Genomic DNA, 230,686 nt, shown 5'->3' on the forward strand with positions numbered 1-230,686 from the left:
TCCTCGGCGACGCGCAGTGCGAAGAGGGTTTTGCCGGTGCCGCAGGCTGAGACGACGTGTCCGCGGGTGTGTGGGCGGTGTAGGTGACGGACTGTGCTGGCGAGGCCCTTTTGCTGGTCTGTGCGCAAGGCCAGACGCCTGGTGTGTTCTGTGGTGGGGGTGCTGGCGGTCATCGCACGGTTCCTCGGTATATGTGAGGGGCTGGCTGGTGTTCATTCTCGCGTAGAGCGGGTTCGTTTACGGCAGGTCTGCGGGTCCTTGCCGGCTGGAGTTGGGACGTCGTGTCCGGAAATGCGGAAGGGCCCGGATCGTGTGGATCCGGGCCTCTTCGGTAGTGGTGGGGCAGGGGGTGAAACCCGCGGCGGGGTCCCTCGTCGTGCGTCGTTCCGGCGGGTGTCGGAGGCTGTTCTTGCGGTGCGGGGCTCTATGCGGCGAAGCCGATGTTGGTGACGTACTCGTACTGGCCCCACTGTGAGCCGAGGTCGGTGATCGTGTCCTGCCAGGCGGCGTCGAGGCTGTGGTGGTCGCCGGCTGCCCAGGAGCCGATGATGCGGTCCCAGCGGCGTACGTTCATCGTCCGGTGTTCCACCACGCGCTGCAGTGGCTGGGGTACCTGGGACTGGTTGAGCGGGTGGATCTCGACCCGGGTGCCGCGGCCGTCGCGGTTGAGGCGTTTGAGGAGGTGGCGGGCGACGTTGTGGCGGCGCACCGTGCGGTATGCCTGGTCGATGCGTTCCAGGTTGGCTTTGGAGGGGTGGCGTTTATCCTCCAGCCATGCTTTCAGTGTCCGGCGGGTCACGGTGAGTCCGGCGTCCTGTGCGGCTTTCAGGGTCTGGGCCGACTTCGTCAGGTAGTGCAGGCGTGCCATCCAGCCGCGTTTGGCGGTCACGGGAGTGGCGATACCACCCGCGAGTTCGTCGAGTTTACGGGCGACGGCGTCGCTGCCCTTGATGCCCTGGGCGCCGAATCTTCCGAAGTCGATGTTCTTCTGCGGCACTACTCCTCCTCTCCGGTGTGCGTGCCGGTGTCGGTTCCGGCGGTGTAGGTGTCCTTGACCTTGACCTCGGTAACGGCTCGGCCTTCGGCGAAGACACGGCGCCAGTCACCGATGACGTGGAGTTCGTCGGTGCCCATGGCCTTGACGACGGTCAGGCCCTCGTCATGGGCCTTGAGCGCCTTGAGCCAGAGGTTCGCGAAGGCCTGGCTGCGGATCAGGTGCATCCAGTCCGGGCGGTAGAGCTCCCGGTTGTAGTGGGACTCCCCCATGGTGGAGACGAACTTGGAGTACATCGCCTTCACGTACTCCAGCGTCACCGTATCGCTCTGCTCGATCGCGGTGTCGCGGGCGTCCTTCAGGGCGATGCGGAACTTTTCCAGCAGGTTCTCCGTGGCCCCGGAGGTGTACGACTCGTGGATCTGCGGGGGTGCGCACAGTTGGTGGTTGGGGCCGGACAGGCGTAGCAGGAGGCGGAGTGTGGGTTCGGTGACCCACAGGGGGCCGGGTTCGTCCCGTTGGCCGAGTGGGTTGGGAAGTACCGCTTCGTGTTCCCATTCGGGTGGGGTGATCAGGTGGACTCCGGAGCGGCGGCGGTCGTGGGTGGGGCTGGTGGAGTGTTCGAGCCGGCCCAGGGGGAGGTGTGTTTTGAGGGCGGAGAGGTAGGCGCCGTTGATGTCGAGTGCGGTCACCTGGTGGTGGCCGGGCGGGAGGTTGTGACGGGTCCATTTGGGGCGGGCTTCCCAGATCTGGTCGGCGCCGCGTGCGGTCTGTTTTTTGAGGATGTCGGGGATCCAGGGGTGGGCGATCACGTCGTAGCGGGCGCCCTTGCGGGTCTCGTCCAGCAGGCGCATCGCGTCCGGGATGGCCCGTTTCACCAGTGCTGCGGTGGCTGCGTCGGCGTCGCCCTGGTGTTCGGCGAGCGTGTTGTGCACGGCCTCGTGGATCAGGCCGGCCGGGCCGGACGGTTCCTGGAATGTGTGGCGGGCCGGGCCCTTGGAACGCCCTGTCGCACGCGCTGTGCGTAGCGGGGCTTTCGGGGTTGGCGCAGTGGGCTGTCCGGCCGGCGGGGCAGGTGCGGCAGCGGAGGCTTCGGCTGTGGTGGGCTGGCAGTCGGCCGGGGTCAGGTGCTGAGCGAACCCTGCCACGCGTTGTCCGGCCGGACAGCCGCACAGCACACATGGCTCGGGGACGGAAAGCAGTTCCACGTCATCCCCCTCGCCGTCCCCGTGCTCGTGCTGGCCCGGGACCGGGCCCAAGGACGGGGCTTGAGCCGGGGAGGGGGACGAGACCGGGGAGGGGGTGGCGGTCACGGCTGTGCCTGATGCGAGGGGCTGCTCCGTAACCGGGGCCACTGTGGTCTCGGTGGCGGTGGCGGCGAGTTTGGCGTTCAGTCCGTCCAGCAAGTACGCGTATCTGGTGCGGATCTCGCCGGCCGGCTCCCGGCCGTTCTCCCAGCCGCTGAGGGTGGACGGGCTCACGCCGAGCGCGCGTGCCACCTGCGCCCTGGACAACCGGGCCCGCTCCCGCAACCCACGCCGCACGTGACAGGGCGGGAGTTCGGCCTGGGGGCCGACGGCATCGAGCAGCGAGTCGATCGCGTCGAAGTCACTCACCGGCCCGTCCCCCTCGCCGCGGTCCGCACGGTACGGCGCCGGCCGGCGGGCAGCGCCTCGCACGCCCGGGTCGGACCCGCCAGCAAGTCCAGCGCACCGATGCCGTAATGCTCGGCCAGGACATCGACGTCACGCAGGCTCCAGGAGACGGCGCCCGACTGTCGGCGCGACACCTGCGTCTGCGTCAGCCCCAGCACCCCCGCGACCGACCGCTGCGACTCCCCCGTCACCTGCATCAACACGGCCACCGTCAACCGCAACGACTCCTCCAAACACAAACCCATACCACCACCCTACCCGAATCCATGCAATTACCGCATCTACATAAGCATTTAACCATCAGTAATGCATAAAAGCTTTCACTGGTGCAGTACGCCAGCCCGGACGGCGGCACGGCCGCAACGAGCCGGGGGTGGCCGGCCAGGGCGCCCGTCCACCCTGAAGGGCCGTACGTGGGGCGGTTGTCGGGCGTGCGGTTTGAGAAGTCGCTGCGAGTGGTGGTCGATTTGGTGGTTTTCCGGGCTTCCGGGCAGGAGTTGACCACCGCCGGGACGTATGTGGAGATGGCGGCGCGTCTTGTGCGCGGCCGGGTGAAGCGGTGGCGGGGAGCCGTGGGCGGGCTCGTCGCTCCGCTCCCCCGGCCGGTGGGGGGTCAGTTGCCGCGGCGGACGCGGGCCGCTCTGCGGGCTTCCGCGAGTTTGGCGGCCTCGTTGGATTTGCGGGACGACGGGCGGGGGGTCTTGGTGGTGCCGAGGCCGCGGAAGGGGGTGTTGTGGTTCTTGGGCGGGGTGCCGTCGAGGGGTTTGCCGGTGGGGGGCTTCGCGCCGGTGATGCGGGTGAGGGCCGCCTCGCCGGAGCGGATCTTGGTGACGGTGGGGGTGATGCCGGCGTCCGTCATGACCTGGGTGGCCTCGCGGCGCTGGGCGGACAGGGCGAGGGTGACGGTGGTGCCGGAGCGGCCGGCGCGGGCTGTGCGGCCGGCGCGGTGGAGGTAGTCCTTGGGGTCGGTGGCGGGGTCGACGTTGACGATCAGGTCGAGGTCGTCGATGTGCAGGCCGCGGGCGGCGACGTTCGTCGCGACCAGGGCGGTGATCTCGCCGGTCCTGAACTGGGCCAGGGTACGGGTGCGTTGGGGCTGGGAGCGGCCGCTGTGCAGCGCGGCGGCGGCGACGCCGCTCGCCCGCAGGTGGCGGGTGAGGAGGTCGACGCCGTGTTTGGTGTCGAGGAACAGCAGGACGCGGCCGTCGCGGGCGGCGATCTCCGTCGTCACGGCGTAGCGGTCGGGGCCGTGGACGATCAGGAGGTGGTGTTCGATCGTGGCGCTCTCGCCGGCGGGCGGGTCCACGGAGTGGACGGCGGGGTCGCGCAGGTAGTCCTGGACGAGCTGGTCGACGTCGCGGTCGAGGGTGGCGGAGAACAGCATGCGCTGTCCGTCGGGGCGCACCTGGTCCAGGATCTCGGTGACCTGCGGCAGGAAGCCGAGGTCGCACATCTGGTCGGCCTCGTCGAGGACCGTGATGCGGACTTGTCCCAGGCGGCAGCCCTTGCGTTCGATCAGGTCGTGGAGGCGGCCGGGGGTGGCGACGACGACCTCGGCACCCTCGCGCAGTGCGGCGGCCTGCCGTCCGACCGACATCCCGCCCACCACGGTCGCCAGGCGCAGTCCCAGGGCCTGCGCGTACGGGGTCAGGGCCTCGCCGACCTGCTGCGCGAGCTCTCTGGTCGGCACCAGGACGAGCGCCAGTGGTTCCTTGGGCTGGGCGCGGCGTCCCGCCGTCCGTGCGAGCATGCCGAGGCCGAAGGCGAGGGTCTTGCCGGAGCCGGTGCGGCCGCGGCCGAGGACGTCGCGGCCCGCGAGGGCGTTCGGCAGCGCGGCGGCCTGGACGGGGAATGGTGTCGTGATGCCCTGCTCGTCCAGGACGCGCAGGATCCCGGCGGGGACCCCCAGGTCCGCGAAGGACACCGCCGGTCGTGCTGACGCGTTCACTGAGAGCCTTCCTTCGAGGAGACCGAACCGAGGAAGGCGCGGCGGGAACCCGGCGACGCTAGCACGGGACGCCGGGGGCCTGCCTGTCAGCCGCGTACGTGCAGGCCGAAGCCGGTGCGGCCGGCGGGCTCCAGGCCGTCCTTGAGATGCAGGGAGGGGATCTCGTAGTCGCCGAAGTTCTGCGGGCGGAAGGGGATGGGGTCGGTCGAGTCCAGGGCCAGCAGGCGCTGTCGCCATGCCTTGGCGACGTCCGGGTAGTCCTCGTCGGTGAGGCGGTCGGTGCCGTGGACGACGAACGGCGGCAGGATCTCGAAGCCGGGGTAGAAGAGGATGCCGTGGTGGATCGGGAAGAGCAGGTCGTCGAGGGGGCCGTTGATGCCGCGGGCCGCGTAGTGCGCCTGAGGGCCGCCGACGGTCACCGACAGCAGGGCCCGGCGGCCGGCGAGGGTGCCCTCGCCGTAGCGCTCGCCGTAGCGGACGTCGCTGTGCTCGCCCACGCCGTACGCGAAGCGGTAGGTGAAGACGCGGTCCACCCAGCCCTTGAGGATCGCGGGCATCGTGTACCACCACAGCGGGAACTGGAGGATCACCGTGTCCGCCCACAGCAGTTTCTCCTGTTCCGCGAGGACGTCCGGGGTGAGCGTCCCGGTCTCGAAGGCGCGGCCCGAGTCGGCCGCGACCTTCAGGCGGGGGGATGCGGCGGGGCCGTAGTCGTCGGCGTCCACGGTCGCCTTCCACTTCATCGCGTACAGGTCGCTGACCTGTACCTCGTGGCCGGCGGACTCCAGGGTGGTCACGGCGAGGTCCTTCAGGGAGCTGTTGAGGGACGCCGGTTCGGGGTGGGCGTGGACGATCAGGGTCTTCACGGGAACTCCTTCGGATCGGGTGCCTTCGATCCTGGGGGTTTCGGCGCGCGGTGTTCAGGGGCCGCGTTTCCGTAGGCCCGGACTTCCTGGTACCGGCAGGGCCACCCTCGCGGGCGCGGGCCGCGTGATACTGGCGGGCATGGACGATCTCGCGGGCTTTCTGCGGACCCGGCGTTCCCGGGTCGATCCGGCGGCCGTCGGTGTCCCCGTCGACAGCAGGCGCCGGGTCGCGGGGCTGCGCCGGGAGGAGGTCGCGCACCTGTCCGGGGTCAGCGTCGACTACTACGTGCGTCTGGAGCAGGGGCGGGCCACGCAGCCGTCGGAGCAGGTTCTCGACGCGCTCGCGCGGGTTCTCGGGCTCGACGAGATCGAGCGCGGGCATCTTCACCGGCTGGCGCGGCAGCCCCGGCGGCGGGCGAAGGCGCCGGGCGGGCGTCTGCGGCCGGAGCTTCTGCGCGTCCTCGATCTCATTCCCGACGCCCCCGCGCTGATCACGGACCACCGGCTCGACGTGCTCGCCGGGAACCGGCTCGCCGAGTTGCTGTACGGGCGGGCGCTGCCGGGGCTGAACACCGCCCGGCATCTGTTCCTGGAGGAGGCCGAGCGGGGGCTGTACGCGGACTGGGAGACCTGCACCCTCGATGTCGTCGGGCTGCTGCGGCTGGCCGCCGGGCGGTATCCCGACGATCCCCGGCTGGCCTCCCTCATCGGTGAACTGGCCATGGGCAGTGAGCGGTTCCGGCGGTTGTGGGCGCGGGCGGACGTCCGGGCGCGTACTCATGGGCGCAAGGTCTACCGGCATCCCCTCGTGGGGGTGCTGGAGTTGCACCAGGAGAGTTTTTCGCTGTCCGACGAGTCCGGGCGCGATCTGCTCGTGATGTCCGCCGCGCCCGGTAGTTCTGCCGAGGACGGGTTGCGGTTGTTGGCGGGGGTGGGGGCGGGGGAGGCCGGGGCGCGGACGGTGGCGGAGGCGGAGGCTGGGGGGCGGGAGTAGGCGCGGACGGCGGGACTGTGGCCGGGGGTGGGAGCAGGCGCTGACCGCGGTCCGGCCGCCGGCGGTGGTTCGGTGGCCGGATCTGTGCGTCGTATCGGTCGTGTCAGCCCACGGTTGTCCGCGGTCCTGCCGCCGGGGTGCGTCCTGCGAAGGCCGCCTCGACTTCCGCCTTCTCCCTGGTGTCCGGGTACGGGTTCACGCAGGCGGTGCCCGCGCTGGAGCCGGACATCAGGCTGGAGCAGGGGCCCGGTTTGCGGTCGGGCAGGCCCAGGATGTGGCCGAGTTCGTGTGCGGAGATGCGGATCGTGTCGTAGCCCTGGTCGACGGCCTGGCGGCCGATGTAGACGGTGCCGTTGCCCAGGGTGGTGCGTGCGGCGCGTGGCCAGCCGTTGTCCGCGAGCACGCGGATGTTCGCGCGCCGGCCTGCGGTGGCCGGGCGCAGTTCGACGGCGTCGACGCTCTCGTTCCAGATCGCGGCGCTTCGGTCGACGGCGCTTCTGAACTCGGCGCTGGAACCGGCGTCGTAGGTGAGGACGACGGTGGCGGTCGGTGTGGTGGGGGCGGCTGTGGCCTGGCCGGCGGTGAGGGACAGGGTGGCCAGCAGGGCGGCGGTCAGGGGGCCGGTGAGCGTGCGCGTGTGCATGTGTTGCCTCTTCACCTGTGGGGGCGGTGGTGGTGGGTGGTCATGCTCACGACATTGTGTGGTCCGCCGGCCGCCGGTGGCGCGCGTGAACCCGCCAAATCGCGGTCGGGCGCGCTGGCGTGTCAGCCGAGGCCGGGGTTCCCCTCGGCGAGGAAGTCTGCGCTCTGGACGTACTCCATGGCCCTCGTGAACTCCGGGTCGTGCAAGCGGTGTTCCATCTCCTCCGGGGTCAGGTCCTCCACGCGGGTCTGGATCCAGTACAGGTTGCCCAGCGGGTCGCGGACCCGTCCGATCCGGTCGCCGAAGAACAGGTGGGTGACCTCGGTGACCGAGGTGCCGCCGGCCTCGACCGCCCGGCGGTGCACGGCGTCGGCGTCCTCGACGTACAGGCGCAGGAAACCGGGGGTCGGCGGCCACTCCGGGCGGGCGTCGAACATCATCACCACCGAGTCGCCGATCCGCACCTCCGCGTGCGCGACGCTCCCGTCGTCGCCTTCGAGGCAGGAGAGTTCCTGCGCGTCGAAGGCCCTCTTCAGGTAGTCGATGAGCTGGACCGTGTCGCGCGAGATGATCCACGGTGTCACCGTGCTGTAGCCCTCGGGGACCGGCTTGACGGACATCTGGGTGCCTCCTGGGGTGCGGGTGCTTCGGGTTGTGCCGACGCTAACGCCCGTCTAGGTCAGGGGCGGTCCTAGATGCGCGCGTCCTGGCGACCGGCCGGTGTCACGGCGGGAGCACGCGCTCCGGGCGGTCGTTCCTGGGCGTGCTCATGGATGTTGACGGGGTCTGCGGGTGGCGGCTGATGACCGGCTGCGTGGCCTGCGCCGAACCTCCCGCGACCGTCCCCGGCACGGTCTCCTGTCGGAGGCAAGAGGACGAGCGCGGCCACCTGTTCCGGCTGGCCGGGCTCGTGTCGCCGGGTCCGCGGACGGTGCCGGCGTTCATCTCCCCGAGTGTCCAGCGGCTGCTGGACCGGCTGACGGGGACGCCCGTCGCGGTCTTCGACGCGTCCTGGAGTCTCCTCGTGGCCAACGCGCCGTACACGGCCCTGATGGGGGACGTCCCCGGCCGGCGCGGCCATGAGCGCAACGCCGTGTGGCGGCACTTCCCCGGTCCGGGCACCCGGGCCCGTCACACGCCCGCGTCGCTGCGTGCCTTCGAGGCCACGCTGGTCGCCGATCTGCGTGCGGCGGCCGGTCGTTACCCGGCGGACCGGCGGTTGCAGCGGTTCGTCGCGGAACGGCGCGCGCAGTGGTCGGTTCGCCGCGCTGTGGGATGCCGGTGCCGTCGGCCGTCACGAGGCCGCGCGCAAGATCATCGACCATCCGCGTGTGGGGCCTCTGGCCCTGGACCGCGACGTGCTCGCCGTGGCGGGCAGCGACCTGCGGATCATGGTCTACACGGCTGAAGCCGGCACCGAGGATGCGCAACGGCTCGCCCTGTTGAGCGTGGTCGGCAACCAGACGCTCGCCGGTCCTGCCACCTGAACTGCCCGCCGCCCGGCTGCCGATACGAAGTGGTGGGGAAGCCGGGGCGGCGTCTTGTGCTCGGTGGGAGGAAGCCGTGACGTCGGCTGGGGTCAGTCCGGCGGCGGCTGTGTGGTCGAGGGGGCGGGTTCGAGGATGAAGAGGGGGATCACGCGGTCGGTTTTTTCCTGGTACTCGGCGTAGGCCGGGTATGCGGCGACCGCTCGCCGCCACCACTGGGCCCTTTCGTCGCCGGTGATCTCGCGGGCGACCATGCTTCGGCGCTCGGGGCCGTCCTGGAGGTCCACCACGGGCTCGGCTCTGAGGTTGAAGTACCAGTCCGGGTGGGTGGGGAAGCCGGCCTTGGAGGCCACCGCCGCGTACCGGCCCTCGTGCTCCACGCGCATCAGCGGGATCTTGCGGATCCGGCCGCTTCTCGCGCCGCGCATCGTGACGATGACGACGGGCAGGCCCGTGTCCCAGAGCGTGGTGCCCTGGGTGCCTCCCGAACTCTCGTACAGCTCGACCTGTTCACGAATCCACTGCGCCGGACTCGGGTCGTACTCGCCCTCAAGAGGCATCGTCTTCACCCCATGCCGTGTACGGATCACACCGGGACGGTCCCGTCCCAGCGTCGCACGAAGCGGGGACCGGCGTCGGCGAGCCGTCTTCATGAGGGCGGGGTCGGGGCAGAACCGGGGCTGGGGGCGTCGGGGAGGCGGTGGTCTGTGGCGGGGGCGTCGAGCCGGACGGCAGCAGCCGGGCCGACGTCGTCCTGATGAACGTCCGTACGGCCGGGGCGGGTTCGCCGTCACCCGTGCCGTGTCTCTCGCGGGTGACGGCGTTCGGGCCGGACGGCGTGCAGGTCTCGCGGCGCTGTGGGCTGAGGCCGGCGGGGTGGAGGCCGATGCTCCTGCGGTCCCGTTCGGACGGTCGCGGGCGGGGAGGCGGTGCTGTCGCCCGGGGCGGCCCGGGGTGTTCGTCGGACGCTGCCGGGCGTCGCCGAGGTCACCGCCCCTGAGCCGTGCGCCCTCACCGCGCGGGAGCGCCGGGTGCTCGTCCTCGTCTCTGCCGGGCTCACCGACGGCGGCATCGCCGGGCGGCTGTGGGTCTCCCCATCCGCCTCGAAGACCCATGCCCCCCCTGTTCACCGCGTCATGGCCGGACTCGGCGCCCACGGCCTCGTCCGCTCGGCGCCGGTGTCCGGCCCGTCCGGATGCTCAGCTCGTCCCGAAGCCCGCCAGTGTCGTCCTGATCTCCGTGATGACCTGGGCGGCTTGGCCGACGAGGTAGAAGTGGCCGCCGGGGTAGACGTGCATGCGGAATTCGCCGGAGGTGTGGTCGGCCCATGACTGGACGGCGTCGAGGGGGGCTTTGGGGTCGGTGTCGCCGGTGAGGGCGGTGACCGGGGTTTTGATGTGGTGGTAGCGGTCGGGGCGGTACAGCTCGGCGGCGCGGTAGTCGTTGCGGAGGGCGGGGAGGATCATCTGGAGCATTTCCTCGTCGCCGAGGAGGCGGCTGTCGGTGCCGGCGAGGCGTTTCATCTCGGCGAGGAGGGCCTGGTCGCCGCGGGTGTGGATGTTCTCCTCGCCGGCGAAGCGGGAGGGGGCGCGGCGGCCGGAGGCGAAGAGCATGAGCGGCGGGGCGCCGGCCTCTTCGAGGCGGGCGGTCAGTTCGAAGGCGAGGGAGGCGCCCATGCTGTGGCCGAACAGGGCGAGGGGGCGGTTCGCGCCGGCGTCGGCGAGGAGGACCGGCAGGAGCAGGTCGGCCAGTTCGGGGAGGTTGTCGACGAACGGCTCCTGGCGGCGGTCCTGGCGGCCGGGGTACTGCACGGCCAGCACCTCGACGTCGGGCGCGAGGGCCTGCGATACGGGGTGGTAGAAGGAGGCGGAGCCGCCCGCGTGCGGCAGGCACAGGAGCCGTACGGCGCCCTCGGCGGCCGGGTGGTAGCGGCGTATCCACAGGCTGGGGTCCATCGGTGTCTCCGGTGCGCTCGGAACGGGTGTGCTGCGTGGGGACGTTAACAAGAACTCGGCGCGGTGCTCCCCCTGATCCCACCCCTACTCACTGCCCGGGGCAGGTCAGGGGTGTCCGAGGAAGCCGTGCGCGCCCTATCTCTTTCGTGAGCCCTCGTCATACCGCGGGGCCACCTCAGCCCGCCGGCTCTCCGACCCTCCGGGAGTTCTCTGTGACGGACGAAGCGCAGCTCGTCGACTACATCCGCCGTCTGACCGGTGATCTCCGCAAGACGCACCGCCGGGTGAAACAGCTGGAGGACGCCGGCAGCGAGCCGCTGGCGATCGTCGGTATCGGCTGCCGTTTCCCGGGCGGTGTGAGCGGCCCCGACGAGCTGTGGCGGCTGGTGGACGAGGGCCGGGACGCGGTCGGTCCGATGCCGTCGGGACGCGGCTGGGACTTCGATGCCCTGTTCGCGGCGGACCCGGATGCGCCCGGCACGAGTCATGCCCGCGAGGGTGCGTTCCTGCACGACGCGGACGCGTTCGACGCGTCGTTCTTCGGGATCTCCCCGCGCGAGGCGCTGGCCATGGACCCGCAGCAGCGCCTCCTCCTGGAGACCGCGTGGGAGGCCCTGGAGCACGCGGGCATCGCCCCGGACTCGCTGGCCGGCAGCCGGACCGGGGTGTACGCGGGGCTGATGTACCACGACTACGCGGGTGAGCTGTCGACGATGCCGGACGAGGTGCGGGGTTTCCTGAGCACCGGGGTCGCGGGCAGTGTCGTCTCGGGCCGGGTCGCGTACGCGTTCGGTTTCGAGGGTCCGGCGCTGACGGTCGACACGGCGTGTTCGTCGTCGCTGGTGACGGTGCATCTGGCGGGGCGCGCGCTGCGGGCCGGTGAGTGCGATCTGGCGCTGGCGGGCGGGGTGACGGTGATGTCGACGCCGTCGACGTTCGTCGAGAACTCCCGGCAGGGCGGGCTCGCGGCGGACGGGCGGTGCAAGTCGTTCGCGGACGCCGCCGACGGGACCGGCTGGGGTGAGGGTGCGGCGCTGCTGGTGCTTGAGCGGCTGTCGGACGCCCGGCGCAACGGGCACCGGGTCCTGGCGGTCGTCCGGGGCAGCGCGGTCAACCAGGACGGCGCCTCGAACGGGCTGACGGCGCCGAACGGGCCGTCCCAGCAGCGGGTGATCCGGGCGGCGCTGGAGGACGCGCGGCTGACGGCGGCCGATGTGGACGCGGTGGAGGCGCACGGGACGGGGACGACGCTGGGGGACCCGATCGAGGCGCAGGCGCTGCTGACGACGTACGGGAGGGAGCGGCCGGACGGGCAGCCGCTGTGGCTGGGGTCGGTGAAGTCGAACCTGGCGCACACGCAGGCCGCCGCCGGGGCCGCCGGGATCATCAAGATGGTGATGGCGATCCGGCACGGCCGACTGCCGCGCACGCTGCACGTGGACGCGCCGAGCACGAAGGTCGAGTGGGGTGCCGGGCGGGTGGAACTCCTCGCCGAGGCCCGCGACTGGCCGGACCTGGACCGGCCGCGCCGTGCCGCCGTCTCGTCGTTCGGGGTGAGCGGCACCAACGCGCACGTGATCCTGGAGCAGGCGCCCGACCCTCAGGAGCCGGACGCGCCGGAGGTGCCCGCGCTGCCGGTGCTGCCGGTGCTGCTGTCGGCCCGTGACCCGCGGGCGCTGAAGGCGCAGGCGTCGGCGCTGCGCGACCACCTGGGCGACGCCGCCGGGGTGTCCCTGCTCGATGTCGCGCACTCCACCGCCGTCACCCGGGCCGCCCTGGAGGAGCGGGCGGCCGTCGTCGTGGACTCCCCCGGCGCCCTGCTGGCCGCCCTCGACGCGCTCGCGGCCGGGGAGCCCGCGCCGGGTGTCGTCACCGGGCACGCCGAGGAGCGGGCGCTCGCCGTCCTGTTCACCGGGCAGGGCGCCCAACGTGCCGGGATGGGGCGGGAGTTGTACGAGGCGTTCCCGGGGTTCGCGTCCGCGCTGGACGAGGTGTGCGCCCACTTGGACCCTCTTCTGGGGTGCTCGTTGAAGGAGTTGATGTTCGCCGAGGCGGGCAGCGCACAGGCGGCGCTGCTCGACGAGACGCGGTACACGCAGGCCGCGACGTTCGCCCTGGAGGTCGCGCTGTACCGGCTGGTGGCCGGCTGGGGTGTCGTGCCGCGGCAGGTGGCCGGGCATTCGATCGGGGAGCTGACGGCCGCGCACGTCTCGGGGATGCTGTCGCTGGAGGACGCCGCCCGGCTGGTGGCCGCGCGCGGGACGTTGATGCAGGCGCTGCCCGAGGGCGGGGCGATGGTCGCGCTGGAGGCCGGTGAGGAGGAGGTCGCGCCGCTGCTGGCGGGGCAGGAGGACACGGTCGCGCTCGCGGCCGTCAACGGTGAGCGGTCCGTGGTGGCGTCGGGGACGGCGGCCGGCGTCGAGGCGATCGCCGAGCACTTCGCGGGGATCGGGCGGCGCACCCGGCGGCTGCGGGTGTCGCACGCCTTCCACTCACCGCTCATGGAACCGATGCTGGAGGAGTTCGAGGCCGTCGTGCGCGGACTGGAGTTCCGGCCGCCGTCGATCCCGGTCGTCTCCAGTGTGACCGGCACCCTCCAGGAGCCCGCGCAGTGGGCCGACCCCGGCTACTGGGCGCGGCAGGTGCGGGACACGGTCCGCTTCCACGACGTGCTGCGCACGCTGCGCGAGGCGGGGACGACGGCCCAGTTCGAGCTGGGCCCGGACGCCGCGCTGACCGCGCTGACGGAGGCCGGCGAGATCCTGAGCGTCGCCGCCCAGCGCCGGGATCAGCCCGAAGTGCGGTCCCTGGTGGGCGCGTTGGCCGCGCTGCACACCGGCGGCGCTGTCGTCGACTGGGCCGCGTTCCATGCCGGCCGGGGGGCGAAGACGGTCGCGCTGCCGACGTACGCCTTCCAGCGGCGCGGCTACTGGCTGCGGCCGAAGCCCGGCGCGGGGGGCGGTGGGGCGGGGCTCGTGGCGGCCGGGCATCCGCTGCTGGCCGGGGCGACGACGGTCGCCGGGACCGGGCTGCACCTGCTCACCGGGCGCCTCGGCCTGGACACGCACCCGTGGCTCGCGGACCACGCCGTCGGCGGGACCGTCCTCGTCCCGGGCACCGCGTTCGTCGACCTGGCCCTGCACGCGGCCCGGCTCGCGGCGGCCGGCGCGAGCGCGCTCACGGTCGGTGAACTCGTCCTGCACGCGCCCCTGGTGCTGCCCCACGCGGGCGCGGTCCGCGTCCAGGCCGTCCTGGAGGCCCCCGACGCCGACGGTGTCCGCGCCTTCACGGTCGCCTCGCAGCCGGAGCACGCCGACGACGACACCTGGACCGTCCACGCGGAGGGCACGCTCGGCGCCGGACCGGCCGCTCCCCCGCTCCCGTTGGACACGCAGTGGCCGCCCGCCGGGGCGGGCGCGCTGCCCGTCGAGAGCCTGTACGACGACCTCGCGGCCGGCGGTTTCGCGTACGGCCCGGTGTTCCAGGGGGTGCGGCGGGCCTGGCGGCTCGGTGACGACGTGTACGCGGAGGTGGCGCTGCCCGAGGCCGCGTCGGGTGACGCGGGCGCCTTCGCGCTGCACCCGGCGCTGTTCGACGCGGCCCTGCACGCGGCCGTCCACGCGGGCGGCGCGCTCACCGGGGGCGGCGAGGGCGGGCGGCTGCCGTTCGTGTGGGACGGGGTCACGCTGCACGCGACCGGCGCGAGCGCGCTGCGGGTGCGGATCACGCCGACCGGGGCGGACACGCTCGCGCTGACGCTGACGGATCCGTCCGGGAGTCCGGTGGCGACCGTCGGCTCGCTGACCGTGCGGGCGGCTCCGGCGTCCCTCGTCCCGGCGCCGGCCGCCGTGGAGGGGCTGCACGTGCCGGGGTGGGAGGAGCTGGCGCCGCCGTCGGAGCCCGCCGTCCCGGACGAGCGGTGGGCGAGGGGCGACGGGCCCGCGCTGCCGGCGTCCGACGCGGAGGCCGTGCTCGTCGACCTCACCACGGCCGGCGACGACGCCGAGGCCGTGCACCGGGCCACCGGGGACGCGCTCTCTCTTGTGCGGGAGTGGATCGGGGCCGGGCACGAGAAGCAGTTGGTGGTGCTGGTGCGCGGGGCGGTGCGGGTCGCCGAGGACGAGCCGGCGCCGGACCTGGCCGCCGCCGCCGTGTGGGGGCTGCTCGGGTCGGCCGCGCACGAGAACCCGGGGCGGATCACCGTGCTGGACTGGGACGGTGACGACGCGTCGGCCGCCGTGGTGTCCCGGGCCGCCGCGCTCCCCGAACCCCGGCTCGCGCTGCGCGCCGGCACCGTGTACGCGCCCCGGCTGACGCCGCTCGCGGCGCATCCGGCGCTGCTGCCGCCCGTGGACGGGCCGTGGGTGCTGGACCGGACCGGGGAGAGCGGGACCATCGACGACCTGTCGCTCGCCCCGGCCGCCGAGGACGTCGGCGCGCCGCTCGCGCCGGGCATGGTCCGCGTCGAGGTGCGGGCCGCCGGGGTCAACTTCCGTGACGTCGTCGTCGCCCTCGGGATGGTGCCGGGGCTGCGCGGCCTCGGCGGTGAACTCGCCGGTGTCGTACGGGAGGTGGGGCCTGACGTGCCCGGCCTCAGGCCCGGTGACCGGGTGGTGGGGCTCGCGCCGCGCGCGTTCGGGCCGGTCGCCGTCACCGACCACCGGTGGCTCGCGCCGATGCCGGACGGCTGGACGTGGGCGCAGGCGGCGGCCGTGCCGGTCGCGTATCTGACCGCCTACTACGGCCTCGTGGACCTCGCCGGCGTACGGCCGGGGCAGAAGGTCCTCGTCCACGCGGGCGCGGGCGGCGTCGGGACGGCCGCCGTGCAGCTGGCCCGGCACCTGGGCGCCGAGGTGTTCGCGACGGCCAGCTCCGGCAAGCGGGACGTGCTGCGGGCGGCCGGCCTCGACGACGCCCACACGGCCGACTCCCGCACCCTGGACTTCGGCGAGCACTTCCTCGCCACGACCGGCGGGGCCGGCCTCGACGTCGTCCTGGACTGCCTGGCCGGGGAGTTCGTCGACGCGGGGCTGCGGCTGCTGCCGCGCGGCGGGCGGTTCCTGGAGATGGGCAAGACCGACATCCGGGACCCGCGGGCGGTGGCCGCCGCGCATCCGGGGGTCGACTACCAGGCGTACGACCTCAACGAGGCGCCGCCTGAGCGGATGGCCGAGATGCTGGGCGCGGTGCTCGGGCTGTTCGCCGAGGGCGCGCTGACGCCGCCGCCGGTCACCACCTGGGACGTGCGGCGGGCGCGGGACGCGTTCCGGGCGCTCAGCCAGGCGAAGCTGGTCGGCAAGGCCGTCCTGACGCTGCCCGCCGCGCCCGACCCCGACGGCACGTTCGTGGTGACCGGCGCGAGCGGCAACCTCGGCGGGCTGCTCGCCCGGCACCTGGTGGAGCGGCACGGCGCCCGGCGTCTGCTGCTGCTCGGGCGGCGCGGCCCCGACGCACCCGGCGCGGCCGAATTGGAGCGGGAGCTGCGGGACGCCGGCGCGCTGGACGTCACCACGCTCGCCTGCGACGTCGCCGACCGGGACGTGCTGCAGGGTGTCCTCGCGGGGCTCGACCGGCCCGTGACCGGTGTCGTGCACACGGCCGGGGTCCTCGACGACGGGCTCGCCGCCGGGCTCACCGACGACCAGCTGCACCGCGTGCTGCGGCCGAAGACGGACGCCGCGCTCCACCTCGACGCGGTGCTGCGGGAACTCGGCCAGGATCCGGCCCTGTTCGTGCTGTTCTCCTCCGCGTCCGGGCTCACCGGCAACCCCGGGCAGGCCAACTACGCCGCCGCGAACGTCTCCCTGGACGCCCTCGCCGCGCGCCGCCGCGCCGCCGGGCACGCCGGCCTGTCGCTGGCCTGGGGCGCCTGGGAGCAGTCGGGCGGCATGACGGCCGCGCTGTCCGAGACCGACCAGCGCAGGATGGCCCGCTCCGGGCTGCGGGCGCTGACCGCCGGGCACGGGCTCGCCCTGTTCGACGCCGCGCTCGGCGCCGACACCGACACCCTCGCCCCCGTCGCCCTGGACGCGGCGGCGCTGCGCGCGCAGGCCGAGGCGGGCACGCTGCCGCCGCTGTTCCGGGGCCTGGTCCGCGCGCCGCTGCTGCGCCGGGCCGCCGCTGCCGGGCCCGGCACGGCCGAACCCGACCTCGCCGCACGGCTCGCGGAGCTGTCCGACGCGGAGCGCGACCGGCTGCTGCTCGACCTCGTCCACCGGCACACCGCGACCGTCCTCGGCCACGGCGCGCCGGGCGCCGTCGCCCCGCACCGCACCTTCCGCGAACTGGGCTTCGACTCGCTGACCGCCGTCGAGCTGCGCAACAGCCTCGGCGCCGCGACGGGGCTGAAGCTGCCCGCGACCCTGGTGTTCGACCACCCGACCCCGCAGGCCGTCGCCGCCCTGCTGCTCGAAGGGCTCGCCCCGCCCGCCGTCTCCCGCGCCCAGGACGCCCTGGCGGCGCTCGGCGCGCTGACGGCGGCGCTCGCCGAGGTCCCCGCCGACGACCCGGAACGCGGCCTCCTCGACGAACGGCTGCGCCGGCTGTGGGAGAGCCTGCGCGAGCCGGAGGCCCCCGCCGAGGAGGACCTGTCCGACGACGACCTGTTCGCGCTGGTCGACGACGGCTACCGCTAGACACCGCCCTCCCCCGCCCCCGTCCCACCCCGAGGAAGTGAAGCCCGCATGCCCAGCACCCCCGCCGCCGAGGAGTCCGACAGCAATGAGAGCCGCCTGCGTGACTACCTCAAGCGGGCCGTGGCCGACGCCCGTGACCTGCGCGAGCGGCTGACGGCGAGCGAGAACAAGGGCCGGGAGCCGATCGCGGTCGTCGGCATGGCCTGCCGCTTCCCCGGCGGGGTGGCGAGCCCCGACGACCTGTGGCGGCTGGTCGCCGAGGGCCGCGACGGCGTCGGCCCCATGCCCCGCGACCGGGGCTGGCCCGTCGACGAGCTGTACGCGGACACGGACGGCGTCAACTCGTCCGCGACCCTCGAAGGCGGCTTCCTCGACGACCCGGCGGGCTTCGACGCCGAGTTCTTCGGGATCTCCCCGCGCGAAGCCCTCGCCATGGACCCGCAGCAGCGCCTCCTCCTGGAGGTCTCCTGGGAAGCGGTGGAGCGGGCGGGACTCGACCCTTCGGCCCTGCGCGGCTCGCGCACCGGCGTCTACGTCGGCGGCGGCTCGGAGGACTTCGTCGCCCTGCTCGCGATGCTCCAGGCGTCCGACGAGCCACCGTCGCTGACCGGCATGACCAGCAGCGTGATGTCCGGCCGGGTCGCCTACGCGCTCGGCCTCGAAGGGCCCGCGCTGACGGTCGACACCGCCTGCTCCTCCTCCCTGGTCTCCCTGCACCTCGCCGTGCAGGCGCTGCGCTCCGGGGAGTGCGACCTCGCGCTCAGCGGCGGGGTGACCGTCATGGCGACGCCCAGCATCTTCCCGGAGTTCGCCCGGCAGGGCGGCCTCTCCTCGGACGGCCGCTGCAAGGCGTTCGCCGAGGCGGCCGACGGCACCGGCTGGGGCGAGGGCGTGGGCGTCCTCGTCGTGGAACGCCTCTCCGACGCCCGCCGCAACGGGCACCCCGTGCTGGCCGTCGTGCGGGGCAGCGCCGTCAACCAGGACGGCGCCTCCAACGGGCTCACCGCGCCCAACGGGCCCTCCCAGCAGCGTGTCATCCGCGACGCCCTCGCCAACGCGGGGCTCGGCCCGGACGAGGTCGACGCGGTCGAGGCGCACGGCACGGGCACGCGGCTCGGCGACCCGATCGAGGCGCAGGCCGTCCTCGCGACGTACGGGCAGCACCGTCCGGCCGAACGCCCCTTGTATCTGGGCTCGTTCAAGTCCAACGTCGGGCACACCATCGCCGCCGCCGGAGTCGGCGCCGTCATCAAGAGCGTCCTCGCGCTGCGGGCCGGGGTGCTGCCGAAGACCCTGCACGTCGACGAGCCCAGCAAGCAGGTCGACTGGAGCGCCGGCGCGGTCGAACTGCTCACCGAGGCACGGGAGTTCCCCGAGACCGGGCGCCCGCGCCGGATCGGCGTCTCCTCCTTCGGGATCAGCGGCACCAACGCCCACCTGGTGCTGGAGCAGGGCGACGACGAGCCCGAGGAGCCGGGGGCGGGCGATGCGGGGCTGCCGGTGCCGTGGGTGCTGTCGGCGCGGAGTGAGGCGGCGTTGGCGGCGCAGGCGGAGCGGTTCGCCGAAGCGGGCCTCGCCGCACGGCCGTTGGACGTCGGGTACTCGTCGGTCGTGTCGCGGGCGGGGCTGGAGTGCCGGGCTGTGGTGGTGGGGAGTGAACGGGAGGGGCTGGAGCGGGGGGTTGCCGCTCTCGCGGGGGGTGTGGCTGATCCCGGGGTGGTGTCGGGGCGTGTGGGTGCGGGGGGTGTGGTGTTCGTGTTCCCCGGTCAGGGCTCGCAGTGGGCCGGGATGGCTGTGGAACTCCTCGACACGAACGCGGTGTTCGCCGCCAGGATGGCGGAGTGCGAGGCGGCCCTGTCGGAGTTCGTCGACTGGTCGCTGACGGACGTCCTGCGCGAGCAGGGCGAGTTGGAGCGCGTGGATGTGGTCCAGCCGGTGCTGTGGGCGGTGATGGTGTCGCTCGCGGAGGTGTGGCGGTCCTACGGGGTCGAGCCCGCTGCCGTGGTCGGCCACTCGCAAGGGGAAATCGCGGCTGCTGTGGTGGCGGGGGCGTTGTCGCTTCAGGACGGTGCCCGGGTGGTCGCGTTGCGGTCGCGGGCGATCCTCGCGCTCTCCGGCAAGGGCGGCATGGTGTCCGTCCAGCTCCCCGCCGAGCGGGTCAGGGAAGAGCTGAAGCGCTGGGACGGCCGGATCGACCTCGCGGCGGTGAACGGGCCTGCGGCGGTGGTTGTCGCGGGTGAAGTCGCCGCGCTCGACGAGTTGTTGGCGTGGGCCGAGACAGACGGCGTGCGGGCGCGGCGGATCGCCGTGGACTACGCCTCCCACTCCGCACACGTCGACGCCGTCGAGGACGAACTCGCCCGGCTGTTGGAGGGGGTGACGCCGAAGCGGTCGCGGGTGGCGTTCTACTCGTGTGTGACCGGGGGGCGGCTGGAGACGGACGGGCTGGACGCCGGGTACTGGTTCCGGAACCTGCGGCGGCCGGTGGAGTTCGAGCGGGCCACGCGGGCGTTGCTGGAGCAGGGGCACGGGCTGTTCGTCGAGGTGACCCCGCATCCCGTGCTGACCGGTGCCGTGCAGGACACCGCCGAGGGCGTCGGGGCCGAGGTGGCGGTCAACGGGACGTTGCGGCGCGGTGAGGGCGGGCTGCACCGGCTGCTGCTGTCGCTGGGCGAGGCGTACGTGCGGGGCGCCCCCGTCGACTGGGCGCGGTGGTTCGAGGGGAGCGGGGCGCGGCTGGTCGCGTTGCCGACGTACGCCTTCCAGCGGCGGCGCTACTGGACGGAGTTGCCGGTCGCGCGGGCCGGGGACGCGGGGGCGGCGGGGCTCGGGCGGGCGGGGCATCCGCTGCTGGGGGCCGTCGTGGAGCTGGCGGAGAGCGAACGGACCGTGTTCACCGGGCGGTTGTCGGTCCGGGAGCAGGCGTGGACCGCCGATCACGCGGTGTTCGGCACCGTGCTGCTGCCCGGCACGGCCTTTGTGGAGCTGGCCCTGTGGGCGGGTGAGCGGGTCGGGGCGGCCGGGCTCGACGAACTGGTCCTGGAGGCGCCGCTGGTCCTGCCCGCGTCCGGCGGTGTGCATCTCCAGGTCACCGTGGACGAGCCGGACGAGGGCGGGCGGCGTGCCGTGCGCTTCCACTCGCGGCCCGACGGCGCGGACGGTGAGGCGTGGACCCGGCACGGCGGCGGGGTGCTCAGCCCGGCGCGGGCGCCGGAGTTCGACCTCGGTGTGTGGCCGCCGGCCGGCGCCGAGCCGGTCGAACTCGACGGGGCGTACGAGCGGATGGCCGAGGCCGGTTTCCGGTACGGGCCGCTGTTCCAGGGGTTGCGGGCGGCCTGGCGGCGCGGCGGTGAGGTGTTCGCCGAGATCGAGACCGGGGCGGACGCGGGCGACTCCGCGTTCCTGCTGCATCCGGCGCTGCTGGACGGCGCGCTGCACGCGGCCGGGCTGCTGCCGGACGGTCAGGGGGCCGGGCTGCCGTTCTCGTGGTCGGACGTCGCGCTGCACGCGACCGGCGCCACCGGGTTGCGGGTGCGGCTCGCGCGGTCGGGGTCCGGCGGGCTGACGCTGCACGCCGCCGACGCGCTGGGCGCGCCGGTCGTCAGCGTCGGCGAGCTGGCGTTCCGGCCGGTGAGCGCCGGGCAGTTGGCGGTGCCGGGCGGGACGCCCGACGCGCTGCTGAGCGTGGAGTGGCCGGAGCTGCCGGGGAGTGCCGCGGCTGCGGGGGTGTACGCCGTTCTCGGTGGTGGCGGCCTTGAGGGTGTGCCGGTGTACGGCACGTTGGACGAGATCGACGGGTCCCCCTCTGCCGTCGTCGCCGTCTGCCCCGTCGAGGCCGTGGCCGGTGAGGAGGCCGAGGGTGCCGAGCGGGCCGCCGAATGGGGGCTTGAGTTGGTGCAGAGCTGGCTGGCGGGCGAGCGGGCCGGGGTGCTCGTGGTGGTGACGCGGGGTGCCGCTCCCGTGCCGGGGACCGAGGTGTCCGCGACCGGGACCGCGCACGCGGCGCTCGCCGGGCTCGTGCGGTCGGCGCAGGCGGAGGATCCGGGGCGGATCGTGCTGGTCGACGTCGTCGAACCGCTGACCTCGGCCGCACTGGACGCGGCGCTGGCCGCCGGGGAGCCCGAGGTGGCCCTGCGTGCGGGGGCCGTGCACGGGCGGCGGATCGAGCGGGCCGGCGGGCAGCCCCTCGCCCTGCCCGCCGGGCATGAGCAGTGGCGGCTCGACGTCACCGAGCCCGGCTCGTTCGGCAACCTCGCGCTCGTCCCCGACAGTGAGGGCACGGCCGCGCTGGGGGCGGGGCAGGTGCGGGTGGCCGTCCGGGCGGCCGGGATGAACTTCCGGGACACCCTCATCGCGCTCGGCATGTATCCGGACGCGGCCCGGCTGGGCAGCGAGGGCAGCGGCGTCGTGACCGAGGTCGGGCCCGGGGTGACCCGGTTCGCGGTCGGTGACCGGGTGATGGGCACGCTGGACACGTCGTTCGCGCCGGTGTCGGTGGCCGACGCCCGGCTGCTCGCCCCGGTGCCGGACGGCTGGAGCGAGGTCGAGGGCGCCGCCGCGACGGTGGTCGCGCTCACCGCGTACTACGGGCTCGTGGATCTGGGTCGACTGGGCGCCGGGCAGCGGGTGTTGATCCATGCCGGTGCGGGCGGGGTCGGGACGGCCGCCGTGCAGCTGGCCCGGCACTTGGGCGCCGAGGTGTTCGCGACCGCGTCACGTGGGAAGTGGGACGCGCTACGGGCCGCCGGGCTCGACGACGCCCACATCGCCGACTCCCGCACCCTCGACTTCCGTGACGCGTTCCTCACCGCGACCGGCGGCGACGGCATGGACGTCGTCCTCAACTGCCTCGCCGGCGAGTTCACCGACGCCTCCCTCCACCTCCTCCCACGCGGCGGACGGTTCGTCGAGATGGGCAAGACGGATCTGCGGGACGCGGGCCGGCTGGCCCTGGAGCATCCTGGCGTCGTCTATCTCCCTTTCGACCTGGCGGACGCCGGGCCCGAGCGGATCGAGGCGATCCTCGACGAGCTGGGGACGCTGTTCGCGGCCGGGGCGCTCGTGCCGCCCCCCACCACCGTCTGGGACATCCGGCGCGCCCCCGAGGCGTTCAGGGCGCTGGCCCAGGCGAGCCTGGTGGGCAAGGCCGTGCTGACGCTCCCCACCACCGGCTTCACCTCTGGTGAGACCGTCCTCGTGACCGGCGGCACCGGGACGCTGGGCGCGCTGGTCGCCCGGCGGCTGGCCGAGCGGCACGGCGTACGGCATCTCACCCTCCTGACTCGTGGCGGCCCGCACACCCCGCAGGCCGACACGCTTCGATCCGCGCTGGCTCACTCCGGCGCGGAGGTCGAGGTCGTGGCCGGCGACATCGGTGACCCCGATGCGCCGGCCCGACTGGACAGCGTTTTGACGGCGCGGGGGCTCAGGCTCGCGGCCGTCGTGCACTGCGCGGGCGTCACCGACGACGGCGCCGTGTCCGCGCTGACCCCCGAGCGGCTGGCCGGGGTGCTGCGGCCGAAGGCGTACGGGGCGCGGAACCTGGTGCGGCTGGCCGAACTGCGGCCCGGTGTGCGGCGGTTCGTGCTGTTCTCGTCGGCCGCCGCCGCGCTCGGGTCGCCGGGGCAGGCCAACTACGCGGCCGCCAACGCGTTCCTGGACGCCTACGCCCGCGGGCTCACGGGCGCGGTGTCCGTGGGGTGGGGGCTGTGGGCGGAGGCGAGTGCGCTGACCGCGCATCTCACCGAGGCGGACCACCGCCGGCTGCGGTCGGGCGGGTTCGGGGCGCTGTCCGGTGAGGAAGGGCTCGCCCTGTTCGACGCGGCGCTGACCGGGGCCGCCCCGGGGAGTGCCGTCGTGGCCGCGCCGGTCGACCGGGGCGCGCTGCGGGCGTGGGCCGCGCAGGGGTCGCTGCCGCCGCTGCTGCGGTCGCTGGCCGGGTCCGGTGCGGGCGGCGGGCGGCGCCGGGCGGCCCGGGAGAACCGGGAGCCCGGTGAGGTGCTGCGCCGCAGGCTGGCCGCGCTGCCCGGCGAGCGGCGCGAGAGCGCGCTGTTGACGCTGGTGCGGGGCGAGGTGGCCGCCGTGCTCGGGCACGCTTCGGCTTCGCTGGTCGATCCCGAGCGGTCGTTCCGGGAGATGGGCTTCGACTCGCTGACGGCGGTCGAGCTGCGCAACCGGCTGGCGTCGGCGACGGGGTTGCGGCTCCCGGCGACGCTGGTGTTCGACCACCCCCGGCTTGACGCGCTGGCCGCGCACGTCGGGGAACGCCTCTTCGAGGGGGCGGCGTCCGCCGAGGGTGCGGGGCCGAGTGAGGCGGAGGTGCGCAGTCTGCTGCTGTCGCTGCCGTTGGAGCGGCTGCGGGAGAGCGGGCTGCTGGACTCGCTGCTGGCGCTGGCGCCGGGCGCCCAGGCGCAGGCTCCGGCGCCGGAACCTCAGGAGGAGCGGGAGATCGCTTCCATGGATGCCGCGTCCCTGATCGAGATGGCCCGGAGGCTGTCGGCGGACCTCGCCTGAGCGGGCCGCCCCTGATGCACGGGGCCGTGGTCGTACCGGCCGACGATGTCCGGTACGACCACGGCCCCGTCTCCGCGCGCTGTCTTGCGGCATGCGGGAAGCCTGCCCGGCGGTTCAGGTGCCGGGCAGACTTCGTCGCTGTTCAGGCCGCTTCGTGCAGCGCGCTCTCCACGTGCAGGCGCAGTTCCTGCCGGGAGGTGATGTCGAGTTTGCGGTACACGCGGGTGAGGTGCTGCTCGACCGTGCTGACGGTGATGAACAGTTCCTCGGAGATCTCGCGGTTGGTGCGGCCCCGTGCGGCGAGGACGGCCACGCGCTGTTCGGACTCGCTGAGTTTGGCGGTGGGGTCGAGGGCGCGGGGGCCGCGCAGGACCCGGCGGTGGGGGCGTTCGCCGTCGGTGAGGGCGGTGACGCGTTCGAGGAGGACGCCGGCGCGGCACTCCTCGGCGAGGTGCAGGGCTTCGCGCAGGGCGAGTTCGGCGGGGCCGTGCTGTCCGAGGTCCTGGTGTGCCTCGGCGAGGTCGGCGAGGGCGGCGGCGAGGATCCAGCCGCCGCTGGTCTCACGGAACCGGTCGACCGCGCGGGCCAGCAGCGCGGGGCGCTCGCGGCGGTCGGCGAGGCGGGCGCGGACCCTGAGCCACTGGCCGGACGGGGGTGCGCCGCTGTCGTGGACGGCGGCCTCGTGCGCGGCGAGGAGGTCGGCGCACTCGCGGTCGCCGCCGATCCTCAGCCAGGTCTCGGCGGCGTCGAGCCGCCAGGTCGGCACGGTCCCTTCGGACACGGGCCAGCGTTCGGCGCACCGGCCGACCGTGAGGAAGTCGGCGAGCGCGAGGTGGGGGCGGCCGAGGCCGTTGAAGAAGCGGCCCCGGGCCATGAGGTAGCCGAGGGAGCAGACGCTCTGCGCGAAGTCCTCCGGCAGCGGCCGCTCCAGGAGGCGGGCGGCCTCCTCGAACCGTCCGGTGGCGGTGCAGACCTCGACGAGGACGGCGAGGACGCCGCTGTGGAACAGGGGGTCGGGGACGGCGGCGTGGACGGCGGTGAGGACGTCGCGGGCGTGGGCCTCCGCCTCGGTGAGCCGGCCGCGGGCCAGGGCCGCCTGGGCGCGGACGGCGGTGAGGGTCTGCCGCCAGCCCTCGACGCCGCGTTCGGCGGCCTCCTGGGCGAAGTGTCCGGCCCAGGCTTCGGCGAGGTCGGGGCAGCCGCCGAGGGTGAGGCAGTGCAGGGCGAGGACGATCAGCCCGAGGGTGGTGTCGCCGAGGACGAGGGTGCGCAGGTGTTCGTCGGCCTCGTAGGGCTCCATGGGGCGGTTGCTCAGGGCGGCGGCGCAGAAGTCGAACTTGAGGAGGTTGGTGACGGGTGCTCCGGCGCACGGGGGGACGGCGCCGGGGGACGCGGTGGCGGAGAGGCCGGGGGCGACCCGCAGGATCCAGGGCCAGGTGTCGTCGTGCGCGCCGTCGGGGGGCGCGGCCTTGGGGTGGGCGGAGGTGAGGACGCGGGTGCTCTCCTCCAGCCGTCCGCAGTCCATCAGCAGCCGGGCGTGCAGGACGGCGCGGGCCTGGCAGGGGTCGTCGCCGTGCGGGCAGGTGGCGGTGCGCAGCCGGTCGAGGAAGGCGGAGGCGGCCGTCCAGGGGTCGGTGCGCATGCGGACGGCGTAGCGTTTCAGCTCCAGCCGGACGTGGTCCCAGCAGTCGGTGACGCCTTGCTGGGCGAAGCCGAGGCAGTCGTCGGCGAAGTCGGCGTCGTCGTGGTCGAGGGCTTCGGCGGCGGCGCGTTCGAGGGTGGCGGTGGACCAGGGGCCGGCGCCGGCGCGGGTGCGCAGGAGGTGGCGGGCGAGGTCGGCGGCGCCGGTGCCGCGCCGGTGCAGGAGTTCGGCGACCTCGGTGTCGAGGGCGGTCCGCGCGGCGGGGTCGAGTCGTTGGAGGAGGCCGGCGGCGACGGCGGGGTGGCGCACGCGCCAGTCCTGGACGAGGCCGGCCGCGTCGAGGAGGTTGCGGCCGTAGGCGGCTTCGGCGGGGGTCAGGCCGAGGACGGCGGCGACGGACTCGGGGTCGGTGTGTTCGCCGAGGGCGGCCATGCCGGTGGCGACCTTCAGGGCGAGGGGGCCGCTGTCGCGGGCGCAGTCGACGGCGGTCTGGACGAACAGGCCGTGGGGCTGGGGCCAGGGGACCGTGGGCAGCACCATGCCCAGTTCCTCGGAGAGGGCGCGCAGCAGCAGGGGGTTGCCGCCGCTGGCGGCGTGGGCGTCGTCGGCGCTGCCCTCGACGCCGGTGCCGCGCAGCCGGTTCCACTGCTCGCGGCTCTGTTCGGGGGTCAGGGGGCGCAGGCGGACGCGGTGTGTGTCGGGCTGGCGCAGCAGGTCGCGGTGGAGGGCGGGGGCGAAGGCGCCGCCGAAGGGCAGCAGGGTGAGGACGAGCATGACCCTGCTGCCGCGCAGCCGTCGGGCGGCTTCCAGGAGGAGCCGGGCGCCGTGTTCGTCCAGGCCCTCGGGGTCGTCGTGGCAGACGACGACCGGGGCTTCGCAGGCGAGGTCCGCGAGGCGGTCGACGGAGGACTGGACGTCGCACACGGTGCCCGTGCCGTGGCCGAGCACGGTGCGGGGGTCCGTGAGGACGGTCGCGCCCTGTTCGGCCGCGTGGTGGGCGAACGCGTCGAGCAGCGCTGTTTTCCCGCAGCCCGCACCGCCCTCCAGGATCACGGTCAGTGTGCGGCCGCTCTCGCACCGGGCGAATACGGCATTCATGAACTGGAATTCTTCAGCTCGTCCGGAAGGCATCATCGAACTCCACCTTTGTTACCGTCCCCTGGGCGGCCTCGACGCCGTGCGGGCGGAGAGACGAGTGCCGGGAATCGGCCAGGGAGATTTACCGTTTCCCGGCGACTGTAGGTGAAGTTTCAAGGGCTCCGGGCGGGCATTCCGTCCCATGGAATACCCGCGTGCGTTCATCTTGAATGGATCGGGAATGTCAATTCAGTGTTCGAGTCCGTTCAGCCAGTCGTGGATCACGCGGGCGGTGGTCTCGCCGTGTTCCTCGATCATCGAGTGGTGGTCGCCGGGCACGTCGCGCACGGTCAGCGGCACCGGCCACACCGTCTGCCACTCGGCCGGGACCTCCATGGGGTTGTCCGGGTCCGGCGCGACGGGGGTGGAGGCGCGCAGGAGCAGTCCCGGGGTGGTGAGTTCGGCGGGCTGCCAGGTGTCGAAGAGGGCGAAGTAGGACGCCATGGCGGTGAGCCTGAGTCCGGTCATGCGGCCGAACTCGGCCTCCCGTTCCAGGGACCGGGACTCCATGACGTGGACCATGTACTGGGTCTGCGGGGTGTGCGCGAGGTAGGTGTCGAGCATGACGACGCCGGTGGCGGGGGTGCCGAGTTCCTCCAGGCGTGCGGCGACCGCGTAGGCGAGGGAGCCGCCGGAGGAGCGGCCGGCCAGCGCGAAGGGGGCGCCGTCCAGGCCGGCCAGGATGGTGCGTGCGGCGTGGTCGGCGATGGCGTCGACGCTGGCGGCGACCAGTTCCCCGGAGGCGAAGCCCGGCATCATCAGGGAGTAGGTGTCGCGCAGCCCGCGCAGGGGCCGGGCGAGCGCCATGAACTCCTGGTCGCTGGCCCATACGGAGGTCGACGGCAGCCCGATCAGGGCGGGGCGTCCGCTGCCGGCGCCGTCCGCGAGCCTGACCAGGCCCGGGGCGCGTCCGGCATCGTCGGCGGAGGTGAACGCGGGCCGCAGTCCCGCCGAGTTCATGAGGACCTTGGCGGCCCGGTCGTACTGTCCGGCCGTCACGGCGTGCCGGTACAGCGCCTCGACGGCGTCAGCGACGACGGCCGTGGGGTCGGCCGGTGCCTCGGCGGGCCCGGCCTGGGGGGCCGGCGTGGTGAGGCGGGTGTCGAGGGCGGTGGCGAGCGCGGCGGGCGTCGGGTGGTCGAAGACCAGGGTGGCGGGCAGCCGCAGGCCGGTCGCGTCGGCGAGGCGGCCCCGCAGTTCGACGGAGGTCAGCGAGTCGAACCCGAGGTCGCCGAAGGCGCGTTCGGCGTCGATCCCGTCCGGGCCGGCGTGGCCCAGGACCCGGGCGGCCTCGGCGCGGACGAGGGTCAGCAGGGCCTCGGCCCGGTCGGCGGGCGCCAGCGCGGTGAGCGTGTCGACGGTCGCCGGGCGGCCGGTCGTGGCGGCCGGCTTGAGGGGGCGTCGCACGCCGCGCACGAGGCCGCGCAGGACGGCCGGGATCTGTTCGGCGGGGAGTCCTTCGGCGGCCTTGAGGGCGAGCCGCAGCGGCACGAGGGCCGGTTCGGTTCCGGCGGTCAGGGCTTCGTCGAGCGCCGCGAGTCCGGTGTCCGCGCCGAAGGGCAGCAGTCCGCCGCCCGTGGCACGGGGCCGGCCGCCGAGCCGGTCCGCCATGCCGTCGACGCCGCTCCAGGGCCCCCAGGCCAGTGACAGCGCGGGCAGTTCCCGGGTGGCGCGGTGGGCGGCGAGGGCGTCGAGGAAGGCGTTGGCGGCGGCGTAGGGGGCCTGTCCGGCGCTGCCGAGGACGGCGGCGGCCGAGGAGAACAGGACGAGCGGGGCCGGGCTCGCGGAGTCCGTCCCGGCGGTCAGTTCGTGCAGGTGCCAGGCGGCGTCCGCCTTGGGCCGCAGCACGGCGTCCAGCCGGTCCGGGGTCTGGTCGAGGGCGAGGCCGTCCTCGACGACGCCCGCGAGGTGGACGACGCCCGCGAGCGGGGTGTCCAGGCCGGCCACCAGCGCGGTCAGGGCGGCGTGGTCGGCGACGTCGCAGGCCGCGACGGTCACCTGCGCGCCGAGCGCCTTGAGGTCCGCCGCGAGCCGGTCCGCGCCGGGGGCCTGCGGTCCGCGCCGGCCGGTGAGCAGCAGGCGCCGGACGCCGTGGTGTGCGGCGAGGTGGCGGGCGACGAGGGCGCCGATGCCACCGGTCGCGCCGGTCACCAGGACGGTGCCGTCGGGGTCGAACGCGAGGGGGGTGCCCTGGGTGGCGGGTCGCCGGGTGAGGCGGGGGACGTGGACGGTGCCGGAGCGCAGCGCCAGTTGGGGTTCCCCGGTGGCGAGGGCGCCCGGGAGGGCGGCCAGCGCGGTCGCCGTCTCGTCCGGGTCGCCGGTGGAGTCGAGGGCGGGGTCGAGGTCGACGAGGACCAGCCGGCCGGGGTGCTCGCTCTGCACGGTGCGGGCGAGGCCCCAGACGGCGGCGCGCGCCGGGTGCGGGGCCGCGTCGCCGGCGGCGACGGCGCCGTGGGTGACCAGGACCAGCGGGACGTCGGTCAGCCGTTCGTCGGCCAGCCACTCCTGGAGCAGCGCCAGCGCCTGCCGGGTCAGGGTGTGGGCGTCGGCCGCCGCGTCGCCGCTGTCCGGCGCGTCGCACCACAGGAGCGCGGCGGCGGGGGCGGGGGCGCCTGCGGCCAGCGCGTCGGCGAGGACCCGGCCGTCGGCGTACGGGACGACGTCGCGCCCGGTGACGGCGGCGAGCCGGGGCCGCAGTTGCCTCGGATCCAGCCCGACCAGCGCCCAGGGTGTGCCGTCCGGGGCGGCGGGGGCGGGTAGTTCGGGCCAGTCGAGCCGGTACAGGTCGCCTCCGGCGGCCGGGGTCTCGGGGAGGGTCGGGGTGCGCAGGGTGAGCGCGTCGACGCTGAGGACGGGCTGTCCGTCGGGCGTGGCCAGCAGGACGGCGACGGTGCCGTCGGCGCCCGCGGTCAGGCGGGCCCGCAGGTCGCGCGCGCCGGTGGCGTGCAGGCGGGCGCCGGACCAGGCGAACGGCAGGCCGGCGGGGACGGGGGTGGCGTCGCCGGGGGCGGTCAGGGTGCCGAGGGCCAGGGGCTGGAGGGCGGCGTCGAGGAGCGCGGGGTGGAGGGCGTGGCCGTCGTCCGGATCGGCGTCGGCGTCGAGCGTTTCGGGCAGGGTCACCTCCGCGTACAGCGTGCCGTCCGTGCGCCACAGGCCGGTCAGGCCGTGGAAGGCGGGCCCGTACTCCAGGCCCCGTTCGGCGGTGTCCAGGTAGAAGCCGTCCAGCGGTACGGCCTGTGCGCCGGGTGGCGGCCAGGCGGCGTCCACGGCGGCGGGAGGTTCGGAGGCGGGGGTCAGGACGCCGCTCGCGTGCCGTGTCCACTCGGCGCCGGGGTCCTGTGTGCGGGCGTGGACGGTGAAGGCGCGCCGTCCGGTCGGGTCGGGGGCGTCGGCGGCGAGGCGCAGCGCGGTCGGGCCGGTGAGCGCGAGGGGGGCGTGGACGATCAGTTCCTCGACCTGGTCGCAGTCGGCGTACCGGCCCGCGTGCAGGGCGAGTTCGAGGAACGCGGTGCCGGGCAGGACCGGCACGCCGCCCAGGGCGTGGTCGGCGAGCCAGGGCTGCCGGTCGGGGGCGAGGGAGCCGGTGAACAGCAGCCCGCCGGTCTCCGGGAGCGCGGTGACCGCGCCCAGCAGCGGGTGGTGCGCGGGGTCGAGGCCGAGCGCGGTGGTGTCCTGGGCGGCGCCGCCGAGGACGCGCAGCCAGTAGCGGCGGTGCTGGAAGGCGTAGGTCGGCAGCGGGACCGTGCGGGCGCCGTGCGCGGCGTGGAAGGCGGTCCAGTCGACGGGGCGGCCGGTGAGGGCGAGGCGGGTGACGGCGGTGACGAGCGCGTCGCCCTCGCTGCGGCCCTGGGCGCGCAGCGCGGCCACGCAGGTCACCGTGTCCCCGTCGGCGAGGTGTCCGGCGGCGGTCTCGGCGGCCATCGCGGTCAGGGCGCCGCCAGGGCCTGCCTCCAGGAAGGTCCGCACGCCCCGGTCGAGGAGGGTGCGCACGCCGTCGGCGAAGCGGACGGTGTCGCGGACGTGCCGCACCCAGTAGGCGGGGGCGCGCAGGTCGGCGGGCGAGGCGACCGTGCCGGTGAGGTCGGAGACGACGGTCAGCGCCGGCTCGTGGAAGGCGACGCGGGCGAGTTCGGCGGCGAAGTCGGCCAGCATGGGCTCCATCAGCCCCGAGTGGAAGGCGTGGCTGACCGGCAGCAGCTTGGTGCGGTGGCCGCGTCCGACGCACTCGGCGGTGACGTCGAGGAGCTGGTGTTCGGGTCCGGAGATCACGACCGAGGCGGGGCTGTTGACGGCGGCGATACCGACCCCGTCGGCCGCGCGGGCGGCGAGGATCGCGGTGACCTCCGCCTCGGGCGCGTGGACGGCGGCCATGGCGCCCCCGGCGGGCAGCGCCGCCATCAGCCGGGCCCGCGCGGCGACGACCCGGCAGGCGTCCGGCAGCGTCCACACGCCGGCGACGTGCGCGGCGACGAGTTCGCCGATCGAGTGCCCGATCAGCGCGTCCGGGCGCACGCCCCAGCTCTCCAGCAGGCGGTAGAGGGCGACTTCGACGGCGAACAGGGCGGGCTGCGTGTAGCGCGTGTGGTCGAGGAGCGTACGGTCGGCGGCCGCGTCGTCCGCGAGCAGCAGGTCGCGCAGGGGCCGGTCGAGGAGGCCGTCGAAGGCCGCGCAGACGTCGTCGAGCGCGGCGGCGAACACCGGGTGGCGGGCGTACAGTTCGCGGCCCATGCCGGCGCGCTGGGAGCCCTGGCCGGGGAAGACGACCGCGAGCGGGGCGTCCTGCGGGGTGCCGGTGAGGACGTCCGCGTCCGGGGTGCCCGCCGCCAGGGAGCGCAGTCCGGCGAGGAGGGTTGTGGGGTCGGTGCCGAGGACGGCGGCGCGGTGGGTGAGGGCGGCGCGGGTGGTGGCGAGGGAGTGGGCGACGTCCACCGGGCGGACGCCGGGGCGGGTGTCGAGGTCGGTGAGGAGGGCCGCGGCCTGGTCGCGCAGGGCGGTCTCGGTGTGGCCGGACAGGAGCCAGGGGACGAGGACGGGCTCGCCGGCGGCGGGCGCGGGCTCCTCGGCGGGCTCCGGTGTGTGTTCGAGGATGACGTGCGCGTTGGTGCCGCTGATCCCGAACGACGACACGCCGGCCCGGCGCGGCCCGTCCGTGTCCGGCCACGGCTGGGCGTCGGTGAGCAGCTTCACTCCCCCGCCGGACCAGTCGACCTGCCGGGTCGGCTCGTCGACGTGGAGGGTGCGCGGCAGGACGCCGGCCCGCAGCGCGAGGATCGTCTTGATGACCCCGGCGACGCCGGCGGCGTACTGGGTGTGCCCGATGTTCGACTTGACCGAGCCGAGCCACAGCGGACGCTCGGGGTCGCGCCCCTTGCCGTACGTGGCGAGCAGGGCGCCCGCCTCGATGGGGTCGCCGAGCCGGGTGCCGGTGCCGTGGGCCTCGACGGCGTCGACGTCGTGCGGGGTGAGCCCGGCGCTGTCGAGGGCGGCGCGGATGACCCGCTGCTGGGAGGGGCCGTTGGGGGCGGTGAGCCCGTTGGAGGCGCCGTCCTGGTTGACGGCGGAGCCCCGCACGGTCGCGAGGACCCGGTGGCCGTTGCGGCGGGCGTCGGAGAGGCGTTCGAGGACAACGATGCCGACGCCCTCGCCCCAGCCGGTGCCGTCGGCGGAGTCGGCGAAGGCTTTGCAGCGGCCGTCGGAGGACAGGCCGCCCTGGTTGGCGAACTCGGCGAAGGAGCCCGGGGTCGCCATGACGGTGACGCCGCCGGCGAGCGCGAGGTCGCACTCCCCCGCTCGCAGGGCTTGCCCTGCGAGGTGCAGGGAGACCAGGGAGGAGGAGCAGGCGGTGTCGACGGTGACCGCGGGGCCTTCGAGGCCGAGGACGTAGGAGACACGGCCGGACATGACGCTGCCCGACGAGCTGGTGAGGGCGTAACCCCCGGCGAGGGAGGCCGAGTTCATCAGCAGGGCGCCGTACTCCTGCGGGGTGCCGCCGACGAACACGCCGGTGCGGGAGCCGCGCAGGGAGAGCGGGTCGATGCCGGTGCGCTCCAGGGCCTCCCAGGACACTTCGAGCAGCAGCCGCTGCTGGGGGTCCATGGAGAGGGCTTCGCGCGGGGAGATCCCGAAGAACTCGGCGTCGAAGTCGCCCGCGTCGTACAGGAACGCGCCCTGCCCGGAGAGGGTGGTCTGCTGCCCGGGGTCGTAGAAGGAGAGCGCGTCCCAGCCCCGGTCGTCGGGGAAGTCGGCCATCTCGTCCCGGCCTTCGGTGAGCAGGTCCCACAGGTCCTCGGGTCCGCGCACCCCGCCGGGGTAGCGGCAGGCCATGCCGACGACGACCAGGGGGTCGTCGGTGTCGGTGGTGCGGGTGGGTGCCGATGCCGGTTCGGGGGCGGTGCCGAGGAGTTCGTCGCGCAGGTGGTCGGCGAGGGCGGTCGGGGTGGGGTGGTCGAAGACGAGGGTGGCGGGCAGCTTCAGGCCGGTCGCCGCGTTCAGGCGGTTGCGCAGCTCGGTCGCGGTGAGGGAGTCGAAGCCGAGGTCCTTGAAGGGGCGGCCGGCGGCGATGCCGTCCGGGTCGGTGTGGCCGAGGACGGCGGCGGCCCGGCCGCGCACCAGGGCGAGGAGGGTGGCGCGCTGTTCGGCGGGACCGGATCCGGTGAGGGCGGCGCGGAGTTGACCGGCGGTGCTGTCGTCGCCGTCGGTGGTGTCGCCGGATGCGGGGGTGAGCGCGCGGGCGGCCTCGGGGATGTCCTCGATGAGGGGGCGGCGGCGGGCGAGGGCGTAGACGGGGGCGAAGCGCTCCCAGTCCATGTCACTGACGGTGAGGGTCGTCTCGTCGTGCTCGACGGCCTCCCACAGGACGTCGAGCGCGGTGTCGGGGCGCATCGGGCGCACGCCGAGCCGCTGGAGCTGGTCGGCGAGCTGCCCGTAGTCGCTGAGCATGCCGCCGTCGGCCCAGCCGCCCCAGGCGACGGACGTCGCGGTGAGGCCGCGTGCGCGGCGCTGGTGGGCGAGGCCGTCGAGGTAGGCGTTGGCGGCGGCGTACACGGCGTTGCCGGCGCTGCCCCAGACGGCGGCGCCGGAGGAGAACAGCACGAACGCGTCCAGGTCGAGGTGAGAGGTGAGGTCGTCCAGGTGGCGTGCGCCGTCGGCCTTCGCGGCCATGCCGGTGGTCAGTTCCTCGGGGGTGACGTCGAGGGCGGGGCCGTAGCTGGTGGAGCTGGCGGCGTGCAGGACGGCGGTGAGCGGCCACTGTTCGGGCACGGAGTCGAGGACGGCGGCGAGGGCGTCGCGGTCGGTGACGTCGCAGGCGGCGAAGGTCACCTCGGCGCCCAGTGCGCGGATCTCCTCGGCGAGGGCGTCCGCGCCGGGGGCCGCCGCGCCGCGCCTGCCGAGCAGCAGGAGGTGGTCGGCGCCCTCGGTGGCGAGGCGGCGGGCGAGGTGGGCGGCGATGCCTCCGGTGCCGCCGGTGACCAGGACCGTGCCGCGCGGCTGCCACGTCCGGCTCGTGCCGCGCTCGGTGAGGGGCGCCCGCACCAAGCGGCGCGCGTAGGCGGCGGGGCCGCGCACGGCGAGCTGGTCCTCTCCCCCGCCGGCTCCGGCCAGCAGGGCGGGCAGCAGGGCCGCGACGCCGTCGCTCCACTCCTCGGGCAGGTCGATCAACCCGCCCCACCGCTCGGGCAGTTCGAGCCCGACGACCTGTCCGAGCCCCCACAGCCGGGTCGCCTCGGCCCGTACGGTGTCCCCGCCGGAGACGGCGGCGGCACCGCGCGTCAGCCACCACACCGGCGCCCGGACCCCGGCCGCGTCCAGCGCCCGGACGGTCTCCAGCGCGTCGGCGGCGCCGGCGGGCAGGCACACGACGCCGTCCCAGGCGCCCTCGCGCGCCGCCTCGGCGGTCTCGACGTCGGCTCCGGCCGCCCGCAGCGCGACGGCGACGCTCTCGCCCTCGCCGCGCGGGTCGACGAGCAGCCAGCGGCCGTCGAGGGCCGTCCCGGCGGCCGGGGTGACGCGGCGCCAGGTGACCCGGTAGCGCCAGGCGTCGACGGGGCGGCCGACGCCGGCCGTGGCGCGCGGCGTCTGCATCCAGTACCGCTGGTGCTGGAAGGCGTACGTCGGCAGGTCGACGGGGTCGGCGGCGGGCAGGCAGGGCGTCCAGTCGACGGGGGCGCCGTGGACGTACGCCTCGCCGAGCGAGGCCAGCAGCCGCTGGGGGCCGCCCTCGCCCCGGCGCAGGGTGCCGGTGACGGCGGCTTCGCGGCCGGCCGCGTCGGCGGTGTCCTGGACGGCGCTGGTGAGCACGGGGTGCGGGGTGACCTCGACGAAGAGGGTGTGGCCCTGGTCGAGGAGGGCGCGGGTGGTGCGCTCGAACTCGACGGGCTGCCTGAGGTTGCGGAACCAGTAGTCGCCGTCGAGGGCCTTGGTGTCGAGGCGTCCGGCAGTGACGCAGGAGTAGAACGCGACCTTCGACGCGCCGGGCGTGACGTCCTTGAGCAGACCGGCGAGGTCGTCGCGGACGGCGTCGACCTGGGTGGAGTGGGAGGCGTAGTCCACGGCGATCCGCCGGGCCCGCACGCCGTCCGTCTCGGCCCACGCCAGCAGTTCGTCCAGCGCCTCGGCCTCGCCGGCGACGACGACGGAGGCTGGGCCGTTGACGGCGGCGAGGTCGATCCGGCCGGCCCAGCGCTTCAGTTCCTCGCGGACGCGCTCGGCGGGGAGTTGGACGGAGACCATGCCGCCCTCGCCGGAGAGGGCGAGGATGGCCCGGGAGCGCAGGGCCACGACACGGGCGCCGTCGGCCAGGGAGAGCGCCCCGGCGACGACAGCAGCCGCGATCTCGCCCTGCGAGTGTCCGACGACGGCGGCGGGCTCGACGCCGTAGGACCGCCACACCTCGGCGAGGGACACCATCACCGCCCACAGGACGGGCTGGACGACGTCCACGCGCTCCAAGTCGCCCTGCTCGCGCAGGACTTCCGTCAGCGACCAGTCCACGAACTCCGACAGGGCCGCCTCGCACTCCGCCATCCTGGCGGCGAACACCGTGGACGTGTCGAGGAGTTCGACGGCCATGCCCGCCCACTGGGAGCCCTGGCCGGGGAACACGAACACGGTCTTGGCCTTGGCGCCGGCGCCGGTGATCACGCCGGGGGTGTCCTCCGTGGTGTCCTGGAGGGCCTGGAGGCGGGTGAGGAAGCCGTCGCGGTCCTCGGCGAGGACGACCGCGCGGTGTTCGAGGGCGGCGCGGGTGGTGGCGAGGGAACGGGCGAGACGGGGCGGGGTGAGGTCGGGGTGGGCCTGGAGGTGGGCGTGGAGGCGGGCCGCCTGGTCGCGCAGGGCGGCGGGGGTGGCGGCGGAGAGGGTCCAGGGGAGGGTGTCGGTGCGCAGCCGCTGTGCGGGGGCGTCGGTCTCCTCCGCCTCCGCCTTCTCCTCCGTCGGCGCCTGTTCCAGGATCACGTGGACGTTCGTCCCGCTGATCCCGAACGAGGACACGCCGGCCCGGCGCGGGCGTCCGGTGTCGGGCCAGTCCCGGGCCTCGGTGAGCAGTTCGACGTGCCCGGCGCTCCAGTCGACCTCGGTGGAGGGCCGGTCGACGTGGAGGGTCTTGGGCAGGACGCCCTCGCGCAGCGCGAGGACCGTCTTGATGATCCCGGCGACGCCGGAGACGGCCTGGGTGTGCCCGATGTTCGACTTCAACGAGCCGAGATACAGCGGGAGTTCGGGGTCGCGGCCCTGACCGTAGGTGGCGAGGACGGCCTGCGCCTCGATGGGGTCGCCGAGGCGGGTGCCGGTGCCGTGGGCCTCGACGGCGTCGACGTCGGAGGGGGCGAGCCCGGCGGTCGCGAGGGCCTGGCGGATGACGCGCTGCTGAGCCGGGCCGCTGGGCGCGGCGAGCCCGTTGGAGGCGCCGTCCTGGTTGGCGGCCGAGCCCCGGACGACGGCGAGGACGGGGTGTCCGTTGCGGCGGGCGTCGGAGAGGCGTTCCAGCAGGACGACGGCGGCACCCTCGCCCCAGCCGATGCCGTCGGCGGCGTCGGCGAACGCCTTGCAGCGGCCGTCGACGGCGAGGCCGCGCTGGCGGGCGAAGACGACGAACCCGGCCGGAGTGGCGAGGATGCCGACACCTGCGGCGAGCGCCAGGGAGCAGTCGCCCTGGCGCAGCGACTGGGCGGCGAGGTGGAAGGCGACCAGGGAGGAGGAGCAGGCAGTGTCGACGGTGACCGCCGGGCCCTGGAGTCCGAGGGTGTAGGAGACGCGGCCGGACATGACGCTGCCGGTGCCGCCGGTCAGCGCGTAGCCCTGGTCCTCCTCGGAGTCCAGCAGCATCGCGCCGTAGCCGGTGGGCAGGCCGCCGACGAAGACACCGGTGCGGGAGCCGCGCAGCGAGGTCGGGTCGATGCGGGCGCGTTCGACGGCCTCCCAGGAGGTCTCCAGGAGCAGCCGCTGCTGGGGGTCCATGGCCAGGGCCTCGCGCGGTGAGATCCCGAACAGGGTGGGGTCGAAGTCGCCGGCGTCGTAGAGGAAGGAGCCTTCCTTGGTGTAGGTCTTGCCGGGTTTGTCGGGGTCGGGGTCGTAGAGGGCGTCGAGGTCCCAGCCCCGGTCGTCGGGCAGGCCGCCGGTGGTGTCGACGCCGTCGGCGACGAGCCGCCACAGCTTCTGCGGGGAGTCCGTGCCGCCGGGCAGGCGGCAGGCCATGCCGACGATCGCCAGCGGCTCGCGCCACCGCTCCTCGGACTCGCGCAGCCGCTCGCGGGTGGTCTGCAACTCCGCCGTGACCCGCCGCAGGTAGGTACGGAGCTTGTCCTCTGTCATCTGGTCGACTCCAGTTCGGTGTGATGGGGTGCCTGCGGTGGGTGGGGCAGAAGAGGGCGGGGGCGGGTCAGGCGACGCCGAGGTCGCCGTCGATCAGGTCGAAGATCTCGTCGTCGGTCGCGGCGTCCAGGGCGGCCGTGGCGTGCGCGGGTTCCTCGGTGCCGGTGAGGCGGGCGGCGAGGTCCCGCAGCCGGCGGGCGATGTCCGCGAGGGTGTCGGGGTCCATGTCGGGGGCGTTCGCCGCCTTCAGCAGGGACTGTTCCGTGCGGTCGAGGTCGCGCTGGGCGTGCAGGGCGTCGCCGGGCGTGTCACCGAGGTCGAGTTCGCGGGCCAGGAGGTCGGCGAGGGCGGTCGGGGTGGGGTGGTCGAAGACGAGGGTGGCGGGCAGCTTCAGACCGGTCGCCGCGTTGAGGCGGTTGCGCAATTCGGTCGCGGTGAGCGAGTCGAAGCCGAGGTCCTTGAAGGGGCGGTCGTCGGTGACCCCGTCGCTGTCGGTGTGGCCGAGGACGGCGGCGGCGTGCTCGCGGACGAGGCCGGTGAGGGTGTCGTGCCGTTCGACGCCGGTGAGGGCGGTGAGGGTGTCGCGCAGGCGGGCGGCGGCGCTGTCGTCGTCCGGTGCGGTGTTCTCGCCGGTGCCGGAGAGCGCGCGGGCGGCCTCGGGGATCTCCTCGATCAGGGGGCGGCGGCGGGCGAGGGTGTAGACGGGGGCGAAGGTCGACCAGTCCATGTCGCTGACGGTGAGGGTCGTCTCGCCCTGTTCGACGGCCTCGCGCAGCGCCTCGATCGCCGGTTCGGGGCGCATCCGGCGCACGCCCATGCGCTCCAGCTGGTCGGCGACGGGGTTGGCGCCGGCGAGCATGCCGCCGTCGGCCCAGCCGCCCCAGGCGACGGAGGTCGCGGTGAGACCGCGCGCGCGGCGCTGGTGGGCGAGGCCGTCGAGGTAGGCGTTGGCGGCGGCGTAGGCCGCGTTGCCGGCGCTGCCCCAGACGGCGGCGCCGGAGGAGAACAGGACGAACGCGTCCAGGTCGAGATGGGCGGTGAGGTCGTCCAGGTGGCGTGCGCCGTTCACCTTCGCGGCGGCGGCCTCGGCGAGGTCGGCGGGGGTGACGGACAGGACGTCGCCGAAGGTGGCGACGCCGGCCGCGTGGACGACGGCGGTGAGCGGCGTCGCCTCGGGGATGCCGGCCAGGACGGCGGCGAGGGCGTCGCGGTCGGCGACGTCGCAGGCGGCGAGGGTGACGGTGCTGCCCGCCGCCGTGATCTCCTCGGCGAGGCCGGCCGCGCCGGGGGCCTCCGCGCCCCGCCTGCCGAGCAGCACGATGTGCTCCGCGCCGGCGCCGGCGAGCCAGCGGGCGACGTGCGCGCCGATCCCTCCGGTGCCGCCGGTGACCAGCACGGTGCCGTGCGGCTGCCACGGCTGTGCGGCGCGCGCGGGGCGGGCGGCGCGGACGAGACGGCGGGCGAGGACGCCGGAGGGGCGCAGCGCGATCTGGTCGTCGCCGGTGCCGCCGCCGAGCACGCTCAGCAGGGCGGCGCCGGTCTCGGGGGTCCACTCGGCGGGCAGGTCCACCGACCCGCCCCACCAGTCGGGGTGTTCCAGGCCGACGACCTGGCCGAGGGCCCACAGCGCGGACGCGTCGGGGTCCGGGACGTCGTCGGCGGTGACGGCGGCGGCGCCTCGGGTGAGCCACCAGAGGGGGGCGCGGACACCGGCCGCGTCGAGGGCGCGCAGGAGGGTGAGGGCGGCCTCGGGGGTGGCGGGGGCGGCGAGGACGCCGGTGAACTCGGTGGTGGTGAGGGCGAGTTCACCGTCCGCCGGGGTCTCGGCCAGGTGCACCTCGACCCCCGCCCCCCGCAGCGCCTCCGCGACCCCGTCCGGTGGTGCCACGAGCAGCCAGCGCCCCTCGGGCAACGCCCCCTCGGTGAACGCCGTCCGCCGCCACACGACGCGGTACTTCCACTCGTCCACGAGCCGCCCCTTGGCGCCCGCCCCGGCGAACGCCTCGGGCCAGTAGCGCCGGTGCTGGAAGGCGTAGGTCGGCAGGTCGACGACCCGCGCCCCGGCCTCCGGCAGCGCACGCGTCCAGTCGACGGGGGCGCCGTGCACGTACGCCTCGCCCAGCGACAGCAGCAGCCGCTCCGGGCCGCCTTCGCCACGCCGCAGCGTCCCCGTGACGGCGACCTCGCGGCCCGCCTCCTCGGCGGTGTCCTGCACGGCGCCGGTCAGCACGGGGTGCGGGGTCACCTCGACGAACAGCGTGTGCCCCTGTTCGACCAGTGCCCGGGTGGTCTCCTCGAACCGCACCGGCTGCCGGAGGTTGCGGAACCAGTAGTCGGCGTCCAGCGAGGTCGTCTCCAGCCGGCCCGCTGTCACGCAGGAGTAGAACGCCACCCGCGCGTCGTCCGGGGCGACTCCGGCCAGCGCGGTGCCGAGTTCATCGCGTACGGCGTCGACGTGGGCGGAGTGGGAGGCGTAGTCCACGGCGATCCGCCGCGCCCGCACGCCGTCCGTCTCGGCCCACACCAACAACTCGTCGAGTGCGGCGACTTCACCCGCGACGACCACCGCCGCCGGGCCGTTCACCGCCGCGAGGTCGATCCGGCCGTCCCAGCGCCGCAGTTCCTCGCGGACGCGCTCGGCGGGAAGCTGGACGGACACCATGCCGCCCTTGCCGGAGAGCGCGAGGATGGCCCGGGAACGCAACGCGACGACACGGGCGCCGTCGGCCAGGGAGAGCGCCCCGGCGACGACAGCAGCCGCGATCTCGCCCTGCGAGTGTCCGACGACGGCGGCGGGCTCGACGCCGTAGGACCGCCACAGCTCGGCGAGGGACACCATCACCGCCCACAGGACTGGCTGGACGACGTCCACGCGCTCCAACTCGCCCTGCTCGCGCAGGACGTCCGTCAGCGACCAGTCCACGAACTCCGACAGGGCCGCCTCGCACTCCGCCATCCTGGCGGCGAACACCGTGGACGTGTCGAGGAGTTCCACAGCCATCCCGGCCCACTGCGAACCCTGACCGGGGAACACGAACACCACACCCCCGGCACCCACACGCCCCGACACCACCCCCGAATCAGCCACACCCCCCGCCACAGCGGCAACCCCCCGCTCCAACCCCGATCGCTCACTCCCCACCACCACAGCCCGGCACTCCAACCCCGCCCGCGACACGGCGAGGGACGCGGCGACGGCGTCGTGGGAGACGTCGGCGTGCTCGGTCAGATAGCCGGTGAGCTGGGCGGCCTGCTCGCGCAGGGCGGATTCCGTGTGGCCGGAGAGGATCCACGGGAGCGGGCCGGAGAGGGGCTGCGGGCGGGGCTGCGGTTCCGGGGCCTGTTCGAGGATCACATGGGCGTTGGTGCCGCTGATCCCGAACGAGGAGACACCGACCCGGCGCGGGCGCCCGGTCTCGGGGAACTCCCGCGCCTCGGTGAGCAGTTCGACCGCGCCGGCACTCCAGTCCACCTGCTTGCTGGGCGCGTCGACGTGCAGGGTCTTCGGCAGCACCCCGGCCCGCAGCGCGAGGACGCTCTTGATGACCCCGGCGACGCCGGAAACCGCCTGGGTGTGCCCGATGTTCGACTTCAACGAGCCGAGATACAGCGGGCGTTCGGCCGAGCGCTGGCGGCCGTAGGTCGCGAGCAGGGCCTGCGCCTCGATCGGGTCGCCGAGCCGCGTCCCCGTGCCGTGCGCCTCGACCGCGTCGACCTCGTCCGGGCCGAGCCCCGCGTTGGCGAGGGCCTGGGCGATCACGCGCTGCTGGGAGGGGCCGTTGGGAGCGCTGAGCCCGTTGGAGGCGCCGTCCTGGTTGATGGCGGAGCCCCGGACGACGGCCAGGACGCGGTGCCCGTTGCGGTGGGCGTCCGAGGCTCGTTCCATGACGACGAAGGCGACGCCCTCGGACCAGCCGGTGCCGTCGGCGGCGTCGGCGAAGGCTTTGCAGCGGCCGTCGGTGGCGAGGCCGCCCTGGCGGTCGAACTCGTCGAAGGCGCCCGGGGTGGGCATGACGGCGACGCCGCCGACCAGGGCGAGGTCGCACTCGCCCCGGGTGAGGGCCTGTCCGGCGAGGTGCAGGGAGACCAGGGAGGAGGAGCACGCCGTGTCGACGGTCAGCGCGGGGCCTTCCAGGCCGAGGACGTAGGCGATGCGGCCGGACATGACGCTGCCGCTGTTGCCGGTCAGGAGGTAGCCGCCGGCCTCGCCGCCGTCGCCGAGGAGGGCGCCGTAGCCGGTGGGGGTGCCGCCGACGAAGACGCCGGTGCGGGTGCCGCGCAGGGCCGAGGGGTCGAGGCCCGTCCGCTCCAGTGCTTCCCAGGCCGTCTCCAGGAGGAGGCGCTGCTGGGGGTCCATGGCGAGGGCTTCGCGCGGGGAAATGCCGAAGAAGTCGGCGTCGAAGCCGGTGGCGCCGGTGAGGAAGCCGCCCTGGAGGGCTCCGGTGTCGCCCCAGGTGTCCCAGCCCCGGTCGTCGGGGGCGCCGGTGATGGCGTCGCGGCCCTCGGCGACGAGCCGCCACAGGTCGTCGGGTCCGTGTACGCCGCCGGGGAGGCGGCAGGCCATGCCGACGAGGACCAGCGGGTCGTCGGTGCCCGCCGGGCGGGCGTGGGCCGTGGCCGTGAGCGGGTCGGCGCCGCCGTACAGCTCCTGGGCGAGGTGGGTGGCGAGGGCGGCGGGGTTGGGGTGGTCGAAGACGAGGGTGGCGGGGAGGGTGAGGCCGGTCGCGGTGCTGAGGCGGTCGCGCAGTTCCGTCGCGGTGAGGGAGTCGAAGCCGAGGTCGTTGAAGGAGCGCAGGTCGGAGACCTCGGCGGGGTCGGTGTGGCCGAGGACGGCGGCGGCGCGGGTGCGGACGAGGTCCAGGAGGGCAGCGGCGCGCTCGGGTGCGGTGAGCCGGTCGAGGCGGGCGCGCAGGGAGTCGTCCGGGGCGGCAGCGGGTTCGGGTTCGGTGAGTGCTGCCGCCGCTTCGGGGATGTCCTCGATGAGGGGGCGGCGGCGGGCGCCGGCATAGACGGGGGCGAAGCGGGACCAGTCGGTGTCGGTGACGGTGAGGGTCGGCTCGTCGTGCTCGACGGCCTCGCGCATGACGGCGAGGGCGAGCGCGGGGTCCAGGAGGGCGAGGCCCATCCGGGCGAGGGAGGATTCGTCGAGGTCGGCGCCCATGCCGTCGCCGCCCCAGATGCCCCAGGCGAGCGAGGTCGCCGGGCGGCCCGCCGCGTGCCGGGCCTCGGCGAGGCCGTCGAGGTAGGCGTTGGCGGCGGCGTAGGCGCCCTGGGAGCCGCCGCCCCAGGCCGCGGCTCCGGAGGAGAACAGGACGAAGGCGTCCAGGTCGAGGTGGGCGGTGAGGTCGTCGAGGTGGCGGGCGCCCGCGGTCTTGCCGGTGAGGACGTCGTCCAGCTCCTCGGGGGTCAGGTCGCGGACCTTGGTGTAGCGGACGATGCCGGCCGCGTGGACGACGGCCGTCAGCGGGTGTTCCTCGGGGATGGCGGCGAGGGTCGCGGCGAGGGCGTCGCGGTCGGCGGCGTCGCAGGCGGCGAACGTGACGGAGGCGCCCGAGGCTTCCAGGTCGCGGGCGAGGGCGTCCGCGCCGGGGGCCGCCGCGCCCCGCCTGCTGGTGAGGACGAGGTGCCTGGCGCCCTCGGCGGCGGCCCAGCGGGCGACGTTCGCGCCGACGCCTCCGGTGCCGCCGGTGATCAGGACGGTGCCGCGCGGCTGCCAGCGCCGGGCGGGCGTGCGGCCGGGCAGCGGGGCGTGGACGAGGCGCCGGGCGAACACGCCGCCGGCGCGCAGCGCGAGCTGGTCCTCTCCCCCGGTGCCGCCCGCGAGGACGGACGCGAGCGCGGTGCCGGTCGTGTCGTCCCAGGTTCCGGGCAGGTCGATCAGCCCGCCCCACCAGCCGGGTTCTTCGAGGCCGACGACCTGTCCGAGCCCCCACAGCCGGGTGACGTCCGGTTCGACGGTGTCGCCCGGTGTGACGCGCACGGCGTGCCGGGTCAGCCACCACAGCGGGGCCTTGACTCCGGCGGCCCGCAGGTCCTGGACCAGGGCGACGGCGTCGGCGGGGGTCTGCGGCAGCGCCACGACCCCGGCGTACTCGCCGTCGGCCGCGCGCGCGTCGGGCGCGGTCTCGACGTCGGCGCCCGCGTCCCGCAGAGCCCGTGCGACGGCCGGCGTGTCCTCGCCGTCGGCGACGAGCAGCCAACGGCCGTCCAGCGGAGCCTCGTTCAGCTCGACCGGCCGCCAGGTGATCCGGTACCGGCGCGCGTCCTCGGGCCTGCTGCCCGCCAGGCTTCCGGGGCGCGGCCAGTACCGGCGGTGCTGGAAGGCGTACGTCGGCAGCGGCACGCGCCGGCCGCCGCCGAGGAGGCCGGCCCAGTCGACGTCCACGCCATGGACGTACGCCGCGCCGAGCGCCGACAGCAGCGTCTCCGGTTCGGGGCGGTCGCGGCGCAGGGCGGGGATGGTCGCGAGGTTGGGGACGGTGTCGCGGACGGTTGTCAGGAGGGTGCCGTCGGGGCCGGCTTCGAGGACGGTGGTGACGCCCTGGGCGGCGACCGCGCGGATGCCGTCGGCGAATCGGACGGGTGCGCTGACGTGGGTCAACCAGTAGGCGGGGGTGGCGAGTTCGGGTCCGGCGAGGTCGCCGGTGACGTTGGAGACGACCGGGATGACCGGCTCCTGGTAGGTCACCTCGGCCAGAACGTCCCTGAACTCCTCCAGCATCGGGTCCATGAGGCCGGAGTGGAAGGCGTGGCTGACGTTGAGTTGCTTGACCCGGCGGCCCTGTGCGGCGAAGTCGTCGGCGACTTCCTTGACCGCGACCTTCTCGCCGGAAAGCACCAGCGCCCGGGGGCCGTTGACGGCCGCGAGCCAGACTCCGGGCGTGTCGGTGAACTCGGACTCCTCCGCCTCGACCGCCCACATGACCCCGCCCGAGGGCAGGGCCTGCATGAGCCGACCACGTGCGGCGACCACCCGGCAGGCATCCTTCAGCGACCACACCCCGGCGATGTACGCGGCCGTCAACTCACCCAGCGAGTGCCCGAGAACGCTATCCGGACGCACACCCCACGACTCCAGCAACCGATACAGCGCGACCTCAACGGCGAACAACGCGGGCTGCGCGAGCCCAGTCGCCGCCAACTCCTCGGCCGTTCCGCCGAACACCGTGTCCTTGACCGGCAACTCACCGAAGGCCGCGCACACTTCGTCGAACGCGGCGGCATACACCTCGTACGCCTCGTACAACTCCCGCCCCATCCCGACGCGTTGGGAGCCCTGCCCCGAGAAGGCGACGGCCAGAGTGCCGCCGGTCGCGGCGCCCCGGACGAGTCCGGGGGTGTCTTCACCGGCGGCCAGAGACCGCAACTGCCGCTCCAGCTCGGGTAGTTCGGTGGCGGTGAGGACGGCGCGGTGGTCGAAGGTGGTGCGGGTGGTGGCGAGGGAGTGGGCGAGGTCGGTGAGGGCGGGGTGGGTGTCGAGGTGGGTGAGGAGGCGGGCGGCCTGGGCGCGGAGGGCTTCGGGGGTGCGGGCGGTGAGGGTGACGGGGATGGCGGGGAGCGCGCGGGCGGGCTGAGCCTGGGGCAACTCCCCTGCCACGGGGGCCTGTTCGAGGATGACGTGGGCGTTGGTGCCGCTGATGCCGAAGGAGGAGACGCCCGCGCGGCGGGGCCGTCCGGTCTCGGGCCAGGGCTGCTGTTCGCTGAGGACGCGGACGGCGCCGACGCTCCAGTCGACCTGGCGGGTGGGTGCGTCGACGTGCAGGGTGCGCGGCAGGACGCCTTCCCTGAGCGCCATGATCGTCTTGATGACGCCGGCGACGCCGGCCGCGAACTGGGTGTGCCCGAAGTTGGACTTGACGGAGCCGATCCACAGCGGCCGTTCCTGCGGGCGTCCTTGTCCGTAGGTGGCCAGGAGGGCCTGGGCCTCGATGGGGTCACCGAGCCGCGTGCCGGTGCCGTGGGCCTCGACGGCGTCGACGTCGGCCGGGGTGAGGCCGCCGCTGGTGAGGGCGTCGCGGATGACGCGTTGCTGGGCGGGGCCGTTGGGGGCGGTGAGGCCGTTGGAGGCGCCATCCTGGTTGATGGCGGAGCCTCGGACGACGGCGAGGATGTCGTGGCCGAGGCGCTGGGCGTCGGAGAGGCGTTCGACGACGAGGATTCCGGCGCCCTCGCCCCAGCCGGTCCCGTCGGCGGTGTCGGCGAAGGCTTTGCAGCGGCCGTCGGAGGCGGAGCCGCCCTGGCTGTCGAACTCGCCGTAGATCGCGGGGGTCGTCATGACGAGGACGCCGCCGACGAGGGCCATGTCGCACTCGCCGGCGCGCAGCGAGCGGGCGGCGAGGTGGAGGGCGACCAGGGAGGAGGAGCAGGCGGTGTCGATGGTGAGGGCGGGGCCTTCGAGGCCGAGGGTGTAGGCGATGCGGCCGGAGAGGATGCTGGCGGGCAGGCCGGTGATGGCGTAGCCGTCGGTGTCGTCGGGGGAGGCGGCGAGCAGGGCGCCGTATTCCTGGGGGGCGCCGCCGACGAAGACGCCGGTGCGGGAGCCGCGCAGGGTGGTGGGGTCGAGTCCGGCGCGTTCCAGGGCTTCCCAGGCGACTTCGAGGAGCTGGCGCTGCTGGGGGTCCATGGCCAGGGCCTCGCGGGGCGAGATGCGGAAGAACCCGGCGTCGAAGTCGGCGGCGGCAGGCAGGAAGGCGCCCTGGTGGGCGGGGTCGTAGGTGGGCTGGTGCTGCCAGCCGCGGTCGGCGGGCGGTCCGGTCATGGCGTCGCGGCCGTCGGCGACCAGCCGCCACAGGTCCTCGGGGCCTTCGACGCCGCCGGGGAAGCGGCAGCCGATGCCGACGACGGCGAGGGGTTCCCCGGCCGCTTCGGTGAGCCGCTGGTTGCTGCGGCGCAGGCGCTCGTTCTCCAGCAGCGCCGTGCGCAGTGCTTCGACGGCCTCGTCGAGGGACGTGTTCATAGCCTGGGGACTCCCGTGGTTTCCGATGCCTGCTCGCGACGCTATGGCTGCTCAGTCGTGCTGTAACCCCCAGAAGTGGGGCCCCCGGCCCCTAGGGGTGGGGGCGGGGGCGCTAGGGGTGGCGGGTCACCAGGCCACGGGGATCGCGAGGGCGCCGTGGACCATGTTGTAGCCGCGGAAGGCGATCTCCTCGCGGGGGACGGCGAGGCGGATCGTGGGGAAGCGGCGCAGCAGGGCGGTGAAGCCGACCTTCATCTCGATGAGGGTCATCGCGGCGCCGGGGCAGCGGTGCAGGCCGTGTCCGAAGCCGACCTGCTGACTCTGCGGGCGGGTCAGGTCAAGGCGGTCGGGGTCGGGGAAGTGGTCGGGGTCGCGGTTGGCGGCGGCGAGGGCGGGGACGACGTACTCGCCCTTCTTGATGGTGACGCCGCGCAGTTCGATGTCCTCGGTGGCGGTGCGTCCGCCGGTGGCGGAGATGACGCTGAGGTAGCGCATGAGTTCGTCGACGGCGGTGTCGAGGACGGCCGGGTCGTCGCGCAGGAGGGCGAACTGGTCGGGGTGGTCGAGGAGGGCGAGGAGGCCGAGGCCGAGGGTGGCGGCGACGGTGTCGTAGCCGGCGGTGAGGTGCATGTTGGCGATGCCGACGATCTCGGCGTCGGTGAGGTCGTCGCCGTGGTCGCGGGCGAGCATGCCGATCATGCCGTCGCCGGGGTGGGCGCGTTGGGCGGTGACGACGTCGGACATGAAGCGGTGGGCGTCGGCGACGAGGGAGAGGGCTTCCTCCTCGGTCGCGGCGAGGCCGGGGGCGCGTTCGGTGAGGGCGAGGTAGTCGGCGCGCTGGTCGTCGGTGAGGCCGAGGAGTTCGCAGATCGCGAGCAGCGGGAACGGGTTGGCGAAGGCGGTGAGGAAGTCGGTGCCGGGGCCCTTGCGTTCGAGGTCGTCGAGGCAGGTCTCGGCGATCTGTTCCAGGCGGGGGGTGAGTTCGCGCATGCGGCGGGCGGTGAAGCCGCCGGCGACGGTGCGGCGCAGGCGGGTGTGGTGGGGCGGGTCCATGTTGACGAAACTGCCCGGGGAGATCTCCAGGCCGGTGTCGTCGACGCCGGGGACCATGAGGGTGAGGGGGGTGAGGGCGCTGCTGAGGCGGTCGTCGGTGAGGACGTCGCGGACGTCGTCGTAGCGGGTGACGACCCAGATGTCGCGGCCGTCGGCCATCCGGTAGCGGGTGACGGGTTCCTCGCGCTGGGCGTGGCGCAGGGCCGGGCTGGGGTCGTAGGGGCAGCGCTGGTCGCGCTGGTAGGGCAGGGGGGTTTCCATCTCCAGGGGCATGGGGTGCTCCGTGCGTGTTCCGGGGTGTGGGGGGTGGGTCAGCGGATGCCGAATTCGTCGCCGATGAGGCTGAGGAGTTCGGCGGTGCTGGCGCCGTCGAGGTCGTCGTCGCCGTCCAGGTCGCCGTCGGTGGTGGGGTCGGCGGGGGTTTCGAGGCGGGTGAGCAGGGCGCGCAGCCGGGCCGCGAGCAGGGCGGTGCGGGCGGGGTCGCCGTCGGGGGTGGTGCGCAGGGCCGTTTCCAGGGATTCCAGGGCGAGGGCGGCCGGGTCGGGGGCCTGGGTGGAGGCGAGGTCGAGTTCCTGGAAGAGGTGGTCGGCGACGTCGCCGGGGGTGGGGTGGTCGAAGACGAGGGTGGCGGGCAGGCGCAGGCCGGTGAGGGCGGAGAGCCGGTTGCGCAGGTCGACGGACATGAGGGAGTCGAACCCGAGGCTCTGGAAGGGCTTTCCGGGCGGTACGGCGCTGCCCGCGGCGAGGCCGGCGGCGGTGGCCGTCTCGGCGCGGACGAGGTCGGTGAGAGCGGTGGCGCGGTCGTCGTCGGACAGCGGCAGCAGCCGTTCGCGCAGTCCCCCGGCGGTCGGGGCGGGCCCGGTGGTGGTGCGGGGGGCGAGGGCGCGCAGGAGGACGGGGGTGGTGGGGGCGTCGGCGTCGAGGACGGAGACGTCGAGGCGGACGGGGACGGTGGCGGGGGCGCCGGTGGCGACGGCGGCGTCCATCAGGGCCATGCCCTCGCGGGCGTCGAGCTGGCGCAGGCCGATGCGGGCGATGCGGGCGAGGTCGCTGTCGCTGACGTTCGCCGTCATGCCGTCGCCGCGCTGCCAGGGGCCCCAGGCGAGGGCGGTCGCGGGCCGGCCCTGGGCGGCGCGGCGGGCGCACAGGGCGTCCGCGAAGGCGTTGGCCGCCGCGTAGTTGGCCTGCCCGGCGCCGCCCATGACGCCGGCGAGGGAGGTGAACACGACGAACCGGTCGAGGCCCGTGGTGAGGGCGTCGAGGTGTTCCAGGGCGTCGGTCTTGACGGGGAGGACGGTGTCGACGTGGCCCTGGGTGAGGGCGGTGAGGGTGGCGTCGGCGACGGCTCCGGCGGTGTGGACGACGGCCCGCAGGTCGTCGACGGTGTCCAGGAGCGCGGCGAGGGCGTCCCGGTCGGTGGTGTCGCAGGCGGCGGCCCGCACGGTGGCGCCCTGGGCGCGGAGGTCGGCGAGGAGGTCGTCGGTGCCGGGGGCGTCGGCGCCGCGCCGGGAGACGAGGAGCAGGTCGCGCACGCCGTGCCGGGTGACGAGGTGGCGGGCGACGAGGCGGCCGAGGGTGCCGCTCGCGCCGGTGATCAGGACAGTGCCGGCGGTGGGCCACAGCGGGTCGGGGGCGGTCTCGGCCTGCGGGAGCCGGGCCAGGCGCGGGACGAGGAGCTGTCCGTCGCGCAGGGCGATCTGGTCCTCGCCGAGCGCGACGGCCCTGCCGAGCGCCGTGCGCAGGTCGAGGCCGGCGCCCGGGAGGTGGTCGACGAGCAGGACGCTGCCGGGGTTCTCCAGCTGCGCGGAGCGGGCGAGCCCCCACAGGGCGGCGCCCGCCGGGTCGGCGCCGTCACCGACCGCGCCCGACGTGCACAGCACCAGTTGCGTCCCCGCGAGACCCGGTTCCCCGGCCCACGTCTGGAGGAGGGCGAGGGTGCGGTGGACGGCGTCGCGGGTCGCGGCGGCGGTGGGCGCTGCCGGGGTGACGGGGACGACGGCGAGGGCGGGCGGGGTGGCGAGGGCGCGCAGCGCGTCGAGGTCGGCGAGGTGTTCGGTGTCGTCGCCCAGCAGCCCGGCGAGGTCGGGGGCGGGTTCGCCGAGGACGGCGATCCGGCCGCGCAGGGGGCCCGCCTGGGCGGGGTGCTCGGCGAGGGGGGTCCACTCGGTCCGCAGCAGCCACTCGGGGCGCAGCCGGACGGTGTCGAGCTGGGCGCCGGAGGTGGCGCGCATGCGCAGGGCGGCGACGGTGAGGACGGGCCGGCCGTCGGTGTCGGTGAGGTCGGCGGACACCTTGTCCTCGGCCTCGTCACGGATGTGGACGCGCAGGGCGGTGGCGTCCTGGGCGTGGCGGGTGACGCCGCGCCAGGCGAACGGCAGCAGCGGGCCGTCGGCGGAGGTGGCGGCGGGGCGGAAGCCGAGGGCGTGCATGGCGGCGTCCAGGAGTGCGGGGTGGACGGCGAAGCCGGTGCCGGCCGGTTCGGGCAGGCGGACCTCGGCGAACACCTCGGGGCCGCGCCGCCAGGCCGCCGTCAGGCCCTGGAAGGCGGGGCCGTAGGTGAAGCCGTGGGCGACGAGGTCGGTGTAGTAGGTGGTCAGGTCGACGGGTTCGGCGTCGGCCGGCGGCCAGGCGAGGGGCGCCGGGGCCTGGGTGTGCGGTTCGGTGAGGAGGGTGCCTTCGGCGTGCGCGGTCCAGGGGCCGTCGTCGTCGGTGCGGGAGTGGACGGTGACCGTGCGGGCGCCCGCCTCCTCGGGGCCGACGGCGACCTGGATCCGCACGGGCTGGTCGTCGGGGACGGGGAGCGGGGCGGCGAGGGTGAGTTCGTCGAGGTGGTGGCAGCCGTGCAGGGCGCCCGCCCACAGGGCGAGTTCCACGAACCCGGTGCCGGGGAAGAGGGGGGTCTCCAGGACGGCGTGGTCCGTGAGCCAGGGGTGGGCGGCCGTGGAGAGTTCGCCGGTGAGCAGGGTGTGGCCGTCGGCCGTGGTGACGCGGGCGCCCAGCAGGGGGTGGGCGGCGGCGTCGAGGCCGAGGGAGGCCAGGTCGCCGCCGCCGGCCGGGCGGGGGTCGGGCCAGTAGCGGGCGCGCTGGAAGGGGTAGGTGGGCAGGGTGACGGTGCGGGCGCCGGACCCGGCGAACAGGGCGGCGCGGTCGATCGGGTGGCCGGCGAGGTGGATACGGGCGACGGCCTCGGCGAGCGTCGCGCTCTGGGGGGTGTCGCGGCGCTGGGCGGGGACGCAGGTGACGGTGTCGGCGCAGCTCTGCGCCATGCCGGTGAGGGCGCCGTCGGGGCCCGCCTCCAGCAGCACGGTCACGCCCTCGGCGGCGAGGTGGCGCACCCCGTCGGCGAAGCGGACGGCCTCGCGGACGTGCCGGACCCAGTAGCGCGGGTCGCACGCCTGCTCGGCGGTGAGCGGGACGCCGGTCAGGTTGGAGACGACGGGGATGCTCGGTGCCCGCAGGTCGAGGCCGGCGACGACGTCCGCGAACTCCTCCAGCACGGGTTCCATGAGGGGTGAGTGGAAGGCGTGGCTGACGGTCAGGACGCGCGTGCGGGCGCCGTCGGCGGTGAACCGCTCGCGCAGGGCGGCCAGTTCTTCGGCGGGGCCGGAGAGGACCACGGAGCCGGGGGCGTTGACGGCGGCGACGGAGACGTCCGTGCGGCCGTCGAGGACGGTCAGGGCCTGTTCCTCGTCGACGGAGACGGCCAGCATGCCGCCGCCTGCGGGGAGGTGCTGCATGAGTCTGCCGCGGGCGGCGATCAGGGTGCAGGCGTCGGGCAGGGAGAGCACCCCGGCGACGTGGGCGGCGGTGATCTCGCCGACGGAGTGGCCCAGGAGGAACGCGGGGCGCACACCCCAGCTCTCCAGGAGGCGGTAGAGGGCGGTCTCGAAGGCGAACAGGGCGGGCTGGGTGAACTCGGTGCGGTGCAGGTCGCCGTCGTCGTCCGCGAACATCACCTCCGTGAGGGGGCGGGGCAGCAAGGGGTCGAGGTGGCGGGAGACCGCGTCGAGGGTCTGCGCGAACACGGGGTGCGCGGCGTACAGGTCGCGGCCCATGCCGGGGTGCTGGGCACCCTGGCCGGTGAACAGGACGGCGAGTGCGCCGTCGCGGGCGGTGTCGCGCAGGAGTCCGGCGGGCAGGTCGCCGGCGGCGAGCGCGGCGAGGGCGGTCTCGGCTTCCGTGCGGTCGTGGACGACGGCCGCCGCGCGGACGTCGAGGGCGGCGCGGGTGGTGGCGAGGGAGTGGGCGAGGTCGGTGGCGGTCAGGCCGGGGTCGGTGTGGAGGCGGTCCAGGAGGCGGACGGCGTGGGCGCGCAGGGCGGCGTCGTCGTGCGCGGAGAGCAGGAGCGGGCGGGGCTCTCCGGTGTCGGCCGGGGTCTGTTCGGGCTGGTCGGGGGCCTGTTCCAGCAGGACGTGGGCGTTGGTGCCGCTGATCCCGAAGGAGGAGACGCCCGCGCGGCGGGGCCGGCCGGTGTCGGGCCACGGCTGGGCCTCGGTGAGGAGTTCGACGCCTCCCTGGTCCCAGTCGATCGCCGTGGAGGGTTCGCCGGCGTGCAGGGTCTTGGGGAGCTGGGCGCGTCCGAGGGCGAGGACGGTCTTGATGATGCCGCCGACTCCTGCCGCCGACATGGTGTGTCCGATGTTGGACTTCAACGAGCCGAGGTACAGGGGGCGTTCGCGGTCCTGGCCGTAGGTGGCGAGGAGCGCGTGGGCCTCGATCGGGTCGCCGAGTTTCGTGCCGGTGCCGTGGGCCTCGACGGCGTCGACGTCGCCCGGGGCGAGCCCGGCGTCCGCCAACGCGTCCTGGATGACGCGCTGTTGGGCGAGGCCGTTGGGTGCGGTGAGCCCGTTGGAGGCGCCGTCCTGGTTGATCGCCGACCCGCGCACGACCGCGAGGACCCGGTGTCCGTTGCGGCGGGCGTCGGACAGGCGCTCGACGAGGAGGACGCCGACGCCCTCCGACCAGCCGATGCCGTCGGCGGAGTCGGCGAACGCCTTGCAGCGGCCGTCGGGGGCGAGGCCCCCTTGGCGGCCGAAGTCGGCGAAGAGGGCGGCGTCCGGCATGACGCACACGCCGCCGGTCAGCGCGAGGTCGATCTCGCCCCGGCGCAGCGCGTTCGTGGCGTCGTGCAGGGCGACGAGGGAGGAGGAGCAGGCGGTGTCGACGGTGACAGCCGGGCCTTCGAGGCCGAGGACGTAGGCGACGCGGCCGGTGATGACGCTGGTGGCGCTGCCGGTGACGGTGTAGCCGGCGAGCTGTTCGGAGCCCGGCGGGAAGAGGGTGGCGTAGCCGAGTCCGGCGGCGCCGACGTAGACGCCGGTGCGGGAGCCGCGCAGGGCGGCCGGGTCGATGCCGGCGCGCTCGACGGCCTCCCAGGAGGTCTCCAGGAGGAGGCGCTGCTGGGGGTCCATGGTGAGGGCTTCGCGCGGGGTGATGCCGAAGAACGCGGCGTCGAAGCCGGCGACGTCGTCGAGGAAGCCGCCGCGTGCCGTCTCCTGCGGGCGCCAGCCCCGGTCGCGGGGCAGTCCGCTGATGCCTTCGCGGCCCTCGGCGAGCATGTCCCACAGGTCCTCGGGGCTCTCGACGCCGCCGGGGTAGCGGCAGGCCATGCCGACGATCGCGATCGGTTCGTCGACGGCGCTGCGGCGGCGGGCGCGCGCGGGTGCGGGCGTCTGGGCGGCCGTCTCCTCGGCGGGGAACAGTTGCGCGTACAGGGCGCGCACGAGCTGGCGGGGTGAGGGGTGGTCGAAGACGAGGGAGACGGGCAGGCGCAGTCCGGTCGCGGTGGCGAGCCGGTTGCGGAAGTCGACGGAGGTGAGGGAGTCGAAGCCGAGTTCCTTGAACGGGCGCTGCGACTGCACGGCGTCGGTGTCGTCGTGGCCGAGGGCGGTCGCGGCGGTGTCGCGGACCAGGCGCAGCAGGACGCCGTCGCGTTCGGTCGCGGTCAGCGGCAGGAGGCGGCCGCGCAGGGTGCCGGTGTCGTCGCCGGGGGCGGTCGCGGCCGCCGTGCGGCGCGGGCGGGGCGCGGGGGTGGGGGCGGCGCGGTCGAGGCGGTCGGGGGGCGGGGTGCCGGTGAGGAGGGCGGCCGGGTCGACGGGGCGCAGGAGCAGGGCGTCGGCGGTGGCGACGGGGGCTCCGGTGGCGTCGGTGAGCAGGACGGCGAGGGTGGCGGGTCCGGTGCGGGTGAGGCGGACGCGCAGGCGGGTCGCGCCAGTCGCGTGGAGTTCGACGCCGCTCCAGGAGAAGGGGACGGCCGGGTCGCCGTCGAGGGCCTGGAGGGCGTGCAGGGCGGCTTCGGTGAGGGCGGGGTGGAGGGCGAAGCGGGCGGCTTCGGCGCTCTGCGCGGGCGGGAGGGCGACTTCGGCGTGGACCTCGGTGGGGGTGCGCCACAGGGCGGTGAGCAGGCGGCGCTGGGGGCCGTAGGAGAAGCCGGCGGCGGCGAGGCCGTCGTACAGCGCGGCGATGTCGGCCGGTTCGGCGGGCGGGGGCCAGGCGGTGAGGGCGGGGGGCTGGGTGGCCGTCTCGGGGACGAGGGTGCCGGAGGCGTGCAGGAGCCAGGGGGCGTCCGTGTCGGGGGCGGCGGTGGTGGAGTGGACGGTGAAGGTGCGCCGGCCGCCGAGGGCGGCGCCGACCCTGATCTGGAGGGCGACGGGGCTGTCCGGGGGCAGGATCAGGGGGGCGTGGAGGGTGAGTTCCTCGACGCGGCCGTGGCCGAAGGGGTCGCCGGCGGCCACGGCGAGGTCGAGGAAGGCGGTGCCGGGCAGGACGGGCCGCTCACCGAGGGCGTACCCGTCGAGCCAGGGGTGGTCGGCGGCGGAGATCCGGCCGGTGAGGACGGCGCCGTCGTCGTCGGCGAGGCGGACGAACGCGCCCAGCAGGGGGTGGTCGAGGGCGCCCACGCCCGCGCCGGTGACGTCGGTGGTGCGGCGGCGGGCCTCGGGCCAGTGGCGGCGGCGCTGGAAGGGGTAGGTGGGCAGGGCGGGCAGCGTGTCGGGGCGGGCCGGGACGGCGGCGAGGACGCGGGCCCAGTCGGGGTCGGCGCCGCCGGTCCACGCCTGGGCGAGGGCGGTGCGCAGCCGTGCGGTGCCGCCCTCGCCGCGGCGCAGGGTGCCGGTGACGGCGGCGTCGTGCCCGTCGGCGTCCACGCACTGCTGGACGGAGGTGACGAGGACGGGGTGGGGGCTGGGTTCGACGAACAGGCGGTGCCCGTCGGCGAGCAGGGCCGCTACGGCGTCGGCGAAGCGGACGGGTTCGCGCATGTTGCGGCACCAGTAGGCGGCGTCGAGGCGCGCGGTGTCGAGGAGGCCGCCGGTGACGGTGGAGTAGAACGGCACGTCACCACTGCGCGGGCGCAGTCCGGCGAGGTCCTTGAGGAGCTGGTCGCGCAGCACCTCGACGTAGGGCGAGTGGCCGGGGCTGGCGGCGCCGGGGATGCGGCGGGCCTGGACGCCGTCGGCCTCGCAGGCGGCCACGAACGCGTCGCAGGCGTCGGGCGCGCCGGTCAGGGCGACGGAGGCGGGCCCGTTGACGGCGGCGATCCACAGCCGGTCCGCCCAGGGCGCGAGCCGGTCGCGGACCTCGGCCTCGGGCAGCAGCACGGACGCCATGCCGCCGTCGACGGTGAGCGTGCGCAGGGCGCGGCTGCGCAGGACGACGACGCGGACGGCGTCCTCGAGGCTGAGCGCGCCGCACAGGTGGGCGGCGGCGATCTCGCCCTGGGAGTGGCCGACGACCGCGTCGGGGGTGACGCCGTACGCCTCCCAGGTGCGGGCGAGGGAGACCATGACGGTGAACAGGACGGGCTGGACGACGTCGATGCGGTCGGCGTCCACGCCGTCCGGCTCGCCCCGCAGGACGGACAGGACGTCCCAGTCGACGAGTTCCCGCACGGCCGCCGCGCAGGCGTGGGCGTGCTTGGCGAACTCGGGTTCGGTGTCGAGGAGTTCGCGGGCCATGCCGAGCCACTGGGAGCCCTGTCCCGGCAGCACGAACGCGGTGCGGCCCATGGCGGCGGCGCCTTCGGCGAGGGTGTCGTGCGGGCGGCCCTCGGCGAGCGCGGCGAGCCCCGCGAGGAGGCTCGCCCGGTTGTCGGCGAGGACGGCGGCGCGCTGGTCGAGGGGGGTGCGGCCGAGGGCGAGGGAGCGGGCGATCGCGCCGGCGGGCAGGTCCGGGTGCGCGGTGAGGTGGTCGGCGAGGCGGCGGGCCTGGGCGCGCAGGGCGGCGGTGCTCCTGGCGGACAGGAGCACGGGCAGCACGCCTTCGGGGGCGGCGTCGGGGGCGGGGTCCTCAGCGGGGTCCTCGGCGGGGGCCTGTTCGAGGATGACGTGCGCGTTGGTGCCGCTGACGCCGAACGAGGAGACCCCCGCCCGGCGGGGCGCGCTCTCGTCGGACCAGTCGCGGGCCTCGGACAGCAGGCGCACGGTCCCGGCGGACCAGTCGACGAACGGGGTCGGCTCGTCGGCGTGCAGGGTGCGGGGCAGGCTGCCGTGCCGGATCGCCTGGACCATCTTGATGATGCCGCCGACCCCGGCGGCGGCCTGCGTGTGGCCGATGTTGGACTTGAGCGAACCCAGCCACAGGGGCCGTCCGGTGGGGCGTGCGGCGCCGTAGGTCGCGAGCAGCGCGTCCGCCTCGATCGGGTCGCCGAGTTTCGTGCCGGTGCCGTGGGCCTCGACGGCGTCGACGTCGGCGGGGGTGAGCCCGGCGTCCGCCAGCGCGTCGCGGATGACGCGCTGCTGGGAGGGACCGTTGGGGGCGCTGAGCCCGTTGGAGGCGCCGTCCTGGTTGACGGCGGAGCCGCGCACGACCGCCAGCACGGGGTGGCCCAGGCGCCGGGCGTCGGAGAGGCGTTCCACGACGAGGACGCCGGCGCCCTCGCTCCAGCCGGCGCCGTCGGCCGCGGCGCCGAACGCCTTGCAGCGGCCGTCGGGGGCGAGGGAGCCCTGCCGGGAGAGCATGACGTGCACGTCGGGGGTGGACATGACGGTGACGCCGCCGGCCAGGGCGAGGTCGCACTCCCCCGCGCGCAGGGAGCGCACGGCGAGGTGGAGGGCGACCAGGGAGGAGGAGCAGGCGGTGTCGATCGTGACGGCCGGCCCCTCCAGGCCGAGGACGTAGGAGATGCGGCCGGACAGCACGCTGTTGGAGACGCCGGTGGAGCCGTGCCCGTCGATGCCGCCCTCGGTGGCGTGCAGGAGGTTCGCGTAGTCCTGCTGGGAGACGCCCGCGAAGACGCCGGTGCGGCTGCCCTTGAGGGCACGCGTGTCGAGCCCGGCCCGCTCCAGGGCCTCCCAGGAGCTCTCCAGGAGCAGGCGCTGCTGCGGGTCCATGGAGTGGGCCTCGCGGGGCGAGATGCCGAAGAACGCGGCGTCGAAGGAGGCGATGTCGTCGAGGAAGCCGCCCTCGCGGACGTAGCAGGCGCCCTCCTTGTCCGGGTCGGGATCGTAGAGGGAGGCGATGTCCCAGCCCCGGTCGGTGGGGAAGCCGGCGACGGCGTCGCGGCCCTCGGTGACGAGCCGCCACAGGTCGTCGGGGCTCGCTACCCCGCCGGGGTAGCGGCAGGCCATGCCGACGACGGCGATCGGTTCCCGTGCCGCGGCCTCCAGTTCGCCCAGGCGTCCCCGCGTGCGGTGCAGTTCCGCGGCGACCTGCTTGAGGTAGTCGCGGAGTTCCTTGTCCTCAGCCATGCGAACCGTTCACTCCTTGCCGAGTTCCGTGCGGATGAAGTCCAGTAGCTCGTCGTCCGACGCGTCGGCGAGCCTGGTGTCGACGTCGGTGTCCGTGGACACCGGGTCGGTGGCGGCCGTCCCGGCCAGGGCCCGCAGCCGGGCCGCGTACCGGGGCCGGTCGGGGTCGGCGCCCGCCAGCTCGGCGAACGCCGCCTCCAGCTGGCCGATCAGGACGGCCAGTTCGGGGCGCGCCGGTTCGGTGCCGGCGCCCAGGCGCCGGTCGAGTTCGGCGGCGAGCGCGGTGGGTGTCGGGTGGTCGAAGACCAGCGCGGCGGGCAGCGCGAGCCCGGTCGCCGCCGCGAGGCTGCCCCGCAGTTCGACGGCCGTCAGCGAGTCGAAGCCGACCTCGCGGAAGGCGCGGTCCGGCCCGATGCCGTCGGCCGACGCGTGGTCGAGGACGGCGGCGGCGCGGGAGCGCACCAGGTCCAGCAGGGCGCGGGAGCGCTCGGCGGGCGGCAGCGCGGCGAGGCCGGTCTGCGGGGCGGTTTCGGGAGCCGTGCGGGTCCTCGCCGGGCCTGCGGGGACGAGGTCGCGCAGTGCGGCGGGCAGGGTGCCGGCCTCCGCGCGGGCCCGCAGCGCGGTCCGGTCGGTGCGCATCGGCAGCAGGACGGCGTCCCGGGCCGCCCACGCCCGGTCGAACAGGCCGAGGCCCTGTGCGGCGTCCAGGGGCAGGACGCCCGCCTTGGCCATGCGCCGGCGGTCGAGGTCCCCGATGCGGGCGCCCATGCCGCCGCCGGTCCCCCACAGGCCCCAGGCCAGCGAGGTGCCGGGCAGCCCGGCGGCGCGGCGGGTGCGGGCGAGGGCGTCCAGGGCGGCGTTGGCCGCCGCGTAGTTGGCCTGCCCGGCGCCGCCGAGGGTGCCGACGGCGGAGGAGAACAGCACGAACCGGTCGAGGTCCAGGTCCTTCGTGAGGTCGTGCAGGTGGTGGGCCGCGTCCGACTTGGCGCGCAGGACGGTGTCGACGCGTTCGGGGGTGAGCGAGGTGAGGACGCCGTCGTCGGTGACGCCGGCCGTGTGCACGACCCCGGTGAGCGGCCGGTCCCCGGGGATCGCGGCGATCAGCGCGGCGAGGGCGTCCCGGTCGCCGGCGTCGCAGGCCGCGAACACCGGGCGTGCGCCCGCCTCTTGCAGGTCGGCGGCCAGGGCGTCCGCACCCGGTGCGGCGGCGCCGCTGCGGCTGACGAGCAGCAGGTCCCGTACGCCGTGCTCGGTCGCGAGGTGCCGGGCGACGAGCGCGCCCAGTTCGCCGGTGGCGCCGGTGACGAGGACGGTCCCCTCCGTGCGGGCGTCCGTGGCGGGCCGCGGTTCGGCGACGGTGAGCCGCAGGGCGTGCACCTCGCCCCGGCGGACGGCGAGTTGGGGCTCGCCCTCGGTGTGCGCGGTGGCGATCGCGGACGCCAGCAGGGGGGCGTCGGCGGTGTCGTCGTCGAGGTCGATCAGCAGGAGCCGGTCGGCGTGTTCGGCCTGCGCGGACAGGGCCAGTCCCCAGGCGACGGCGCGGGCCGGGCCTCCGGTGGTCGCGCCCGCGGTCACCGCGACGACCGGAGTGGACCGCTCGTCACCGAGGGCACCTTGCAGCAGCCCGAGGGCTTCGTGCGCGGATCGGCGCACGGCCTGCGGGTCGGCGGTGTCGGGCGCGGCCTCCAGGGCGAGGACGACGAACTCGGCGTCGTCCGGCACGCGTCCGGGCCCGGCCGACACCTCGGCGCCGAGGGCCGCCGCGAGGACTCCGGCGCGCCCCTCGGGGTCACCGACGACCGCGCAGCGCGCGGCGGACGCCGGGCGCGCCTCGACGGGCCGCCACTCCGGCGCGTACAGCTCGGGGGCGTCGGGGGCGTCGGCGTGGCGGGTGGTCTCCAGCCAGTACGGGGCGCGCTGGAAGGCGTAGGTCGGCAGCTCGGTGCGGCGGGCGCCGGGCAGGAGGGCGGGCCAGTCGACACCGACGCCGCGTACGTGCAGCCGGCCGACGGCGACCGCGAGGCTCCGCGTCTCCTCACGCCCGGCCCGCAGCGCGCCCAGCGCGAGGAGGCCGGGGGCGGTGTCGGCGACGAGGGAGACCAGGGAGCCGTCGGGGCCGGCTTCGAGGACGGTGGCGATGTCCTGGGCCTGCGCGGTCCGGATGCCGTCGGCGAACCGGACGGGCGCGCTGACGTGGTTCAACCAGTAGGCGGGGGTGGCGAGTTCGGGTCCGGCGAGGTCGCCGGTGACGTTGGAGACGACCGGGATGGACGGCTCGGCGTACGCCACCTCGGCGAGGACGCGTCCGAACTCCTCCAGCATCGGGTCCATCAGGCCCGAGTGGAAGGCGTGACTGACCTTGAGCTGCTTGACCCGGCGGCCCCGGGCTGCGAAGCCGTCGGCGACCTCCTTCACCGCGACCTCCTCGCCGGAAAGCACCAGCGCACGGGGGCCGTTGACAGCGGCGAGCCACACTCCGGGCGTGTCGGTCAGCTCGGACTCCTCGGCCTCGACCGCCCGCATCACGCCACCCGAGGGCAGGGCCTGCATGAGTCGGCCGCGTGCGGCGACGACCCGGCAGGCGTCTGTGAGGGACCACACCCCGGCGATGTACGCGGCCGTCAACTCGCCCAGCGAGTGCCCGAGGACGACGTCCGGACGGATGCCCCAGGACTCCAGGAGCCGGTACAGCGCGACCTCGACCGCGAACAGCGCGGGCTGCGCGAGCCCGGTCGCCGCCAACTCCTCCTCACTGCCTTCGAACACCGCCTCCTTCAGCGCCAACTCACCGAACCCGGCGCAGACTTCGTCGAACGCAGCGGCATACACCTCGTACGCCTCGTACAACTCCCGCCCCATCCCGACGCGTTGTGAGCCCTGGCCGGAGAAGACGAGGGCGAGGCCGCCGTCCGCCGGGGTGTCGGTGACGGTCGGCCCGTCGGTGGCGAGGGTGGTGAGGGCGTGGTGGAGGTCGTCGGGGTCGGTGGCGGCGAGGACGGTCGCGGTGGGCAGGACGGCGCGGGTGAGGGCGAGGGAGAGGGCGAGGTCGGCGGGGGTCGCCTCGGTGTGCTCGGCGAGGCGGGCGGCCTGGGCACGCAGGGCGTCGGCGTCCTGGGCGGACAGGACGACCGGCACGGGTCCGTCGGGTGCGTGCCCGATCGGGGGCTCGGGTTCGTCGTCGGCCTGTTCCAGGATCACGTGGGCGTTGGTGCCGCTGATCCCGAACGAGGACACGCCCGCGCGGCGGGGCCGGCCTGTGTCCGGCCAGGGCTGGTTCTCGGTGAGGAGTTCGACGGCGCCGGAGGTCCAGTCGACCTCGGGGGTGGGCGCGTCGACGTGGAGGGTCTTCGGGAGGAGGCCCGCGCGCAGGGCGAGGACGGTCTTGATGACGCCGCCGACGCCCGCGGCGGCCTGGGTGTGGCCGATGTTGGACTTGAGCGAGCCGAGCAGCAGGGGCCGTTCGCGGTCCTGTCCGTAGGTCTCCAGGAGGGCTTGGGCCTCGATGGGGTCGCCGAGCCTGGTGCCGGTGCCGTGGGCCTCGACGGCGTCGACCTCGTCGGGGGCGAGGCCGGCGCCGGCGAGGGCGTCGCGGATGACGCGCTGCTGGGAGGGGCCGTTGGGGGCGGTGAGGCCGTTGGAGGCGCCGTCCTGGTTGACGGCTGAGCCGCGCAGGACCGCGAGGACCGGGTGCCCGCCTCGGCGGGCGTCGGAGAGGCGTTCCAGGACGAGCATGCCCGCCCCTTCGGCGAGCGCGAACCCGTCGGCGGCGGCCGCGAACGCCTTGCTGCGGCCGTCGCGGGCCAGCGCCTGCTGGCGGCTGAACCCGACGAAGGAGGCGGGCTCGGACATGACGGCCGCGCCGCCCGCGAGGGCGAGGTCGCACTCCCCCGCGCGCAGGGCCTGCGCGGCGAGGTGCAGGGCGACCAGGGAGGAGGAGCAGGCGGTGTCGACGGTCACGGCGGGGCCTTCGAGGCCCAGGGTGTAGGAGATGCGGCCGGAGGCGACGCTCGCGGCGGCGCCGGTCGCGAAGTAGCCCTCGACGTCGTCGACGGCGTCCAGCAGCCGTGCGGTGTGGCCCTGTTCGCTGATGCCGACGTAGACGCCGGTGCGGGAGCCGCGCAGGGCCGTCGGGGCGATCCCGGCGCGTTCCAGGGCCTCCCAGGTGGTCTCCAGGAGGAGGCGCTGCTGCGGGTCCATGGAGCGGGCCTCGCGCGGGGAGATCCCGAAGAAGCCGGCGTCGAAGAGGGCCGCGTCGTGCAGGAAGCCGCCCTGGTCGACGTAGCTGGAGTCGGCGGTGGTCTCCTCGGGGTCGTGGAGGCGGTGCAGGGGCCAGCCCCGGTCGGCGGGGAAGCCGCTGACGAGGTCGGCGCCCTCGGTGACCGCCCGCCACAGCTCCTCGGGGGAGCCGATGCCGCCGGGGAAGCGGCAGCCCATGGCGACGACGGCGACGGGTTCGTCCCGGTCGGCGGCGCGGACCTGGACGGGTGCCGGGCGGTCCTGCGCGCCGAACAGCTTCTCGCCGAGGTGGGCGGCGAGGGCGGTCGCGGTGGGCTGGTCGAAGACGAGGGTGGAGGGCAGTCGGACGCCGGTCGCGGCGGCCAGCCGGTTGCGCAGGTCGATAGCGGTCAGCGAGTCGAAGCCCAGGTCGCGGAAGGCGCGTTTGGGGTCGACGGCGTCGGCGCCGGGGTGGCCGAGGACGCCGGCGGCGTGTTCGCGGACCAGGTCACGCAGGGCGCGGGTGCGGGCGCCCTGGTCGAGTGCGGCGAGGGTGCGGGCCAGTTCGGAGGCGGGTGCGGCGGGCCCGGCCGCCTGTTCGTCGTCGGTCTGCGGGCGGGCCTCGGGGAGTTCGTCGAGGAGGCGGCTGGGCCTGCCGGTGGTGAAGACCTCGGCGAAGCGGGGCCAGTCGACGTCGGCGAGCAGGACGCTGACGTCGCCGTCGGCGAGGACCGCGCGCAGGGCGGCGACGGCCGTCTCGGGTTCGATGACGGGCAGGCCGGTCTGGCGCAGGTGGTCGTAGATGGTCTCGGAGACCATGCCGCCGCCGGCCCAGGGTCCCCAGGCGACGGAGAGGGTGGGGACGCCCTCGGCGCTGCGGCGCTCGGCGCGGGCGTCGAGGACCGCGTTGCCGGCGGCGTAGGCGCCGTGGTCGGCGGCGCCCCACACGGCGGTCACCGAGGAGAAGTAGACGACGGCGGCCAACTGGGCGGGGTCCAGGGCGGCTTCGACGTTGTCGATGCCGGTGACCTTGGCGGCGAGGACGGCCGCGAGGTCGTCGAAGGGCGCCGTGGCGACGGGCCCGCCTGCGCCGACGCCGGCCGCGTGGACGACGGCCTGGATCAGGTCGCCGTCGCGCTGGAGGGTGTTCAGGGTGTCGGCGACGGCACTGCGGTCGCCGGTGTCGCAGGCGACGAGGGTGACCTTCGTGCCCGTCGCCTCGATCTCGGCGGCGAGTTCGGCGGCGCCCGGCGCCTGCGGGCCCCGGCGGCTGAGGAGGATCAGGTGGGCGGCGCCGTCGGCGGCGAGCCAGCGCGCGATGTGGGTGCCGAGGGCTCCGGTGCCGCCGGTGACCAGGACGGTGCTGCCCTGGGCGCGCCAGCCGGGGTTGCCGTGCGCGGGCGGGCCGGTGCGGATCAGGCGGCGGGCGAGGACGCCGGCCGGGCGCAGGGCGAGCTGGTCCTCGCCCGCGAGGCCGGTGAGCGCGGTGAGGAGCTGGTCCACGGTCGCCGCGTCCGGCGTGGTCGGCAGGTCGATCAACCCGCCCCACAGGTGCGGGAGTTCGACGGCGGCGCAGCGGCCCAGCGCCCACACGGCGGCCTGGAGGGGGTCGGTGGGTCCGGCGTCGTCGGCGGTGCCCTGCGCGCCCTGGGTCAGGCACCACAGGGGGGCGGTCGTCCCGGCCCGCACGAGGGCCTGGAAGAGGGCCAGGGTCGTCGCGAGGCCGGTCGGGACGTCGGCGCTGTGCGGGTGCGGGGTCGTGTCGGCGCCGGTGAGCGTGAGCACGGCGGTGGGCGCGGCCTCGCGGATCCGGGCGGCGAGCGTGTCGGGGGTGTCGTGCGGCGAGACGGTCAGCACGGTCGCGTGTTCGGCGCGTGCGCGCACCGCCTCGGCGGTCTCCGTGAGCCCGGTGGTCTCCGGGACGGCGATCAGCCAGGTGCCCGGCAGGGTCGCGGGGGCGGCGGGGGTGTCGAGGGTGCGCCAGTCGACGGCGTAGCGCCAGGCGTCGACCGTGTCACGCTCGCGGCGTGCGCGGCGCCAGGTGGACAGGGCGGGCAGCACGGCGGTCAGCGCGTCGCCGTCCGGGAGGTCGAGGACGGTGGCGAGGGCGCCGGCGTCCTGCGCCTCGACGGCCCGCCAGAAGTCGTCGTGCGCCGGGTCCGTGGCCGCCCCGGTGGGGAGGGTCCGGGGCCAGATCCGGGTGTGCTGGAAGGCGTAGGTCGGCAGGGCGACCGGGGTGGCCGGGCCGTCCGGGTAGGCGGGTGTCCAGTCCACGGGGACGCCGCCGACGTGCAGTTCGGCGAGGGAGGCGAGCATCCGGGCGGGGCCGCCCTCGTCACGGCGGAGGGTGCCGACGACCAGGGGTTCGGCGCCGGCGTGTTCGGCGGTCTCGGTGAGCGGGGAGGTGAGGACGGGGTGGGGGCTGATCTCGACGAAGACATGGTGTCCCGCCGCGAGAAGGCCGGCGACGGTGGGTTCGAGGCGGACCGTGGAGCGCAGGTTGCGGTACCAGTACGCGGCGTCGAGCCCGGCGGTGTCGAACACTCCGGCCTCGACGGTCGAGTGGAACGGCACGTCGGCGGTCCGGGGTTCGATCCCCTCCAGCGCGGTCACGACCGCACCCTTGATCTCCTCGACGTGCGCCGAGTGCGAGGCGTAGTCCACGTCGACGCGCCGGGCCCGGCCGCCGCGCGCGGTGACCTCGGCGAGGACGTCCTCGGTGTCGGCGGGCGCTCCGGCGACGACGACGGAGGCGGGCCCGTTGACGGCGGCGATGTCGACCCGTCCGTCGGCGACGGCCGTCAGCGTGCGTGCCTCGTCGGCGGAGAGCTGGACGGAGACCATCGCGCCGCGCCCGGACAGCGCGAGGATGGCCTGCGAGCGCAGGGCGACGACGCGGGCGCCGTCGGCCAGGGTGAGCGCCCCGGCGACGACGGCCGCCGCGATCTCCCCCTGCGAGTGTCCGACGACGGCGGCGGGTTCGACGCCGTAGGAGCGCCACAGCTCGGCGAGGGAGACCATCACCGCCCACAGGACGGGCTGGACGACGTCCACGCGCTCCAACTCGCCCTGCTGGCGCAGGACTTCGGTCAGCGACCAGTCGACGTGCGGCGACAGGGCCGCCTCGCACTCCGCCATCCGCGCGGCGAATACCGCGTTCGTGTCGAGAAGTTCGACGGCCATCCCGGCCCACTGCGAGCCCTGGCCGGGGAACACGAAGACCGGTCCGCGTCCCGTGGACCGGGCGGCGCCTGTGGTGACGGCGGGCGCGGTGGCCGTGCCGTCTGCCAGTGCCCGGACGGCGTCGAGGAGTTCGTCCCGGTCGCGGCCGACGGCCACGGCCCGGTGTTCGAAGAGGGTCCGGCCGGTCAGCAGGGCCCGGCCGACGGCCGTGGCGGAGTCGGTGGTGGTGTCGAGGCGGGCGGCGAGGCGGGCGGCCTGGGCGCGCAGGGCCTCGGGGGTGCGGGCGGACAGCACCCAGGGGCGCGGGGCCGGTTCCTCGTCCGGGACGTCGGCCACGCGGGTCTGCGGCGCTTGTTCGAGGACGACGTGGGCGTTGGTGCCACTCATCCCGAACGACGACACGCCGGCCCGCCGGGGCCGTCCGGTGTCCGGCCAGTCCCGCTGCTCGGTGAGGAGTTCGACGGCGCCCGAGGTCCAGTCGACCTGCCGGGTGGGCTGTTCGGCGTGCAGGGTGCGGGGCAGGACGCCTTCGCGCAGCGCGAGGATCGTCTTGATGACCCCGCCGACGCCGGCCGCCGCCATGCTGTGCCCGATGTTGGACTTCAACGAGCCGAGGTACAGGGGGTGTTCGCGGCCCTGTCCGTAGGTGGCGAGGACGGCCTGCGCCTCGATGGGGTCGCCGAGGCGGGTGCCGGTGCCGTGGGCCTCGACGGCGTCGACCTCGTCGGGCCGAAGGCCGGCGTTGGCGAGGGCCTGGGCGATGACACGCTGCTGGGCGGGGCCGCTGGGCGCGGTGAGGCCGTTGGAGGCGCCGTCCTGGTTGACGGCGGAGCCCCGGACGACGGCCAGGATGTCGTGGCCGAGGCGCTGGGCGTCCGACAGCCGCTCGACGACGAGGACGCCGACGCCCTCCGACCAGCCGGTGCCGTCGGCGTCGTCGGAGAACGCCTTGCAGCGGCCGTCGGCGGCGAGGCCGCCCTGGCGGGCGAACTCCAGGAAGCCGCCCATGGTGTTCATGACGGTGACGCCGCCCGCGAGGGCGAGGTCGCACTCCCCCGCCCGCAGGGCCTGTCCGGCGAGGTGCAGGGCGACCAGGGAGGAGGAGCAGGCGGTGTCGACGGAGACGGCCGGGCCTTCGAGGCCGAGGAGGTAGGAGACGCGGCCGGAGACGACGCTGCCGGCGGTGCCGGTCATGACGTGGCCCTCGGTCTCGGGGGACGCGGCCAGCACTGCGGCGTAGTCGGATCCCGCGGTTCCGGCGAAGACGCCGGTGCGGGAGCCGCGCAGGGCGGCCGGGTCGAGTCCGGCGCTCTCCAGGGCCTCCCAGACGGTCTCCAGGAGCTGGCGCTGCTGGGGGTCCATGGCGAGGGCTTCGCGCGGGGAGATCCCGAAGAAGGCGGCGTCGAAGTCGGCGGCGTCGTGCAGGAATCCGCCCGCCAGGGGCGCGTGCGCGTCGATACGGCGCAGGGCGGCGGTGTCCCAGCCCCGGTCGCGCGGGAAGGGGGTGATGCCGTCGGTGCCGTCGGTGAGCAGCCGCCACAGCGCGTCGGGGTCGGTGACGCCGCCGGGGTAGCGGCAGGCCATGCCGACGACCGCGAGGGGTTCGTCGAGGAGCGTCGCGCGGGCCGCCGCGGGCAGGTGGCCGGTGTCGCCGTCGAGGTGGGCGACGACGGCCTGCGGGGTCGGGTGGTCGAAGACGAGCGTCGCGGGCAGCGTGCGGCCGGTCTCCTCGGCGAGGAGGTCGCGGAAGCGGACGGCGGACAGCGAGTCGAAGCCGAGTTCGTTGAAGGAGCGGTCGGCGGGGACGGCGTCGGCGCTCGCGTGGCCGAGGACGGCGGCGGCGACGCCCCGCACCAGGTCCAGGTCGACGGTGCTCGCGCCGGTGGCGGGGCGGGGTTTCGCCGTCGGTACGGCGGTGGGCAGGAGGTTCACGGAGCCCGGGGTCGGGGGCAGCCAGTAGCGCTCGCGCTGGAAGGGGTAGGTGGGCAGGGTCGCCGTCAGGTAGGGGTCAGGGTCCGTGCCGAGGACGGCCGTCCAGTCGACGGGGACGCCCTGGACGTGCAGGGTGGCGAGGGCGGTGAGCAGGGCGGCCGGTTCGGTGCGGCCCCGGGGCAGCGCGGGCACGCAGACGGGGCCGCCCTCGGGTACGCAGTCGCGGGCGAGGACGCTGAGGGCGCCGCCGGGGCCGACCTCCAGGCAGGCGGTGACGCCCTCGGCGGCCAGGGTGCGCACGCCGTCGTGGAAGCGGACGGCCTCGCGGACGTGCCGCACCCAGTAGTCGGGGGTGAGGAGGTCGTCGCCCGCGATGGCCCCGGTGAGGTTGGAGACGACGGGGATCGCCGGGGCGTGGTAGGTGACCTGGGCGGCGGTCTCGCGGAACGCGGCGAGCATCGGCTGCATGAGCGGTGAGTGGAAGGCGTGGCTGACCTTGAGGCGGCGCACGCGCAGGCCCCGTTCCGCGCACAGGGCGGCGGTCGCGTCGACGGCCTCGGCGGGGCCGGACAGGACGGTCGCGCGGGGCCCGTTGACGGCGGCCACGGCGAGCGTGCCGCCGGTCCCGGCCGCCGCCAGCAGTTCGGGCACGTCCGTCTCGGGGAGTTCCACGGCGAGCATCGCGCCGCCCTCGGGCAGCGCCTGCATGAGGGTCGCGCGGGCGGCGACCAACGCGCAGGCGTCGTCGAGGGAGAACACCCCGGCGACATGGGCGGCGGCCAGTTCGCCCACGGAGTGGCCGAGGAGCAGGTCGGGGGTGAGGCCCCAGTGGTCGAGGAGGCGGAAGAGGGCGACCTCGACGGCGAACAGGGCGGTCTGGGTGTGCGCGGTGCGCGCGAGGAGGTCGTCGGAGTCCAGCGCCTGTTCCAGCGGGCGTTCCAGCAGCGGGTCGAGCCGGGTACGCACGGCGTCGAATGCTTCCGCGAACACGGGGTGCGCGGCGTACAGGTCGCGGCTCATGCGGGCGCGCTGGGCGCCCTGGCCGGTGAAGAGGAACGCGAGTTTCCCGGCGGGGGCGGCTTCGGCGCGGACGGCGTGGGCGTGGGGGCGGCCCTGGGCGAGGGCGTCGAGGCCCGCGCGCAGTTCGGCGGGGGTGGTGGCGGTGACGGCGGCGCGGTGCCGGAAGCGGGCGGCGCCCGGGGCGAGGGCGCGGGCCAGCGCGGGGGCGGGGGTGTCCGTGCGGGTGAGGTGGTCGAGGAGGCGGGCGGCGCTGTCGCGGAGGGCTTCGGGGGTGCGGGCGCCGAGCAGGAGGGTGGTGGCCGGGGTGTCGTCGTGCGGGGTGGGTTCCGGTTCGGCGGGCGGGGCCTGTTCGAGGATGACGTGCGCGTTGGTGCCGCTGATGCCGAACGAGGACACGCCGGCCCGGCGGGGGCGCCCGGTGTGCGGCCATGCGCGCTCCTCGGTGAGGAGTTCGACGTGCCCGGCGCTCCAGTCGACCTCGCCGGTCGGGGTCTGGAGGTGCAGCGTCTTCGGCAGGACGCCGGCCCGCAGCGCCATGACGGTCTTGATGATCCCGCCGAGCCCGGACGCGGCCTGCGTGTGGCCGATGTTGGACTTGAGCGAGCCCAGGTACAGCGGGAGTTCGCGGTCCTGCCCGTAGGTGGCGAGCAGGGCCTGCGCCTCGACGGGGTCACCGAGCCGCGTGCCGGTGCCGTGCGCCTCGACGGCGTCGACCTGCCCGGGGCTGAGCCCGGCGTCCTGGAGGGCGGCGCGGATGACCCGCTCCTGCGAGGGCCCGTTGGGCGCGGTGAGCCCGTTGGAGGCGCCGTCCTGGTTGACGGCCGACCCCTTGATCACGGCGAGGACGGGGCGGCCCTCGCGGACGGCGTCGGAGAGCCGGCACAGCACGAGGACGCCCGCGCCCTCGCCCCAGCCGGTGCCGTCGGCGGTGTCGGCGAACGACTTGCAGCGGCCGTCGCCCGCGAGGCCGCCCTGGAGCAGGAACTCCTCGTACAGGCTCGGCGAGGCCATGACGGTGGCGCCGCCGACGAGGGCGAGGGAGCATTCGCGGGCGCGCAGGGCGCGGGTGGCGAGGTGGAGGGCGACCAGCGACGACGAGCAGGCGGTGTCGACGGTGAACGCGGGCCCTTCGAGGCCGTAGTGGTAGGAGAGGCGGCCGGAGGCGACGCTGCTGGTGGTGCCGGTGAGGACGTGGCCGCGGACCTCGCCGAGGGCGGCCTCGCCGTGCGGGCCGTACTTCTGGTCGGTGAGGCCGACGAAGACGCCGCCGTCGGTGCCCTTGAGGGCGGCCGGGTCGAGTCCGGCGCGCTGCACGGCCTCCCAGGAGGTCTCCAGGAGGAGGCGCTGCTGGGGGTCCATGGCGAGGGCTTCGCGCGGGGAGATCCCGAAGAACTCCGCGTCGAAGTCGCCCGCGTCGTGCAGGAAGCCGCCTTCGAGGCGGACTCCGGCGTCGGCGAGGGCGCCGGTGCGCCAGCCGCGGTCCTCGGGGAAGGGTCCGACGGCGTCGCGGCCGGCCCTGACCAGGTCCCACAGGGCCTCGGGGGTGTTCGCGTCGCCGGGGAAGCGGCAGGCCATCGCGACGATGGCCACCGGTTCCCGGCGGTCGGCCTCCAGCTCGCTGAGCCGGGTGCGGGTGCGCTGGAGGTCGGCGGTCACCCGCTTGAGGTAGTCAACAACCTTGTCGTCGTTCGCCACGGGTTCTCCGATGGGCCGCGTCTGTACGGGGGGCAGGGGTCGGGGTCCGGCGGTGCCGGGGTTTTTCGGCGGTACCGGTCAGATCAGGTCGCCGAACTCGCTGTCGATGAACGCGAGGAGTTCGTCCGCGTCGGCGTCGTCCACCCGGGGGTCGGGGCCGTCCTTGGCGGGGGCGGTCGCGGTGAGCCGGGCGAGGATGCGGCGCAGGCGTTCGGCGGTCTCGGTGTGGGCCGGGTCGTCGGGGGCCAGTGCCTCGGCGGCCGTCTCCAGCCGGTCGAGGTCGCGCCGCAGCCGTTCGGCCGGGCTGCTCTCGGCGGGCAGCAGCAGTGTCAGCAGGTGCTCGGCGAGCGCGGCGGGCGAGGGGTGGTCGAAGACGAGGGTGGCGGGGACGGTGAGCCCGGTGGCCGAGGTGAGCCGGTTGCGCAGCTCGACGGCGGTCAGGGAGTCGAACCCCTGGTCCTTGAACGCCTGGTCCGGGTCGATGTCCCCGGCGTCGGCGTGCCCGAGGACCTGTGCGGTGCGTTCGACGACGAGCGCCAGCACGCGCGCGGCCCGCTCCTCGTCCGGCAGCGCGGCCAGGGCCGCCGTGAAGTCCCCGCTGTCGGGGGCCGTGCGGCGGGTGGTGGCGCGGCGCTGTGGCCGGGGCTGTCCGAGGAGGCCGGTGAGCAGGGCGGGCGCGGGCCGCTCGCGGTGGTGGGCGCGCAGCGCGGGCAGGTCGAACGGGGCGGCGGTGACCGCCGGTTCGCGTCCGGTCAGCGCGGCGTCGAACAGGGCGAGCCCTTCGACGGTGGTCAACGGCCGGGTGCCGGTGCGACGCAGCCTCTCCAGGTCCCGGGCGCCGAGCGCCGCCGTCATCCCGCTGGCCTCCTCCCACAGCCCCCACGCGATCGCCGTGGCCGGCCTGCCCTGGCGCGCGCGTTCGGCGGCGAGGGCGTCCAGGGCGGCGTTGGCGGCGCAGTAGTTGGCCTGTCCGGCGGCGCCGAAGGTGGCGGACGCGGACGAGAACAGGACGAAGCAGTCCAGGTCGAGCCCCGCGGTCAGCTCGTGCAGGTGGCGGGCGCCGTCCGCCTTCGGGCGCAGGACGGCGTCGAGGCGTTCGGGGGTGAGCGCGGTGAGGACGCCGTCGTCGGTGACGCCCGCGCAGTGCACGACGCCGGTCAGGTCGTCGATCCCGGCGAGCAGGCGGGCGACGGCGTCCCGGTCGCCCGTGTCGCAGGCGGTGACCCTGGCCTCGGCGCCGGTCTCGGTCAGCTCGGCCAGCAGTTCCCGGGCGCCCGGGGCGTCGGCGCCGGAGCGGGAGGTCAGCACGAGCCGGCGGACGCCGTGCGCGCGGACCAGGTGCCGGGCGACGTGGGCGCCGAGGGTGCCGGTGCCGCCGGTGACCAGGACCGTGCCGGCCGGGGCCGGCAGGGTCAGGACGGCCTTGCCGACGATGCGGGCCTGGGCGACGGCCCGGAACGCGTCCGGGGCGCGCCGCACGTCCCAGGCGGTGACCGGGGGCGGGGTGAGCGTGCCGGCCTCGAAGAGGGGGTGCAGGGCGTCGAGGATCGCGCGGATCCGGTCGGGCCCGGCGTCCCCGAGGTCGAAGGCCCGGTACTCGACTCCCGCGTGCAGGGCGGCCACCTGTGCCGGGTCCCGCAGGTCGGTCTTCCCGATCTCCACGAACCGTCCGCCGCGCGGGAGGAGTTGGAGGGAGGCGTCGGTGAACTCGCCGGCGAGGCAGTTGAGGACGACGTCCATGCCGTCGCCGCCGGTAGCGGTGAGGAACGCGTCACGGAAGTCGAGGGTGCGGGAGTCGGCGATGTGCGCGTCGTCCAGGCCCGCTGCCCTGAGGGCGTCCCACTTGCCGCGTGACGCGGTCGCGAACACCTCGGCGCCCAGGTGCCGGGCCAGTTGCACGGCGGCCGTCCCGACGCCGCCCGCACCGGCATGGACCAACACCCGCTGTCTCGCGCCCAGTTGGCCCAGGTCCACGAGCCCGTAGTACGCGGTGAGGTGGACGACGGGCGCGGCGGCGGCCTGTGCCGCGCTCCAGCCGGACGGGACCCTCGTCAGGAGCCGTTCGTCGGTGACCGCCTCGGGCGCGAAGGCGCCGTCCATCATGCCGGTCACCCGGTCGCCGACCGTGAAGCGGGTCGCGCCGGGGCCGGTCTCCACGACCGTTCCCGCGCCCTCGATGCCGAGGTCGGCGTCGCCCGGGTACATGTCGAGGGCGACGAGGGTGTCCCGGAAGTTGACCCCGGCGGCCCGGACGGCGATCCGCACCTCGCCCGGGGCGAGGTCACGCCTGGCGGCGGGCACCAGCGCGAGGGTGTCGAACGAACCGCGCTCGGGCACGTCGAGGCGCCACGGCCCGGTCGCGGGCGCCTCCAGGAGGGTCCCGGCGTCGGCGCGCTCCAGCCGGCGTCCGTACACCTGTCCCTGGCGGACCGCCAGGTCCGGTTCGCCGGTCGCGAGGAGCGCGGCGACGGGCAGGTCACCGCCCTCGGTGTCGACGAGGACGATCCGCCCGGGGTGCTCGGCCTGCGCCGCCCGCACGAGCCCGGCGGCCGCCGCCTGCGCGAGCGTGCCGGGGTCGGCGGGGGCGGTCTCGGTGAGCAGTCCGGCGGGCGGGACGGTCGCGGCGCGCCGGGTGACGAACAGCAGCGGCACATCGGCCCGCTCGTTGTCCAGCCACCGCTGGAGCGTGGCCAGGACCCGCCCGGTGACGTGGCCCGGTTCCCCGTCGGGGCAGTGGGCGACGACGGTGTCCGAGACGACGACCGCGTCCCCGGCGCCGGACCAGTCCTCGATGTCCAGCGTCTCCACCGGGGGCAGTTCGGCGGGCGGGGTGAGCGGGGTCCAGCCGATCCGGTACAGCGTCTCCCGGCCGGCGGGCGACAGCCGTTCGGCGCTCGTCTCGCGCAGGACGAGCCCGCGCACGCTCACCACCGGCTGGCCCGCCGCGTCCACGGCGGCCAGCGACACCGTCCCGTCGTCCGCCCGGTCGATGCGGGCGCGCACGGCGTCGGCGCCGGCCGCGTGGACGCGCACGCCGGTCCACGCGAAGGGCAGCCGGGGTGCGCTGCCCGGGGGCAGGGCGACGCCGAGGGCGTGCAGGACGGCGTCCAGGAGCGCCGGGTGCAGGGCGAAGCGGGCGGCGGCGGGCCGCTCGTCGTCCGGGAGTTCGGCCTCGGCCCACAGGGTGCCGTCCGCGCCCTCGACGACCGTCCGCAGCCCCTGGAAGGCGGGGCCGTAGTCGAAGCCGGCGTCGACGAGGCCGGTGTAGAAGCCGTCGAGCGGGACCGGACCCGTCTCGTCCGACGGCCAGTCGACGGACGGGGCGGTGTCGTCGGCGGCCGGGGCGAGAACGCCCTCGGCGTGCCGGGTCCAGGGCTGGGTGTCGCCGTCGGTGACCGGGCGGGAGTAGACGGCGACCGCGCGCCGGCCGTCCTCGTCCGGCTCGGCCACGACGAGCTGGAGGTCGGCCGCCGTGTCCCGGGGCAGGGTGAGCGGGACGGCGAGGGTCAGCTCGGTCAGCTCCGGGCAGCCCAGGCGCTCGCCGGCCCAGCAGACCAGGTCGACGAAGCCGGTGCCGGGCAGCAGGGCCGTGCCGAGGACGCCGTGGTCGGCGATCCAGGGGTGGGTGGCCTGCGCGATCCGCCCGGTGGCGATGACCTCTCCCCCACCGGCCGACGCGATCCACGTCCGCAGCAGCGGATGCCCGGCCGCCGCGACCCCGGCCGCCTCCAGCGCCCCGGCGGACACACCCGCGCCGTCGGGCCAGTACCGGCGGTGCTGGAAGGCGTACGTCGGCAGCGGGACCCGCCGGGCGCCCGTGCCGTCGAACACCGCGCCCCAGCCGACGTCCACGCCCTGCGCGTAGGCCTCCCCCAGCGCGCCCAGCAGCGTCTGCGCCTGCGGCCGGTCCCGGCGCTGCGCGGCGACCACCGCCAGCTCCGGCGCGGTCTCCCGCACGGCCGCCGACAGGGAGCCGTCGGGGCCGACTTCGAGGACGGTGGCGATGTCCTGGGCCTGCGCGGTCCGGATGCCGTCGGCGAACCGGACGGGCGCGCTGACGTGGGTCAACCAGTAGGCGGGGGTGGTGAGTTCGGGTCCGGCGAGGTCGCCGGTGACGTTGGAGACGACCGGGATGGACGGCTCGGCGTACGTCACCTCGGCGAGGACGCGTCCGAACTCCTCCAGCATCGGGTCCATCAGGCCCGAGTGGAAGGCGTGGCTGACCTTGAGCTGCTTGACCCGGCGGCCCCGGGCTGCGAAGCCGTCGGCGACCTCCTTCACCGCGACCTCCTCGCCGGAAAGCACCAGCGCGCGTGGGCCGTTGACGGCGGCAAGCCAGACTCCGGGCGTGTCGGTCAGCTCGGACTCCTCGGCCTCGACCGCCCACATGGCCCCGCCCGAGGGCAGCTCCTGCATGAGGCGCCCGCGTGCGGCGACGACCCGGCAGGCGTCCTTCAGCGACCACACCCCGGCGATGTACGCGGCTGTCAACTCGCCCAGCGAGTGCCCGAGAACGACGTCCGGACGCACCCCCCACGACTCAAGAAGCCGGTACAGCGCGACCTCGACCGCGAACAGTGCGGGCTGCGCGAGCCCGGTCGCCGCCAACTCCTCCTCACTGCCTTCGAAAACGGATTCCTTCAGCGCCAACTCACCAAAGGCCGCGCACACTTCGTCGAACGCGGCGGCATACACCTCGTACGCCTCGTACAACTCCCGCCCCATCCCGACGCGTTGCGAGCCCTGCCCGGAGAACATGACCGCGAGCCCGCCGTCCGAGACACCAGGCGAGGCGTCCGTGGAGGTGGCCAGAGCATCGAGGGCGGTGCGGAGTGTCCCGGTGTCGGTGGCGAGGAGTGCGGCGCGGTGGCTGAGGGCGGCGCGGTGGACGGCGAGGGTGTAGCCGAGGTCGGGCAGGGTGAGTGCGGGGTCGTCGAGGGCGGCGCTCAGGCGGGCGGCCTGGGCGCGCAGGGCGGGGGCGGTGCGAGCGGACAGCAGGACGGGGACGGCGGGCAGGGTGCGCGTGGCCTGCGGCTGCGGGTCGGCGGTGGGGGCCTGTTCCAGGACGACGTGGGCGTTGGTGCCGCTGACGCCGAACGCGGAGACGGCCGCGCGGCGCGGGCGTCCGGTGTCGGGCCACTCCCTGCGCGAGGTGAGGAGTTCGACGGCGCCGGACGTCCAGTCGACCTGCCGGGTCGGTTCGTCGACGTGCAGGGTCTTCGGGAGGAGGCCCGCGCGCAGGGCGAGGACGGTCTTGATGACCCCGGCGACGCCGGAGGCGGCCTGTGTGTGGCCGATGTTGGACTTCAACGAGCCGAGGTACAGGGGCCGTTCGCGGCCTTGTCCGTAGGTGGCGAGGACGGCCTGCGCCTCGATGGGGTCGCCGAGGCGGGTGCCGGTGCCGTGGGCCTCGACGGCGTCGACGTCGGCGGGGGTGAGCCCGGCGTCGGCCAGGGCGTCGCGGATGACGCGTTGCTGGGAAGGGCCGTTGGGGGCGGTGAGGCCGTTGGAGGCGCCGTCCTGGTTGATCGCGGAGCCCCGGACGACGGCCAGGATCTCGTGGCCGCCTCGGCGGGCGTCCGACAACCGTTCGACGACCAGGACGCCGGCGCCCTCGCTCCAGCCGGTGCCGTCGGCGGCGTCGGCGAAGGACTTGCAGTGGCCGTCCGGGGCGAGGCCGCCCTGGCGGGTGAAGGATTCGAAGGCGGTCGTGGTGGCCATGACGGCGGCGCCGCCCACGAGCGCGAGGTCGCACTCGCCGGCGCCGAGGGCGCGGACCGCGTGGTGCAGGGCGACGAGGGAGGAGGAGCAGGCGGTGTCGAAGGTGACGGCCGGGCCCTCCAGGCCCAGGGTGTAGGAGATGCGGCCGGAGGCGACGCTGCCGACGGAGCCGGTGAGGGCGTAGTCCTTGCCCTCCTCGGTGGTGAGGGCGAGGGAGGCGTAGTCGAAGTTGCCGGCGCCGATGTAGACGCCGGTGCGCGAGCCGTGCAGGGCGGGCGGCGCGATGCCGGCGCGCTCCAGGGCCTCCCAGGAGACCTCCAGGAGGAGGCGCTGCTGGGGGTCCATGGCGAGGGCTTCGCGCGGGGAGATCCCGAAGAAGCCGGCGTCGAAGTCGGCGAGTCCGCTCAGGAATCCACCCTGGCGGGTGGCGATGTCGAGGCCGGTGGGCCAGCCCCGGTCGGTGGGGAAGGCGCCGATGCCGTGCCGGCCCTCGCTGACGAGGTCCCACAGGTCCTCGGGGTTCTCGACGCCGCCGGGGAAGCGGCAGGCCATGCCGACGATCACGATGGGGTCGTCGTGCGTCTCGGTCTGCTGCTGCGGGCGGGCGGTGGCTTCGGCGGCCGGGGCGAGGTCGAGGCGGTCGCGGAGGGCGGTGGCGACGGCGGCCGGGGTGGGGTGGTCGAAGACGAGGGTGCTCGGCAGGGTCAGGCCGGTCGCGGCGGTGAGGCGGTTGCGCAGGTCGACGGCGGTGACGGAGTCGAGGCCGAGGTCGCGGAAGGCGCCGGTCGCGGTGACCGCCTCGGGGTCGGGGTGGCCGAGGGCGGCCGCGGCGGCGGTGCGGACGAGGCGCAGGAGGTGGCGGTCGCGGTCCCGGTCGGTGAGGTGGGCGAGTTGCGCGGCGAGGGCGGGGGTGTCGGCGGGCGCGGGGGTCTCGGCTGCTTCGGGGAGGGCGTCGAGGAGGGGGCGGTGGCGGGCGGCGCGGTAGCCGGCGGCGAACACCGGCCAGTCCATGGCGGTGACGGTGAGGGTGGTCTCGCCCGCGCCGACGGCGTCGAAGAGGGCGGTGAGGGCGGTGTCGGGGTCGAGGCCGCGTACGCCGATCCGGTCGAAGGCGCGCTGGGTGTCGGCGTCGACCATGCCGCCGCCGGCCCAGCTGCCCCAGGCGACGCAGGTCGCGGTGGCGCCCCGGGCGCGGCGGGCGGCGGCGAGGGCGTCGAGGTGGGCGTTGGCGGCGGCGTAGGCGGCCTGGCGGGCGCCGCCCCAGATCGCGGCGCCGGAGGAGAACAGCACGAACGCGTCGAGGTCGAGGTGCGCGGTCAGCTCGTCGAGGTGCCGGGCGCCGTCGCTCTTGCCGGCGGCCATGCGGGCGAGTTCGGCGGGGGTGAGGTCGTCGAGGCCGGTGAAGCCGGTGACGCCGGCGGTGTGTATGACGGCGGTCGGCGGGTGGGCGGCGATGACGGCGGCGAGCGCGTCGCGGTCCCCGGCGTCGCAGGCGACGATCGTGACGCGGGCGCCCGTTTCCCGTATCCGGTCGGCGAGTTCGGCCGCGCCTGGGGCGTCGGGGCCGCGCCGGCCGGTGAGGACGAGGTGGTCGGCCCCGTCGCTCGCGAGCTTGCGGGCGACCCGGGAGCCGAGGGTTCCGGTGCCGCCGGTGACCAGGATCGTGCCGCGCGGCGTCCAGGGGGCGCCTTCGGGGCGGGGTGCGTGCACGAGGCGCCGGACCAGAGGGCCGGACGCGCGCAGCGCCCACTCCTGTTCGGCGCCGGGGGCGGCGAGGAGGGCGGCGAGGTCGACGGCGGTGCGGGGGTCGAGGCCGGTGCGGAGGTCGCCGACGGTCAGGGGATCGGCGTCGGCGTCGGCGTTGTCGGCGGCGTGGGTGTCGAGGGCCTGGGGCAGGTCGACGAGGCCGCCCCAGCCGTCGGGCCACTCCAGCCCGACGACCCGGCCGAGCCCCCACACCTGTGCCTGTTCGGGCACGGCCCCTTCGTCGGCGCCGGTGGCGACGGCACCCCGCGTGAGGGTCCACAGCGGGCCGTTCGTGCCGAGGGCGCGCAGCGCCCGCACGGCGCCGAGCGTGGCGGCGAGCCCGGCGGGGATCGTGGGATGGCCGGGGTGGGGGCGGGTGTCGAGGGCGAGCAGGGAGACGGTCCCGGTGGCCTGCGCGCAGGGCGCGAAGACGTCGGCGGGCGCGTCCTCGGGCACGGTGATGCGGTGCACCTCGGTGGCGCCGTGCGCGGTGAGGGCGGCGGCGGTCCAGTCGGCCTCGGGGAGGGCGTGCGGGGGTTCGAGGAGCACCCAGGTGCCGTCGAGCGGGGCGGGTTCGGCGGGGGCGGGCTGCCAGACGACGTGGTGGCGCAGGGCGTCGGCGGCGGTGCGCCGGCGGGTGCGGGCGCGCCAGTCGGCGAGGGCGCGGACGGTGGCGTCGAGTCCGTCGTCGGCGGTGACGCCGAGGCGGTGGGCGACGGCGAGGGTGTCGCGGTCGTCGACGGCGTGCCAGAGGGCGGCGGTGTCGGGGTCCTCGGCGGTGGCGGGGGCGGGGGTGTCGAGCCAGTGGCGGGTGCGCCGGTAGGCGTGGGCGGGGAGTTCGGTGCGGCGGGCCCCGGTGCCGGCGAGGAGGGCGGCGAAGTCGACGGGGGCGCCGTGGGCGTGGGCTTCGGCCAGGGCCTCGGTGAAGCGGCGGGGCCCGTCGGTGTCGCGGCGCAGGGTGGCGGTCACGGCGGCGGGGGCGGGGTGCGCGTCCAGGGTGTCCTGGAGGGCGTGGGTGAGGACGGGGTGGGGGCTGACCTCGATGAAGAGGGTGTGCCCCGCGTCGAGGAGGGCCCGGGTGGCGTCTTCGAAGCGGACGGTGTGGCGGAGGTTGCGGTACCAGTAGCCGGCGTCGAGGAGGCTGGTGTCCGTGCGGCCGGGGGTGACGGTGGAGTAGAAGGCGGTGGTGGCCGTGCGGGGGGTGACCGGAGCCAGGAGGGTGCGCAGGTCGTCTTCGACGGCCGTGACGTGGGCGCAGTGGGAGGCGTAGTCGACGGCGACGCGGCGGGCACGCACGCCGTCGCGTTCGCAGGCGGCGATCAGCTCGTCGAGGGCGTCGTCGTCCCCGGCGACGACCGTGGCGGCGGGCCCGTTGAGCGCGGCGACGTCGACGCGGCCCGCCCAGGCGGTGAGGCGGGCGCGGACGGCGTCGCCGGCTTCCGCGACGGAGACCATGCCGCCGCGTCCGGACAGCCCGGTGAGGGCGCGTGAGCGCAGGGCGGCGACCCGGGCGCCGTCCTCCAGGGACAGGGCTCCGGCGACGACGGCGGCGGCGATCTCTCCTTGCGAGTGCCCGACGACGGCGTCCGGGGTGACGCCGCACGCGGACCACAGTGCGGCGAGGGAGACCATGACGGCCCACAGGACGGGCTGGACGACGTCGACGCGCTCCAGCGTGTCCCGGGTGCGCAGGACGTCGGTGAGCGACCAGTCGACGAACGCCGAGAGGGCGTCCTCGCACTCGGCCATGCGGCGGGCGAAGACCGGCGAGGTGTCGAGGAGGTCGACGGCCATGCCGGCCCACTGCGAGCCCTGGCCGGGGAAGACGAGGACGACGCGGGCCGGTCCGTCGGGGGCGCTGCCCTGGACGACGCCGGCGGGGAGGGTGCCGTCGGCGTACTGGTCGAGGAGCGGGGTGAGGGCGGGGAGGTCGGGGGCGAGGGCGACGGCGCGGTGCGGGAGGTGGGCGCGGGCGGTGGCGAGGGACCAGGCGAGGTCGGCGGGGGTGGCGTCGGTGCGCGTCAGGTGGCGGCGCAGGGCTGCGGCCTGGGCGGGCAGGGCGGCCGGGGTGCGGGCGCTGAGGGGGAACGGGAGGAGTGGCGCGGTGTGGAAGGCGGGGGTGTCGGGGGCGTCCGGGGCGGCGGCGAGGGGGGTGTCGGCCGGGGCCTGTTCGACGATGACGTGGGCGTTGGTGCCGCTGATCCCGAAGGAGGAGACGCCCGCGCGGCGCGGCCGTCCCGTCCGGGGCCAGGGGCGGGCCTCGGTGAGGAGGCGGATCGCGCCGGAGGTCCAGTCGACCTCGGTGGTGGGCCGGTCGGCGTGCAGGGTGCGGGGCAGGACGCCTTCGCGCATCGCGAGGACGGTCTTGATGAGTCCGGCGACGCCGGCGGCGGCCTGGGTGTGCCCGATGTTGGACTTCAGCGAGCCGAGGTACAGCGGGTGTTCGCGCCCCTGCCCGTACACGGCGTGCAGTGCCTCGGCCTCGATGGGGTCGCCGAGGCGGGTGCCGGTGCCGTGCGCCTCGACGGCGTCGACGTCGGCCGGGGTGAGGCCGGCGTCGGTGAGCGCGGCGCGCAGGACGCGTTCCTGGGCGGGGCCGCTGGGGGCGCTGAGCCCGTTGGAGGCGCCGTCCTGGTTGACGGCGGTGCCCCGGACGACGGCCAGCACCGGGTGCCCGTTGCGGCGGGCGTCGGAGAGGCGTTCGACCAGGATGAGGGCGGCGCCCTCGGACCAGCCGGTGCCGTCCGCGTCGGCGCCGAACGCCTTGCAGCGGCCGTCGCCGGCGAGTCCGCCCTGCCGCTGGAAGCTGTGGAAGAGGCCGGGGGTGGACAGGACGCAGGCGCCGCCGACGAGGGCGAGGTCGCAGTCGCCGCGCCGCAGGGACTGGGCGGCGAGGTGCAGGGCGACCAGGGAGGAGGAGCAGGCGGTGTCGACGGTGACGGCGGGGCCCTCGAAGTCGAAGGTGTAGGCGATGCGGCCGGAGGCGACGCTGGCGGTGGTGCCGGTCAGGAGGTGGCCGCCGGTGTCGTCGTCGGCGTCGTCGAGGCGGGGGCCGTAGTCCTGGGCGACGAGGCCGGTGAAGACGCCGGTGCGGCGGGCGTGCGGTGCGCGCGGGTCGAGGCCGGCGTGTTCGAACGCCTCCCAGGCGGTCTCTAGGAGCAGGCGCTGCTGGGGGTCCATGGCGGCGGCCTCGCGCGGGGAGATGCCGAAGAAGCCGGGGTCGAAGGAGGCGATGTCGGGCAGGAAGCCGCCGGGGAAGGAGAGGTCCCAGCCGCGTGCGGCGGGTACCGGGCCGATGGCGTCGCGGCCGTCGGCGAGCAGGTCCCACAGGGCGCGCGGCGAGTCGGCGCCGCCGGGGAGCCGGCAGGACAGGCCGACGATCGCGAGGGGTTCGCGGGCGTCCTGCTCCAGGCGGTGCAACTGCCCGCGCGTCTCGTGCAGTTCGGCGGTGACGCGCTTGAGGTAGTCGACCAGCCTCTCGGATTCCGACATGTCCGTCATTCCTCGCCTTCGCGGCTGTGGCTGTTGGCTGTGCTGTGGGGGCCGGGGCCCTGACCCAGTTCTTGGTCGATGAAGGAGAAGAGTTCGTCGACGCTCGCCTCCGCGAGGGTCTGGCGCACCCCGTGGTCCGTGCCGGGGGCCGGGTGGCCGGCCGGGGTGAGGACGGCGGTGCGTTCCTCGCAGTGCGCGAGCAACAGGCGCAACCGGTCAGCGGTGTCGGCCAGTTGCTCCGGGTGCCCGGTGGTCATCAGGCTCTCCAGCGCGTCCAGCGTCTCGGTGAGCGAGCCGTCGGCGGGCGCGGGGGCCAGGGTGTCGCGCAGGTGGCGGGCGACCGCCGTGGGGGTGGGGTGGTTGAAGAGGAGCCCGGCGGGCATGCGGCGCCCTGCTGCGGCCGTGAGCCGGTTGCGCAGTTCGACGCCCATGAGGGAGTCGAAGCCGAGTTCCTTGAAGGTGCGCCCCGGTTCGACGCGGCGGCCGTCACGGTGGCCCAGGACGGCTGCGGCGTGTGCGCGCACGCGGTCCAGGAGCAGGGCCTCCCGCTCGGGTGCGGGGGTGCCGGCGAGCTGCCGGGGCAGGTCGGGTTCCGGTGCGGCGTCCGGGGTCTGTTCGGTGGGCGACCGCCAGGCGGTGCCGACGAGTTCGCGGTACAGGGGCGAGGCGGTGCCCTCGTGGGCGGCGCGCCTGACGTCCGGCAGGGACAGGGCGAGCGGCAGCAGCAGCGGGGCCGCCCGGTCGCGCAGGGCGGTGTCGAAGAGAGCGAGTCCGTGGTCGGCGGTGAGCGGGAGGAGTCCGCCGCGCCGCATGCGGTCGAGGTCGGTGGCGGTGAGTTTGCCGGTCATGCCTCCGGTGGGTGCCCAGGGTCCCCAGGCGAGGGAGACGGCGGGCAGTCCCGCGGCGCGGCGGTGGTGGGCGAGCGCGTCGAGGAAGGTGTTCGCGGCGGCGTAACTCCCCTGCCCCGCCGCGCCCGTGACGCCGGAGACGGAGGAGAACAGCACGAACGCGGCGAGGTGGTGCCCGGCCGTCAGCTCGTGCAGGTGCCAGGCGGCGTCGGCCTTCGGCCGCAGCACCCGGTCGAGGTCGGCGGGGTCGGCGGCCTCGACGGTCGCGTCATGGACGACGCCGGCGGTGTGCACGACGGCGGTGAGCGGAGCGTCCTCGGGGACGGCGGCGAGGACGGCGGCGAGCTGGTCGCGGTCGGCGGCGTCGCAGGCGGCGACGGTCAGGTGGACGCCTGCGGGCAGCCCGAGTTCGGCGGCCAGCCCGTCGGCGTCGCCGCCGCTGCGGCTGAGCAGCAGCAGGTGCCGTACGCCGTGCCGTTCGGCGAGCCTGCGGGCGACGAGCCTGCCGAGGCCGCCGGTGCCGCCGGTGACGAGGACCGTGCCGTCGGGGTCGAGGGCGGGCCCCTGGTCCGGGGTGGCGGTGGGCCGGGTGAGCCGGGGTGCGTACAGCTTGCCCCGGCGCAGGGCGAGTTGGGGTTCGCCGGTGGCGAGGGCGGCGGGCAGCGCGGCGGCGGACTCCGGGTGGTCGTCGAGGTCCACCAGGACGAAACGGCCCGGGTGTTCGGTCTGCGCGGACCTCAACAGGCCCCACACGGGCGCCTGTTCGGGCGCGCAGTCCCCGCCGTCGGGGGCGACGGCCCGCCTGGTCGCCACGATCAGCCGGGCCTCGGCCCGCCGCTCGTCCGCGAGCCAGGTCCGCACGGTGGCGAGCGCGTGGTGCGCGGCGTCGCGCGCCCCGTCGGCGCCGGTGGCCTTCGCCCCGCAGCCGACGACCACGACGTCCGCGTCCGGGGTGTCGAGGTCCGCGTGGTGCACGGCGCCGGGCAGGGCGTGCGGGTCGACGGCCTCGCCGACGACGGCCCAGCGGGCGTCGGTGACGGTGTGCGGTGCCTCGACGGCCCGCCACTCCAGGGCGTAGGGCCGGTCGGCGCCGTACGGGCCGACGGCGTCCGTCTCGGGCAGGGGGCGCGGGAGGATCGCGCCGACCGCCGCGACGGTTCGGCCCTCGGTGTCGGCCAGGAGTATGCCGGCCGGGGTGAGCAGGGCGCGCAGGGTGCCGGTGGCCGGGCCGGGCACGTGGACGTCCCGGTACTCGGTGCCCAGCGCGGGCGTCTCGTCGTCCGCCGTGAGGAGCCGTTCGAGGCTGTCCAGCAGGGCCGGGTGCAGGGTGAACCCCTCGTCGGGGACGGTGAGTTCGGCGCTGACAGTGCCCGTGTCGGCGTTGCGCCGGGCCGTGCGCAGGGCTCGGTAGGCGGGCCCGTACAGGACGCCGGAGGCGGCGAGCCGGTCGTAGGGCGCGTCGATGTCCAGTTCAACGGCGCCGGCCTGCTCCCACGGGACCTCTTCCGCCGGGCCCTGTGTGTCCAGGGTGCCTTCGGCGTGCAGAGTCCAGGGGACGTCGCCGGTCGCCGGCCGGGTGTGGACGCGCAGGCTGTCGGCGTCCACCAGGACCTGGACGTCGAGCGCGGTGTCCGGCGGGAGGTCCAGCGGGGTGACGGGCCTGAGGGTGGCGACCCGGGTGGCGCCGGTCTCGCGGGCGGCGGTCAGGGCGAGGTCGAGGAGGACCGCGTCCGGCACGAGGGCCCGGCCGCCCACCGTGCGGTCGGCGAGCCACGGGCCGGTGCGGTGGGAGATCCGGCCGGTCAGCAGGGTCTGGCCGCCGGCGACGGAGGTGAGCGAGGTGAGCACCGGGTGGCTCAACGGGCTGGTGCCGGGCGCGGTGGCCGTCGCCGGAGGGCCGGGGGTGAGCCAGTAGCGGTGGCGGTCGAAGGCGTAGGTGGGCAGGTGTGCGGGGTCGGCCGGGGGGTGGCCGGCGAAGACGGCGGCCCAGTCGGGGCTGTGGCCGGTGAGGTGGAGGCGGGCGAGCGCGGTGGCGGCGGTGTCGGGCTCGGGGTGGTCGCGGCGCAGGACGGGGATGACGGTGGCGTCGTCGAAGGCGTCGCGGACCATCGCGGTGAGGACGCCGTCGGGGCCGAGTTCCACGAACCGGGTGACGCCGAGCGTCCTCAACTCCCGTACTCCGTCATGAAACCGGACGGTCCCGCGCACGTGCCGCACCCACGTGTCGGGCGAACACAGCTCCTCCTCGGTGGCCTTGGCGCCGGTGAGGTCGCTGATCACGGACAACTCCGGTGCCCGGTAGGCGGCTTCGGCGGCGGCGACCGCGAACTGCGCGAGCATCGGGTCCATGTGGGGCGAGTGGAAGGCGTGCGAGACCCGCAGCTCCCGGGTGCGGCGTCCGCGCGCCTTCCAGCGGGCGGCGAGGTCGCGTACCCCGTCGGCATCACCGGAGACGACCACGGAACCTGGCCCGTTGACGGCGGCGAGCGTGAACTCGCCTTCGTGTCCGGCGAGTTCGGGCAGCAGCTCGTCCTCGGTGGCTTCCACGGCGATCATCGCGCCGGTCGCGGGCAGCGCCTGCATGAGGCGTCCCCGGGCGGCGACCAGCGCGCAGGCGTCGGCGAGGGAGAGGACTCCGGCGACGTGCGCGGCGGCCAGTTCGCCGACCGAGTGGCCGAGCAGGTGGTCGGGGACGATCCCCCAGTGCTCCAGCAGCCGGAACAGGGCCACTTCGACGGCGAACAGGGCCGGCTGGGCGAACTCCGTGCGGTCCAGGAGCCCGGTCTCGTCGGCCAGGAGAGTCAGCAGGGGGTGCGGCAGCAGCGGGTCGAGGTGGGCGGCGATCTCGTCGAGCGCGGCCCTGAACGCGGGCTGGGCTTCGTACAACTCCAGTCCCATGCGGGGGCGTTGGCTGCCCTGGCCGGTGAACAGGAAGGCGGTCGCGCCGTCTTCGGCCTGCGCGCGGGGCGCCGTCGGGGTGGCGTCGCCGGCCGCGAGGGCGGCGAGGTCGGTGTGCAGGCGGTCGCGGTCGCCGGTGAGGACGGCGGCGCGGTGCGGGAGGGGGGCGCGGGTGGTGGCGAGGGCATGGGCGAGCGAGGTGAGTTCGGTGTCGTCCGTGAGGCGGGCGCGCAGGCGGGCGGCCTGGGCGTTCAGGGCCTCGGGGGTCGCGGCGGACAGGACGAGGGGAACGGGGGTGGTGGACTCCGGTGCGGTGGGCGGGAGTTGGGTGGTGGGCGCCTGTTCGAGGACGACGTGGGCGTTGGTGCCGCTGATCCCGAAGGACGAGACGCCCGCGCGCCGGGGCCGCCCGGTCTCGGGCCATTCCCGGCTCCGGGTGAGGAGTTCGACCGCGCCCGAGGCCCAGTCGACGTACGCGGACGGCTCGTCGGCGTGGAGCGTCCTCGGCAGTTCGCCGTGGTGCAGGGCGAGGACGGTCTTGATGACGCCGGCGACTCCGGCGGCGGCCTGCGCGTGTCCGATGTTGGACTTCAACGAGCCGAGGTACAGGGGGCGTTCGCGGTCCTGGCCGTAGGTGGCGAGGAGAGCGTGGGCCTCGATCGGGTCGCCGAGTTTCGTGCCGGTGCCGTGGGCCTCGACAGCGTCGACGTCGCCCGGGGCGAGCCCGGCGTCCGCCAACGCGTCCTGGATGACGCGCTGTTGGGCGAGGCCGTTGGGCGCGGTGAGCCCGTTGGAGGCGCCGTCCTGGTTGATCGCCGACCCGCGCACGACCGCCAGCACGGGGTGGCCCGCTCGCCGGGCCTCGGACAGGCACTCGACGAGGAGCACGCCGACACCCTCCGACCAGCCCGTGCCGTCGGCGCCGGATCCGAACGCCTTGCAGCGGCCGTCCGGGGAGAGTCCGCCCTGCCGGGAGAACTCGCTGAACAGGCCGGGCGCCGCCATCACGGTCACGCCCGCGACGAGCGCCAGCGCGGATTCGCCCCGGCGCACCGACTCGGCCGCCAGGTGCAGGGCGACAAGGGAGGAGGAGCAGGCGGTGTCGACGGTGACGGCGGGACCCTCGCAGCCGAAGACGTAGGACAGGCGGCCCGACAGGACGCCGGCCGTGGTGCCGGTGAGGAGGTGTCCGCGCAGGTCGTCGGGGGCGTCGGACAGGCGGGGGCCGTACTCCTGGCTCATGGCGCCGACGTAGACGCCGGTGCGGGTGCCGCGCAGCGCGGTCGGGGCGATCCCGGCCCGCTCCAGGGCCTCCCAGGCGGTCTCCAGGAGGAGGCGCTGCTGGGGGTCCATGGCCAGCGCCTCGCGCGGGGAGATCCCGAAGAGGTCGGCGTCGAACTCCCCCGCGTCCGCGAGGAATCCGCCCCGGTGCCCCTCCGCCGTCCAGCCCCGGTCGGCGGGCGGCGCGCCCACCGCGTCGAACCCGTCCCCGAGCGCCTGCCACAGCCGTTCGGGGTCCGTGATGCCGCCCGGCAGGCGGCAGGCCATCCCGACGATGACGACGGGGTCGCCGTCGTCACGCCCCATGGCTTTGTCCTGCACCGCTTTTGACGGTTCGTCGGACAGATGCCGGGCCAGTTCCGCCGGGGTCGGGTGGTCGAACAGCAGGGTCGTCGGCAGGGTGCGTCCCGTCGCCGCCGCGAGGCGTCCGCGCAGTTCCAGCGCGAGGTGCGAGTCGAACCCGAGGTCCTTGAAGGTGAGGTGGGGGCCGACGTCGGCGGTGCCGGCGTGTCCGAGGACGGCGGCGGCCTCGGCGCGGACCAGGTCGAGGGTGTCGGCCGGGGGGCGGGCCCGCCGGACGGGTTCCGGCGCCTCGAAGGCGGCCGGTGCCTCGTCGGCGACTGCCGCGCCCGTCAGCCAGTGGCGGCTGCGCTGGAAGGGGTAGGTGGGCAACTCGACGCGCTCGTAGGGGCCTTGGAGCGTGCGGGTCCAGTCGACGTCGACGCCGTGCACGTACGCCTGCGCGAGGGAGGCGGCGACACGGTCGGGGCCGCCGTCGTCGCGGCGCAGGGTGGGCACGACGGCGGCCTGGACGCCGGCCGCCTCGGCGGTCGCGGCGAGCGCCGGGGCCAGCACGGGGTGGGGGCTGATCTCGATGAACGTGCGGTGTCCCGCCTCGGCGAGGGCGGTGACGGCCGCCGCGAAGGAGACCGGCTCGCGCAGGTTGCGGTACCAGTACTCGCCGTCCGGCAGCGGGTCGACGGTGCCGGGGAGGACGGCGGAGTGGAAGGGGACCTCGAACGGGCGCGGGGTGAGGTCCGCGAGCGCGGTGCGCAGGCCGTCACGGATCGCCTCGACGTGGGAGGAGTGGGAGGCGTAGTCGACGGCGACCTCGCGCACCCGCACCTCGTCCGCCGCGCACGAGGCGAGCAGCGCGCGCAGTCCTTCGGTGTCCCCGGCGACGACGACCGACTCGGGCCCGTTGACGGCGGCGATCTCCACGCCGCCGCCCAGCGTGGCCAGCCGTGCGGTGACGGCGTCCGCCGACTCCCAGACGGCGGCCATCCCGCCCTTGCCGGACAGCTCCCGCCGGATCAACTCGGCCCGGCGCACCGCGACTTCGGCCCCGTCCTCGAAGGACAGCGCCCCCGCGACGACCGCCGCCGCGACCTCGCCCTGCGAGTGCCCCACGACCGCCGCCGGCTCGACGCCGTACGCCCGCCACAGCTCCGCGAGCGACACCATCACCGCCCACAGCACCGGCTGGAGCACATCGACGCGGTCCAGGCCGGGGGCCCCGGGAGCCTGACGCACGACGTCCGTCAGATCCCAGTCCGCGCACCGCGCGATCGCCTCGGCACACCTGTGCCACGCTGCGGCGAACGCGGGCTCCTCGTCGAGGAGTCGGACTGCCATTCCGGGCCACTGCGAGCCCTGGCCGGGGAAGACGAACACCGGCCCGGGGCCCTGCCCCGCGGGCGCCGGCGTGGTGACGGCGGCGGGTGAGGGACGCCCCTCGGCGAGCGCCGCGAGCGCTTCCCGGCGCGTCCGCGCGTCGGCGGCGAGGATCACCGCGCGGTGCGGGAAGGCCGTGCGCGTGGTGAGCAGCGCGTGAGCAACGGCATCGGGCGACGCGGCCGCCTCCGGCGCGGCGTCGAGAAGCCTGAGGGCCTGGTCGGCGAGGGCATCGGGGGTACGGGCGGAGAGAACCCAGGGCGCCGGTGTCTCCCCCGCGCGCGCGGCTGCGCCCGGGGTCTCCCCCACAGGGGCCGGGGCGTGCGCCGCTGCCGCCGACGGCTCTCGTACAGCGGCCGGGGCCTGCTCTGCGCCGGCCAGGGCGTGTGGTCCGGCGGCCGGCGTCTGCGGTTCAGCCGTAAGGCTCTGCGGCCCGGCGGTCGGCGTCTGCGCCGCTTCCCTCGCCCTCTCCAGCGGTCCCGACCCCAGCACCACATGGCAGTTGGTTCCGCCGAGGCCGAACGAGCTGACGCCGGCGAGGCGTTGGCCGTCGACGGTGGGCCAGTCCTCGGCCGTGCGCTGGACGGTGAGTCCGAGTTCGGTCAGCGGGATCAGGGGGTGCGGTGTCGTGTGGTGGAGGGTCGGCGCGTGGCGGCCGTCCCGCAGGCACAGCACCGTCTTGATGAGCCCGGCGATGCCCGCCGCGCCCTCCAGGTGCCCGATGTTGGTCTTGACCGAGCCGACGCGCAGGGCCCGCTCCGGGGGGCGGCCGGTGCCGAGGGCGGCGCCGAGCGCCGCGGCCTCGACGGGGTCGCCGGTCGGCGTGCCGGTGCCGTGGAGTTCGACGTACTGGACGTCCGAGAAGGCGACCCCGGCGCGCCGGCACGCGGCCTGGACGACCTCGCGCTGGGCGCCCGCGTCGGGCGCGGTGAGGGCGGTGCCGCCGCCGTCGTTGTTGACGGCGCTGCCCCGGATGACGGCGTGGACGCGGTCGCCGTCGGCGAGGGCGCGCTCCAGGGGCTTGAGGACGACGAGGCCGCCGCCCTCGCCGCGCACGTAGCCGTTGGCGTCGGCGTCGAAGGTGTGGCAGCGGCCGTCCGGGGAGAGTGCGCCGAGCCGGTGGACGGCGCGGGTGCTGTCCGGGGTGAGGATGAGGTTGACGCCGCCGCACAGGGCGATCTCGCACTCGCCCCGGCGCAGGCTCTCGGCGGCGAGGTGGACGGCGACGAGCGAGGAGGACTGGCCGGAGTCGACGGTCAGGCTGGGTCCGGTGAGGCCGAGGGTGTAGGAGAGCCGGTTGGCGAGCAGGGAGCGCTGGACGCCGGTGAAGGTGTGCGCGGTGAGGGCGTCGGGCCCTTGGCGCTGGGTGAGGCGGGCCCAGTCGTCGGCGAGGGAGCCGACGTAGACGCCGGTGCTGGTGCCGTCGAGGGCGGCGGGCGGGATGCCGGCGTGTTCGAGGGCTTCCCAGCCGAGTTCGAGGAGGAGGCGCTGCTGGGGGTCGAGGGCTGCGGCCTCGCGGGGGGAGATGCCGAAGAAGGGGGCGTCGAAGGTGTCGACGCGGGCCAGGAAGCCGGCCCGGGTGGGGATGTCCGGGTCGTCGGGCCAGTTGTCGCGGCGCTCCGTCGGGGGTTCGGTGACGGCGTCGTCGCCTCGGGCGAGGAGGGCGGCGAACTCCTGGGGGGTGGCGGCGCCCGGCAGTCGGCAGGCGAGGCCGACGACGGCGACCGGCTGGGTCTCCTCGAACGCTCCCGGCATCCGGGGGCCTTTCTGGGGCGGGGCCCGGCGGTGGAGCCGGGTCCGGTGGACGGAAAGAGGGGCGGGGGCGGGCCGGTCAGGCGCGCTGGAAGCGCACGACGTCGCCGGGGACGAGGTCGTCGCCGACGTGGACGTAGCCCTTCTTGACGACCGTGCCGTCGGCCTCGGTCTCGTAGGCGTCGACGAAGCGGTGGGTCAGGCCGAAGACGGCGGACTCGCCGGTGATGCGGAACTGGCCGTCCTGCCAGCCGGGGCTGGTGAAGGTGCCGTGGTGGCCCCAGTCGTCGTAGTAGAAGGAGACGAACCGCTTGTCGACGTCGCTCCAGCCGATCAGCCAGACGGCGGTGATGCCGGGGACGGGGATGTACTGGGTGATCTCGTAGAAGCGGCCGTCCGCGATGACCTTGCCGACGGAGGTGGCCTGGCCGGTGGTGACCACCTCGGTGGTCAGGTTCGTGTACGAGAGGTTGAATTCACCGAGCAGGAAGTCGAGCTGTTTCATTTCCGGCGCGATGTCGTTCCGCTCGGGAAAGACGACTTCAGTCATGGGCCAACTCCGGGTTTTCAGAAGGTCCGTTCCCGTTGTCCGGGAGCGGTCTTCACGTTATCCGCAGAGGCCGACGTCGGGGCAAGCCCAGAAGGGTTTTTAGGGGTGCCCTCAATGGTCGCCGGGAGTGCTTTTAGGGGTGTCCTCGGGGTCGGCGCGGAATTTAGGCTGACGCGCACGGGACGGGTTCACCGTCCGGTTCCCTTCCTAGGAGTGCGAGACGATGACGACCGAACAGCAGGATCTCGCCGGGCAGTCGCAGGACGACTTTCCGTCGCTGCTCGCCTGGCTGGAGAAGAACCGTGCCGAGCACCCGGTGCTCGCGGACGCCTTTCCGGGGGTGTGGCACGTGTTCCGTTACGCGGACGTGGCGCGGATCCTCTCCGACCCGCAGACGTACTCCAGTGACATGTCGGCCGTGATCCCCTCGCACCCGGACACCGCGTGGATGGCGAAGGGGAACGTCGTCGGCATCGACCCGCCGTGGCACCGGCGGCTGAAGTCCCTGGTGAGCAAGGCGTTCACGCCGAAACTGGTGGCCGGTCTTGAGCCGCGCATCGCGCAGCTGACGTCCGAACTCCTCGACGAGGTCGCCGGGCGGGACGCGTTCGACCTGGTGGAAGCGCTCACGCACCCGCTGCCCGTGTTCGTGATCGCGGAGCTGCTGGGCATCCCGGTGTCGGACCGGCCGCTGTTCGAGAAGTGGGCGCTGGACTTCATCTCGGCGAACGGCGGCGGCGAGAGCGCGCTGCCGAGCGAGGAGAACGTCCTGGCGTTCGTCGAGACGGCCAAGGAGATGCGGGCGTACATGCTGGAGCACATCCGGCAGCGGCGCATCAGCCCGCGCGACGACCTCATCGGCCAGCTGGTGTCCGCCCGTACCGAGGACGGTCAGCTCGACGACGACGAGATCATCGGGTTCGCCGGCACCCTCCTGATGGCCGGGCACATCACGACGACCGCCGTCCTGGGCAGCACGGTGCTGTGCCTGGACGAGAATCCGGGCGCGTTCGCCGAGGTGCGGGCGGACCGTTCGCTGGTGCCGGCGGCGGTGGAGGAGGCGGTGCGGCTGCGCCCGGCGTTCTCCCGGCTGGTGCGGATGACGAAGGCCGAGTCGGAGATCGCGGGGCAGGTGATCCCGGCCGGTCAGGTCCTGACGATGTGGACGGTCTCCGCGAACCGTGACCCCGAGCGCTTCGACCGCCCGGACGCCTTCGACCTGCACCGCGACCAGTCCCGTCACCTGGGTTTCGGCCAGGGCCTGCACTTCTGCATGGGCGCCCCGCTGGCCCGGCTGGAGGGCCGGGTGGTCCTGAACCTGCTCCTGGACCGCTTCCCCGGCCTGAAGGTGTCCCGCGCGAAGGACGCGGTCGCCTACCACCACCCGAAGAACGTGGTGGGCCCGCGCCGCCTCCTGGTCACGACCGTCTGACCCGCCGCTGCCCCGTGCCGGCCCGCCCGACCAGGGAGGGCCGGCACCGGCATGTCCGCGCGGTGCGCGCGCGGGACGACAGCGGGCCCCCGCCCGGTGAGGGGTGGCGGGGGCCCGCTGTGGTCGGGGGTTACCAGGCGACCGGCATGGTGACGATCTCCGGGTGCCAGGACGGGAACGCGTAGATGTCCTCGCCGGACGCCGCGAGGCGCAGGCCGGGCAGCCGGTTCAGGAGGGTGCCGAAGGCGACCTGGAGGCCGACCTTGGTGAGGTTGGCGCCCAGGCAGTGGTGCAGGCCGGAGCCGAAGGCGAGGTGGCCTCGGGCGGCGCGGTCGAGGTCGAGGCGGTCGGGGTCCGGGTACTCGGCGGGGTCCCGGTCGGCGGCGGCGCCGGAGACGACGACGCCCTCGCCCGCGCGGATCAGCCGTCCGCCGATCTCGACGTCCTCCAGGGCGACGCGGGGCATCAGGTCGAGAGGGCTGACGAGGCGGGTGAGTTCGTCCACGGCGGCGGGCAGGGCGTCGGGGCGGGCGCGGACGGCGGCCAGTTCCTCGGGGCGTTCCAGGAGCCGCAGCAGTCCGATGGTGATCATCGACTTCACGGGCGACTGCCCGGCGACGAAGATCACGAAGCAGAGTTTGACCAGCTCTTCCTTGCTGAGGTCGCCGCCGAGGACGTGTTTCTCCACGACCCGGCTGATGGGGTCGTCGCCGGGGCTTGCGATCTTGTCGTCGACGAACTTCTGGAAGTACTGCTGGAGCGCCATGATGTGCTGCATCATCGCCTGGCCGGCCTGGTCGGCGTCGGTGGTCGAGCCCGCCGTCCGCTCGTTCAGTTCGCGGCTGCTGGCGAGCCACGCCTGGAGGTCGGTGTAGTCCATGCCGAGGGCCCAGCAGGTGATGGTGCCGGCGAAGGGTTCGGCGAAGGCGGCGACGAGGTCGGCCTCGCCGCGGCCGTCGGTCATCGCGTCGAGGAGTTCGTCGGCCTTGCGCTGCATCGCCGGGCGCAGGTCTTCCGCGCGGCGCATGGTGAACTCGCTGACGACGGCCCGGCGCTGGGTGGTGTGCAGCGGCGGGTCGAGGGTGTTGAGCAGCGGGAAGGCGCGGAAGCTCTCCAGGACCTCGGCGTAGATGGGGTAGCCGGGGTGGGTGATGTCGGAGCTGAAGCGGCTGTCGTGCAGGACGGCGCGGGCCTGCGCGTAGTCGCTGATCACCCAGACCCGGCCGCCGTGGTAGAGGCGGCGCGCGGCGGGGCCGTCGGCCGCGCGCAGCGCGCTGTACTCCTCGGGCGGCAGGTAGGGGCACTTCCTCAGCGCGGGGAAGGGCGCGTCGAGGGCGGGGTCGGCTGATGACACGGGGGCCTGTCTTTCACGTGGGGTTCTCGGGGGGGGTGCGTGGCCGTCAGGCCGACCAGCGCAGCAGGCACAGTCCGGCGGCCATGCCCGCGCCGAATCCGGCGAGCAGCAGCAGTTCGCCGTCGGAGACGAGGCCGTCGCGGACGGCTTCGTCGAGCGCCACGGGCACCGAGGCGGCGCCCATGTTGCCGTACTTGACGAGCGGGGTGTGGGTGCGGGCGCCGGTGAGGCCGCAGCGTTCGACGAGTTCGCCGAGCAGGACGCCGTTGGCCTGGTGGGGCACGAAGTGGTCGATGTCGTCGACGGTGACGCCGCAGCACTCCAGCAGGGGTTCGATCATGGGCGGCACGTTGGCCATGACGAAGTCGGCGACGCCGCGGCCCTTCATGCGCAGGTAGTGGCCGCCGCCGTCGACGGTGGCGTGCGAGGCGGGGGTGCGGCTGCCGCCGCCCTCGATCCAGATCAGTTCGTGGGCGTCGCCGTGGCCGCCGAGTTCGGTGCCGAGGATGCCGTACCCGTCGGGGACCTCGCCGACGACGGCGGCTCCGGCGGCGTCGCCGAGGAGGACGGCGGTGCCGCGGTCGGTGTAGTCGAGGAAGCGGGAGTAGAGGTCGGCGCCGATGACGAGGACGTGGCTGCCGGGGCGCTGGGCGGCGAGGCCGTGGGCGATGTCGAGGGCGTAGACGAAGCCGGCGCAGGCGATGTTGATGTCGAAGCAGGCCGCGCGGTGGGCGCCGAGGGCGTTCTGGACGAGGGAGGAGGTGGGGGGCAGCGGGGCGTCGGCGGTGGAGGTCGCGACGATCAGGTAGTCGAGCTGATCGGCGGTGATTCCGGCGGCCTCCAGGGCTGCCGCTCCCGCGTTGCGGGCGAGGTCGGAGGTGGCCTCGTGGGGGGCGGCGTAGCGGCGGCCGTGGATGAGGGTGCGGCGGCCGATCCACTCGGCGGTGATGTCCGGGACGCGGCGCGCTATCTCCTCGTTGGTGATCTCCTCCTTGGGGAGGTAGGAGCCGGTGCCGAGGAGGCCGATGGCGCTCATGCGGTCACCTCCAGGGCGCCGGGTCCGCCGGTCGCGAAGGGGCGCAGCGGGGTGATCCGGTCCGCGCCGATGCGCTCGCGCAGGGCGGGGTCGGTGACGCCGAGTCCGGGTTCGGGGGCCAGGCACAGGACGCCGACCTTGCCGATGTGCTGGTTGAGCTGGACGAGCCGGGTGGCTTCGCCGACCTCGGCGAGCGGGTAGAGGTCGGCGAGGGCGGGCATGATGCTGCCCTGGCTGAACAGGCGGGCGCACTCCCACTGTTCGTGCAGGTTGGCGACGTGGCTGCCGATGATCCGTTTGAGTTTCATCCACAGGTACCGGTTGTCGTACCGGTGCCGGTAGCCGGTGCTCGATCCGCAGGTGATGACGGTTCCGCCGCGCCGTACGGCGAACACGGACATGCCGAAGGTCTCCTGTCCGACGTGGTCGAAGGCGATGTGCGGGTCCTCGCCGGTGGCCTCGCGGATCGCGCGGCCGAGTTTCTTGCCGTCGGCGACGGCGTTCGCGACGTCGTCGTCGCCGTCGTGGGCTCCGAGGCCGAGTTCGGTGCGGTCGATGACGACGTCGCAGCCGAGGGCGCGCAGGGCGGCGGCCTTGCGGGGGGAGCCGACGACGCCGACGGGGATGCCGCCGCCGTTCTTGACGAACTGCACGGCGTAGGCGCCGGTCCCGCCGGTGGCGCCCCAGATCAGCACGACGTCGCCCTGTTTCATCCGGGCGCCCCGGTCGGAGACGAGCATGCGGTAGGAGGTGCCCGCGCAGGCCGGCACGGAGGCGGCCTCTTCCCAGGTCAGGTGGGCCGGTTTGGGGATGAGCTGGCTGGCGCGGGCGAGGCAGTAGTGCGCGATGCCGCCGTAGTTGGTCTCGTACCCCCAGGCCAGCTGGTGTTCGCCGAGCATGCCGTCGCTCTGGGTGATGGCCTCCTGCTCGTCGACGACGGCCGCGTTGACGAGGACGTGGTCGCCCGTCTTCCAGTGCCGGACGGCGGAGCCGGTGCGTACGACGACGCCGGCCGCGTCGGAGCCGAGCACGTGGAACGGCTGGTCGTGCCGGGCGGCCCAACCGCCTTGCCGTCCGACCGAGTTGAGGAACCGGAAGGTGGAGAGGGGTTCGAAGGTCGCCGACCAGACGGTGTTGTAGTTGATGGAGCTGGCCATGACGGCGATCAGGACCTCGTCCGGCGCGGGCTCGGGCATCGGTACCGGGCCGACCCTGAGGGTCTTGCGGACGTCCTTGTCGGCCACTCCCCGGAAGACGTCCTGGTCCTCGACGCGCAGATGGGCGGCGGTGAACTCGTCCGGGAGGGCCGCGCGTTCCAGGTCCTCGGGGGACGCGCCCGCGAGGACCGCTTCGGTGACGGACATGCTCATTCGGCGATCGCCGTGCGGCGTTCCCACTGGTACACAGCGTATTCTTCGCCGTCGACGGTGACGAATTCCCCGTCGTGCACGAAGTGCTCGTATCCCGCCCCCCAGCGGTGCTTTATCTTTTCCGTGGACCTGGCGACGAGCTGCTTGCGATCGTCCTCGGGGAGGTCTCGCGGTCCGCCAGAGAGAATAACTTTCAGCTGCGACATTTTCATGCCCTCCCGGGGAGGAAAGTGGACGGCTCCACGGGAAACGCGCTGCTCGACGGTGCGTATCTTTTCCCGGTGAAGTGAGTTTTCCTCCACCGAGGCTCGCAGCGGCTCCTTCCCCGGACAACCCCTATTCCGCGTGGGCGGCGGAACAGGGGTCCCCAGTGCCCGCCGGACCCACCTGCCGGTCGGCGGGGTGGTGCCGGACAGTCGGCGGGGTGGTGTCCGACGGCTGTCGGATGGCCGGGCTCCCTGTCGCACCGGGAGGTTGTCCGTATGACACAGACACAGTCGCCTCAGGAGCACTCCCCGCCGGCGCCCGCGCCCGTGCCCGCCGGCGGGCCGTCGATGGGACGCCTGGTGGGGGTGGACCTGGCTCGCGCGCTCGCGGTGTTCGGCATGTACATCGTGCACATCGGCCCTCCACTGTCGGCCACGCACGGTGTCGGCAGTTGGATCCGGTACATCGCCGACGGCCATTCGTCGGTCCTGTTCGCCACTCTCGCCGGGTTCTCGCTGATGCTGATCGCCGGCCGCCGGGAGCCGAAGACGGGGCTCGCGGGCCGGCAGGCGCGGGCGCGGATCGCGATCCGGGCCGTGATCCTGCTGGCGCTCGGCACCGTGATGGCGATGGAGTACGGGGGCGTGATCATCCTCGGCTTCTACGGCGTCTACTTCCTGCTCGCCCTGCCCCTGCTCCGGCTCAGCGCCAGGACGCTCGCGCTCGTCGCGGCGGGGCTCGCGGTCGTCACCCCGCAACTGGCGTTCGTCCTCACCTCGCAGCTCGGCGAGTCCGTGCAGCGGAGCATCGACGCGCACGACCCGCTCAAGGCGCTCAGCGAGGTCGGCGTGCTCGATCTGCTGCTCACCGGCTTCTACCCGGCCCTCACGTGGATGTCGTTCGTGGTCGCCGGGATGGCGCTGGCCCGCATGGACCTGTCGGCGGTCGCCGTCCAGAAGCGGCTTGCGGCGCTCGGCGCCGGTCTCGTCGTCGGAGCGTACGGCCTGTCGCTGCTGCTGGCGGGGAAGAACGCGCTGCGCAGCATGGCGGAGGACAGCGGACCGTCCGGTGCTTCCGGGGCGGTGTCCATGGGCGACGGGTCCGGCGTGCCCCAACTGCCGTCGTCGGCGCTGCTGTCCGCCGGTCCGCACAGCGGCACCACGTTCGACATCATCGGCAGCGTGGGCGTCGCGATCCTCGTCGTCGTGGCCATGACGGTGCTGATGGACCGTCTGCCGCGGCTGCGCCGGCTGGCGAAGCCGGTGATCGCCGTGGGCACCATGTCGCTGACGGCCTATGTCGGGCACTTCGTGGCCCAGTCCGTGTTCTCGATGTCCGACGCGTCGAGCACGCAGCAGTCGTGGACGCCGCTGCTCCTGTTCGTCCTCACCGCGATCGTCTTCGCCGCGCTCTGGTCCCGCTTCTTCCGCCGGGGTCCGCTGGAGTACCTGCTCAACGTCGCGACGAAGCCCGCCAAGTACGTCCGGTGACGGCCCTCGCACGTTTCCGGGGGTTCCCGGGCGCGCGGGTCAGTCCATACCGCGTCGGCCCGGTGTCCAGAACGGTTTGACGACGATGTCGCGCCGGGGCCAGCCGCGTTCCCTCAGCAGATGGCGTTTGACGGCCTGGCAGGTCCTCGCCTCGCCGGCGAGGTAGGCGACGGTTCCCGGTGCGAGCCCTTCCTGTGCGGCGACGGCTTCCACCAGCCGGGCCGGGTCGGCGGCGGACGCCGTGCCCCGGTCGAGCCAGGTCACGTCGGCCTCGATGGGGAGGCGGTCGGCGGGGTCGCCGGTCTCGACGACGGCCCGGCACGGCCCGTCCAGGGTCCGTGCCATCGCGGCGAACGCGACGGACGCCGTCTCCTCGCCGACGAACAGGTGGCCCGGCGCGCCCTCGCGCGGGGTGAACCGTCCTTCGGGGGCCTTGAACATCACCGGGGTGCCCGGTTCGACCTCCCTGGCCCAGCGGGTGCCCGGACCCTCACCGTGTTCGAGCACCCGCAGTTCGAGGGCGTCGCCGTCGTAGTCCCACACGGTGTAGGTGCGCAGCAGGTCGCGGGGTGAGCGCAGGGTCAACTCCCCCACCCGTACCCGGACATGGCTGCCGGGCCGCCAGTCGAGCCCGCCGGCCCCCTCCAGTCCGATCCGCCGCCACCGGCCCCCGGCGCTCTCGGCCACGGCGGCGGTCGCCCGCACCAGCAACCGTTCCAGCACCCATTCGCTTCGCCCCATCGCACACCTCTCGGCACCTCGGCGGACAAGGTCGGACGGCGCCCCCGGCGCACAGCCGGCACGCACTCGCGCCCCCTCGATTGCACCATCCGCCGCCCCGCCGCACCCAGGCCCTCACCGAGCCCGTGGAGGGCCGCGCCTGCCCATGATTGCTAACCGGACAGTAGTCCGCTACATTCAAGACGCCGGACAGCTGTCCGCTTAAGTCCCGCGCTCAGACCCCGCGCCGCCTCCCCGGCAGCGGCCGGCCGGCATCCCCACCCAGGTGACCCCACGAAAGGCTCCCGCCATGAACCTGCTCATCCTCGGCGCGACCGGCCCCACCGGACGGCACCTGGTCGACCTGGCGCTCGCGGCGGGCGACACCGTCACCGCCCTGACCCGCAGGCCCGAGGCGCTGGAGGCGGTGGCGGACCGGGTGAACGCCGTCGCCGGCGACGCCACTTCGCAGCGCGACGTCGCGAAGGCCATGGCCGGTCAGGACGTCGTCGTCTCGGCGCTCGGCCGCAGCACGTCCATCCGCGCCGACGACCTGTTCACGCGCGCCGCGACGGCCGTGATCGGCGCGGCCAAGGAGGAGGGGGTGGACCGCCTGGTGTGGCTGTCGTCGTTCGGCGTGGGCGACACCTACGCGTCGGCGAGCCCCGTGCAGAAGGTGTTCTACAGCACCTTCCTGCGCAACATCTACGCGAACAAGGCGGTCTCGGAGCGGGCGATCCGCTCCAGCGGCCTGGACTGGACCCTGGTCTACCCGACGATGCTCACCACGGGACCCGCCAAGGGCACCTACCTCGCCGGTGAGCGGCTGCCGATGAAGGGCAATCCGACGATCAGCCGCGCGGACGTCGCCGACTTCCTGCACAGGGCGGCGCACGGCACGGACTGGATCCGCCGGGACGCCGTCATCACGGACTGATCCGCGTCAGCCCCGCGCGGGCGCCCCCGCGCGCAAGCCGTCCATGACGAGGTCCAGCAGCCGGGCGCTGCGCACCTGCCAGTCCCCCTTGGCGCCGACCTGCCAGATACCGGCGACGGCCAGGACGAAGTCGGCGGAGGTCAGCCCCGGGCGGAGCGTGCCGGCCTCGTGACCCGCGGCGAGCAGTGTCTCGACGGCCTCGATCACCAGGGCGTAGCCCGGCTGTGACGGGCCGTCCGCCGTTCCGACGATCTGGCGCATCGCGCCCGAGAGGCCGGCCTTGGCCACGGCGAAGCGGGCGAGCTGGTCCATCCACTCGCGCAGGGCCCGCTCCGGGGGCCGGGTCCTGAGCAGGTCCGCCGCCGCGTCGGTGAGGACCGCCACCTCGCGCCGGTGGACCTCCAGGACCAGCGACTCGCGGTTCGGGAAGTTGCGGTAGAAGGTGCCCTGCCCCACGCCCGCCTTCTTGGCGATCGCGCTCAGCGGGACGTCCTCGGCGCGCGACAGCTCCGCCAGCGCCACCTCCAGGATCCGCTCCCGGTTGCGCTGCGCGTCCGACCGCTGCGGCCCGTCGTTCCTGTCCCCCACGCCCATCCCCCTCACCGGTTAACGGACATCAGTCCACTTTGCTCCACCTTAACGCGGCGCACGACCGGTGCCAGGGCAGGACGGCCCACGAAGTCCAGCGACCGCCGGAGGCGCTGTTCGTGCAGACGTACAAGCGGGAGTCCGGGACGACGCCGGGGCGCGCCTTCCAGCGGGACGCCGTCCTGCCGGCGCGCGGTCGGCAGAGACCGGCCTCGCCTCTTGGCAGCCCCGATTGATCAGCATTTAATTGCCGGGCCGGGGAGCCTTCCGCTCGTTGCCGGGCCGGAGAGCCTTCGCGGCCGCCTCGCCCTCGCCGTCCCGATCCCCGGAGCACGCCTTTGCACCCCGCCGACTTCACCGCCCGCCTCGCCCGCGACCGCCTCGCCGCGATCGTGCGGGGCCGCTCGGCCGATGCCGCCCTGCGCACCGTCCTCACCCTGGTCGAGGAGGGCGTCACCCTCGTCGAGGTCTCCCTCACCACGCAGGACGCGTACGACGTGATCGCGCCGGCCGCGCGGGCGGTGGGCGGTGACGCCCTGATCGGCGCGGGCACGGTCGTCACCCGCGACCACCTCCTGCGCGCCCAGGACGCGGGCGCCTCCTGGATCGTCACCCCCGTCCTCGGGGACGGGGTGCACGCCGCGGTGGAGGAGGGGCTGCCCGTGCTCGCCGGGGCGGCGACCCCGACGGAGGCGTACACCGCGATGGCGGCCGGCGCCGCCGCGGTGAAGCTGTTCCCTGCCTCACTGGGCGGGCCCGCCTATCTGCGGGCGATCAAGGACCCGTTCCCGGACATGCCGGTCGTCCCCGTCGGCGGCGTCGACGCCGAGTCCGTGCCCGCCTGGTTCGCGGCCGGCGCCCTCGCCGTCGGCGTCGGCTCACCCCTCGTCGGGGACGCGGCGCACGGCGGCGACCTCGGCGAACTGCGCCTGCGGATACGCCGGTTCCTGACGGTGGTCGCGTGAGCTGCGACGTCCTGACCTTCGGGGAGACGATGATCTCCCTCCACACCGAGGGCGGGCTGAGCGTGGGGGCGGCGGCGCGCACGTCGGTCGCCGGGGCCGAGTCGAACGTCGCCGTCGGCCTCGCACGGCTCGGGCACCGCGTGTCCTGGGCGGGCCGGCTCGGCGCCGACGAACCCGCCCGGCTGATCCTGCGCGCGCTGCGCGGCGAGGGCGTCGACGTCCGCCACGCCACCACCGACCCCCGGGCCCCGACCGGCGCCATGCTCCGCGAACGCCTCCCCGGCGACATCACCCGCGTCCACTACTGGCGCACCGGCTCCGCCGCCTCCCGCCAACGCCCCGAGCACCTGGCGCCCGCACTGGCCGACGGGGCGCGCCTGCTCCACGTCACCGGCATCACCTGCGCCATCGGCGCGAGCGACGCGGTACTCGCCGCCGTCGAGCACGCGCGCGCGTACGGGTGGACCGTCGTCCTGGACGTCAACCACCGCACCCGGCTGTGGAGTCGGGACGAGGCGGCGGCCTGCCTGCGTCGACTCCGGGGGCTGGTCGATGTCCTGGTCGCCTCCGACGACGAACTCCCGCTGGTCGCCGACGAGATCGGCGAGCTGCTGGCGGGCGGGGTGCGCGAGGTCGTCGTCAAGCGGGGCGGCGCCGGCGCCGACCTCTACTCCCCCGGCGCCGGGCCGCTCCACCAACCCGCCCTCGCGGTACCGGTGCTGGACACGGTCGGCGCCGGGGACGCGTTCTGCGCGGGCTACCTCTCCGGGCTCCTGGACGGGCTCGCGCCGGGTGAGCGGCTGCACCGCGCCGTCGCCGTCGGCGCGTTCGCGGTGGCCTCGCGCGGGGACTGGGAAGGGCTGCCGCACCGGGACGAACTCGCCCTGCTGGACGCGGAGTCCGGCAGCGCCCTCCGCTGAACGGGGCCGCCCGCCGAGCCACCGCTCCGGGGCTCCCACACATGGGGCCCCGCGTCGAAGACCTCCGTGCCGATGTGCCCGCCCCTCGGCACACTCACCCTGCGGCGCCGTCCGAGAGCGTGCGGGCCGTCGCCCGGGTGACCGCACGGGTGAGTTCCGGACGGCTGAGGACGTCGGTGCTGTCGACGAACTGGTCCGCGCCGCCGGTCAGCGGCAGGGCGCGGACGGCCGGGTCGGTGATACGGGCGGTCAGCGCCCCGGCGAGGCGGTCGGCGCGCAGGACCTGGAACGGCCTGGTGTGGTAGGGCCGGGTGGCCGGGTCGACGGGGTCGGTGAGGCCGAGCCGGTTGTGCAGGTCCGCGACGGTTTCGTAGGCGCGGGCCAGGTGCTGTTCGCGGGTGCGCCAGTCGGTGGCGGCGAGGACCGCCGTCAGGACGGGCGTGAGGAGGGGAGCCTGCGGGGTGCGGGCGAACGCGCTGCCGAGCCACTTGCCGTACGGCGGGTAGCGGCGGTCCATCAGCAGGCACAGCCGCATCAGATCGCGCACCAGCCGCCCGCCCACGACAGCCGAGCCGAGTTCGTCCCCGACCTCGCCGCACCGCCCGACGAAGGCTTCCTCCTGCGAGACGCGCAGCCACTGGCACGCGAGCACATGGAGCCAGAGGTCGTGCGGGTACCAGTCGAGGGCGGCGCGGGCCGGTACGAGGGCGCCGAGTCCGTCGTGGAAGACCGCGCCCGCGGTGACCTCGGCCAGCCGCTGCGTGGGAGTGGCCAGCCAGTCCGCCGGCGTGACGCCCCTGCGCGGATCGAAACCCAGCCGCTCGGTGAACCAGGCGCCCAGGCCGACGACGTCGACCCGGTGACGGACCGGCCCGTCCGTCTCCCTCATCACCCCGATGCCCGGTTCACCGGTCGGGGCGAAGTGCGTCGGGTAACCGCAGAAGGTCTTCGGCAGCCGCTCGGCGAGCAGTGCCCTGATCCCCTCTCCGTACCGGACCACGTCCTGCGGCCGCAGGAAGACCTCCAGCCGCGGCCCCCACTCATGGTCGGCGGACCGGACGGTGTCGAACCCCAGCACCTCCGACCCGCTGCCGATCCTGGCCGCGGAGTACGGGATCCCTGGAGCGGCCTCGTCCAGCAAGGGCCGTACCGCTTCGAGGTGGAAGCGACGGGAGAGTTCCAGTCCGGGGATGAAGCACGGCATGGTCATGCCGGGAAGAGTGCCGGACGGACACGTGACCGGGCGAAGCCTTTTCCGGCCCGCGAGGGGGTTCAGTCCCGTTCCCTCAGTCCCGTTCCCTCAGTCCCGTCGCCCGGTTCTGGTCGTCCCATCGCACCTCCAGGACGCGGATGACCGCGTCGCGGTCGAGGGGGCCGAAGACGTGGGGGAAGAGGGTGGTGCCGGAGACTCCCGGAGGCGGGACGGGGGACGCGGCTTCCCAGGTGCAGGGGGCCGTGAGCCGGTCCACGTCGAGGAACAGGACCAGGAGAGGGCGCGAGGTGTCGCGGTAGAAGGCGTTGACGACGGCGAGGGTGGTCTCCTCGTCGGGCGAGCAGTGGACGAATCCGTCCGCCGTCAGCGACGGGGGCGCGTAGGGCTGGTCGGGGTGGGCGGTCCAGTCGTCGAGGGGGACTATGTGGTGGATGGTGGTACGGCTGGACATGACGGGTGTGGACCTTCCGTGGACGCGGTCCCGTGGCCCGGGACCGTCGGTCAAATCTAGCCTCGACGCGATCGACGAAATCCAGCCCCGGCACCGTCGGCCGCATCCGGCTTCGGCCGCAGGGCTGTGCCTCGACGCAGCCATGTCCGCTACCCCGGGCTCAGCACGAGCGCGGCGACGGCGCCGAGTGCGACCGGCAGGCTGGTCAGTTCGGCGATGGTCGTCGCGGAGGCGGAAGCGTCGGCGCGGGGCTGTCTGCCCACGTCCACTACGGGATCCGCCTCTCGGAACTCACGAAAAGCAAGAACTCGAACGGAGACCTAGGAGGACCTGTCCGGCCCGACCATGTCCGGAGCCAGTGACCAGGGATGCCGCTATGGTTCGGGCCGGAAAAGTCCAGAGTCTGCGCAGTCCTTCCTTGCGATGCTTGTCGTCGGTTCCGGGGCATCGCTGGCGTCCCAGACGTGTGTGTACTCGGCGAATGAGGGAGGACGGTATGGAGCCATCGAAACTCCGCCGCGCGGTTGAGGCAGGGCAGGCAACCGCTTCTGAGCTGGGTCTTCAGGTCGACGATGTGGTCGTCATCCACAACTCGGATCGCGTCGCGCTGCGCCTGGCCCCTTGCGATGTTCTGGCTCGGGTTGCGCCTTTGGGGCAGCTGGCCGATTCCGAGTTCGAAGTAGCGGTTGCTCGCCGTCTTGCCGACGTCGACGCTCCGGTGGCCGAGCTCGATCCCCGGGTGGAACCGCGAGTGCTTTTGCGTGACGCCTTCGCCATTTCGCTCTGGACCTACTACGAACCTGTGGAATCAGAGATCGCGCCGGCCGAGTACGCGGACGCGTTCCTGCGGCACCATGCCGCCCTGCGCCAGATCGCTCTGGACGCACCGCATTTCACCGATCGAGTCGCGGTGGCACTCAGAGAGGTGAACGACCGGGAAAGGTCCCCCGAGCTGTCCGAGTCCGACAGAGAACTCCTCAGCGGCACACTCCGTGGACTGAGCGCCGCGATCAGCACCGAGAGCGCCGACGACCAGCTGTTGCACGGCGAGCCGCATCCGGGCAACCTCCTCAACACACGGAGAGGGCCGCTCTTCGTAGACCTCGCTACGTGCTGCCGCGGGCCGATCGAGTTCGACCTCGCCCATGCCCCCGAAGCGGTGGGGAAGCACCACGAGGGGGCTGATCACAGCCTGATTCACCAGTGCCGCGCCCTGAACTGGGCGATGTTCTCGGTCTGGCGCTGGCGCCAAGGCGATCAGATGCCTGATCGGGACCACTGGAGAGTTGCGGGGCTCAACCGTGTTCGTGCCGCGCTCGATCGCTGTGGGTTGGGCTGAACTCGGGGCAGAGGGCCGCTGATTCCAGCGATCCGCTGCGAGCACGGCCGGATCACCGAGCAGGGCCGGTACGACGACCTCGTCCACGCCGGCGGCACCTTCGCCGAGCTGCTGGCACTCTCACAGGACCGCTGACCGGGACCTCCGGAAACGGCCATCCGGGCCGGAAACATCCGTTTACGTCGACTCCTGTGCCCTTTTACTGTTGCCGTGTCAGCTCATGGCGTCCGTGGGAGGGGAGTTCGCGTGAAGAGACGTTTCGCGGGGGTGCTGGCCGTGTGCGCGCTGTCGGCGGGGGCGGTGCTCGCGGGCACGGGTGCGGCGTACGCCGGGGTGGAGAAGGAGCCCGTCGCGCCGCGCGACTGCGACGTGGAGTACACGGTGTCGTACTACAGCTACAAGCAGCTCGGGTACGACGACTTCCACGCCGCGCTCGGCGCGGAGAGGCACTACACCCAGTGCATCGCGGCGGGCGGGGTCTAGACGGCCCGAAGGGCGGGGCCGGCCGGCGGTCCCGCCCTTTCCTGCCGGGGGTGCCGGTCGGGTCAGCAGAGGACCGTCTTGCGGTAGCTCCCCAGGCCCTCGTACCACCAGATCTTCTCGGCGCCGGGCTTCAGGGTCCAGCAGGGGCTGTCGCCACCCAGCTTGATGTCGGCCTTCACCTTCTTCGTGGTGCTGCAGTTGTTGGTCAGCTTGACGTAGATGCTGGACGGGTAGCCGTCCACGTAGCGGTCGACGCAGTCCGGCGCGGTGTCGCCGGCCGCCGCGTGGGCCGCCGGGGCCGTGAGGACGCCGGTGAGCAGGGTGGCGAGGAGGGCGGTGCCGGCGATCCCGGCCTTCTTGATCAAGGACATGACGAGGTTCGTTCCCCCATGAGCGGTCATCGCCGGGCTGTCGTGTCCGGCGAACGGGCGGGCACCACTTCATCCGAGATCACCGGCGCCGCCAACCTCTAAAGTTCCAGGGAATCCGGCCGTCGCCCGGTGGTGGGCCTCGCGGACGACGCGGTCGGCGGTCTCCTCGGGGGTGAGGGCGGAGGTGTCGAACCACCAGCCGGCGTCGCCGAGTTCACGTTTCATGGCGGCGTCGAGGTCTTCGTAGCCGTCGAAGGAGAACCGCTCCCGTGGATCGCGGAGCGTGTTGCGGTGCCGGCAGGCTTCGATGCCCGGGGCGAGCACGACGAACAGGACCTGCCGGGCGGGGAGGTGGGAGACGAAGAAGTCGAGTTGCGCGCGGTCGGGGATCACCCAGTCGATGACGGGGGTGAAGCCGGCGTCGGCGAAGTTCTCCGCCAGCGCGCACAGGTTGCGGTTGCACAGCTCGACCTGCCGCGCCGCCTCGTCGGCGGGCTCACCGAGGGGCCCGACGCGGCCGCTGACGATCAGCCGGTTGACGACGTCGCCGTCGAGCCGGGCGGCGCGTGGCAGGCGCCTCGCGACGAGTCTGGTCACCGTCGACTTCCCGGCCCCCGGCATCCCCGTCACGATCAGGCAGTGCGGCGTGTTCGCAGTGGTCATGCCCGCCATCGTGCCGTCGTGCCGGGCGGCCGGGCCAGCGTTTTTCCTACTTCCCGAACCCCGCCGTCATCCCCCCGATGAGCTGGCGCCGGCCGATGACGTACAGGGCGAGGATCGGGAGGGTGGAGAGGACCACGGCCGCGAGGACGGCGGGCACGTTGACCGTGAACTCGCCCTGGAAGCTCCACACGAACAGGGGCAGGACGCGTTTGTCGGGGCTCTGGGTGAGGATCAGGGGGAAGAGGAACCCGTTCCAGACGTTGAGGGCGTCGTAGATGGTGACGGTGATGAGGGCCGGGCGCGACAGAGGCAGGGCGAGGCTCCACAGCATGCGCCAGTGCCCGGCGCCGTCGGCCCGCATGGACTCGTACAGCTCGTCGGGGATGTCCCGCAGGAAGTTGACGAGGATGACGACGGTGAGGGGGATCGCGAACGCGGCCGAGGGGAGGGCGATCGCGGTGAGGGTGTCGTACATGTTCGCCTGGGCGATCAGGTAGTACACGGGGATGATCGTCGCCTGGAGGGGGATCGCGAGGCCGAGGAGGAAGACGCTGAACGTCCAGCGCAGCGCCCGGCTGGTGCCGCGGACGACGGCGTAGGCGGCGAGGAAGGACACGGCGAGGGTGAGCGCGGTGGCGCCGGCCGTGACGGCGAGGCTGTTGAGCAGGTAGTGGGTGAAGCCGTTGTCGAGGACCTGCCGGTAGTTGTCCAGCGTCGGGTCGCTCGGGACGGCGAGCGGGTTGGCGTCGAAGAATCCCTCGCGGGTGCGCAGGCTGGTGACGACGACCCAGTAGACGGGGACGAGGACGACGACCAGCCAGAGCAGGCCGCCCAGCGCGCCCAGGGGGTTGGTGCGCCGCGGGCGGGAGGGCGGGCGGCCCGGCGCGGCGCCGGAGCCTGGGGTCGTGGCGGGTGAGGGGGCACGGGTGAGGACGGTCATCACACACCTGCTTGCTGGCTGCGCATCCGGCTGAACCCGGAGAAGCGGACGAGGGCGAGGGAGAGGAGGAGGCCGGCTGTCACGAGGACCACGGAGATGGCGCTGGCGAGGCCCATGTCGTTGCTCTGGAAGCCGGTGATGTACATGTCGAGCGGGAGGAGCCGGGTGGCGTAGCCGGGTCCGCCGCCGGTGAGGACGAACACGAGGTCGAAGTAGGTGAGCGAGCCGACGGTCATGAGCGTGGAGGAGGTGACGACGGTGTAGCGCAGCTGGGGCAGGGTGATGTGCCAGAACTGTTTGAGGCGTCCGGCGCCGTCGAGGGAGGCGGCCTCGTACAGCGAGGCGGGGATCTGCCGGGCGCCGGCCTGGTAGAGCAGTGTGTGGAAGGGCACGAACTGCCAGGCGATGGCGAACACCACGGCGTAGAAGGCGAGGTCGGGGTCGCCCAGCCAGTCCTGGTCGAGCAGGGACAGGCCGAGGGAGGCGCCGAGCCCGAAGTTGGGGTCGAGGAGGTTCTTGAAGATGACGGCGATCGCGGCCGTCGAGATGAGCATGGGGACGAAGTAGAAGACGGCCAGCAGGGCCCGGTAGCGCTGTTTCCCGGCGACGAACACCCCCAGCAGCAGGCTGATCGGCGTCTGCACGGCCCAGCTGATCACCATCATCTTCAGGGTGAGCCACAGCGCGTGCCGGGTGACGTCGCTGGTGAGGGCCGTGCGCCAGTTGTCGAGGCCGGTCCAGGAGGGGGTGCCGAGGCCGTCCCAGCGGGTGAAGCTGAGGTAGCCGACGATGACCATCGGCGCGAGGGCGAACAGCGCGAACAGGAGCAGGGCGGGCAACGCCATCAGGAACGGCGGTCCGCCGCCCGTGCGGGCCGTGGTCGCTTTCGCGGTGCTCACTTCGCGGCCGCCTTGTCCATCGCGGCGCAGAACGCCTGCGGGTCGAGCTGGCCGAGGAAGAGCTGGTCGAGGCGGGTGAGGAGTTCCTGGCCGAGTTCGGGGGTGAGTGCCTGGTCCCAGGAGAGCTGGAAGTTCTTCGCGTCGCGGGTGAGCCGGTAGACGTAGGTGAGCCAGTCCGCGTGGTCGACGGTCTTCAGCTTGGCGTCGAGGTCCTTGACGGGCGGGACGTCGCCGTTGGTGAGGAGGCTGTCGACGTAGGTGTCGTTGTAGACGCCGTCCTTGAGGTAGGCGACGGCGGAATTCTTCTGCTGGGGGCCGGCCTGGGCGGACACGGAGAAGAAGTTGGCGGTGTTGCCGACGACGTTCGTGGGGTCGCCCTTGCCGCCGGTGACGGCGGGGAAGTCCGCCCAGCCGAGGTGGCCCTCGGAGACGAACTTCGGCGAGCCGGTGTTCATGGTCCCGAAGGCCCAGCTGCCCTGGAGGATCATCGCGGCCTTGCCGGTGTAGAGCTGGGCCTCGGCCTGGCCGGTGTCGGCGGAGACGGAGGTGAAGCCCTTGGCGAAGCCGCCGGCGTCCACCAACTGCCTGATCATCCGGGCGGCCTCGATGACCGCCGGGTGGGTCCAAGCGCCCTTCTTGCCGGCGGCGATGTCCGCGAAGACCTGGGGGCCGCCGACGCGGTCGACCAGGTACTCCAGCCACATGAGGTCGGGCCACTTGGAGGCGCCGCCCATGGCGAGGGGCGCGATGCCCTGCGCCCTGAGGGTGCGGACGAGGGCGAGCAGGTCGTCCCAGGTCTTCGGCGGGCGGGCGCCGGCCCGGTCGAGGAGTTGCTTGTTGTAGTAGAGGACCACGGGCTGGACGCCGTTGACGGGCATGCCGTAGGTCTTGCCGTCGAAGGTGGTGGACTTGAGGACCGTGGGGAAGACGCGGTCCCGCCAGCCGGGGTTCTTCTCGAGGTCGGGGGTGAGGTCGGCGACCTTGCCGGCGTCCACGTAGTCCTTGAGCGCGCCGCCGCCCCAGTTCTCGAAGAGGACGGGGCCGTTGCCCGCGCCGACGGCGGTGCGGAGTTTCTGTTTGTAGGGGTCGTTCTGGAAGAACTGGTAGGTGACCGCGCTGTCGGGACGGGCCTTGTTCCACTCCGTGGCGGAGGCCCGGAAGGTCGCCTCGGAGCCCTGGGTGAGGGCCCAGACGAGGGCGGCGCCGTCGGGTCCCGCACCCGGGGTGCGGCCACCGCTGCCGCAGGCGGACAGGGTCAGGGCGAGGGCGGCCGTGGTCACGGCCAGGGTGGTGAGGGGGGTTCTGCGGGTCATCGTTGAGCTCCTTCGGCTCTCCAGGGGCTCGCTACGTGCCGTGTGGTCCGCGAGACCGGCTCGAAAATTTTCGAAACCCCTGCGTTGCATCGCCGACAAGTTAGGGGCGCGTTTTCGCCGGGTCAAGGTGTCGGCGTCGGAAATATTCACGCGATGAACAGCTCTGGACCGGCACGAAAGCTTGCGCTAACGTCCCCGTAAGTCTTCGAAAGGACCAGCATGGCGAAGAGAGCCGTCGAGCGAGGCCGGCCCACCCTGACCGGTATCGCCGAAGCGGCCGGGGTGTCGGTGGCCACCGTGTCGAAGGTGGTCAACGGCCGTAGCGACGTGTCGCCGGAGACCCGGGCGCGCGTCGAGCGGCTGCTCGTCGAGCACGACTACGTCGCTCGCGGGCCGGGCGGGGCGCAGTCCCCCGTGCGGATCGTCGACCTCACCTTCGACCGGCTGGTCAACCCGAACAACCTGGTGATCACCCAGGGGGTCACCGAGGCGGCGGCGCGGGCGGGGGTCGACGTCGTGATCGGCACGGCGCCCGACGATCCGCTCGGCGCGGCCTGGGCCCGCAGGATCACCGCCGCGGGCCGGGAGGGCGTCATCCTCGTGACGTCCGAACTCACCACCGGGCAGCGGGCGCAGTTCGCGCAGGCCGGGATCCCGCTGGTGCTGGTCGACCCGATGAACGTGCCCGACGACAGCGTGCCGAGCATCGGTGCCACCAACTTCAGCGGCGGCATGGCCGCCACCGAGCACCTGCTGAAGCTGGGCCACCGCCGGATCGCGATGATCGAGGGCACGCACGACGCCCTGTGCAACACCGCCCGCCTGCACGGCTACCAGGCCGCCCTGACCGGTGCCGGCCTGACGCCGGACCCGGCGCTCATCAAGCAGGGGGACTTCCGCTTCGAGCCCGCCCACCACGCGGCGCTGGAGCTCTTCGCCCTCGCCGACCCGCCGACGGCCGTCTTCACCGGCAACGACCTGGAGGCGTTCGGCGTCATAGAGGCCGCCCGGGTGCACGGCCTGCGCGTGCCGGAGGACGTCAGTGTCGTCGGCTTCGACGACACGGCCGCCGCGTCCACGTCCGCGCCGCCCCTGACCACCGTCCGCCAGCCCTTCGCCGAGATCGGGCGGGCCGCGCTGCGCACGCTGCTGCGGCTCTCGGCCGGCGAACCCCTCGACAGCCACCGTGTGGAGCTGGCCACCCAGCTCGTCGTCCGGGCGTCCACCGCCCCGCCGCCCGGTCGCTCCTGAAAGCCGGCGCCCCGAGGCGCCACCACCTCAAGGACGCATCATGACCACGCCTTGGGCCGATCCGGCCTGCCCTCGTGACGCCAGGGTCGAGGCCCTGCTCGCGGAGATGACCCTGGAGGAGAAGCTGGCCCAGCTCGGCAGCGCCTGGCCGGGCGTCGAGCACGTCAGCGGCAACGTCGCCCCCATGCAGGACGTCTTCTCCCGTCACATCGACTTCGCCGACGCCGGCAAGAACGGCCTCGGCCACCTCACCCGCCCGTTCGGCACCAAGCCGGTGGAGCCGGCCGAGGGCGCCCGCCGGCTAGCCGCCACGCAGCGGGAGCTGATGGACACGACCCGGCTCGGCATCCCGGCGATCGCGCACGAGGAGTGCCTGACCGGGTTCACCACCCACCACGCCACGGTCTTCCCGACGGCCCTCGCCTGGGCCGCCGCCTTCGACCCCGCGCTCGTCGAACGCATGGCCCGCGCCATCGGCACCAGCATGCGGCGCGTCGGCGTCCACCAGGGCCTGTCCCCCGTCCTGGACGTCGTGCGCGACTACCGCTGGGGCCGGGTGGAGGAGACCCTGGGTGAGGACCCCTACCTCGTCGCGACGACCGGTACCGCGTATGTGCGCGGCCTGGAGTCCGCCGGGATCATCGCCACCCTCAAGCACTTCGCCGGGTACTCCGCGTCCAAGGGCGCCCGCAACCACGCCCCCGTCTCGATGGGCCCGCGCGAGTTCGCCGACGTGATCCTGCCCCCGTTCGAGACGGCGCTCCGCGAGGGCGGCGCCCGCTCGGTGATGAACTCCTACGCCGACGTCGACGGCGTCCCGGCCGGCGCGGACGCCGCGCTGCTCACCGGGCTCCTGCGCGAGGAGTGGGGGTTCGAGGGGACGGTCGTCTCCGACTACTGGTCGGTGGCGTTCCTGCGGACCATGCACCGGATCGCGGCCACGGACGGCGAGGCGGGCGCCCGCGCGCTGGCCGCCGGGATCGACGTCGAACTGCCCGACACCCTCTGCTACGGCGAACCCCTCGCCGAACTCGTCCGCTCCGGCGCCGTCCCCGAGGAGCTGGTCGACCGTGCCGTGCGCCGGGTCCTGCGGCAGAAGGCGGACCTCGGGCTGCTCGACGCCGGGTACGCGCCGGAGGCGGACGTCGACGAGCGGATCGACCTCGATCCGCCCGCGCACCGCGCGCTCGCGCGGGAACTCGCCGAGCACAGCGTCGTCCTGCTCGACAACCAGGGCGGCCTGCTGCCGCTGGCGGCCGAGGTCGCGTCGATCGCCCTGGTCGGGCCGTGCGCGAACGACCCCAACGCGTTCTTCGGCTGCTACTCCTTCCCCAACCACGTGCTGCCGCACCACCCCGGGTACGGCAACGGCGTCGAGGCGCTGCCCCTGCTGGACGCCCTCGCCCTCGAACTGCCGGCCGCCCGGATCGCCTACGAGCAGGGCTGCCCGGTGAAGGAGGCCGACCGCTCGGGCATCGAGGCGGCCGTCGCGGAGGCCGCGCGGGCGGACGTGTGTGTCGCCGTCGTCGGTGACCTCGCGGGGCTCTTCGGGCGGGGCACCTCGGGTGAGGGCTGCGACGTCGAGGACCTTGCGCTGCCCGGCGTGCAGGACGAACTCGTCGAGGCGCTGCTGGCCACCGGCACGCCCCTCGTCCTGGTCGTCGTCTCCGGACGGCCCTACGCGCTCGGCGCCTACGCGGGCCGTGCGGCGGCGATCGTGCAGGCGTTCTTCCCCGGCGAGGAGGGCGGGCCGGCGCTCGCGGGCGTCCTGTCCGGGCGGGTGACGCCGTCGGGCAAGCTGCCCGTGCAGGTGCCCCGCTCCCCGGGCGGTCACCCCTCGACGTACCTGCACGCTCCCCTGGGCGGCAACAGCCAGGGCGTGAGCAACCTCGACCCCACGCCCGCCTACCCGTTCGGGCACGGGCTGTCGTACACGGAGTTCGCCTACTCCGCTCTCGCCCTGAGCGCCGAGACGATTCCGACGGACGGCGAGGTGGAGATCGGCTGCCTGGTCCGCAACACCGGCGCGCGGCACGCGGCGGAGGTCGTCCAGCTCTACACCGCCGACCCGGTCGCGCGACTCCCCCGGCCCGTCGTCCAGTTGACCGGGTTCGCCCGCGTCGAGCTGGCGCCCGGACAGGAGCGCCGGGTCACCTTCCGGCTGCACACCGACCGGCTCGCCTACACCGGCCTCGACCTGCGCCGCGTCGTCGAGCCCGGCGAGATCACCGTCCTGGTCGGCGCGTCCAGCGCCGACATCCGGCTCACCGGGACGCTGCACCTCACCGGGCCCGAACGTGAGGCCGGGCACGACCGGGTCCTCGGGACACCGGTCGTGCTCGGCTGACGTCGGTCCGGCGGAGTGGAGCCGGCTCCACTCCGCCGGGCGGGCGGGTCACTGGAACTGCGAGAAGAACCTCCAGATCTCCGCCTTGGTCCAGGTGGTGGCGCCGTTGTCGCCGCCGGAGCCGTCGACGGGGGCGGGTGCGTGTCCGCCGTCGAACGCCGCCCACTGGACCGGGTAGCCGGCACGGCAGCCCGCGTAGGTGGTGGTGATGTGGGTGCGGCTGCCCTGCCCGGGTTCACGCGGGTTCTGGGCGGTGCAGCCGTTGTTGCGGACGAACCTGTCGCGCAGGGAGCGTCCCTGGGAGATGTTCAGGACGTTGTCGCTGATGCCGTGGATGCCGAGGTAGGCGACGGGCTGGCTGCCCCCGCTGCATCCGCTGATCTCGGCGCCGGAGATGACCGCGACGGCCCGGAACATGGTCGGCCGGGCGCAGGCGAGCGCGTAGCTCATGCCGCCGCCCCAGCTGAACCCGGTGGAGAACCGCTGGGCCGGGTCGACGCACAGGCCGCCCTCGATGCGGCGGATCATGTCGTCGACGAAGGTGACGTCCTCACCGCCGGAGTTGGCCCAGCCGTTGCCGAGACCCTGCGGGGCCACGAGAACGGCGCTGTTGTTGGACAGCTGCTGCTGCCCGTAGTAGGCCCAGCTGCTTCCGCTGCTGCCGCCCGAGGCGACGTCGTTCGCGGTGCCGCCGCGCCAGTGGAACGCGAAGATCACCCGGTAGCGGTGGTTGTTGTCGTAGTTGGCGGGCACACGCAGGATGAAGCTGCGGCTCTTGCCGCCGCTCTGGATCGTGTACGTGCCGCTGGTCAGGGTCGGCGCGCTGCCGCAGGCGCCGGTTCCGCCGCCGTCGGACGACAGTTTGACCATCTGCCACTGCTGGTTGGCGCCGCCGTGGTCGGTGTACTGGACGACGTTGCCGCCGTCGGCGGTGGAGGAGCCCTGCACCTCGACGGCCTTGCCGCTGGTGCGGTTGATGAGGCGGACGTGGCCCGCGTCGGAGTCGGCGAGGCGGAACTGCTGGTTGCCACCGCCGTGGTCGGCCCACTGCTGGAGCCCGGCGCCGTCGGCGGTGGAGGCACCGGCCACGTCGAGGACCTTGGACGAGTGGCGGGCCTTGAGACGGTAGAAGCCGCCGCCGGAGTCCACGAACTGCCACTGCTGGTTGGCCGCGTCGCTGCGCGCCCACTGGGCGATCCGCGCGCCGTCGGCGGTGGAGGAGCCGGAGACGTCCAGGGCCTTGCCGCTGTTGCGGTTGACCAGGGTGTACCAGGCGTTGGGGTCGACGGTCGCGGCCTCGGCGGGCGCGGGGTTCGCGACGGTGATCAGGCCGGCGGCGAGGGTGGCCGCCGCGAGGCCGGCGATCCGTGACCACCAGCGTGGTCGTCCGGGTAAGGAGTTGTCATACGTTGTCGTCGTCATCGGGTTCGCTCCTCCATCAGGCTCGGGCCCAGCGCTGGCTGCCGCCGCCCGAGCAGGAGTTGAGCTGGATCAGGGTGCCGTTGGCGGTGCCGCCGGAGGCGGTGTCGAGGCAGAGGCCGGACTGGACGCCGGTGACGGTGCCGTCGGAGTTGAGGCGCCACTTCTGGTTGTCGCCGCCCCAGCAGCTGTAGATCTGGATCCGGGCGCCGGCGCCGGTGCCCCCGGCGTCCAGGCACTTGTTGCCGTAGACCCTGAGTTCACCGGCGGAGGTGGACTGCCACTGCTGGTTGGTGCCGCCGTGGCAGTCGTACAGCTGGACCTGGGTGCCGTCGGTGGTGCTGGAGTTGGGCACGTCCACGCAGCGGCCCGAGCCGACGCCCTTCAGCGGTCCGCCGTCCGTCGGGGGGTTGCTGGTGCCGCCGTTGAGCGCGTTGAGGACGGAGGTGTAGGCGGGCTTCTTGCTGCCGTTGTTGTTGAACAGCAGCGGCGTGTCACCCGGCCGCCAGGAGTCGCTGTCACGCACGCCCCACACGGTGATGCCGAGGCAGCGCGGGACGGCGAGGCAGTCGTTGGTCACGTTGGCGTAGGTCGTGGCCGAGGCGCCCTGGATGTCCAGCTCGGTGATGGCGACGTCGACGCCGAGGGCGGCGAAGTTCTGCAGGGTGGTGCGGAAGTTCGCGTTGTAGGGGCTGCCGCTGTTGAAGTGCGACTGGAAGCCGACGCAGTCGATCGGCACGCCGCGCGACTTGAAGTCGCGGACCATGTTGTACATGGCCTGGGTCTTGGCCCAGGTCCAGTTCTCCACGTTGTAGTCGTTGTAGCAGAGCTTGGCGGCGGGGTCGGCGGCGCGCGCGGTGCGGAAGGCGACCTCGATCCAGTCGTTGCCGGTGCGCTGGAGGTTGGAGTCGCGCCGGGCGCCCGAGTTGCCGTCGGCGAACGCCTCGTTGACGACGTCCCACTGGACGATCTTGCCCTTGTAGTGGGCCATGACGCCGTTGATGTGGCCGATCATCGCCTGGCGCAGGTTGCTGCCGCTGAGGCTCTGCATCCAGCCGGGCTGCTGGGAGTGCCAGGCCAGGGTGTGGCCGCGGACCTGTTTGCCGTTCTGGACGGCCCAGTTGTAGACGCGGTCACCCGCTGCGAAGTTGAACTGGCCGCGCTGTGGTTCGGTGGCGTCGATCTTCATCTCGTTCTCGGCGGTCACCGAGTTGAACTCGCGGTTCGCGATGGTCGTGTACGCCGAGTCGCCCAGCCTGCCCGAGGCGATGGCGGTGCCGAAGTAGCGGCCGCTCTGCTTCGCCGCGGCGCCGAGCGTGCTCTCGGCGGCGTGCGCGGCCGGCGCCGCGACCAGCGCGGGGGCCGCGCCGAGGGCGCCGACGAGCAGCGCGAGCAGCGGGCCGCGGATCTTGCGGCGGATTGCGGTGCCGGGATGGACGTGCGAGCGCATGGCTGTGCCTCCTGGGGGGACGTCACGAGCTGACCGGAGGGTGCGCGAGGCATCGGTTCGCGCGGCGCGGACCTCACCGGGAACGGGGGGTGGCGCAGGGGCTTGGTGCGCGGATCTGCTGTGCGGCTCTGTGCTCAGAGGGGCTGCGGCGGTGTCGGTATGTCGAACCGGAGTCGGCCACTCAGAGAAGGATGATTGAAGGATTGACGGCACCCCGTCAACACTCCTGACGAAGAAACTTTCAGATTCTTCTTCGAAACATTCGATCCGCCGATCGCGGCAGCGCGCAAGGTTTTGTAGACAGATCAGCGCGACACCTTGACCGATGAGCTTCCTGTTTCTAGTTTGTGGCGTCAAAGGTTCGGGAAATTCTTCGAATGTTTCGAAGTCTTCTTGTTCCTAGTTCCTGCGTATGGCCGCTCCGCAGTTCACCGGCGTCACCTCCCCCACTTCCAAGGAGGCCCTCTGATGCGGTTTCGCCCCCCGTTCCGGATCCGCCCGAAACGCTTGACCGCCGCCCTGGCACCCTTAGTGCTTCTGGGCGCCGCCCTCGGCGCCAACACCGCCGCGAGCGCCGCCCCCAGAGCGTGCGACCTTCCGTCGTCGTACCGCTGGACGTCGACCGGCGCGCTGGCCCAGCCCAGGTCGGGATGGGTCTCGCTGAAGGACTTCACGGTCGCCCCGTACAACGGGCAGCAGCTCGTCTACGCGACGACGCACGACTACGGCACCCGCTGGGGTTCGATGAACTTCGGCCTGTTCAGCAACTATTCGCAGATGGGCTCGGCGAGCCAGAACGCGATGTCGAACGCGACCGTCGCGCCCTCGCTCTTCTACTTCGCGCCGAAGAACATCTGGGTGCTGACCTACCAGTGGGGCGGTCCCGCCTTCTCCTACCGGACGTCGACCAACCCCACCAACCCGAACGGCTGGTCGGCTCCGCAGACGCTGTTCACCGGAAGCATCTCCGGCTCCGGAACAGGGCCCATCGACCAGGCGCTCATCGGTGACAGCCAGAACATGTACCTGTTCTTCGCCGGTGACAACGGCAAGATCTACCGGGCCAGCATGCCGATCGGGAACTTCCCGGGGAACTTCGGATCGTCGTACACGACGATCATGAGCGACACGACGAAGAACCTGTTCGAGGCGCCGCAGGTCTACAAGCTCAAGGACCAGAACCGCTACCTCATGATCGTCGAGGCGCGGGGTGCCCAGGAGCGGCGCTTCTTCCGCTCGTTCACGGCCACCAGCCTCAACGGCTCGTGGACGCCGCAGGCCGCCACCGAGAGCAACCCCTTCGCCGGCAAGGCCAACAGCGGGGCGAACTGGACCAACGACATCAGCCACGGCGAGCTGCTGCGCACCAACGCCGACCAGACGATGACCGTCGATCCCTGCAACCTCCAGTTGCTCTACCAGGGACGCAGCCCCAGCTCCGACGGCGTCGACTACGGCCTCCTGCCCTACCGTCCGGGCCTGCTGACACTCCAGCGCTGACGCCCACGCACGGGAGGGGAACGGCTCCGCTGAGGGGAGCCGTCAGGGCGGGCCCGGTCTTCCACCGGGCCCGCCCCTCCCCCATGCCGGCTCACGGCAGGCGCAGGCGCAGCCGGCAGATCGCGGCGTCCGTCTCCCCGCGCACCGCGTGGGCGACGACCGCGCCGCGCTGGTTGTGCAGCAGGCGCTGCCACAGCCGTTCCGGCTCCGTCTCCGCGATCAGGACGGTCACCCGCGTCGCGGGCTCGGTGGCGGCGACCGCACGCACGTAGGCGGCGATCGGCCGGCCCAGGGAGCGCCGTTCGCAGGTCAGCCGGACCAGCTCCACCCCGGGGTCCCACTCGGCCCAGGACCTCTCCAGGGCCTGCTGGGCGGCCCGGTCCTCGGGGTCGGGGTGGCAGACGGTCACGGCACGGACCTCGTCGCCGAGGGACGCCGCCGCCGTCAGCGCCTCCGACGTCAGCCGGGACAGGGCCGAGACGGGGACGATGACCAGCGAGCGCTCACGGTGCGGGGCCGCCGGGATGCGGCCGAGGCCGAGCCGCTGCCCGATCCGGTCGTAGGCGCGGCGCACGGCGACGAAGGCGGCGACCAGCACCGGCAGCGCGACCACCACCAGCCAGGCGCCGTCGCGGAACTTCTCCAGGGTGACGACGACCGCCGCCACCCCGGTCAGCACGGCCCCAGCGCCGTTCAGCAGCGCCTTGCCGCGCCGCCCGGGACCCCCTGCGCGTCTCCAGTGCCGGACCATCCCCACCTGGGCGATCGTGAACCCGACGAAGACCCCGACGGCGAACATCGGCACGAGCGTGTTGGTGTCCGCGCCGGAGAAGACCAGCAGCGCGGCGGAGACCAGCGCGAGGGCCAGCACCCCGTGCCGGTGCACCTGCCGGTCGGCCTTCAGCGCGAAGACGTGCGGCAGGTAGTTGTCGCGGGCCAGCAGTTTCAGCAGCACCGGCAGGCCGCCGAAGGACGTGTTCGCCGACAGGGCGAGCAGGACGACCGTCGAGAACTGGATGACGTAGAAGGCCCAGCCGTGCCCGAACGCGGCGTCCGCGAGCTGCGCGAGGACGGTGACGCCCTGGACCGGCTGGAGGTGGAAGCGGCCGATCAGCACCGACAGCCCGATCAGCATCACCCCGAGGACGGCGCCCAGCGCGACCTCCGCCCGCTGGGCCCGCCGCACCCGTGGACGGCGGAAGGACGGCACGGCGTTGGCGATCGCCTCGACGCCCGTCAGCGCGGCGCAGCCGGCGGCGAACGCCTTCAGCAACAGCAGGGCGCCGACGGTGCCGGCGTCACCGGCGAGCGCGGAGGCGTGCCCGTGCGCGCTCGCGGTGCTCACCGGGGCGGACCGGAAGAGACCGACGGCTATGAGGACGAGGACGGAGCCGACGAACACCGCGGTCGGCACGATGAAGACCCTGGCCGACTCGACGACGCCCCGCAGGTTCACCGCGGTGATCAGCGCGAGGATCCCCAGGCACAGCCACAGGCGGTCGTCGTAGAGGCCCGGGAAGGCGGAGGTGAGGGCGGCGACACCGGCCGTGACCGCGACGGCCACGTTCAGGACGTAGTCCAGGACCAGCGAGGCCGCCGCCACCAGGCTCGTGCGCGCGCCCAGCTGCGCCCTGGCGACGGCGTACGAGCCGCCGCCGTCGGGGAACGCGGCGATCACCTGCCGGTACGACGCGACGAGCACCGCGAGCAGGACGGCGATGGCGAGGGTCACGGGCAGGGTGTAGCCGAGGCCGTGCGCCCCGGCGGCGGCCAGCACCAGGACGATCGCCTCGGGCCCGTACGCCACCGACGCCATCGCGTCCAGGGACAGGGCGGCCAGCCCCGTGACGGCGGTGAGGCGGTGCCGCTCACCGGCGTCGTCGGGCGGCTCCCGGTCTGCTGGGGCCGCGCCCGGCTCCGCTGTCAGGACGGACATCGGTGTGCTCCTTCTCCCTGGGCCGCGCACGAGAGCGCGCGGTGCCCCCAGGGTGTGCCCCTCCCCCACCCCGCCCGGCCGTTCTTGGCGGGTTCTTCGCGCCCGGCCGGGCGACTTTGACGGGACGTTGACGAGCGGGCGCCCGGCAGCCAGGGGTCAGGCGGGCTGCCCCACCTGGATGCCCCGGCCGTTGGTGGCCAGGTACACGACGCCGGGGACGCGCGGGTCGCCGGTGACGCACTCGCCGATCCAGCCCCACTGGTGCTGGTCGTCGTTGACGCGCCGCCAGGTCTGCCCGGTGTCGTCGGAGCGGTGGACGCCGGTGACGCCGTCCACGGTGGCGACCTGGTAGACCGACGGGTAGCCGGAGCCGTCGGGCGCCGCGCCGAAGCCGAGGGTGTAGGAGGCTTCGCAGCCCGCGAGCTTGGCGAAGGTGCGGCCGCCGTCGGTGGAGCGGTAGAGGCCCTGGGTGCCGGCGCTGAGCCACAGGTCGCCGGAGCGTCCCGGGGCGGCGGCCAGCTTCGTCGTGGTGTCCCCGGACGGGAGCCCGGTGGCGTGGGCCGTGAACGTCGCGCCCGCGTCGGTGCTGGCGAACAGCGTCCCGGCACCGGTGTCGTAGGCGTAGAGGAGCCGGGGGTCGACCGGGTCGGCCACCGGGCGGGCGGCGGCGGGGAAGGAGGCGACCTCGGTCCAGGTGGCGCCGTTGTCGGTGGAGCGCTGCGTGGGGTGCCCCTGGGTGAAGGACCACAGCAGGACGCCGCCGTCGGCGTTGGCGGCGATCGGGCCCGTCGCCTCCTTCGCGAAGGAGGGCTGGGCGGCGAACGGCTGCCAGGTCTGTCCACCGTCGTTCGAGTAAGCCCCGTTGCCCTGGTCGCCCTCCCCCGTGCGGACCACGTAGGACGGCTTGGCCGGGGCCTGGGAGAGGCCGGTGGCCGTGGTGAAGACGGGGTTGGTGGCCAGGCCGCCGGACGGGGACGCCGTGAGCTGGTCGTGGTAGAGCGTGCCGATGTCCCGGGAGCCGCTGAGCAGGTGTGCCTGGCCGTCCGGGGGCGAGATCAGGAAGAGGACGGCCGTCTCCTCCAGGCCGCGGATCTGCGGGGCCCAGTTCTTCAGGTCGCGGGTGCCGTAGAGGGTGGCGCCGGTGCCGTACACGAGGTGCTGGGAGTCGAACGGGTCGACGGCGACCATCTGGATCCACCAGCCGAACGTCGGCGCGTCCTTGCCCCACTTCAGGTAGGGATACTCCGACACGTCGATGGCCGCGGTGTCCTTGAGGGAGGTCCAGGTCCGGCCGCCGTCGGTGGTGCGGAACAGGGTGTCGCCCGACGACCAGCGGTTGTTGGTGGTGACGACGACCGTGCCGGTGTGCTGGGGGTCGACGGCCGCCCCGCCGTACCCGAAGCCGTCGGCGCCGCCGGGCGTCACCGGGGAGACGTCGGTCCAGGTGCCGGTGGTGACGGCCAGTTTGTGGACGCTGCCGTCGGACTGGCCGTTGGGACCGGGAGCGTTCGCGTAGGTCACGTACAGCTCCATCGCGCGGGCGTCGTACGCGGCACGCATCGGGATCTTCGCCGCCGCTCCCGCGGGCTGTCCGGGGACGGCGTTCCAGGTGGCGCCGTCGCTCGTGCGGTACAGGGTGACCGCGGCGGCGGTGCCGTCGCCGTCGCCCCAGCCGGCGTACAGGTCGCGGCCGGCGGCGACGAGGAGGGTGACGCCCTGGCCGGTGGCGCTGGGGGCGGGCGGGAAGCCGGTCGCGCGGGCCCAGGTGGCGCCCCGGTCGGTGGACTTGAGGAGGCCGTCGTGGCGGGTGCCGAGCCACAGGGTGTCGCTGTCGCGGGGGTCCACGAGGAGGCGTTCGCCGGTGCCCCGGCCGTCCTCGTTGGAGCCGAGTTTCACGGTGAGGTCGGTGCGGGTCCAGGTGGCGCCCCGGTCGTCGGAGCGCAGGAACGTGCCGTTGCCCGCCCACGACTGGGTGTAGGTGCCGAGGGCCAGGTAGACGCGGTCGGGGTGGGCGGGGTCGATGGCCACGGACTCGACGCCGAGGAGGTTCTGGTCGGCCTGGCTCGCCCAGTCAAGGAGCGGGATCCAGCGTGCGGCGGCGTCGTCCCAGCGGTAGGCGCCGCCCATGTCGGTCCGGGCGTACGCCAGGCCCTGGACGGCGGGGTGGAACACGACCCCCGTGACGAAGCCGGTGCCGCCGATGACGGCGTTGCGCCAGGTGTACGGGAGCGGGGCGGCGGTGTTCTCCGCCGCCGTGGAGCGGCCCTGGAGGGAGGGCAGCGCGACGGACGCGGCGGTGACGGCCGTGCCGGCGAGGACGGTACGGCGGCTCAGGTCGGACGCATGCATGACGGACCTCTGTCTGGAGCTGAGGGGACGCGGAGGGGGTGAATCGCACAAAGGCGGTCACCGCACGTCATTTTGCATGCGCAATGAGTAGTCGAATGCTTTTGCGGTCCGAAGAGAATTCGTGTCCGGGGCCGGATCCTGCGGCCTTCAATTCCCAAAGCCATCCCATGATCCATGTCGGATGTCTTGTCAAAGGTTGAACGGAGCCATACATTCCGGCGACAAGGAGCGAGCGATCGCTCCCACCCCCACTGTCATCCGAGCAACGGAGCCGTGATGTCGTCTGCCCTTCTCCGACCAGGACGCCTGATAGTGGTCGCCCTGGCGACGCTTTGCCTGCTCGTCCTGGGACGTCCCCCCGCCGAAGCCGCGTCCTGGGGAGCACCCCAGACCGTCAACTCCTGGAACACCGTCAGCGGACGGTGGACGGCCAACAACGAGCTGGAGACCTACACGCCCGACTGCGTGTGGTACGAGGGCGGCACCCTCGTCATCAAGACCTACAAGTCCGGCGGCACGTACTACTCGGGCCGGGTGGAGTCCAAGGCGCTCTACGGCTACGGCACCTACAGCTTCACCGCGAACATGCCCAGCGGCCGGGGCCTGCTGCCCGCGGTGTGGGCGGCCTACCTGAATCCGTGGCTGCCCGAGTTCGACGCCGCCGAGATCGTCGGCCAGAACCCCGGCACCGTGTACCAGACCTTCCACGACCCGAACAACGCCCAGACCCAGTTCTCGAAGACGCACTCCACGGGCTGGACCAACACGTTCCACCGGTACTCGTTCACCTGGTGGCCCGACCACATCGACTTCGCCGTGGACGGCACCGTCACCGGCACCAAGTGGTACACCACCGCCCCGGGCGTCGGGATGCGCTTCATCGTCAACACCGCGGTCGGCGGCGACTGGCCGGGCAACCCCGACGCGTCGACCTGGGCCACGTCGGACGGCGCGAGGTACCTCAAGGTCTCCTCGATCACCTACACCCCCTACAACCCGTGACCGACGGCCCGCCGCCCCCGGCACGACAGGGGGCGGCGGGCCTGGGCGGGGGTCAGAACGCGGGGATCGCGCTCGCGGCCCTGGAGTCGGCCTCCCGGGCCTTGTTGATGTTGCTCTGGAGGTTGCCGGTCAGCGGGAAGTTGGCGCGGCCCCACTGGGAGTTCCACAGGGCGTTGCGCGGGGCGTCGGCCATCCGCTCCATGGTGACCAGCGCCGGTTCGTCCCAGCCGCCGTTGCCCCACGCCTCCGGTCTCTCGCCCCACTTCGCGAAGCGGAAGGCGTGGGTGCTCGCGCCGTCCTTGTGGTAGACGATCTCGACGCGGTTGCCGTTCATCGGCACCTCGTTGATCGGGTGGGTGCTGTAGCCGCCGTGCCGGGAGGCGGCGAGGAACGCGGGACGCTCCTGGCCCTGCTTCTGGAAGACCACGACGGACTCCCAGTCGTTGCGGTGCCCGAAGGCGTCGGCGCCGTTGAGGGTCTGGTCCTTCTCGAAGTAGAGCGCGTAGACGTAGGCGCACCAGCCGTTCTTGCACCATCCCTGGGAGTAGGTGTTGGCCCGGCCCAGGTGGTTGTCGCGGCAGTCGCCGGTGATCGGCCCGGTGGGCTTGAGACCGCCGTTGAGGTTCCCGTTCGCGTCGACCGCGGCGGCGGGGAAGCAACTGTCGGTGTCGTAGTCGAACAGCGGCATGTACTTCTGCTGGAACGTGTCCGCGTTCCACGGCAGCGGGGTCAGGATCGCCGCGTCGGCGCTGCCCGCCAGGCCGGCGGTCAGGGCGAGGACGCTGCCCGCGACGAGCGCGGCCCTGCCCAGGCGTGCCGTTCCCCTGCTCTTCTTCTTCGCTGTCTGTGCCATGCGGACCATCTCCAGTCGCTCGGTCTGCCGGGATCCCGGCGGGGCAGGACCCAGACTGGAGACCGCGCGATTGATCAGCAGGCCCCTTCGGTCAGGTAAATCAACACCCGGCCGGGGAAATCAATGCGCCGCCGGGGCCGGGGTGCTCAGGAAGTCCCTGCGCAGTGGCATGCCGGAGCGGCCGTCGGTGCCGGTCCTGACCGCCAGCACCTGGTTGACGCCCATCGTGTTGGTCTCGAACCCGACCGCCGAGGCGGCCATGTAGAGGCGCCACACCCTCGCCCGCGCGGGCGAGGTCAGCGCGACGGCCTCGTCCCAGCGGGCTTCGAGGTTGGCGACCCACTCGCGCAGGGTGAGGGCGTAGTGCTCGCGCAGGGACTCGACGTCGCGCACCTCGAAGCCGGCCTCCTCCAGGAGGGACACGGTGGAGCCGACGGGGGCGAGTTCGCCGTCCGGGAAGACGTACCGGTCGATGAAGGGGTCCATGCGGTAGGTGTCCTCGTCGCGCACGGGGCGGCGCGCGATCTGGTGGTTGAGCAGCCGTCCGCCGGGCTTCAGGAGCCGGTGCAGGATGTGCGCGTACTCCCGGTACCGTGCGCCGCCCACGTGTTCGGCCATGCCGATGGAGGAGATCGCGTCGAAGGGGGCGTCGTCGATCTGCCGGTAGTCCTGGACCCTGATCTCCACCCGGTGATCGAGACCGGCGGCGGCGACCCGCTCGCGTGCCGCCGTCGCCTGTTCGACGGAGAGGGTGACGCCGACGACCTGGACGCCGTAGTGCTCGGCGGCGTGCAGGGCCATCGAGCCCCAGCCGCAGCCCACGTCCAGCAGTCGCTGTCCCTCGCGCAGGGCGAGCTTGCGGCAGACCAGGTCCAGCTTGGCTTCCTGCGCCCGCTCCAGGGTGTCGCCGGAGCCGGAACCGGAGCCGCTGGTGTGCGGGGCGCTCTGCCAGTAGGCGCAGGAGTAGACGAGGGACGGGCCCAGCATCAGGGCGTAGAAGTCGTTGCCGGCGTCGTAGTGGTGGCTGATGGCCTCTTTGTCGCGGCGGAGGCTGTGCGCGGGGCCGCGACGGCGCACCACTTCTTCGGCGGGCGGCGCCGGCGGGAGCCCGGGACCCGCGAGGGAGAGGGTCCGGCCGACGGTGCGCAGGCCGCCGGGTGCGGTCAGGACGCCGAGCGCCCTGCGGAGCGTGGCCGTGCGGCCGGCGGGCTCGTCGCGTTCCCAGACCAGGGCCGCGACGCGTTTCAGCAGTTCGTAGAGGTCGCCGTCGACGTCGAGGTCCCCGGCGACCCAGGCGCGGGCCAGGCCCAGCTCGCCGGGGCGCCACAGCAGGCGGCGCAGGGCCTCGCGGTCGCGCAGGACGAACGCGGGCCCGTCTGCGGGGCCGGCCGTGCTGCCGTCCCAGAGGCGGATCCCCACGGGCAGGGGGACGCCCAGCACCTGTTCGCTGAAGCGGGCCAGAATCGCCGCGGCCGGCTCGGCCATGGGAGTCCTCTCAGGTCGGCGCCGGGGACCCGCCCGTTCCGTCCCGTGCCGTGGCAGGGCCCGGCGCGGACCGGCGCGGGCGGCGGCCTGCGCGGTACGTACAGGCGGATGCTACTTGAAACCTCAAGCTGCTTCTCGCCGGGCCCGGACCGTACCGCCGTGCGGCGTCAGGCCATCGCCAGGACGGCCGCGATCAGGGCCCGCAGACAGACGCGCTCCGCTTCCTCGTCCGGCAGGGACAGGTGCTGCATCGTCAGTCCGTCGAAGCCGGCCAGGAAGAACCGCGCGATCATCTCGGCGGGCTGCGCGAGCCGACGGCCGGCGCGTTCGGCGGCGCCTTCGACCAGCTGTGTCGTCACCGTCAGGACCTCGCTGTAGTGGCTCTGCAGCGCCTCCTTCAGCAGTGGGGTGCGCAGGGCGAACATGCTCAGCTCGGTGAGGAGCTGGTGGGTCTCGGGCTGGTCGAGCACGGTGCGCCAGAATTCCTCGGCCAGCGTGCCGACGGTCTCCTCGAAGCTCGCGTCGGCGGGCGCGGCCCGCGTCACCTGGTCGACGAGGTCCCGCGTGAGCTGTTCCATGACGGCCCGGTACAGCTCCTCCTTCGTGCCGAAGGTGTAGTGCACGGTCGCCTGCGCCACGCCGAGTTCGGCGGCGATGGCGCGGGTGCTGCCGGCGGCGACGCCCTCCCGGGCCATGAGGGAGATGGCCGCCTTGATGAGCTGGGGGCGGCGCTCGGCCGCGGATACGTGAGCCATGCCGGGATCCTAACCGACTCAGTCTCTTGAGCAAGTCGTTCGACAACAAGGGCGGGGCCCCGGTCCGGGGCCCCGCCGGTCAGGAGGCGGTCCTCGACGCCTCGGAGCGCAGCAGGGTGTCGAGGTTGGCCATGGACCTGCGCATCCCGGCGCGCATCGCGGGCTGCTGGATGGAGTCGAGGAGCATGCCCAGCGGTCCGAGGCCGATGACGTACTCGACCTGGTACAGCATCTCGGTCATCTCCCGGCCGTCGCGCTGGAGCGGGTGGAACTCGAAGGTGTTGACGACGTCCTGGAGCGGGGCGAATCCGGTGCCGGTGTCGACGCGGCGCCGGAAGGGCTCGATCTCCCGGACGGTCCACACCGAGTCGGTCCTGAGCGGGCCGACGGTGCGGTTGCGCTCGGCGTAGGTCTTGCCGACGGTGGCGATGCCGTGGTGGTCGGTGACCTCGATGGCGCCGGCGACCCACTCGGCGTACCGGTCGGTGCGGGCGACGACGTCCCACACGCGCCCGAGGGGGGCGTCGATGACGGCGGTCTCGGCGACGAGGAAACGGTTCATGGCGGGGTTCCTTAACTGGTGTCAGATCTGGTGGAGGAGCTCGGCGGCGGTGTGCTGTCCGGAGCGGACGGCGCCGTCCATGTAGCCGTTCCAGTAGGGGGAGAACTCGGCGCCCGCCCAGTGCACACGCCCGTGCGGGCGGCCCATCCACTGGCCGTGGTCGGCGAGGACGCCGGGGGCGGCGACGGAGGTGGGGCCGCCCAGGGTCCACCGCTCGGCGGTCCAGTCCTGCTCGACGTAGTCGACGGTGTCGAAGGCGCGGTCCCCGACGACCTGGGCGAAGCAGCGCAGGACGGCGCCGCGTCGTTCGGCGGCCGGGCGGTGGGCCCACTTGCGCCACTCCTTGCCGCCGAGGAAGCCCATCAGCACGCCCGGTCCGCCGTCGGGCGGGGTGTTGTCGAACATCTCGCGGATCGGGGACCCACCGCGCAGCAGGCCCATCCCGGACAGTCCGTCCTCGCGCCAGAACGGCTTGTCGTAGACGGCGACGCACTTCATGAGCGTGCCGAACGGGAGCCGTTGCAGGAGCTGGTCCTGCTGGGCCGGCAGCAGCGGGTCCCACACGATCCGGGAGGCGACGACCGGCGGTACGGCGACGACGACCCGGTCGGCCCGCCAGTCGCCGGCGTCGGAGACGACGGTGACGCCGGTGGAGTCCTGGCTGATGCGGCGCACGGGCGCCGAGAGGTGGACCCTGCCGTCGAGTTCCACGGCCATCCGCTGGGCGACGAGCTGTGATCCGCCGACGAACCGGCTGTCCTGGGCGCCGCCGGTGGTGCCGGTGCCGCGGTCCATCGTGCCGGGGTGGGTCTCGTCGCCGAACGTCGAGACGTACCAGAGGCTGAAGAGGGCGGAGGCGTCGCGGGCCTCGCCGCCGTAGGCGGAGTTCAGGAACAGGTTGATCATGTCGACGGCGTCGCCGGTGATCTCGGCCTTGCGCAGCCACGTCTCGTAGGTCATGCCGTCCAGCTCCCGGGCCTTCGCGGCCTCCCACGGCGCGTGCGGGGAGATCTTCGCGGCGGCCTGGCCGATGCGGGCCAGGGCGAGACCCATGTCGGGCAGGGCGAACAGGTCCGGCGGGATGTGGCCGCTGAACCGCTTGGCCTTGCCCTCGTTCACGTAGACGGTCTCGCCGGGGACGGCGGCCTGGTACGTGTCCACGCCGACCTCCTTGGCCAGCGCCAGGACGCGGTCCTGGGTCGGGCCGACGAACTGGCCGCCGATCTCGGTCACCCGGCCGTCGCCGAGGTGGTGGTTGAGGAGCCGACCGCCGACCCTCTCGCGGGCTTCCAGGACGGCCACGGACTTGCCGGCCGCCACCAGTTCCCGGGCCGCCGTCAGACCGGCGAGTCCCGCGCCGACGACCACCACGTCCGTGTGCTGCGCGCTGTTCATGATCACTCCTCGTGAAGGGGGTGCGGCCGGAGCGGCGTGCTCCGGTGCCCCGAACCATACACACGACTTGTTCGACTGACAAGAACGACTGCCTTTCTTAAGTGATTAGGTCAGTCGACAAGAACGAGTGCTAATGTCTGCCCCGCAACGGCTCGCCGCTCCCGGCGCGGCCGGATCCCCCTCACGCCCTCAGGAGTTCGCCATGGCAGTCCTGCTCCATCGGCTGGGCCTCAGCGCCTACCGCCACCGCACCCTGGTGCTCGGCATCTGGCTCGCGGTGCTGGCCGCGCTCGTCACGTGTGTCGGCCTCTTCGGCGGCAAGCTCGACGACCGCTTCACCGTGCCGGGCACCGAGTCGCAGCACGCGCTGGACACCCTCGGCAGGACGCTGCCCGAAGCCTCGGGGGCCGGCGCCGAGATCGTCTTCACCGCTCCCCCGGGCCGCCGGGTCACCGACGCCCCTTACACCGCCGCCATCGCCGGGGCCGAGGCGGCGGCCGCGAAGGCGCCCCAGGTCAAGGCCGTCGTGGGACCGCGTCTGTCCGGCGCCGTGTCGGCCGACCGGAGCACGGCGATCGTCCAGGTGCAGTACTCGGTGCAGCGCGCCGAGGTGCGCCCCGCGTCCCTGGCGGCGATCGAAAGGGCGGCCGAGGCAGCCGAGAAGGACGGGCTCAGGACGTCGGTCGGCGGCAGCGCCTACGGCAGCAACGGCGTCCACATCGGCCCGTCCGAGATCATCGGTGTCGCGGTCGCCCTGCTCGTCCTCGTCGTCACCTTCGGCTCCCTGCTCGCCGCGGGCATGTCGCTGCTGACCGCGCTGGCGGGCGTGGCCGTGGGGCTCGCGGGACTGCTCGCCCTCACCCCGGCGGTAGGCATCTCCTCCACCGCCGTCACACTCGCGCTGATGCTGGGGCTGGCCGTGGGGATCGACTACGTCCTGTTCATCCTGTCCCGCCACCGCCAGCAGCTCGCCCGCGGCGCCGACCCCCAGGAATCCGCCGCGCTGGCCAACGGCACGGCCGGCAGCGCGGTCGTCTTCGCCGGCGGCACGGTGATCATCGCCCTGGCCGCGCTCAGCGTCATCGGCATCCCGTTCCTGACCGTGATGGGGCTCGGCGCCGCCGGGGCCGTCCTCGTCGCGGTGCTGGCCGCGATCACCCTGGTCCCGGCCCTCGCCGGGTTCGCGGGCGGCCGGCTGACCCCGAAGCCCGCCGGCGAGGAGGCCGGGCGCGCCACCGACGCCGACGGCAGCGCCACCGACGACAACAGCGGCGCCACCGCCTCCGACGGCCACGCCGGCAAGGCGACGCTCGGCGCCCGCTGGGTGCGTGCCGTCGTCGCCAAGCCCCTGCTCACCGTCCTGGCCGTCGCCGGTGTCCTCGGCGCGCTCGCGCTCCCCGCGACGGACCTGCGCCTGGCCCTGCCGGACAACGGCTCGGCGCCGGTCGCCTCCAGCGAACGCAGGGCGTACGACACGGTCGGCGCCAAGTTCGGGCCCGGCTTCAACGGGCCGCTCCTGGTGCTGACCCAGGCCCGCGAGGGGTCGGGGGCGCAGGCGGGCGAAGAGGTCGCGCGGAAGCTGCGCGGCATCCAGGGGGTCAGGGCCGTTCTGCCGCCCGTGGCCACGCGCGAGCCCGGCCAGAGCATCGTCCAGGTCATCCCCGAGACCGGTCCCGACAGCGCCCGCACCGGACGGCTCGTCCAGGACATCCGCGCCGCGGCGCCGGGCATCCGCGCGGCCACCGGGGCGACGGTCGCGGTCACCGGCACCACCGCCGTCAACATCGACGTCTCCGACCGGCTCAGCGACTCCCTGCCGCCGTTCATGGCGATCGTCGTCGGCCTCAGTCTGATCCTGCTCACCATGGTGTTCCGCTCGCTGCTCATCCCGCTGAAGGCGGCCGTCGGGTTCCTGCTGTCGGTGGCTGCCTCGCTGGGTACGGTCGTCGCGCTGTTCCAGTGGGGCTGGTTCGCGGACGCCCTCGGGCTCGCCCACACCGGGCCCGTCGTCAGCTTCCTGCCGATCATCCTCGTCGGCGTGCTCTTCGGACTCGCCATGGACTACGAGGTGTTCCTCGTCTCCGGGATGCGCGAGGAGTGGGTGCGCACCGGCGTGGCCCGCGCCTCGGTGACCGACGGCGCGGGGCACAGTGTCCGCGTCGTGACCGCCGCCGCGCTGATCATGTTCACCGTCTTCGCCGGGTTCTTCCCGCTGGACGACGCGCTGATCAAGCCCATCGCCTTCGCGCTCGCCGTCGGCGTGGCCATCGACGCCTTCGCGGTCCGCCTGACCCTCGTCCCGGCGGTCCTCGCCCTCGCCGGACGGCACGCCTGGTGGCTCCCCGCCTGGCTCGACCGCGCCCTGCCCGACCTCGACGTCGAGGGCACCCGCCTGCACACGGCACCGGCGAACGATCAGCGCCTTTCACCTGAGTTGTCCGCTCCCGACCGTTGTAGGGATTCCGTTCGATGATCCGTCGAACAAGCCAACCGTCTACGGTGACCGGGTGCCGTTGTGGGAGCACCGGAATCTCGTCAACGCGGTCGCGCAGCTCGCGGGGCGTGTCGTCGCCGGCGCGTCGCGGGACCACACGGTCAAGGTGGGCCGCCTCGGCCCAGGCGGCGCCACGGGCGTGCAGACGCTTCTCGGTCCCGACGAGTCCGGCGGCGGTGCCCGTCCCGTCGGGGTGCTGTCGTCGCTGCGTCGGGCCGATCTGCTGGCGGCGACCGTGTGAGGCGGGGTGGCGCTCACCCCGTCAGGGCCTCGGCGATCAAAGCCGCCGTCAGGGTCTGGGCGCCCCGGCCGCCGGTGGGGTCGTAGCCGGTGGCGTCGCCGATGCGGCTGAGGCGGTGGTCGAGGGTGCTGCGGTGGATGAAGAGAGTGCGGGCGGCCTTGTTCCCGCTGCAGTCGGCGTCGACGAACGCGGTCAGGGTGTCCCACAGGACCTGGTGGGCACGCAGGGGCCGGCCACGGCGGCCAGGTCGGTGTGCACCTTCTCGTTCAGGGTGACGGCGTATTCGACGAGGACGTCGGAGATGGTGTAGCGCGCACGATGTCGGCCAGTCTCGGGTCGCCCTCGGCGGCCCGGGTCAGCAGCTCGACCAGGTCGTCGGGTTCGTCGCCGGTCCATTCCTGTCCGGCGGCCCGCACCTTCGCCCTGAAGTCGGCGACCGTGTCCTCGTGGCGGTCACCGCCGCGATGGCCGAGCCGACCGGGCTGTCCCTGGGCGGGGTGCACCCGGTGGTGGCGATCCACTTTCCGCGCGGGAGGAGTCGTGCGCCGCGTCCACGACGCCGAGGACCGGGCTGACGCACAGTCACGTCCCGCGTCCACCACCGTCTTCGCCGGCATCTCATCGGCCTGCGCCCCCGCACAGGTGGGCGATCTGCAGCCACGGGCGCGGAGGGCAACCCCAGACATAGGATCTCCGTCTTCCGAAAGCCGCACGGCAGAGCCATGAACACAGGCCGTGATCAGGCCAGTTGAGAGCGCGGGTCACATGCTTGCTTCGCATGCCGATCTGTATCTCCCTTGATTCATGGGATGTCAGGGCTCAGGGGGTCGTGGTATCTGTCTGTACGTCTGTTCGTGGCTCGGCCCCAGCACTCGTTCGAAAGAAGGAGCTCGCATGAGGAAGTCCTGGATTCTCCCCCTGGTCACGCTGGTCACCGCGGCGTTGGGGGTGGCGGCGGTGCCGGCTTCGGCGGCGCCGACCACGCCCCTGCGGGTGATGCCGTTGGGCGACTCGATCACGTGGGGGGTGGGGAGCAGCGACGGCAACGGCTACCGGGGGCTGTTGTGGGACAAGCTCATGGCGGACGGCCATCCGCTGGACTTCGTGGGGACGGGGCGGGCGGGCTCGATGTCCGACCCGGACAACGAGGGGCACTCGGGGTACCGCATCGACCAGATATCCACGCTCGTCGACGCCGCGCTGACCCGCTACCGTCCGAACGTCGTGACGCTGAAGATCGGCACCAACGACCTCAACCAGAGCTACCAGGTGTCCACGGCCACCGCCCGGCTGAAGTCGCTGGTGAACCAGGTCACGGCCGCCGCCCCCGACGCGACCGTCCTCGTGGCGTCCCTGGTCGTGTCCACCAGCGGCAGCCTGGAGCAGTACCGCGCCGCCTACAACCAGGCGATCCCCGGCATCGTGAACGAGGCACGGGCCGCCGGGAAGCGGGTCGGGTACGTGGACATGAGCGCCCTGACGACGGCCGACCTGGCCGACGCCCTGCACCCCAACGACGCCGGGTACCGCAAGATGGCCGACGCCTTCCTCCAGGGCATCCGCACCGCGGACAGCGCCAGCTGGCTGCGCGACCCCGCCCCCGCCCCGGCGCAGGTGCGCTCCGGCGTCACCGGCAAGTGCCTGGACGTCAGCGGAGCCGGCACCGCGAACGGGACCGCCGTCCAGACGTGGGCCTGCGGCGGCGGCTCGAACCAAATCTGGTCGGCCTACACCGACGGCACCCTGCGTTCGATGGGCAAGTGCCTGGACGCGGCGGGCGGCGGCACCGCCAACGGGACGAAGGTGCAGCTCTGGGCCTGTCACGGAGGCGCCGCGCAGGTGTGGCAGCCCTACAACGGCGGCTACCGCAACCCGGCCTCCGGACGCTGCCTGGACGTCCCGGGCTCCTCCACGGCCGACGGCACCCAGCTCCAGCTGTGGGACTGCCACGGCGGCGCGAACCAGAAGTGGACCACTTTGACCGCCGGCTGACCCCCGCTCCCGGCAACCGCCGTGACCGCCCAGGCGCCGCCCGGCTCACGGACGGCGCCCACTGACCTGCCGTCAGGCCCCGGCCGCCTCGATGAACTCGCGGACAGCGGTGCCCGGGTCGCCCGAACGGACCAGCGCCTCGCCGACGAGGACGACGTCAGCGCCATGGCCGCGGTACTCGGCGACGTCCTTCGGACCGGTGACGCCGGACTCGGCGACCTTGACGGTGCCGTCCGGGATCCCGGTGACGAGGTCGGCGAACACACCCCGGTCGACCTCCAGGGTCGTCAGGTCACGCGCGTTGATCCCGACGAGCGCGGCGCCCGCGGCGACGGCGCGCCGTACCTCGTCGGCGGTGTGCGCCTCCACGAGCGGGGTGAGGCCGAGTTCCCCGCACAGGCCCATCAGGTCGGCCAGCTCGGCGTCGGCCAGCGAGACGACCATGAGGAGGGCGAGGTCGGCGCCGTGCGCGCGGGCCTCCCACAGCTGGTAGGGGTCGACGATGAAGTCCTTGCGCAGGACGGGCACGTCGACGCGGGCGCGGACGGCGTCGAGGTCGGCGAGGGAGCCGCCGAAGCGGCGCTGCTCGGTGAGGACGCTGATCGCGGCGGCGCCGCCGGCCGCGTACCGGGCGGCGAGGTCGGCGGGGTCGGGGATGTCCGCGAGGGCGCCCTTGCTGGGGCTCTTGCGCTTCACCTCGGCGATGATCGACACGCCGGGCGCGCGGAAGCCGGGCAGCGGGTCGAGCGCGGGCGCCGTGTCCGCCACCCGGGCCCGCAGTTCGGCGAGCGGCGTCGCCCGCTTGCGCTCCTCCAGGTCCTCCCGGACTCCCGCGAGGATCCCGTCCAGCACGCTCATGGTCATCTCCCTGTCACACGTTCTGCCGCTCCGGCGCCGCGCGTGGCGGCGCCTGGAGGGCTGGTCGGTCCATTCGATCATGGCGTGGGCGGCGGCCGGGTTTCGGGGCGCGGCGCGCGAAGTTCTCGTGGATGCTCTGTGAAACGGGCATCGCTGTGGGACGGAGGCGTACCGCGTGAAGGCGACCGGCAGCAAGGACGCGCCCAGCGCTGTCGTCATGGTGGATCCGGACGGCACGGTCAGCGGCTGGAGCGAGGAGGGCACCCTCCTGCTGGGCTGGACGGCCCAGGACGTGACCGGCCGCCCCCTGACCGGCCTGCTGGCCGCCCCTCCCCCGCCCGGCTTCCCCGACTGCGCCGACCCCGTGCCGCTGCGCCACCGGGACGGCTCCACGGTGGACGCCGTGCTGACGGCCCACCCGATGCGCGGCCCCGACGGGCGGGCGCTGGGCCTCGTGCTGACCGCCCGGCACTGGGGGCGCCGCCCGGTGATCGCCGACCGGGCCTTCGAGCAGTGCCCCTTCGCGCTCGGCGTCTACGACCCCGACCTGCGGTTCCTGTGGGTCAACGCGTCCGCGACCCGGGTGATGGCGCACTCCGAGGCGGACGTCCTCGGTGAGAAGTACCGCGAGCTGTTCCCCGAGCTGGACGACAAGGCGTACACCGACCGGCTCGCCGAGGTCGCACGGACGGGTGAACCGGCGCGGCTGATCACCGTGTTCCGTCCGCTCGGCAGCGACTACGCCAACGCGTGGGCGACCAGCATGTGGCCGGTCCGCGACTCCGCCGGCACGATCCGCGCGGTCGCCAACTGGGGCTTCGACATGAGCGCCGAGTACTGGGCGCGCCAGCGCCTGCTGCTGCTCAACGAGGCGGGCCGCGGCATCGGGCGGACCCTGGATGTGCGGGGCACGGCGTGGGAGCTGGCCCGGACGCCGGTGCCGGGGTTCGCGGACCTCGTCACCGTGGACCTCTTCGAGGAGGTGCTGCGCGGCGAGGAGCCCCCGGCCGGGCCCGGCGCCGGCGGGGCGGTGGCGCTGCGGCGGGCCGCCCGGCACAGCGCGCGGGAGGACGACGACGAGGCGTGCCCCGCGCGGGTCGTGCACGCGCCCGGTTCGGTCGCCGCCCGCTGCATGGCCTCCGGGACCTCGACGGCCGAGCTGGCCGCCGATCCCGGCGAGGGCGGCGAGTGGGCGTTCGGTCCCGGGCTCGCGGCCGACCCGGCGCACTGGCCGGAGGGCAATCCGCTGGTCGACGCGGGCCTGGCGGCCGAGGGGCTGACGGGGCGGATCACGGTGCCGCTGCGGGCGCGGGGCGCGCTGCTGGGCGTCGTCGTCTTCGTCCGCGGCGAGCGGCCCGAGGCGTTCACCGCCGACGATCTGATCCTCGCCGAGGAGCTGGCGGCCAAGGCGGCCGTCGCCATCGACAACGCCCGCCGGTACGAGCGGGAGCGCGCGACCGCGCTGACCCTCCAGCGCAGTCTGCTGCCGCAGGGGCTGCCGAGCCAGGAGGCCGTGGAGGCGGCGTCGCGCTATCTGCCCGGCGGGGAGCAGGCGGAGGTGGGCGGCGACTGGTTCGACGTCGTGCCGCTGTCCGGGGCGCGGGTCGCCCTGGTCGTCGGCGACGTCGTCGGCCACGGCCTGCACGCCTCGGCGAGCATGGGGCGGCTGCGGACGGCCGTGCGGACGCTGGCGGACGTGGACCTGCCGCCGGACGAGCTGCTCACCCATCTGGACGATCTCGTCCTGCATCTCGCCGACGACGACCGGACGGCCGGCGAGTCCGGGGCGACCTGCCTGTACGCGGTGTACGACCCGGTGTCGCGGCGGCTGAGCCTGGCGAGCGCCGGTCATCCGCTGCCGCTGGTGGTCGCCCCGGACGGCACCGGCATCCCTGTGGACGCGCAGCCGGGTCCGCCGCTGGGCATCGGCGGGCTGCCGTTCGAGGCCGCCGAGCTGGAGCTGCCCGAGGGGAGTCTCGTCGCGCTCTACACCGACGGGCTGGTGGAGAGCCGCAGCCGTGACATCGACCAGGGGATCGCGGTGCTGCGCGGGCTCCTGGAGCGGCCGGCCGGCCCGCTGGAGGCGCTGTGCGACACGGTGACGGACACGCTGCTCACCGGGGGCCGCACCGACGACGCCGCGCTGCTGCTGGTGCGTACGCGCGCGCTGGAGAGTCTGCACGTCGCGGACTGGGACATCGAGCCCGACCCCGCGCAGGTGACCCACGCGCGGCGGCTCGCCGTCGCGCAACTGGCCGCCTGGGGGCTCGACGAGGCGGCGTTCGTGACCGAACTCGTCGTCAGCGAGCTGGTCACCAACGCCATCCGCTACGGCCGTCCGCCCGTCAGGTTGCGCCTGATCCGCGACACCTCCCTGATCTGCGAGGTGTCCGACGCCAGCAGCACCGCCCCGCACCTGCGCCGCGCCCGCGCGTTCGACGAGGGCGGCCGGGGTCTGCTGCTCGTCGCCCAGCTGACCCAGGGGTGGGGCACCCGGCACACCGCCGACGGCAAGACGATCTGGTGCGCCCAGCCCCTCCCCCAGGCCGTGCCGTCAGTCACCAGCCCGTGGGGAGGCTCGCGAGGTAGGGGGTGAGGCGGTCGGCGATGACGCGGTCGTCGTGGGCCGAGTAGTGCCAGTCGCAGCCGAGGAAGTCCAGGCCCGCACTGTCGAGGAACCAGGAGCGCACCCGGCTGTCGCCGGCGTCGTTGCGTGCCTTGACGACCTGTTCGACGTGACCGGCGAACTGGCCGGCGCCGACGGCCACGAGGACGGTGTTGCTGCCGTAGCGGGTGCGCAGCTTGCGCAGGAAGTCGCCGTAGGCGGCGCGGTAGCCGGCCGCGAGGCTTTCGGGAGTCCACGGCTCGCCCGCCTGGACGGGGGTGGAGAAGTCGTTGGTGCCGAGGTGGACGACCACGACCTGGGGGCGCCAGGTGCCGGGGTTCTGCCAGACGTCGCCGGGCTGGTTGAGCAGCGCGCGGTCGTAGTAGGTGCGGTAGGCGACGTCCGGGGAGCCCCCGCCGTAGTTGCGGACCATGCCGAGGCCCGAGTAGGCGTTGACCTGGTAGTCGGCGTTCAGCCTGCGGGCGGTGAGGGCGCCGTAGCTCACGTCGGTGTTGGTGGTGCGCCGCAGTTGGTCGCCGGTGCAGGTGCGGGAGGTGGAGAGGTTGCCGTAGCCGACGGTGAGGGAGTCGCCGATGAACTCGATCTGCCGGGCGCGGGCGGCGGGTCTGGCGAGGACGGCGCCGCCGGGCGCGGCGAGGAAGCCGCCGAAGGTGCTGGTGGACCACGGAGTGTCGTTGCGTTTGACGAGCCGGACGCTGTGCGTGCGGTCCTGGAGGCCGCTGATCCAGTGCGTCCGGTCGCCGGGCGTGACGAGGGTCGCGACGGTGGCGCCGTCGATCTGGACGTCGTAGTCGGCGGCCGAGTCCTTCAGCACGATGCCCACGCCGGTGCCCCGGACGGTGGCCTCGAAGTACACGCCGGGCCAGCTGTGGCGGACGGTGTCGCCGTCGTCCTTGACACGTCCGGGGGTGTGCGCCTGGGTGGTCACCGCGGTCGGGGCGGCGTCCGCCGTGCCGGTGACCGGTGCCGCGAGCAGGGCGGTCGCCGCGGCGATCAGGGCCGCGCGCCGTTTGAGGGGGTGGGTCGTCACGGGCTGTCCTCCAGCTTCTCGAAGAGGAATTCGTGCTTGAGGAAGGAGACGTCGTACTCGTGCCCCGGCTGGGGCGGCAGGAGCTGGGACGCCTGGAAGAGGCGCCAGCCGTCGTGGAGGGCGGCGAGCCCGGTGGGGTAGGGCGGTTCGTCGCTGTCGCCGGTCGTGGGGTGGGTGCGGGCGGTTCCGTCGTAGCGGGACCAGCCGACGACGGGGGCGTCCAGCGCGGACGTCGCGAGGTACAGGACGAGGACGTGCTGTCTCATGCGTGGCTCCTGAGGGCGGGGCGGTTGCTGACGCGGGTGACCCAGTGGTCGACGTCGAAGGTGTCGTCGCCGGTCAGGGCCCGCCACAGCAGGACGCGGTTGTAGATCTCCAGCCGTCCGGTGGCCTGCTCGTACCAGGGGAGCCAGGCGCCGAGTTCCGCGTTCACCGCGGGGTCGTGGAGGTCGGCGAGGTCCCACAGCCGCACCTGCGGCACGGTCGGGTTGAGGCGGAGTTTGAACATGTAGCGCCGCCGCGCGGTGTCGTTGCGCCGGCCGCTGTGCCAGATGCCGTGGTGGACGACGACGACCGTGCCGGCCGGGCAGGTCAGCCGGGTCTGGCCGCGGAGGTTCTGGACGCGGCCGACGTCGGTCTCGTTGATCCGGCGCAGATGGCTGCCGGGGACGCTGAGGGTGCCGCCCATGTCGGCGGTGACCTCGTGCGGGTAGTACATGAGCTGGATGTCGAAGGCGTCCGGGCGGACGTCGATGATGGCGTCCCCGTGCAGCGGCTGTGCCTGTCCCTCGTGGGGTTCGCGCACGTGCACGGCGTGGTGGTCGACGGTCGGGCCGGGGCCGACCAGGCTCTCGACGGCGCCCGCGACGGCCGGGACGGCGAGCAGGTCGTGAACGAAGGTGTCCGGGGCGAACGCCTCGGCGAGCGGGGTGCCGTAGGGCACGCCGGGCAGGCCCTGTTCCAGGGCGGCGACGGCCCGTTCGTTGATCTCCGGGGGCACCACCCCGTCCAGCCGCAGGAATCCCCGCGCGACGAACCGTGCCATCTCGACCGACGTCAGGAGTTGCTTGCTGGTTGACATGCGACGACCGTACGGGCGCGGCCGGCCGCCGTCGTGGGCGGGAATCGTCGGCTGCTGGTAGTTTTCCGTCCTCGTGGATCATGTGACGCTCCGCCTCGACGGGCCGCCCGAGGTCGTCGCCGCCGGTGTCGGCGTGCACGGTGTCGCGGCCGACCACGACGTCTTCCGGCTGCCGGACCTGTGGCAGCTGCACCTCTACCACTACGAGGGCGCGCTGTCGCTGGGGCGTTCGGTGCACCCCATCCGCCCCGGCCATGTCAGCCTCGTCCCACCGGACACGGAGGTCCGCTTCCGCTACCGGGGCCGCTCGGAGCACGTGTACGCGCATCTGCGGCTGCCGGGCGGCGGGAGCGAGCGGACGGTGCCGGTGATGCAGGACGCGGCGGCCGACAGCCCGCGCCTGGCCGACCTGCTGCGGCGCGCGGTGACGGCCGTGCCGACGTCTCCCGCGCGCGCCTCGGCGGAGGTGTGGACGGCCCTGTGGCGCATCGCCGACCTGCCGGGGCGGGACGCGGACGGCGGCGAGCACCCTTTCGTGGCCGCCGCGCGGGCGTATGTCGAGCAGCATCTGGCGGGGCCGCTGACCGTGCCGGAGGTCGCGCGGGCCGTCGGGATCTCCCACACGCGGCTGACGCGGGTGTTCCGTGCGGAGACCGGCCTGACCGTCGTCGCGTACGTCCGCCACCGGCGGCTTCAGCGGGCCCGGCATCTGCTCCAGTCGTCCACGCTGTCCATCACCGCCGTCGCGGCGGCCGTGGGGATCGCCGATCTCCAGGCGTTCAACAAGGCGTGCCGGCGTGAGCTGGGGGCGAGTCCGAGGGCGGTGCGGGCGGCGGGGGCCTGAGAGCCGGTGTCACGTCCCCGGCCGGGCGCCCGGCCGGGGACGTGACACCGGCTCTGAGACGCGTGCACGGCTTCCCGGTGGGTGGCGGGAAGCCGTGGGGCTCAGCTCTGGGCGGGGCGTTCGAGCGCGACTTCGGGCAGGCGGCGGGCGAGCGGGGCGGGCAGCCACCAGGCCCATCGGCCCATCAGCTGCATGAGCGCGGGGACGATCAGGCAGCGGATGACGAGGGCGTCCACCAGGATCGCGACCGCGAGGCCGAGGCCGAACTGCTGGAGCATCCGGTCGGCGCTCAGCATGAACGCGCCGAACACCACGATCATGATGGCCCCGGCCGCCGTGATGACCTTCCCGGTGGAGGCGAGCCCTTCCCTCACCGCGAGGGAGTGGTCCTTCGTTCGCTCCCACTCCTCGCGCATCCGCGAGACGAGGAACACCTCGTAGTCCATGGACAGCCCGAACACGATCGCGAAGACCAGCACCGGCAGGAACGCCTCGACCGGGCCCGGCTGCACCCCGAACGCGCCGTGCTGGAAGACGAGGGTCATGGCGCCGAGCGCGGCGGTGATGGACAGCAGGTTGAGCAGGGCCGCCTTGACGGGGATCAGGACCGACCGGAACACCAGCAGGAGCAGCAGCGAGGAGAGGCCGACGACGACGGCCACGAAGAGCGGCAGCCGCTTCGACACGGTGTCGGCGAAGTCCTGGGAGGCGGCGGTGGCTCCGCCGACGAGGAGGGTGGCGCCGGTGTCGTCCTTCACCCTCGGGGCGACGTCGTCGCGCAGCCGGTTCAGGAGGGCGGTGGTGCCCTCGTCCTGCGGCGCGGTGTCGGGGTGGACGATGACGGTGGCCAGGGCGCCGTCCTCGGAGAGGATCGCGGGGCTCGCGGCCGCGACGCCGTCGGTGGCGGCGAGGGCCGTGCGGACGGCCGCGCCGGTCGCGGCGCCGTCCTGCGCCGCTTGCGCTGTGTGGGCGACGGCGATCAGGGGGCCGTTGAAGCCGGGGCCGAAGCCCTCGGCGAGCAGGTCGTACGCCTTGCGTGAGGTCGTCGTCGCCGGGTCGTTGCCCGCGTCGGCGAAGCCGAGGCGCATGCCGAGGGCCGGGGCGGACAGGGCGAGCAGCGCGAGGACGGCGACCATGAGGGACGGCAGCGGGCGGCGCTGCACGGCCGAGGCGAGGGCCCGCCAGCGGCGGCCCTCGGCGGCACCCTTGGCCGAGGCTCGCTCGGCGTGACTGAGGACGTGCCGCTGGATGCGGCGGCCGAAGAGCGCCAGCAGCGCGGGCAGCAGGAGCAGCGAGGCGGCCATGGTGGTCAGCACGGTCAGGGCCAGCGCGAGGGCCACGCCCTGGAGCGAGCCGAGGCCGAGGGCGACCAGGCCGAGGAGGGCGATGATCACGGTGCAGCCGGCGAAGAACACGGTGCGTCCGGCGGCGTCCAGGGCCGTGCGGCCGGCCGTGTCCGGGTCCGCGCCCCGGGTGAGTTCGTGCCGGTAGCGGTAGAAGATCAGCAGGGCGTAGTCGACGCCGACGCCGAGTCCGACGAGCATCGTGATGGGCGGGGTGAAGTCGGCGACGGTGAAGACGTGCGAGGCCAGCACGATCAGGCCGAGCGCCGAGCCGACCGCGAACAGGGCCGTCAGCAGCGGTACGGCGGCCGCCACCAGGGAGCCGAAGAGCAGCCCGAGGATGACCAGGGCGGCGACGACGCCGGCCAGTTCCGCGACCGGGCTGCCCTTCTCCTCGGCGCCCCGCACGGCCTCGCCGCCGGCCTCGACCCGCAGGCCGTCCGTCCCGGCGGCGCGCGCGGTGTCGATGATCGCGGCGACGTCCTCCTTGGGCACCGCCTCGGCCTTCGCGTCGAGGGTGACGGTGGCGTAGCCGATGGTGCCGTCCTCGGAGACGGCGGCGGTGTCGGTGTAGGGGCTGCGCACCTCGGCGACGCCGGGCAGCCGGGCGACCTCGGCGAGCATCCTGGTGACGGCCGCCTCGGCGGCGGCGATGCCGCGTTCGTCCTTGAGGACGATCTCGACGCTGTCGCCGGCCTGGGCCGAGCCGTGCTGGGTGAGCAGGTCGGTGGCGGCCTGGGAGTCGGTGCCGGGGAGGGCGAAGTCGTTCTCGTAGGCGGAGCCGGCGGCCCGCGAGCCGAGGGTGACCGCGATGAGGACGGCGAGCCAGATCAGCAGGGCGGTCCGGCGGTGGCGCTGCGCCCAGCCGGCGAGGTGCGCGAACCGGCCGGTGGGCGGGAGCGGGCCGCGCGGGGAGGGGCCGGGTGGCTGCCTCGGCTTCGGTTGGACGTGCGTCGCCCCGTCCGGGGAGGGTGGTGTGGTCATGGCGTCGATCGTGCCCGCGCGGTGGGGGCCGGATCGTCGGCCTGCGGCTGACACCTCGCGTACCTCCCCTGGGGTACGCCGCCGTCGTCGCCGTACCCCAGGGGTTGCTGTCAGCCGGTGGGCCGGCCCGGGGTGACGAGGCCGGACTCGTAGGCGAGGACGACGACCTGGGAGCGGTCGCGCGCGCCGAGTTTCGTCATGATCCGGCTGACGTGGGTCTTGGCCGTGGACGGGGACAGGACGAGGCGGGCGGCGATCTCGTCGTTGGTGAGGCCGGCCGCGACCAGCCGCATGACCTCGCGTTCCCGGCTGGTGAGGGCGTCGAGGCGGGCGTCGGGGCGCGGGCCGTCGGCGCGGCCGGCGAACTCGGCGATGAGCCGCCGGGTGACGGACGGGCTGATCAGGGCGTCGCCCCGGGCGGCGACGCGGACCGCGTGCAGCAGTTCCTCCGGTTCGGTGTCCTTGACCAGGAAGCCGGTCGCGCCGGCGCGCAGCGCCCCGTACACGTAGTCGTCGAGGTCGAAGGTGGTCAGGATGACGACCTTCACCGCGGCCAGGCGTTCGTCGGCGGCGATCGCGCGGGCGGCTTCGAGGCCGTCCATGCCGGGCATGCGGACGTCCATCAGGACGACGTCCGGGGCGAGTTCGCGGCAGGCCGCGAGGGCGGCGTGGCCGTCGGCGGCCTCGCCGACCACCTCGATGTCGTCCTCGTCGGCGAGGATGGAGCCGAATCCGGCCCGGACGAGTCGCTGGTCGTCGGCCAGCAGGACCCTGATCATCGGTCGCTCCCCTGTGTCGGCTGGGCGGTACTGCGGTAGGGCAGTCTGGCGCGGACGGTGAATCCGCCCGCGGGGCGTGGTCCGGCGGTCAGGTCACCGCCCAGGGTCCGGGCCCGTTCGGTCATGCCGGCGATGCCGGTGCCGGTGTTCTGCTCGCGGGGTACCGTGCCCGGTCCATCGTCCTCGACGGTCAGGGTCAACTGCCCGTCGCCGTAGGCGAGGTGGACGTCGACGTGGCCGGCGCCGCTGTGCCGGGCGGCGTTGGTCAGGGACTCCTGCACGATGCGGTACGCGGCCAGGTCGACCGGTGCGGGCAGCGGGCGTTCGGTGCCGGTCCGCGCGATGCGCACGGCGAGTCCGGCGGGCTCGGCCGCGTCCGCGAGGTCCTGGAGGCGGGCGAGTCCCGGTGCGGGGGACGTGGGCGCCGCTTCGTCGGCCTGGCGCAGGACGCCGAGGGTGGCCCGCAGCTCCCGCAGGGCCTCCTTGCTGCCCGCCTTGATCGCGCCCAGCGCCTCTTCGGCCTGCGCGGGGTCCTTCTTCAGCCGGTGCAGGGCCGCGCTCGCCTGCACGTTGACCATCGAGATGTGATGACCGATGACGTCATGCAGGTCACGCGCGATCCGCAGCCGTTCCTCGGTCGCCCTCAACCGCGCCACCTCCTCGGCATGCGCCGCCCGGCCGTGCCGCACAGTCCCCAACGCCACAACAGCAACAAGCCACCCGGCCAGCATGAACACCGCCGTCCCACTGATGTCCCCACCCCCAAAACTAGCCCCGAACACCCCACCCACCATCGCCCCCGCCACCGCGACGGCATCCCACAACCGCCCGCCTGCGGCAAGCGCGTACAGCGCCACGACCGGCACCACCACCAACGGCCCGTCGGTGTCGCTCACCAGGTAGTAAGCGCCGGTCGCAAGCGCCGTGAACCACCCCACAGCCACCGGATACCGACGCCTGTACGGCAGAGCCGCACACACCACCACAACAAACACCCACGCCCCGAACTCCGCCCGCCCCTCCCCCACTTGCCGCCCCTCGGCGAACGCCACCAGCCCGAACGTGCCGAGCGCGAGCACGGCATCGGCGTTGACACGGAGACGATCGGAAAGGGACACGCGGTCATTGTGCCCGCCCCGGTGAGCAGGGTGCGCCGTTCCAGCCGCTCACCGGCGCGCGCAGGCGACAGCCGGCGATCATCACCTGAAGGCACCCGACGTCCTCCAGCGGGCTCCCCGGTGCGGCCAGGTCGAAGTCGATGAAGGCGGCCGGCATCTCGTCCCGGAAGACGGTGTTGTTCGGTCCCAGGTCGTGATGGCACACCACCTGGTGCCGGCCGACGAGAGCACTCCCCCCAGGCCGCGTCGTGCAGGGCCCGCGCCAAGCCCGCGGCCGCGGCGGTGAACGGTGAGGCGGGGGATGCGGGGCGGCGGACCGTGTCGCCGATGCGGACGACACCGGCCGTGAGGCGACCGCCTTGGAGGGGGACCGGCTCGTCGGTGGTTCCGGACACTTCACCCGTCTCTTTCCGCAGCTCAGCGCGGGTACTCGGTAGAACCACCGATGGCGGGGGCGGAACCCCGGGTCGATGCTCCCTGGGAGGTGGCCGGGGCGGGACGGTGCCGTCTGGTGAAGGAGAGGGACGCATGGACGACATCCTGCTGGTCGAGGATGACGAGATGATTCGTGAGGCGGCGCGGCTCACGTTGGAGGCGCGGGGGTTCGGGGTGCGTACGGCGGGTGACGGGGTGCGGGGGCTGGAGTTGTTCCGGGAGCGCAGTCCTGGTGTGGCGGTCGTCGACATCATGTTGCCGGGGCTGAACGGGGTCAGTCTGGCGAGCCGGATCCGGGAGGAGTCGGGGGTGCCGGTGCTGCTGATCTCGGCGCGGACGGACCCGGTGGACGTGGTGATGGGGCTGGAGGCGGGGGCGGACGACTATCTGACCAAGCCGTTCGACGGGCCGGTGCTGATCGCCCGGGTCCGTTCGCTGCTGCGCCGGGCGGCGCGGGCCGAGGCGTCCGCCAGCCCCGTCCCGCTGCGCTTCGGCGATCTCCTCTTCTGCCCGCAGACCCTGAACGTCCGCCGGGACGGCCGTCTCCTCGCCCTGACCACGACGGAGCTGAAGCTGCTGCGGGAGTTCACCTCGGCGGTCGGCACGGTCCTCACCCGGGACGTGCTCCTGGAGCGGGTGTGGGACTACGCCTGGTGCGGCGACCCCCGGGTGGTGGACATCCACATCCAGCGGCTGCGCGCGAAGATCGGCCGGGACCGGATCGAGACGGTACGGGGCTTCGGCTACAAGCTGCGCGCCTGAGCCGGCGCCCGGCGAGCAGGACGCCCGCCCCGGTCAGGGCGTCCTCCTGCCGGCGTCCGGACTACCAGCGCCCGAGGTAGTGGAACGAGCCGTAGTGGTCGAACGTCGCGTAGACGTGGCCGTTGCGGACGTTGCGGACGATGCGCTCCCGGCCCCGGATGTGGTTGTCGCCGGCCCAGGCGTGGATGTCGTACTCGCGGTAGACGTCGTTGGAGCCCGCCGCGTCGCTCGCCCAGACGTGGTGGGACCGCTCCAGGTTCTGCACCCGCTGCTCGCGGTCCTGGAAGACGCCGCCGTAGACGATGTACCAGCGCTGCGGGACCCGGCCGCTGCCGGTCTCGAAGTGGTACCAGGCGCGGGCGTTCGGGTTCGTGTCGCTGGGCCAGCCCCGCCCGGGGAAGCCGTTCTGGCCGCGCATCACGAGGTGGAGGCGGTCACCGGGGGCGTTGCTGACGCCCTCGACGTTCCAGAAGTCGGCCGCGGTGGTGGCGCCCCGCCACTGCTCCTCGGTGACGCCGGCGGGCCGCGAGTGGCGGGCCGGGAGCTGGTCCCCGCTCGGTCCCGGCGCCGGGCACGTCTGGTTGGGGATGGTCTCGCAGCTGGGCGTCGAGGCGGCGTGCGCGGTGGCGGACAGGCCGAGTCCGCCGGCGGTGACGCCGAGCAGCATGGCCGTGATCCCGGCCTTGCGGGCGTGGGCGCGCAGCCGGGACGTCAGAGAGCGCTTGACGCGCGGGGTCTCCACTGCCTCGGTCGAGGACATGGGGGCTCCTTGGGACGGTGTCGGATTCCGGCCGGGACGAGCGTGCCCCGGCCGGGCACCAGAAGACCGGCCGAACATCTCAGTGACCCGGCGGCCGGATCACAAGTGGCCCCCGGAGATCGTGTACGGCCGTTACAGAGCCGTCGGACCGCGCGCCGCCCTTTCACGGGGAGACACCGGCCTCCGGCACGCTCGGGGGCGCGTCCCCCGCCCCGCGCCCGGGTCGCATCCCGGGCACCCGAGGGTCGTGGACGGAGGGCTCGGCCCGCCCCGCGGTCAGCACCAGCACCTCGTCCTCGGCGCCCCACACCCGCCGCCGGGACGCACCCGGGCACAGCAGGACGCTCCCGGTGTGGGCGCGGTAGCCGATCGCGCACTCCCCCCGCCTCAGCGCCGCCGCGACGACCGTCGCGAAGGAGGCGTCCCGGCCGGGCAGCACGTACCGGTCGGCCCCGCGCAGCGCGAGTGCCCCGCCGCGCACGGCGAAGATCTCGTCGAACACGGCGGCCAGTTCGGGGTGGTGGACGATCTGCGCCATCAGCAGGGCGGTGAGTTCGCCCCGGACGACGACGTCGCAGGCCCGGCCGCGCGGGGCGATGCGTCCGCTGCGGTGGTCGCGCATCTCGGCCACCACGGGCAGCACCCGCCGCGTCCGCTCCTCCCGGGCCCGCAGGAGCAGCATGCTCAGCAGCGTCCGGTCGTCGGACCGCTCCGGGTGGGTCTCGTGGTCCGCGCCGAGGGCGATGACGCCGTCGTAGGCGGCGAGGTCGAGCGTGTCGAAGGTCTCGGGGGCGGCCGGGTCGGCGTCGCGGTGCGTGACGCGCAGCGGCGAGGGGTGCTCGCTATCCGTTCGTGGGTCGTCGGTGGTGACGATGTCGAGGGTGGCGCCGGGGCGCGCGGTGCGGTGCAGGAGGTCCACGATCAGGGGTGCGCGGCGGTTCCAGCCCAGGAGCAGGAGCCGGGCGGGAGGGGTGGTCCGGGGCCGGGGTGTGGCGATGGCCGCCGTGTCGACCGGGGCGCGGCGGTCGCCGAGGGCTGCGGGGCGGTCGTCGTGGGCGACGGTCACCAGCCGGTCGCCGGCCGTGAGGACGGTGTCCGGCGCGGGGGTGAGCAGCGGGGTGCCGTCCGCCCGCAGGAGTCCGACGGCGCAGGCCGTCTCCAGGCGCAGCGCCACGTCGTCGAAGGGCAGCCCCGCCGCGTGGGGGACGTCGCTGATGTGGAACTCGGCGCCGGAGAAGTCGAGGAGGTCGCGCAGCACGGACGGCATCGCGGGGTGTCCGGCGGACTGCAGGAGGAGGCGCGCGGTGGTCCGGTCGGTCTCCAGGACGGTGCCGCGTGGCCCGGCGGCCAGGCGCGCGGCCGGCAGATGGCGTCCGTCGTGCACGGCGGCCACCACGCGCGGGCCGTGCTCGGCGGGCAGCAGGGTGCGCAGGGCCAGCAGGGTCCGGACGACGGTGAGGTCGCCGTCGGTGTCCTCGGCGGGCAGGACGGTCACCGTCCGTGCCGTGCCCGGTGCGACCAGGGCCAGGGCGTCGGGGTCGGTGGGTGGTCCGCAGCGGCATTCCAGGCGGACGCCGGGCGGGGAGCCGACGGTGTGGGTGAGGGCTCTCTCCATGGTGGCGGGGTCGTGGTCGGCGAGGACGGTGATGACGTGCCGGGTGCCGACGGGGCGGGCGGCGATCAGTTCGGCGACGAGGGGGAAGATCTGGTCGGACCAGCCGAGGACCACGGTGTGGCCCTGTTCCAGGATGCGTGAGCGGCCTCGGCGCAGCTCCGTGAGCCGGTCCCCGAGGCCGGTGGTGACGACGCCGATGACCGTGGACACGCACAGCAGCGCGATCAGCCCGAGCAGCACGGACAGCACCATGCGGGTCGGGGCGCCGGTCGCCACGCCGAGGCGCAGCGTCTCCGCGCTGACCCGCCACACCTGGGTGAGCCGGCCGGACAGGGAGTGCGGGGCCGCCGGGTCCGTCCACACCAGCAGCGCGCTGACGGGGACGACGACCGCGAGGCAGCTCAGGGCCAGCCAGCCGAGCAGGGTCGCCGTGCTGCGGGCCAGCGTCCTGTCGAACAGGTACCGCAGCCGCTGGTGCACCGCCGTCCGCTCCTGTGGCCGTCCCACGCCCGCTCCCCGCTGTCCGCTCCTGCCCGTGAAGACCGAAGCGTGCCCTCCCCGGGTGCCCCGACACGCCGTTCCACCGGCACTTTCACTCTTTCGTGCGGCCGGCGCCCCGCGGAAAACCGCTGGCGCTGCGCCGCGTGGCCCGTGAGGATCGGCAGCCGGTGTCCGGCAGTCGGCGGAAAGGGGGCCGGCGTGACCGGTCGGGTGGAGGTGCGGCGGGTGGACGAGGACAGCCTCGAAGGGCTCCTCGCGGTGGCGGTCGAGGACGCGGCACCCGAGGAGGTGATGCCCCCGGTGGCCGGTCCGCCCGGGTGGACGGCGCTGCGGCGGGACGCCTTCCGGGACTGGCACCGCTCCCGGTTCCCCGGGCTCGCGGGCCCGCTCGGGGAGTCCACGTTCACGGTCGTCGACGACGGTGTGCCCGTGGGGTCGGCGCGGCTGGCCCTGCGCGGTGAGGGCGTCCTCGAGACCGGGATGTGGCTGGGGCGTTCCCATCGGGGGCGCGGCATCGGCACGGCCGCTCTGCGCCTGCTCCTCGACGAGGCCGCGCGGGCCGGTGCGCGGGTCGTGGTCGCGGACACCACGGCGGACAACTCGGCGGCGCTCGGTGTCCTGCGCCGGAGCGGTGCGGCGCTGACGGCGGGCCGGGAGAGCGGCGATGTTCTTGCCGAACTGACGCCGGTGAAGGTGTTTCCGCCGCGCCTTCGATAAATCCGGCCGTGTGGAGGAAACCGGCCGTGTATATGCCGGGGGCGTTTTTTACCGGGGGCATTTTCGCTGAATTCCCTCGCGGCTGCTCGTCACACCGCTGTTTCTTTTCCGTGAATGTTCCGTGTAAATGTTATGTGCATTCGCCACGGACCATCACATGACGCAACGGGGCCGGCCTTGTGCAGGCCGGCCCCGTGCTCATGTCGTCACCTTGTGGATCAGGCGGTGTTGAGGGTGAGCCCGTAGAACGACAGGGCGTCGTCGAGGGGCTGGAAGTAGGAGGAGCCGGGCGAGTTCACCGAGCCGTTGCAGCGCTGGCTCGCGGGGCCGCCCGAGGTCATGCCCTGGGCCTGGTTGCCGGAGATGTAGGCGCCGCCGCTGTCGCCGCCCTGGGTGCAGACGGACGAGCTGCCGAGGCCGGTGACGACGGTGTCGGGGCCGCCGTTGGGGTCGGAGTAGGTGACGGACACGTTGTACGAGGTGACGCGTCCGCAGGTCCAGTTGGTGGTGCGGCCCGCCTTGCACAGCGTGGCCCCGGACGCCGCGCGCCGGCTGCCGGAGACCGTGGGTTCGGTGGCCCGGCCGTAGGTGTTGACCACGGTGTCGATGGAGTTGCCCGAGTCGAGGCGGGCGATGCCCATGTCGACGCTGCGGCTGCCCGACGCGAAGCGGGTGTTGGTGCCCTGTGCGAAGCGGCTGCCCTGGTAGCTGAGCACGGGGAGGTCTTCGATGCAGTGCCCGGCGGTGACCAGGTACTGGCGGCCCGAGGAGTCACGGGCGCCGAAGCCGACGGAGCAGACGAAGCCGTTGAAGGCCATCTCGGAGCCCGGCTTGATGACGGCCTGCGGCACGAGTTCCTGCTGGTCGGCCACGACGCGGACGGCGTCGCCGTGCGCCCGCGCCGCCTTCAGGAAGGAGCGGGCCGCGGGGGTGGCGGCGTCGTTGACCTTGACGGTCACCGTGTCGGTGGCGAGGTCGACTCCCCAGGAGCTGATGCCGGCGGGCGTGGTGTTGAGCGCCGACGCGTCCAACTGGGCCTTGATCTTGTTGAGTTCGCTCTCGCCGTGGCGCGTGGTGCGGGCGTGCAGCCCCGCGTCGGTGAGCCGGCGGGCCGCCTGCGTGTTCTCCGCGTTGACGACGAGTTGGCCCTTCGCGTCGAAGAACGCCCCGTCCGTGGCGACGCCCTTGCGCTCCAGCGCGGTGAGGGTGGTCTGCTGGGACGTCTCGTGGTCGAGGCGTTCGGCGGCGGCTCTCTGGCTGACGCCGAGCGAGGAGGCCAGGGCGCTGAGCATGGCCGGGTCGTAGTGGCCCTCGGGGGAGGCCGCCGCCTGGGCGCCCGAGACCGTCAGGGAGGAGAGGAGAACGGCGGCACCGAGCGCCGCGAGGGTTTTCCGGGAGATGCGCAAGGGTTGTTCCTTCCGGATTACCGGACGGACGGCCGCGAACAGTGGGGGGTTCGGAAAAAGGCATGGGGGTTCCCTTTTCCTGATGACCGTCGTCCGACGGATCGCCGTTTCCGGCGACCGCCCCCGAATCCTGACCGAATGACACTGGACATGACAAGAGAAAAGATCGCGCTGTCTCCAGTTGTCGGGAAAACCCTCGCTCTCATTGCCGACCGGTCGAATCCAAATCCCCCTTTGCCGGAATTTTCCCGCCCCGCCGGGCGGGAGTCCGTCAGGGCCGCGTCGTGACGGCCTCGGCACCGGGGTCGGGGTGGCGTTCGCGCTTGGCCCGCTGGATCTGCTCGTAGACGCGGGCGCGCAGCTCGGCGAACCGGGGCGCGGAGCGGGTGTGGAGCTGGTCGCGTGCGTCGGGGAGGTCGATGCGCAGGTCCTCGCGCACCACGGTCGGGGACGAGGACAGCACGATCGTGCGCTGGCCGAGGTAGACGGCCTCGTCGATGTCGTGGGTGACGAACAGGACGGTGACGCCGAGGTCGCGCCACAGCCGGCGGACCAGGTCCTCCAGGTCGGCGCGGGTCTGCGCGTCGACGGCGGCGAACGGCTCGTCCATCAGGAGCACTTCGGGCTCGTAGGCGACCGCGCGCGCGATGGCGACGCGCTGCTGCATGCCGCCGGAGAGCTGCCAGGGGTAGGCGTCGTGGGTGTCGCCGAGGCCGACGACGTCGAGGGCGCGCTCGACCAGTTCCGTCTGGCGGGCCTTGCCGAGCTTCTTGCGGCGCAGCGGCAGGGCGACGTTCTGGCGGACGGTCATCCAGGCGAACAGGGAGCGGCCGTACTCCTGGAAGACGACGGCCATGCCCGGCGGCGGGCCGCTGATCGGCCTGCCCTTCAGGCGCACCTCGCCGCCGGTGGGGTCGAGCAGCCCCGACACGCATTTGAGGAGCGTCGTCTTGCCGCAGCCGGACGGGCCGACCAGGCAGACGAGTTCGCCCGCGTCGAGGGAGAAGGTGATGTCGCGCAGGGCCTCGACCGTGCGGCCGCGCCCGGCGTAGGTCTTGTTCAGGCTGCGGATGTCGAGCAGGGACATGGGTGCCTCCGGGGGCCTGTCGGTCAGGAGTCGCGCTGGGCCCGGCGCAGACCGTGGTACCAGGCCAGGACCCGGTTCTCCGCGAACCGGAAGAGCAGGGAGAGGAGGAAGCCGAGCAGTCCGAGCAGCAGGACGCCGCTCCACATCTCGGGGATCGCGAACGAGCGCTGGAACTGGACGATGGTGAAGCCGAGTCCGTTGCTGGCGGCGAACATCTCGCTGATGACCATGAGGATGATGCCGATGGACAGGGCCTGGCGCATGCCGGTGACGATCTGCGGGCTCGCCGAGGGCAGCACCAGGTGCCACAGCCGGGACGCCCCGGTGACGCCGTAGGAGCGGCAGGTGTCGTCGAGGACGGCGTCGACGGCGCGCACGCCCTCGACCGTGTTCAGCAGGATCGGCCACACGCAGCCGCTCGCCACGACGATGATCTTCATGGTGTCGCCGATGCCCGCGAACAGCATGATCACCGGCACCAGGACGGGCGGCGGGATGGCCCGCAGGAGTTCGAGGACCGGCTCCAGCAGGTCACGCAGGACCCGGTGCGTGCCGACGGCGAGCCCGAGGGCGATGCCGACGGCCGTGGCGAGCAGGTAGCCGGCGGTGAGCCGCAGGAGGCTGGGCACGACGTCCGACCGCAGCCGGTCCGGCGTCCAGACCTCGGTGAACTTCTCCAGGATCGTTTCGAGCGGCGGCAGGTAGAAGTCGGTGCTGCCGGCGCTGGCGAACCACCACGTGGCGAGCAGCGCCACGGGCAGGGTCACGGCGAGCAGGACGCGGCGCAGGGCGCCTCGGACGGACATGGGGGCTACCTCTCGGTCCGCTGGGACTGGTGCCAGTGCAGGACCCGGCGCTCGACCGCCCGTGCCGCCAGGTTGACCGCGACGCCGATCAGGCCGGTGGTGAGCACCAGCGCGTACACCTGGGGCACGGCTCCCGAGGACTGGGCGACGGCCAGTTGCTGCCCGAGGCCGGGGGCGCCGATGACGAGTTCGGCGGTGACCGCGAGCACGAGCGCCACGGTCGCGGCCAGCCGTATCCCCGTCATGACGTAGGGCAGCGCGGTGGGCCACAGGAGGTACCGGATCCGGTACCAGGTGCCCAGCCGGTAGCTGCGGGCGGTGTCGTCGGCGACCGGGTCGACGTCCTGGAGGCCGGCGAGGACCTGCACGAACACCTGCCAGAACGACGCGTACACCACGAGCAGCAGTTTCGAGCGCAGGTCGGTGCCGTAGAGCAGGACGGCCACGGGCACCAGCGCGACGGACGGGATGGGCCGCAGGAACTCGACGGTGGAGGCGGTCGCCGCGCGCAGCAGGGGCACCGACCCGATGACCACGCCCGCCACCACCCCGCCGCCGACCGCGAGGGCGAGGCCGAGGCCCCAGCCGGTCAGGGTGTCGCCGACCGCGCTCCAGTAGGCGCGCTCGCCGAGCATCGTCCACAGGGCGCGGCCCGTCGTGGAGGCAGGGGGGAGGTAGTCGGGCGAGACGGCGGGGGTGCGCGGCAGGATCTCCAGGACGGCCACGAGGGCGGCGAGTCCGGCGAGGCCGCGCAGGGCGGCGGGGCTGGGGAGCGGGCCGCGCCGGGGTATGTTGCCCAGGTGCGCGGTGGTCATGAGAACAGCGCCCCGATGTCCGGCTTCTTGTCGCCGAAGATGCCGTCGCGCTCGCCGAGTCCGGCCAGTTTCTCCAGGGAGGCGTGGTCCACGGCGGCGGGCCAGGCGGGGAGGATCAGCTTGTCCAGGACGTCGCCGCTGATCTTGGTGTAGGCGGTGAGGGTCTGGCGTGCCTCGTCCGGGTGGGCGGAGGCGTACTGCAACGACTCGTTCATCGCCTCGGTGAACCGCTTCACCAGGTCCGGGTTCTGCTGCGCGATCTTCGTGGAGGTGAAGTAGGTCGCGACGGTCAGCTTGGGGTCGGTCTCGGCGAAGGGCGAGGCGACGATACGGGCGCCCTGGGCCTTGGCGATGGTCTGGGAGGGCTCGCCCATCCAGGCGGCGTCCACCCGGCCGTCGTCGAGCGCGGCCGGCATCTGGTCGAAGGGGATCTCGGCGAACTTGACCTTCGAGGGGTCTCCCCCGGCCTTGCGGACCGATTCGCGGACGGTCGTGTCGCCGATGTTCTGGAGGGTGTTGACGGCGACGGTGCGGCCGGCGAGCTGCTTGGCCGAGGTGACGGGGCTGTCCTTCTTCACGAGGACGGCGGTGACGTCGCCGCCCACCTTGCCGTTGGTGGTCGCGCCGTTCGCGACCGACTTGACGGGCACGCCCTTGGTCTGGGCGAGCATGAGGGAGGTGGTGTTGCTGAACCCGAACTGGAACTGTCCGCTCACCACACCGGGGATGATCGCGGCGCCGCCCTGCGCGGTGACCATCTTGAGGTCGATGCCGCGACCGGCGAAGAAGCCCCGCTTCTGGCCGAGGTACAGCGGCGCCACGTCGACGATCGGGATGACGCCCACCGTGACGCTGGTCTTGCCGCCGCTGGTCTGCGGGGCGGTGTTGTCGCCGGAGTCCGACGAGCCGCAGCCGGCGAGGGCGGCGGCGGACACAGCGGCCAGGGCAAGCCACACCGTGCGCCTGTGCATGGGCTCCTCCTTGAGAAGAACGGAACGTGAGGGACCGTCACGGGGGAAGGAAGACGGCCGTGTCGGGGATGTCCGTGCCGACCGGATCGGCGACGGCTGTGAGGCCGGGAGAACCGCGCAGACGTCGGAGCCGAACAGCTCCGCAACGTTGTGCACTTACTTGACGCCCGCAATCTACACACCTACTTTCTCCGTGTCAGTCCCCTCGTACGAATTCGTCTCCCGCCCCTCCACCCCGAGGAGCCACGGCCCATGACCCACCCGCACCCGCCGCAGCGGTGATGGCCTCCCCCGCCGACGCGGACCGCCAGGCACGCCCGCAGTCCCTCCTGCTGACCTTCTTCGGCAACCACCTCCTGGACGAGGAACCGCTGTGCGTCTACTCGGGAAGCGTCATCGACGTCCTCGCCCGCACGGGCGTCGGCGAACACGCGGTGCGCTCCACGCTCAGCCGCATGGTCAACCGGGGGCTGCTGCTGCGCCGCCGGCAGGGGCGGCGCATGTACTTCGGCCTCACCCCGCTCACCGCCCAGATCCTGCGCGACGGCAGACGCCGGATCTGGGAGACCAGCGCCGTCAACGACGACTGGGACGGCACCTGGACCCTGCTCGGCTTCTCCCTGCCCGACGCGTGGCAGAGCCGGCGGCACGACCTGCGCTCCCGGCTCGCCTGGTCGGGCTTCGGCTCGCTCTACAACGGGCTGTGGATCGCGCCGGGCCACGTCGACGTGTCGGCCGTCGTCGCCGAACTGGACCTCTCGGCGCACGTCAAGGTCTTCCACGCCCGCGCCGACGCGTCGACCGACATCCGCCTGATGGTCCGTGACACCTGGGACCTCGACTCCCTGGCCGCCCGCTACACCGCCTTCACCGCCCGCTGGACGGCCCCCGAGTGGTCCGCCTCCGACGCCATCGCCGTCCGCCTGCGCCTGGTCAGCGAATGGCTCGGCATCATCCGCTCCGACCCCCGCCTGCCCGGCCCCCACCTCCCCGCCGACTGGCCCGCCCGCGCCGCCGAGACCACGTTCCACCGCGTCGCCACCGAGACCGAGACCCCGGCCCGCGCACTGGCGTCCGCCATCCTCGACACGATCCCCCTGAACCCGGCCTGAACCCGGCACGGGCCGGGGAGTTGATCCGGGCGGCGGTCGTCCTGCCCGAGGCGTTCCCCGGCGGGCCGCGAACGGTTCCGGCGCCACCCTGTACCGCGTCGCGCTCGACCTCGACGACCTCACCCGCGCCCGCATCGACTACGCCCGCCCGGACGTCCTCACCCTCCACACCGACGCATCAGCCCGCCCCCGCTGAGACCCGTCCCCCACGATGCGCTCCAGCGTCCGCCGCCCCGTCCGGCACATCACCGGGTTGCTGTCGACGTAGTACCAGACCAGCCCCATCGCCTGGGCGAACGCCCACGCCTTGCCGCGCTCCCGTTCGAGGTCGTCGCTGCCGAGGCGTTCGCGCAGCACCCGGCGCGGCCCGGCGTCCAGCAGGTGCCACGCGCTCACCAGGTCCAGCGAGGGGTCGGCCGGCCCGAAGCCGCCGACGTCGAGAACGCCGGCGAGCCGCCCGCCGGACACGAGGACGTTGCCGGGGATCAGGTCCTGGTGGGCCATCACGTCCGCCGCCGGACCGCGCGGCAGCTCCCGCAGGTCCGCCCAGAGGCGGCGCAGCGGGGGGACGTCCAGCAGGTGTTCGCCGCGCCGGAAACAGGTCTCCAGCCACGCGTCGTGGGACCGCAGGTCGCCCCCTCGGCCGGTGCCGGTGAACCTGCGGCCCCGCGTGCCGACCGCGCGCAGCTCGCCGATGAGGACGGCCAGGTCCCGGGCGAACGCGGACGACGCGCCGGGGTCCTCGTCGGCGGCCACGACGCCGGGCAGCCACGTCTGCACCGACCACGGCAGCGGGTGGCCCGCCCCGGGTTCACCGAGCGCGACCGGCTCGGGCGTGGGAAAACGCGTACGGCCGGCCAGTTCACGAGCCGCCCGCGCCTCCTCCTCCAGCCGGCGCCGCCCGACTCCCGCGTCCGCCCGCTCCAGCGGCAGCCGGGCCGCGAGCCGGTCACCGATCCGGAAGACGGCGTTGACCGTGCCCTGCGCCGCGACCTCCCGCACCGGCAGCCCCCGCCACTCGGGGAACTGCCGCTCCACCAAGGCCCGTACCGTCTCGGCCGACACCGTCAGCTGCCCCGCGTGCATCTTCATGCACGGGAGCATCCGCACCACACTTCCCGCCCGCATCCCGTTTCCGCCCCGCGGCGACGAGGGCGAGATCGTCACGCTGTTCCACGACTGTCTCGGCCACGGCCCGGACCGCTGGAGGAGGGGGTGGAGCCGGGACGGACGTGACGTCCGTGCTGTCGGCCGTCCGCCTCGGTGGGGTGATGGTCACGGTGCAGCGGTCGGGGGTGTGGGGCAGGGGGACGGCGTAGGAGTCGCGGGTGCGGATGACCTCGCGGGCGGCGGTGCGGGGGGTGATGGGGCGGGAAGAGGGTGTGGGGGGTGGGGAGGCGGCCAGGAGGGCGTTCAGGACGCGGCCCGTCTGGCGTGCGTAGCCTTCCGGGGAGGGGTGGAAGCGGTCCTTGCCGATGAGGAGGTCCTGGTCGCGGAGGAAGTCGGGGTCCTGGTAGGAGACGATGCGGGCGCCTTCCCGCAGGGCCTGCCGGCCCTGGAGCCGGCCGAGGCGGCGGCAGCGCCAGGAGAGGAGGCGTCTGGGCAGGGTGGGGAAGGCGGCGCCGTATCCCGTGTCGGTGCCGACGAGGACGACGACCGTCGTCCCCTGTGCGCGCAGGCGGCGGACGTGGTCGCGGAGTCTGCGGGCGGCGCGGCCCAGGGGGAAGGGCATCAGGGTGTCGTTGGCGCCCATCGTGAGGACGGCCAGGTGCGGGGCGTCGAGCAGCGCCCGGTCCACCTGGGGGGCCAGGGCCTGGATGGTCGCGCCGAACTTCGCGTGCACGCCGACTCGGACCGGGCGGCCCGTCTCCTTCGCCATCCCGCGGCCGATCAGGGCGCCGGGGGTCTGGTCGGGGTGGTCGACGCCGTGGCCGAGCGCGGTGGAGTCGCCGATCACCGCCACCCTCAACTCCGGGCCGTGTGAAGGCCCTTCGGGGAGGTACAGCCCGTCGCAGCGGTGGAAGTCACGGGGGTTCAGGTGACCGAGCGGGCGCAGCACGGTCCGCGCGTACCAGCGCCGGAAGGCCCTGCGCCGACGTGAGGTGGAGGTCATGGGAAGGGGGGCTCTTTCGTGGGGGTGCGTCGTGAGGGGGCGCCGAGGACGGCCTCGGGGACGAATCCCGTGAACACCACGGAAAACATCACGATCCCTACGTTTCAGCCTGGCAGGAGTCCACGGAAACTCCGGCGGCATCCCCGCGCGAGGATCACTTGTCACCCCTCGCTTCACACGCACGGGCCAACACGACCCGCCGACGTCAGACCGTCTGGACGGTCGTGCCGCCCCCTTCGAGCGCGCGGACCTCGTCGGCGGGCGCCGCCGTGTCGGTGACGAGGGTGTGGAGGAGGGCGGCGGGGCCGACGTGGGCGTACGCGGTGTGGCCGAGCTTGCCGGCGTCGGCGCCGGCGATGACGCGGCGGGAGGAGGCGATGGCGGCCTTCTTCACCGCCGCGTCGTCGAGGTCGTACGCGGTCAGGCCGTCCGCCGCGCTCAGCCCGCAGCAGCCGATGACGGCGGTGTCGAAGCGCAGGGCGGCGAGGGAGGCGAGGGTCAGGGGACCGGTGAGGGCGCCCTCACCGGCGCGGGGCTGGCCGCCGGGGACGACGAGGGTGGCCGGGCCGGGGCTCTCGGAGAGCAGGTGGACGGCCTGGAGGGAGAGCGGCATCACGGTGACGGGGCGCGCCCGCAGGAGGCGGGCGACCTCGAGGCAGGTGGTGCCGCTGTCGAGCAGGACGCTCTCGCCGTCGGCGATGAGGGCGGAGATCGCGGCGGCGATACGGCGTTTGGCGTCGACGGCCTCGTGGGCGCGCAGCGCGAAGGGCGGTTCCTCGCCGCGCAGCAGCAGGGTGCGGGCTCCGCCCCGGACACGTTCGAGGACGCCCTGCGCGGCGAGGGTGTCGAGGTCGCGGCGAATGGTCATCTCCGAGGCACCGGTCAGGGCGGCGAGTTCCTGGACGGTGGCGCTTCCGGAGTCCCTGACGGCCTTCGTGATCAGCCCGTGCCGGTCTGCGTTGCTCATACCGGTGATTGAACACCACACCGGAACGAACATCGAGTGTGTTCGTTCAGTCGATTTTTGAACATGAAAGATGTTCGTTATGGTGGGCGGCATGGAACGTTCCCTGCGAGCCGCCCGTGTGGCGACCTACGTCTACTTCGTCCTGTGCGGCACGCTGCTCGGCGCCTGGGTGGTGCACATCCCCGCGATCGAGGAGCGGGTGGGCATCAGCCACGCCACGCTCGGCGGCCTGCTGGTGCTGCTCGGGGTCGGGGCCTTCGCGGGGATGCAGGTGGCCGGGCCGCTGACCGACCGCCTCGGGGCCCGTGTCGTGGTGCCCGCCGGCGGCGTGGCCTGCGGCGCGACCCTGGTCCTGCCCGGCCTCGCCCACGATCCGTGGACGCTGGCCGCCGCGCTGGTGGTCTTCGGCTTCTGCAACGGCTGTCTGGACGTCGGCATGAACGCCCACGCCGTGCACGTGGAGAAGGCGTACGGGCGTCCCGTCATGTCCGGTTTCCACGCCACGTTCTCCGTCGGCGGCGTCCTCGCCTCGCTCGCCGGGGCGGGGGCCGCGGGCGCCGGTCTGAGCCCGGTCGCGGGCATGGGCGCCATGGGGGTCGCCTGGATCGCCGTCGCGCTGGTGTCGGCGCGTGCCCTGCTGCCGGCCGCGCCCGTCACAAAGCCCGCCACGAAGCCCGCCGCTTCCGCCGCCGAGACACCCCGCGCCGGGGAAACCCCGGGTCCCACCGGCCGCGTCTGGGTCCTCGCCGCCCTCGCCCTCATGGTCATGCTCTGCGAGGGCGCCGCCAACGACTGGAGCGCCCTGCATCTGAAGGACGTCCTCGGCGCCCCCGCCGGCACGGCGGCCTTCGCGTACGGGACCTTCGCCGCCGCCATGACCGTGGGCCGGCTGCTCGCCGACCGTCTCGTCATCCGGTACGGATCCCTGGCGATCCTGCGGTACGGCGCGGCCATGGCCGCCGTCGGCATCACGCTCGTGGCCCTCGGCCCGTGGATGTGGGCGGCGTTCACCGGCTGGGCCCTGTTCGGCCTGGGTCTGTCCGGCAGCGTCCCGCAGTTGTTCAGCGCGGCCGGGCACGCCGACCCGGACGCCGCCGGCGCCAACGTCTCCCGCGTCGCCGGCCTCGGCTACGTCGGCATGCTCGCCGGGCCCGCCGTCATCGGCTGGCTGACCCACCTGGTCGCCCTCGACCACGCCTTCGTCCTGCTGACCCTGCTGTGCGTGACCACCTCGGTGGGGGCGGGCGTCCTGCGCGCCGGGCCCGAGAGCGCGCGCCCTCGCGAGATGGCGTCCAGCAGCCGCTAGGCCGACGGCCGGCAGCCACCAGACCGCTTGTGCGGCACGGTCCCTGACAACCGTGCCGCACAAGCTTTTTCCCACCCGGAAACCGGGCCGCGGACACGGCACACCGCGCACGGCAGCACGCTCCGGCGCAAGTCCTCGAATTACCATCCCACGTCTCCAGCGCACCTCGTCGGCCTGCGGTTTCCGGACGAGAGTGGAGGTCATCAGGGCGACAAGAGCCCGCCTTCACCACACGGAGTCCCCATGAACGGCACGGTCACGATCCTCGACAAGGGCGCGGTCCGCGTCCACAGCTACATGTCGCCGGCCGACACCTTCCACACCACGACCCAGCTGATCGAGACCCCGGCGAAGATCGTCGCGATCGACGCCCAGCTCCTTCCCGGTTACGCGGACGAGGTCGTCGCCTACGCGAAGGGCCTCGGCAAGCCGCTGGACCGGCTGATCGTCACGCACGCCCACCCGGACCACTACAACGGCGCCGCCCGCTTCGGCGTCCCCGTCCACGCGCTGCCCGAGGTCCGCGAGCAGATCGTCGCGCGCGGCGACAGCCGGTTGCCCACCGGGGAGGTCATCCCGGTGGCCGATTTCACGCCGACCGTGGACCTCGTGCCCGGTACCGAGGTCATCGACGGCGTCCCGTTCGTCTTCGAGGCGGTCAGCGGCGGCGAGGCCGCCGACGAACTCCTCGTCAAGCTGCCCGAGCAGCGGGTGCTGATCGCGCAGGACCTCGTCTACCACGACGTCCACCTCTACCTCGGCAACAACGACATCGCCGGGTGGCGGCAGGCGGTCGACACGCTCGCCGCCGAGACGGGGTACGACACGGTCCTCGCCGGCCACGGTCTGCCGACCGGGCCGGAGATCTACGAGGAGGTCCGCCGCTACCTCGCCGACGCAGGCGAACTGCTCGGCGACGACGGGGACGCGTACAAGCGGGCGATCGTCGACCGCTACCCCTCGTACGTCGGCCCGTTCCTCATCGACATCGCCAACCGCTCGCTCTTCAGCGCCGGTCACTGAACACCCCAACTTGCCTGTACTCAAAGGGATCTGCCATGTCGTCAGCCGCCTTCCGGCGCACCCGCACCGCCGCCGTCTCGCTCGCCTCGCTCCTCGTCCTCGCCGGCGCCACGCCGGCGCTCGCCGACACCGCCGCCTCCGGTGACGTCCCCCACCACCCCGTCCTGCACCACCGGGCTCCCCTCCCCGCCGGCTACCCGCTGCCCGGCGACCGGACCTACCCCGAGGGGATCGCCCGCCAGCACGGCACCCCCTGGTTCTACGTCGGCAGCACCACCGACGGCACCATCTACCGCGGCGACGTCCACCACCCCGCGACCAGCGTGTTCCTGCCGGGCGGCACGGACGGGCGGGTCTCCGTCGCCGGGATGAAGACCGACCGGGCGGGCCGGCTGATCGTCGCCGGCGGCGCCACCGGCAAGGTCTTCGTGTACGACACGCGGACCCGCGCGCTGCTGCACGTCTTCGACACCGGCCGCACCGACGTCTTCCTCAACGACGTCGCCCTCGCCCCGAACGGCGACGCCTACGTCTCCGACTCCACACACCCGGCGCTGTGGCACATCAGCGCCGCCGAGCTGGACGCCGGGACGGTCCGTCAGCCCCTGCGCGTGGGCGTCGACCTGACCGGCTCCCCGATGGTCTACGACGCCGGGTTCAACGGCAACGGCCTGGTCGTCACCCCCGACGGGCGTCACGTCCTGCTCGCCGACTACAACGACTACGCCTTCTACCGCGTCGACGTCCGCACGCACCAGGTCGTCCCGATCGACCTCGGCGGCGCGCGCGGCATCTCCGGCGACGGGCTCCTCCTGCGCGGCGACACCCTCACCGCCGTCACCGAACTCGACCATCCCGACGGCCAGATCGCCGTCCTGAAGCTGAGCCACGACTACACGCGGGCGCGTCTCGTGCGCACCGTCCACGGCCACGGCATGCACAGCCCCTCCACGGCCGCGTACGACGGGCACGACCTCCTGATCGTCAACTTCCAGTTCCAGGTGGCGGATCCGCACCTGCCGTTCGACGTCGTGCGCGTGCACGCCGAGTAGAGGGACGACCCCCATGCACCTGCGTATCTCCCTCGCCGCGGTCGCCGTGCTGCTGGCCTCGGCGGGCTCCGCCTCCGCCGCCACCGCGCCCGTGTCCGAGCCCCGTATCGCGGCCCACTTCGACCTGACGGCCGGGCAGCAGCCCGAGAACATCGCCGTCGACCGCACCGGAGCGGCCTACCTCACGTTCTCCTTCGCCCGTCAGGTCGTCCGCGTCACCCCCGGCCGGCGGCCCCGCGTGCTGGCCACCCTCCCGGCGCCCGCGAAGGCTCGGACGCCCAACCTGGGCAAGGCGTTCGTCGGCGGGATCGCCCGCGCGGACGACGGCACGCTGTACGTCACCTACGCGACCGGCACGCCCGACCTGACCGGCGTCTGGGCGGTCCGCCCCGGCGGCCGTCCGCAGCGGATCGCCGCCCTTCCCGCCGACGGGCTGCCCAACGGGCTCGCGCTGGACCGGCGCAGGGGTCTGCTGTACGTCACCGACTCCGTGCACGGGGTCGTCTACCGCCTCCCCGCGCGCGGCGGCGCGGCGACGGTCTGGGCGTCGGGGGCGGCGCTGCGGCCGAGTTCGTTCGCCGGGGCCAACGGGCTGAAGCTGCACGGCGGTGCCGTGTGGGTGACCAACCTCGACGAGGGGACCGTCCTGCGGATCCCGGTCACCGCGCGCGGCACGGCGGGCGGGATCCAGGTCCGGGCGACCGGGATGCCGTCGATCGACGACTTCGCGTTCACCGGCCGGGACGACACCCTGCTCGCCGCCCGCGACGACGGCGAGGTCGACCTCGTACGCCCCGACGGCACCCACACCGCCGTCCTCACCGCGGCGGACGGCCTGCGCACGCCGACGTCCGTCGCGGTCCACGGCGGCCGGGTGTACGTCCCGAGCGCGGCCTACCTCACGGGCACGGACCCGAATCTGCTCGTCGCCCGGCTCGGCCGCTGAGTGACGCCCTCGGCCGGCGCCGGCCCTGCCGCATGCCGTCCGGTCGGAATGCTCCCACGGGGTCTCACCAGGCACGTCTGAGATGTGTGAAATCGCGTGCCGGTGGGACTTTCTGGCATTTACACGTGTCGTATCCGATCTCACTTTGTCGATCGGACACACCCGGCTCACCAGCCAAAACGCTACATTGATGCCTGCGCCGCCGGAGCGAAACCGGGGCAACTCCCCACACGTTCACGGCGGCGGCACTCCCCCCACGCCACCACAAAGGGCGTTCTTTCTGCTGCCGGAAACCGCATCCCGTCTTCCGGCCTCCCCACCCCCCATCAACTGGAAAGCGCACGCAAGCCCATGAATCTCCTCAAGCGTTTCGGACCGGGGCTCGCCCTGTCCGCGATGACGGTCGTGCTGAGCACCCCCGGCCTGGCCGCCGCCCAGGACGCGGCGAGCGCGAAGGACGCCACGTACTACGTCTCGCTCGGCGACTCCATCCCCGCCGGGTACCAGCCGGACGTCGACAAGGACACCCGCGTCGCGTACACCGACCAGCTCTACGCGCAGCTCAAGAAGCGCACCCCCGGGCTGAAGCACATACGCCTGGGCTGCACCGGCGAGACCACGAAGTCGCTGATCTCCGGCGGGGTCTGCCGGTACCCGAACGCCAAGTCCCAGCTGGACGCCGCGCTCAAGGCCATGGCGCAGCACCGCGGCAAGGTCGCCCTGGTGACGATCAGCGTGGGCGCCAACGACATCAAGGCATGCGTCAGCTCCTTCGGCGCGCTCGACGCGAAGTGCCTGAACAAGGCGACCCCGGCCATGGGCAGGAACCTCGCGCAGATCACGGGCGCGCTCCACAAGGCGGGTACGAAGAACACCCGGTTCGTCGGGTCGACGTACTACAACCCGTTCCTGGCGACCTGGCTGCTGGGCCCGGCGGGCCAGAAGTCGGCCAAGGACTCCGCGCCTTTGATGAAGGCCGGCAACGCGGGTATCGCCAAGGTGTTCCGCTCCACCGGCTTCCAGGTCGCGGACCTCGCGGGCGCGTTCGCCTCGGACGACTTCGCCCACCAGGTCGACGTCCCCGGCTTCGGCAAGGTCCCGCGCAACGTGGCCACCATCTGCAAGCTCACCTGGGCCTGCACGAAGACCGACCCGCACCCCAACGCCGCCGGCCACAAGCTGATCGCCGGCACGTTCGCGGCGGTCCTCTCCCGGCCGGCCGCACCCGCCGCTGCCGGTGCCCCGGCCGCCGCTGACGCTCCGGCCGCCGCCGGTGCTCCCGCCGTCGTGCCCGTGAACGCCACGGGCCCCAACCAGCCCAGCGCGGACGGCCGACTCGCCGAGACCGGCGCGTCCAGCACGACCCCCGTCGTCGCGGGCACCGGCCTCGCGGTCGTCGCGGCGGGCGGCGGCGCGGTCTACTTCGCGCGGCGACGCCGGGCGGGGGCGCAGAGCTAGTTAGTCGCAGATTTGGTCAGTTGCAGAGCTGGCCAGTCGCGGTGCGGGCCGCTCGCCTCGGTGCGGGCGGCCCGCGGTCGTGCGGCCGGCGAACGCGGGCGGGCTTCGGGCCCCATCGAGCCCCGAACGTCCGTGTTCCGTAAGGGTTCGCTTGTTCCACGGCGGCCCCCGGGCGAGTGGGATGGGGGCATGAAGCTGCGTGTTCTTCCGCCCGTGTTCAAGGGCGGCCTGCATGACCCCCGTACGGCGACCGCGCTCGGCCGATGGCTGGGCGCGGCGTTCGGGGTGTGTTTCGTGACCGGGCTGGTGAGTCACTTCCTGCAGCATCCGCCGGGGTGGCTGGTCGAGGTGATGCCGAGCCGGCCCGTGTGGGGGTACCGGCTCACGCAGGGGCTGCACGTCGCCTCGGGCATCGCGGCGATCCCGTTGCTGCTCGCGAAGTTGTGGGCGGTGTATCCGAAGCTGTTCGTGTGGCCGCCGGCGCGGTCGGTGGGGCAGGCGCTGGAGCGGGTGTCCGTCGCGGTGCTGGTGGGCGGCGCGCTGTTCGAGCTGGTGACGGGGCTGCTGAACACGGCGCAGTGGTATCCCTGGGCGTTCTCGTTCGTGCCGGCGCACTACGCGGTGGGCTGGCTGGTCGTGGGGGCGCTGCTGCTGCACCTCGCGGTCAAGGCGCCGCTGATCAGGGCGCACTGGACGCGCCGTTCGCCGGGGACGCTCGCGGTGGAGGGCGCCGGGCGGCGTTCGTTCATGGGCGCGGTCGGCGCCGCCGTCGGGGCCGTCACGCTCACGACCGTCGGGCAGTCGTTCACCCCGCTGAAGGGGGCGGTCCTGTTCGCGCCCCGGCATCCCGACGAGGGGCCTCAGGGGCTGCCGGTGAACCGGACGGCCGCGGCGGCGGGCGTCGGGCGCGTCGGCGCCGAGGAGTACCGGCTGACGGTCGCCGGGCCGCGTCCGTACACCCTGACCCTGGACGCGCTGCGTGGACTGCCGCAGTACGAGGCCGAGTTGCCGATCGCGTGCGTGGAGGGGTGGAGCGCGTCGGCGCGCTGGGGCGGGGTGCGGGTGGTGGATCTCCTCGAACGGGCGGGGGCGCCGGCGCACGCGCGCGTACGGGTGGTGTCCTTGCAGCTCAGGGGCGCCTACCGGGTGTCGGAGTTGGGGCCCGCGCACGCGCGCGACCCGTTGACGCTGCTCGCGCTGCGGCTCGACGGGGAAGACCTCGTGCCCGACCACGGGTTCCCGGTGCGGTTGATCGCGCCGAACCGGCCCGGGGTGTTGCAGACGAAGTGGGTCGGGCGGCTGGAGGTGCTGGCGTGAGGGCCGTGCTGGGGATGGTGGGTGTGGGGTTCATGGCCTTCGGGGTGTATCTCCTCGCGGACCTGCGGGAACTCGCCGACGTCCTGGTGTGGCTCGGGGCGGCGGTCGTGCTGCACGACGGGGTGGTGGTGCCGCTCGTGCTCGCGGTCGGGGCGGTCGTGGGGCGCGGGGTGGTCCGGGGTGCGCTGGTGGTGGCGGGGGCGGTGACGGTGGTGGCGTCGCCGGTGCTGCTGCGGCCGGGGCGGACGGCGAACCCGTCGGTGCTGCCGTTGGACTACGGGCGGAACTGGGTGCTGGCGATGGTGGCCGTGGGGGTGGTGGCCGGGGTGTGGTCGGGGGTGCGGTGGCTGAGGCGTGGACGCCGTGACGGGGCTCAGTAGCCCGTCCAGTGCTTACGAACCCCTGACGTCCCCGCGTGAACCGGTTCCCCGGCGGGCCGGCGCCGCTACGGTCGACGGCATGTTGATCCTGGTCACCGGGGGTGCCGGCTTCATCGGCTCGCACCTCGTCACCGCACTCCTCGCCGCCGGCCACGAGGTCCGCGTCCTCGACGCGCTCCTGCCCGCCGCCCACCGCACCCCGCCGCCGGTCCCCGTCGGAGTGGACTGGCGGCATGCCGACGTCCGCGACGAGGAGGCCGTCGCCGACGCCCTGCGCGGTGTCGACGCCGTCTGTCATCTGGCCGCGATGGTCGGCCTCGGCAAGGACTTCGCCGACGCGCCCGCGTACGTCGGCTGCAACGACCTCGGCACCGCCGTGCTGCTCGCGGGCATGGCGGAGGCGGGGGTGGGCCGGCTGGTGCTGGCGAGTTCGATGGTGGTGTACGGCGAGGGCCGCTACGCGTGCGCGCGCCACGGCGTCGTCCGGCCGGGCCCGCGCCGCGTGCCGGACCTCGACGCCGGCGCCTTCGAGCCGCCCTGCCCGCACTGCGGCGAGCCCCTGGACTCCGGGCTGGTCGACGAGGACGCCCCCACCGACCCGCGCAACGTGTACGCCGCCACCAAGCTCGCCCAGGAACACCTGGCCGCCGCCTGGGCACGGGCGACCGGCGGTCGCGCCGCCGCCCTGCGCTACCACAACGTCTACGGCCCCGGCATGCCCCGCGACACCCCGTACGCCGGCGTCGCCTCCCTCTTCCGCTCCGCCCTCGCCCGCGGCGAGGCCCCCCGCGTCTTCGAGGACGGCGGCCAGCGCCGCGACTTCGTCCACGTCCGCGATGTCGCCGGCGCCAACCACGCGGCCCTCGACGGCCTGACGTCCCTGCCCTCAGGCACCCTGCGCGCCTACAACGTCGGCAGCGGCGACCCCCACACCGTGGGCGAGATGGCCACCGCCCTCTCCACCGCGCACGGCGGACCGCCCCCGCTGATCACCGGCGAGTACCGCCTCGGCGACGTCCGCCACATCACCGCCTCCTCCCGACGACTCCGCGACGAACTGGGCTGGAAGCCGGGCGTGGGTTTCGAGGAGGGCATGACGGAGTTCGCGGGGGCGGAGTTGCGGGCGGGGTAAGGGGGCATGCGGGCGAGCGGGGTTGCGGGGCGGTCGCCGTCTTGCGGTCTCGGCGGCCGGGACGGTGCTGTCCCCGCGTCGCGATCGGCCGAGAGCCCTGCGCGCGGCTGCGGGAAGGAGCACGCCGTTGCCCCCGCAGCCCCCGGTCACCTCGTGCGCGCCCCGGAGCAGCCCGGGCCCGCGCCCGGCCGAAGGCCCGCCCTGTGTCCCGCAGGCCCGCGCCCCGGACAAGCCCCGCCACGCGTCCCGGCGCCCCCACAGCCGTGCCCGCCCCCGTCTCACCCCGCCACCGGCAACCGCACCTCGAACCGGCAGCCGCCCGGCACGTTGTGCACCACCGCGCTCCCCCGGTGTGCCTCGACGATGCCGCGGACGATGGCGAGGCCGAGGCCCGCGCCGCCGGGTGGGGTGCGGGCGTCGGTGCCGCGCCAGCCGGTGTCGAAGACGCGGGGGAGGTCGTCGGGCGGGATGCCGCCGCAGCCGTCGGTGACGGAGAGGACGACGCGGTCGGCCTCGGAGCGGGCGGCGACGGCGACCGTCCCGTCGGCGGGGGTGCGGCGGATGGCGTTGACGAGGAGGTTCGCGAGGACGCGGGACATCTCGCGCCCGTCGACCTCGACGGGGACCGGCTCGACCCCGTCGCCCACGAGCCGGACGCCGTGCTCGCGCGCGAGGGCGTCGACGCCGGCGAGGGCGTCGCCGACGAGGTCGTAGACGGACATGCGGGCCGGGGACAGGGCGAGCACGCCGGCCTGGATGCGGGAGAGTTCGAAGAGGTCGCCGACCATCGCGCTCATGCGCCCGACCTCGGCCCGGATGCGGGCGTGGTAGGCGCGGGGGTCGCCGGCGAGGCCGTCCTCCAGGGCCTCGGCCATGGCCTGGATCCCGGCGAGCGGGGTGCGCAGGTCGTGGGAGATCCAGGCGACGAGTTCGCGGCGCGACGCCTCCAGGGTCCGTTCGCGTTCCCGGGACGCGGCGAGGCGGGCGCTGGTCGCGGCGAGTTCGCGGCTCAGTTCGGCGAGTTCGGCGGTCGGCGCGGCGGTGGGCGGGGTGAAGCCGCCGTCGTCGCCGAGGGCGCGGGTCGCCTCGGCGAGTTCACGGCTGCCGCGGACGACGGACCGTCCGAGCAGCAGCGCGACGCCGAGCGAGACGACGGTGGCCATGGCGCACACCATGGTCACCACCCACAGGTCGTGGTCGGACAGGAACATCGCCCAGCACACGAGCATGGTCCCGGCGAGCATCGCCGCCACGGTGACGACGGCGACGACGGCCAGGGACACGGCGACGGACCGGCGGCGCAGGACGCGCAGGGCGAGGAGGCCGAGGAGCCCGGCGCCCGCCGCGCCGGCGGCCGAGTAGAGGGCGATCAGGAGGGTGTCAGCGAGCACGGCCGGCCTCGCTCCCGGGCGCGTCGAAGCGGTAGCCGATGCCCCAGACGGTGCTGATCAGTTCCGGGCGGGCGGGGTCGTCCTCGACCTTCTCGCGCAGCCGCCGCACGTGCACGGTGACGGTCGACAGGTCGCCGAACTCCCAGCCCCAGACGCGCTGCATGAGCTGTTCGCGGCTGGTGGCCTGTCCGGGGTGGCGCAGGAAGTACTCCAGGAGGTCGAACTCGCGGATGGTGAGGGCGAGTTCGGTGCCGTCGCGGGTGGCGCGGCGGGCGGTGGGGTCGAGGGCGAGGGGGCCGGCCCGCAGCCATGCCTCCTCGGCGGGTCCCGCCGGGGGCGCGCCGGCCCGGCGCAGTACCGACTCGACGCGCAGCACGAGTTCGCGGGGGCTGAAGGGTTTGGTGACGTAGTCGTCCGCGCCGACCTCCAGGCCGAGGATGCGGTCCTCCTCGTCGCCGCGCGCGGTCAGCATGATCACGGGGAGGGGGCCTGCCGCCCGCAGCCGGCGGCAGACCTCCAGGCCGTCCATGCCGGGCAGCATCAGGTCGAGCACCACGAGGTCGGGCCGCCCGGCGCGGGCGGACTCCACGGCGGCGGGGCCGTCGGCGGCGACGTCGACGGCGAATCCCGCCCGGTCCAGGTATCCGGCGACGACCTCGGAGACGGTCGGGTCGTCGTCCACGACGAGTACGCGTTTCACAGGCCGAGTCTCACACCCGGAGTCGGGCGGTGGATCAGGCGGTGGCGGACGTCAGCGATCCGTAAGGAGACGACTTCCGTTATGTCCGTTTCCCGTCCGTAGGGTGAGACGCGTGATCAAACCTCCCCCTCCTTCCGTGGACGTCGTGCTGCCCTGCCTCGACGAAGCCGAGGCGTTGCCCTGGGTGCTGGCGCGCATCCCCGCCGGCTGGCGCGCGATCGTCGTCGACAACGGTTCCACCGACGGCTCCCCGGACCTCGCCCGCTCGCTCGGCGCGCACGTCGTCCACGAGCCCCGGCGCGGTTTCGGCGCCGCCTGCCACGCGGGCCTGACGGCCGCCACGGCCGACATCGTCTGCTTCTGCGACTGCGACGCCTCCCTGGACCCCGGTCTGCTGCCGACGGTCGTCACGCCCGTCCTCGACGGCGCCGCCGACCTGGTCCTGGGCCGGCGCCGGCCCACCGCCCGGGGGGCGTGGCCGCTGCACGCCCGGCTGGCCAACCTGGAGCTGGCGCGTCTGGTGCGCCGTCGCACCGGGGTGCGGCTGCACGACCTGGGCCCGATGCGGGCCGCCCGCCGCAAGGGGCTGCTGGCGCTCGATCTGACCGACCGGCGCTCCGGCTACCCCCTCCAGATGGTGGTGCGCGCCGCCGACGAGGGCTGGCGGGTCGCCGAGATCGACGTGCCCTACCTCCCGCGCACGGGCCGTTCGAAGGTCACCGGTACGTGGCGCGGCACCTGGCACGCCGTCCGGGACATGCGCACCGTCCTCGCCGAGCGCCCGGCCGTCGCGGGAGGTACCCGATGACGTCGTCGTCCCGCCCCACCCTGCTGGTCATCGCGAAGGAACCGGTGCCCGGCCGCGTCAAGACCCGCCTCACCCCGCCCTACACCCCGCGGGAGGCGGCGGCCCTCGCGGAGGCGTCCCTCACGGACACGCTGCACACCCTGCTCGGCGTGCCCGCCCGTCGCCGGGTCCTCGTGCTGGCCGGTGCCCCCGGTCCCTGGCTGCCGCCCGGCTACGACGTCGTCCCGCAGTGCCCCGGCGGTCTCGACGAGCGGATCGCCGCCGCGTTCGAGCAGTGCGCCGACGGCCCCGCCCTGCTGGTCGGCATGGACACGCCGCAGCTCTCCCCCGCCCACCTCGCCCCCGTCGGCGTCACCGGGCACGACGCCTGGCTCGGTCTCGCCGCCGACGGCGGTTTCTGGGCGCTCGGCCTGGCCGATCCCGCGCGCACCGGGGCGCTCGTGCGGGGCGTGCCCATGTCCACCGACCGCACGGGGGCCGCCCAGCACCGCAGGCTCGTCGAGGCGGGGCTGACGGTCGCGGAGCTGCCGGTGCTGCGGGACATCGACACGGCCGGGGACGCCGTGTCGGTGGCCGCGCGCTGCCCGTCCGGATCGCGGTTCGCCACTCTCCTCGCCTCGCTCGGGGAGACGGTCCGATGACCGGGACGGCCGAACTCGCGCACGCCGAACCCTGGGTCGACGACCCCTACGGGCGCGCCCTGCACGCCGGTCGCGGCCCCCTGCACCTGCGCCGGCTGTCGCCTCCCGAGCCCGGCGCCGCCGAGGTGCTGCCGCTGGACGTGGAGCGCTTCTGCGCGCCGCCCGACGCCGCCGACCTGGACGTCCTGCGCCGCTGCGCCGGTCCCGTCCTGGACGTCGGCTGCGGCCCGGGGCGCCTGGTGGCCGCGCTGACCGCGCGGGGGACGCAGGTGCTCGGGGTGGACGTCAGCCCCGCCGCCGTCGCCCTCACCCGGCTGCAGGGCGGGGCGGCGCTCAGGCGTGACGTGTTCGGGCGGCTGCCGGGGGAAGGGCGGTGGGGGACGGTGCTGCTGATGGACGGCAACGTCGGCATCGGCGGTGATCCGGCGGCTCTCCTCGCCCGGCTGGGCTCGGTGGTGCGGCCCGGCGGGCGGCTGGTGGCCGAGGTCGCCGCCCAGGACGTGGACGAACGGCTCACCGTGCGGGTCGAGGACGCGTCCGGTGGGTACGGGCGCCCGTTCCCCTGGGCGCGGGTCGGCGCCGGCGCGCTGGTGCGGGCCGCGACGGGGTGGGGTCTCGCCGGGCGGTGGACGGTGTCGGGGCGCGCCTTCGTGGAGCTGCGGCGGGGGTGTCCGTGAAGGGCGGGGCGGTGCGGGAGGCTCCCGCCGAAACGTCGTCACCGGCCCGGCAGCCGGCCGGCCCGGCCCGCACGGCCCGTGTCGTGGTCACCGCCGTGCTGCTGGCCGCCCTCGTCGCCGTCCTCGTCGTCACCCTCCGGGCGGGCGACAGCCGCAGCGCGTCCGGCACGCTGCTCGCCGGGTACGGCGTCGCCTGGGCGCTGTTCGCCGCCGCCCTGTGGACGGTGCGGCGGGTGCCCGTGCGGGCCGCGACCGGTCTCGTCCTGGCGGGGTCGGCCGCGATCGCCCTGGCCGGGCTCGCCGCGCCGCCGCGCACCAGCGACGACATGTTCCGCTACGCCTGGGACGGCCGTGTGCAGGCGGCCGGGATCTCCCCGTACGCGTTCCCGCCCGCCGCGCCTGAGCTGTCCCGGCTGCGTGACGACTGGCTGTTCCCCCCGGCGCCGGACTGCGCGGGGTGGGGGCTCACGCGGACCGCCGAGGGGCTGTGCGTCCGGATCAACCGGCCGACCGTGCCGACCATCTATCCGCCGGTCGCCGAGGGCTGGTTCCTCGGTGTCCACGCGCTGTCCCCGCCGGACGCGCGGCACAAGCCGGTCCAGGTGGGCGGCGCCGTCCTCGCGTTCGGCACGACGCTCGCCCTGCTGCGGGCGCTGCGCCGGCGGGGGGATCCGTGGCGGGCGGCGCTGTGGGGGTGGTGTCCGGCGGTCGCGTGGGAGGCGGTGAACAACGCTCACATCGACACGCTGGGCGTCCTGCTGGCCGTCCTGGCGCTCACCACCGCCGGGGCGCGCCGGGGGGCGCTGCTGGGGGCCGCGATCGCCGTCAAGGTCCTGCCGGTGCTCGTGCTGCCGGGCGCGCTGTCCGGGGAGCGCCGGCCCGCGCACATCCTGCGGGTCGCCGGGGCGGCCGTCGCCGCCGTCGTGGTCGTCTATCTGCCGTACGTCCTCGCCTCGGGCGCGGGGGTCCTCGGCTATCTGCCCGGCTACCTGCACGAGGAGGGCTACGAGCCGGGTGACGTGCGGCGGTTCGCGCTCCTGCGGCTGGTGCTGCCGGACGCCGCCGCGGCCCCGGCGGCCGCCGTACTCCTCGCGCTGACCGCGCTGTTCGTGTGGCGGCGGGGCGACCCCGCCCGACCCTGGCGCGGGGCCCTCCTCCTCACCGGCGCCACGCTCCTCCTGCTGTCGCCGAACTACCCCTGGTACGCGCTGCTGCTCGTCGCCCTCGTCGCCCTCGACGGGCGCTGGGAGTGGCTGGCGGTCAGTCTCGCGGGCACCTTCCTCTATCTCGGCAGCGAGTTGCTGCCGGGGGCGTCCCGGCAGGCGTGGGCGTACGGGGCCGCCGCGGTCGTCGTCGGGGTGGGGGCGTGGCTGCGCGCACGTCGCCGGTCCGGCGCCGTCAGGGCTGCGGGGCCGCGCCCATCTCCCGCATGAACTCCGCCGGTTCGCTGTCGGAGCCGGCGAGCGACGGGCGGAACTCCCAGGTGCCGGACGGGTTCTTGGTGAACTCGGCGACGACGCAGGCGCAGGAGCCGGCGAGCCGCGTCAGGTCGTCCTTGAGGAGTTCGGTGTACCCGTCGAGGACCAGGACCCCGGTGCCCGTGAGGTCGCCGAAGGTCTTCGGTCCGGTGTTCTGGTGGATGACCACGCCGACGACGACCCGGGCGAACGACGGGGCGAGGCGGTCGAGTTCGACGGTCATCGCCTCGACGTACCCGAAGCCCTGCCCCGTCGTGCTGTGGCGGCTCATGTTGATCGTGCCGTCGGGGGAACGGCTGTCGTAGTGGACGACGTACACCGGCCGCCCGTACGGCGCGTCCGCCGCGTAGGTCGCCGCGACGATGTCGAGGTGATGAGGGGGCTGTTTCAGCGGGCTCGGGTCCCACTTGAGCCGTATCTCGACCTTCTTCAGCCCCGTGTTGCTGCTCACCGGATGTGCTGCCTCTCCCGCCGATGCCTGTCACGGGGCGCTTCCCCGCACCTGAAGCATGGCTCCGTGCGGGCGCGTTAAAGCCTCGTCAAGAAAATTCGCCCCACGCGCCGCCCCGCGACAGGTCCTCGGGGTCAGGGGATCGCGGGTGCCCTGTACTCGGCCATGGCGTCGATGAGCCACCGTCCGAGGTAGTCCGCGAACGAGGCGCGGGGGAAGAGCCGGTAGGTGGTGTCGTCGACCTGCCAGAGCAGGACGGGGACGGGGCCGACGGTGGTGGACAGGGCGCGGCCGGGGCCGAAGGCGCGGGGGTGGAGGTCGAGGGGGCAGCCCTTCTCCAGGACGTCCCGGGCGCTGGGCCCGGTGAGCTGGAGGGTGGTGCGGTTGGCGGAGAGGTCGACGACCGAGCCGGAGGACGTGCCGAGGGCTTCCTTCAACTCGCCGGTCAGGGCGGCGGGTTCGGCACGGGAGAGGATCAGCCACTCGTCGGGGCCCTGCCAGACGGCGGTGTGGGGGCCGGCGGCGGAGGTGGCCCCGCACTCCCGGGGCAGCGCCGCCCCGAGGGCCTTCTCGATGCGGGCCGCCGCCTCGGAGGCGGGGTCGACACGGACGTTCACCATGGTGAGGAAGGGGAGTTCGGCGAGCGCGACACCCCGGTCCCCGGTGACGGTCGCGGCGGACAGCGCCTCGTAAAGGTGGGCCAGGGGGCTCACCGCGAACTGGTCAGCCATCTCGGCGGGTCCCTTCGGGGTCGTAGAGGACGAAGTCGGTCACCTCGACGGGCACCAGCTCCTCGCCGACGGGCGCGAGCAGGGTCTCGCCGTGCCGTTCGCGGCCGCCGGAGACGAGGGCGAGCGCGAAGGGGCGGCCGAGGGCGACGCTGTGGTAGCTGGAGGTGACGTGGCCGAGCATCGGGACGGGCGGGGCCGTCAGGTCGGCGTCGGGCGCGAGGAGCTGGGTGCCTTCGGGGAGGCGGGTGGTGCGGTCGGCGGGGAGCAGGCCGACGAGGTGTTTGCGGTCGGCGCGCCGGGTGTCGGGGCGGGCGAAGGAGCGTCTGCCGACGAAGTCCTTCTGCTTGGAGACCACCCAGCCCATCCCGGCGTCCTGCGGGGTGACGGTGCCGTCGGTGTCCTGGCCGACGATGATGTACCCCTTCTCGGCGCGCAGGACGTGCATGGTCTCGGTGCCGTAGGGGGTGATGCCGTGCGGCTGTCCGGCGGCGTGGACCTGTTCCCAGACGGCCCGCCCGTACCAGGCGGACACGTTGATCTCGTAGGCGAGTTCACCGGAGAAGGAGATCCGGCAGATCCGGGCCGGTATCCCCGAGGCGAGGGTCGTCTCGCGGAACGCCATGAACGGGAACGCCTCGGTGGAGAGGTCGACGTCCGGCGCCAACTGACCGATCACATCACGGGACTTGGGGCCGACGACGGCGATGGTGGCCCACTGTTCGGTCACCGACGTGCAGTACACGTCGAGTTCGGGCCACTCGGTCTGCAGCCACTCCTCCAGCCAGTCGAGGACCCCGGCGGCGCCGCCGGTCGTGGTGGTCATGAAGTACCGCTCGTCGTCGAGGCGCAGGGTGACGCCGTCGTCGAAGATCATGCCGTCGGGCTTGCACATCACGCCGTAGCGGGCGTTGCCGGGCTTCAGTTTCTTGAACGCGTTGGTGTAGATCCGGTTCAGGAACTCGCCGGCGTCCGCGCCCCGGATCTCGATCTTGCCGAGGGTGGAGGCGTCCATGAAGGCGACGCCCTCGCGGGCGGCCCGGCATTCGCGGGCGACGGCGGCGTCCATGTCCTCGTCGCCGACGGGGTAGTAGCGGGGCCGCTTCCACTGGACGACGTCCTCGAAGACGGCGCCGTGCTCGACGTGCCAGTGGTGGACGGGCGTCATGCGTTCGGGGTCGAACAGGTCGCCGCGCTCGCGGCCGGCGAGGGCGGCGAACGCGATCGGCGTGTAGGGCGCCCGGTAGGCCGTCGTCCCGATCTCGCCCGGCGCCCCGCCGAGCAGGTCGGCGATGACGCCGATGGAGTTGACGCCGGAGGTCTTGCCCTGGTCGTTGGCCGTGCCCAGCGAGGTGTAGCGCTTGACGTGTTCGACGCCCTTCATGCCGGCGCCGGTCGAGCGCTGGACGTCGGTGACGGTGACGTCGCGCTGGAGGTCGACGAAGTGGGTGTCGTAGGTCTCGCCGGGCACCAGCCACAGCGCGCGGGTCACGCCGCGCGCCCCCGCCGGGACCTCCTCGGGGACGGGGACCGGGAATCCGGCCTCGGTCGCGGCGAGCGCCCCGGCCCGGGTGCCCTCGGCGACGCAGAGGTCCGTGTCGTAGGTGCCCCGGGCCGCCCCGACGACCTGCTGGCCCACGACCGTGCCGGCGGGCACGAACGCGGCGAGTTCGTCGTCCCAGACGACCTTGCCCTGCCGCTGGCTGTGCAGGTGGACGACGGGGCTCCAGCCGCCGGAGACGGCGAGCAGGTCGCAGGCGAACGTCTCGACCGCCGAGGGGCCGTCGAGGCGCTGGACGGTGACGCTGGTCAGCCGCCCCTCCCCCGAGGTCTCGACGACCGCGCTGCCGGTCAGCACCACCCCGCCCGCCGCCGCGGCCCGCGCCGACAGCTCCTCGCGGGCGTCGACGACGGCCACGACCTCGACGCCGGCGGCGCGCAGGGCGTCCACGGTGTCGTAAGCGCTGTCGTTGGTCGTGCCGACCACGGCCCGCGTGCCCGGTTTCACCGCGTACCGGCCGAGGTAGGTGCGCACGGCCCCGGCGAGCATCACGCCGGGCCGGTCGTTGCCGGCGAAGACCAGGGGGCGTTCGTGGGCGCCGGTCGCGAGGACGACCTGCCTTGCGCGGATGTGCCACAGGCGCTGGCGGGAGACGCCCTCGACGTCGGTCTGTCCGGTGCGGCGCTGGAGCGCGAGGACGTAGTGGTCGTCGTAGGCGCCGAAGGCGGTGGTGCGCTGGAGGACGACGGTGTCGGGGGCGGCGTCGAGGCGGGCGCGCAGGCCGGTGACCCACGCCGCGCGGTCGAGGAGGGAGCCGCCGGGCTCGGGCTGGTCGTCGATGAGAATGACGCGGGCGCCGGAGTCGGAGGCGGCGGCCGCGGCGGCGAGTCCGGCGGGTCCCGCGCCGACGACGAGGACGTCGGTGTGGGCGTACTTCTTGTCGTAGACGGACGGGTCGGTGCCCAGGTCGAGGCGGCCCTTGCCGGAGAGGGTGGCGGCGCTCAGGCCGTCGTACAGCTCGACCGTGGTCGCCGGGAGCATGCCCTCGGAGTGGGAACCGGCCAGCTGGACCAGGGCGTTGGGCTCCTCGACGCCGGCGGCGACGATGCCCCGGGGGCGGCCCCGGTAGAGGGACGGGGCAACCTCGATCACACCGTTGGCGAGCATCGCGGAGGCGAGGGTGTCGCCGGGGTGGCCGGTCAGCTCGCGGCCGTCGAGCGTGAAGCGCAGGGTCACGGCGCGGTCGATCCGGCCGCCGTGCGCGAGCCGGAAGGGCTGGTCGGTCATCGGGTTCCTTCCGGGCGGGGCTCGTCGAGGCGGTAGACGGCGAGGACCTGGTGGCTTGCGGTGTCGCGCAGGACGTTGAACCAGCGGCGGCAGCCGATGCTGTGGACCCAGCGTTCGGCGAAGGGCCCCTTGGGGTTGTCGCGGTAGAAGACGTACTCGGCCCACTCGGCGTCGCTGAGGCCATCGGCGTCGTCCGGGTAGGGGACGTGGGCCTGGCCGCCGTAGTGGTACTCGGTCTCGTCGCGGGGGCCGCACCAGGGGCAGTCGATCAGCAGCACGGCGTTCTCCTCAGTGGGCCACGGCCGCGGCGCCGTGTTCGTCGATCAGGGCGCCCGTGGTGAAGCGGTCCAGGGCGAAGGGGGCGTTGAGGGGGTGGGGTTCACCGGTGGCGATGGTGTGGGCGAAGGTCCAGCCGGCCGCCGGGGTGGCCTTGAAACCGCCGGTCCCCCAGCCGCAGTTGACGTACAGGTTCTCGACGGGGGTGGTGCCGATGATCGGGGAGGCGTCGGGGGTGACGTCGACGATGCCGCCCCAGGTGCGCAGGACGTGCGCGCGGGCGAACGCCGGGAACAGCTCGACGGCGGCGGCCATCTGACGTTCGATCACGTGGAAGGAGCCGCGCTGCCCGTACCCGTTGTAGGAGTCGACGCCCGCGCCCATCACCAGCTCGCCCTTGTGGGCCTGGGAGACGTACACGTGGACGTGGTTCGACATGACCACCGTCGGATGGATCCGCTCGTGCAGCTCGGAGACCAGGGCCTGGAGGGGGTGGGACTGGACGGGCAGGCGGACGCCGGCGAGGCCGGCCAGGACGCTGCTGTGCCCGGCGGCGGCGAGCCCGACGCGCCCGGCGAGGATGCGGCCCCGGCTGGTCTCGACGCCCACGACGCGGTCGCCGTCCCTGACGAAGCCGGTGACCTCGCAGCCCTGGATCAGGTCGACGCCGTGCGCGTCGGCGCTGCGGGCCAGCGCCCAGGCGACGTGGTCGTGCTTGGCGATCCCGGCGCGGGGCTGGTAGGTCGCGCCGAGGACCGGGTAGCGGGTGCGGTCGGAGACGTTGACGATGGGGCAGACCTCGGCGACCTGCTCCGGCTCCAGCCATTCGGCGTCCACGCCGTTGAGGCGGTTGGCGTTGACGCGCCGCACGCCCTCGCGGACGTCCTGGAGGGTGTGGGCGAGGTTGAGGACGCCGCGCTGGCTGAACAGGAAGTCGTAGTCCAGCTCCTCGGGCAGCCGCTCCCACAGTTTCAGGGCGTGCTCGTAGATCGCCGCGCTCTCGTCCCACAGGTAGTTGGAGCGGATGATCGTGGTGTTGCGGGCCATGTTGCCGCCCGCGAGCCAGCCCTTCTCCAGCACGGCGACATTGGTGATGCCGTGGTTCTTGACCAGGTAGTGGGCGGTGGCGAGGCCGTGTCCGCCACCGCCGACGACGATCACGTCGTAGGAGCGTTTCGGCTCCGGGTTGCGCCACAGGAAGTCGGGGTGCTCGGGGAGCGGGGCGTCGGTCATGCCAGGTCTCCGTACAGGGGGAAGGCGTTCGCCAACTTCGTGACGCGGTCGCGCAGTTCACCCTCGGGGGTGTCGCCCTTGAGGGTTTCGGCGACGATGTCGGCGACCTCGCGGAACTCGGGCCGGCCAAATCCCCGGGTGGCGAGGGCGGGGGTGCCGATGCGCAGGCCGGAGGAGACCATCGGGGGGCGCGGGTCGAAGGGGACGGCGTTGCGGTTGACGGTGATGCCGACGCGGTGCAGGCGGTCCTCGGCCTGCTTGCCGTCGAGGTCGGAGCCGCGCAGGTCGACGAGGACGAGGTGGACCTCGGTGCCGCCGGTCAGGACGCTGATGCCGGCCTCGGCGACGTCGTCGGCGAGCAGGCGTCCGGCGAGGGTGCGGGCGCCTTCCAGGGTGCGGCGCTGGCGGTCCTTGAAGTCCTCGCTCGCGGCGACCTTGAAGGCGACGGCCTTCGCGGCGATGACGTGCTCCAGCGGGCCGCCCTGCTGGCCGGGGAAGACCGCCGAGTCGATCTTCTTCGCGAGGCCGCCGCGGCTGAGGATCACCCCGCCGCGCGGACCGCCGAGCGTCTTGTGGGTGGTGGTCGTGACGACGTCCGCGTACGGCACCGGGCTCGGGTGCAGGCCCGCGGCGACGAGGCCGGCGAAGTGCGCCATGTCGACCATCAGGTAGGCGTCGACGGCGTCGGCTATGCGGCGGAACTCCGCGAAGTCGAGCTGCCGGGGGTAGGCGGACCAGCCGGCGACGATCAGCTTCGGCCGGTGCGCGAGGGCGAGGCGTTCGACCTCGTCCATGTCGACGCGCAGGTCGGACTCGCGCACGTGGTAGGGGACGACGTCGTACAGCTTGCCCGAGTAGTTCAGGCGCATGCCGTGGGTGAGGTGGCCGCCGTGCGCGAGGTCGAGGCCGAGGATCGTGTCGCCGGGCTTCAGCAGGGCGAACATCGCCGCCGCGTTGGCCTGGGCGCCCGAGTGGGGCTGCACGTTGGCGTGTTCGGCGCCGAACAGGTCCTTGACCCGCTCGATCGCCAACCGCTCGACGACGTCGACGTGTTCGCAGCCGCCGTAGTAGCGCCGGCCGGGGTAGCCCTCCGCGTACTTGTTGGTCAGCACCGAGCCCTGGGCCTCGAGGACGGCGGCCGGGGCGAAGTTCTCGGAGGCGATCATCTCCAGCGTCGACTGCTGGCGGTGGAGTTCGGTGGCCACCGCGGCGGCCACGGCGGGGTCGAGTTCGGCGAGCGGGAGTGACAAGTTCACCTGTGCACCATCCTGGGAACCGACTGGTACGCGACTGATATATCAAGCTGTGCGGTAAGGTATGGGAGCTCGCCGGAGAGGTCAAGGGGGCATCCATGCAGCAGACGGCGGCCGAGGAGCTGTCCCTCGCCGAACAGGCGTACCGCGCGGTCCGGGACCAGCTCGTCCTCCTGGAGATCCGGCCCGGCGCGCCCATCAACGAGGAGCAGCTGGCCCAGTCCCTCGGGGTGGGGCGCACCCCGCTGCGCGAGGCGCTGAAGCGGCTCCAGTACGAGCGGCTGATCACCACCTATCCGCGGCGCGGGACCTTCGCCACCGACGTCAACATCACCGATCTCGCCCATGTCTCCGAGGTCCGCCTCGAACTGGAGCCGCTGGCCGCCGCGCAGGCCGCCCGGCGGGCCACCGCCGCCGACCGCGCCGCCCTCACGGACCTGCGCGGCGAACTGGCCGGCGTCGACGTGCGGCGACAGGGCGCGACCGAACTGCTGCACCTCGACCTCCAGGTCCACCGCGCCGTGTACGCCGCCACGCACAACCCCTACCTCGACGACACCCTCGTCCAGTACGACAACCTCGCTACCCGCATCTGGTGCCTGTTCATCGACCGCCTCCCGGACATGGCGGGGCATGTCGGCGAGCACGGTCCGCTGATCGAGGCGATCGTCGCGGGCGAGGCGGAGCACGCGGCGGAGCTGGCGCGCCGGCATGTGGAGGGGTTCGAGAAGGCGGTACGGGCGGTCATCTGAGGGGCGGGGGTTGCGATGAGGGGCGGAGGTTCCAAGTCCCGCCTCCGCGCCGGGAACCATCGCGCCGCGCGGCCCGTTCGGGCTGTTGGCGGCGGGCCTATGTGTTCACGTTCGGGTGGGCGAACTGGGTGTGAGGGGCGCGGCCGGTGCCGTCCCCGTCCGGTGTCCGTCGCTCTCGCCCGCGCCGGGCACCTTCCGGGGTGCCCTCGTCGCCGTTCGCCCGGCCTGCCCTCCGGGCGAACGTGTCGGTGGCGGGCCTCAGTTCGCCGGGCGGCGGCTCGCCGGGGGCTTCGTGATCGCCGTCAGGGTCACCGAGGCGAGGGTGAGGGCGCCGACCGTGAGGAAGGCCGTCGTGTAGCCGCTCGCCGCGAGGTGGGCGGTGGTCAGGGGGCCGACGACGCCCGCGAGGCTCCAGGAGACGAGCATCGGGCCGTAGACGGCGCCGATGTGGGTGACGCCGAAGAAATCGCCGGCGGTCGCGGGCATGGTGCCGAAGCCGCCACCGTTGGCGAGGCTGACGGCGCAGACGAGGACGGCGAACAGAGCGGGGTCGTGGGCCCAGGGCAGGGCGAGCAGGGCGAGGCCCTGGACAAGGAGGAGGACCGCGAACGTCCGCATGCGGCCCGCCCGTTCGGAGACCGCGCCGGCGAGCGGGCGGCCGACCCCGTTGAAAACCCCGGCGGCCGCGGTGAGCGCGGCGGCGGAGCGGGCGTCGTACCCGGCGATGGCGTGCGCGGCGGGCGCGAGGACGCTGACGAGGCTGATCCCGGCGAGCGCGCTGGCGAACAGGATCGTCGCGAGGAGGTACCACTCACGGCTGCGCAGCGCCTCACGCCCGGTGAGGGCGTGCCCGTCCAAGCGTCCGGCGGCGGACGCCGGCGTCGGCGGGTCCACGAACAGCCACGCGGCCGGCAGGGTCATCGCCGCGCAGAGCAGCCCCATCGGCAAAAACGCCTGCGTGGGCACGGTCTCGTACCGGTCCACGAGCGCCGCCAGCACCGGCGCGCTCAGCACCGGCCCGAGCCCGAACCCGCCGACGCTGATCCCCGTGATCAGCCCCCGCTTGTCGGGGAACCACCGCTGGAGCAGGGCCGTCGGCACGATGTACCCGATGCCGAGCCCGAACCCCGAGACGACCCCGTAGCAGACGACCAGGATCCACAGGTCCCCCGCGTCCGTCGCGGCGCAGCACCCCACGATCCCGGCGCAGTACAGCCCCGCCCCGATCATCGCCGTGGCCCGTGGCCCGTACCGCCCCTGGAGCCTTCCCCCGCACCACGTCCCGACGAACACCATCCCGACGGCGACGCTGAAGGGCACCGTCGCCCGTGTCGCGTCGAACGCGAACGCCGAGCCCGGCTCCCGCAGCGCCCGCGCGAACACGCTCCACGCGTACACGGATCCCAGCGCCAGTTGGAACACGACCGCCGCGACGGCGATCCACATCCGGCGCCGCAGTCCCGCGCGCCGGTGCGTCATCAGCACCGGCATCGACACGGAGACCACTACACGGCGGGCGGCGTCCGGCCGCACGTACGTATCCGGCGCATGACTCTCCCTGCGCTTGTCGACGACAGTTTCCACAACCAACCACCCAGATTCCGGGCCGCCCCACGGCCAAGCCCCACAGGACCTGAACCGGCGGACGAACGTTTCGGCTCAGTTCTCGGGCGGCAGTCGATCACCACGGACACGCCGACTACACGCGGTACACGCCGCGTTCACCCGTGGGGGTAGCCATGGCGACGCCATCCGGCAGGCGCCCATGCGGGGCGGGCAGATAAACGGCAGCCAACCGCAGGAAGCCCTCGACGCGGGAGCCCCGTCGGGGCAGGGTGACCACAGGGGTCCCCTGCCCCGACGGGGCTCGGTCGGTGCTGTGTGCTGTGTGCTGTGCTGTGCGGCTCAGCCGAAGTTCACGTCACTGCACCACATGTACGCCTGGTCGAGGTGGGATGCCTGCCAGATCACGAACACGATGTGGTGTCCGGTGTAGCCGGAGGTCTGGACGGGGAACGTGATGTTCTGCGCCGGGGCGAAGCGGCCGGTCTGCGTGATGAAGTCGAGGTTGCCCCAGCCCAGGGTCTGGGTCTTGGGGTTGAAGCCCTGCTTGCTCACGTAGACCTTGAAGTAGTCGGCGCCGTGGGACGCCTGGTCGTACAGCTGGACCGAGAAGTTGTTGCCGATGGTGGTGGTCTTCCACGCCCCGGGCTTGTCCAGGCTGGCGTTCCTGGAGAGGTTGTTGCTGCAGAGCGTCCCGTCGGGGGTCCGCGCCTGGAACTGGCCTCCGAGGCCGTCGCGCAGCGCGCTCATCCAGTTCCACATGGTGTCGGCGTTGGCCTGGAACGCCTGCCAGCACATGGGGTCCTGGGTCTGCATCGCCGGGTTCGTGTGGCTGCTGCCCCACGTCTTCCAACACTGGTAGGCGCGGGTGGCGGGACTGACGATGGTGCCGTGGGCCTGGGCGGGGGTCGACCAGGCCAGGGCGCCGACGACCACGGCGAACAGCATGACGAGCGCCTGGAGAGGCCGGCGGAGAGACGCCTGCGAACGCCCGCTCAACGGACTCTTTGTACGCATGTGGGGGGACTCCTTCCAGTTGCGGGACTGTTGTGGGAGCGCTCCCAAAGGTAGGACTCCTGAGAGAGATGTCAATGAAGCGGACGGAGTTGGTTACAGAGGTCTCAGGCCGGGACCGGGCCGAGGGCGCGGTGGATCGGCCCGGTGCCCTCGGACAGGGGCCGGCCGGTGGCGCGGTGGGCGTGGGCGATGATCTCGGCGGCGATCGACACGGCCGTCTCCTCGGGCGTGCGGGCGCCGAGGTCGAGCCCGATCGGTGACCGCAGCCGGGCCAACCGCCCCTCGGTGACGCCGGCTTCACGCAACCGCTCCAGCCGTTCGCCGTGCGTGCGCCGGGAGCCCATCGCGCCGACGTACCCGACGGGCATCTCCAGCGCGAGGCGCAGCAGCGGGACGTCGAACTTGGCGTCGTGGGTGAGGACGCAGACGGCCGTCCGGGAGTCGACGTCCGTCCGGGCCAGGTAGCGGTGCGGCCAGTCGGTGATCACCTCGTCCGCCTCGGGAAAGCGGGCGCGGGTGGCGAAGACGGGGCGGGCGTCGCACACGGTGACCCGGTAGCCGAGGAAGTGCCCGGCGCGGCTGAGAGCGGCGGCGAAGTCGACGGCGCCGAAGATCAGCATGCGGGGCCGGGCGGCGGCCACGTGGACGAGGACGGAGAGCCGTTCGGGACAGGTGTCCGCGTCCCCGCCGACCTCGATCCGCGCGGTGCGCCCGACACGCAGTTGCCCGGCCGCCTTGTCGGCGACCGCCCGGCCGGCCGGTCCGTCGTCGAGCGCGCGGTCGGCGAAGGCGGTGTCGCCGTACACGCCGAGGAGGGCGCCGGCGATCGAGCCGTCCACGACCTGGGCGACGGCGGCGGGCCGACCCTCGGCCGCCTCGGTGAGCACCGCGCCGAGGTGCGGCCGCGTCGCGGGGTCGACGCGCTGGACGAGGACGTCGAGTTCGCCGCCGCAGGTCAGGCCGACGGCGAAGGCGTCGTCGTCGGAGTACCCGAACCAGGCGCGCCGCGGCCCGCCGCCGTCCTCCAGGACCTCCCGGCACAGCTCGTACACCGCGCCCTCGACGCAGCCGCCGGAGATGCTGCCGGCCGCGTTGCCGTCGAGGTCCACCGCGACGGACGTACCGGCCGGCAGGGGCGCGCTGCCGCGCACGTCGACGACGGTGGCCAGCGCGAAGGGACGCCCCTCGCGGCACCAGAGGCGCAGTGTGTCCGCGATGTTCAGCATGGGTGTGTTCTCCGTGGGGGTGCGAAAGGGGAGGGCCAGCGGCCGGGCGGGGAGACCGGCGGCGGGCGGGCCCGGGTTCGGGCTTTTCGGGGCGCCTGGTTCAGAGCAACGCCTCGGCGGTGAGCGGGAGTTCGCGGATGCGCCGGCCGGTGGCGTGGTGGACGGCGTTGGCGATCGCGGGGGCGACGCCGACCTGGACGATCTCGCCGATGCCCTTGACGCCGAGCGGGTCGGCGTCGGGGTCCTCGCCCTCCAGGTAGATCGCCCTGAGGTCCGGGATGTCCGCGTTCACCGGGACGAGGTAGTCGGCGAGGCTCGCATTGACGATCCGGCCGTCGCGGTGGTCGGTGACGGTGTGTTCGAGCAGGGCCTGCCCGATGCCGCCGACCATGCCGCCCAGCGCCTGGCTGTCGGCCAGCTTGGGGCTGATGACGCGGCCGACGTCGTACACGCCGAGCATCCGCCGCACCCGGACCAGACCGAGCCGTGCGTCCACCCCGACCTCCGTGAAGACCGCGCCGTACGAGAAGTACGAGTGCCGCGCGGGCTGCGGCGCCCCGGCGTAGGCGCCGTCGGCCGCGAGGTGGGTGAGCTTGTTGCGGGCCAGCAGCCGCTGGTAGCTCTCGCCGCGCGCCGGGTTCCCCCGCGGGTGCAGGCGTCCGTTGCGGACGATCACCTCGGCGGCCGGCACGCCGTACAGGGGCGACTCCTCGTCCTCGACCGCCAGCTTGACCGCCTGTTCGCGCACCTTGTCGCAGGCGTCCAGGACGGCGGAGCCGACGACGGTCATGGTCATCGAGGCGCCGTGCGGCGGGGTCGGCGGGTAGCGGGAGTCGCCGAGGCGGAAGGTGACGTTGCGCATGCTCAGGCCGAGGGCGTCGGCGGCGACCTGGGTCTGGGAGGTGTAGGTGCCGGGGCCCATGTCGCTGGTGGCGGCCTCGGCGACCGCCGTGCCGTCCGCGTCGAGGCGGACCCGGGCCTGCGCGGGGAAGCGCCCCGGGTCGTAGACGCCGGCGGCCATGCCGATGCCGATCAGCCAGTCGCCGTCCCGGGTCGAGCGGGGCCGGGGGTCGCGGCGGTCCCAGCCGAACTCGCGGGCGCCGACGGTGTAGCACTCGCGCAGGCGGCGGGTGGACCAGGGCAGCCCGTTCGACTCGTCCTCGGGGGGCTCGTTGCGCAGGCGCAGCTCGATGGGGTCCACACCGAGTTCGACGGCGAGTTCGTCCATCGCGGACTCGATGGCGAAGGACGCGTTGGTGAAGCCAGGACCGCGCATCCAGAGCGGGGTGTTCACGTCGAGCGGCACCTTGTGGTACGCCTGGCTGACGTTCGGGGTGCTGTAGAACATCTGCCCGGCGCCCATGATCGACTCGTCGAACTTCTCGTACGACGACGTCTCCGCGCTCATCTCGTGGACGGCGGCCCGCAGCCGCCCTCGCCGGTCGCTGCCGAGCCGCAGCCGGTACTCGTAGGCGGGCCGGAACCCGGTGCCGAAGTACAACTGCCTGCGGGTCATGACGAGTTTGACGGGGCGTTTCAGTTCGCGTGCGGCCAGCGCGGCGACGCTCGTGTGCGGCCAGCAGCGCAGCCCGCTGCCGAAGCCGCCGCCGACGAACGGGGAGATGACGCGCACCGACTCCAGCGGCAGGCCGAAGACCGCCGCCAGCTCGGTCTGGGTGCCCACGACCCACTGGGTCTTGTCCCACACGGTCAGCTTCCCGCCGTCCCAGCGGGCGATGGTGGCGTGCGGTTCCATCGGGTTGTGGTGGTTGCGGACCATGCGGTAGGTCAGGTCGAGGCGTACGGGCGCCTCGCGCAGCCCCGCCTCCGCGTCGCCGCGCGCGTACCTCGTCGGCTCGTCCCGCTCGGCGTCGGCCAGGTCGGTCGAGGGCGTCGAGGCGGCGTAGCGGACCTTCACCAGGCTCGCGCCGTGCTGGGCCGCTTCCAAGGAGGTGGCGACGACCACGGCGACGGGCTGGCCGTGGAAGAGGACGCGGTCGTCCTGGAAGACGCGCAGCCGCCGGCCCTCGGGGTTGTTGGAGCCCGCGTTGTCGCGGTAGGGGAGCTTCGGCGCGTTGCCGTGGTGGATGACCCTCAGCACACCGGCGTGCTGCTCGGCGGCGCGGGTGTCGACGGAGGTGATCCGGCCGCGTCCGACGCTCGCGTCGACGATCACGGCGTGCAGGGCGCCCTCGATGTCGTGCTCGGCGGCGTACAGGGCCTTGCCGGTGACCTTGAGGCGGCCGTCCACGCGGGAGAGCGGGGCGCCGACGGCTGACTGGGGCTGGGGACTCACTGGGTACCTCCCACGACACGGAGCTGGCGCTCGACCGTCCGTGTGAGCAGTTCGGTCTTGAACGCGTTGTGCCGCAGGGGGCGTGCCCCGTCGGCGGCCTTCGCGGCGGCTTCGGCCCACAGCGCGGCGGAGGGGCGCTGGCCGATCAAGTGGCGTTCCACGGCGGGGAGTTTCCAGGGGACGGTGCCCACGCCTCCGGCGGCGACCTTCGCCTCGCGGATGACGCCGGCGCGGATGTGCAGGGCGACGGCGGCGGAGGTGAGGGCGAACTCGTAGGACTGCCGGTCGCGGACTTTCAGGTAGCCGGATTTGAGGGGGCGTGGGAGGGCGGGAATCTCGACGGCGGTGATCAACTCGCCTTTCCTCAGGGCCTGTTCGCGGTTCGGGGTGGTGCCGGGGCGCAGCAGGAAGTCGGCGAAGCGGAGCGTGCGTGCGCCGTCCGGGCCCAGGAGGTGGACGGTCGCCTCCAGTGCCGCGAACGCTACGGCGACGTCGGAGGGGTGGGTCGCCACGCAGGCGTCGGAGGTGCCCAGGATCGCGTGAGTGCGGTTGTGGCCCTCCAGGGCGGCACAGCCCGAGCCGGGGTCGCGTTTGTTGCAGGCGGCCGTCACGTCGCGGAAGTAGGTGCAGCGGGTGCGCTGCATGATGTTGCCGCCGATGGTCGCCATGTTGCGCAGTTGCGCCGACGCGCTCAGCTCCAGCGCCTCGGAGACGACCGGGTAGAGGGTGCGGACCTTCGGGTGGGCGGCGGCCTCGGACATCCTCACCAGGGCGCCGATGCGCAGTCCGCCGCGTTCGGTGGCCGTGACCTCGCGCAGAGGGAGGTGGCTGATGTCGACCAGCGCCTCGGGCTGTTCGACGGTCTCGCGCATCAGGTCGACGAGGGTGGTGCCGCCGGCGATGTAACGGCCGCCGCGCCGGCCGGCGTCCAGGGCTTCCCGCGTGCTGGCGACACGGGTGTAGGTGAACGGGTGCATCAGGCTTTGCCCCCGGTTTTCTCGACCGCGCGCACGATCTTGACGTAGCAGCCGCAGCGGCAGATGTTGCCGCTCATCCACTCCCGGATCTCCTCCGGTGAGCCGGTGTGGCCCTCCTGGATGCACGCGACGCCGGACATGATCTGGCCCGGTGTGCAGTAGCCGCACTGGAAGGCGTCCTCGTCGATGAACGCCTGCTGGAGCGGGTGGAGTCGGTCACCGTCGGCCAGGCCCTCGATGGTCGTGACCTCGGCGCCCTCCAGTCGCACCGCGAGCGTCAGGCAGGCGTTGTGCCGCTGCCCGTCGACGAGCACCGTGCACGCTCCGCACGCGCCCGCGTCGCAGCCCTTCTTCGAGCCGGTCAGGCCCAGGTGCTCGCGCAGCAGGTCCAGGAGCGAGGTCCGGTTGTCGACCGTGACCGTCCGCAGGGTGCCGTTCACCGTCAGGGAGACCCGGCTCGTGGGTGCCGCCGCGGCTTCCGCCTCCTCGCCGAGGAGGAAGGACCCGCCGACCACACCGCCCACGACCGCGACACCGCCGACCGCGGTGGTCGTCGCGATGAACGTCCGTCGCGTGGGGGCGGTGCCGGTCTCCTCCGGTTCGGCGGGGGGTGGTGGGGCGGACACGGATTCTGTCGTCATGGATACGCCTTCACTTGGCTTCGAGGAGGGGTGGGGGCTTGAGCGGGGTGGGGGCTTGAGCGTCGAGTTCAAGGTGCCGATCCCACACAACCGGCCCTCACACCCCGGAGGAAGGTCGCGTCTATGGGGGGTATAACCTCACCCCCCCTCGCCCCGGGCCCTGTTGAGCCGTTCAGTCGAGGCCGGCGAGCCGACTGGGGTGCGTGCCCTGCCCGGCGGGCGGCTCACAGCAGGTGGATGTACCGCGTGGCGTGGTGGGCGGCGGCCAGGCTCAGCGGCGGCGCCGCCCCGGCCCCACGACGGCGCCCGTGAGAAAGGCGTCGGGTGCCGGGGCTGCGGCGCGAGGAGGTCGCCGTGCTGGCGGGCGTGAGCACCGAGTGGTACACGCGGCTGGAGAAGGGCCACATCGGCGGGGTGTCCGAGGAGGTCGTCCAGGCGGTCGCGCAGGCCCTGCGACTGGACGAGGACGAGCGCACGTACCTGTTCGACCTGGCCAGGGCCGCGAGACCGGCCCGCCGCGCACCCGTCCGCCGCAAGGACGTGCCGGTGTCGGCGCAGATCCAGTGGATGCTCGACTCCATGACCCTGTCCACGGCGACCGTCCAGAACGGACGTCAGGACGTCGTCGCGAGCAACGCGCTCGCCCGCTCCGTGTTCGCGCCACTGTTCACGAGCGCCACCACCGACAAGCACGGCCGCCCCAACTTCGCCGCCCTCCTGCGCGCGGAGGCCGGCCGCGAGCCCCACGACCGGGCCCTGCGCGACCTCATCGGCGACCTCTCCACACTCAGCCCCACCCCACCCCACCCACCAGAACCAAGAGCCCGGCACTCCACAACAGGGCTGAGCACCGCCCCCGACAAGCGGCCGGCTCAAGTGACAGCCCGTCGTATCGATCCGGCCCAGGGCTCGGCCGCGACCACGCACCCATTCCCGGCCGCACACCCGTTCCGGTGTCTGGAACAGGCGCCGTGCCGTCGGCTCCCCCTCTCGCCTAGCTTGGGCGTATGGACACCACGCCTCGCGAAACCCCCCTCAACCCCCTGCACCGGCTCACGTTGGAGCAGCTGCGGCGGCGTACGAGCATGAAGTGGCGGACTTATCCGCGGGATGTGCTGCCGTTGTGGGTCGCGGAGATGGATGTTCCTCTCGCGGAGCCGGTGGCGCGGGCGCTCACGGACGCGGTGGCGCTCGGGGACACGGGGTATCCGGTGGGGACGGCGTACGCGGAGGCGTTGGCGGGGTTCGCGGGGAAGCGGTGGGGGTGGGAGGGGCTGGAGGTGGGGCGGACGGCGATCGTGCCGGACGTGATGATGGGGGTCGTGGAGATGCTGAAGCTGGTGTCGGGGCCGGGGGACGCGGTGGTCGTCAACTCGCCGGTCTACACGCCGTTCTACCAGTTCGTGGGGAACGCGGACCGGGTCGTTGTCGAGGCTCCGCTCACCGAGGAGGGGCGGATCGACCCCGGGGTGCTGGAGGAGACGTTCTCGCGGGTGCGGGCGGGCGGCGGACGGCCCGTGTACCTGCTGTGCAGCCCGCACAATCCGACCGGCACCCTGCACACCGCCGCCGAGCTGGCGTCCGTCGCCGAACTGGCCCGCGCGTACGGCGTGCGGGTGGTGGCCGACGAGATCCACGCGCCGATCGTGGCGGCGGGCGCGCGGTTCGTGCCGTACCTGAGTGTCCCCGGCGCGCGGGACGGGCTGTCGCTGATGTCGGCGTCGAAGGCGTGGAACCTGGCCGGACTCAAGGCGGCCGTCGCCGTCGCGGGCCCCGAGGCGGGCGCCGATCTCGCGCGCCTGCCGGAGGAGGTGAGCCACGGGCCCAGCCATCTCGGCGTGATCGCCCACACCGCGGCCCTGCGGGACGGGGGCGACTGGCTCGACGCGGTCCTGGCCGGACTGGACGACAACCGCCGCCTCCTGACCCGCCTCCTCGCCGAGCACCTGCCCGGCGTCCGCTACGCCCCGGCCCGGGCGACCTACCTCGCCTGGCTGGACTGCCGCGCGCTGGACCTGGGCGACGATCCAGCAGGGGTCTTCCTGGAGCGCGGGCGCGTCGCTCTCAGCTCCGGTCCCGCCTTCGGCACCGGGGGCGCCGGCCACGTACGCCTGAACCTGGCGACGTCGCCGGAGATCCTGACGGAGGCGGTGCGGCGGATGGCCTCGGCGGTGGGGTGAGGACGGCCCGCGGAAAAGAATGCCCTGATCAGGGTCCCCCCTGTTAAGGTGCGCCGGTGTCAGAGATCAAAAAGTTTCAGGTCACCTTCGACTGCGCGGAGCCCGAGCGGGTAGCCCGTTTCTGGTGCGAGGTGCTGGGGTACGTGGTTCCGCCGCTGCCGGAGGAGTTCGCATCGTGGGCGGAGTACGACAGTTCGCTGCCGCCGGAGCGGCAGGGCGCGGCGTTCGCGTGCATGGACCCCGAGGGCGTGGGCCCGCGCATGTACTTCCAGCGGGTCCCTGAGGGCAAGGTCGTCAAGAACAGGGTGCACCTCGACGTGCGGGTCGCCACCGGGCTCGTCGGCGAGGAGCGGCTGGCGGTCCTGCAGGCCGAGCGTGCCCGGCTGGAGGCGCTGGGCGCGGAGTGCGTGGAGGTGCTGCTCGCCGACGAGTTCAACGAGTCGTGCATCTCGATGCGGGACATCGAGGGCAACGAGTTCTGCATCGACTGACGGCCTAGGCGGACCGGGGTGGGAGGCGCCGCGCGTCTTCCACCCCCGTCTCGGGGACGCCCTCCGGGCCGGCCCCCGTGTCCCCGCTCCCCCGCCGCAGCGCCGCGATCACCAGCCCCGCCCCGATGAGCCCGGCCCCCGCGAGGTGGAACCCCCGGATGCGCTCGTCGAGGAAGAGGAACGCGAGGACCGCCCCGAAGACCGGCATGAGGTGCAGGAACTGCCCCGCCCGCGCCGCCCCGAGCAGTTCCGCCCCGCGGTTGTAGCAGAAGTAGCAGAGCAGGGACGGGATCAGCGCGACATAGCCGACGGCGGCGACGGAGCCCGCCGTCAGCGGCAGCGGGTGCCCGGCGGCGGCCTCGGCGGCGGCGAACGGCGCGAGCATCACCGCGCCGAGCGCGAAGGTCGACGTCAGCAGGCTCAGCGGGTGGACCGTCGGGCGCCTGCGCAGCAGTGTCGTGTAGAGGGCGTAGCTGACGACGGCGAGCAGGATCCAGCCGACGCCGCCGCCCAGGGCGAGCGTCCCGGCGTCGAAGGGATGCCCTTGGGTGACGACCACCCAGACCCCGGCCAGCGACAGGGCGAGGCCGAGGAGTTGGAGGCGCTGGGGGCGTTCGCGGAAGAGGAGGAAGACGAAGACGAGGATCAGCACCGGCATGATCGACTGCATGAGCAGGGCGCTGATCGCGGTGGTGGACCGCAGGCCCGCGTAGATCAGGGTGTTGTACGCGGCGACCCCGGTGGCCGCGAGCAGCAGGACGGTGCCCTTGCACTGGCGCAGGACGGGTAGGTCGCGGCGCAGCCGGGGCAGGCCGAAGGGGAGGATGACGGCGGTGGCGGCGAGCCAGCGGAAGAACGCGAGGTTGACGGGCGGCACGGTGCCGTGGGTGAGCCGGCCGACGACGAAGTTGCCCGACCAGCCCGCGGCGGCGAGGCACAGCAGGAGCGCCGGTGACCGGTAGAGCCGGGCGAACACCGTCTGGACCCTCCGCACCGCTGCCCCTCTCCCGTGTCTCCCGCGTGTGAGCGTCTATGCCGTGAGGACCCGTCCGAGCGCCGCCGCCGCGTCCCAGACGTCAACATAGCGAACGGACAGCGGTGACAGCCCGACGCGGATCAGGTCGGGTACCCGTACCTCGGCCATGAACCCCTCCCCCGCGAGCCCCTTGGCGATCCGCTCGGCGTCGGGGTGGCGGACGCTGACGTGCCCGCCCCTGCGCTGCGGCGCCCGTGGACTCACCACCTGGGCCCCCGCCCGCTCGGCGAGTTCCGCGAACAGCCCGGTGAGCGCGAGGGACTTGGCCCGCACGAGCCGCGTGTCCACGTTCCCGGCGAGCCGCACCCCCTCCTCCAGCGCGACCAGGCTGAGCAGCGGCGGGCACCCGGTGAGGAGCCTCCCGACGCCGTCCGCCGGCCGGTACCCGGCCTCGAAGGCGAACGGCTCCGCGTGCCCGAGCCACCCGGTGACCGGCTGCTCGACGCGGGGCAGCAGCCGCGCGGCGACATACAGGTAACCCGGCGCCCCGGGCCCGCCGTTGAGGTACTTGTACCCGCACCCCACGGCGAGATCGGTCCCGTCCGCGTCGAGCCCGACCGGCACCACCCCCGCGCTGTGCGCGAGGTCCCACAGCACGAGCGAACCCGCCGCGTGCGCCCGCCGGTTGATCTCCCGCATGGGAAGCAGCTCCCCGGTGCGATAGTCGACGTGGCTGAGCACGACGACGGCGGTGTCCTCGTCGAGGGCGCCGGCGAGCGCGTGGGCCTCGACCCGGCGCACCCGCACGTCGGGCCGGACGTGCCGGACGACGCCGTCCGCGATGTAGAGGTCGCTCGGGAAGTTCCCGGCGTCGGTGAGGACGGTCCGCCGCCCGGGGTTCAACTCCAGGGCGGCGCACAGGAGTTTGAAGAGGTTGACGGAGGTCGACTCGCCGACGACGGTCTGTCCCGGCGCCGCGCCGACGAGCCGTCCGACACGGTCGCCGACCGTGCGCGGCAGGTCGAGCCAGCCGTGTTTCCACCAGGCGGAGTTCATGTCCGCGCGCCACTGCTCGCGCACCACCTTCGACAGCCGGTGCCAGGTCGCGCGCGGCGGCGGCCCGAGGGAATTGCCGTTGAGGAAGACGGGCCGCTGAGGGAGGTCGAACTCCTCGCGCAGGGCGCCGAGTTCGTCGGCGGCGTCGAGCGCGAGGCAGTCCGCCCGGTCACCGACCCTCATGCGGTGGCCGTGAGCTGGCGCATCAGGTCGTACATGTCCTCGTTGTGCCACCACTCGGCGAGGAGGTCGCCGTCGAAGCGCATGATGTCGATGCCGGTGAGGGTGACCCGGCGGCCGGTGGCGGGGATGCCGGACAGGACGCCGAGGTGGGTGCCGGAGGAGTTGTAGCGGGCGACGATCTTGTCACCGGCGGTGATGACGTCCTCGATGACGAACTTGTAGTCGGGGAACGCCTGGTGCCAGTCGAGGGCCATGCTGATGTGGCCGTGCTTGGTGTTGGGGAAGGCGTCGATGGGCCGGTGGTCGAAGAAGTGCTCGGCGAGGACCCTGCCGCCCGCCGGGTCGCCGGCGTTCCACAGTTCGCCGATCCACACGTCCTCGTAGACGTGCCGCATCAGCTCGTACCGGGTGTCCGTGGTCATGGCTCACCTCTCCACGGTGTCGACGGGCGGCATAAGGGCGCCGATGCCGCGCACGAGTTCCTGGGCGACGATCCGCTCCGGCGAGAAGCCGGCCTGGAGCACCGGGAGCGCCTTGTTCGGCTCGGCCGTCCCGCACATGAACAGGTCGACGGCGGCGAAACGGTACTCGGGCCAGCTGTGCACGCTGATGTGGGACTCGGCGAGCACGGCGACGCCGGAGACCCCGCCGCCGCGCCCGAAGTGGTGGACGTGGACGTACAGCAGGAGGGCACCGGCGGCGCGGGCGCACTCGCGCAGCACGGTCTCGGCGTGCGCGGGGTCGTCGAGGCGGCTGGCGCCGACGAGGTCGGCGAGGAGGTGGGTGCCGGCGCCCTGGTCGTCGGACAGGACGGGCACCGGGTGGTGGGGTTCGGGCAGGTTCACCGGTCCTCCTCGACGGGGTTGGGCTCGACGGGGTTGAGGGAGAACCCGCAGACGTCGCGGGTCGCCAGGGCGGCGTCGCCCGCGACCTCGACGGGGGTGACGTCGTGCAGGCAGCGCGGGTCCTCGAACACCACGGTGTCACCGGGCCGTTCGAGGGCCAGCTCGCGGTGGATACGGCCGTCGAGGCCGGCGAAGCGGCTGACGCCGCCGCTGACGTCGGCGCGGCCGACGAGGGTGATGGAGGTGAAGGCGTGCCCGTCGTGGTGCATGCCTTCCGGCGCCGGGTGGCCGGGCAGGCCGGGGCGGGCGACGATCCGCATGAGGTGGACGCCGACCTCCCAGGTGCGGCCCCGGCCCCCGGGGAGGACGGCCAGGACGTCCCACATCAGCTGGGCGAGGTAAGGGTTGGCGCGGGTGCGGGCGGCCAGCGGCTCGAACTTGCGGTGCATACCGCCCGCGTAGGGGTTGAGTTCGGTGCTCTGGAAGAAGGCCCGGTCCTCCAGGGGTTCGATCGCGCGGCTCTCGGTGTCGGCGGCGAAGAGGCCGAAGCGGCGCTTGCGGAAGACGTGGTCGCCCTTCAGCCAGCGGTCGTCGGCCAGGTCCTCGAAGTCCTCGGCGAGTTCGCGCCGTCCGGCGTCCAGCCGTCCGTCGAGGGGGGTGCGGGCGGGCAGCAGGAGCACCGGGTCGTCGGTGAAGCGACTCCCCGGCAGCGCGCCGAAGAGTTCGGTGTGGGTCGTCATCGCTCGTGTCCCTCGGTGGTTCAGGGCGTGTGGTCGAGGTAGGTGTCGAAGTCCCAGGCGGTGGTGGTGGCCAGGAACCGGTCCCATTCGTCGCCCTTGAGGGCGGTGTACGTCGAGTAGAGGCGGCCCGGGAGGGCGGCGCGGACGACGTCGTCGGCGTCGAGGGCCGCGAGGGCGGTGCCGAGGTCGCCGGGCAGCCGGGGGCCGGGGGTGTCGTAGGCGCTGGCGGCCAGCGGCGGGCCCGCGTCGAGGCGGCGGGTGAGGCCGTCGTCGACGGCGGCGAGGAGCCCGGCTGCCATCAGGTAGGGGTTGGTCAGGGAGTCGGCGACGCGGAACTCGATCCGGTCGGGGGCGGAGACGCGGACGGCGCAGGTGCGGTTCTGGTGGCCCCAGTGGGCGGTGACGGGCGCCCACAGTCCCGAGTCGCGCAGGCGGCGGTAGGAGTTGACGGTCGGGCAGGCGAGCGCGGTGAGGGCGGGGAGGTGGGCGACGATACCGCCGATGGTGTGCCGCCGCGACGCGCCGTCCGCCGTGCGGAAGGTGTTGGTGCCGCCGGTGAGGTGGGTGCGGACGCCCGGGGCGCAGGTGCTGGTGCCCAGGTCGCGTTCCTCGTCGTGGCCGCCGTCCCAGAGGGAGAGGTTGTGGTGGCAGCCGCAGCCGGGGTAGCCCTGGAACGGCTTGGGCAGGAAGCAGGCGACGAGGCCGAGTTCGCGGGCGACCTGGCGGCAGATCTGCCGGTAGGTGATGAGCCGGTCGGCGGTGCGCAGGGGGTCGTCGTGGGCGAAGTTGAGTTCGAGCTGGCCGGGGGCGTCCTCGTGGTCGCCCTGGATCATGTCGAGGCCCAGCGCGCGACCGTAGGCGACGCTGCGCAGGGTCACCTCACGTAGTTCCTCGAACTGGTCGATGTGGTAGCAGTGCGGCTTGGTGACGCCGACCAGCTCGCCCTTCTCGCGGCGCAGCCACAGCATCTCGGGTTCGGTGCCGATCCGCAGGTGGGTGCCATGGCGTTCGGTGAACGCCGCCTGGAGCCGGGCGAGGTTGGTGCGGCAGTCGGCGTCGAGCGTGGCGCCGGGGTCGGTCTCCTCGTCGCGGTTGCGGAAGAGGCGGGCGAAGACGCGGGCGATCCGGCCGTCCCAGGGGAGCTGGGCGAACGTGTCGGGGTCGGGGAGGGCGAGGAGTTCGGAGGCTTCGGGGCCGTGGCCGAGGTAGTGGCCGGCGCGGTCGGTCGCGACGTTCGCGGTCGAGCCGTAGACAAGCTGGACGCCGCGTCCGGCGACGTCCTCCCAGTGCGCCGCGGGAATTCCCTTGCCGACGACGCGGCCGGTGACGGTGACGTACTGGACGTAGATGTATTCGATGCCGAGCAGGTCGATGAGTTTGCGTGCATGGCCGATCCCGTCCGCCCTTCCGGGGGCGTTCAGGAAGTCGTCGATATCCACCTGGACTGCCTTCCGGGGATTTATCGGATCCTCGCCGGGCAACGGAAAGCGGCCGGCGAGCAGGGGGGAAACAGCCTTCCCGCGTCAAGGATCCAAGGCTGATACGCGACACCGCGGCGCGGTGCCCACCCGGGGCTCGGAGGCCGGAGCACATCGGGTGCGTCCCGATGTTTTGGTATCACCCGTCACGCGGTCGCCGTCAACAGCGGAGGTCGATTTGGCCGGAACGGCATGGTAGGAGGTGTGACCTCCTGAGCAGGTTCGACCAGGTTGTTCGCTGCCCGGAGGGGGCGGATCGGAAGTCGTTCATGGCTGATTCACGTCCGTCACAGGAAAGTCACAGAAAAGTCGGATGCGGATTCCGACGGTCCTCTTCCGGCCGTACAGGCTGTTGTGCGCCATTCTGACCGGCGGCCGTTCGCCTCGAAATGGAAGCACCGGGCAAGGGGATTCCCCTGCGGCAACGCAGTCAGCCGGCCTGTGGCGCCCGCGAGAATCACGGCTGGTGGCCCGCTGGCCGAATACCGACGCGTATCCGGAAATCGCCCGTACCGCGGCCTTCGCGTTCCGGACAGCTGGGTTAGGGTCGTTTCTCGACAACCTGATCACCGATGTGATCCAGGAGGTTCCGTGTTCCTCGACTGGAACTCTCAGCCCGAGACACACCGCATGCGCGCCGGGGCGAGCCGCCACGTGGCGAGCGGGCAGCACTCCTCCGTCGTCCGGGTCGTCACCGATCCCGGCGCCGAGTTCGACGGCCGTCCGCACCGCCATCCGCACGAGCAGTGGGTCGTGGTGACCGCCGGCGAACTCACCCTGAGCTGCGGCGAGAAGAAGCACACGCTGGGCGCCGGGGACGTGCTGTTCGTGCCGGGCGGCCAGTGGCACGCGGCGCTCGGCGTCGGCGAACAGGGCGCCGTCTACCTGGAGTTCTCCGCGCCGCCCCGGCTCGACCTGCTGCCGGGCTCGGTCCTGCCCAGCGCGCTCGAATTCTGATCTCCGGCCGCTTCCGACAACTGTCCAAGCCGTCACGTTCTGCCGTCACCCGATCAAGGAGGTGTGAGATTCCCATGTCCACGTCCATCCAGATCTACCGCGCCCGCAGCGAACCGGCCGACGCCTGGGTCGCCTGGGACGGAGACGAGTCCAAGGACTACGCGTACGGAGGCTGCCGGCTGGTCGGCTGGCGGGACCGGATGGAGGACGTGGTCGGCGTGCTCTGCTCCCTCATGCACACCGAGAGCGCGTACAAGAACGTCCTGATCAACGAGGCGCTGCGGGCCGGCGCCGTCGACGACCTCGCCACGGCGCTGCCGCCCGGCTTCCGGGACAGCACGGTCGGCGGCGGACGCTGTGTGATCCGCCCCGCCGACGCCCGGTACGCCGAGATCCTCTCCCACCCGGAGCACCCCGAGTTCCGCTCCACCGTCCACCAGGTGTTCGCGGCGCTCGGCGATCTGCTCAACGAACGCGAGGGCCGCATCAAGCTCACGCCGGACTTCGGGAAGTACGCGGGCGTCGCCGACCTGCTCCACGAGCACACCCCGCACGTGCTGGGCGTGCACTGCGACGCGGGCGGCTGCGGCGGCAAGTCCAGCTACTCGGCGACCGGGGTCACCGCCGCCCACCACGTCCTCGCGGACGAGGGCGTCATCGACGCCCCGCGCACCACCCTGATCGGCTCGGCGGGCGCCATGGGCGAGGACGTCCTCACGTATCTCCAGGACCAGGGCGGGGAGTTGGCGGTCTGCGACCTCAAGTACGACGCCGGGCACGAGGCGGCGCCCGACGACGTCCGGCTGCTGCCCTCCGTCTCCGGCCGGTTCACGGACGAGGCGCTGGCGAGCGGCGGCACGGTCATCGCGACCACCTGGGGCAACGAGCTGGAGCACTCCAACCTGACGGCGCTGGCCCCGGGGACGGTCCTGCTGCTGGCGCACAACCTCGCCATCCCGAGCGGCGCCGGCGGCAAGGAGCTGATGGCGGAGGTCGCCCGGGCCGACGTCCTCGCGCTGCCCGGCCAGTTGCTGACCCTCGGCGGGGCGCTCACCTCCCGCCTCGAATGGTTCTCCCGGCAGTCCGGCACGACCGTCTTCGACAAACCGCTCGCCCACCGGGTCGTCTCCCGCGTCGTCGGCGACTGGACCCGCCGCATGGCCCGCCCGGCGGACGGCCACGGCAACGCGTACGAGGCGCTGCTCGACGTCTGCGAAGCCGCCTGAGGACGAGGGGACGAGTCACGTGACCTCCATCAGCTCCCTGCTGCGCGAGCGGGCCGCCGCCACGCCCGACGCGCCCGCCCTCGAACACGACGGCCGGGTCCTTCGCTACCGCGACACCGACGACGCCGTCACCGGCTTCGCCCACCACCTCGCCGGCCGGGGCCTGGGCCCCGGCGACCTCGTCGCCCTCCACCTCGATCGCTCCCCCGAGGCCGTGATCGCCCTGCTCGGCGCGGTCCGGGCGGGCGTGGCCTACGTCCCGCTGGACACGGCGAACCCGCCGGCCCGGGTCGCGGGGATCGTCGCCGACAGCGGGGCGAAGGCGGTGGTCGCCCGCGAGGACATACCGGGGGTCGGTGTGCCGCTGATCGACGTCGGCCGCGCGGACGACTGGTGCGGGCACGGGCGGGAGTACGGGCACGAGCGCGGGCATGAGTGCGGGCACGGCTCTGCCCCCGCCTCCTCCCCCGCCTTCGCCGAGCCCGGTGCCGACGATCTCGCGTACGTCATCTACACGTCCGGTTCCACCGGGGCGCCGAAGGGGGTGGCCGTGGCGCACCGGGGGCTCGTGCCGCTCGCCCTCGACCAGATCGGGCGCTGGCGGGCCGGGCCCGGCGGGCGGATCCTCCAGTTCGCCTCGCTCGGCTTCGACGCCTCGTTCACCGAGATCGTCGTGGCGCTGTGTGGCGGGGCCACGCTCGTCATCGCCGACCGGGACCAGCTGATGCCGGGCCCGGTGCTCCACGCCACCCTGCGCGACCTGCGGATCACCGCCGTCAAGACGACCCCGGCGGCCCTCGCCACCACCGACGCCGACGGCCTGCCCGACCTGCGGCTCGTCGTCAACGGCGGCGGTGCCTGCCGGCCGGGGACGGTGGCCCGCTGGTCCGCCGGGCGGACGTTCCGCAACGCGTACGGGGTCACCGAGGCGACGGTGTGCAGCACCATGACCGGCCCCCTGCGCGCCGGAGACCCCGTCACGCTCGGGACGCCGGTCGCCGGGACCTGTCTCCACGTCCTCGACTCGGGCGAGCTGGCCGTCGGCGGCGCCGGTGTGGCCCTCGGGTACTGGCGCCGCCCCGAGCTGACCGCCGAACGCTTCGGACCCGACCCCTACTGTCCCGGAGGCCGCCTGTTCCGCACCGGCGACCTCGTCCGGCCCACGCCCGGCGGGGAGCTGGAGTACGTCGGGCGCATCGACGAGCAGGTGAAGATCCGCGGCTACCGGATCGAGCCCGGCGAGATCGAACACGCCCTCGCGGCCCACCCGACGGTCCGCGAGGCAGCGGTCACCGTCCACACCGACCCCCTGGACGGCGAACCCCGCCTCGCCGCGTTCCTCGTCCCCGCCGACGGCGAGCCTGACCTCCCGGAACTACGCAGGTTCCTGGCCGCCCGCCTACCGCTCTACATGATCCCGGGAAGGTTCGCCGCCCTGCCCCAACTCCCGTACACACGCCTGGGGAAGGTGGACCGGGGGGCGTTGGCGGGGCTGGTGGCGAGGGGCGCGGGCGGGCTGGCCGGCGGAGGGGAACCAGCGGCCGGCGGCCGCGCGGGAAGCTCACCGAGCGCCGGAAACCCGCTGCGCGCCGGAGATCAGGCGGACGCCGGGGACGCGGGAAGCTCGCCAGGCACCGGAAACCCACTCCTCGCCGGAGATCAGGCGGGCGCCCGGGGCGCGGCAGGGGAACCGGTGAGCGGCGGGAAGGGGAACCCGCTGGGCGCCACGGAGCCGGTGAGCGGCGGGAAGGGGAGTGCGCCGGGTGCCACGGGACCGGTGAGCGGCGAGGGCACTCCCGGCTCCGCGCAACCGACGGATGCCAGGGGCGCGGGAAGCTCGCCGGGCGCAGAAGAACCGGTGAGCGGCGGCCAGGAGGGCCCGCTGGGCGCCACGGGACCGGTGAGCGGCGAGGACACTCCCGGCTCCGCGCAACCGACGGATGCCAGGGGCGGGGCTCGCCGGGCGCAGGAACCGGTGAGCGGCGGCCGGGCGCAGAAGAACCGGTGAGCGGCGGCGGCTCCGCGCAACCGACGGATGCCAGGGGCGCGGGAAGCTCGCCGGGCGCAGAAGAACCGGTGAGCGGCGGCCACGCTGGGCGCCACGGAGCCGGTGAGCGGCGAGGACACTCCCGGCTCCGCGCAACCGACGGATGCCAGGGGCGCGGGAAGCTCGCCGGGCGCAGAAGAACCGGTGAGCGGCGGCCAGGAGGGCCCGCTGGGCGCCACGGAGCCGGTGAGCGGCGAGGACACTCCCGGCTCCGCGCAACCGACGGATGCCAGGGGCGCGGGAAGCTCGCCGGGCGCAGAAGAACCGGTGAGCGGCGGCCAGGAGGGCCCGCTGGGCGCCACGGAGCCGGTGAGCGGCGAGGACACTCCCGGCTCCGCGCAACCGACGGATGCCAGGGGCGCGGGAAGCTCGCCGGGCGCAGAAGAACCGGTGAGCGGCGGGAAGGAGGGCCCGCTGGGCGCCACGGGGCCGGTAAGCGGCGAGGGCACTCCCGGCTCCGCGCGACCGGCGGATGCCGGGGGCGCGGGAAGCTCGCCTGTTGCCGGCGGCGGGGATGTGCTCGTCGCCGGGGAACCTGCGGGGGGTGGGGGTGAGTTGGGCGCCCCCGAGGGCGGCTCGTACGGTTCTGGGCCGGTCGGTGCGCCGGTGGTGAAGGACCCCGCGCTCGGGGGCGGTTCGCGGTCGGGTTCCTCCCCGCTCGTCGCCGGTCCGCCTCCGGACGCGGCCTGTCTCGATGCCGTCGCCGATGTCTGGCGGGACGTGCTCGGGGTGCGGGAGATCGGTGTCGACGACGACTTCTTCCTCCTGGGCGGTGATTCGCTGCAAGCGGCGACGGTGGTGGCGCGGCTGTCGGCGCGGCTCGGTGTCCGGGTGCCGTTGCGGACGCTGCTCAGCGGGCCGACGGTCGCCGAGATGGCGGCGGCCGTGGCGGAACTGGACGGCTGACCATGTGCGGAATCTTCGGGCGGGTCGGCGCGGCGGCCGGGGCCGGGGAGGTGCTGGACGCCATGGAGGGCGGTCTGCTGCACCGGGGCCCCGACAGCCGTGGCCGGTACGCGGACGACTGGGCGGCGCTCGGCAGCCGCCGGCTGAGCATCGTCGACCCCGACGGCGGCTCCCAGCCGTTCACCAGCGAGGACGGGTCGGTCGTCCTCGTCTGCAACGGCGAGATCTACAACTACGCCGAGCTGCGGGCGCGGCTCGCGGGCCGGCACGTGTTCCGGTCCGAGTGCGACGTCGAGGTGATCGCGCACCTCTACGAGGAGCTGGGCATCGGTCTGCTGGCCGAGTTGGAGGGGCAGTTCGCGTTCGCCCTGTACGACCGGGTGCGCGGGGTCGTGCACCTGGCGCGCGATCCGTTCGGGATCTGCCCGCTGTACTACGCCCGGGACGGGGACGGCCTCGACTTCGCGTCCACGGCACGGGCGTTGCCGGCGGCCGGCCGGATCGACCTGCGGGGGCTGGACCAGGTGCTGTGCCTGCCGTCGGTGGTGAGTCCGAGGACGCTGTTCGAGGGGGTGTCGTCGGTGCGTCCGGGGCACCGGCTGGAGGTGACGCGGGACGGGGTGCGGGAGGTGGAGTACTGGGACCTGGATTACCCCGCCGCCGAAGAGACGGAGGAATCCGGGGAGTTCGCGGATGCCGGGGCGCTGCTGGGCGCGCTGCGGACGGCCGTCCGGCGGCGGCTGCGGTCGGACGCGCCGGTGGGCCTGTACCTGAGCGGCGGTCTCGACTCGGCGCTGGTGGCGTGTCTGGCGGCGGAGGTCGCGGAGAGTCCGGTCACGCACACGTTCTCGGCGGTGTTCCCGGCCGCCGAGCTGGACGAGCGCCCCTATCAGGAACTCCTCGCGCGGCGGCTGGGGCTGCCGCACCGGCCCGTCGAGGTGACGGCCGACCGGATCCGCCGGGACCTCGAACTGGCCGTCTGGCACTCGGAGGTTCCGCTGCGCGAGTCGTACAACGTGGCGTCCCTCGCGCTCGCGGAGGCCGCCGCCGGCGAGGGCGTCAAGGTGGTCCTCACGGGTGAGGGGGCGGACGAGTTCTTCGCCGGGTACTCCGGTTACCGCTTCGACGCCCTGCGCGCCGCGTTGCCGGCCGGCCGCCGTCCGCCCGTCCCTCAGGACGAGCTGCGTGCCCGCGAGGCGATGTGGGGCGATCCCTCCTACGGCTACGACCTGGACGTGGCGGCGCTGCGCCGGGCGCGGGAGGAGCTGTACTCGTCCGAACTCCTCTCGTCGCTGCCGGAGTTCGACTGCACGGCGTTCCCCGTCGCCGACGGGCGGCGGATCCGGGGGCGGCATCCGATGCACAAGCGGTCCTATCTCGACGTCAAGCTCCGGATGACCGACCACCTGCTGGGGGATCACGGGGACCGGATGACCATGGCGCACTCCGTGGAGGGCCGTTACCCCTTCCTGGACCGGGACGTCGTGGACCTCGCGATGCGGATTCCGCCCGGGTTGAAGCTGCGCGGGCAGGAGGAGAAGTACGTCCTCAAGCGCGCGGCGTCCCGTGTCGTGCCCGAACAGGTCGTGCGGCGCGAGAAGTTCCCCTTCACCGCGCCCGGCAGCGCCTATCTCGTGCGTGAGGCCGAGGAGTTCGTGCGGGACTGGCTGGCTCCGGACACGCTGCGGCGGCACGGGGTGTTCGACGCCGGTGCCGTGGAGCGGCTGTGCGACACCTACCGTGACCCCGGCTACGACCCGTCGACCCCGCAGCGCACGGACTGGCTGATGATCGTCCTGACGTTCACGATGCTGCGGGAGTCGGCGGACGCGGCGGCGCCGTGCCGGGTGGTGGAGCTGTGACCGTCGGGCGGGCGCGGTGGTGGACCGGGGCGGCCGCGCGGCATGGTGGAAGGCAACGACGGGATCCCTTCGGGAAGGCGGGACGGCATGAGGCCCGACATCCTCCCGGCGTTCGCCGCGTTCACGGCGACCGCCGCGCTCATCACCGTCACCCCCGGCCCGGACAGCGCCCTCGTCCTGCGCTCGGCGCTGCGCTCGGGGCGGCGGACGGCGTTCATGACCGGCCTCGGGGTGTCGCTGGGGCTGATGGTGTGGGGGCTGGCCAGCGCGGTCGGTGTCGCGGCCCTCCTCGCGGCCTCCCCCGCCGGGTTCCGGGCCTTGCAGACGGCCGGCGCGCTGTGGCTGGTCTGGCTCGGGGCGCGCGCCCTGCTGACGGCCCGCGCCGAGGATCCCGCCGACGTCGGTCCGCCCTCGGCGAGCGTCCGCCAGAGCTTCGTCACCGGTCTGTCCACCAACCTCCTCAACCCGAAGGCCCTCGTCTTCTACGTCAGCCTGCTCCCCCAGTTCCTCCCCGACGGCGCCCCCGCCTTCCCGCTCACCCTCCTGTACGCCCTCACCCACGCCGCCCTCAACGTCGCCTGGTTCGGTCTGCTGTCCTGGTGGATCCCGGCGGCACGCGGCCTGCTGCGGCGGGGCTCCTCGCAGGCGTGGGTCGAGCGGGTGACGGGGGTGGTGCTGGTGGGGTTCGGGGTGAAGCTGGCGTCGGCGGCGATCTGAGGGTTCAGCCGGGCCAGGTTCCGGTGACCCGGCGGACGCCGGTGGCGCCGGCGCGTTCGACGGCGGCCTTGACGACGGCGAAGAGGGCGCCCTGGAGCGCGGCGGCGGCAAGGATCTCGGCCCAGCGGCGGTGCTCGTCGGTGGCGTCGTCCTCGTGGCCGAGGGCCTTCCACGCCTGCTTGAACAGTGCTCCGGCGAGCAGGCCGCCGCCGGCTCCGAGCGCGAGCCCGACCGGTTTGTACGCGATCTTCACGGCGTTCATCGCCTCTCCCGTTCGCTGTGCGCTGCCCCGGACACCCACCGGGTACCCGCGTCCGTCCCGGTAATGCGCGCACCAAAAAACGCCCCATTCGAAACAGCCGGAATATCGACTGCCGCTTCATGGTGCCGGGCCGCGCAGAGAAATGACCGGACAATTCCTCTCTCCCTTGCCGATTGTCATGCCCGGCACTACGCTCTGTTCATGTCGGACACTGTTCTTCCCACCCCGTTGCTGGAAGTACTGCCGAACACTTTCCTGAAGTGCGAGTTCCTGCATCCCGGCCGGAGTCACAAGGCGCGCGTGGCGCGTGCGCTGATCGAGGACGCCGAGCGGCGTGGGAAGGTGACGCGCGGCGGCGGAACGGCGTTGATCGAGCGGACCGGGGGAAATCTGGGAATCGGTCTCGCGCTGGAGGCGCGAATACGGGGACTGGAACTCGTCCTGGTCACCGACCCGGGGTATTCGAGGATCAAGAAGGAAATCGCGGGCCGGCTGGGCGCGAAAGTCGTGGACCGGGGTGTCAGTCATCCGGACTGCGCGGACAACGAGGCGGCCGTCCAAGCGATCCTGGCGAGTGCTCCGAGCCGCTTCCACTATCTGAACCAGTTCGGCAATCCGGCGAATCCGGCGGCGCACGAGCAGGGCACCGGGGCGGAACTCCTGGCCCAGCTGATCGGGCGCGGGCACGGCCGGGACACGCGGGTGACGCTGGTCAGCGGGCTCGGTACGGGCGCGACCGCGCGGGGCGTGTCGTCGGCGCTGGGGCAGTGGTTCAGGGAGGTCGCCGTCGTCGGGGTCGAGCCGCCGGGCTGCGATCTGCGGGCCGGCCGGTACGGCGACCACGGTCTCCAGGGGTTCGCGGTGGGGCAGCCGGCCCCGTTCTTCCCGGTGGCGGAGCTGGCCGCGGTGGTCCCGGTGACCGACGGGGAGGTGGCCGCGGCGGGGACGCGGCTCTTCGCGGAGCACCGGGTGTTCGTGGGCCCGAGCAGCTGCGCCAACGTCGCGGCCGTCCTCAAGTGGCCCCCGGCGTCCGCGCGGGACGTCGTCGTCTCGTTTCTCTACGACCGCGGGGAGGACTACGAGTGAAGGACACCGTGCCCGTGCGCCGGGTCGAGGCGGACGTCAGGAGGCTGCTGCGCCCGGTGGCGCGGGAACTTTCCCGCGGCGGGCTGGGCCTGGCGGCGGCGCAGGAGCTGGCGGCCGACGTTCCGCTGAAGGTGCTGGAGGACCTGTACGCGCTGGTGGCGCGGGATCCGGCGGCCCGTTCCAGCCCGGTGTACGCGTACGCGAGCTATCTCAGCTTCCGAGCGCTGCTGGCGCACCGGGTGGCGCACGAGCTGCACCGGTTCGCGGCGGCGCCGGGCCAGGGCGGGAGCGTCCTCGTCGCGGCGCGGCGGATCGCGGAGCGGGCCAAGCGGGAGAGCGGGGTGGAGATCCATCCGGCGGCGGTGATCGGCGCCCGCGCGGTGATCGACCACGGGTACGGCACGGTCATCGGTGAGCAGGTGCGCATCGGCAGCGACTGCTACCTGCTGCAGAACGTCGTCCTGGGCAGCCGTTCGATCAGGAGCGGTCCGGCGCAGTGGTCGGGGCGGCGGCATCCGTGGATCGGGGACCGGGTGGAGATCGCGGGGAACGTGTCGGTGTTCGGGCCGGTCACGATCGGGGACGACTGCCGGATCGAGTCGGGTGCCCGGGTCGTCACGGACGTGCCGCCGGGGTCGCGCGTGCGGGTGGTGTCGGTGCTCCAGGTGACGAGCGCCGGGGTGAGGGGCGTGGAACATGCCGCTGACGGCGCTCACCGACGGTGAGTTGCGCGCGGGGCGCGGGCTGAAGTGGTCGCGCGCCCCGGCCGGGGTGATCCCGGCGGACATCGCGGAGCTGGACTTCGCGCTGGCGCCGCCGATCCGGGCGGTGCTGTCGTCGGCGGTGGAGCGTTCGGACGTCGGCTACCCGGACTACACGGGCGGGGCTCCGGTGCGGCTGGCGGAGCTGTTCGCGGAGCGGACGCGGCGGCGGATGGGCTGGTCGCCGGAGCCGGCGCGGGTGGAGGTGTGCGCGCAGGTCGTGCAGGCGCTGTGCTGCGCGCTGCTCGCGTTCACCCGGCGCGGTGACGAGGTGCTGCTGCACTCCCCGACGTATCCGCCGTTCCTGGAGGCGGTCCGCTCGCTCGGGCGCCGTCCGCTGCTGCTGCCGGTGCGCGGGGCGGGCGTGGCGCAGTGGGCGGCGGTGGAGGGGGCGCGGCGGCTGCGGCTGGTGGTGCTGTGCCATCCGCACAATCCGACCGGTCACGTCTTCGGCCGGGCCGCGCTGGAGAGGCTGGCCGGGCTCGCGGTGCGCAGCGACGCGGTGGTGTTCGCGGACGAGATCCACGCGGAGATCGTGTATCCGGGCACGGAATTCCACTCGATCGCTTCCGTACGCGCTGCCGCCGAACGTACGATCGTGTTCACGTCGGCGGCGAAGAGTTTCAATATCGCGGGGCTGCGCTGCGCGGTCGGTCATTTCGGCGGGGCCGAGCTGCACGCGCGTTTCCGGCGGCTTCCGTGGCATCTGCGCAGCGGGGCCGGTGCGCTGGGCATCGCGGCGACGATCGCGGCCTGGGAGTCGTGCGACGACTGGCTGGACCAATTGAGAGAACAATTGGGAACCAATCGAACCAGAGTGACGGATTTTATGTCGCATTTCGAGCAGATACGGTTCGTCCCGCCGTCCGGGACGTATCTCGCGTGGCTGGATCTTCGGGCGACACCGGCCGCGTCCGACGCTCACGGTTATTTCGCGAAGACGGCAATGATCTTCCTCCAGCCTGGTAGCGTCTTCGGCGCCTCTCTGGAGGGTTTTGTCCGAATGAATTTCGGTACCTCGGAGGAACGGCTCGATTCACTGCTGGAAAGATTCGGCCGCGCGCTCGACGGGTCCAGCGGGAAAGGATGAGGAAATGAAGGTCATCGGTCTCCTCGGCGGTATGAGCTGGGAGTCGACGGCGTACTACTACCAGGAGCTCAACCGGGGAGTCCGGGAGCGTCTGGGAGGTCTGCGCTCCGCGCCCTGTGTGGTGCACTCCGTGGACTTCGCCGAGATCGAGCGGATGCAGGCGGACGGCGACTGGGTCGAGGCGGGGAAGTATCTCGCCCAGCGCGCCCACCAGTTGGAGCTGGCGGGCGCGGACTGCGTGCTGATCTGCACGAACACCATGCACCGCGTCTACGACGCCGTCCAGGAGGGGCTGGGCATCCCGGTCCTGCACCTCGCGGACGGCACCGCCGACGCGTTGCTGCGCGCGGGTGTCGGGCGGGTCGCGCTGCTGGGGACCCGTTACACGATGGAGCAGGACTTCTACCGGGACCGGCTCACGGCCCGCGGGCTCGACGTCCTGGTCCCCGAGCCGGAGGAGCGCGCCGGCGTCCACAAGATCATCTACGAGGAGCTGTGCCTCGGGCAGGTCCTGGACTCCTCGCGGGAGACGTACGTCCGCATCATCGAGGCGCTGGCCGCGCGTGGCGCCCAGGCCGTGATCTTCGGCTGCACGGAGATCGGGCTGCTGCTCGACGAGGAGACCAGCCCGCTGCCCGTCTTCGACACCACCCTCATCCACGTGCGATCGGCGCTGGACTGGGCACTGGCACCGTGACCGCGCGGGCGCACACGCACCCGCTCGACCGGCTGGACGCGGTCCTCGCGTCCCGCCGGGGGCTGCGGCTGCGCCTGGTGTGCCCCTCGCAGGAGTTCGGCGCGCGGGAGATGTCGTTCGGCGTGGGCCGCTGGCTGTCGTCCTCGCGCGGCCTGTGGGAGTCGCTGTATGTGGCCCGTGAGCCCGGCCTCGCCCTGGTCATGCTCCAGGCCCCGGCCGTCGGCGCCGGGGTCGAGGAGCATCTGCTGGGGCTCGTGCCCGCCACCCCGGCGACCGCCGCCGACCGCCGCGCGCGCCACGCCCTGGTCGAGATCGACGACGACGGCGGACGCCACCTCGCCGAGAAGGTCCTCGCCGATCCCCGCCTGGTCGAGCGGCTGGCCCGGACCGTCGCGCTCGCGCGGCGCCACGGGCACACCGTGGAGGGGCTGGCGTGCTTCGCGTCCAGCCCCCGCACGGCCGCCCTCGCGCACGCCCTCGGCACCGGCCTCCTCGAAGCGGACGTCCACCTGCTCGCCTGGGGTCACAAGTCGGGCGGCCGGCAACTGTTCCGGGCGGCCGGCGTCCCCCATCTCCCGGGCTCCTACACCCCCGACCGCGACCTGCCGTCCCTCGCCGCCCGCCTGTGCGCCCTGGTCCGTGTCCACGGTCCCGGTCAGTGGGTCGTCAAACTCGACCACGGCTTCGGCTCCGGGCACGGCAACGCGTACGTGACCGTCGACGGCGACCGCGCCGACGCAGTCGAGCACGCACTGCGCACCTCGCTGCGGCCGTCGGGTGCGGGGATGCGGCGGGCGGAGTTCCTGGCCCGGGTGGGCGAGTGCGGGGCGATCGTGGAACGGCACGCGGGGGACGTACGGTGCAGCCCGAGCGCGCTGGCGCACCTCGCGCCGTCCGGGCCGCCCCGCGTCGAACTCCTCGGCGCGCACGACCAGCTCGTGGGCCCCGCCGGTGACTTCCTCGGCTGCCGCCATCCCGCGCGTGCCGCGTACCGCGACGCCGTCGAGGGCGCTTCCCTCAAGGTGTTCACCGCGCTCGCTGAGCTGGGGGTCCACGGCCACGCCGGCGTCGACTTCCTGGCCACCCGCGACGCCCTGTACGCCGTCGAGGTCAACCTCCGTCAGACGGGCAGCACGCATCCGAACCGCACGGTGCGCGCCGTCCTGCCCCTCGCCCCCGCGCCGCCCGGCCGGCTGGTGACCCGCGACGGACGCCCGGTGCACTTCCGCGCCACCGACAGCGTGCTGTCCCCGGCGAGCAAGGGCACCTCCCCCGCGTCCCTGATCGCCGCGCTGAACGCCTCCCCGGCGCTCCGCCTGGATCCTGGAGCGGGCCGAGGTGTCGTCCCGCACCTGTGGCCGGCCCTGGAACGGCACGGGAAGCTCGGCGCCACCGCGATCGGCCGGTCGGCGGAGGAGTGCGACGAATTGCTGCGCGAGTTCGCCGAACTCCTGGACCGCATCGGGGAGCCCGGCGACCGGCCGCCCCGCACCGGCACCGTCCCTCTCAGCGGCGCCGCCCTCCGCACCGGCGCAGCCCCTCTCAGCCATGCCGCCCCCCGCGTCGGCGACGCCCCCTTCAGCGACGCCGACCCACTCACCGGCACCGCCCCCCACACCGCCGCCCCCGTCAGCGACGCCATCCCCCTCAGCGGTGCCGCCCCACTCGCCGGCGCCGTCCCGCTCACCGGCACCGCCCCCCACACCGCCACCACCCCGCTCAGCGGCGCCGCCCCCCGCGCCGCAGCGTCTCCCGTGCCCGCAGTGTCCGGGGATGATCCGCGCCCAGTATCGCCGTGAACCCGTCGAGGACGGCCCGCAGTTCGGACTCCGCCTCGGTGACCAGGCCCAGGGAGTGCAGGGCGGCCGCGTGGTTGGAGCGGGCGGACAGGGTGGACGGGTGCAGGGGGCCCCGGCGCCGCGCGAACCCCTCCAGCGCCGCCCGCAGTTCGGGTTCGGCCTCGGCGTAGCGGCCGAGCGCGTGCAGGACGACGCCCAGGTTGCCCCGGCTGGTCAGCGTCGAGGAGTGCTCGGGCCCCAGCACCCGCCCGAACCCCTCCAGGACGACCCGCTGCTCGGCCTCCGCCTGCGCCGTCTTGTCCTGCGAGAGCAGCAGCGCGGCGAGGTAGTTGCGGCTGGTCAGCGTCGAGGGGTGGTCGGGCCCGAGGAGGCGGGTGAACGCTTCGAGGACGGCCCGGTGCTCCTTCTCCGCCTCGGGCGCCCGCCCGAGCGCCTGGAGCACGACGGCGAGGTTGCACCGGCTGGTGAGCGTCGAGGGGTGGTCGGGCCCGAGCACGCGCGCGAAGTGGTCGACGACGGCCCGGTGTTCGCGCTCCGCCTCGGCGACCTTCCCCCGCGCGTGCAGCACGACGGCGAGGTTCTCCCGGCTGGTGAGCGTCGACGGGTGGTCGGGGCCCAGCACGCGCGCGTACCCCTCGTACACGGCGCGGTGCATCCGCTCGGCCTCGCCGAGGCGTTCGACGGCGTGCAGCACCAGCGTCGGGCTGCCCCGGCTGGTCAGGGCGTCGGGGTGGTCGGGGTCGAAGACGCGGGTGCTGGTGTCGAGGACGGTGTGCTGTTCGGCCTCGGCGTCCTCCAGGCGGCCCAGCGACTTGAGGACGGCGGCGGTGTTGGGCGTCGCGTCCGCCGCGTCGAGCAGCCGCTCGTAGGCCGCGAGGACGGCGCAGTGCTCGGCCTCCGCCTCGGCGGCCTGTCCGAGGTCGTGCAGCACGAAGGCGTGGTTGTTGCGGTTGGTGAGCGTGGCGGGGTGGCTCTCGCCGAGGTCGCGCATGCGGACGTCGCTGACGATCCGGTGCTGTGCCTCGGCCTCCTCCAGGCGGTCGAGGTCGCGCAGGGCGAGGGCGAGGTTGTTGCGGCTGACCAGGGTCGCGGGGTCGTCGGGTCCCAGGACGCGGACGCGGGCCTCCAGGACGGCCCGGTGTTCGGCCTCGGCCTCCCGCAGGCGGCCCAGCACGCGCAGCACGGCGGCGTGGTGGCCCCGGCTGGTCAGGGTGTCGGGGTCGTCGTCCCCCAGCGAGGCGATCCGGGTGTCGCGCACCCGCTCGTAGGCGTCCAGCGCGATGGCGTACCGGCCGTGCGCGCGGGCGATGGTCCCGATCCGCATGGTGTCGGCGGCGTCCGCGAACCCGAGGACGGTGGTGAGGACCGTGTCGGAGACCGGCGAGGCCGTCTCGTCGACGAGGTAGTCGTACACGTCGACCGTGTCCGCGTCCACCGGGGTGAGCAGGGCCGTGGTGGTCCGGACGTCCGTCGCCCACTCCCACGCCTGCGCCAGGGCCTCGCCCGGGTAGGGGGTGCCGCCGCGCCGGGGCAGGTGGTGGACGGCCAGTTCCTCCAGGACGGCGCGCGGCAGCGGGGCGGTGACGCCGGCGCGGCGGCAGTCCACGGCGGCCGACACGAGGGCGGCGCCGCGGACGTGTTCCCCGCCGTCGCGGGCGGCGTGCCAGCGGTGCAGGAGTTCGGGGCCGGCCGACAGGTACTCGGCGATGCCGAAGCGGTCGGCGTGGTCGAGGGCCGCCTCGATGCGGGGGTCCCAGGTGCGGGTGGCGGCGCGGTCGCGTTCCGCCGGGGAGAACATCCTCGGCAGGTCGATGCGGTGGGCGAGCGCGAGCGCGTCCAGGACCTCGCGGTTGAGGGGGCGCGAGCCGTTGTCCGTGCGCAGGTAGGTGTCGAGTTCGCCGGCGCGGATCGTGGCCAGGACGACGCGGTGCTGTCCCTTCGTGTCGAGGAACCGGGTGAGCATGTTCCGTGACAGTCCGCCCTCGCCGAGGAACCGCTCCAGGTCGTCCAGCCACAGTGCGGCGCGCGGGCTGCCGGCCGTCTGCTCGATCGCGTACGGGAGCGCCGTGCGGGTCTGCGGGGCGATCAGGGTGTGCTGCGGCAGCGTCGCGGTGAGCCCTTCGTACGCGGCCCGGGACTTGCCGGCCGTCGAGTCGCCGACGATGAGGACGAACGCGCCCGAGGCCGCGAGGTGTTCGCGCAGTTCGTCGTCGATGTCCCTGGGCACGTACGGGGGCTGGCTCGTCGTCGTGCGGCTGGTGCCGCGGCGCGCGGCGTGCACGCCGAGGCGGGTCAGTTCCGCCACGTCCCGGACGGCGGGGAGTTCGCCGCCCATGGTCAGGCAGCCGTCGCGCACGAACGCGGCGTTCTCGCGGTCCTGCTGGAACCTGTGGAGCAGGCCGTCCTTCCAGAACCCGGCGAAGACCGCCGCGATCGCCGCCAGCCCCACCGCGCTCGCGGCGATCGCCGGTGACCTCAGCCGCGCCGCCGCGAGGATCCCCGGCAGCACCACCACGACGGCCGCGCCGGTGGCCAGCAGCACGGGTCCGAGCTGTTTCGCCATGGCCCCCCGCACCGGAACACGCACGCCGACGTCGACACGAACGACTAAAACAGCGCCCGACTTCCCTGGCTAGGGCATTGCGTGACATCGGTAAAAAATCACGCGTATCGGCGTGATGGGGGCGAGGCAGGTGGCGGGTGGGGCGGACAGTAGACTTCACGGTTGTGGCGAACACCCAGTACGAAGACCTGTTGCGGCTAGTGCTCACCTCCGGGACGCCGAAGGCGGACCGGACCGGTACGGGCACCCGGAGTGTCTTCGGGCACCAATTGCGCTACGACCTGGCGGAGGGGTTTCCGCTGGTCACCACGAAGAAGGTGCACCTGAAGTCGGTGGTCTACGAGCTGCTGTGGTTCCTGCGCGGCGACTCGAACGTCTCGTGGCTGAAGGACAACGGCGTCACCATCTGGGACGAGTGGGCCGACGAGAACGGTGACCTCGGCCCGGTGTACGGCGTCCAGTGGCGCTCGTGGCCGACGCCGGACGGCCGGCACGTCGACCAGATCACCGACGTCCTCGCCACCCTGCGCGACGACCCCGACTCCCGCCGGATGGTCGTCTCCGCCTGGAACGTCGCCGAGCTGGACAAGATGGCGCTCGCGCCGTGCCACGCGTTCTTCCAGTTCTACGTCGCCGACGGCAGGCTCTCCTGCCAGCTGTACCAGCGCAGCGCGGACCTGTTCCTCGGTGTCCCCTTCAACATCGCGAGCTACGCGCTGCTGACGCACATGGTGGCGCAGCAGGTCGGTCTGGAGCCGGGTGACTTCATCTGGACCGGCGGGGACTGCCACATCTACGACAACCACGTCGAGCAGGTGACGCGGCAGCTCGCCCGCGACCCGTTCGAGTTCCCCCGGCTCGAACTGCGCAAGGCCGACTCGCTGTTCGACTACACGTACGACGACGTCGAGGTGGTCGGCTACCGCCACCACCCCGGGATCAAGGCGCCGGTGGCGGTGTGAACGTCGGCATGATCTGGGCGCAGACCCCGGACGGTGTGATCGGCGCGGGCGACACGATCCCGTGGCGGCTGCCCGAGGACCTGGCGCACTTCAAGGCGACCACGCTCGGGCACCCGGTGGTGATGGGCCGCAGGACGTGGGACTCGCTGCCGCCCCGGTTCCGTCCGCTGCCCGGCCGCCGCAACATCGTGGTGACCCGCGACGCCGCCTGGTCCGCCCCGGGCGCGGAGCGCGCCCTCTCCGTGCCCGAGGCCCTGGCGCTCGCGGCGCCCTCACCGGACGCGACGGTGTGGGTGGCCGGCGGCGGCGAGATCTACCGCGCGGCCATGGAACACGCGACGGCCCTGTCGGTCACCGAGGTCGACACGGACGTCGAGGGCGACACGTACGCCCCGGTGCCGGACGCGTCCTGGAAGGTCACCGAGGACCGGGGCTGGCAGGTGTCGACGACGGGGCTGCGGTACCGGATCCGCATGTACGCCCGCTGAACCCGCGCCGTCAGCCCTTGCGGGCGGCGCCCTCCCCCGCTCTGAGGTCGGCGAGGAGTTCCGCCTGTCCGGCGAGGACGCCGGACAGGATCGTGCGGGCGACTCGGAGGAGTTCGGCGACGTACGGGCTGGTCAGCGAGTAGTGGACGGTGGACCCCTCTTTGCGGGTCACGACGAGGTTCGCGCGGCGCAGCACCGCCAGTTGCTGGGAGAGGTGGGCCGGTTCGATGCCGACCTCGGGAAGCATCTCGGCGACGGAGTGCTCACGCTCGCTGAGGAGTTCGAGGACCCGGATCCGGGCGGGGTGCCCGAGGGTTTTGAAGAACTCGGCCTTCAGCTGGTACAGCGGCGTACTCACCGGCCCGCCACCTCTCGTTCGTCGAACTCCATGGTAACAACCTCGGTAGTTGATGAATCCGGCAAGTGCCGGTACCGGAAAGGGGATCCGTGATGGTGTGGCCGAGGGTCGGCGGTCTGCGGTCGATGGAGCTGGACACCCCGGGCGAGCTGCGGACCCGGCTGAACGCGCTCGCCCTGTCCGGTGCCAAGACCGCCACGACGGGGCTGTTCGACGACTACGCCCGTGAGGGCGAGGGCGACACGTCCCTGGCCGGCTGGCGCGCGAACCACCGCCGGTACTGGGCGGACGCGGGCACCGGGGCCGGCGACGACACGCTCGTCGTCTGTCTGGCGTTCCGGCTGCTCACGCCAGCCGGAACCCCGTGACGGTCTGCGGGCGCAGCCGTACGAGGGTGTCGTGGGGGCCGTGCGTCCAGCCCGCCAGCGTGCGGCGGTAGTGGGCCACCTCGTCGGCCTGCGTGACCGTCTCCACGGGCCCTGCGACGGTGACGCTCCAGCCGGTGCCGGTCGCCGCGCGCACCTCGTCCGCGTGGTAGGTCGCCGTGGCGGGCACGGCGCTCGCCTGGACGGGGGTGCGGACGACGAGGCGGCCGGACTCCCACGCGTGCCGGGCCGGGCGGACGACGGTGACATCGCGCACGGTGTAGACGAGGCGGCCGGTGGGGGCGCCCTGGAGGAGCCAGAGGGCTTCGGGGCCGGAGATCTCGGTCATCTGGGTCATCGGGCGGGTTCCTCGCGCGGGTCGCTGTCGGGGGCGGGTCCTGCGGGCAGGACGCCGGTGTGTTCGAGGTGGGCGCGGGCGGCGCGGATCGCCTCGGGCGTGGTGGCGTGGTCGCGGGCCCGCTCCAGGGCGCCGACGGACTGGAGCACCTGGCGCTGGCCGGGGCGGATCCCGGAGGCGAGGACGAGGATGCCGCGCCGGTCGAGCTTGTCGACGGCGTCCTTGAGGACGAGCGCGCCGGTGGCGTCCATGGTCGTCACGCGGGACATGCGCAGGATGACGACGCGGACGTCGGCGACCTCGGTCAGCTCCAGCAGGAAGCGGTGGGCGGCGGCGAAGAACAGGGGGCCGTCGAGGCGGTAGGCGACGATGTGCTCGGCCAGCAGCGCGTGTTCCTCGGCGGAGTGGTCGCCCCGGTCGAGGGGGACCTGGTCGAGGCGGGCCTGCCTGGCGACGGCGCGCAGCGCGAGGGCGCCGGCCACGGCCAGGCCGATGATCACCGCGTACACGAGGTCGAGGGCGAGGGTCGCTGCGGCGGTCAGGACGAGTATCAGGGCGTCGGAGCGAGTGGCTTCGGCCATCGCCTTCAGCGAGCCGACCTCGACCATGCGGATCGCGGTCGCGAGCAGGACGCCGGCCAGGGCTGCAAGGGGGATCCTGGAGACGAGCGGGGCGGCGGCGAACACGATCGCCGCGAGGATCACGGCGTGGGTGAGGGCGGCGAGGCGGGATCCGGCGCCGGTGCGGACGTTGACGGCGGTGCGGGCGATGGCGCCCGTCGCGGGGACGCCGCCGAACAGGGGCGCGGCGATGTTGGCGAGGCCCTGGCCGAACAGCTCCCGGTCCGGGTCGTGCCGCTGGCCGACCGTCATGCCGTCGGCGACGGACGCCGACAGCAGCGACTCCAGTGCGGCGAGGGCGGCGACCGCGACGGCGGGGGCGAGCAGGGAGCCCAGCGCGCCGGGGTCCAGGAAGGCCAGTGAGGGCGCGGGGAGGCCGGCGGGCAGGTCGCCGATCGGGCGCGCCGCGTCCAGGTGGGCGAGTTGCGCGACGGCCGTGGCGCCGGCCACCGCGACGAGGGAGAACGGGATGCCGGGCCGCCATCGCGCGCCGACGAGCATCACGGCGGCGACGGATGCCGCGAAGGCGAGCGCCGTCCAGTTCGGGTGGCGGGCGAACTCCCCGGCCGCCCGCCACGCGACGACCAGGACCCGGTCGCCGTCGGGTTTCGCCACGCCGAGGGCGTTCGGGAGCTGCTGGAGGCCGATCACGCAGGCGATGCCGAGGGTGAAGCCCTCGACGACGGGGGCGGGCACGTACGCCATGTACCGGCCCGCCCTCAGGACCGCGAGCGCCACCAGCAGGAAGCCCGCGAGCAGTCCGACCGTCAGGACGCCCGCCGGGCCGTGTTCGGCGACGATCGGCACGAGGACGACGGTCATCGCGCCGGTCGGGCCCGAGACCTGGAGGTTCGAGCCCCCGAAGACGGCGGCGAGCGCGCCCGCGACGACGGCGGTCGCCAGCCCCGCCTCGGCCCCCAGCCCCGACGACACCCCGAACCCCAGCGCCAGCGGCAGCGCCACGACCGCCACGGTCAGGCCCGCGAGCAGGTCCCTCCGGGGGTTACGGCGCATCTCCCGCAGGTCCTCGCGGGTGGGCAGCAGGGTGCTGAACCTGGCGCTCATCCGTCTCCCCCGTCCACTCCCCATTGACTGATTCGACAACGAAGCATCTAACTAATTGCGAAATTATGCAATTCGTCAACGGACGGGTGCGCGGAGGAGTGCCAGGAGGCGGGGTGGGCGGGGGTCAGGCCTTCTTGACCACGCTCGACTTCAGCTGCATCGCCCCGAAGCCGTCGATCCGGCAGTCGATGTCGTGCCCGTCCACGCCGTCCACCAGCCGGATCCCCCTCACCTTGGTCCCCGCCTTGATGCCCGACGGGCTCCCCTTCACCTTCAGCGCCTTCACCACGACGACGTCGTCACCGTCCCGCAGCACGTTGCCGACCGCGTCCCGCACCACCTGCTCGGCCACCGCCTCACCCCCTTCGTCGGCCGCCCACTCGTGCCCGCACTCCGGGCAGACCACCAAGGCGTTCATCGCGTACGTGTACTCACAGGCACACTTCGGACAGGGAGGAAGGTTCTCGATCATGCGCCGAGCTTATCGGCCGTGGGCTGCCGAAGAGGCAGACGGACTGCCCCCGTCGGGCAGAGTTCCGACAGGGCGGGTGTCCGTATGGTGCAACACCACTGATGAGGCGCGCGCCGCGAGGCCGGGCGCTCTCCAGGTCCGCCGGCCGGCGTTTCCGGTCGCGATGCCGGTGGTTCTACGGTCGATCTCATCGATTCGGTAAGGGGCATCGATGAGGGCTCACGACAGGAAGCGTTCGGAGGCCGCCGACGACCGGGAAAGGACTGTCCGCGCGGCCGCGCCCGGCGGATTGCCGGGGTTGCAGGCGAGCGTCGGCAACCAGGCGGTGCTGAGGATGATGCGCCGCGAGCGGGAGGCCGGGGACGGCTCGCCCACGCCTGACCGCTCCGACGTGGAGGCCGGTCTGCGCGAGCCGGGCCGCCCGCTGGACCGGGCCACGCGGGTCCGCAAGGAGGAGCAGTTCCAGGCCGACCTGTCCGGTGTCCGGCTGCACACCGGCCCGTCCGCACAGCAGGCCGCGGCCGCCGTCCAGGCACGGGCGTTCACGGTGGACCAGGACATCGTGATCGGTGAAGGGGGCGGCGATTCCCAGACGCTGGACCACGAGCTGACGCACACGGTCCGCAACCGGCAGCGGGCCGCGGTCGGGCATCCGACGGGCGGCGGGTTCAGCATGACGCGCCCGGACGACAGCGAGGAGCGGGAAGCGGAGTCGAACGCCTCGCGGATGCGCGCGGGCGGCACCAGCACGGTTCTGGGCGAGGGAGCCGGCCGGCGGGGTCACGCGGACGCCGGGTCCGCGCAGTCGGCGGTGCAGCGCGCGGGGCCGGCCGACACCGCCGAGGAGGCCGGTCCGGCGGAAGAGGCCGCCCCGGAGGGCAAGGAGATCATCGCCGGGCTCAGTCAGTCGATCGAGCAGAACACCGTCCAGACGAAGTCCAAGCGGAACGTTCTCGCACCCGGCACGTGGTGGCCCGAGCAGTGGATGGTCCGGGGTCCCGCGCGGCTGCGGAAGACCCTGGACCGGCGGGTGATGCGGGGTGAGGCGTTCGGCGACCAGGACCTGGCGGACATCAGGCAGCTCTCCTCGGTCAACCAGAAGTGGCTGGAGGACGTGGGGATCGGAACGTACGAAGAGGCCGAGAAATACATCGAGGGGCCGTTCAAGGACTGGTTGAAACTGGCCGCCGGCAAACGCATCCTCACCGCGACCCTGGCCGTCCGCATGAACCACCCGGCCCTGCGGGAGCCGGAAGTCCTCACGCCGATCGACCCGGCCTACACGCTCGGCCGGTTCATGCTCACCCAGGCGCCCGGCACCGCGTCGGAGGAACGGCAGGTCCTGGAGCAGGAACGCGACCAGCAGATCCGGGACACCGCCATCGACACCCTGTATCCGCAGGGCATGGCCGACGCGCGCCGGCACGAGGGTGCCGTACCGGCCAAGGGCACCGCGTTGGGCGAGGGCGGGGAGACGGCCCCGGACTACGCGGAGAAGGACCGCCAGGGCCGTGAGCTGCTCACCAGGATCCTTCTCGTGCTGCGTCACGGGCTCAAGCTCTACAACCCGGCGGAGGGTGCGCACGAAGCCGACTACGAGCAGGACGTCATCCGGGCGCTGGCCCACGGAGGCCGCGTCAACGTCCGTATTCCCGCCCTGGGTTCGAAGGACGAGGCGGCCTACCGGCTGCCGCATTTCCTGGGTGTGACCAAGGACGACACCAAGGGGGAGCTCGTGGAGGGTGTGGGGAAACGGAAGTACGCCACCCACCGCACCTCCATCGGCGCCAACAAGGGCGGCACACCGGGCACGTTCAAGGAGAAGGGCGGCCTCATGGCGGCCGTCACGAACAAGCTCACCACCGGCGCCGCCAGCCCCGAGCTGTGGGGTCAGGACATCTCCGGCGGCGGACTCGGCTCCAAGGACTGGAACGGCGACATGGTCCTTCCGAACGGCTCGTACGGCCATGTCCTGCTGGTCTACCACCGCCCGACCACGGAGAAGGACGGCTCCCTCCAGATCGGCATCGAGACCATCGCGCCGGAGACGGACAGCCCGGTCGGCTACGAGCACAACTACCGCTCCACCGAAGCCACCGCCAACCCCGAGTCGGTCCTGCACGGCCACAAGCCGGACAAGGTCGGCTCCGGCGGCCTCGGCACGAACGAACGCCTCGTCGACCTGCGGGCGATGGGCGCCGCCCACGGCAGCGGCGACTGGCGGACCTACCTCGACGAGATCCAGCGCGACTGGGAGAGCAGACTCGCCGGGACCGCCGAGGTCTCCCCGCAACGCCGGGCCCTGTACGAGGAGTTGGTCGGCCCCCGCCCCAGACCGTGACACCGGCGGCTCTCTCTCAGGTGCTCGCCCGCACCACCAGCCGCGTCGGCAGGATCAGCGGCGTCGGATCCTGACCGTCGACGAGCGCCGCGAGCATCCGCGCCGCTTCCCGGCCCAGTGCCTCTATCGGCTGGTGGACGGTCGTGAGGGGCGGGTCGGTGATGCGGGCGACGGCGAGGTCGTCGAAGCCGACGACGGCGACGTCGGACGGGACCCGCCGGCCGGCCTCCCGCAGGGTGCGCAGCGCGCCGGCGCCCATGTTGTCGTTGCCGGCGAAGACACCGTCGAGACGGGGGTGCTCGGCGAGGAGCGCGGCCATGGCGGCGGCCCCGCTGACCTCGGTGAAGTCGCCTTCCACGGGCGGCAGCGGGGTCAGCCCGGCGGCGAGCATCGCGTCGCGGTATCCCCGGTGGCGGGCGCGGCCGGCCTCGGTGTCGAGGCGTCCGCAGATCACGGCGACGCGGGTGCGGCCGAGGCCGATCAGGTGCTCGGTGGCCTCGCGGGCGCCGCCGACGTTGTCGACGTCCACGTACCAGCGGGGCGCCGGGCCGACCGGGCGGCCGCCGAAGACGACGGGCACCTCGCTCTCCTCGGCCAGCCGGAGCAGCGGGTCGTCCTCGCGCAGTGCCGTGAGGATGACGCCGTCGACGCCTTTGGACCGCAGGAGTTCGGCGACCCTTTTGCGGCCCCGGTCGGAGGCGGCCAGGCACAGCATGAGGTGCAGCTCGGCCTCGTCGAGGGCGTCGGACGCCCCGACGATCACCTGGGCGAAGAAGGGGTCCGCGAAGATCGACGGGTCCTCGCCGGCGACGACCAGGGCGGCCGCTCCGGTCTGGCGGGTGGCGAGGGCGCGGGCGGTGGGGTGGGGGACGTAGCCGAGCTGCCGGACGGCCCGTTCGACGGCCTCGCGTTTGGCGCGGCTGACGTGGGGCGCGTCGTTGAGGGCGCGGGAGGCCACGGAGCGGGAGACCCCGGCGAGTTCCGCCACGGCGTCGAGCGTGGGCCGGCGGCGGGGGGCTGCTGCTGCCAAGGTCCGGGCACCTCTCTGTCGTCCGGTCGAAGGGCGTCCGGCTGGAAGCGCTTCCAGTTCCAGGACTGTAGAGCCTTCCACCGGCCCTGGGAAGAGTGGGGCGTGCGGGGACTCTTGACAGCTTCAACCACTCGCCACACCATACCGATCACGCCCCGAAGGGCCCTGGCGCTCCTGGTACCGCTTCCACTGGGAGCGCTCCCACAGGGTCTGGAGAGGTGTCGTCCCCGCCGCAGGACCGCCGGAGAGCCGCCGGCACCAGGGGACGTGTACCGCTGCACCCCCTCCGCGCGTCGCGGGCTCCGGACGAGGGCCCGCGGCGCGTCCCCCACCCGGAAACCGAGGTACCTTCCATGCGCCGCCGACTCCGCGCCCTGACGACAGCGCTGCTCGCCCTGCCGCTGGCGCTCACGCTCGCGCCCTCCGCTCACGCGGCCGACCCGACCACGATGACCAGCGGGTTCTACGTGGATCCCGACTCCAGCGCGAAGAGGTGGGTGGCCGCGAACCCGAACGACGGCCGCGCCGCCGCGATCAACTCCTCGCTCGCGAACACCCCGGCCGCCCGTTGGTTCGGCGCGTGGAGCGGCGCCATCGGGTCCGTGGCCGGTGCGTACGCGGGGGCCGCCGACCGTGCGGACAAGCTGCCGATCATGGTCGCCTACAACGTCTACAACCGTGACTACTGCGGCGGGCACTCGGCGGGCGGGGCCTCGTCGCCGTCCGCGTACGCCACCTGGATCTCGCAGTTCGCGGGCGGGATCGGGAACCGGCCGGCCGTCGTCATCCTGGAGCCGGACTCCCTCGGGGACTACGGCTGCATGACGCAGGCGCAGATCACCGAGCGGCAGAACATGCTCTCCGGCGCGATCTCCACGCTCGGCCGGCAGGCACCCAACGCCTGGGTCTACATGGACGCGGGCAACCCGGGCTGGGTGGACGCGGGGACCATGGCCCAGCGCCTGCACAACGCGGGGCTGCGGCAGGCCCACGGTTTCTCGCTCAACATCTCCAACTACTTCACCACGGCCGAGAACACCAACTTCGGCAACGCCGTCAACCGTGAGCTGAGCGCCCGGTACGGCTACACGAAGCCGTTCGTCGTGGACACCAGCCGCAACGGCAACGGTTCCAACGGCCAGTGGTGCAACCCGGCGGGCCGCAAGATCGGCACCCCCACCCAGACCGGCGGCGGCGCCGAGATGCTGCTGTGGATCAAGACGCCCGGTGAGTCCGACGGCAACTGCGGCGTCGGAGCGGGTTCGTCGGCCGGGCAGTTCCTGCCTGAGGTCGCCTACAAGATGATCTACGGCTACTGACCGGTGCGGGGTGGGCCCGCCGTAACCCACCCCGCACCTCCATCTGCCGACCCAGCCCGGCACCCACGCCCTTCGCCCCACCGGAAACGGCGGGGCGAAGGGCGTGCCCGTGCCGGAGGCGGTGGACGCGGTGGGCGGCGACGCCTACCGGCGGGCCGTGGAGGACGCGGTGCGGGGCATCCGCGGCGGCAGGCCGGAGAAGGTGACCCTCTCGCGGACGCTGCCGCTGCCCGCCGACGTCGACATCGTCGCCACGTACGTGCACGTTCCTGCTGCGCCACCAGAGGCTGGAGGCGGCCGGATCACCGCGCGGCCGCTCGCCGGGAGCCGGTGGTCGCCGAGTACATGACCGTCAAGCAGCGGGGCCCGGTGCAGTACCTCGGCTCCACGGTCCGCGCCCTGTTCCCGGCCGTCACCGCCTCCGGCATCCCCAAGGACGCCGCCTGCTCGTACATCCGCACGGCTTCCCCGGTGCCTGTTCCGGGGTGGGTCAGCAGGGTGTCCGCAGGGCCTTTCGGCCGAGGGTGGTGAGGTGGGCGCGTTCGGTCGGGGAGAGGGCGGACATGCGCTGCGGGCACGCGGCGGACGAAGCCGCGGCGGTCGTGCCCGGGTTCTCGCCGTCGCCGCTGATGATGGACGCGGCGACCAACGAATTACCGCCGCCTCGGCGAGAGCGCCGAGCAGTTCCGGCGCCGGCACGGGCCACTTCCTGGCCGAGGAGGCGCCGGGGCCGCTGACCGAGGCGCTGCTGGAATTCCTGGTCTGATCCAGCCGAAACCACGGGTGTCGAAGCGGCCGAAACCACCGCTCCACCACCCGCTTTCGCCTTACCGGGCCCCTTCGGCCCACGTCTGCACGGCAGGCCGGAAAGCTCGGTTCGACCCCAGAAGTCGAACACCAATTACTCACATCCCCTGCACATGCCGCCCTCGCATGGTCTAGATTGACCGTGCTTCAGCGGTTCGGGCACATGGCGACCGCTATAGAACTGATCGAACGATTGATCTCCACACGTTCGGCGTCGCGGCACACGCGGCGGTCACACCCCCGGTGGGGGACGCCGGGGCAGCAACTCTTGGGACCCGTGAGGGGTTCCGGGTGCGGGGAGCGCCCGGGGTCCGGCGGGTTCCCGCGCACCTTCGAGCACTTCTCACTCGGCCGTTCAGGCATGCGCGGGAGGGGACAGTACGGAAGGCGGGGGCCTTCCGAGGGGGAGCGAACAGTGTGAGGCGAACTCGTCGTACCACTGGGAACCTGGGGGGGTTCTGTGCGGCAAGGAGGATTAGTCAGCCCTACTCCGTCAGCGCGCAGGCGACTGGCGAACGGGCCGGCCGAACAGTCCGTCGTCGGCTGGGAGCAGCGGTACCGACGTACCGTCATCACCAGCGACACCGTGGCCACCGCTGTCGTCGTGACGGGCATCGGGAACTTCTTCGGTGCCCGCGACGCGGCCAACTGGCATGAGAAATGGGGGATTCTGGCGTTCGGCACCGAGCTTCTGGTGCTGGGGGCGCTGGCGGGGAGCCGGTCATGGGCGCCCGCCGTGCTCGGTCAGGGCGCCGAGGAGTTCCGGCGGCTGGGGCGTTCGCTGTTCGCGGCGACCGTGCTGCTGGCGCTCGGCGGGATCGCGCTGACCTCGCGCAACATCAAACTGTGGATCTTCGTGGCGATCCCGGCGATCGCGCTCACCACGATGACCGCGCGCTATCTGCTGCGGCTGCGGCTGCACCGGCGGCGCAAGGAGGGCCGGTGCCTGAGACCGGTACTGGCCGCCGGGAGCCTGGCCACCGTCCGGGATCTGATCACCCGTACCCGTAAGTTCCCGCACCTGGGATGGCGGGTGGACGCGGTGTGCACGACGGACGGTCCGGGGCTCGACGGCGACCATCTGGACGGGGTGCCGGTCGTGGGCCGGCTCTCCGACGTCGCGGGCCATGTGCACCGCGACGGCTACCGGGTCGTCGCGGTCACCCCGGATCCGCACTGGTCGCCGGACCGGCTCCAGCGGCTGGCGTGGAACCTGGAGGGCAGCGACGCCGAGATGGTCGTGGCGCCGGTGCTGATGGAGGTCGCGGGACCGCGGCTGCACGTCGACGCGGTGCTCGGGATCCCGCTGCTGCGGGTCAGCATGCCGGCGTTCACCGGGGGCCGCCGGGTCGTCAAGGGCGTCGTCGACCGGCTCGGCGCGGCGCTGCTGCTGGTGCTGCTCGCGCCGCTGATGGCGCTGGTCGGGCTGCTCGTGCTGGTGGACAGTTCCGGCGGGGTCTTCTACCGGCAGCGCCGGGTCGGCAAGGACGGCCGTGAGTTCACCATGCTCAAGTTCCGCACCATGGTCGCCGGGGCGGACCGGGCGAAGGCCGCGCTCGCGGACCGCAACGAGGGCGCGGGCCCGATGTTCAAGATGCGCCGCGACCCCCGGGTGACCCGGGTGGGGCGGCTGCTGCGGCGCTACTCGCTGGACGAGCTGCCGCAGTTGTTCAACGTGCTCACCGGGTCGATGTCGCTGGTCGGGCCCCGGCCCCCGCTGCCGGAGGAGTCCGCCGCCTACGGCCCGGACATCCGGCGGCGGCTGCTGGTCAAGCCCGGTCTGACGGGCCTGTGGCAGATCAGCGGGCGCAGCGATCTGTCGTGGGAGGAAGCGGTCCGGCTGGACCTGCGGTACGTGGAGGACTGGTCGCTCGCCCTGGACACCGTGATCTTGTGGAAGACGCTGCGCGCGGTGCTGTACGGGCAGGGGGCCTACTGATGCTCGCAACACCTGGGGGGAACAGGTCATGAGAGTCAGCGTTTTCGGGCTGGGCTACGTGGGCTGCGTGTCGGCCGCGTGCCTGGCGGGGATGGGACACGAGGTCGTCGGCGTCGACGTCAGCCAGGTGAAGGTGGACCTGGTGAACGCGGGACGGGCGCCGGTGGTCGAGGAGCGGATCGGGGAGCTGGTCGCCGAGGGGGTGCGCGGCGGGCGGCTGCGCGCCACGCGGGACGTCCGCGAGGCGATCGCCGCCAGCGAGGTGTCGCTGGTCTGCGTGGGGACTCCCTCGGAGCCCAACGGCAGCCTGTGCACGACGTATCTGGAGCGGGTGACCGAGCAGATCGGGGCCGCGCTCGCCGAGCGGGGCGGGCGGCACACCGTGGTGTTCCGCTCGACGATGCTGCCCGGCACCTGTCTGAACCTGCTGGTGCCGCTGCTGGAGAAGCACGTGTCCGGGGTCGACGTGGGCGTCGCGGTCAACCCGGAGTTCCTGCGCGAGGGCACCAGCGTGCGGGACTTCTTCGACCCGCCGAAGACGGTCATCGGGGAGCTCGACGCGGCGAGCGGCGACGTGGTGGCGAAGCTGTACGAGGGTCTGCCCGGCGACGTGTTCCGGGTGCCGGTGCCGACGGCGGAGGCCATCAAGTACGCGGACAACGCCTTCCACGGCCTGAAGATCGGGTTCGCGAACGAGTTCGGCGCGGTCTGCCGGGCCCTCGGCGTCGACTCGCACCAGGTGATGGACGTGTTCCTCGCCGACCGCAAGCTCAACATCAGCCCCGCCTACTTACGTCCCGGGTTCGCCTTCGGCGGGTCCTGCCTGCCCAAGGACCTGCGCAGCCTGGTCCACGCGGCGCACCGGGCCGACGTCTCCGTGCCGATCCTCGCGCACGTCCTGCCGTCCAACGCCGACCACCTCCAGCGGGCGGTGGAGCTGGTGGAGCGCACCGGGAAGCGCCGGGTGGGGCTGTTCGGGCTGTCGTTCAAGCCGGGCACCGACGACCTGCGCGAGAGCCCGCTCGTGGAGCTGGCGGAGAAACTGTTCGGCAAGGGGTACGACCTCAGGATCCACGACGCGAACGTGAGCCTGTCGCGGCTGCTGGGCGCGAACCGCGAGTACATCGAGACGCGGCTGCCGCACCTGGCGCAGCTCCTCGCGGACTCCGTCGAGGAAGTCCTCGACCACGCCGAGGTGGTGCTGGTCGGCACCCGTGACCCGGCCGTCCTCGCGGCGCTGCCGCACGGGGAGAGCCCGGTGCTCGTCGATCTCGTCCGCCTTCCCGACGCCGAGTCGCGCCGGGCCGAACCGGGGTATGTGGGCCTTGCCTGGTGACCTGAGCGGCGGCGGACGGCGCGCGCTGATCCTCGTGGAGAACCTGTCGGTGCCGTTCGACCGGCGGGTGTGGCAGGAGTGCACGACCCTGCGCGACGCGGGCTGGGAGGTCCACGTCATCTGCCCGATGGGCGGCAAGCGGGACACGGAGGCCGAGGCCGAGATCGACGGGGTGCGCATCCACCGCTACCCGCTGGACGCGGCGACCGGAGGCCCGGCCGGGTACCTGCGCGAGTACGGGACGGCGCTGTGGCACACCTACCGCCTCGCCCGCGAGGTGGGGCCGGTGCACGTCGTGCACGCCTGCAACCCGCCCGACCTGTTGTTCTTGCCCGCGCTGTGGCTGAAGCGGCGCGGGGCGCGGTTCGTGTTCGACCAGCACGACCTGGTGCCCGAGCTGTACCTGTCGCGCTTCGACCGGGGCAAGGACGCGCTGTACCGGGCGGTGTGCGCGCTGGAGCGGCTGACGTACCGGTACGCGGACGTGGTCCTCGCGACGAACGAGAGCTACCGGGACGTCGCGGTGCGCCGGGGCGGGCTGCGGCGCGAGGACGTGTTCGTGGTGCGCAGCGCGCCCGACACCGGGCGTTTCCACCCCGTGCCGGCGGAGCCGGAGCTGAAGCGCGGCAAGCCCCATCTGCTGTGCTACCTCGGTGTGATGGGCCCGCAGGACGGGGTCGACTACGCGCTGCGGGCGCTGGCGAGGCTGCGGGAGGAGTGCGGGCGCGACGACTGGCACGCGGTGTTCGTCGGCGGCGGCGACACGTTCGACGCGATGGTGGAGCTGTCGCGGCGGCTCGGGCTCGCGGACCGGGTGGAGTTCACCGGGCGGATCCCGGACGCCGACCTGGCGCGGTACCTGTCCACGGCGGACGTGTGCCTCTCCCCCGACCCGCGCAACCCGCTCAACGACGTGTCGACCATGAACAAGGTCCTGGAGTACATGGTCATGGGCCGGCCGATCGTCTCCTTCGACCTGAAGGAGGCGCGGGTCTCCGCCGGTGAGGCGGCCGTGTACGCGCCCGCGAACGACGAGCTGGAGTTCGCGCGGCTGATCGTGCGGCTGCTGGACGACCCCGGTGAGCGCGAGCGGATGGGCAAGGCCGGGCAGGAGCGGATCGGCGGGCCGCTGGCCTGGCGCAACTCGCAGGAGGCGCTGCTCGCCGCGTACGCCGCCGCCTGCGCGAAGAGCGGCCGACGGCGCACAGGGAAGAGGCCGCGCCATTGAGCGACGACACGATCCGCCTGGTCACGATCGGGCGGCTGATCCGCCGGCGCCGGCGGCTGCTGATGCTCCTGACCGTGCTGGGCGCGCTCGTGGGCTACGGAGTCTCGGTGCTGTTCCCGCCGCGCTACACGGCGTCGGCGCAGGTCCTGCTGCCGGGGGTGTGGCAGGAGCGCGAGCTGCTGACGCAGACGCAGCTCGCGACGAGTTCGGTGGTCACCGACCGGGTGGCCGCCGCGCTGCACTGGCCCGGGGTGAGCGGCGCCGACCTGGAGGACCGGGTGAGCGCGACGGCCGCCGAGGGGAACATCGTCAAGGTCTCGGGGACGGCCGAGACGCCCCGGCGGGCGCAGCAGCTCGCCGACCAGACGGCCCGGCAGTTCGTGTCGTTCGCCGGGCGGATCGCGGGCGACGGCGGTGACCCGGGGGCGGCGGCGGGGCCCGAGGAGCTGCGGCAGCTGGTGATCCAGACGGGGCGGCGGATCAACGAGCTGGCGGACGCGGCCGGTTCGGGGCGGTCCGTGGAGAGCGTGCAGACCCGTACGGAACTCGCCAAGCTGCGTACCACGCTCCAGGAGGCGGTCACCAAGCTGAACGAGGCCGATCCGGCCGCCGGCAAGGCGTCCATGGTCGTGATGGGTCCGGCTCCCCGCCCCGCGGGTGAGGCGCCCCCGACGCGGGTCCAGTTGGCCGGCGGCGGTGCGCTGCTGTTCTTCGTGGGCTCGGTGGTCGGTCATCTCACGGCCGCCCGTCTGAGCCGGCGTCCGCGCTCCGAGCCGGAGATCGCGGCGGCCCTCGGGTCGGTGCTGCTCGGCGGTGTGGACGTGCCCGGCGACGGGCGCGGGCCGCGCGCGGCGGCCGGGGACCGGCGGGAGCGGCTGCGCCGGCTGGTGGGCGCGGACGTCCGCTGGGATCTGCCCGCGCCGCGTGCCGCCGGGGACGAGGAGAGTCTGCTGATCCGCTACCGGCGGGTGTGCGCGCGGCTGCGGGAGCACCGGCAGGTGCTGCTCGTGGTCCCCGGCGGCGACTCGATCGCCCGGCGGGCCGCGGACACCCTGGCTGCCGAGGCGGGGACGCGTCCGGTGCTGCGTGTGGTCGAGGCGGAGGTCGACCACCCGCTCGTGCCCGACCGTGCCGAGGAGTCCGGCGCCGTGGTCCTGCTCAGCGCGGGCCGCTGGAGTGCCGGGGAGCTGACCGGGCTCGCGGAGGCGTGCGCGGACGCGGGGCACGAGATCGTCGGTGTCGTCCTCGCCGGCCCGGTCCGCACCCGTGCGGGGCGCCGTGCCGAGCGGGTCCCGGAGGCGGCCGTGCCGGTGGCGGGAGGTGCCCGGTGACGACGGACACCGCCTCGGATCTGCCGCCCGCGCCCCTGCTGGACCTCCAGTCGCTGGTGGTGGCCGTGCGCCGGCGCCGGCGCCTGTGGAGTGCGGCGGCGCTGCTCGGGCTGCTGGTCGGCGCGGCGATCGCGGTGCTGCTGCCGCCGCCCCCGAGCGCCGTCACGAAGATCCTCGTGGCCCACCAGCAGGACCAGCCCAACGACCCCGGCACCCTGATCCGCACCGATGTCGCGCTGCTGCACACCACGCGCATCGCGGACACCGCCCTGAAGACCCTCAGGTCCCGGGAGGAGCCCGAGGAGTTCATGAAGGCGTACGGCGGCGTCGGCCTCACCAACAACTTGCTCCAGATCGACGTGACCGGTGTCACCGAGGCGCAGGCCGTGGCCCGCGCGAAGGCGATCGCGGACGCGTTCGTCGCCGACCACGTCCGGCGCATCCGCGAGGCCGCCGACGCGGAGGCCAAGGGGCTCCTGGAGCAGCGTGACCGCATCCAGGCCGAGCTGGCCCGGGTCGACCGACAGATCGGCGGCAGCCAGGAGAGCGGTCCCGACGCGTCGGCGGACCTGGAGTCGCTGTACGCCCGCCGGGCCGAACTCACCTCCCGGGCCGCCGACTTCGGGCGCCGGGCGGCGGAGGCTCGGGTGGGCACACCCCAGCTCGTCGCCGGCACGCAGATCGTGGACGCCCCGCGCGCGGTGGCCCACTCCCTGCCCCGCGCGGCCGTGACGAACGCCGTGCTCGGGCTCGTCCTCGGGCTGGTCCTCGGCGTCGCGGTGGCCGCCGTCGCCTCGGTGGTGGCGGACCGGCCGGTGCTGCGCCGGGAGATCGCCGCGCACCTCGGGGCGTCGGTGACGGCGGAGCTGCCGCGCCGGGCGCCGAGGCTGTGGGGGCGGCGGCGCACCCGGGCGGCGCGGGCGCGGCTGATCGTGTCCCTGACGCGCACCGCGCGCGGCCCCGGGGAGGCCCTGTCGCTGCTGGAGCTGGGGTGCGCGCGCACGACGGCGCGGCTGGCCCTGGACCTCGCCGGGGCGCTCGGCGAGGAGGGCCCGGTGACCGTCGTCGACGGGCTGCCCGGCGCGCACCTCGCCCGGCTGGCGCCGAAGGCGGGCGGCCCGGTGGTGGTCGACAGTGCCGAGGCGGCCCCGCTGTCGCCGGGCGGCCCGCTCGACGGCGCCGAGGCGGGCGTGCCCGAGCGGCGGCTCGGGGTGGGGTCGGTGGCGCCGGGCACGGCGTGGACGGACCTGCGGCGGCTCGGGGCGCGGACGGTGCTCGTGGTGCGGGCGGGGCACGGCAGCGCGGCGTGGCTGCACACCGTGGCCCGGCAGCTCGTGGAGCAGGACGTCGCGGTGGCCGGCGTGGTGCTCGTCGACCCCGATCCGCGCGACCGCACCGACGGCACCTTGTGGGACGGCCCGCCGGGTCCGCCCCGCAGCCGCGGCGGGCGGCTCGTACGGCCCAACGGAACCCGGCGGCTGCCCAGGTGGGCGGCCAGGGTCCCGGACAGCGACCAGGAGGCTCGGTAGGACATGTGTGGTATCGCGGGCACGTACCGATGGCCGGACGGAAAGGCCGTCACCGACCGCCTCACCGGCATCCTCGCCCACCGGGGCCCCGACGGGTCGGGCCGCTACAGCCATCCCGTCGGCGACGGCGAGGTGCATCTCGGGCACCGCAGGCTGGCGATCATCGACCTGTCGGAGACCGGCGCCCAGCCGATGGCGTCGGACGGCCTCGTCCTGACGTACAACGGCGAGCTGTACAACGCCCCCGAGCTGCGGGCCGAATTGTCGGCCGCCGGGGTGCGGTTCAAGGGCACCTCCGACACCGAGGTGCTGCTGGAGGCGTGGCGGCGCTGGGGGACGGGGTGTCTGTCCCGGCTGCGCGGCATGTTCGCGTTCGGGGTGTTCGACGAGCGCACCGGGGAACTGGTGCTCGCCCGCGACCAGCTCGGCGTCAAGCCGCTGTTTTTGCTGCGGCGCGGTGAGGGCCTGGTGTTCGCGTCCGAGCTGAAGGCGCTGGCGGCCGTGGCCGGGACGTCCCTGGACGTGGATCCGGGGGCGCTGGTGGCGTCGCTGCTGTACTACTGGGTGCCGGACTCGCGGTGCGCGTACCGGGAGGCGGAGAAGCTGCCGCCGGGGAGCTGGCTGCGGGTGCGGCCCGACGGGCGGGTGGAGCGCGGCCGGTTCTGGAACCTGCGGGACGTCGCCGCCGAGGCGCGGGAGGCTCCGGCGCCGGATCTCGCCGCCGTCGTCGAGGAGTCGACCCGGCTGCACCTGCTGTCGGACGTGCCGGTGGCGACGTTCCTGTCCGGCGGGCTCGACTCCAGCTACCTGACCGCGCTCGCGGCCCGGGAGCGGCCCGGGATCTCCGCCTACACCATCGGGTTCCGCCCGGAAGACGCCAAGTTCGAGGCGATGCCGGACGACCTGCGCCACGCCCGGATCGTCGCCGAGCGGTTCGGGGTGGACCTGCACGAGATCGAGATCGCCCCGGACGTCCTGGACCTGCTGCCGAGAATGACGTACCACCTGGACGAGCCGATCGGTGACCCGGCCGCGATCAACACGTTCCTGATCTGCCAGGCCGCCCGGGAGGCCGGGGTGAAGGTGATGCTGTCGGGGATGGGCGCCGACGAGCTGTTCGCCGGGTACCGCAAGCACCTCGCGAACCTGCTGGCGCTGCGCTACCAGCGGGTGCCGCGCCCGCTGCGGCGGGGCCTGTCGGCGGCGGTGGACCGGCTGCCGGTCGCCACCGGCCGGCGGGGCCTTCGGTCGGTGCGGTTCGCGAAGCGGTTCCTGTCCTTCGCGGACCTGCCGGAGGAGACCGCGTTCCGCCGCAGCTACACCATGTACGACCGGGCGCAGCTCCTGGACCTGGTCGCCCCGGACCTGGCGGGGACCGTCGAGGACGTCCTCACCGAACACGCCGACGTCTACCGGGACAACGACCTCGACGACTTCGTCAACCGCATGTGCCTCGGTGACGCGCGCATGTTCCTGCCGGGCCTCAACCTCGCGTACACGGACCGCTCCAGCATGGCCGCCTCGACGGAGGTGCGGGTGCCGTACGTGGATGTCGAGGTGGTGCGGGCGGCGTTCGCGGTGCCCGGGGACCGCAAGATCGTCGGCCGGCAGGGCAAGGCCGTCCTGAAGGAGGCCGCCTGCTCGGTGCTGCCCCGGGAGATCGTGTACCGGCCCAAGGGGCTGTTCAGCGCCCCGCTGCGGGCCTGGATGAGCCGGGATCTGGCGCCGCTGGTGCGCGAGGTGATCAACGACGGGGAGCTGGTGCGCTCCGGGTTCCTGCGGCGGGACGCGCTGGCGCGGCTGGCCGCCGAGGACGCGGCCGGGCAGCAGGACTTCTCCAAGCAGCTGTGGCACGTGCTGACCCTCGAGTACTGGTACCGGGACGCGACCGGCCGGCGCTCCTCCCTGACCGCATAGAGACAGGACAGCTTCGGGTGAAACAGGTTGTGCAGAACTACAAGAACGGTGAGCTGGCGCTGCTGGACGTGCCGGTGCCGGGGTGCAAGCCGGGCGGGGTGCTGGTGCGCAGCCTCTTCTCGCTGATCTCCACGGGGACCGAGCTGATGAAGGTGTCCGAGGCGGGGATGTCGATGGTCGGCAAGGCGCGCTCCCGCCCCGACCAGGTCGCCAAGGTCGTGCAGAGCGTGGCCGTCAACGGGGTGCCCGCCACCTATCGCAAGGTGATGGGCAAGCTGGACTCGTACACGCCGCTGGGCTACTCGCTGTGCGGGGTGGTCGAGGAGGTCGGCGCCGGCGTCGACGACGTGAAGGCCGGTGACCTGGTGGCGTGCGCGGGCAACGAGCACGCGCTGCACGCCGAGTTGAACTGGGTGCCGAAGAACCTCTACGCCCGCGTTCCCGAAGGTCTCGCGCCGGATCACGCGGCGTTCGGGACGGTCGGTTCGATCGCGTTGCAGGGGGTGCGGCGCGGGGAGCCGCAGCTCGGGGACGTCGCCCTCGTGATCGGCCTCGGGCTGATCGGCCAGTTGGTCGTGCAGTTGCTGACCGCGTCGGGCGCCCGGGTGGTGGGGGCGGATCCGGATCCGGCGCGCTGCGCGCTGGCCGAGCGTCTGGGCGCGGTGGCGTGCGGGGATCCGGCGTCGTCCGTGGTGGAGGCGGCGGTCGCCGACCTCACCGACGGGCACGGTGTGGACCAGGTGTATCTGGCGGCGGGGGGTTCCAGCAATCAGCCGGTGGAGCTGGCGGCGCGGCTGAGCCGGGACCGGGGGCGGGTCGTCGACATCGGCAAGTGCCGGCTCGACCTGCCGTGGAACGCGTACTACGAGAAGGAGCTGGACGTCCGCTTCTCCCGCAGCTACGGTCCCGGGCGCTACGACCCGGAGTACGAGCTGGAGGGGCGTGACTATCCGGTCGGGTACGTGCGCTGGACCGAGCGCCGCAACCTGGCGTGCTTCCTGGACCTGGTGGCGCGGGGCCGGGTCGACGTGGCGCCGCTGGTGTCGCACACCGCCGACTTCGCGGACGCCGTGGAGACGTACCGGAGCCTGAAGGACGGCGACCTCAAGGCCGTCGCGGTGCTGTTCCGCTACCCGGAGCAGCAGGAGGCGCCGCCTTCGCCGGCCATACCCGCCGTGCCCGCCGTGCCCCGGCCGAGCGCGCCCCGGCCCGCGCGGACCCCGGTGCGGCTCGCGTTCGTCGGCGCCGGGAACTACGCGACGTCGATGCTGCTGCCCCACCTCGCCGGGCGCGACGGCGTCGAACTGTCCACGGTCGTGACCACGACCGCGCTGTCCGCCGCCAACGCCCAGCGCAAGTTCGGCTTCACGGAGGCGACCACCGACCTCGACGCGGTCCTCGGGGACGACGCCGTCGACGCGGTGTTCGTCGTCACCCGGCACAGCTCCCACGCCGAGCTGGCCCGCAGGGCGCTGCTGGCCGGGAAGGCGGTGTTCGTGGAGAAGCCCCTCGCGCTCTCCGAGGAGGAGCTGGCGGGGGTGCTCGCGGCGGTCGAGGAGTCCGGCAACGACCGGATCCAGGTCGGTTTCAACCGCCGTTTCGCGCCGCTGCTGCGGGAGGCGAAGGAGCGGTTCGGGGCGCGGACGGGGCCGGCGAACCTGCGCTATCTGGTCAACGCGGGCCGCCTCGACCACGGGAGCTGGTATCTGCGGCAGGCCACCGAGGGGTCGCGGTTCGCCGGTGAGGGCGGGCACTTCGTCGACACGGCGAGCTGGCTGCTGGACGCCGACCCGGTGTCGGTGCACGCGAGCGCGACGCCCGGTGACGACGACCTCCAGGTCGTGCTGCGCTACCCGGACGGCTCCACCGCGACGGTCAGCTATGTCACGACCGGCCCGGCGGGCTTCCCGAAGGAGACGCTGGACCTGGTCGCGGACGGGCGGGCGCTGCGGCTCGACGACTTCGTGCGGGCGTCGGTCTACGGGCGCAAGCGGTGGGTGAGTTCACGGCTGCCGAAGGCCCGCGACAAGGGGCAGAACGCCGAACTCGCCGCGTTCGTCAAGGCGGTGCGCACCGGCGGCCCGATGCCGGTGCCGCTCGGTTCGCTGGTGGCGACGACGGCGGCGACGCTCGCCGTGCGGGCGAGCCTGGCGAGCGGGGCGCCGGTGACGCTGGCGGCGGCCCGATGACCATGGGCGCGGGCTGGTACCTGCGGCGTCTGTCGCGGATGGGGCCGCGGGAGGTGGGCGGCCGGGCGGGCGACGCGGTGCGCCGGCGGCGGTGGCGTGCGGTGCGGCCCGTGTGCCCGGAGGTGACCGGGGCCGCGTTCACCGCCGTGCTGCCCGAGGGTGCGCTCG

General features: G+C 73.8%; 149 protein-coding genes and 5 pseudogenes (1 of these 154 cut by a window edge). 66 read left to right on the forward strand and 88 right to left on the reverse strand.

Annotation, left to right across the window (positions count from 1 at the left end; genetic code table 11):
• The 6 genes from IAG44_RS44460 to IAG44_RS00025 all read right to left on the reverse strand — a co-directional run.
• A partial coding sequence (locus tag IAG44_RS44460) for a DEAD/DEAH box helicase family protein (RefSeq protein ID WP_343075766.1) occupies nucleotides 1-173 on the reverse strand: 173 nt, incomplete at its 3' end.
• Nucleotides 174-424: 251 nt separating this feature from the next.
• On the reverse strand, nucleotides 425-997 hold the full coding sequence (locus tag IAG44_RS00005; RefSeq protein ID WP_187745061.1) for a transcriptional regulator: 573 nt from the start codon (nucleotides 995-997) through the stop codon (nucleotides 425-427).
• Complete coding sequence (locus IAG44_RS00010) at nucleotides 997-2,610, reverse strand: helix-turn-helix domain-containing protein (protein ID WP_187745062.1); 1,614 nt, start codon at nucleotides 2,608-2,610, stop codon at nucleotides 997-999. Before IAG44_RS00010 ends, IAG44_RS00005 begins: the two co-directional genes overlap by 1 nt.
• The gene (locus IAG44_RS00015; RefSeq protein WP_187745063.1) at nucleotides 2,607-2,894 is read right to left on the reverse strand and encodes a helix-turn-helix domain-containing protein; all 288 of its coding nucleotides are present in this window, start codon (nucleotides 2,892-2,894) and stop codon (nucleotides 2,607-2,609) included. Before IAG44_RS00015 ends, IAG44_RS00010 begins: the two co-directional genes overlap by 4 nt.
• Nucleotides 2,895-3,262: 368 nt before the next feature.
• Nucleotides 3,263-4,597 carry a DEAD/DEAH box helicase gene (locus IAG44_RS00020; RefSeq protein ID WP_246561303.1) on the reverse strand — a complete coding sequence of 445 codons (1,335 nt, stop codon included), beginning with the start codon at nucleotides 4,595-4,597 and terminating at the stop codon, nucleotides 3,263-3,265.
• Between the two features lie 86 nt (nucleotides 4,598-4,683).
• Nucleotides 4,684-5,463 (reverse strand): NAD(P)H-dependent oxidoreductase, encoded by a 780-nt coding sequence (locus IAG44_RS00025; protein WP_187745064.1) that lies wholly within the window; start codon nucleotides 5,461-5,463, stop codon nucleotides 4,684-4,686.
• A gap of 139 nt (nucleotides 5,464-5,602) precedes the next feature.
• Here IAG44_RS00025 and IAG44_RS00030 point away from each other — a divergent pair, with 139 nt between their 5' ends.
• The gene (locus tag IAG44_RS00030; RefSeq protein WP_187745065.1) at nucleotides 5,603-6,457 is read left to right on the forward strand and encodes a helix-turn-helix transcriptional regulator; all 855 of its coding nucleotides are present in this window, start codon (nucleotides 5,603-5,605) and stop codon (nucleotides 6,455-6,457) included.
• A gap of 103 nt (nucleotides 6,458-6,560) precedes the next feature.
• Here the strand turns inward: IAG44_RS00030 and IAG44_RS00035 are convergent, their stop codons facing one another.
• Both IAG44_RS00035 and IAG44_RS00040 read right to left on the reverse strand, forming a co-directional pair.
• The gene (locus IAG44_RS00035) at nucleotides 6,561-7,100 is read right to left on the reverse strand and encodes a snapalysin family zinc-dependent metalloprotease (protein ID WP_187745066.1); all 540 of its coding nucleotides are present in this window, start codon (nucleotides 7,098-7,100) and stop codon (nucleotides 6,561-6,563) included.
• A 122-nt stretch (nucleotides 7,101-7,222) separates the two neighbouring features.
• Nucleotides 7,223-7,720: a VOC family protein gene (locus tag IAG44_RS00040; RefSeq protein ID WP_187745067.1), complete on the reverse strand. Its 498-nt coding sequence runs from the start codon at nucleotides 7,718-7,720 to the stop codon at nucleotides 7,223-7,225.
• A gap of 86 nt (nucleotides 7,721-7,806) precedes the next feature.
• Between IAG44_RS00040 and IAG44_RS00045 the strand changes: the two are divergent.
• Nucleotides 7,807-8,587, forward strand: a pseudogene (locus tag IAG44_RS00045) (MmyB family transcriptional regulator).
• A 92-nt stretch (nucleotides 8,588-8,679) separates the two neighbouring features.
• Here IAG44_RS00045 and IAG44_RS00050 read toward each other — a convergent pair.
• On the reverse strand, nucleotides 8,680-9,147 hold the full coding sequence (locus tag IAG44_RS00050; RefSeq protein WP_187752412.1) for a nitroreductase family deazaflavin-dependent oxidoreductase: 468 nt from the start codon (nucleotides 9,145-9,147) through the stop codon (nucleotides 8,680-8,682).
• Nucleotides 9,148-9,786: 639 nt separating this feature from the next.
• A complete protein-coding gene (locus IAG44_RS00055) occupies nucleotides 9,787-10,542 on the reverse strand; it encodes a thioesterase II family protein (protein ID WP_187745068.1) in 756 nt (251 codons plus the stop codon).
• A 302-nt stretch (nucleotides 10,543-10,844) separates the two neighbouring features.
• Here IAG44_RS00055 and IAG44_RS00060 point away from each other — a divergent pair.
• Nucleotides 10,845-17,177 (forward strand): annotated as a pseudogene (locus IAG44_RS00060) (type I polyketide synthase); the annotation flags it as partial.
• A gap of 48 nt (nucleotides 17,178-17,225) precedes the next feature.
• Complete coding sequence (locus tag IAG44_RS00065; protein ID WP_187745070.1) at nucleotides 17,226-23,690, forward strand: type I polyketide synthase; 6,465 nt, start codon at nucleotides 17,226-17,228, stop codon at nucleotides 23,688-23,690.
• A 142-nt stretch (nucleotides 23,691-23,832) separates the two neighbouring features.
• Here IAG44_RS00065 and IAG44_RS00070 read toward each other — a convergent pair whose 3' ends face one another.
• The 9 genes and pseudogenes from IAG44_RS00070 to IAG44_RS00110 form a co-directional block, all read right to left on the reverse strand.
• Entirely contained in the window at nucleotides 23,833-26,430 is a 2,598-nt protein-coding gene (locus IAG44_RS00070; RefSeq protein ID WP_246561306.1) for a LuxR family transcriptional regulator, read from the reverse strand.
• 228 nt (nucleotides 26,431-26,658) lie between these two features.
• Nucleotides 26,659-37,248, reverse strand: a pseudogene (locus IAG44_RS00075) (SDR family NAD(P)-dependent oxidoreductase); the annotation flags it as partial.
• 97 nt (nucleotides 37,249-37,345) lie between these two features.
• Nucleotides 37,346-46,138: pseudogene (locus IAG44_RS00080) on the reverse strand (SDR family NAD(P)-dependent oxidoreductase); the annotation flags it as partial.
• 222 nt (nucleotides 46,139-46,360) lie between these two features.
• Nucleotides 46,361-47,560, reverse strand: coding sequence for a cytochrome P450 (locus tag IAG44_RS00085; RefSeq protein WP_187745074.1), 1,200 nt, complete (start codon nucleotides 47,558-47,560; stop codon nucleotides 46,361-46,363).
• 38 nt (nucleotides 47,561-47,598) lie between these two features.
• Entirely contained in the window at nucleotides 47,599-56,973 is a 9,375-nt protein-coding gene (locus tag IAG44_RS00090) for a type I polyketide synthase (protein WP_187745075.1), read from the reverse strand.
• A 9-nt stretch (nucleotides 56,974-56,982) separates the two neighbouring features.
• Nucleotides 56,983-69,018 carry a type I polyketide synthase gene (locus IAG44_RS00095; RefSeq protein ID WP_187745076.1) on the reverse strand — a complete coding sequence of 4,012 codons (12,036 nt, stop codon included), beginning with the start codon at nucleotides 69,016-69,018 and terminating at the stop codon, nucleotides 56,983-56,985.
• A 78-nt stretch (nucleotides 69,019-69,096) separates the two neighbouring features.
• A complete protein-coding gene (locus IAG44_RS00100; RefSeq protein ID WP_246561308.1) occupies nucleotides 69,097-79,977 on the reverse strand; it encodes a type I polyketide synthase in 10,881 nt (3,626 codons plus the stop codon).
• A gap of 5 nt (nucleotides 79,978-79,982) precedes the next feature.
• On the reverse strand, nucleotides 79,983-88,433 hold the full coding sequence (locus IAG44_RS00105) for a type I polyketide synthase (protein ID WP_187745078.1): 8,451 nt from the start codon (nucleotides 88,431-88,433) through the stop codon (nucleotides 79,983-79,985).
• Between the two features lie 76 nt (nucleotides 88,434-88,509).
• Nucleotides 88,510-88,980: an NlmOI gene (locus tag IAG44_RS00110; protein WP_246561310.1), complete on the reverse strand. Its 471-nt coding sequence runs from the start codon at nucleotides 88,978-88,980 to the stop codon at nucleotides 88,510-88,512.
• A 223-nt stretch (nucleotides 88,981-89,203) separates the two neighbouring features.
• Here IAG44_RS00110 and IAG44_RS44145 point away from each other — a divergent pair, with 223 nt between their 5' ends.
• The gene (locus IAG44_RS44145; protein WP_187745079.1) at nucleotides 89,204-90,412 is read left to right on the forward strand and encodes a cytochrome P450; all 1,209 of its coding nucleotides are present in this window, start codon (nucleotides 89,204-89,206) and stop codon (nucleotides 90,410-90,412) included.
• A gap of 130 nt (nucleotides 90,413-90,542) precedes the next feature.
• Here the strand turns inward: IAG44_RS44145 and IAG44_RS00120 are convergent, their stop codons facing one another.
• Genes IAG44_RS00120 through IAG44_RS00135 form a run of 4 tightly spaced genes read right to left on the reverse strand, consistent with a single transcriptional unit; the run spans nucleotide 90,543 to nucleotide 94,378 of the window.
• Nucleotides 90,543-91,766 (reverse strand): cytochrome P450, encoded by a 1,224-nt coding sequence (locus tag IAG44_RS00120; RefSeq protein WP_187745080.1) that lies wholly within the window; start codon nucleotides 91,764-91,766, stop codon nucleotides 90,543-90,545.
• Between the two features lie 46 nt (nucleotides 91,767-91,812).
• Nucleotides 91,813-92,802, reverse strand: coding sequence for a 3-oxoacyl-ACP synthase III family protein (locus tag IAG44_RS00125; protein WP_187745081.1), 990 nt, complete (start codon nucleotides 92,800-92,802; stop codon nucleotides 91,813-91,815).
• Nucleotides 92,799-94,166, reverse strand: coding sequence for a crotonyl-CoA carboxylase/reductase (gene ccrA, locus IAG44_RS00130; protein WP_187745082.1), 1,368 nt, complete (start codon nucleotides 94,164-94,166; stop codon nucleotides 92,799-92,801). The genes IAG44_RS00125 and ccrA overlap by 4 nt, the downstream gene beginning before the upstream one ends.
• Before the next feature lie 2 nt (nucleotides 94,167-94,168).
• A complete protein-coding gene (locus IAG44_RS00135; RefSeq protein ID WP_223006765.1) occupies nucleotides 94,169-94,378 on the reverse strand; it encodes a DUF5988 family protein in 210 nt (69 codons plus the stop codon).
• Nucleotides 94,379-94,654: 276 nt separating this feature from the next.
• Between IAG44_RS00135 and IAG44_RS00140 the strand changes: the two genes are divergently transcribed.
• Nucleotides 94,655-95,869 carry a DUF418 domain-containing protein gene (locus tag IAG44_RS00140; protein WP_187745084.1) on the forward strand — a complete coding sequence of 405 codons (1,215 nt, stop codon included), beginning with the start codon at nucleotides 94,655-94,657 and terminating at the stop codon, nucleotides 95,867-95,869.
• A 39-nt stretch (nucleotides 95,870-95,908) separates the two neighbouring features.
• Here IAG44_RS00140 and IAG44_RS00145 read toward each other — a convergent pair whose 3' ends face one another.
• Nucleotides 95,909-96,610 carry a siderophore-interacting protein gene (locus IAG44_RS00145; protein WP_187745085.1) on the reverse strand — a complete coding sequence of 234 codons (702 nt, stop codon included), beginning with the start codon at nucleotides 96,608-96,610 and terminating at the stop codon, nucleotides 95,909-95,911.
• 289 nt (nucleotides 96,611-96,899) lie between these two features.
• Between IAG44_RS00145 and IAG44_RS00150 the strand changes: the two genes are divergently transcribed.
• A complete protein-coding gene (locus tag IAG44_RS00150) occupies nucleotides 96,900-97,526 on the forward strand; it encodes an NAD(P)-dependent oxidoreductase (protein WP_187745086.1) in 627 nt (208 codons plus the stop codon).
• Between the two features lie 6 nt (nucleotides 97,527-97,532).
• Here IAG44_RS00150 and IAG44_RS00155 read toward each other — a convergent pair whose 3' ends face one another.
• Nucleotides 97,533-98,114: a TetR/AcrR family transcriptional regulator gene (locus IAG44_RS00155; protein ID WP_187745087.1), complete on the reverse strand. Its 582-nt coding sequence runs from the start codon at nucleotides 98,112-98,114 to the stop codon at nucleotides 97,533-97,535.
• 338 nt (nucleotides 98,115-98,452) lie between these two features.
• Here IAG44_RS00155 and IAG44_RS00160 point away from each other — a divergent pair, with 338 nt between their 5' ends.
• Nucleotides 98,453-99,079: a bifunctional 4-hydroxy-2-oxoglutarate aldolase/2-dehydro-3-deoxy-phosphogluconate aldolase gene (locus IAG44_RS00160; RefSeq protein ID WP_187745088.1), complete on the forward strand. Its 627-nt coding sequence runs from the start codon at nucleotides 98,453-98,455 to the stop codon at nucleotides 99,077-99,079.
• Nucleotides 99,076-99,999, forward strand: coding sequence for a sugar kinase (locus IAG44_RS00165; RefSeq protein ID WP_187745089.1), 924 nt, complete (start codon nucleotides 99,076-99,078; stop codon nucleotides 99,997-99,999). Before IAG44_RS00160 ends, IAG44_RS00165 begins: the two co-directional genes overlap by 4 nt.
• Before the next feature lie 94 nt (nucleotides 100,000-100,093).
• Here IAG44_RS00165 and IAG44_RS00170 read toward each other — a convergent pair whose 3' ends face one another.
• Together IAG44_RS00170 and IAG44_RS00175 are read right to left on the reverse strand one after the other, a co-directional pair.
• Nucleotides 100,094-101,209 (reverse strand): DUF4037 domain-containing protein, encoded by a 1,116-nt coding sequence (locus tag IAG44_RS00170; RefSeq protein WP_187745090.1) that lies wholly within the window; start codon nucleotides 101,207-101,209, stop codon nucleotides 100,094-100,096.
• A 76-nt stretch (nucleotides 101,210-101,285) separates the two neighbouring features.
• Nucleotides 101,286-101,663 (reverse strand): DUF952 domain-containing protein, encoded by a 378-nt coding sequence (locus tag IAG44_RS00175; protein ID WP_187745091.1) that lies wholly within the window; start codon nucleotides 101,661-101,663, stop codon nucleotides 101,286-101,288.
• 496 nt (nucleotides 101,664-102,159) lie between these two features.
• Here IAG44_RS00175 and IAG44_RS00180 point away from each other — a divergent pair, with 496 nt between their 5' ends.
• Both IAG44_RS00180 and IAG44_RS00185 read left to right on the forward strand, forming a co-directional pair.
• The gene (locus IAG44_RS00180; protein ID WP_187745092.1) at nucleotides 102,160-103,002 is read left to right on the forward strand and encodes a phosphotransferase; all 843 of its coding nucleotides are present in this window, start codon (nucleotides 102,160-102,162) and stop codon (nucleotides 103,000-103,002) included.
• A 246-nt stretch (nucleotides 103,003-103,248) separates the two neighbouring features.
• Complete coding sequence (locus tag IAG44_RS00185) at nucleotides 103,249-103,485, forward strand: hypothetical protein (protein ID WP_187745093.1); 237 nt, start codon at nucleotides 103,249-103,251, stop codon at nucleotides 103,483-103,485.
• Nucleotides 103,486-103,547: 62 nt separating this feature from the next.
• Here the strand turns inward: IAG44_RS00185 and IAG44_RS00190 are convergent, their stop codons facing one another.
• From IAG44_RS00190 to IAG44_RS00210, 5 genes are all read right to left on the reverse strand, one after another.
• Entirely contained in the window at nucleotides 103,548-103,856 is a 309-nt protein-coding gene (locus IAG44_RS00190) for a hypothetical protein (protein WP_187745094.1), read from the reverse strand.
• 69 nt (nucleotides 103,857-103,925) lie between these two features.
• Nucleotides 103,926-104,519 (reverse strand): AAA family ATPase, encoded by a 594-nt coding sequence (locus tag IAG44_RS00195; protein ID WP_187745095.1) that lies wholly within the window; start codon nucleotides 104,517-104,519, stop codon nucleotides 103,926-103,928.
• Nucleotides 104,520-104,565: 46 nt separating this feature from the next.
• Nucleotides 104,566-105,459: a carbohydrate ABC transporter permease gene (locus tag IAG44_RS00200; RefSeq protein ID WP_187745096.1), complete on the reverse strand. Its 894-nt coding sequence runs from the start codon at nucleotides 105,457-105,459 to the stop codon at nucleotides 104,566-104,568.
• On the reverse strand, nucleotides 105,459-106,304 hold the full coding sequence (locus IAG44_RS00205) for a carbohydrate ABC transporter permease (protein WP_223006857.1): 846 nt from the start codon (nucleotides 106,302-106,304) through the stop codon (nucleotides 105,459-105,461). Before IAG44_RS00205 ends, IAG44_RS00200 begins: the two co-directional genes overlap by 1 nt.
• A gap of 50 nt (nucleotides 106,305-106,354) precedes the next feature.
• Nucleotides 106,355-107,671: an ABC transporter substrate-binding protein gene (locus IAG44_RS00210; RefSeq protein ID WP_187745098.1), complete on the reverse strand. Its 1,317-nt coding sequence runs from the start codon at nucleotides 107,669-107,671 to the stop codon at nucleotides 106,355-106,357.
• A gap of 219 nt (nucleotides 107,672-107,890) precedes the next feature.
• Here IAG44_RS00210 and IAG44_RS00215 point away from each other — a divergent pair, with 219 nt between their 5' ends.
• A complete protein-coding gene (locus IAG44_RS00215) occupies nucleotides 107,891-108,922 on the forward strand; it encodes a LacI family DNA-binding transcriptional regulator (RefSeq protein ID WP_187745099.1) in 1,032 nt (343 codons plus the stop codon).
• A gap of 40 nt (nucleotides 108,923-108,962) precedes the next feature.
• On the forward strand, nucleotides 108,963-111,269 hold the full coding sequence (locus IAG44_RS00220; RefSeq protein WP_187745100.1) for a beta-xylosidase/alpha-l-arabinosidase: 2,307 nt from the start codon (nucleotides 108,963-108,965) through the stop codon (nucleotides 111,267-111,269).
• A gap of 48 nt (nucleotides 111,270-111,317) precedes the next feature.
• On the opposite strand, the gene IAG44_RS00225 is transcribed toward IAG44_RS00220, so the two are convergent.
• Nucleotides 111,318-112,691 carry an RICIN domain-containing protein gene (locus IAG44_RS00225; RefSeq protein ID WP_187745101.1) on the reverse strand — a complete coding sequence of 458 codons (1,374 nt, stop codon included), beginning with the start codon at nucleotides 112,689-112,691 and terminating at the stop codon, nucleotides 111,318-111,320.
• A 16-nt stretch (nucleotides 112,692-112,707) separates the two neighbouring features.
• The gene (locus IAG44_RS00230) at nucleotides 112,708-114,138 is read right to left on the reverse strand and encodes an endo-1,4-beta-xylanase (RefSeq protein ID WP_187745102.1); all 1,431 of its coding nucleotides are present in this window, start codon (nucleotides 114,136-114,138) and stop codon (nucleotides 112,708-112,710) included.
• Nucleotides 114,139-114,717: 579 nt separating this feature from the next.
• Here IAG44_RS00230 and IAG44_RS00235 point away from each other — a divergent pair.
• Nucleotides 114,718-115,638 (forward strand): annotated as a pseudogene (locus IAG44_RS00235) (non-reducing end alpha-L-arabinofuranosidase family hydrolase); the annotation flags it as partial.
• A 91-nt stretch (nucleotides 115,639-115,729) separates the two neighbouring features.
• Here IAG44_RS00235 and IAG44_RS00240 read toward each other — a convergent pair.
• Both IAG44_RS00240 and IAG44_RS00245 read right to left on the reverse strand, forming a co-directional pair.
• Entirely contained in the window at nucleotides 115,730-117,574 is a 1,845-nt protein-coding gene (locus tag IAG44_RS00240) for an APC family permease (RefSeq protein WP_187745104.1), read from the reverse strand.
• Between the two features lie 156 nt (nucleotides 117,575-117,730).
• Nucleotides 117,731-119,923: a 1,4-beta-glucanase gene (locus tag IAG44_RS00245; RefSeq protein WP_187745105.1), complete on the reverse strand. Its 2,193-nt coding sequence runs from the start codon at nucleotides 119,921-119,923 to the stop codon at nucleotides 117,731-117,733.
• Between the two features lie 276 nt (nucleotides 119,924-120,199).
• On the opposite strand from IAG44_RS00245, the gene IAG44_RS00250 reads away from it, so the two are divergent.
• Nucleotides 120,200-120,925 (forward strand): glycoside hydrolase family 16 protein, encoded by a 726-nt coding sequence (locus IAG44_RS00250; RefSeq protein WP_187745106.1) that lies wholly within the window; start codon nucleotides 120,200-120,202, stop codon nucleotides 120,923-120,925.
• A gap of 52 nt (nucleotides 120,926-120,977) precedes the next feature.
• Here IAG44_RS00250 and IAG44_RS00255 read toward each other — a convergent pair whose 3' ends face one another.
• The 5 genes from IAG44_RS00255 to IAG44_RS00275 form a co-directional block, all read right to left on the reverse strand.
• Entirely contained in the window at nucleotides 120,978-121,778 is an 801-nt protein-coding gene (locus IAG44_RS00255; RefSeq protein ID WP_246561314.1) for an NPP1 family protein, read from the reverse strand.
• Nucleotides 121,779-121,898: 120 nt separating this feature from the next.
• Entirely contained in the window at nucleotides 121,899-123,263 is a 1,365-nt protein-coding gene (locus IAG44_RS00260; RefSeq protein WP_187745108.1) for a class I SAM-dependent methyltransferase, read from the reverse strand.
• 167 nt (nucleotides 123,264-123,430) lie between these two features.
• Nucleotides 123,431-124,018 (reverse strand): TetR/AcrR family transcriptional regulator, encoded by a 588-nt coding sequence (locus IAG44_RS00265; protein ID WP_187745109.1) that lies wholly within the window; start codon nucleotides 124,016-124,018, stop codon nucleotides 123,431-123,433.
• A gap of 79 nt (nucleotides 124,019-124,097) precedes the next feature.
• Nucleotides 124,098-124,580: an SRPBCC family protein gene (locus tag IAG44_RS00270; protein ID WP_187745110.1), complete on the reverse strand. Its 483-nt coding sequence runs from the start codon at nucleotides 124,578-124,580 to the stop codon at nucleotides 124,098-124,100.
• A 21-nt stretch (nucleotides 124,581-124,601) separates the two neighbouring features.
• Nucleotides 124,602-125,975, reverse strand: a complete 1,374-nt coding sequence (locus tag IAG44_RS00275; protein WP_187745111.1) for a flavin monoamine oxidase family protein — start codon at nucleotides 125,973-125,975, stop codon at nucleotides 124,602-124,604.
• Nucleotides 125,976-126,177: 202 nt separating this feature from the next.
• Between IAG44_RS00275 and IAG44_RS00280 the strand changes: the two genes are divergently transcribed.
• Nucleotides 126,178-128,448: an MMPL family transporter gene (locus IAG44_RS00280; protein ID WP_187745112.1), complete on the forward strand. Its 2,271-nt coding sequence runs from the start codon at nucleotides 126,178-126,180 to the stop codon at nucleotides 128,446-128,448.
• Nucleotides 128,449-128,482: 34 nt separating this feature from the next.
• The gene (locus IAG44_RS00285) at nucleotides 128,483-128,710 is read left to right on the forward strand and encodes a hypothetical protein (protein ID WP_187745113.1); all 228 of its coding nucleotides are present in this window, start codon (nucleotides 128,483-128,485) and stop codon (nucleotides 128,708-128,710) included.
• A gap of 13 nt (nucleotides 128,711-128,723) precedes the next feature.
• Here IAG44_RS00285 and IAG44_RS43060 read toward each other — a convergent pair whose 3' ends face one another.
• A complete protein-coding gene (locus IAG44_RS43060) occupies nucleotides 128,724-128,993 on the reverse strand; it encodes a helix-turn-helix domain-containing protein (RefSeq protein WP_343075767.1) in 270 nt (89 codons plus the stop codon).
• A complete protein-coding gene (locus IAG44_RS43065) occupies nucleotides 128,977-129,231 on the reverse strand; it encodes a hypothetical protein (protein ID WP_246561317.1) in 255 nt (84 codons plus the stop codon). Before IAG44_RS43065 ends, IAG44_RS43060 begins: the two co-directional genes overlap by 17 nt.
• Nucleotides 129,232-129,604: 373 nt before the next feature.
• On the opposite strand from IAG44_RS43065, the gene IAG44_RS00295 reads away from it, so the two are divergent.
• A complete protein-coding gene (locus IAG44_RS00295; protein ID WP_187745114.1) occupies nucleotides 129,605-130,702 on the forward strand; it encodes a ricin-type beta-trefoil lectin domain protein in 1,098 nt (365 codons plus the stop codon).
• A 72-nt stretch (nucleotides 130,703-130,774) separates the two neighbouring features.
• Here the strand turns inward: IAG44_RS00295 and trpC are convergent, their stop codons facing one another.
• Nucleotides 130,775-131,560 carry an indole-3-glycerol phosphate synthase TrpC gene (gene trpC / locus IAG44_RS00300; RefSeq protein WP_187745115.1) on the reverse strand — a complete coding sequence of 262 codons (786 nt, stop codon included), beginning with the start codon at nucleotides 131,558-131,560 and terminating at the stop codon, nucleotides 130,775-130,777.
• A gap of 175 nt (nucleotides 131,561-131,735) precedes the next feature.
• Between trpC and IAG44_RS00305 the strand changes: the two genes are divergently transcribed.
• The gene (locus tag IAG44_RS00305) at nucleotides 131,736-134,156 is read left to right on the forward strand and encodes a SpoIIE family protein phosphatase (protein WP_187745116.1); all 2,421 of its coding nucleotides are present in this window, start codon (nucleotides 131,736-131,738) and stop codon (nucleotides 134,154-134,156) included.
• On the opposite strand, the gene IAG44_RS00310 is transcribed toward IAG44_RS00305, so the two are convergent.
• The 3 genes from IAG44_RS00310 to IAG44_RS00320 are packed head-to-tail and all read right to left on the reverse strand — an operon-like array spanning nucleotide 134,119 to nucleotide 136,297.
• Nucleotides 134,119-135,216: an SGNH/GDSL hydrolase family protein gene (locus IAG44_RS00310; protein WP_246561319.1), complete on the reverse strand. Its 1,098-nt coding sequence runs from the start codon at nucleotides 135,214-135,216 to the stop codon at nucleotides 134,119-134,121. The genes IAG44_RS00305 and IAG44_RS00310 overlap by 38 nt on opposite strands.
• The gene (locus IAG44_RS00315; protein ID WP_187745117.1) at nucleotides 135,213-135,482 is read right to left on the reverse strand and encodes a hypothetical protein; all 270 of its coding nucleotides are present in this window, start codon (nucleotides 135,480-135,482) and stop codon (nucleotides 135,213-135,215) included. The genes IAG44_RS00310 and IAG44_RS00315 overlap by 4 nt, the downstream gene beginning before the upstream one ends.
• On the reverse strand, nucleotides 135,479-136,297 hold the full coding sequence (locus tag IAG44_RS00320; protein ID WP_187745118.1) for a phytanoyl-CoA dioxygenase family protein: 819 nt from the start codon (nucleotides 136,295-136,297) through the stop codon (nucleotides 135,479-135,481). Before IAG44_RS00320 ends, IAG44_RS00315 begins: the two co-directional genes overlap by 4 nt.
• A 73-nt stretch (nucleotides 136,298-136,370) precedes the next feature.
• On the opposite strand from IAG44_RS00320, the gene IAG44_RS00325 reads away from it, so the two are divergent.
• Complete coding sequence (locus IAG44_RS00325; protein WP_246561321.1) at nucleotides 136,371-137,141, forward strand: AraC family transcriptional regulator; 771 nt, start codon at nucleotides 136,371-136,373, stop codon at nucleotides 137,139-137,141.
• 101 nt (nucleotides 137,142-137,242) lie between these two features.
• On the opposite strand, the gene IAG44_RS00330 is transcribed toward IAG44_RS00325, so the two are convergent.
• The 4 genes from IAG44_RS00330 to IAG44_RS44645 all read right to left on the reverse strand — a co-directional run bounded on the left by IAG44_RS00330 (nucleotide 137,243) and on the right by IAG44_RS44645 (nucleotide 141,570).
• A complete protein-coding gene (locus IAG44_RS00330) occupies nucleotides 137,243-139,468 on the reverse strand; it encodes an MMPL family transporter (RefSeq protein ID WP_187745119.1) in 2,226 nt (741 codons plus the stop codon).
• Nucleotides 139,469-139,578: 110 nt separating this feature from the next.
• On the reverse strand, nucleotides 139,579-140,247 hold the full coding sequence (locus tag IAG44_RS00335) for a response regulator (protein ID WP_187745120.1): 669 nt from the start codon (nucleotides 140,245-140,247) through the stop codon (nucleotides 139,579-139,581).
• Nucleotides 140,244-141,365, reverse strand: a complete 1,122-nt coding sequence (locus IAG44_RS00340; protein ID WP_187745121.1) for a sensor histidine kinase — start codon at nucleotides 141,363-141,365, stop codon at nucleotides 140,244-140,246. The genes IAG44_RS00335 and IAG44_RS00340 overlap by 4 nt, the downstream gene beginning before the upstream one ends.
• A 4-nt stretch (nucleotides 141,366-141,369) precedes the next feature.
• Complete coding sequence (locus tag IAG44_RS44645; protein WP_425508413.1) at nucleotides 141,370-141,570, reverse strand: phosphotransferase family protein; 201 nt, start codon at nucleotides 141,568-141,570, stop codon at nucleotides 141,370-141,372.
• Nucleotides 141,571-141,893: 323 nt separating this feature from the next.
• On the opposite strand from IAG44_RS44645, the gene IAG44_RS00350 reads away from it, so the two are divergent.
• Nucleotides 141,894-142,562 carry a response regulator transcription factor gene (locus IAG44_RS00350; protein ID WP_187745122.1) on the forward strand — a complete coding sequence of 223 codons (669 nt, stop codon included), beginning with the start codon at nucleotides 141,894-141,896 and terminating at the stop codon, nucleotides 142,560-142,562.
• Nucleotides 142,563-142,623: 61 nt separating this feature from the next.
• Here the strand turns inward: IAG44_RS00350 and IAG44_RS00355 are convergent, their stop codons facing one another.
• Both IAG44_RS00355 and IAG44_RS00360 read right to left on the reverse strand, forming a co-directional pair.
• Nucleotides 142,624-143,322, reverse strand: coding sequence for a ribonuclease domain-containing protein (locus IAG44_RS00355; protein ID WP_187745123.1), 699 nt, complete (start codon nucleotides 143,320-143,322; stop codon nucleotides 142,624-142,626).
• Nucleotides 143,323-143,485: 163 nt separating this feature from the next.
• A complete protein-coding gene (locus tag IAG44_RS00360; RefSeq protein WP_246561323.1) occupies nucleotides 143,486-145,444 on the reverse strand; it encodes a CASTOR/POLLUX-related putative ion channel in 1,959 nt (652 codons plus the stop codon).
• Between the two features lie 192 nt (nucleotides 145,445-145,636).
• On the opposite strand from IAG44_RS00360, the gene IAG44_RS00365 reads away from it, so the two are divergent.
• Nucleotides 145,637-146,155 (forward strand): GNAT family N-acetyltransferase, encoded by a 519-nt coding sequence (locus tag IAG44_RS00365; protein ID WP_246561324.1) that lies wholly within the window; start codon nucleotides 145,637-145,639, stop codon nucleotides 146,153-146,155.
• A gap of 218 nt (nucleotides 146,156-146,373) precedes the next feature.
• On the opposite strand, the gene IAG44_RS00370 is transcribed toward IAG44_RS00365, so the two are convergent.
• The 5 genes from IAG44_RS00370 to IAG44_RS00390 form a co-directional block, all read right to left on the reverse strand.
• Nucleotides 146,374-147,561: a S1 family peptidase gene (locus tag IAG44_RS00370; protein WP_187745124.1), complete on the reverse strand. Its 1,188-nt coding sequence runs from the start codon at nucleotides 147,559-147,561 to the stop codon at nucleotides 146,374-146,376.
• 271 nt (nucleotides 147,562-147,832) lie between these two features.
• Entirely contained in the window at nucleotides 147,833-148,648 is an 816-nt protein-coding gene (locus IAG44_RS00375) for an ABC transporter ATP-binding protein (RefSeq protein WP_187745125.1), read from the reverse strand.
• A 23-nt stretch (nucleotides 148,649-148,671) separates the two neighbouring features.
• The gene (locus tag IAG44_RS00380) at nucleotides 148,672-149,454 is read right to left on the reverse strand and encodes an ABC transporter permease (RefSeq protein WP_187745126.1); all 783 of its coding nucleotides are present in this window, start codon (nucleotides 149,452-149,454) and stop codon (nucleotides 148,672-148,674) included.
• Between the two features lie 5 nt (nucleotides 149,455-149,459).
• Nucleotides 149,460-150,269 carry an ABC transporter permease gene (locus IAG44_RS00385; RefSeq protein ID WP_187745127.1) on the reverse strand — a complete coding sequence of 270 codons (810 nt, stop codon included), beginning with the start codon at nucleotides 150,267-150,269 and terminating at the stop codon, nucleotides 149,460-149,462.
• On the reverse strand, nucleotides 150,266-151,240 hold the full coding sequence (locus tag IAG44_RS00390) for an ABC transporter substrate-binding protein (RefSeq protein WP_187745128.1): 975 nt from the start codon (nucleotides 151,238-151,240) through the stop codon (nucleotides 150,266-150,268). Before IAG44_RS00390 ends, IAG44_RS00385 begins: the two co-directional genes overlap by 4 nt.
• A 281-nt stretch (nucleotides 151,241-151,521) precedes the next feature.
• Between IAG44_RS00390 and IAG44_RS00395 the strand changes: the two genes are divergently transcribed.
• On the forward strand, nucleotides 151,522-152,352 hold the full coding sequence (locus IAG44_RS00395) for a PaaX family transcriptional regulator (protein ID WP_187745129.1): 831 nt from the start codon (nucleotides 151,522-151,524) through the stop codon (nucleotides 152,350-152,352).
• Between the two features lie 138 nt (nucleotides 152,353-152,490).
• Here IAG44_RS00395 and IAG44_RS00400 read toward each other — a convergent pair whose 3' ends face one another.
• The 3 genes from IAG44_RS00400 to IAG44_RS00405 form a co-directional block, all read right to left on the reverse strand.
• Nucleotides 152,491-153,393 (reverse strand): aminoglycoside phosphotransferase family protein, encoded by a 903-nt coding sequence (locus tag IAG44_RS00400; protein WP_246561326.1) that lies wholly within the window; start codon nucleotides 153,391-153,393, stop codon nucleotides 152,491-152,493.
• Nucleotides 153,302-154,465 carry an SGNH/GDSL hydrolase family protein gene (locus tag IAG44_RS43075; protein WP_246561328.1) on the reverse strand — a complete coding sequence of 388 codons (1,164 nt, stop codon included), beginning with the start codon at nucleotides 154,463-154,465 and terminating at the stop codon, nucleotides 153,302-153,304. The genes IAG44_RS00400 and IAG44_RS43075 overlap by 92 nt, the downstream gene beginning before the upstream one ends.
• Before the next feature lie 205 nt (nucleotides 154,466-154,670).
• Nucleotides 154,671-155,432, reverse strand: coding sequence for a DeoR/GlpR family DNA-binding transcription regulator (locus IAG44_RS00405; protein WP_187745130.1), 762 nt, complete (start codon nucleotides 155,430-155,432; stop codon nucleotides 154,671-154,673).
• A 91-nt stretch (nucleotides 155,433-155,523) separates the two neighbouring features.
• On the opposite strand from IAG44_RS00405, the gene IAG44_RS00410 reads away from it, so the two are divergent.
• The 8 genes from IAG44_RS00410 (at nucleotide 155,524) to IAG44_RS00445 (ending at nucleotide 164,046) form a co-directional block, all read left to right on the forward strand.
• A complete protein-coding gene (locus IAG44_RS00410; protein ID WP_246561330.1) occupies nucleotides 155,524-156,738 on the forward strand; it encodes an MFS transporter in 1,215 nt (404 codons plus the stop codon).
• A 243-nt stretch (nucleotides 156,739-156,981) separates the two neighbouring features.
• The gene (locus tag IAG44_RS00415; RefSeq protein ID WP_187745131.1) at nucleotides 156,982-157,761 is read left to right on the forward strand and encodes an MBL fold metallo-hydrolase; all 780 of its coding nucleotides are present in this window, start codon (nucleotides 156,982-156,984) and stop codon (nucleotides 157,759-157,761) included.
• A 35-nt stretch (nucleotides 157,762-157,796) separates the two neighbouring features.
• The gene (locus IAG44_RS00420) at nucleotides 157,797-158,813 is read left to right on the forward strand and encodes an SMP-30/gluconolactonase/LRE family protein (protein ID WP_187745132.1); all 1,017 of its coding nucleotides are present in this window, start codon (nucleotides 157,797-157,799) and stop codon (nucleotides 158,811-158,813) included.
• Nucleotides 158,814-158,826: 13 nt separating this feature from the next.
• Complete coding sequence (locus tag IAG44_RS00425) at nucleotides 158,827-159,759, forward strand: SMP-30/gluconolactonase/LRE family protein (protein ID WP_187745133.1); 933 nt, start codon at nucleotides 158,827-158,829, stop codon at nucleotides 159,757-159,759.
• Nucleotides 159,760-160,110: 351 nt separating this feature from the next.
• The gene (locus IAG44_RS00430) at nucleotides 160,111-161,217 is read left to right on the forward strand and encodes an SGNH/GDSL hydrolase family protein (RefSeq protein WP_246561334.1); all 1,107 of its coding nucleotides are present in this window, start codon (nucleotides 160,111-160,113) and stop codon (nucleotides 161,215-161,217) included.
• A gap of 189 nt (nucleotides 161,218-161,406) precedes the next feature.
• The gene (locus IAG44_RS00435; RefSeq protein ID WP_187745134.1) at nucleotides 161,407-162,534 is read left to right on the forward strand and encodes a molybdopterin-dependent oxidoreductase; all 1,128 of its coding nucleotides are present in this window, start codon (nucleotides 161,407-161,409) and stop codon (nucleotides 162,532-162,534) included.
• Entirely contained in the window at nucleotides 162,531-162,914 is a 384-nt protein-coding gene (locus IAG44_RS00440; protein WP_246561338.1) for a hypothetical protein, read from the forward strand. Before IAG44_RS00435 ends, IAG44_RS00440 begins: the two co-directional genes overlap by 4 nt.
• Before the next feature lie 79 nt (nucleotides 162,915-162,993).
• On the forward strand, nucleotides 162,994-164,046 hold the full coding sequence (locus tag IAG44_RS00445) for an NAD-dependent epimerase/dehydratase family protein (protein WP_187745135.1): 1,053 nt from the start codon (nucleotides 162,994-162,996) through the stop codon (nucleotides 164,044-164,046).
• A 278-nt stretch (nucleotides 164,047-164,324) separates the two neighbouring features.
• Here IAG44_RS00445 and IAG44_RS00450 read toward each other — a convergent pair whose 3' ends face one another.
• Together IAG44_RS00450 and IAG44_RS00455 are read right to left on the reverse strand one after the other, a co-directional pair.
• On the reverse strand, nucleotides 164,325-165,437 hold the full coding sequence (locus IAG44_RS00450; RefSeq protein WP_187745136.1) for a sensor histidine kinase: 1,113 nt from the start codon (nucleotides 165,435-165,437) through the stop codon (nucleotides 164,325-164,327).
• Nucleotides 165,427-166,137, reverse strand: coding sequence for a response regulator transcription factor (locus IAG44_RS00455; RefSeq protein WP_187745137.1), 711 nt, complete (start codon nucleotides 166,135-166,137; stop codon nucleotides 165,427-165,429). The genes IAG44_RS00450 and IAG44_RS00455 overlap by 11 nt, the downstream gene beginning before the upstream one ends.
• A 136-nt stretch (nucleotides 166,138-166,273) precedes the next feature.
• Here IAG44_RS00455 and IAG44_RS00460 point away from each other — a divergent pair, with 136 nt between their 5' ends.
• The 4 genes from IAG44_RS00460 to IAG44_RS00475 are packed head-to-tail and all read left to right on the forward strand — an operon-like array spanning nucleotide 166,274 to nucleotide 169,696.
• Entirely contained in the window at nucleotides 166,274-166,945 is a 672-nt protein-coding gene (locus tag IAG44_RS00460) for a glycosyltransferase family 2 protein (RefSeq protein ID WP_187752422.1), read from the forward strand.
• The gene (locus IAG44_RS00465) at nucleotides 166,942-167,586 is read left to right on the forward strand and encodes a TIGR04282 family arsenosugar biosynthesis glycosyltransferase (RefSeq protein WP_187745138.1); all 645 of its coding nucleotides are present in this window, start codon (nucleotides 166,942-166,944) and stop codon (nucleotides 167,584-167,586) included. Before IAG44_RS00460 ends, IAG44_RS00465 begins: the two co-directional genes overlap by 4 nt.
• Nucleotides 167,583-168,263, forward strand: a complete 681-nt coding sequence (locus IAG44_RS00470) for a methyltransferase domain-containing protein (RefSeq protein WP_187745139.1) — start codon at nucleotides 167,583-167,585, stop codon at nucleotides 168,261-168,263. The genes IAG44_RS00465 and IAG44_RS00470 overlap by 4 nt, the downstream gene beginning before the upstream one ends.
• Complete coding sequence (locus IAG44_RS00475; RefSeq protein WP_425508414.1) at nucleotides 168,254-169,696, forward strand: glycosyltransferase 87 family protein; 1,443 nt, start codon at nucleotides 168,254-168,256, stop codon at nucleotides 169,694-169,696. Before IAG44_RS00470 ends, IAG44_RS00475 begins: the two co-directional genes overlap by 10 nt.
• Here IAG44_RS00475 and IAG44_RS00480 read toward each other — a convergent pair.
• From IAG44_RS00480 to glyA, 6 genes are all read right to left on the reverse strand, one after another.
• Complete coding sequence (locus tag IAG44_RS00480) at nucleotides 169,662-170,192, reverse strand: TerD family protein (RefSeq protein WP_187745140.1); 531 nt, start codon at nucleotides 170,190-170,192, stop codon at nucleotides 169,662-169,664. The genes IAG44_RS00475 and IAG44_RS00480 overlap by 35 nt on opposite strands.
• A gap of 134 nt (nucleotides 170,193-170,326) precedes the next feature.
• Nucleotides 170,327-170,923, reverse strand: a complete 597-nt coding sequence (locus IAG44_RS00485; protein ID WP_187745141.1) for a sarcosine oxidase subunit gamma — start codon at nucleotides 170,921-170,923, stop codon at nucleotides 170,327-170,329.
• A complete protein-coding gene (locus IAG44_RS44150; protein ID WP_187745142.1) occupies nucleotides 170,916-173,708 on the reverse strand; it encodes a 2Fe-2S iron-sulfur cluster-binding protein in 2,793 nt (930 codons plus the stop codon). Before IAG44_RS44150 ends, IAG44_RS00485 begins: the two co-directional genes overlap by 8 nt.
• Nucleotides 173,705-173,986: a sarcosine oxidase subunit delta gene (locus IAG44_RS00495; RefSeq protein ID WP_187745143.1), complete on the reverse strand. Its 282-nt coding sequence runs from the start codon at nucleotides 173,984-173,986 to the stop codon at nucleotides 173,705-173,707. The genes IAG44_RS44150 and IAG44_RS00495 overlap by 4 nt, the downstream gene beginning before the upstream one ends.
• 10 nt (nucleotides 173,987-173,996) lie before the next feature.
• Entirely contained in the window at nucleotides 173,997-175,217 is a 1,221-nt protein-coding gene (locus tag IAG44_RS00500) for a sarcosine oxidase subunit beta family protein (protein ID WP_187745144.1), read from the reverse strand.
• The gene (glyA, locus tag IAG44_RS00505; protein ID WP_281404261.1) at nucleotides 175,214-176,473 is read right to left on the reverse strand and encodes a serine hydroxymethyltransferase; all 1,260 of its coding nucleotides are present in this window, start codon (nucleotides 176,471-176,473) and stop codon (nucleotides 175,214-175,216) included. Before glyA ends, IAG44_RS00500 begins: the two co-directional genes overlap by 4 nt.
• Before the next feature lie 95 nt (nucleotides 176,474-176,568).
• Here glyA and IAG44_RS00510 point away from each other — a divergent pair, with 95 nt between their 5' ends.
• Nucleotides 176,569-177,222, forward strand: a complete 654-nt coding sequence (locus IAG44_RS00510) for a GntR family transcriptional regulator (RefSeq protein WP_187745145.1) — start codon at nucleotides 176,569-176,571, stop codon at nucleotides 177,220-177,222.
• A gap of 258 nt (nucleotides 177,223-177,480) precedes the next feature.
• On the opposite strand, the gene IAG44_RS00515 is transcribed toward IAG44_RS00510, so the two are convergent.
• The 6 genes from IAG44_RS00515 to IAG44_RS00540 all read right to left on the reverse strand — a co-directional run bounded on the left by IAG44_RS00515 (nucleotide 177,481) and on the right by IAG44_RS00540 (nucleotide 184,942).
• Nucleotides 177,481-178,806 carry an OFA family MFS transporter gene (locus IAG44_RS00515; protein ID WP_246563432.1) on the reverse strand — a complete coding sequence of 442 codons (1,326 nt, stop codon included), beginning with the start codon at nucleotides 178,804-178,806 and terminating at the stop codon, nucleotides 177,481-177,483.
• A 321-nt stretch (nucleotides 178,807-179,127) separates the two neighbouring features.
• On the reverse strand, nucleotides 179,128-179,802 hold the full coding sequence (locus IAG44_RS00520) for a lytic polysaccharide monooxygenase auxiliary activity family 9 protein (RefSeq protein WP_484601832.1): 675 nt from the start codon (nucleotides 179,800-179,802) through the stop codon (nucleotides 179,128-179,130).
• A gap of 104 nt (nucleotides 179,803-179,906) precedes the next feature.
• Complete coding sequence (locus tag IAG44_RS00525) at nucleotides 179,907-181,028, reverse strand: XdhC family protein (RefSeq protein WP_187745146.1); 1,122 nt, start codon at nucleotides 181,026-181,028, stop codon at nucleotides 179,907-179,909.
• A 100-nt stretch (nucleotides 181,029-181,128) separates the two neighbouring features.
• Nucleotides 181,129-183,324, reverse strand: coding sequence for a xanthine dehydrogenase family protein molybdopterin-binding subunit (locus tag IAG44_RS00530; RefSeq protein WP_187745147.1), 2,196 nt, complete (start codon nucleotides 183,322-183,324; stop codon nucleotides 181,129-181,131).
• The gene (locus tag IAG44_RS00535) at nucleotides 183,321-184,301 is read right to left on the reverse strand and encodes an FAD binding domain-containing protein (protein ID WP_187745148.1); all 981 of its coding nucleotides are present in this window, start codon (nucleotides 184,299-184,301) and stop codon (nucleotides 183,321-183,323) included. The genes IAG44_RS00530 and IAG44_RS00535 overlap by 4 nt, the downstream gene beginning before the upstream one ends.
• Nucleotides 184,301-184,942 (reverse strand): (2Fe-2S)-binding protein, encoded by a 642-nt coding sequence (locus tag IAG44_RS00540; protein WP_187745149.1) that lies wholly within the window; start codon nucleotides 184,940-184,942, stop codon nucleotides 184,301-184,303. The genes IAG44_RS00535 and IAG44_RS00540 overlap by 1 nt, the downstream gene beginning before the upstream one ends.
• A 324-nt stretch (nucleotides 184,943-185,266) precedes the next feature.
• Between IAG44_RS00540 and IAG44_RS44650 the strand changes: the two genes are divergently transcribed.
• From IAG44_RS44650 to IAG44_RS00555, 3 genes are read left to right on the forward strand one after another with little or no spacing between them, the layout of a single operon-like run.
• Nucleotides 185,267-186,031: an MmyB family transcriptional regulator gene (locus tag IAG44_RS44650; RefSeq protein WP_425508415.1), complete on the forward strand. Its 765-nt coding sequence runs from the start codon at nucleotides 185,267-185,269 to the stop codon at nucleotides 186,029-186,031.
• Nucleotides 185,950-187,122, forward strand: a complete 1,173-nt coding sequence (locus tag IAG44_RS00550) for a MalY/PatB family protein (protein WP_187745150.1) — start codon at nucleotides 185,950-185,952, stop codon at nucleotides 187,120-187,122. Before IAG44_RS44650 ends, IAG44_RS00550 begins: the two co-directional genes overlap by 82 nt.
• 56 nt (nucleotides 187,123-187,178) lie before the next feature.
• The gene (locus IAG44_RS00555) at nucleotides 187,179-187,613 is read left to right on the forward strand and encodes a VOC family protein (RefSeq protein WP_187745151.1); all 435 of its coding nucleotides are present in this window, start codon (nucleotides 187,179-187,181) and stop codon (nucleotides 187,611-187,613) included.
• 4 nt (nucleotides 187,614-187,617) lie between these two features.
• On the opposite strand, the gene IAG44_RS00560 is transcribed toward IAG44_RS00555, so the two are convergent.
• The 6 genes from IAG44_RS00560 to IAG44_RS00585 are packed head-to-tail and all read right to left on the reverse strand — an operon-like array spanning nucleotide 187,618 to nucleotide 192,852.
• Nucleotides 187,618-188,607 (reverse strand): DMT family transporter, encoded by a 990-nt coding sequence (locus IAG44_RS00560; RefSeq protein ID WP_187745152.1) that lies wholly within the window; start codon nucleotides 188,605-188,607, stop codon nucleotides 187,618-187,620.
• A gap of 36 nt (nucleotides 188,608-188,643) precedes the next feature.
• A complete protein-coding gene (locus IAG44_RS00565) occupies nucleotides 188,644-189,828 on the reverse strand; it encodes a kynureninase (RefSeq protein ID WP_187745153.1) in 1,185 nt (394 codons plus the stop codon).
• A complete protein-coding gene (locus IAG44_RS00570) occupies nucleotides 189,825-190,250 on the reverse strand; it encodes an ester cyclase (protein WP_187745154.1) in 426 nt (141 codons plus the stop codon). The genes IAG44_RS00565 and IAG44_RS00570 overlap by 4 nt, the downstream gene beginning before the upstream one ends.
• A 3-nt stretch (nucleotides 190,251-190,253) precedes the next feature.
• On the reverse strand, nucleotides 190,254-190,673 hold the full coding sequence (gene speD / locus IAG44_RS00575) for an adenosylmethionine decarboxylase (protein WP_223006769.1): 420 nt from the start codon (nucleotides 190,671-190,673) through the stop codon (nucleotides 190,254-190,256).
• The gene (locus IAG44_RS00580) at nucleotides 190,670-191,413 is read right to left on the reverse strand and encodes a 2OG-Fe dioxygenase family protein (protein WP_187745155.1); all 744 of its coding nucleotides are present in this window, start codon (nucleotides 191,411-191,413) and stop codon (nucleotides 190,670-190,672) included. The genes speD and IAG44_RS00580 overlap by 4 nt, the downstream gene beginning before the upstream one ends.
• A gap of 20 nt (nucleotides 191,414-191,433) precedes the next feature.
• On the reverse strand, nucleotides 191,434-192,852 hold the full coding sequence (locus IAG44_RS00585) for a glutamine synthetase family protein (protein WP_187745156.1): 1,419 nt from the start codon (nucleotides 192,850-192,852) through the stop codon (nucleotides 191,434-191,436).
• Nucleotides 192,853-193,482: 630 nt separating this feature from the next.
• Between IAG44_RS00585 and IAG44_RS00590 the strand changes: the two genes are divergently transcribed.
• The 6 genes from IAG44_RS00590 to IAG44_RS00615 all read left to right on the forward strand — a co-directional run bounded on the left by IAG44_RS00590 (nucleotide 193,483) and on the right by IAG44_RS00615 (nucleotide 200,606).
• A complete protein-coding gene (locus IAG44_RS00590) occupies nucleotides 193,483-193,848 on the forward strand; it encodes a cupin domain-containing protein (RefSeq protein WP_187745157.1) in 366 nt (121 codons plus the stop codon).
• 74 nt (nucleotides 193,849-193,922) lie between these two features.
• Nucleotides 193,923-195,074, forward strand: coding sequence for a hypothetical protein (locus IAG44_RS00595; RefSeq protein ID WP_187745158.1), 1,152 nt, complete (start codon nucleotides 193,923-193,925; stop codon nucleotides 195,072-195,074).
• A 19-nt stretch (nucleotides 195,075-195,093) separates the two neighbouring features.
• Entirely contained in the window at nucleotides 195,094-197,082 is a 1,989-nt protein-coding gene (locus IAG44_RS00600) for an amino acid adenylation domain-containing protein (RefSeq protein WP_187745159.1), read from the forward strand.
• Between the two features lie 594 nt (nucleotides 197,083-197,676).
• Nucleotides 197,677-198,027 carry an acyl carrier protein gene (locus IAG44_RS43100; protein ID WP_246561341.1) on the forward strand — a complete coding sequence of 117 codons (351 nt, stop codon included), beginning with the start codon at nucleotides 197,677-197,679 and terminating at the stop codon, nucleotides 198,025-198,027.
• A gap of 2 nt (nucleotides 198,028-198,029) precedes the next feature.
• Complete coding sequence (gene asnB, locus IAG44_RS00610) at nucleotides 198,030-199,889, forward strand: asparagine synthase (glutamine-hydrolyzing) (RefSeq protein ID WP_187745160.1); 1,860 nt, start codon at nucleotides 198,030-198,032, stop codon at nucleotides 199,887-199,889.
• A gap of 87 nt (nucleotides 199,890-199,976) precedes the next feature.
• Nucleotides 199,977-200,606 (forward strand): LysE family translocator, encoded by a 630-nt coding sequence (locus tag IAG44_RS00615; RefSeq protein WP_187745161.1) that lies wholly within the window; start codon nucleotides 199,977-199,979, stop codon nucleotides 200,604-200,606.
• 4 nt (nucleotides 200,607-200,610) lie between these two features.
• Here the strand turns inward: IAG44_RS00615 and IAG44_RS00620 are convergent, their stop codons facing one another.
• Entirely contained in the window at nucleotides 200,611-200,868 is a 258-nt protein-coding gene (locus IAG44_RS00620) for a DUF4235 domain-containing protein (RefSeq protein ID WP_187745162.1), read from the reverse strand.
• Nucleotides 200,869-201,069: 201 nt separating this feature from the next.
• Between IAG44_RS00620 and IAG44_RS00625 the strand changes: the two genes are divergently transcribed.
• The 5 genes from IAG44_RS00625 to IAG44_RS00645 are packed head-to-tail and all read left to right on the forward strand — an operon-like array spanning nucleotide 201,070 to nucleotide 206,301.
• Nucleotides 201,070-201,954: a pyridoxal-phosphate dependent enzyme gene (locus IAG44_RS00625; RefSeq protein WP_187745163.1), complete on the forward strand. Its 885-nt coding sequence runs from the start codon at nucleotides 201,070-201,072 to the stop codon at nucleotides 201,952-201,954.
• Complete coding sequence (locus IAG44_RS00630) at nucleotides 201,951-202,679, forward strand: serine O-acetyltransferase (protein WP_187745164.1); 729 nt, start codon at nucleotides 201,951-201,953, stop codon at nucleotides 202,677-202,679. Before IAG44_RS00625 ends, IAG44_RS00630 begins: the two co-directional genes overlap by 4 nt.
• Nucleotides 202,651-203,805: a MalY/PatB family protein gene (locus IAG44_RS00635; RefSeq protein ID WP_187745165.1), complete on the forward strand. Its 1,155-nt coding sequence runs from the start codon at nucleotides 202,651-202,653 to the stop codon at nucleotides 203,803-203,805. Before IAG44_RS00630 ends, IAG44_RS00635 begins: the two co-directional genes overlap by 29 nt.
• Before the next feature lie 4 nt (nucleotides 203,806-203,809).
• Nucleotides 203,810-204,502, forward strand: coding sequence for an aspartate/glutamate racemase family protein (locus IAG44_RS00640; protein ID WP_187745166.1), 693 nt, complete (start codon nucleotides 203,810-203,812; stop codon nucleotides 204,500-204,502).
• Entirely contained in the window at nucleotides 204,499-206,301 is a 1,803-nt protein-coding gene (locus IAG44_RS00645; protein WP_187745167.1) for a hypothetical protein, read from the forward strand. Before IAG44_RS00640 ends, IAG44_RS00645 begins: the two co-directional genes overlap by 4 nt.
• Here the strand turns inward: IAG44_RS00645 and IAG44_RS00650 are convergent.
• Entirely contained in the window at nucleotides 206,222-208,864 is a 2,643-nt protein-coding gene (locus IAG44_RS00650; protein ID WP_187745168.1) for a tetratricopeptide repeat protein, read from the reverse strand. The two genes, IAG44_RS00645 and IAG44_RS00650, sit on opposite strands and share 80 nt — an antisense overlap.
• Before the next feature lie 164 nt (nucleotides 208,865-209,028).
• Between IAG44_RS00650 and IAG44_RS00655 the strand changes: the two genes are divergently transcribed.
• The gene (locus IAG44_RS00655; protein ID WP_187745169.1) at nucleotides 209,029-209,826 is read left to right on the forward strand and encodes a thymidylate synthase; all 798 of its coding nucleotides are present in this window, start codon (nucleotides 209,029-209,031) and stop codon (nucleotides 209,824-209,826) included.
• On the forward strand, nucleotides 209,823-210,314 hold the full coding sequence (locus tag IAG44_RS00660) for a dihydrofolate reductase (RefSeq protein WP_281404262.1): 492 nt from the start codon (nucleotides 209,823-209,825) through the stop codon (nucleotides 210,312-210,314). The genes IAG44_RS00655 and IAG44_RS00660 overlap by 4 nt, the downstream gene beginning before the upstream one ends.
• A gap of 10 nt (nucleotides 210,315-210,324) precedes the next feature.
• On the opposite strand, the gene IAG44_RS00665 is transcribed toward IAG44_RS00660, so the two are convergent.
• Nucleotides 210,325-210,672, reverse strand: a complete 348-nt coding sequence (locus IAG44_RS00665; RefSeq protein WP_187745170.1) for an ArsR/SmtB family transcription factor — start codon at nucleotides 210,670-210,672, stop codon at nucleotides 210,325-210,327.
• Nucleotides 210,673-210,764: 92 nt separating this feature from the next.
• Here IAG44_RS00665 and IAG44_RS00670 point away from each other — a divergent pair, with 92 nt between their 5' ends.
• Nucleotides 210,765-211,040: an ASCH domain-containing protein gene (locus IAG44_RS00670; RefSeq protein WP_223006770.1), complete on the forward strand. Its 276-nt coding sequence runs from the start codon at nucleotides 210,765-210,767 to the stop codon at nucleotides 211,038-211,040.
• On the opposite strand, the gene IAG44_RS00675 is transcribed toward IAG44_RS00670, so the two are convergent.
• The 3 genes from IAG44_RS00675 to IAG44_RS00685 form a co-directional block, all read right to left on the reverse strand.
• Complete coding sequence (locus tag IAG44_RS00675; protein ID WP_187752430.1) at nucleotides 211,018-211,386, reverse strand: pyridoxamine 5'-phosphate oxidase family protein; 369 nt, start codon at nucleotides 211,384-211,386, stop codon at nucleotides 211,018-211,020. The two genes, IAG44_RS00670 and IAG44_RS00675, sit on opposite strands and share 23 nt — an antisense overlap.
• Before the next feature lie 5 nt (nucleotides 211,387-211,391).
• Entirely contained in the window at nucleotides 211,392-213,104 is a 1,713-nt protein-coding gene (locus IAG44_RS00680; protein ID WP_187745171.1) for a SulP family inorganic anion transporter, read from the reverse strand.
• Between the two features lie 100 nt (nucleotides 213,105-213,204).
• Nucleotides 213,205-213,552, reverse strand: coding sequence for a zinc ribbon domain-containing protein YjdM (locus IAG44_RS00685; protein WP_281404263.1), 348 nt, complete (start codon nucleotides 213,550-213,552; stop codon nucleotides 213,205-213,207).
• A 211-nt stretch (nucleotides 213,553-213,763) separates the two neighbouring features.
• Between IAG44_RS00685 and IAG44_RS00690 the strand changes: the two genes are divergently transcribed.
• Entirely contained in the window at nucleotides 213,764-215,893 is a 2,130-nt protein-coding gene (locus IAG44_RS00690; RefSeq protein WP_187745172.1) for an eCIS core domain-containing protein, read from the forward strand.
• 16 nt (nucleotides 215,894-215,909) lie between these two features.
• On the opposite strand, the gene IAG44_RS00695 is transcribed toward IAG44_RS00690, so the two are convergent.
• The gene (locus tag IAG44_RS00695; RefSeq protein ID WP_187745173.1) at nucleotides 215,910-216,923 is read right to left on the reverse strand and encodes a LacI family DNA-binding transcriptional regulator; all 1,014 of its coding nucleotides are present in this window, start codon (nucleotides 216,921-216,923) and stop codon (nucleotides 215,910-215,912) included.
• 353 nt (nucleotides 216,924-217,276) lie between these two features.
• On the opposite strand from IAG44_RS00695, the gene IAG44_RS00700 reads away from it, so the two are divergent.
• The 12 genes from IAG44_RS00700 to IAG44_RS00755 all read left to right on the forward strand — a co-directional run.
• Nucleotides 217,277-218,242, forward strand: a complete 966-nt coding sequence (locus IAG44_RS00700; RefSeq protein WP_187745174.1) for a glycoside hydrolase family 6 protein — start codon at nucleotides 217,277-217,279, stop codon at nucleotides 218,240-218,242.
• A 103-nt stretch (nucleotides 218,243-218,345) separates the two neighbouring features.
• Nucleotides 218,346-218,591, forward strand: a complete 246-nt coding sequence (locus IAG44_RS00705; RefSeq protein ID WP_187745175.1) for a hypothetical protein — start codon at nucleotides 218,346-218,348, stop codon at nucleotides 218,589-218,591.
• Entirely contained in the window at nucleotides 218,588-218,773 is a 186-nt protein-coding gene (locus tag IAG44_RS00710; RefSeq protein ID WP_187753135.1) for a hypothetical protein, read from the forward strand. The genes IAG44_RS00705 and IAG44_RS00710 overlap by 4 nt, the downstream gene beginning before the upstream one ends.
• A gap of 1 nt (nucleotide 218,774) precedes the next feature.
• The gene (locus IAG44_RS00715) at nucleotides 218,775-219,008 is read left to right on the forward strand and encodes a hypothetical protein (RefSeq protein ID WP_187745176.1); all 234 of its coding nucleotides are present in this window, start codon (nucleotides 218,775-218,777) and stop codon (nucleotides 219,006-219,008) included.
• Nucleotides 219,009-219,509: 501 nt separating this feature from the next.
• A complete protein-coding gene (locus tag IAG44_RS00720) occupies nucleotides 219,510-220,988 on the forward strand; it encodes a sugar transferase (RefSeq protein WP_187745177.1) in 1,479 nt (492 codons plus the stop codon).
• 28 nt (nucleotides 220,989-221,016) lie between these two features.
• On the forward strand, nucleotides 221,017-222,324 hold the full coding sequence (locus IAG44_RS00725; protein ID WP_187745178.1) for a nucleotide sugar dehydrogenase: 1,308 nt from the start codon (nucleotides 221,017-221,019) through the stop codon (nucleotides 222,322-222,324).
• Nucleotides 222,305-223,552 (forward strand): glycosyltransferase family 4 protein, encoded by a 1,248-nt coding sequence (locus tag IAG44_RS00730; RefSeq protein ID WP_187745179.1) that lies wholly within the window; start codon nucleotides 222,305-222,307, stop codon nucleotides 223,550-223,552. The genes IAG44_RS00725 and IAG44_RS00730 overlap by 20 nt, the downstream gene beginning before the upstream one ends.
• Nucleotides 223,549-224,883: a Wzz/FepE/Etk N-terminal domain-containing protein gene (locus tag IAG44_RS00735; protein WP_187745180.1), complete on the forward strand. Its 1,335-nt coding sequence runs from the start codon at nucleotides 223,549-223,551 to the stop codon at nucleotides 224,881-224,883. Before IAG44_RS00730 ends, IAG44_RS00735 begins: the two co-directional genes overlap by 4 nt.
• Entirely contained in the window at nucleotides 224,880-226,412 is a 1,533-nt protein-coding gene (locus IAG44_RS00740) for a Wzz/FepE/Etk N-terminal domain-containing protein (RefSeq protein WP_187745181.1), read from the forward strand. Before IAG44_RS00735 ends, IAG44_RS00740 begins: the two co-directional genes overlap by 4 nt.
• Nucleotides 226,413-226,415: 3 nt before the next feature.
• Nucleotides 226,416-228,329: an asparagine synthase (glutamine-hydrolyzing) gene (gene asnB / locus IAG44_RS00745; protein WP_187745182.1), complete on the forward strand. Its 1,914-nt coding sequence runs from the start codon at nucleotides 226,416-226,418 to the stop codon at nucleotides 228,327-228,329.
• A gap of 17 nt (nucleotides 228,330-228,346) precedes the next feature.
• On the forward strand, nucleotides 228,347-230,518 hold the full coding sequence (locus IAG44_RS00750) for a bi-domain-containing oxidoreductase (protein ID WP_187745183.1): 2,172 nt from the start codon (nucleotides 228,347-228,349) through the stop codon (nucleotides 230,516-230,518).
• Nucleotides 230,515-230,686, forward strand: partial view of a heparinase II/III family protein gene (locus IAG44_RS00755; RefSeq protein WP_187745184.1) — the 5' portion only. 1,754 nt of this gene lie beyond the right edge of the window; the window shows 172 of its 1,926 coding nt (coding positions 1-172); it begins with the start codon at nucleotides 230,515-230,517; its stop codon lies beyond the right edge, outside the window. The genes IAG44_RS00750 and IAG44_RS00755 overlap by 4 nt, the downstream gene beginning before the upstream one ends.

This window comes from Streptomyces roseirectus (assembly GCF_014489635.1).
GTDB lineage: Bacteria > Actinomycetota > Actinomycetes > Streptomycetales > Streptomycetaceae > Streptomyces > Streptomyces roseirectus.

Excerpts from the sequence above, each read along its gene's own strand:
- IAG44_RS00015 (WP_187745063.1), bottom strand. The coding sequence starts at position 2,894 with ATGGGTTTGTGTTTGGAGGAGTCGTTGCGGTTGACGGTGGCCGTGTTG.
- IAG44_RS00030 (WP_187745065.1), top strand. The coding sequence starts at position 5,603 with ATGGACGATCTCGCGGGCTTTCTGCGGACCCGGCGTTCCCGGGTCGAT.
- IAG44_RS00035 (WP_187745066.1), bottom strand. The coding sequence starts at position 7,100 with ATGCACACGCGCACGCTCACCGGCCCCCTGACCGCCGCCCTGCTGGCC.
- IAG44_RS00040 (WP_187745067.1), bottom strand. The coding sequence starts at position 7,720 with ATGTCCGTCAAGCCGGTCCCCGAGGGCTACAGCACGGTGACACCGTGG.
- IAG44_RS00050 (WP_187752412.1), bottom strand. The coding sequence starts at position 9,147 with ATGCCTCTTGAGGGCGAGTACGACCCGAGTCCGGCGCAGTGGATTCGT.
- IAG44_RS00055 (WP_187745068.1), bottom strand. The coding sequence starts at position 10,542 with ATGGACCCCAGCCTGTGGATACGCCGCTACCACCCGGCCGCCGAGGGC.
- IAG44_RS00065 (WP_187745070.1), top strand. The coding sequence starts at position 17,226 with ATGCCCAGCACCCCCGCCGCCGAGGAGTCCGACAGCAATGAGAGCCGC.
- IAG44_RS00070 (WP_246561306.1), bottom strand. The coding sequence starts at position 26,430 with ATGAATGCCGTATTCGCCCGGTGCGAGAGCGGCCGCACACTGACCGTG.
- IAG44_RS00085 (WP_187745074.1), bottom strand. The coding sequence starts at position 47,560 with ATGCCCCTGGAGATGGAAACCCCCCTGCCCTACCAGCGCGACCAGCGC.
- IAG44_RS00090 (WP_187745075.1), bottom strand. The coding sequence starts at position 56,973 with ATGGCTGAGGACAAGGAACTCCGCGACTACCTCAAGCAGGTCGCCGCG.
- IAG44_RS00100 (WP_246561308.1), bottom strand. The coding sequence starts at position 79,977 with ATGTCGGAATCCGAGAGGCTGGTCGACTACCTCAAGCGCGTCACCGCC.
- IAG44_RS00105 (WP_187745078.1), bottom strand. The coding sequence starts at position 88,433 with ATGCCGGGAGCGTTCGAGGAGACCCAGCCGGTCGCCGTCGTCGGCCTC.
- IAG44_RS00110 (WP_246561310.1), bottom strand. The coding sequence starts at position 88,980 with ATGACTGAAGTCGTCTTTCCCGAGCGGAACGACATCGCGCCGGAAATG.
- IAG44_RS44145 (WP_187745079.1), top strand. The coding sequence starts at position 89,204 with ATGACGACCGAACAGCAGGATCTCGCCGGGCAGTCGCAGGACGACTTT.
- IAG44_RS00125 (WP_187745081.1), bottom strand. The coding sequence starts at position 92,802 with ATGAGCGCCATCGGCCTCCTCGGCACCGGCTCCTACCTCCCCAAGGAG.
- ccrA (WP_187745082.1), bottom strand. The coding sequence starts at position 94,166 with ATGTCCGTCACCGAAGCGGTCCTCGCGGGCGCGTCCCCCGAGGACCTG.
- IAG44_RS00135 (WP_223006765.1), bottom strand. The coding sequence starts at position 94,378 with ATGTCGCAGCTGAAAGTTATTCTCTCTGGCGGACCGCGAGACCTCCCC.
- IAG44_RS00140 (WP_187745084.1), top strand. The coding sequence starts at position 94,655 with ATGACACAGACACAGTCGCCTCAGGAGCACTCCCCGCCGGCGCCCGCG.
- IAG44_RS00145 (WP_187745085.1), bottom strand. The coding sequence starts at position 96,610 with ATGGGGCGAAGCGAATGGGTGCTGGAACGGTTGCTGGTGCGGGCGACC.
- IAG44_RS00150 (WP_187745086.1), top strand. The coding sequence starts at position 96,900 with ATGAACCTGCTCATCCTCGGCGCGACCGGCCCCACCGGACGGCACCTG.
- IAG44_RS00170 (WP_187745090.1), bottom strand. The coding sequence starts at position 101,209 with ATGACCATGCCGTGCTTCATCCCCGGACTGGAACTCTCCCGTCGCTTC.
- IAG44_RS00175 (WP_187745091.1), bottom strand. The coding sequence starts at position 101,663 with ATGTCCAGCCGTACCACCATCCACCACATAGTCCCCCTCGACGACTGG.
- IAG44_RS00180 (WP_187745092.1), top strand. The coding sequence starts at position 102,160 with ATGGAGCCATCGAAACTCCGCCGCGCGGTTGAGGCAGGGCAGGCAACC.
- IAG44_RS00190 (WP_187745094.1), bottom strand. The coding sequence starts at position 103,856 with ATGTCCTTGATCAAGAAGGCCGGGATCGCCGGCACCGCCCTCCTCGCC.
- IAG44_RS00195 (WP_187745095.1), bottom strand. The coding sequence starts at position 104,519 with ATGACCACTGCGAACACGCCGCACTGCCTGATCGTGACGGGGATGCCG.
- IAG44_RS00200 (WP_187745096.1), bottom strand. The coding sequence starts at position 105,459 with ATGACCGTCCTCACCCGTGCCCCCTCACCCGCCACGACCCCAGGCTCC.
- IAG44_RS00205 (WP_223006857.1), bottom strand. The coding sequence starts at position 106,304 with ATGGCGTTGCCCGCCCTGCTCCTGTTCGCGCTGTTCGCCCTCGCGCCG.
- IAG44_RS00210 (WP_187745098.1), bottom strand. The coding sequence starts at position 107,671 with ATGACCCGCAGAACCCCCCTCACCACCCTGGCCGTGACCACGGCCGCC.
- IAG44_RS00215 (WP_187745099.1), top strand. The coding sequence starts at position 107,891 with ATGGCGAAGAGAGCCGTCGAGCGAGGCCGGCCCACCCTGACCGGTATC.
- IAG44_RS00220 (WP_187745100.1), top strand. The coding sequence starts at position 108,963 with ATGACCACGCCTTGGGCCGATCCGGCCTGCCCTCGTGACGCCAGGGTC.
- IAG44_RS00225 (WP_187745101.1), bottom strand. The coding sequence starts at position 112,691 with ATGACGACGACAACGTATGACAACTCCTTACCCGGACGACCACGCTGG.
- IAG44_RS00230 (WP_187745102.1), bottom strand. The coding sequence starts at position 114,138 with ATGCGCTCGCACGTCCATCCCGGCACCGCAATCCGCCGCAAGATCCGC.
- IAG44_RS00240 (WP_187745104.1), bottom strand. The coding sequence starts at position 117,574 with ATGTCCGTCCTGACAGCGGAGCCGGGCGCGGCCCCAGCAGACCGGGAG.
- IAG44_RS00245 (WP_187745105.1), bottom strand. The coding sequence starts at position 119,923 with ATGCATGCGTCCGACCTGAGCCGCCGTACCGTCCTCGCCGGCACGGCC.
- IAG44_RS00250 (WP_187745106.1), top strand. The coding sequence starts at position 120,200 with ATGTCGTCTGCCCTTCTCCGACCAGGACGCCTGATAGTGGTCGCCCTG.
- IAG44_RS00255 (WP_246561314.1), bottom strand. The coding sequence starts at position 121,778 with ATGGCACAGACAGCGAAGAAGAAGAGCAGGGGAACGGCACGCCTGGGC.
- IAG44_RS00260 (WP_187745108.1), bottom strand. The coding sequence starts at position 123,263 with ATGGCCGAGCCGGCCGCGGCGATTCTGGCCCGCTTCAGCGAACAGGTG.
- IAG44_RS00265 (WP_187745109.1), bottom strand. The coding sequence starts at position 124,018 with ATGGCTCACGTATCCGCGGCCGAGCGCCGCCCCCAGCTCATCAAGGCG.
- IAG44_RS00270 (WP_187745110.1), bottom strand. The coding sequence starts at position 124,580 with ATGAACCGTTTCCTCGTCGCCGAGACCGCCGTCATCGACGCCCCCCTC.
- IAG44_RS00275 (WP_187745111.1), bottom strand. The coding sequence starts at position 125,975 with ATGAACAGCGCGCAGCACACGGACGTGGTGGTCGTCGGCGCGGGACTC.
- IAG44_RS00280 (WP_187745112.1), top strand. The coding sequence starts at position 126,178 with ATGGCAGTCCTGCTCCATCGGCTGGGCCTCAGCGCCTACCGCCACCGC.
- IAG44_RS00295 (WP_187745114.1), top strand. The coding sequence starts at position 129,605 with ATGAGGAAGTCCTGGATTCTCCCCCTGGTCACGCTGGTCACCGCGGCG.
- trpC (WP_187745115.1), bottom strand. The coding sequence starts at position 131,560 with ATGAGCGTGCTGGACGGGATCCTCGCGGGAGTCCGGGAGGACCTGGAG.
- IAG44_RS00315 (WP_187745117.1), bottom strand. The coding sequence starts at position 135,482 with ATGAGACAGCACGTCCTCGTCCTGTACCTCGCGACGTCCGCGCTGGAC.
- IAG44_RS00320 (WP_187745118.1), bottom strand. The coding sequence starts at position 136,297 with ATGTCAACCAGCAAGCAACTCCTGACGTCGGTCGAGATGGCACGGTTC.
- IAG44_RS00330 (WP_187745119.1), bottom strand. The coding sequence starts at position 139,468 with ATGACCACACCACCCTCCCCGGACGGGGCGACGCACGTCCAACCGAAG.
- IAG44_RS00335 (WP_187745120.1), bottom strand. The coding sequence starts at position 140,247 with ATGATCAGGGTCCTGCTGGCCGACGACCAGCGACTCGTCCGGGCCGGA.
- IAG44_RS00350 (WP_187745122.1), top strand. The coding sequence starts at position 141,894 with ATGGACGACATCCTGCTGGTCGAGGATGACGAGATGATTCGTGAGGCG.
- IAG44_RS00355 (WP_187745123.1), bottom strand. The coding sequence starts at position 143,322 with ATGTCCTCGACCGAGGCAGTGGAGACCCCGCGCGTCAAGCGCTCTCTG.
- IAG44_RS00375 (WP_187745125.1), bottom strand. The coding sequence starts at position 148,648 with ATGTCCCTGCTCGACATCCGCAGCCTGAACAAGACCTACGCCGGGCGC.
- IAG44_RS00380 (WP_187745126.1), bottom strand. The coding sequence starts at position 149,454 with ATGTCCGTCCGAGGCGCCCTGCGCCGCGTCCTGCTCGCCGTGACCCTG.
- IAG44_RS00385 (WP_187745127.1), bottom strand. The coding sequence starts at position 150,269 with ATGACCACCGCGCACCTGGGCAACATACCCCGGCGCGGCCCGCTCCCC.
- IAG44_RS00390 (WP_187745128.1), bottom strand. The coding sequence starts at position 151,240 with ATGCACAGGCGCACGGTGTGGCTTGCCCTGGCCGCTGTGTCCGCCGCC.
- IAG44_RS00395 (WP_187745129.1), top strand. The coding sequence starts at position 151,522 with ATGGCCTCCCCCGCCGACGCGGACCGCCAGGCACGCCCGCAGTCCCTC.
- IAG44_RS43075 (WP_246561328.1), bottom strand. The coding sequence starts at position 154,465 with ATGACCTCCACCTCACGTCGGCGCAGGGCCTTCCGGCGCTGGTACGCG.
- IAG44_RS00405 (WP_187745130.1), bottom strand. The coding sequence starts at position 155,432 with ATGAGCAACGCAGACCGGCACGGGCTGATCACGAAGGCCGTCAGGGAC.
- IAG44_RS00410 (WP_246561330.1), top strand. The coding sequence starts at position 155,524 with ATGGAACGTTCCCTGCGAGCCGCCCGTGTGGCGACCTACGTCTACTTC.
- IAG44_RS00415 (WP_187745131.1), top strand. The coding sequence starts at position 156,982 with ATGAACGGCACGGTCACGATCCTCGACAAGGGCGCGGTCCGCGTCCAC.
- IAG44_RS00420 (WP_187745132.1), top strand. The coding sequence starts at position 157,797 with ATGTCGTCAGCCGCCTTCCGGCGCACCCGCACCGCCGCCGTCTCGCTC.
- IAG44_RS00425 (WP_187745133.1), top strand. The coding sequence starts at position 158,827 with ATGCACCTGCGTATCTCCCTCGCCGCGGTCGCCGTGCTGCTGGCCTCG.
- IAG44_RS00430 (WP_246561334.1), top strand. The coding sequence starts at position 160,111 with ATGAATCTCCTCAAGCGTTTCGGACCGGGGCTCGCCCTGTCCGCGATG.
- IAG44_RS00435 (WP_187745134.1), top strand. The coding sequence starts at position 161,407 with ATGAAGCTGCGTGTTCTTCCGCCCGTGTTCAAGGGCGGCCTGCATGAC.
- IAG44_RS00445 (WP_187745135.1), top strand. The coding sequence starts at position 162,994 with ATGTTGATCCTGGTCACCGGGGGTGCCGGCTTCATCGGCTCGCACCTC.
- IAG44_RS00465 (WP_187745138.1), top strand. The coding sequence starts at position 166,942 with ATGACGTCGTCGTCCCGCCCCACCCTGCTGGTCATCGCGAAGGAACCG.
- IAG44_RS00470 (WP_187745139.1), top strand. The coding sequence starts at position 167,583 with ATGACCGGGACGGCCGAACTCGCGCACGCCGAACCCTGGGTCGACGAC.
- IAG44_RS00485 (WP_187745141.1), bottom strand. The coding sequence starts at position 170,923 with ATGGCTGACCAGTTCGCGGTGAGCCCCCTGGCCCACCTTTACGAGGCG.
- IAG44_RS44150 (WP_187745142.1), bottom strand. The coding sequence starts at position 173,708 with ATGACCGACCAGCCCTTCCGGCTCGCGCACGGCGGCCGGATCGACCGC.
- IAG44_RS00500 (WP_187745144.1), bottom strand. The coding sequence starts at position 175,217 with ATGACCGACGCCCCGCTCCCCGAGCACCCCGACTTCCTGTGGCGCAAC.
- IAG44_RS00510 (WP_187745145.1), top strand. The coding sequence starts at position 176,569 with ATGCAGCAGACGGCGGCCGAGGAGCTGTCCCTCGCCGAACAGGCGTAC.
- IAG44_RS00520 (WP_484601832.1), bottom strand. The coding sequence starts at position 179,802 with ATGCGTACAAAGAGTCCGTTGAGCGGGCGTTCGCAGGCGTCTCTCCGC.
- IAG44_RS00525 (WP_187745146.1), bottom strand. The coding sequence starts at position 181,028 with ATGCTGAACATCGCGGACACACTGCGCCTCTGGTGCCGCGAGGGGCGT.
- IAG44_RS00535 (WP_187745148.1), bottom strand. The coding sequence starts at position 184,301 with ATGCACCCGTTCACCTACACCCGTGTCGCCAGCACGCGGGAAGCCCTG.
- IAG44_RS00540 (WP_187745149.1), bottom strand. The coding sequence starts at position 184,942 with ATGACGACAGAATCCGTGTCCGCCCCACCACCCCCCGCCGAACCGGAG.
- IAG44_RS00550 (WP_187745150.1), top strand. The coding sequence starts at position 185,950 with ATGGACACCACGCCTCGCGAAACCCCCCTCAACCCCCTGCACCGGCTC.
- IAG44_RS00565 (WP_187745153.1), bottom strand. The coding sequence starts at position 189,828 with ATGAGGGTCGGTGACCGGGCGGACTGCCTCGCGCTCGACGCCGCCGAC.
- IAG44_RS00570 (WP_187745154.1), bottom strand. The coding sequence starts at position 190,250 with ATGACCACGGACACCCGGTACGAGCTGATGCGGCACGTCTACGAGGAC.
- IAG44_RS00580 (WP_187745155.1), bottom strand. The coding sequence starts at position 191,413 with ATGACGACCCACACCGAACTCTTCGGCGCGCTGCCGGGGAGTCGCTTC.
- IAG44_RS00595 (WP_187745158.1), top strand. The coding sequence starts at position 193,923 with ATGTCCACGTCCATCCAGATCTACCGCGCCCGCAGCGAACCGGCCGAC.
- asnB (WP_187745160.1), top strand. The coding sequence starts at position 198,030 with ATGTGCGGAATCTTCGGGCGGGTCGGCGCGGCGGCCGGGGCCGGGGAG.
- IAG44_RS00615 (WP_187745161.1), top strand. The coding sequence starts at position 199,977 with ATGAGGCCCGACATCCTCCCGGCGTTCGCCGCGTTCACGGCGACCGCC.
- IAG44_RS00620 (WP_187745162.1), bottom strand. The coding sequence starts at position 200,868 with ATGAACGCCGTGAAGATCGCGTACAAACCGGTCGGGCTCGCGCTCGGA.
- IAG44_RS00625 (WP_187745163.1), top strand. The coding sequence starts at position 201,070 with ATGTCGGACACTGTTCTTCCCACCCCGTTGCTGGAAGTACTGCCGAAC.
- IAG44_RS00635 (WP_187745165.1), top strand. The coding sequence starts at position 202,651 with ATGCCGCTGACGGCGCTCACCGACGGTGAGTTGCGCGCGGGGCGCGGG.
- IAG44_RS00640 (WP_187745166.1), top strand. The coding sequence starts at position 203,810 with ATGAAGGTCATCGGTCTCCTCGGCGGTATGAGCTGGGAGTCGACGGCG.
- IAG44_RS00650 (WP_187745168.1), bottom strand. The coding sequence starts at position 208,864 with ATGGCGAAACAGCTCGGACCCGTGCTGCTGGCCACCGGCGCGGCCGTC.
- IAG44_RS00670 (WP_223006770.1), top strand. The coding sequence starts at position 210,765 with ATGGTGTGGCCGAGGGTCGGCGGTCTGCGGTCGATGGAGCTGGACACC.
- IAG44_RS00675 (WP_187752430.1), bottom strand. The coding sequence starts at position 211,386 with ATGACCGAGATCTCCGGCCCCGAAGCCCTCTGGCTCCTCCAGGGCGCC.
- IAG44_RS00680 (WP_187745171.1), bottom strand. The coding sequence starts at position 213,104 with ATGGGGAGTGGACGGGGGAGACGGATGAGCGCCAGGTTCAGCACCCTG.
- IAG44_RS00685 (WP_281404263.1), bottom strand. The coding sequence starts at position 213,552 with ATGATCGAGAACCTTCCTCCCTGTCCGAAGTGTGCCTGTGAGTACACG.
- IAG44_RS00690 (WP_187745172.1), top strand. The coding sequence starts at position 213,764 with ATGAGGGCTCACGACAGGAAGCGTTCGGAGGCCGCCGACGACCGGGAA.
- IAG44_RS00700 (WP_187745174.1), top strand. The coding sequence starts at position 217,277 with ATGCGCCGCCGACTCCGCGCCCTGACGACAGCGCTGCTCGCCCTGCCG.
- IAG44_RS00710 (WP_187753135.1), top strand. The coding sequence starts at position 218,588 with ATGACCGTCAAGCAGCGGGGCCCGGTGCAGTACCTCGGCTCCACGGTC.
- IAG44_RS00725 (WP_187745178.1), top strand. The coding sequence starts at position 221,017 with ATGAGAGTCAGCGTTTTCGGGCTGGGCTACGTGGGCTGCGTGTCGGCC.
- IAG44_RS00730 (WP_187745179.1), top strand. The coding sequence starts at position 222,305 with ATGTGGGCCTTGCCTGGTGACCTGAGCGGCGGCGGACGGCGCGCGCTG.
- asnB (WP_187745182.1), top strand. The coding sequence starts at position 226,416 with ATGTGTGGTATCGCGGGCACGTACCGATGGCCGGACGGAAAGGCCGTC.